Genomic DNA, 227,594 nt, shown 5'->3' with positions numbered 1-227,594 from the left:
AAGGTTAATAGGGAAACACGATAGAATCCGAACAGCACCAGGCGAACCGGATAAAATCTGTGTTGAAAGTTATTACCCGGTCTGACGCCCACGTCTGACCGGGTGCTGATGATCTGACGCCCCGTCTGATCATCAGCTTTGAAGCTTCGCTACACGATCAGACGGGGCGTAAGATCGTGAGACATGGTCAGACGGGGGCGTCAGACCATGTGTTACAAACTCAGCATATTCGCCAGCCGTTTCAACTCTATCTCTGCAGCCTTGGCGGCATAATTTAAGTTCACTAAACGGTAGCCCGATTCTTCAAAACTCTGCTGTGCATTTTTAAGATCTACAATGGTGGCCACTTTTGCCTGGAAACGTTTCAACACTACATCCACCAACTTAGAAGAAACATCATAGTTTATTTTTTCTGTTTCCAGTTGTTTTAATGCTGCAGTATACGATTGAAAAGATTTGACTACCTGTGCACTGTAGTCCCGCAATAATATTTGTTTATCCAGTTCTGCATTCTTCACATTTATTTCCGCCACTTTTTGCTGTCGTTTGTAGGCAGAACCATTGTAGATCGGTATGCTGATGCCCACACCCACATAAGGACCATAACTCTGGTTCAGCAATAATTGTCCTGCTGCGGCCTGGCTGCGACTGAAGTTGAACCCCGTATTGGCCCTGATAGAAGGATAACGCAATGCTGCCGTTTCCTTTACTATAAATTCATTGATGCGTACCTGGTCATCGGCAGCCAATATATCCGCATTCTTGTTCAGGCTGTTGAGTATTGCATCCAGGCTGATCGACTGGTCCACTACAATACTATCTTCCACCGCAATGCTGCTGTCGGCTTTTAAAGTAAGCAGGCGCAGTAGTTCTGTTTTAGCCTGGTTCACGATCAGTTGCTGCGATTCTTTCGACTGCAGCAAGGTATTCAGGTCGGTTTGTGCCTGGAAGAGATCGGCATTGTTAGCAAGTCCCACATCCTGGCGAACCTTTACGATATTCAATTTCTGTTGCGCAATATCAATAGAGCGGTCGATCGTTTTCATGTAACTCTGCTGCCGCACGATATCATAATAGCCCGTCATTACATCGGCCATGATATTCTGCACCCTCGAATTCAGTTGCTGGCGGCTTTGTTTTTCCAGTTGTGCCAAGCGGCTCTTGGTAGCAATTACACGATGCCCATTGTACAACAATATGCTTCCCGCAACCCCCACTGTCAGTGCATTGGTAGAAGCGCCGTTCCTGCTGATGGTAGTACCCGTATTTAATTTTTGATTGATATTGGATACCTGTTCATTATCATTAATGGTAGTGGTAACCAACGGCAAACCTCCCGCCACACCATAGTTATTCAAAATAGTATTGGCATCAATCGTATTTTTCTGCAGCTGTATATCCAGGCTGTTCTTTAAGGAGATATTAACGGCATCGGGTAAACGCAGTACATCCTGCGCCTTATTTGTAAAAGGTATGCTCAACAAAAGAATATATAGAACGGCATGCTTCATTTTCATCACTTGATATCATTGTTATTTTGAGAACCTTCGTTGTTGTGTTCTTTATTTTCTACTTTTTCTATGATCGCTTCCATTTCCTTTTGCGCTTTGTGTTTGCTGGCAAGGAAAATATACATGGCAGGTATCACAAACAAAGTAAGGATCAATGAAAAAAGGATACCACCCACCACCACAATACCCAGCGGCACACGGCTTGCTGATGATGCTCCCAGGCTTAATGCAATCGGCAAGGCACCTAATGAGGTGGCTAAACTGGTCATTAAGATAGGACGCAAACGCTGTTCGGCAGCCATCAGTATCGCCTCTTTCTTGCTATGCCCTTCTTCCCTCTTCTTGTTGGCAAATTCCACGATCAATATACCGTTCTTCGTTACCAACCCTATCAGCATGATCATACCGATCTCTGAGAATATATTGAGCGTTTGCCCAAATAACCAAAGGCTTAACAATGCACCAGCAAATGCAAGTGGCACCGTTAATATGATGATCAGCGGATCCACAAAACTTTCAAACTGCGCTGCCAGGATCAGGTAGATCAACATTAATGCCAATGCAAAGGCGAAGGCAATATTGGAAGAACTTTCCGCATAGTCACGGGAAGGTCCGGTGAGAGATGTCTGGAAGCTTTCATCCAGTAATTTTTTGTTGATGGCGTCCATGGCTTTTACACCATCGCCAATGGTATATCCATCAGATAATGCAGCAGAAATGGTAGCCGCTTTATACCGGTTGTAGTGATACAAAGTAGCAGGGCTACTGCTTTCCACGATATTAACCACGGCGCTCACGGGTATCTGTTGCCCTTTATTATTTCGTACATACAGCTTCGTTATATCATCGGGCGCAGAGCGGTCGCTTCTTTCCACCTGTGCAATTACGGAATACTGGAAACCATTCTGTATATAGTAAGCGAGCCTGCCGCCGCTGAATGCCGATTGCAAAGCCCCGATCACATCCTGTGATGAAAGGCCAAGGTCTTTGATCTTCATCCTGTCCAGCGTCAATTCTATCTGCGGCTTATTGAATTTAAGGTTCACATCCACTGAAGAAAATGTTTTATCCTTTCTTGCTTCTTCCAAAAATTTCGGCACTATTTCCTTCAGCTTATCGATATCCTGGTTTTGCAATACATACTGTACCGGCAAACTACCTCTTGAACCGGCGCCCACCGCAATGGTTTGCTCCTGCACGGCAGATATACGGGCTTCATTAAAACGGCCCAGTTTTTTCTGCAGGTCGCTGGCGATCTCCGACTGGCTGCGGTCCCTTTCTTTAGGGTTGATCAGCCCAAGCCTGGGTTGCGTACTGTTGATGGCCTGTGCCGGTGTACGGGCAAATACAAATGCACGCTCGGGCACTGAATCGTAGAGATAGTTACTGATATTATCGGCTATCTGCTGCATTTTACTATAGCTCGTTCCCTCGGCTGCCGTTACTGTAAAGCGTACGCTGCTCCTGTCTTCCAGCGGTGCGATCTCGCTTTTTAAGTTGGAGCCGATAAAGAATATGATAGCGATACAAACCAATAAAATAACAAGCGCTGCCCATTTTATTTTTAAGAATCCTCCTAACCAGCGTTTGTAACCATTTTCCATCCCGGTAAAGAATGGTTCCGTCTTCATATAGAATTTTCCATGGCCCGCGGTCTTACGGCTTAATACCACATTTAGTACAGGCGTAATAGTGAGTGATACAAAGGCTGATATCAATACCGCCGCTGCCAGCGTTACCCCAAACTCTCTGAATAATCGTCCTATAAAACCTTCCAGGAATATTACCGGTAAAAAAACGATGGCCAGTGTGATAGAAGTGGAAATTACAGCAAAGAAGATCTCTTTACTTCCTTCAACAGCCGCCTGTCGTATAGGCATGCCTTTTTCAAATTTGCTGAAGATATTCTCCGTTACCACAATACCATCATCCACCACCAGCCCTGTGGCCAGTACAATACCCAGCAAAGTCAATATATTAATGGAAAAGCCTGCCACATACATGATGAAGAAAGTGGCCACCAGTGAAATGGGAATATCTATCAGTGGACGAATGGCGATCAGCCAGTCGCGGAAAAAGAAGAAGATCACCAATACCACCAGCGCAAACGAGATCATCAGCGTTTCTTCCACTTCCTCGATCGATTTGCGGATATTGGTGGTATTATCCAGCAATACGTTCATTTCAATATCCGACTTATTGGCTTTTTTGATCGTTTCCAGTTTCTTATAAAAATCATTGGCGATCTGGATATTGTTGGCGCCCGGTTGCGGTATCAATACAATACCCACGGCGTTCACACCATTGTATTTCCACGCCTGTTCCAGCGTTTCAGGGCCTATCTCTACTCTTGCCACATCACTCAGTCTTATGATCCCGGTGCTATCTTCTTTAATAATCAGGTTCTGAAAATCTTTTTCTGTACTCAGTCTTCCCAAAGTTTTAATGGTCAACTCTGTATTGTTACCATAGATCTTGCCTGGCGGCAGATCGATATTTTCGTTATTCAGTGAAGTGCGTATATCCGAGAACGTTACACTTCTTGCATTCATTTTATCCGGGTCTATCCAGATACGCATGGCATACCGCTTTTGCCCAAATATATTCACCGAACTTACCTGGTTGATGGTCTGGAACTGTTGCTGCAACACGTTCTCCGCATAATCACTCAATTCAAGCAAACCCTTGGTACGGCTTTGCACCGCCAGTATCAAAATGAAATCACTGTTCGCATCCGACTTGGTTACTACAGGCGGCGCATCAATATCCTGTGGTAAGGATCGGCTGGCCTGGCTTACTTTATCCCTTACATCACTGGCAGCAGCTTCCAGGTCCACCCCCAGTTCAAACTCTACTGAAATATTACTATTGCCCAGGCTACTGGAAGAAGTGATCGTTTTAATACCCGGTATACCATTGATCTGTTTTTCTAATGGCTCCGTGATCTGGCTTTCTATCAGGTCGGGATTGGCGCCGGTATAAGATGTGCTTACGTTAATGATCGCAGGGTCAATGGCCGGATAATCACGTACAGCCAGGAAGGTATAGCCTACCACCCCAAACAAAATGATCATCAGGTTCATTACCGTGGCAAACACGGGTCGCTTCAACGAAAATTCAGAAATATTCATGCACTTGAACGGGGTCTGTTTTAAAATTTTGCTGATCCACTACGTGGATCGCTTTGAACACTGATTACACGAATTTTACGGATCACACGAAGTTCATTAAGTTCTTTTCCCATTCCTTCATTATTCGTGCAATTAGTGTAACCTGTCTGCCGACAGGCAGGTTCACATAATTCGTGTTATTAATTGCCCTCTGCTGTTTTATTAAGATCGGCCAGCTTTTTTACGCTGCGTACTTTTACGGCGCCTTTAGGCCTTGCAAATAATACACCGGTCACTACAATAGAATCGCCGACATTCAATCCCTTGGTTATTTCAACTGTGTTGGCTTCCCTTACACCGGTCTCTACATTTACAAAATTTGCTTTGCCGTTCTTTACCACCACTACCTGGTTGTTCTTATCATCCGGTATCATGCAATTGGTAGGTATTTTTATAGACGACCTGTTATTACCTGCATCTACAAACACTTTTACAAATGCACCCGGGTTGGAAGCGCCTTCTTTCAACACCGCCCTCACTTTCAAATTACGGGTATCGGTGTTGGCGCCCGGTTCCACGGCGGTGATCATTGCTTTGGATCTTTTTGTTGTTGCACCATCGAGTTCCACATCCACCAGTGCACCTACTTTAATAGCATTACCATAAGTATCCGGTAAGGTGAAATCTATTTTTACTTCGTTGGTTTGCTGCAAGGTGGCAATTACGGTTGCCGGTGTTACATAAGCGCCGGGACTCACCTGCCTTAAACCTGCCACACCACTGAAAGGCGCCCTGATTACTGTTTTGTCAATCAAAGCCTGTGTGTAAGCAATATCCGCTTTGTAGCCATTCACCTGGTTTACTACGGCATCGTAGTCAGCCTGGTTAATACCATTGATATCGAGTAATGGTTTATAACGTTCAATTGTTTTTTCGGCCAATTCCAGTTGCACCTTGCTCTTACCGATCTGTGCACGCAGGTCTGCATCGTTGATCCTTGCAACAACTGTACCCTGCCCGATATTCTTTCCTTCAGGAAAATTAAGGTAAGTAAGTCTGCCGCTTACCTCCGGGTGCAGTTCCACAAATTCCTTGGCAATAACGGTACCATTGGCTTCAATCACATTGGTGATAGGTTGCGCTTCGCCGATGATCACATCAACTACTACAGGAGCATTTTGTTTGGGGGCAGCTTTGTCATCTGTTTTTTTACTTTTGCAGGCAGTAAGAAGGGTTGCAAAAAATAAGCCTTTAAAAAAAATGGTAACTGGTTTTTTGAGCCGCTGCATCTTGATTTGTTATAAAATAAAAAGAGAGGTCAAATATAAGTAGTTTTTTGCCTTAACGCCTTATCAAATTGCATGTTTGCTGGTTATCTAAAAGTTAATACAGCACAAATTTTCATTGGTATTAAAACGAAATTAAAACGCTGTTAAGCAGCCATTAAAAGAAGCGATGAGGGTTGCTGTTTTTTTCTTTTCTTTGCTAAAATTTTAAAAACATGACACCACTTGTAGGAATAATAATGGGCAGCGAAAGCGACCTGGATATAATGAAAGGTGCTGCAGAAATGCTGCGCCAGTTTGAAGTAGAACCGGAGCTGACCATTGTATCGGCACACCGCACTCCTGAACGTTTAAGGGAATACGCCAGCAAGGCAAAAGAACGCGGTATCAAAGTGATCATTTGTGGTGCAGGTGGTGCTGCGCATTTACCCGGCATGGTGGCCGCCAATACCATATTGCCTGTAATTGGCGTACCGGTAAAATCCAGTAACAGCATTGATGGCTGGGATTCTGTATTATCCATTCTTCAGATGCCTTATGGTGTACCCGTTGCAACCGTTGCACTCAACGGCGCCAAGAACGCAGGTATTCTAGCCGCACAGATACTGGCCTTACACGATACTTCCATTGCCGGTAAACTGGAAGCCTACAAAGAATACCAGGATGATATTGTAATGGAAAGCGTGAAGAATGTAAAAGGTATGGGATTTAGAAATGAATTTGACAGGTAATACAGGTCTAGGGTAAATTGTCATTCAAATAATTCACGTCGATTAGTATATAATTTTAGCATGGACATTTGGCATATTGAAAGTAAAGTATGGCCAACCATACGTGTCTGGCGTATTGATAACGAAAATTTTCAGGTAATAGAAAAAGGATCTGTTGCGCCTATATTAACTAATCCCAATTATTCCCTTATTGATCAAAAATATGCTGCGCTAATGAAAAAGCTTAGTACCCAGGTTTCTTTTCATAGCGTAAAAGTTTTTGATTTTGTTCTTAAAACTGAATATGATAATTATATTGAGTTAAAAGTTGAAAATTCAATTAGTCCAGACAACATACATGATAAGAACAGTGAAGGTTTAAAGGCATGGCAGTTTAATGGCGAAATTTTTGTTTCAGGAGAATTAAAAAATGAATTTCTCCAACTCAGTCCGGATGATTTTACATTTAATCGTGGCTTCCAGTTTTTTGGGGCATGATTGTTCTTTTGATAACGGAAAGAATTTACAGGTCAATGAATAAATTAGTCGCAACTATATTGATATTACTTGTATTGCAGTCGCAAGCCCAAACCTCGTCCCCACCGAGGATATTCCGTATCACTTCTTCTTATACCTCTTTTCCTGATACCGGCAGAATCAACGGGCATGTATATGACAAAGTATTATACACAGCAGCAGAACATTATTCTGATAGCAGCGTGATGATCGTTGTACCACCTTATTTAAAAGCCGATGAAAAAGTAGATGTTGTAGTATGGTTCCATGGCTGGTGGAATAATATTGATTCCGTGCCGGTACAGTTTGATATCATCCAACAATTTTTAAAAGCCGGCACCAATGCCATACTGGTGCTGCCCGAAACTACCAAGAACGCACCCGATAGTTATGGCGGTAAATTGGAACAACAGCATACTTTTAAATTTTTGCTCAGTGATGTACTCGATAAGCTAAAGAAAGAAAAGATCATTGCCAAAAGGACTGCTGTTGGTAATGTAGTACTGGCCGGCCACAGCGGCGCTTTTCGTGTAATGGCGCATATTTTACAGAATGGCAATGTTGAAATAAAACAAACGATCCTGTTTGATGCCTTGTACAGCCAGGTAGATAAATTCACTGACTGGATCAATGCCGAGAACACTCACCAGTTCATTAATATCTACACGGATAGTGGCGGCACAGCAGCTGTATCTACTGCAATGATGCACCTGTTGAAAGAAAAAAACATAGCTTTCATTCATGCCCAGGAAAAAGAAGTGACTCGAAAATTATTGCAGTCCAACCGGGTCGTTTTCATTCACACATTGAAAGAACACAATGATATAATGAACCGGCCGGATAACAATTTTCAGTTATATCTTGAAAACAGCCATATCCTGCAATCTATACACTGATCCTTACCCTGTAAAGCAAAACCTGCCTATCTTTGCCCTCCTGAATTTTTGAACAAAACCTTGGCTATTGAAAAGTGTAAAGAGACTTTATTCCAATGTCATCAGTTTTTTACGCACCAGGCTCAGCAGGGTGCAGTATATAATGCTGATAGCCACGCTTACCGGGTTTGCATCGGGCATGGTGGCCGTGTTGCTTAAATCGGTGGTGCACCTGATACAGCATGGTATAAAAGAAATACCGGTTACCCGTTTTGCTTACTTACTATTTCCTGCTATCGGTTTATTGCTGACCGTTTTCATCATCCGTCATTTCTTTGGAGGCGAAATTGAAAAAGGCATTGCCATGGTGCTCAGGGCTATTGCACGTAAAGCTTCTTTTATTCCTATCAGGCATACTTATCTTCATGTAATAACCAGTTCTATAACTGTAGGGCTGGGTGGTTCTGTAGGACTGGAAGCGCCCATTGTTGCAACCGGCTCTGCAGTGGGTTCTAACCTTGCCAGGATCAGCGATCTCAATTACCAGGAAAGAAGCCTGCTGATCGCCTGCGGCGCTGCTGCCGGTATTGCGGCAGTATTCAATGCACCTATTGCCGGTGTTATTTTTGCCATCGAAGTATTACTGGCAGAAACGATCGTAAGTTATTTTATCCCGATCATCATTTCTTCCGTTGCCGGTGTATTGTGTTCAAAGATCATATTACACGAAGATTCGCTTTTCAATTTTGTACTGAAACAGAATTTTAATTACAAGAACGTTCCTTATTACGTTTTACTGGGCGTGATGGCCGGATTCGTTTCCTTGTATTATGCCCGCATGTTCAAGGCAACTGAAAAACGCATCCATCACTGGAAAATGAATGCCTATCTAAAAGCAATCATCGGTGGCTTATTATTGCTGGCCATTTATTTTGTATTGCCGCCATTATTCGGTGAAGGATATGGCAGTGTAAAACTGGTGGCCGACGGTACACTCACCACTTTTACTGATAATACTACGTTGCTTGCAAAACTGGGCGATCACTGGGGCATCATTGCTTTTACAGCATTGATATTTTTACTGAAGCCGATCGCGGCAGGTATCACCATTGGCAGTGGTGGTAATGGCGGCAATTTTGCCCCTTCTTTATTTTGCGGCGCTTACCTGGGATTTTTCTTTTCCAAATTGCTGAACAGTATTTCCTGGATAAAGATTCCCGAAGGTAATTTCAGCCTGATCGGTATGGCCGGTGTACTGAGTGGTGTAATGTATTGCCCGCTTACAGCTATCTTCTTAATAGCAGAGATCACCAATGGTTATGGTTTATTTATTCCGCTGATGATCGTTTCTTCCATCTCCTTTTTCCTGGTAAAGATGTATGAGCCATTCTCAATGGAAACAAAGAAGCTGGCTATGGAAGGACAGATATTCACGCAGAAAAAAGAAAAGAATATCTTAACCTCTATCAGCCTGGATGATATGCTGCAGGATAATTATGAAAGCATCGGCATTGATAAAAAGCTGGCGCAGCTGGTGGAAATGATCAAGAAAAGTGATAAAAATATTTTTGCAGTGACCGACCGCAATGATCGTTTTGCGGGCATCATTGAGTTAAACGATATCAAGCAGAAACTCTTTCACCAGGATATGTTTGATAAGATCACCGTTAAGTCGATGATGAAAAAACCGGCAGCTGTTTTAATGAACGACCAGGACATGCACTCTGTAATGGAAAAATTCGACGTTACGCAAAGCTGGTATCTTCCGGTATTAAATAAAGAGCGCAAGTTTTTAGGATTTATCTCCAAAGGAAAATTATTCAATAAATACAGGGAGATCCTTGCATCACAGGGTGATCTGTATGATGCACAATAAGCGGCTAATTCATCTTTGCCATTGCAGCCCCTACGATCTTTTGGTCTTTATCTTTTTGAATAAAGGCAATAACAGATAGATTTTCTTTTGCCGGAAGATCAGTTCCGGTAAATTCCATTGTTCCGGAACTTGCTGCATTTTTTGTACTGAACTTACGTACTACATTTTCATTGATCAATGTTTGACCACCGTTCTCCCCTCTTTTCACTGCCGTGGTTTCTTTTAAAGATACCAGTGCAATATGGATCTTACTGCCTGCAACGTCTCCGTCAACAGCATACTGCACCTGTATGGTCTTATCATCTTTATACGCTGTAGTTAAACTATTGAACTGAACAGCGGCTTTTGTATTCAATGCGGTGGTCAAAGCCTTGTCCAATGCATTTTTATCCGACCCAACAAATTCTTTACTGCCATTAACGATCATCTGTGGCGTATAAGCGCCTTCAAGCCCCAATGTATTGATGTAATTATTTTGTCGTGCAGAATAATCTTTATTGCTGAAAGGATCGGTCCAGCCCAAACGGTTCCAGTAATCCACATGAAAAGACAGTGCAAATATTTTTTTATTGTTTGTAGTAGCATCGGCAATGGTTTCGGCCAGCAACGCATCTGCAGGTGGACAACTGGAACAGCCCTGAGAAGTAAATAATTCTATTACAGCAACCGGTTCAAAGGCAGCGTTGTTGATGGATTGCTCTGCCGGTTTCTTTTTAAAACTGCAGGCAAATACAATGAATGCCGTTACAATAAAAGCGCTGAAAATTTTAAATCTCATACAGCTGTTTTAATTTTTAAAATTGCCTTTGAACTCTTTTCTGAATCTTTCAAAATCGGGTATCGATACATGCGCCACATAAGGATTATCAGGATGGTTGGCAATATATTCCTGGTGATACGCTTCTGCAGGATAAAAATTGGTAAACGGCACTACCTGTGTCACGATCTTATCCTTGTATTTCTTTTCGTCCGTCAGTTTTTTTATGGCTGCCTCTATTACCTGTTTCTCCTTTTCATTGTTGTAAAAGGCCGCCGAACGGTATTGCGTTCCTATATCATTTCCCTGTCCGTTCAGCTGTGTAGGGTCTTGGCTGGCAAAGAATGCATTTACCAGTGTTTCGTAAGATATTTTCGTTGAATCATAATGCACCTGCACCGCTTCTGCATGGCCGGTGCTGCCGCTGCAAACAGTTTCATAATCGGGGTTGGCAACCGTACCGCCTGCATATCCCGATACGGCATCCCTTACACCCACCAGGCTTTGAAACACAATTTCCGAATGCCAGAAACAACCTTCAGCAAAAGTGGCCACTTTTTCATTAACGGGTTGGGTGGCTGCGGCAACCGGTATGGTTACAGGTTTATTGCTTTTGGTATCCTCGCAGGAAGTAAAAAAAAGCAGTATTGCAATGACCATTACATTTTTCATACGCATCATTTCAGGTATGTACAAAAAAAATGCCCGGAAGGATTTAATACAGCGCAGTAAAATTGTTAATTAATATTTGTCAGGCTTCTTCCAGTATCACAAACTGCTGCTCCAGCCCCAGGGAATGTTGATAAAGCGCCTCAATAAAACTACTGCCCCATTTGGCATACAGCGGAATAAGATTCTCCGTACGTTCCTGCAAACTGTTATTCGGGAACAGTACTGCTTTTAATTTATGCAACTGGCGTTGCTCCGCTTCAAATTTTTTCTTTTCAGCCTTCAGCATTTTCTTTTCCAGCAAAGCAATTCGTTTCATCGCTTTTACTTTCAATGCTTCAGTATGTTTCACCAGCGTATTGTCTACTGCGCCGGAAATAGTTTTTAATTTTTCGTACATGCCTTCCATCGCTTCCTGCTCCTGCCCCAGCCCCAGTTGCAATGCACTTTCCCTTTTTACAAATTCATTCAGCAATTGCTGTTCGCTTGTAAAAAGATCATGGATAGAGAAGCCCAGTTTTTTTGCTTTATTGCTATATTCTTTTTCTACAATTAAAAAAGAATTACGCAATACCAACATGGGGTAAGGCACCTGCACTGCTTCAAAAACTTTTTTCAATTCCAGCCAGTAAGCTATCTCTCCACCACCGCCGATAAACGCAATATTGGGCAGTATCATTTCCTGGAAAACAGGGCGCAGTATTACATTGGCGCTGAAACGTTCGGGATAAGTATTTAATTCAGTAAGTATCTCTTCTTTTGTAAAACTGGTGGCTGTATCATGAACTTTGTACTTCGCATCATCTAATTCTATCCTGTCCCTTCTGTCATCTTTCAGGTAGAAAAAATTCAATTCACGTCCGCTCGCCTGCAGTTTATATTCCTTTGGAAATGTAGCAGCCGTCGCTTCCACCGCTTTGTGCGAAAATCCTTCATTCAGCTCTTTCTCTACCACAGGGATATACAACCTTTTTAATGCCGCGTTATCAGGCAATAATATCAGTAAGCCGTATTCTTTAAATAATTCATTCACCAGTTGTAAAGTGGCCTGTTCGATAGTAACGCCTTCCTTGTAACATGCTTTTATAAGATCAATTATGGCAGCACCATGCGTATGTACCAATGCCTGTCCTGCAACAGCGTCCGCCAGTTTTACCAGCTCTTTATCCACGATCATCCTGCCCACAGCGCCGGTTTGCTTTGTCTTCCATTCGTATTTTACTCCATTCACAAAAATATGCCCCAGTTCATCCAGGTCGGCGTCTTCGCTGCCCATATAGTACACCGGTACAAAATCATTTTCAGGAATTTCCTTTTTAAAAGTTTCCGCAAGCTTTATGGCGTGCAGTATCTTGTAAATAAAATATAAGGGGCCTGTAAAAATATTGGGTTGGTGTGCGGTTGTAATGGTAAAACAGTTATCATTACTCAACTGCTCAATATTCAATTTTTGTTTGGGAGACAATGAAAAACCTGCATATTGTTTTTCTAAAACTTCGGTGAGTACTTTCCGGTTGGTGGGATATTTTTTTCTTTCCTCAATGGCAGCTTTAATACCCTTGATATTTACAGCATGTGTATAAAAAGGTTGGAGTGCCTCATTACCCGAAATATAATCCGCTGCTATCTTCGAAAAAAAACCTGTATTGCTGTAAGAGATTGTTTGGGCAATGCTGTCCATTGTATCAAATCATTTTTAAACTGCGTTACCAGTAAGCACTTCTGTTTTACAAAAACAAATATAACATATTACACCACTTCCCCTTCAATATCATAATCATAAGCCTTTGTTATTTTCACCTGTACAAAATCGCCAATGATCAATTTTTTATTGCTGTGTATGATCACTTCATTATCCACTTCCACACTGTCAAATTCTGTGCGGCCTAAATACCTGCCGGCTTCTTTTTTATCGATCAGTACTTTAAAGGTCTTACCCACTTTCTCCATATTTTTTTCCAGCGATATTTCCTGCTGCACTTCCATTATTTCCTGCGCCCTTTCTTCTTTTTCTTCTGCCGGCACATCATCCACCAGGTCGTGTGCACTGGTACCTTCTTCATGACTGTAGGTAAAGATACCCACCCTGTCAAAACGCATTTTTTGCAAAAAGGTTTTCAGTTCTTCCACATCATCCCTTGTTTCACCGGGAAAACCTGCAATTAAAGTCGTGCGCAAACAGATATCCGGTATTTTATTTCTTATCGCTCCTACCAGGTCTTCCATTTCTTCCCTTGTTATCTGGCGCTTCATCGCTTTGAGCATATTATTAGCTGCATGCTGCAATGGCATATCAATATAGTTGCAGATATTTTCCCTTTCCTTTATCGCATCAATGATCTCCAGCGGAAATTTAGATGGATAAGCATAATGCAGCCGTATCCATTCCAAACCTTTTACATCCGCCAGTGCATGCAGTAATTTAGGCAGCTCTCTTTTTTTGTAAATATCCAGTCCGTAATAAGTTAATTCCTGCGCTATCAGCATTACTTCTTTTACACCACGGTCCACCAGTCTTTTAGCCTCATCCACCAACGATTCAATAGGCCTGCTTACATGCTGCCCACGCATTAATGGAATGGCGCAGAAAGAACAGGTACGGTTGCAACCTTCACTGATCTTCATATACGCATAATGCTGCGGCGTATACAACAAACGTTCACCAATAAGATCCGATTTATAATCCGCATTGAACTGCTTCAACATGCCCTGCAATTCCATCGTACCAAAAAATGCATCCACTTCGGGTATCTCCTCTTCCAGGTTATTTTTATAGCGTTCGCTCAGGCAGCCGGTAACATACACTTTATCCAGCTTGCCCCGTTTTTTCAGCTCCACCTGGTCTAAAATTGTACTGATGCTCTCTTCCTTGGCTTTTTCAATAAAACCACAGGTATTCACGATCACAATGTTGTGGTCTTTCTTCGTATTTTCATGCACCACGTCAATATCATTGGCTATCAGCTGGCCGCTAAGTACCTCACTGTCAACCATATTCTTGCTGCAGCCCAGTGTAATGATATTTACCTTATCCTTCCGGAGTGTTTTTGTCTTCATAATAATAAGGCGCAAAGTTAAGCCTTTAATAAAACAGTTTTTCTGCCTAAATTTAAAAAAAGCGCATCCGGCTGTGATTTTAACGGCATCGCAACGAATAATGTAATAAAGCAATTATTCAACCACCCATGGCATCCAGTAATAACGCAGCAACTTTTTTAACACTTACCGAAGAGAACCGGGGGATCATTTTCAAGGTCTGCAACATTTATTGTAAGGATAAACAGCATCAGCAGGACCTGGAGCAGGAGATCATTTACCAGCTCTGGCGCTCCTATCCACAGTTTAATCCACAGTTTAAATTCACCACCTGGATGTACCGGGTGGCATTGAATGTGGCTATTTCATTTTACAGGAAAAACAAACATAGCAATGATATCATTTCTATTTCTACTGACCATGAAGAGGTAGAAGATAACACCAGCGATCATTTACAAAAAGAACAAAACATACAGCTGCTTTATCGCTTTATTGATGGATTGCAGGAACTCGACAAAGCCCTCATGCTGTTGTACCTGGAAGAAAAAAGTTACAGCGAAATAGCGGAAGTACTGGGTATTTCCGAAACGAATGTAGCCACCAAGATCAGCCGCATCAAACAAAAATTAAAACAACATTCAACCACGTTAAAATAATTATGATGGAAAACATTTCATTGACCGAATTATGGAAAGCGCAGAACGCCAAGCTGGAAAGGTCGCTGCAACTGAATCTTTTTTTACTGAACAGCCTGCAAAAAGATAAAGCAAAAAGCAAACTGGATAAACTGGCAAGATTCAAATCTTTTGCTGTTGTACTCGGTGTGATATGGGGTGCATTTTTAGGCGTACTGATTTATGGTAACCAGTTCAGCAATCTTTATTTTGAAGTATCTGTCATCATCATTTTCCTGTTCAATTTGTATGCCTGCATTGCTTATATAAGGCAGATCCATTTTATTAAAAAACTGGATTACAGCGACAGTGTGCTCAACACGCAAAAAAAACTGGCCTCCTTACAGGTATCCACCATCAATACCACCGGCGTCCTGATGCTGCAACTGCCTTTTTATACCACCTGGTTCTATACCCACGAACAGGTACTGCATGACCACCGTTTTCAATTGATCTCTTTTACCAGCACTTTTATTTTTGCGTTGATAGGGATATGGCTTTACCGCAATATCCATTCAAAGAACATCCATAAAAAATGGCTCCGCAGTTTTATGAACGTAGGGCCGGAATACAGCTCCATTACCGAAGCCAGGGATTTTTTATCGGAAATTGAAGCATTTCAGTCGGCCTGATACAGCCCAAAACGCTTAAAACCCGGCTTTTATAAGCCATTTTACCATTCATCCCGCAAAAAGTATAATTCATGCATTATTGTTTAACCCCTCTGCCGCTTTTGAGTTAAATTTGCGGCGAAATATTAAAGTATATCACCATGAAACTAAAACAACTACTGCTTATTGCAGCCGTCACTCTATTAACAGCTTTCCATTCAAAAGCTCAGACTCTTTCAAAAATAACCGGCCAGGTAAAAGACAATTCAGGCAAAGGCATTGGCGCCGCTACGGTTGTTTTGCACAATGCCAAAGATTCTTCCTTATCGAAGACCGCGGTTTCCAACAGCAGCGGCGATTATGAGCTGGTGTCGGTTAAACCCGGCCGCTATTTTATCCGCACTACCGCTACCGGTATGCAGCGTGCCGCTTCGGCCGTATTTGAAGTAAAGGAAAACGAGAACACGACCGTGCCAGCCATTACAATGACCGCAGCACCAAAAGTATTACAGGGCGTTACAGTTACCAGCCAGAAACCTATCGTGGAAGTAAAGGCCGATAAAATGATCGTGAATGTAGAAGGTACTATCAACGCTGTTGGTAATGATGGTTTGGAACTATTAAGAAAATCACCCGGCGTAATGATCGATAAGGATGATAATATCAGCCTTTCCGGTAAGAACGGCGTACAGATCTATATTGATGGCAAACCAAGTCCATTATCCGGTTCTGATCTGGCGGCTTATTTAAAATCATTACAGTCTTCGCAGATCGAATCAATTGAACTGATCACCAACCCTTCTGCAAAATATGAAGCAGCAGGTAATGCCGGTATCATCAATATCAAACTGAAAAAAGACAAAACGATTGGTACCAACGGAAGTGTGAATGCAGGATACAATATCGGCACTTATGCAAAATACAATGGCGGTATCTCCCTCAATCACCGTAATAAAAAAATGAACCTGTTTGGTAGCTACAATTACAACCAGGGTTTGAACGAAAGTAATTTCTCTTTATACAGGATACAGGGCGATACGATATTCGATCAGAAAAGCCGCATTGCACAGAAAAATAAATACGGTCATAATTTTAAGACCGGTGTGGATTTCTTTATCAATAAAAAGAGCACTTTCGGAATAGTGGTGAATGGCAATGTTGCTTCCAGCGATATTGTAACAGAAGGCCCGATGAAGATCATTTACAAACCAACGGGAGCGGTTAACCGCTTATTGCTGGCCAATGGCGATAACGACACTAAGCGCAGCAACGTAAATTTCAACATGAACTACCGTTATGCAGTTACCGGCGGTTCAGAACTGAACCTGGATGCAGATTATGGTTTCTTCGATCTGCGTACGCACCAGCTGCAGCCAAATGATTATTATGATGGTGTTACCAATGCCAAACTGAACAGCAATACTTACCGTACTGTATCGCCTACCAATATTGACATTTTTGCCCTGAAAGGTGATTATGAACAAAACTTTAAAAAAGGCCGCCTGGGTTATGGTGGTAAGATAGGTTATGTAAGTACGGACAATGATTTTGTGCGCTGGAATATTATCAATGCCAATCCGGAAGTGTATGATACTACCTCCAGCAACAGGTTCCGTTACAAGGAGAATATCAATGCGGGTTATGTGAATTTTAACAAGGCTTATAAAGGTTTTTTCATACAGGTAGGTTTGCGTGTAGAGAATACCTCATCAAAAGGAAGAACAACAGGGTTTAAGAACATAGCGGCCCCCAATGCAAAGCCGGTATATGTTCCGCTGGATACTACTGTAGACAGGAATTATACTGATTTCTTCCCCAGTGGTGCGATCACTTTCAACAAGAACCCGATGAAGCAGTTTGGTTTCACGTTCAGCCGCCGTATAGACAGGCCGGCTTACCAGGACCTGAACCCATTCGAGTTCAAGATCAATGACTATACTTACATGAAGGGTAACACGCAGTTAAGGCCGCAGTATACCAATAGTGTTGGTTTTACTTACACTTACAAATACAGGCTGAACACCGCGTTGAACTACAGCCATGTTAAAGATATTTTTGCGCAGATACCGGATACACTGGGTTCTAAAAGTTATTTGACCAAAAAGAACCTGGCAACACAGGATATCGTGAGCCTGAATGTGAGCTATCCATTCCAAAAAAAATGGTATAGCTTTTTTGCCAACCTCAACAGCTATTACTCCAAATACAAAGCTGATTATGGTGGCGGCGACCGCAAAATCAACCTGGATGTAGTGGCAGTTAGTTTCTTTATGCAGAACTCTTTCAACCTGGGTAAAGGATACAAGGCAGAGCTGAGTGGCTTTTACAACTCTCCTGCTGTGTACCAGGGTACTATCAAAGCACGTGCACTGTACAGTGTAGATGGAGGTATTCAAAAAACGATCTTAAAGGGTATGGGTAACCTGAAAGCTTCTGTAAGTGATATGTTCAGGCTGATGCGCTTTAAAGGAACACTGGATTATACCGGCCAGCACAGCGATGTACTGGCACGTTGGGAAAGCCGCCAGTTCAAACTCAACTTCTCTTACCGCTTTGGTAACAGCCAGGTAAAAGCGGCCCGCCAGCGTAAAGAAGCCGTTGAAGAAGAGAACAAACGCTCGCAGAGCAGTGGTGGTGGAATGGGTGTTGGAGGAAATTAATTTTTAAAATAACATCAATAAGAAAGCCGCTTTATTTTAAAGCGGCTTTTTACTTATTTAAAATATTTTTATTAGAGAATGAAAAAAGGGCGTTTCTTATCTGCGTATACTCATTAATGTTATGCCACCCCGCTAAATAACCCATCCACAAATACCTGCTTATCGAACACCAAAAGATCTTCTGCCTTCTCACCTACGCCAATAAATTTTACCGGTATTTTAAATTGACTTGCAATAGCCAGTACCACGCCGCCTTTTGCCGTGCCATCCAGTTTGGTAATGGTGAGGGCGCTTACATCGGTAGCGGCAGTAAAATGTTTGGCCTGTTCCAGTGCATTCTGCCCGGTGCTGCCATCCAGTACCAGCATCACTTCGTGCGGTGCATCGGGTATCACTTTCTGGATCACCTTTTTAATTTTAGAAAGTTCATCCATCAAATGGATCTTATTGTGCAGGCGGCCGGCCGTATCAATAATGATCACGTCCATATTTTTTGCCACGCCGCTCTTTACCGTATCAAATGCCACAGAAGCAGGGTCGCTGCCCATTTCTTTTTTTACAATATCCACACCGGTACGCTGGCTCCAGATAGTCAACTGGTCTACCGCTGCCGCCCGGAAGGTATCTGCAGCGCCCAGTAATACGGATTTACCCGCTCTTGAAAAATTATGCGCCAGTTTACCAATGGTGGTCGTTTTGCCCACACCGTTCACACCTACCACCAGTATCACATGCGGTTTGTGCCCTGCAGGCAATTCATAATTCTCATAATTGGTATCCTGCGGCGCTGCCACTAAAATGTGCTGCACTTCTTCTTTCAATATTTTATTCAGCTCAGATGTGTTGAGGTATTTATCTTTTGCCACTCTTTTTTCTATGTTCTCAATGATCTTCACCGTGGTCTCAATACCCACATCGGCGCTTACCAGTGCATCTTCCAGGTTATCCAGTACCTCTGTATCCACTGTACTTTTACCGGCAATAGCCTTGGTGATCTTACTGAAAAATCCCTCCTTTGTTTTCTGCAATCCCTGCTCTAAACTTTCCTGCTGTTGTTTTTTACCAAAGAGTTTATCGAAAAGTCCCATAAATATGTATCATTAATGTCAACTGTAAAATTAAAGCATTTAAACGAAGCCTGTTTAAAGTACTCCTTCGGAGCATTTAGGTTGGCCACGGATTACACTAATTTTCACGGATCGTTTTACTTGATGGGCATTTATCAGTGTAAATCCGTGTAATCCGTGGCTAATGTTCTGTAGCGTGTTTAAATAAAGAAAGCCTCCCTGTATGGGAAGCTTTAAAAATATATTGTACGTCAAAGATTAGTTAGCTAAAAATTCTTTCAGCTTGTCTTTGTGAACGATCTGTTCTTTAAAAGTATAGGCACCAGTTTTTGGGCTGCGTACAGAACGGATCACTTTGGTCCAGTTCTTTGCGTCTGCTGCTGCTTTGGTATCCTTGATCTTAGCGTTCTTTGATGCTGCTTTTGCCATGGTAGTATGTTTATTGGTTAACTGGTCAACTCGTGCAAACGGATTAACTAATTAACGGATTAACTAATTAATTGTTTACTTGATTTCTTTGTGAACAGTCACTTTTTTAAGAATAGGGTTGAATTTCTTCAGCTCCATCCTTTCAGGGGTGTTCTTTTTGTTTTTGGTAGTGATATAACGGCTTGTGCCAGGTTGACCACTTGTTTTATGCTCGGTACACTCTAAAATTACCTGTACCCTGTTGCCTTTCTTTGCCATTGTTGTATTGTTTATTGGTTAACTGGTTAATTCGTACTAACCATTAACTGATTGACGTTTAGATTTTTTCTCCTGCAGCACGCAATTGCTTTACTACAGACATTAAACCGTTTTTGTTGATCGTTCTGATAGCTTCAGAAGATACTTTTAAAACAACCCATTTATCTTCTTCTGCAAGAAAATAACGTTTGGTCTGCAGGTTAGGTAAAAACCTGCGTTTTGTTTTAATATTTGAGTGAGAAACCTTATTTCCTGTGATCGGCTTCTTTCCTGTTACCTGACATACTCTGGCCATTGTACTAATTTTTTGGACGGCAAAGGTACAATTAAAAATGGATTTTTGACACTTAACGCAGATTAATTTTTCAATTATACCTTAAAAATACCCACATATCAACCAAAACTGTTGATAAGCCGGTGGCGGAATATCCCTGCAAAGGTACGACTTTACTGCCTGTATATATCTATTAAATTGATTTTCAGCTATTAATACCGCATATCAGTTGTTGGCAGCTATACTGTTTGCCTTTTTACTTTGATAATACACCCTGCACATCTGTAAAATAACGGCCAGTAATATCAGCCCCACTCCAATATAAAACTGGCTGTGCAGCATCCGGTTCTCCTTAAAAAATATAAAGGCCATGATGATGCCATACACGGGTTCCAGGTTGTAACTGAGGTTGGCGGTAAAGGCTGAGATCTTCTTCAAAGCATTCAACTGCAGGTCAAAACTGAGTACGGTGCAGGCCCAGGCCAGTATCAGCAACCAGCCCCAGTCGCTGGCGGTGGGCAGGTAATAAGTTGCCGGAAATTGGAGTAAGTAAAGCGGCACCAGTACGGTCAGGGCTATCAGCCCGCCGCCCAGTTCGTATAGGGTCACCGTTTCGGGGGTAAAACGCTGTACAAATTCTTTATTAAAAATGGGGAACAAGGCGCTGCCCAATGCACATAAAATTCCAAAGGCAATGCCCAGTTTGTATTGCGGGTGAAAATCGAAAATGATATAGATGCCGAGTATGGCTAAAAGACCCAGCAGTACTTCTATCCACACAAAGGGCTTTTTCAACAATAAAGGTTCCAGCAAGGCGGTAAAGAAACCGGTGGCGCTAAAGCAAACCAATGCTACCGCAACATTGGCATATTTTACGCTGCCGTAAAATGTTACCCAGTGCAATGCAATGATGGTACCCACGCCCAGGAATTTCAACGCATCTTTTGTACTGACCTTTACCAGTTTTTTCTTAAAATAAAAGAGTACCAATAATGTTACCACCGTAATTAAAAGCCGGTACCATACCAATATTCCTTCATTCAATTTGATCAGCTTGCCGAGTATGGCAGTAAAGCCAGCCAGGAAAACAGCAGTATGTAATTGAATAAGGGCTTTTTTCATTGCCGCAAAGATAGAGTTAGTACGGAGTACAAAGTGCAGATGGTACGGAGTACAGATAGTACAGAGTACAAAGTATAGAGTTCTCTAACCACCTGCGCCACGCATTGTACTCTGTACTCTCAACTCTGCACTTTGAACTTTGAACTCTGTACTGCATACTTGAAACCAAAAAATTTATAAATAATGCTGAGTGGCAGAACTCTAAGCAGTAAACACATTATATTTGCCAACCTATAACCAATAACTATATGAGTTTTAAACGAATTAACAACATTACCGGCTGGCTTGTATGCATTGTTGCATGTGCGGTGTATATCATGACGATGGAAGCTACCGGAAGCCTTTGGGATTGCGGCGAATTTGCATCCAGTGCCTATAAACTACAGATTCCGCATCCGCCGGGGGCGCCTTTATTTGCCCTGATCGGCCGCCTGTTCATGGCGCCGTTTGGCCCTCACAGTGCTGCCACAGGTATCAACCTGATGAGTGCGCTGGCGAGCGGTTTCACTATTTTATTCCTTTTCTGGAGCATCACACACTTTGCACGCAAGATCGTAACCAAGGACAGCGCCGAGCTGACCAGTGAAAAGATCTTTGGTATCATGGCTGCCGGTGTGGTGGGTGCTTTGGCTTATACATTCTCTGATTCTTTCTGGTACAGCGCTGTTGAAGGCGAGGTTTATGCCATGTCATCTTTCTTTACCGCCATTGTATTCTGGGCCATATTAAAATGGGAACAGAATGTTACGGAAGAAGAAGAAGTGGGTATCAAGGGGCATTTTACAAGGGCCGATAGATGGATCATATTATTGTTCTTCCTGGTGGGCTTAGGCGTAGGTGTGCATTTATTAATGATATTGACCATTCCTGCTATTGTGATGATCTATTATTATAAACGCTACAAAGTAACCAACTGGGGCGTGTTCTGGGCATTTGCCATTGGTTGTGTACTGACGGGTGTAGCACAGATCGTGGTGATACAATGGATGATCAAGGGCGCCGGTAAATTCGATATCTTATTTGTAAATAGTTTCGGCATGCCCTACTTCTCGGGTTTTGCCTTCTTCTTTGTACTTATTGCAGCCCTGGTTTTCATCGGCATGCGTGTTTCCAAAAAGAACAACTGGAATTTTTTAAGACTGGGCTTATGGAGTTTCAGCTTTATGATACTGGGTTGCTTCTCCTCTTATTTTACTACTATGGTAAGGAGCAGCGCCGATCCTTCGGTGGATATGTACAATGTGGACAATCCTGTAAGTTTGGTGGGCTATTTAAGCCGTGAGCAATATGGCGACTGGCCTATTTTATACGGGCAGGATTTTACCGCCTCCCCTTCTGATACCAAGGTTACAGAAACCTATGTAAAAAGTAATGGCCGTTACGAAAAGAACGGCAGGAAAATAGAGTACGTGTATGCACCGGGCGATATGCACCTGTTCCCCCGCATGTGGGACCAGAGCAACGACCAGGGCCATGCTGATTACTATGCCAACTGGATGGGTCTTGACCAGAACCCTGATGGCAGTTATAAAAAAGGACCCAATGGTGGTTATATGCGCAATGGCTCCGAAGAAGATGCAAAACCAACCATGGCAGAAAATATTGGATTTGCTTTCAGTTACCAGTTAGGCTGGATGTACCTGCGTTATTTTATGTGGAATTTTGCAGGTAAGCAAAACGATCTCCAGGGTGTGTATATGGGTAATGTGCGGGATGGTAACTGGAAGACCGGCATTGGTCTCTGGGATAATGCAAGGCTGGGCGACCAGAGTACTTTGCCAGATAGTATCAAGCACAATAAAGCTAACAACAGTCTTTTTGCATTACCGCTGATACTGGGTATACTCGGTTTGGTATACCAGGCAAGGAAAGACAAGCGGGATGCATTTGTAGTAACCCTGTTATTTATACTTACAGGTGCTGCGATCGTGTTCTACCTGAACCAGGCGGGTAACCAGCCCCGTGAGAGGGATTATGCATTCGTAGGTTCTTTCTATGCCTTTGCAATATGGATAGGGCTTGGTGTTCTGTATGTAAAAGAACTCATTGCCAAATTAACCAAAAATGCAACCACCGGTGGTTATATAGCAGCAGCATTGTGTATGCTGGCAGTGCCCATTTTAATGGCCAGCCAGGAATGGGACGACCATGACCGCAGCCATAAAACAATGGCAAGGGATCTTGCGATCGATTACCTGCAGAGTTGCGATAAGAATGCAGTGGTGATATCCTTTGGTGATAACGATACTTACCCGCTGTGGTATGCACAGGAAGTAGAAGGTATACGCCCGGATATCCGTGTGATCAACTCCAGCTTATTGGGTACCGACTGGTATATTAACCAGCTGCGTTATAAAGTAAACGACAGCGATCCGATCGATCCGATATGGACCGCTGCACAGATAGAAGGTTCTAACAGGGATATTATTTATTATGCTCCAAGGCCGGGTATCGATCCTAACAAGCCAATGGATCTGTACACGATGATGAAAGATTATGCAGGAAGCGATGATCCTTCTAAAATGGAACAGGGAAGAGACGGCACTCCGCTCAATGTGTATCCTACTAAAAAAGTAACGATACCGGTTGATATTGCTTTTGTAAAAGCCAATCATACCGTGAACGAAAAAGACAGCGTGGTACCGGAAGTTTCTTTTGAAATTCCTAAGAATGTGATATTCAAAAACGATGCTGCAGTGCTGAATATCATTGCAGCCAATAAATGGAAACGCCCGATATACTTCACTTCGCCACAGGCTGCCGATATTGGTATCGACAGTTATGTGCGCCAGGATGGTCTTACCTACCGCTTTGTACCGGTGGTTAACAGCCAGGTAAATAATGAGTGGGTATATGATAAGATGATGAAGGAGTTCAAATTCGGTAATGCCAATGTAATGGGTGTTTATTTTGACGAAGAGAACCGCAGGCACCTGAACAGCATCCGCCTGGCTTATGCGCAGGCCGCGGCCAGTCTTGCTGATAACGGGGAGAAAGATAAAGCGAAACAGATGCTGCACAAATGCGATGAAATGATGCTGGATGAGAACTTCCCTTACGGCATGGTAAGCAGGGGTCAGCAGCACAACTATTTCTCTATACAAATGCTGATGGCGGCTTACAAAGCAGGCGATACAGCGTTGGCAGATAAGATCAGCAGGTCGGTGAAGAAAGACCTGGAGCAGCAGATGACCTATCTCACCAACCTGAGCGACAGCAAGCAGGAAGCCATGCAATCGGAAATATACAGTGTGCAGCGCACACAGCGTTTCCTGATGCAGGTGGAAACACAGTTTAAGAATCCTCTGCCGCCAGCGATCGAGAATGCCGGTCCAACAAATACGGCGCCGGTAGCACCCAAACCAAAGGATACCGCACCAAAAAAATAAAGAGTATATAAATGATCCCCTGGCAACAGGGGATTTTTTTTGTAAATGAACAAAATGCTGTGCCGGTTGTTTTGTAATTTAGCAGGGCGTATAAGTTCCGGTACATTCAATCCGGCTGGCTTACAATAAAGATCTTACCCGGTCATCCCCTCATTTGCAGTATATTACATTAAAAGTTGTTTAAACATTGACCTGATGAATTTATTCCATTTTTCAAAATATGATCCCAACGAACAAGGCAAATCTCCTTTTGAGCAATTGCTGGATCTTTTTTTACAATTGCTCACCTATACCAATGGCGATTTTAATGAAGCCATGCAGTGGATGAATGAGCTGGATAAAGAATACAAACTCACCAACAACGATTATGGCATCGGCGATTTTTTGGAAGACCTGAAAGAAAAAGGATACATTGATGAAAAAAGGGAGAACGGCGAGATACATATTACGCCGAAAACAGAACAGGGCATCCGCAAAAAAAGTTTAGAAGAGATATTCGGCAAACTGAAAAAAACAAAGCAGGGCAATCATAATACTTTTAAACCCGGTGGTGGCGATGAGATCAACCCGGAAACAAGGCCCTTCCAGTTTGGTGATACGATGGAACAGATCGATTTTACCAATTCCATCCGTAATGCACAGATCAATCATGGTATCGACAGCTTCAGGATGCACGAAGACGACCTGGAGATAAGGGAGACCGATTTTAAATCGCAGACTTCCACGGTGCTGATGATCGATATCAGTCATAGTATGATATTGTATGGCGAAGACAGGATTACACCTGCTAAAAAAGTAGCTATGGCGCTGAGCGAACTGATCAAAACAAAATACCCTAAGGACACTTTGGATATTGTGGTGTTTGGCAACGATGCATGGCCTATTGAAATAAAGGACCTTCCTTATTTGCAGGTGGGGCCTTATCATACAAACACCGTGGCTGGGCTGGAGCTGGCCATGGATATTTTAAGAAGAAGGCGCAATCCCAATAAACAGATATTCATGATCACCGATGGTAAGCCTACCTGCTTAAAGATCGGTGCCAAATATTATAAGAACAGCTGGGGTGTGGACAGGAAGATATTGAACCGTTGTATGAGCCTTGCCACGCAGTGCAAAAAATTAAAGATACCGATCATTACGTTTATGATCGCCAGTGATCCTTACCTGCAAAAATTTGTGCAGGAGTTCACTGAATGCAATAATGGTAAAGCATTTTTTGCAGCATTGGATAAACTGGGAGCATTCATATTCAAGGATTTTGAAAGTGGTAAGCGGAAGACGGTGTACTAAAAGATGCTTAGTGCCTGCGGCACAGAAATGAGGCCACAAAGGCACTAAGACACGAAATAAAAAATAAGATTTTTCTTTGAACCTTTGTGGCTAATTTACTTGCCTGTCGAAGACAGTTAATAACCTGATCCGGTGTTTGAACCAATTACACAAAATTGTTAACACACAAAAATCAGTTTATTAATTATGTACACCACATTAACTGAAAGAGAAGAATTACTGGGTAAAGAAATTGTAAATGCAGCATATAAAGTGCATAGAGAACTTGGCCCGGGGTTATTAGAAAAAATTTATGAAGCCTGTCTTTATTATGAATTGCAAAAGAAAGGGATACCGTGTAAAAGACAGGCTGAGATACCATTTCTTTATGATGGACAAAAATTTGATGAGGGATTGCGAACGGATGTTTTAGTAGATGAACTTGTAATTTGTGAATTGAAAGCGGTTGAAATTATTAATCCACTTTGGAGTGCTCAAATAATCAGTCATTTAAAATTAACTAAACTCCGCCTGGGTTATCTTATCAATTTTAATGTTCCCTTAATAAAAAATGGAATAAAAAGATACATCAATTAACACTTGAAATCTTATATCTCATAATAACACTTTAGTGTTATCCCATAGTGTCTTCGTGACTTCGTGGCTAAAATTCCTTCGTAGTAAAAAATAAAAGATGAATAACATTAAAACATTAGGAGAATTAAAAAAGAGCGGTTACGTACCCAAAAGCATTAAACAGGAGATCCGGGACAATCTTATTTTGAAGATCCAATCAAAGGAAGATCCTTTTCCGGGCATACTGGGTTATGAAGATTCGGTGATACCCGATACGGAAAGGGCTTTATTATCGCAGCACAATATTTTGTTTTTGGGTTTACGTGGCCAGGCAAAGACCCGTATGGCAAGACAAATGGTGGCGCTGCTGGATGAATACATTCCTTACGTGGAAGGCAGTGAGATCAATGATGATCCGTTGCGGCCCATGTCGAAATACGCGGTGGACCTTATCGCGGAAAAAGGCGATGCTACGCCTATTGCATGGCTGCACCGCAGCGAACGTTATGGTGAAAAGCTGGCCACGCCCGATGTAAGCGTAGCGGATCTTATCGGTGATATCGATCCCATCAAGGCCGCCAATCTTAAACTGAGCTTTGCTGATGAAAGGGTATTGCATTACGGTATCATTCCCCGCAGCAACCGCTGCATATTCGTGATCAATGAATTACCCGACCTCCAGGCGAGGATACAGGTATCGTTATTCAATATACTGGAAGAAGGCGACCTGCAGATACGGGGCTTTAAACTGCGTTTACCCCTCGATGTTATGTTTGTATTTACCGCCAACCCCGAGGATTATACCAACAGGGGCAGCATTGTAACACCGCTAAAAGATCGTATTGAAAGCCAGATACTCACCCACTATCCCAAAAGCATTGAAACATCACTGGCTATCACCGAACAGGAAGCAGGCAGCAGCGAAGATCAACTGCAAAGGGTAAAAGTAAGCGACCTTATCAAACGGTTGATAGAGCAGGTAGCATTTGAAGCAAGGGGCAGCGAGCTGGTGGATAAAAAAAGTGGTGTGAGTGCAAGATTGACTATCAGTGCCTACGAAAATGCAGTAAGTGCCGCAGAAAGAAGGGCCATCATCAACAATGAAAAAGAAACGCAGGTTTGGCTGAGCGACCTGGTTGGTATTATCCCATCTATTACCGGTAAAATTGAGCTGGTGTACGAAGGCGAACAGGAAGGCCCTTACCAGGTGGCTTTTAATTTGCTGGAAAGAGCGATCCGCACACAGTTTGGTGTTTACTTCCCAAATCCTGACAGTTTAAAGAAAAAGAAAGCGAAGGAAGCCAGCAATCCTGATGATAATCCATACCGTGCCATTACCCGCTGGTTTGATGCAGGCAATACACTTAACAATTTTTTTGAAACAAAAGATGATGATAAAATACAGTTATTGTACAAAGTAGATGGCCTGCATGCGCTGGTTAAAAAATATTTTAAAACAGCCAATGATAAAGAGAATGCATTGTTGATGGAATTTGTTTTGCATGGACTGGCTGCACATTCGCTCATCAGTAAAAAAGTACTGGAAGGTAAAATAGAATTTAAAGACCTGATGGGCAGCATGCTCAATATCGGCAGCCAGCATTTTGGAGAAGATGATTTTAATGAAGAGGATTTTAATTAAGTAGGTTATAAAAAATGCCGCTATTTCAAGCGGCATTTTTATGTATACAGTTTTATTTTATTTAACCAGCAATCCCAGTTTTACTCCAAAGGTTAAAGACAAAGATGGACTTCTGCCTGCACGGGCATTGGCATAATTAAATGCCGCTTCATTATTAAGATCAGGATAAGTATTGTTGAGGTATTGATAAGTATTCTTTTTTATTATCAAAACCATAGCCAAGTCCTTCATACAGGTCTAATACCAACTTGTTGCCGAACACCCATTGCCTGCCCACTTCTATCTGCAAGGCGCAAAAAGTAACTTTTTGTTTACTTACTTCATACACGCTGCCGGTCTTTTCTGTCACCATATTTTCTGAATAATGCCCCAGGTAGATCACGGGTTTTATATAGGTCCCCTGCATAAGATGTGACATCCTGGATCTTCCGAAGAAAATAAAATCGGGTAATTTGCCAAACTTATATCCACCGGAAACAAAGGCCCCCGCCTGGTTACGCTTAACATTTTGTAGTTGCGAATTGTAGTAAGACAGTTGTTCTGTTTTTCCTAAGCCTATGATGCCGACAGAAAACTCCATACTTTTTCCCACACCTAAATTCTTTTCATAACCCAATTCGGTAAAGCCATACAGGGGAGAAAAAAAGTTGATCTTGACCGCTTTTCGTGCCTGGCCTTCATACGCTTCAATATCTTTGAAATCATCCTGGAAGGTTTGTGTTCTGCCGTCGGCGAAGACGATCTTTTTAATGCGGTCTGTTTCCAGTATATAAACTGGCCCATCAGGATCATTGAATTCCCGGTATTTAATTTCGGCGGGACCTATTTCTAATACTTTGGCTTCAATGACCTTTCCGTTTTTACGGTAAATTTTATCCTGTGCTTTTGTGATCTGGCAACAAAAGATCAATAGGGTAATTACAACGATGATTTTTTTCATACAGTCATGGTTTTGGTTTATGATTAAACCAAAGAGTACTGTATTTTATTTACTGCTGCCTTGCAATTTGTTAAATAATGTTAACTTCTCTTTCCAGTGTTACACTAAACTTTTGTAGTACGCTTGCTATAATTTCTTCGCTTAAAGCATATATTTCATCTCCTTTTGCAGTACCATAATTCACCAGTACCAATGCCTGTTTTGCGTGGCAACCTGCATCGCCCTTGCGATAACCTTTCCAGCTCACCGAGTCGTTTGGACCGCATTGCTCAATTAACCAGCCTGCCGCCAGTTTTACATTACCACTCGGCAGCTGATAACCCACTATTGCAGGGAATTGTTTTTGTAAAACATCGAAGCTGTTCTTATCGATCTCAGGATTTTTGAAAAAGCTGCCGGCATTGCCGATCACAGCGGGATCGGGTAATTTGGAAGAACGGATATGTATCACTGCATCCGAAATGGCTTTGATGCTTAATTCCTGAACACCCATTTTTTCCAGCTCCTGCTCTATTGCGCCGTAAGAAGTATTAAATACCGGTTTTTTATTCAGCCGGTAAGTAACACTGGTGATCACAAACTGGTTTTTGAATTGCTTTTTGAAAACACTTTCGCGGTAGCCAAAGTTGCAATCATTCAAATTAAAGGTCACCATTCTTTTTTCATGCAGGTGAAATGCTTCGAGTGAATAAAATATATCTTTTATTTCCACACCATAAGCGCCGATGTTCTGCATGGGGCTGGCGCCTACGTTTCCGGGTATCAGCGAAAGATTTTCAATGCCAGCCAGGTTATTATTAATACAGTATAAAACAAACTGGTGCCAGTTCTCCCCCGCCCCTGCTTTTATATATACATGCGCTTCATCCTCCTGTACTTTTTCTATCCCTTTGATCCCGTTCTTTAAAACTATTCCATCAAAATCTTTAGTGAACAGCATATTGCTGCCGCCACCCAGCACCAGGATATTTGTTTGATTTTTTTGCGCTTTAGCTCTTACATCATCATACTGTAATAATTGGCCCAGTTCATCAACAGAACTGAAGGCTGCAAAATATTTTGCCTTTGCATCTATCCCGAATGTGTTGAATCCTTTCAGCGATATTCCAGACTGCACTTTCATTATTAATTACTGATTATTCATTATTAATTCGTATCAACGTCGGCTATTACCTGTACGCTTTTATACATTTTTTCGCCCTGCAATAAATTGATATGATTGCGGATAACCCTTTTGTAGGTCATGCTCATACCCGGCTCTTTGGGCAATTTGATCAGTATCTCTGCAAGGTATTGATCCCTTATACGGTTGATCACCGGCGCTGCAGGTCCTACAATATAATCTTTCAGATCCTGTCTTAGTAATGCAGCCAGTTTATCCGCAGCATTATCCACGGTGTTCTTATCCTTATGCTTTAAAGTTAATAAAACTACACGGCTGAAAGGAGGATAAAAGAATTCTTTTCGGTTAATGATCTCGTTCTCGTAAAAAGTTTTGTAATCGTGCTGCTGCACCAGTTGCAATACAGGATGTTTTACATTGGTGGCCTGTATCACCACTTTGCCTTGTGCATTCTTACGTCCTGCCCTGCCGCTCACCTGTTCCATCAATTGAAAGGCCCGTTCATTCACCCTGAAATCGGCGAAGCTTAATAACCCATCCGCATCCAATATTCCTACTAAACTCACTTTATCAAAATCCAAACCTTTTACCACCATTTGCGTGCCTACTAAAATATCCAGCCGGTGCTGTTCAAATAATTGTATCAGGTTGTCGTGCGCTTTTTTTCCGCGTACACTATCCACATCCATTCTCGCCACTTTGTACTTTGGAAAATCTTCTTCCAGTTGCTCTTCAATTTTTTCGGTACCAAAGTTTTTCTCCTGCCAGTTGTTGCTGCCGCATGCGGGGCAGGTGACTAATTTAGGGTACTGGCTGCCGCAATAATGGCAATGCAGTTTATTACTGTATTTATGCAACGTGAGTGATACCGAACAATGTGTGCATTGCGGTATAAAACCACAGGTACCGCAGATCAAATAAGGATTATACCCTCTCCTGTTCTGGAATAATATCACCTGTTTACCTCCGTCCAGCGCCTGCTCCATTGCTTCCTTCAGTTGCGGACTGATCATTACTTTTCCCTTTTGCGCTACCTGCCTTACGTTCACAATATCAATGGCAGGCAGGTTAATGCCGCCGAATCTTTCCTTCAGTTCCACTAATGCATATTTATCATTGGTGGCATTATAATAACTTTCCACCGAAGGCGTGGCGCTGCCTAACAATACCTGTGCATTAAAAAGATGCGCATAATAAATGGCCGCATCTCTTGCATTATACCGTGGTGATGGATCCTGTTGTTTATAAGATGCATCATGTTCTTCATCCACTATTATCAAACCCAGTTCTTTAAATGGCAGGAATAAAGCGCTTCTTGCACCCAATACCATTTTTATTTCGCCTGTTCTTACTTTATTCCACAGTTCTATACGTTCGTTATCATTGAATTTGGAATGATAGATAGCTATATTACCGCCAAAATGTTTTTGCAGGCGGCGTATGATCTGTGCAGTAAGCGCTATTTCCGGCAACAGGTACAGTACCTGCCTGCCTGCTTTAAAATACTGCTCCATCAGTTTTACATACACCTGCGTTTTACCGCTGCCCGTTACGCCATGCAGTAAGCAGACAGCTTTATCTTCAAAACTTTTTATCACCGCATCGCTGGCCTGTTGCTGTGCCTCATTGAATTCAAAATCTATTTCCACATTGCGGGGCAAGGTCTTTATCCTGTCCATACTTCTTTTTTCCACCCACAATATATTTTTATCTGTCAGTCCTTTTAACTGCGCAGCAGTGGCACCGGATTTTTTCAGCAGTTCGGTTTGCAGCACATCAGCTTCCTGCTTTTCCAGGTGCAGGTAGGCCAGCAGCAATTCCATTTGCTTGGGAGCGCCTTTCCAGTCATTCAGTTTTTTGCTCAATTCTTCTTCGTTATTAAAAGCAGGATTGAGTATCACGTAATTCTCTTTCTTTGCCTTGTACCGTTCATCCAGGCTTTCCCATACCAGGCATACTTTTTTCTCGATCAGTTTTTTTATTACGGGATAAACATGGTTGATGTCCAGTATCTGCTGTACTTCGGATAAGCGCAGTTCTTTTTTTATCAGCAGGGCTTCGGCCACTAAAAACTCTTCGTCACCCAAATGCGAAAAATCATCGCCGGCTTCTTCATTGTATAATAATATGGTCTCGCTGCTTAATTTAAAATGCGCCGGTAAGGCAGCTGCCATCACTTCGCCTTCGGTGCACATATAATATTGTGCCATCCATTGCCATAACTGTAATTGCTGCGGGTATACAATGGCTTCATCGTCCAGCACGTTCAGCAAGGGTTTGGTTTGATAGCCGGGCTCTTTATCAATAATACTTTTAACAACACCCGCATATTTCTTATTCTTCAGTTCCACTTCGGCCCTGCAACCCGGTTTTACTTTTGCTAAAAATTCAGTGGGAATAGCATAGGTATAAGTTTGCGGCAATGCCAACGGCAATATCACTTCGGCCCAAAAGCCGGAGGATTGTTCAGTGAATAATATGTTGGGGGAAGATGTCAGAGTTGAAAGTTTATAATTGAAAGTTCAAAGTTGATAATTTAAAGTCTAAAGTTGTGCTACATTCACTACTCACCATTCACTACTCACGTTTTACGATCCAGCTCGCCTTATACGCCACCAGTTTTTCTTCCATCACTTTATATACTTTATCTTTTAACGTTTTTACATCCTTAATGGTTAAACCTTCTACCGGTATTTCTTCTAAATAAACAATTCTTGACCTGCCGGGAGTGAATGAAAGCAGGCTGTTATAATTATTCCGGTCGTAGGCATCTAAAAACAAAATAGGTTTAATGGGCGTTTGTGTTTCTATCGCTATGCGGAATGCACCATCATAAAATTCTTTTAAAGGCTGGTGTGTCATATTAAAAGTTCCTTCGGGACTGATGATGATGGATATGCCTTTTCGGATGATGCTTTTTAACTGCAGCACACTTTTAGCACGGTTGGCGGCGCTGTTGCGGTCCACCAGCACTACGGTATTGCGGTACAAAAAACCAAACACCGGCACTTTGGCCAGTTCGGCCTTGCCCAACACCCGGAATTGCTGTTTACGGATGGCCTTCATTAAAAAAGGAATATCGAGGTAAGCGATGTGATTGAATACAAATACATACTGTTTTTGGTGATCCAGCGGACTCTCATATATATATTGGTGCCGGATGCCGATCATGAAAAGGAAGAAATCGGCCCAGAGATGGCAAAGCATATATATAAAGTTGCCCCCCTTTATTTTACCAAAAAACGAGGCCACCACCACCAGCGGGAATATGAGTACCAGGAAGGATACAAATATTATAATGGCGTAAATGCAGTAAATAACCTGTATAAAACGGAGAAAATAGCGCATACTGGCCTGCGAAGATAGCCTGTTTAGGGCCTATATTTGCGCCCGGAACACTGGTTTTCAGGCAATAATGCCGGTTTTGTCCCCAAAAACCCTGTTTTAGTGGATATATTTTTCTGCTTTACTGTTAAAATTTCCGCGTAAAACCCTTACCTTTGCCGTCCTAAATTTGGGATATTTATGTTAGCAGTAGTAAAAATAGCAGGTCAGCAATTTAAAGTTAAAGCAGGCGACAGCTTATATGTGCCTCACATTGCAGGTAAAACCGGCGACCAGGTTGAATTTGCAGATGTATTAATGACAGACAGCGACGGTACCGTTGCTGCAGGTTCAGCAGTAAAAGCTGTGGTTAAAGCTGAAATCATCAGCGACCTGATCAAAGGCGACAAAGTGATCGCTTTTAAAATGAAAAGGAGAAAAGGTTTCCGTAAAAAACACGGTCACCGTACACAGTACACTCACATTAAAGTAACAGCAATAGCATAATTGTTAATTGGTTTAATGGTTAAATTGTTTATTAGTAAAAACATTTTAACTATCGCACACCAATAAACTATTAAGCTAATTAACTAATAAACAATTTCACATGGCACATAAAAAAGGTGAAGGTTCCGTAAAAAACGGCAGGGATTCACAAAGCAAAAGATTAGGCGTAAAAATTTATGGTGGTCAACCTGCATTAGCTGGTAACATCATCATCCGTCAACGCGGTACAGTTTATCATCCTGGTAAAAATGTTGGTGTTGGAAAAGACTTTACCATCTTTGCATTAACAGATGGTTTGGTTGAATTCAGAAAAAGCAAAGGAGATAAAACGATCGTTTCTGTTAGCGCCGTTGAGGCGACCGCTTAAAAAATTTTTAATTTTTTTTGTTAGTTAAAGAAATATTTCTATTTTTAAGTATTATTTACTAACCAATTAAATTTTAAAAAAATGGCAACAAAGAAAAAAGCTGCAAAAAAAGCTGCTCCTAAAAAGGCTGCAAAAAAAGCTGCTCCTAAAAAAGCTGCAAAAAAAGCTGCTCCTAAAAAAGCTGCAAAGAAAGCTGCTAAGAAAAAGTAAGCTTTGCTTTTTAAAGCAAAAAAATACGGAAGCCCTGGTAATTTTACCGGGGCTTTTCTTTTGAAACCTGCGCCAGTACTGTATTTCAGCGTATCGCATTTTCAGCGCCCCGCTCTTCTTTCAATACTATTCTTTACTGCATTTTTTACCTTGTTGTAAAAACAACCTCACTAATAAAAACCATTTTTATTTTTTTGTTGCAAGTGTATTCAACAAAAAAAATGCGCTTGCTATCATAAAAAAGCAGTTATGATCTGCCCGCTTTTTTAGAAAATGGCGGCTCCCCTATTTTTGATTTTATTACTTTTGAAACATGGACAATTACCAGATAGCAGAAAATTTTACGCTTTTAAGCAAATTAATGGACATCCATGGCGAAAATAGTTTTAAGGCAAAAACCTATGCTATTGCAGCCTATCATATAGAAAATTTAACAGAACAGTTAAGTAATACGCCGGTTGAAAAAATTCCGGTGATAAAAGGTATCGGTGATTCAACCGGAAAAAAGATCATTGAATTACTGGAGACCGGTGAATTAAAAATATTACAGGAGATCATCAATAAAACGCCTGCAGGTGTTATTGAAATGCTGAACATAAAAGGCATTGGTCCAAAAAAAATTCATACGATATGGAAAGAGATGGAGATAGAAAGCATTGGTGAATTATTATATGCCTGCCAGGAGAACCGTTTAAAATTATACAAGGGTTTTGGTGAAAAAACGCAACAGAACATTATTGAGACCATTGAATATTACCTGCACAACCAGGGCAGTTACCTGTACCCGCAGGTGGAAGCTGTAGTACCGCAGGTAACCGCTTATCTTGAAAAATTATTTGGCGCGGCAAATGTTGCTTTAACAGGTGCGTTCAAAAGGCAACTGGAGATCATTGATGAGCTGGAATATGTTACCAATACAACCAATGAAGCAGCCAAGCCAAAATTTGTGAGCGCCAACCCGCCGGAGTTGCTGGAAGAAAAGCCCGGCAGCCTGCTGTACAAACTGCTGAACGGCCTGCGCCTGCGTTTGTATACAGGCACAGACAATTTTAAAAAACGTGCTTTTATCACCAGCGGCAGCAACGAATTTGCAGAAGCTTTTGAAAAACAGTTCCCGGCAATTGATTATGATAAGGATGACACAAGCATCTTTGAACAGGCCAAACTGCATTATATACCGGCCTGCGCAAGAGAAACTGCTGCTGTTATTGAAAAAGCAAAGACCACTGCAATACCAACATTGATACAGCCTGCAGACATCAAGGGCATCATTCACAGTCACAGTAACTGGAGTGATGGTAGTTATACATTGGAAGAAATGGCCAAAGCCGCCAAAGAAAAAGGTTTTGAATACCTCGTGATCAGCGATCACAGCAAGAGCGCCTTTTATGCGCAGGGCCTTACTGAAGAAAGGATTGCGGCACAGCAGCAGTATGTGAACGAGCTGAATGATAAACTCACCGGCTTTAAGATATTTAAAAGTATTGAGTGTGATATACTGAACGACGGCAGCCTGGATTATACCAATACCATCCTGTCCACCTTTGACCTGGTGATCGTTTCTGTGCACAGCAATTTAAAAATGAGCGAGGAAAAAGCGATGATGCGTTTGCTGAATGCTATTGAGAATCCTTACACTACAATACTGGGGCACATGACAGGAAGATTATTGCTGAGCCGCAAAGGCTATCCTGTGGATCATAAAAAGATCATCGATGCCTGCGCTGCCAACCACGTAGCTATAGAACTGAATGCACACCCCAGCCGCCTGGATATAGACTGGCGCCATATTGATTATGCACTCGAAAAAAATGTACTGATCTCTATTGACCCGGATGCACATACTATTGAAGGTTTTGATGATATTAAATATGGTGTGCTGGCTGCACAAAAGGCGATGGTAACGAAGGAGCAGAACCTGAGCAGCTTTGGGGTAAAAGAATTTGAAAGCTATTTGGAAAAAGTAAGAAGACTGAAAGGTATAAAATAATACGCAGCAGCTCTGCCTGACTCTTTGATGAAAGGTCGTTTACCCCGCCAACATTTCCCTAAATTTGAAACCTAAACCGCATATATGAAGAGATATTTTTTATTGCTTGTTATTACTGTTTCCTTTATTGCCAAAGGCTTTGCCGATGAGGGCATGTGGCTGCCGCAGCTGCTGGCCACGCTGAATGAAAAGGAAATGAAAAAAATGGGGATGAAGATCAATGCGTCTGATATTTACAACATCAGCAAGGGAAGTTTAAAAGATGCGATCGTAAGCTTTGGCGGTTTTTGTACTGCAGAAGTTATTTCGGATAAAGGTTTGCTGCTGACCAATCACCACTGTGGTTTTGATGCGATACAGAATCATTCTTCGATAGAACATAATTATATCCGGGATGGTTTTTGGGCCTATAACAATGGACAGGAACTGACCAATCCCGGTTTGTTCGCCACTTTCATCATCAGCATTGATGAGATCACTAAACAGGTGCTGAACGGTGTTACGCCGGCCATGGCGGAAAAAGAAAGACAGAGTATCATCGATAAAAATATCAATGAGTTCAAGAAGACCGTAAAAAAAGAAAGCTACCAGGATATTATCATCAAACCATTCTTTGATGGTAACAAGTATTTTTTATTTGTAACGGAAACTTATAAGGATGTGCGTTTGGTAGGCGCTCCTCCTTCTTCTATCGGTAATTTTGGCAAGGATTCTGATAACTGGATGTGGCCACGCCATACTGGTGATTTCAGTATGTTCCGCATTTACGCCGGTAAGGATAATAAGCCTGCCGATTATTCACCGGATAATGTGCCGTACAAACCTAAACGTTCTTTGAATATTTCTTTAGATGGTATGAAGGAAGGTGATTTTACGATGGTGTTTGGTTTTCCGGGTAAGACAATGGAATACCTGCCCTCCTCTGCCGTGGAACAAACCATGAAAGTAAGTGATCCTGCAAAGATCGGCATCCGTGAAAAAGCACTGGATGTACTGAATGTTTTTATGCGTAAGGATGAGAAGATAAAAATTCAGTATGCCGCTAAATATGCCAGTATTGAGAATGCTTATAAAAAATGGAAGGGTGAGATACTGGGTTTAAAAATTTCTGACGCAGTTAATAAAAAGAAAGAGCTGGAAGGCAGTTTTGAAAAACTGGTATTGTCGCAGCCCGCTATGAATGTGGCTTATGTTGACCTGCTGAAAAAACTGCAGCAGGCTTATACAGATATTGAACCGTATGGTTTTGCCCGTGATTATTATAACGAGATCACCACCAAAATAGAATTATTTACCATCGCCTCCAATGCCAATGGATTGGTATCTGCATTTAATAAAGACCAGGCAGCTTATAAAAAAGCATTACCCGAAACACTTGAAAAACTGGATGCATTGTTCGCAGAATATAACCCGGCGGTAGATCAGAAATTATTTGAAGTGCTGATGGAAATGTATGTGAAGGACCAGCAGCCCGGCAATGTTTCGCCACTGCTGAAAAAAATGCTGGCAGAGAATGGTAATGATTTTGCGACGCTTGCTAAATCATTGTATGCAAAAACCGCGTTCACTGATCCTGTTAAATTAAAGAACCTGCTCAACGGTATCGGCACCAATGGTACTGACCCGGTAACCAATGATGACGCCAGTGCGTTGGTGAATGATGTTGTTAAGACCTATATCACGAATATATCACCCAGGTTGAATGAATTGCAGGCGAATATTAACCAACTGCAACGTTTATATATGCAGGCGCAGATGGATGTGTTCACCCAAAAAGTTTTTTACCCCGATGCCAACAGCACTTTGCGGCTTACCTATGGCAATGTAAAAGGTTATGGCGCCAGGGATGCGGTTAAGTACGATTATTACACTTACCTGGATGGTGTGATGGAAAAATACAAGCCTGGTGATTATGAATTTGATGTACCACAGAAATTAATTGACCTGTACAATAAAAAAGATTTTGGCCCTTATGGCGTTAATGGTAAACAGCCGGTTTGTTTTATTGCGGCCAATCACACCACGGGTGGAAACAGCGGCAGCCCTGCACTGGATGCTTATGGCAATTTAGTAGGCTTAAATTTTGACCGGGTGTGGGAAGGCACCATGAGTGATATCAATTATGATAAGAATATCTGCCGTAATATCATGGTGGACATCCGCTACGTGCTGTTCATTATTGATAAATATGCCGGTGCAAAAAATATCATCAGTGAATTAAAACTGGTGAGCAAAAAGAAAAAATAAATATGCAATTCCGCGATGCATTACAAAGTGATCTGCCGGTGATCGTTGCCATCTACAACAGCACCGTAGAAGGCCGTATGGTCACCGCAGATACGTCGCCGGTAAGCGTGGAAAGCAGGCAGCAATGGTTTGAAGAACATACGCCGAACAAACATCCTTTGTGGATGGTGGAAGAAGCAGATGGTACGGTGATCGGCTGGGTAAGCCTGCAGGCATTTTATGGACGACCGGCTTATGATGCGACTGCTGAAGTGAGTATTTATTTACATCCTTCGCAACGCGGAAAAGGATATGGTAAAAAAATATTGCAGTATTGCATGGACAACGCTTACCGTTTTGCAATAACAAGATTGCTGGGTTTTATATTTTCGCACAACACACCCAGCCTGCAATTGTTTGCTGCACTGGGTTTTGAAGAATGGGGTAATTTAAAAGATATTGCCCAGATTGATGGCAGGGAAATTAGTGTTACAATTGTTGGAAAACGGTTGTAAATTTGCTGCATCCTTTAATCATTCCGCTTGCTCAATAAAAGATCATACATACATTTTTACAGGCTTTCTGCCTCCATGTCCATTATGATGAATGGCACATCGGTTCGTTACTGCATTTAAAATTATTCCGGGTTACGCTTAATAGCATTGCTGCTGTTGAACGGAGCGTCGCCACTGCTGCTGATCTGTGCAGCAAAGTTTGTTCAATAATATTCATTACACTATTCCTGCACTTTTAAAATGGTAAAGGAATTAAACATCATTATATGCAAATAGCAATATTAGGCGCCGGCATGGTAGGCCGCGCCATGGCAATCGATTCTTGTCCCTCATTTCAATGTTACTTCGTTTGATATCAGCGATGCTTCGCTGCATTTGTTGCAGCAAAAAAACAATGCAGTTAAAACTGTAAAGACAGATCTTGCTGATCACAATAGCTACAACGTTTTACTGAAAGATTTTGATTGGGTGATCAGTGCTGTGCCAGGCTTTATGGGTTATAAAACTTTAGAAGCCATCATCAATGCCGGTAAAAATGTGGTGGACATTTCTTTCTTTCCCGAAAATGCTTTGGAACTGGATGCGCTGGCCAAACAAAAAAACGTGACAGCCATTGTTGATTGCGGTGTAGCGCCGGGTATGAGCAATTTGATACTGGGTTATTATAATGCAATTATGAAGATCGATAGTTTTGAATGTATGGTAGGCGGTTTACCCAAAAAAAGGATCAAACCTTTTGAATACAAAGCGCCCTTCTCTCCTGTGGATGTGCTGGAAGAATATACCAGGCCGGCACGTTATATTGAGAACAGCAATATCGTTACCAAACCAGCATTAAGCGATGCGGAACTGGTAGATTTTAAGAACGTGGGTACACTGGAATCTTTTAATACGGATGGTTTGCGGAGCATTTTATTTACGATGGGACATATCCCGAATATGAAAGAAAAAACACTGCGTTATCCCGGTCATATCGACCTGATGAAAGGTTTGATAAAAGCAGGTTTTTTAAATACCACCGCAGTAAACTGCAAGGGACAAATGATCATTCCGATGGAGTTCACTTCTGCACTTTTATTCGATCAATGGAAGCTGGGTGTTGAGGAAGAGGAGTTTACTTTAATGACGATCGAGATAAAAGGCGAAGGCAAAACCATTCGTTATGAATTATACGACGAATACGACAGCGCAACACAAACCAGCAGTATGAGCCGTACCACGGGTTATACCTGCACTGCTGCATTAAATATGCTGATCAATGGGCTTTTTAGTGAAAAAGGTGTTTTTCCACCTGAGCTGGTGGGCAATAACCGTAATTGCTTTGATTTTATACTGGATTATTTAAAGGCCCGCAATATTGTGTACGCAAAAACAGCATATTAATAACAGGTCATTCACAATCTTTTATATTTAAAAACGGCTACATCTGGCACAGTTTGTTATTTTTGTGCCACTCATTTATATAATTATGAAATATAATTTGGCCCTGGCAGCAATTATTTTTTTAGCATCCTGCAATGGAGATAAGGATAAAACGGTGGTGGATGATACATTGCTTCCGAAAGAAACACCTAAGATCGCTTATAACATTGTGAATGTGTACCCGCATGATGGCGGTTCTTACACGCAGGGCCTGCAGGTATTTGACGGCAAATTATACGAAGGCACAGGAGACTATACCAACTCTGCATTGCAGGTGACCGATATCAAGACCGGTAAGATCGAAAAGAAACATAAGATCGGCAAAACAACCAACGACAGCACTTTTGGCGAAGGTATCAGTGTTTTTAAAGGCAAGATATACCAGCTTACCTGGAAGAGCCATGTGGTATATGTGTATGATCAAAATAATATTGACGCACCCGTTAAAACCTTTAACTGGCCTTACGAAGGTTGGGGCATGACGAATAATGGCACTGATCTTATTATAAGCGATGGCTCCTCCAACATTTATTTTGTAGACCCGGAAACTTTCAAGGTCAAGTCTACCATTGGTGTAACGGAAGATACCAAACCTGTAGAGTATTTAAACGAACTGGAATATATTGATGGCTTCGTGTATGCCAATGTTTACCAGTCGGATTATATTGTAAAGATCGATCCTGCAAGCGGCCATGTGGTGGGCAGAATGGAGTTCCAGGGCGTGATTGAAAAATATGCTCCTGATTATAAACCAGAGCCCAATGATGAAGTGTTGAATGGTATTGCCTACGACAGCACCAGCAAGAAACTATACATTACGGGTAAACGCTGGCCTAAAATGTTCGAGGTAAAACTGAATTAATTCTTAGAAATAATATAGATCACTGAACTGCATTTGCCTTTACTGCTTATGGCGTTCATATTAGAACGCAGGCCATTCCAGAAAGCTTTAAGGATATTACCGCTGCCAGTCTTATACTGCTCACTCAGCATGCTTACATAAAAACTATCGTACCACATAGGTCGTATCGTTTCCAGTTTTAAATTATATAAGGAGAGCAGTTTTTGCATGGATGCAGGCGAAAAATGATACAGGTGTCTTGGTACATCGTAAGCAGCCCAGCCGGCACCATATATCTCCGCATCTTTTGATGTATAGTTCGGTACGGCGATGAATACTTTTCCATCCGGTTTTATCAAAGCAGCCAGTTGTTTTATATATGCGTGCAGTTCGTGCACATGCTCCAGCACATGCCACATGGTAATGGCATTATAAGTTGCTGCAGGCAAGTGGAATAATTGCTGTGGCGGCATTGCTTCAATACCATACAATTCCTTTGCTTTCTGCCTTGCAGTATCATCCGGTTCCAATGCAGTAATGCTCCAGCCGGCAGCTTTCATGGTATTTAAAAATGCACCGGTGCCGCAACCGATATCCAGTATCTCGCCCTTACTCATGCCCACTTCCCTGCATACCAGTTCCTTCTTTTTATTCAAAGTGCGCTTACGCACAGCATGGTACAAACTGTTTACAAAACCTTTTTTAGTATCGCTGTGAGAAATGTAATTATCTGATTGGTAATAAGCGCCTATTTCGTTTTGTTCGGGAATATCCTGCGTGAACCTTGCTGTACAGTCTGCACAATGCCACACTGCAAATTCTTTTTGCGAAACAGTATGATCCTTTGCCGTTAATTGAGCTGCAATATTGGGAGATGAACAAACGGGGCAGTTACTGTAATGGATCATGAATTAAATACTTTATTGTGCAGGCACATCTTCTGTTGTGACAGTGGGTTTATTTTTTTTATCGTTAAAGAAAAGCAGCAACCCTATAACGCCACCGGTAACACACATATCGGCCACATTAAAAATGCCGGTGCGTAAACTGCCGATACCCAGGTTCATAAAATCGGTCACATGGCGGTCGAATAATATCCTGTCGATGATATTTCCTATACCACCAGAGAATATCATGGCTATAGAAAATATCTTCATCGTACTCATTTGCTGCAGGTGCATTACTGTGTACACAAATACAGCCAGCAATATCGCCAGGGGCAAAATGCTCAGCAACCAAAAACTGGCAGCTTTCGGCAGGTCATCGCCCAGGCTTAATGCGGCACCGGTATTTTCAACGTATTGCAGCCTCACCGTATCGTTCAGGTAAGTAATGGCGGGTTTATCTTTAAGATGTTGCTTGGCCAGGTCTTTGGTAAGCCGGTCGCAACCTATAAAAGCAAGGCAGCAAAAACAAAATAATATTGTCCTGGTCCACTTTTTCATGTATCAGATCGATTGGGTATTTCCAAACATTGCGGCAATGTTGTCGCTGTTCATATAAAGCAATATGGCAACCAGGGCGATCACTGCTATCACGATTGCCCATATCCACCAGCGGTCTTTTTTTATAGGCTCTTCGTTATAGTATTCGGTCATTACTGCAGTGGTGGTTTCCCTGTCTCCCACCAGCATATTATGTTCTGCCTTGGGATGTATCACTCTTTCAGCCCTTACCGGTTGTGCAAATGCTGCAGGCAGTGCATTGGCTTTGAATTTAATATTGCCGGAACCGTCTTTAAAAAATTCCCCCGCACCTTTTAATACCGCCGCCTGTTTATCATTGATTGCAGACCGTAATGCATTGCAGAAATTGCCCAGCATTTCAATGGCTGCTGTTATATCATTGCCGGTTTTAACAGCTATATATTGCAGCAGGTCGTTAGCTTCTGTTTCATTGGTATTAAAACTGATGTCCGGTAAAGGCGCTTTAATGGCTGTGTTCAGGAAATCGCCTTCCGCATTGCCGGTGGATATGGCAAGTGTGCCCAGCCCTGGTAAAGGGCATTGCTTATGCTGAAAAAGATATGATGTTACAAGGTGATCCATGTGCAGCTGCAAATATAAGCCAGAAAAGCGAGCCCCGCCAAAGCGGCGGGGCCCATCTGTATAAATAGTTGAATGATGTTGAAAGCAGGTTAAAAATTCACCCTTACACCACCCAGCACATTCAGCCCATACACTTCGTAATTGTGCCAGCGTGCATATTTGTTGTTAAGGATATTATTTACATCCAGCCATGCGCTGAACATTTTGGTTACTTTAAATTCCATGCCGGCGCTCAGGTCGGTACCGCCCCCAAATGAACGGGATACATTTCCTTTGTCAATATAATTGCCGCCACCAAACGCATAAAAATCTGCTTTCAGCATTACCTGTTTAAATGCCCACCAGCGTAAGGAGCTGGTCAATTCCATCGGCACGGTGTTCCAGGCTTTGCCATTGTTGTTGAAACCGGTATAACCATTTAAAGTAAGACCGGTGGTGAGGGAGAATTTATCCTGGTTGATATAGCTCAGGTCGCCATGAATGCGCAGGTTATTGCCCTTGGCTTCATACACTGTTTTAAATGCTTTGCCATCTTTGGCCGTATCATTGATGAACAGTGCAAAGTTGGTATAACTCAGCCAGCCTGCTTTTGCACTGAAGTTAAAGTGCTTGCCGATGGTTGCTTTTATACCGCCATAATATTCTATCTCCTTGGTATTGGTTTGCGATGCCAGCGTTTGCAGGTATGGATTGATGGCAGAAAGATTGCGGAAGGTATTTTTTATATAATTACCAACCCAACCCGCCTGTATCAAAAATACTTTTTCTTTTACATGCGCTTCTGCATATACATTGGGCAACCAAACAAATTTTCCGTTATCCCATGTAGGGGTGATACCCGCATTAAGGCTGAATATTGGTGATGCATAAGCCAGTGCCGGCGCCACCTGGAACACGTTGTTATTGATCTTTACATTTGAAGTAAGATCCTTGGTGGTATAAGAAGTGATATCTGCTTTTGCTTCCACTTTTAATGAAAACTCATCACCGAATTGTTTTTCTACCGGCGCATGCAATATCAGCGAACTTTCGCTCAGCCTGTTCTTATTCGTAAAGATGTCTACTTCCACATGCGGATCGTACCTGATACCGAACTCTCCCACCTTGGTATTGCGTATACCTGCTTTCAGGTTAATATCCTGGTACTGGTTACGGATGCTGTCTTTTTTATAATTATACAGTGTATGATCGTAGCCATATAAATAAGTATCAAACTGGCTGATATTAACGGCGCCATAAGCTTCATTCTTTGCAGTAAAATAACTACCGGTTCCTTTTAAATTCAGCTGTGAATAATCCTGGTATTTTATTTTTCCTTTAGAAGAAATATAATCAGCATACAGGTTCAGCAAACTTGTTTTGCCGTCTCCAAAACTAAAACCTGCACTTGCATAAGGCGTAGAGAAATTACCAAAACCGAGTTTAAGATAATTCCGGAGGCCCAGCTCCAGGCTGGTATCCTGTTGCAATGCCAATGGCTTAAGCGATATCGGTTGGTAAGAATAAAAAAGATTCTGTGCCGGTACCGTATAATTCATCTTAGGTTTACTGGTATCGGCATTCAGGTGCGATGCTGCAAAATTGATCTTTACTGCATTACGCAACACAGGCTTGTAAGAAGAAGTGATATCTATAGTAGTGCCTTTCTTCGTAGTATCCTTTTGTGCCGAAGCGCTGATGGACGACAGGCAGCACAGCAGCAGCACTATGGCCGTATGGAAAACAAACCTGTATGTTCTTTTGCCGAACAGTATCGTTTGAAAGTTGAACATTGAATATTTTTTATTTATGCTATCCATTTCAGTTGTGTTTATAATTTAAAAGTGGATCAGTATCCCTTTAAAGCTGGTTTAGAAATTAATTACCGGTTACTTTACTGTTTGCTTTTTCCTCTTCGGTTGCTTTATCCAGTTTTTGCTGTGCTTCATTTTTCAGTTCGGGTATCACTGAATTTTTAGCAACGCTTTCGTAAGTGGCTTTTGCATTAAAGTAATCTTTCTGCTGCATAAAAATATCACCCAGCAAAATGTATGATTTCGTTACCCAGTAATCGTAAGAGCCTGTTTCCTTGATCACCGCCAAGGCAGATTTTTCTGCCGTGCTTAAGTTGCCGGAAGTAAACTGGCAATTGGCGATCTCGTACCTTGCTTCTGCACCCCAGGAAGATTTATTGATGGCTGCGCATGATTTAAATGAACTGATGGCTGATGAACAATCATTTGCCAACTGTTGTGATTTACCCAACACCAGGAATGCAATGGATTTATCATCCGTACTGATACCTTTTTTGGTAAGTAAGGTCTTTGCTGTTTCGTTGGCGGTTGAATAATCTTTCAGCAGGTACTGGCATCTTACCAAACCTCTCAGCGCTTCTAAGATATTATCCTGGTTGGCACTACCGACAAGCAATGATTCGAAGTATTTTTTTGCCCCGGCATAATCCTTCAGTTCAAAGTAACTGATCTTCGCCGCTTCCAGGGTAGCCTTTTCAAAATAACGGTTCAAACCTTTGCTGTTGACGTATGCGTAACCTGTGAGCGCATTTTGCCAATCTTTATTCTTATTATAACATTCACTGCGGAAATAATTTGCTTCCAGTGCAAAAGCGCCGTTGGCATATTGCGACAGGTAATTATTGAAGCCGGTGATTGCCGCTGCACAATCGTTGGCATTGTATTTCAATTCTGCCGCACTGTAGGTGAGCGAATCTGCCTCGCTTACGGAAATATTCTTGCCATTCTTACGCATCAGTTCCACATAATCGTTCGGTTTGCCATCTTCTACGTAAATGCTTTTGATATTATCCAGTGCTTCATCTGCTTCCGGCGATTGCGGGTATTTCTGTATCAATGCCTGGTAATTATCCAGCGCTTCTTTATTCTTATTGATATTATAATAGCTCAATCCTAATTTTAAATAGGTAGTAGGTTTCAAACCACCTGCATCGGGCATATTTAAGATATTGCTTAAATAAGGGATCGCATCTGCAAATTTTTCATCCGCCATATAGGTATTCGCAATTTCCATATTTACATCCGGCACCAGGCTGCTTTTAGGATACTGGCGGGTAAGGGTGTTGAGTGTTTTGATCTTTTCGGATGAGCTCTTCACGCCTGCTATCATCGCTTTCTGGAAATAGGCATAGTCACTTTGCGGCAGGGCATTATTGATCACGTTATCGTACATGGTGTTGGCCTTTGCAAAATCCCTGTTCATGAAATAGCAATCGGCACTGCGTACATAGGCATCCTGCTCCATGGCCGGGGCGGTCACGCTAACGGTCTTGGTTACCTGCTCAAAGTAATTTAATGCCTGTTTGTAATTCTCTTTTTTCATCCAGCTGTAACCCAGGTTGTACCGGGCTGCCTGTGGTGTTGCTTCTCCCTGCGATGGCGCACTGCTTTGCAGGTAAGCGGTCATGTACTTGATGGCTTCATCATATTTTTCATTACGCAGCGCTATTTCTCCTTTCCAGAAATTGGCATAGGGTAATATGGAACCGGCATACTGGTCGGCCAGTACTTTGGTGAGCAATTCGTCTGCCCTTACTACCTGCTGATCGTTGATGTATTCCACTGCCCTGCCGAATAATATCCGTGGATATACTTTCTGCATCGCAACCGTTGGCTTACCCATCGATTCATACAATTTAAGCGCATCAGAAAAATTATTGGTATTGGCCAACAGCCCTACTAATAATTCCTTGGCTTCTGTTTCGTAATCGGAGTTGGGATAATCGGCCAGGAATTTTTTCATTTCATTCAAAGCAATATCCTGGTAACCGAGTTCGTAAGAAAGTTTGGCGTAAATAAAACGGGATACTTCCTGTTGTTTGGCATTGCTGTTATTGTATGCGCAATACTGGAAGGCATTCCTTGCATTTTCCTTCTGATTGGTCCTCAAATAACAATCGCCCAGCAAATACATACTGTTCTGCCCCATCGAATCCCGTTGGTTGCTCAGCTGCTTAAAACCTTCAATGGCTTTTGTAAGCTGGTTATCTACATAATAACAATAGCTGATCTCGTATAATACTTCTTTATCTACTTTATCAGTATTCTTTACATAGTACTCCAGCAAAGGCAATGCTTTGGCAAATTCTTTTCTTTCAAAATGCAACTGGCCCATCAGCAGGCGCATTTCTTTTTCATAAAATAAAGTGCCGCCCCTGGCCAGCACACTTTCTCCATACCGCAGCGCTTCATCTTTCTTATTCTGGAAGTAATAGATCTCGGCAATATAATAAGGCACCACGCCTTTGTATTCCTCCCGGGTCTCTACCAGTTTAAAAGCTTTCAACGCTTCTGCATACTGCCTGTCGTAATAACTTATAAAACCGTAATAATAATTAGCGGGGAAATAATATTTATTGTCGGGCAACTGGTGTATCTCATCAAATAAAGGTTTGGCTTCTTCAAACTGCTTTAGGTTAAAATAGCAATACGCTTTTTCAAATTTTGCATCGGCTATTTCTTCGTTGCTCAGGTTATCGAGGCCGGCCTTTTCGTAATATGTTATAGCATTGCTAAAATCTTCTTTTACAAAATAAAATTTTGCCAAATGGTGACTCATTAACTCCCGGCGGGGTTCGTTGCTCACCACATCGATATATTTTTTAGCGTCTTCTTCGGCTACGGGCTGCATCAGTTTCAGCTCGCAGGTGATGTAATAATAATTGATATCGTCGTTGATATAAGTATGATTGCTGATGCTGTTATCGGGGTTCTGTTCCTTCAGCTCTTTCAGCAATGGATACGCCAAAGCATACTGTTCTTTTACGAATAGTTCCTTGGCATCTTTGTATTTTTTTTCGGGGTCTGTAACCGCATGGGTTGGTTGTGCTGTTGCTGCAAGATAAAGCCCGGCACTAAAGAGCAGGGCGGTGAGTTTGTGTTTTATCATGTTGGTTAAATTCAGGGCTTGTTGCCAATTGTAAAATTAACTATAATGCCAGTTAAGCAAACACCGTTCCAGTTTTATTGTGAATAAGTGGATAACTGTTGTAATGTAAACGAACGTAATTTTGTTTTGCTGTTAAGGATTTTATAAAATTGAAAACCGATAACCTTTAAAAAATTAAAAAATGAAAAAACTGTTCTCTACAAAGTATTCCGCCGGTGCATTCAATACCGCTATGTTCGTGCTCCGTATAGGCTTTGGTGTTTTAATGCTGATGCATGGATATGATAAGCTGGTTCACTTCAGCACCTATGCGCCCAAATTCATGAACTTTATGGGTCTTGGCAACAACATCAGCCTTGCCCTGGTGATATTTGCCGAATTCTTCTGCTCGCTGTTTTTGATACTGGGATTATTTACCAGGCTGGCCACTATACCACTGATCATTGCTACCTGCGTAATGGTTTTTAAAGCGCATAAAGGAGAGATATTTGGCGATGGTGAACATGCTTCGTTGTACCTTATTGGTTATCTTGTGTTGCTGCTGGTAGGCCCGGGCAGGGCAAGTATCGACAGTATGATCGGCAAATAAACCACCACCCTAATACCTGCAATTATGAAAAGGCTTGACCTGGTACAACTGACAATTATTATTGTCGGCATCTTTAGTGCATTCTTTTTTCTATTGGCGTTGCCACAGCTTTTAGTCGTTTTCTACGATTGGTTCCGGGATGGTTTATCAGGCAACTATATCAGTTCCTTCCTGAGTATCGTGGTCATAGATGCGTCTTATCTTTTATTCAGCATCTATTGCTTTGCAAAATCCAAACATTTTGCAGAATGGATCAGTAATAAAGCCAACCTGAACAGTGATATCAATTTTGCACTTGATAAAGCAGAGTTGCTTTTTGTTGTGTTCGTTGGATTAGGTATTTATGGTCTTATAACACGTGTACCTGCTTTTGTTGTAGGTATTTTTAAAATGATCAAAGATCATAATTCCCATGTTGAAGTTGATACACTTGGCGCCACCGGAAATGCTAATCTTGTGGTAAATGGCATTACCATATTTGGGTTTTTCGTGTTGACATATTACGCCAAGATATTTGCAGATTTTTTTGCTGCAAAAATAAACAATATTGAGCCCGAAGATGAAATAGCCGCTAAAACCGAAGAATAATGTTTGTAACCGAAACACAGGTACGTATTCACTATGCACTCACCGACCAGATGGGTATGGTGTACTATGGCCATTATGCCCAGTTTTACGAGATTGGCCGTACCGAAGCCATACGACAACTGGGTTATACTTATAAAGAGATTGAAGCGCTGGGTATTATTATGCCCGTGGTGGAGATACACAGCAAATTTCTGCGCCCTGCAAAATATGATGACCTGATCACGATCAAAACCACGTTAAAGGAAATGCCTGCCAATCATAAGATCGTGTTTTATGCAGAGATCTATAATGAGCAGGATAAACTTTTAAATACAGGAGAAGTAACACTGTTCTTCATTGACGCCAAAACCATGAAGCGCTCGGAAATGCCGGCACCGTTGAAAGAAAAATTAAGCAAATATTTTTAGGAATGAATAATTGAATAATGAATAATGAATAATTCATTCAATAGGAGCATTATTGCCATATGGCAAAGACATTAAGTATAAAGCATTATCCATTATTCATTAAAAAATTATCCATTGTCTTTACACCCGGTTATTATCAGTTTTCCAATGCTGTATAGCTTGTTTGATTTGTTTGGAAGAAAGGTTTTCTGCCACTGCACGGTGTGCCAGTTCCACAAACTCGTTGTTGGGTGCAAAACGCAGCGCAATGATCTGCGACATCCTTAATTTATTGTCCAGCAGATTACCTGTCATTGCAAAATACCGCAGGTTCTCTTCGGCACGAATAGCCCTGTCCTGTGCCCTTAATGCAAATGCTCTTGCAAACCAAAGCGCCAATACAACCGCAACAGTAAGCGAAACCATTGCAGCCGCATGTACCCTGCCGCTTTCATTACGCAGGCATTTAATAAAATAGAGGATGCTGGAAACCAATGGAAAACCCGCCGCAGGAAAAGCAATAAAATGGAATAAGGGTACGTAACGGGAATGGTTCTTAAAATTTTGTGCTGCCATAAAAATTGTATTCAGGTTAAAAGAGTATGATTGAAGTTACTTTAAAATGTCCAGTACTTTCCACATTTTTTCCCGCACTGTTCCCGGGCTGCCGTCAAAATTATTTACAATAAAGGAAAAGGTATATTCTTTGCCGTCTTTGCTCTTTATATACCCCGTATAACTTCTTACATTGGAAATATAACCATCTTTCATTTTAATGCCATTCATTTCGGGTAGTGCATTGTAAAAAGATGCAAACCAGGGTTGATTTTTTGCGTATTGCATTACAGTTACCAGTGCGTTGGTGGTAATACGGTTGGCAGGTGAAAGCCCGCTGCCATCGAGCATGTTGATGGCGGACGGTTCAATGCCTTTGTCTTTCCAGAAATTTTTAATAATGGCAATACCTGTATCCGTAGTGCCATATCCTTTTTTTTCAAATGCCATTGCTTTTACAAAAGCTTCGCCGTATAGGTTAATACTTTTTTTAAGGAACCAGTAGTTGATACTGTCTAACGAAGGAGATGTAATTGTAAAGAAATTTGTGGCCAGCAATGGAAGATCTTTTTTATCTACTTCTATCCCGTTGTAAGAGCCTGCAAACAACACACCGTCGATGCCTTTAGCTTTTAATTCATTAACCAATGTAAGAGTTAATTGTTCTCCTGCATTGGGCATGGCACCGCTGATAGTAAAATTATTTTCTCCCAACGGAATGGTGCCTCTTACAAAACCGCTGAAACTGTAGGGTGGCAGGTAGATGTAGGCATTATCCCCACTACCCTTTTTCGCGGTGATCACTTCGCTGTATAATCCTACATTTTCAAGATGCGGCACTATTTCTTTAATAGATGCCTTGTCGCCGATGTTTTCCCCTGCTTTTAAAATAATATCATACTGGTTTTCGCGCCAGTTCAACGAAGAAGCGCCGGCACCATAATAATTGCCGATATCTTCCCATATCCATCCATCGGGTGTATTATTACTTTCCCATTTCCTGTCGTAGCCAAATACATTGCCCTTTACTTGTTTGATCCCTTTTTTTTGAATTGCTGCAATAAAACTATTCAGTATATTTTTTTCGCCGGTGCTGCTCCATCTCCAGCTGCCTAATGTAGGGTCACCATAACCAACGATATAAATGTTTCCGTCCAGTACAGCATTCTTTACAGTACCCTCCATTGCCAATGCTGTTTTATAACGGTAATCTTTACCCAGTATTTCAAAAGCCGTTGCACTGGTGATCACTTTCTGGCAACTGGCTGGCGCCATGCCCACCTGTGCATTTTTATCAAAAATCACTTTGCCCGTTTTACTGTCCACCACGTATAAACTCAATACTGCATGTTTGAACTGGGCATCACTATCCAGGTTCTTTATTGCTTCTGATAAACGGTTGTCGATATTTTGTGCAGCTGCAGTATAGCAGCTACAATACAGCAGTGTTACCAGTATCCATTTCATGCCAAATAAATTTATTTGCCAAAGCTAAAAGAATTAAATTTGATGTATGGAAAATGTAGTAGAGGAACCGACTCCCAAATACAATTATATTTCTGCTGAGGACTACCTGGAAGCGGAACGAAATGCTGCGGAAAAACACGAGTATTACCAGGGTGAGGTGTTTGCGATGAGTGGGGCGTCTGTAAAACATAATATCATTCAAATGAATGTTGCAGAGCAGTTGAGATCAAAACTGCGGGGAAAAAACTGCAAGCCATTTGGAAGTGATCTGCGTATTCATATTCCTGAAAATACGTTGTATACTTATCCCGACTTTTTTATTATTTGCGGCGATCTCCAATTAACTGATAAAAATCATCCTGATACAGTTACTAACCCCACTGTTATTATTGAAATACTTTCCAAATCGACCCGTGATTATGACCGGGGCACTAAATTCACTTTGTACAGGAGCATTGAAACGTTGAAAGAATATGTTTTGATAGATTCGCTTTCAGTGTCTATTGAAGTGTTCAGTAAAAACGAGAACAATTCCTGGTCATTACGGGAGTATAAAAAGATTACTGAAACTTTTATCTCGTCGGCTTTAAACCTGGCCATTCCGCTCCAGGTTATTTACGAGGAAATAAGCTTTGACTAAACCATTTCTCTTCAATTTTGTTTTTCACTAAACTATTGCAATAATCCAGGCAACTATCATCACCATCGGCGACGAACTTTTAATAGGACAGGTTATTGACACCAACAGCGCATGGATGGCGCAGGAACTGAATAAGGCAGGCATTCGTGTAGCGAGGCGTGTAGCGGTTGGCGATGTATGGGATGAGATATGGAATGCTCTGGATGAAGAAAGCAGGCATGCCGATATTATCTTGCTTACCGGCGGCCTGGGCCCTACTGCCGATGATATCACCAAACCTTTGCTGTGTAAGTATTTTGGCGGCAAGCTCATCATTGATGAAAAAGCAAAAGAAAATGTGGTGAACATTTTTAAACGGCTTAACAGGCCCATGATAGAAAGGAATTTATTACAGGCAGAAGTACCCGATAACTGTACCGTGATACAAAATGCAAGGGGTACAGCACCCGGTATGTGGTTTGAAAAAGATGGTAAAATATACGTGAGCATGCCCGGTGTGCCACACGAGATGAAAGGCATGATGGAAAATTATGTGATCCCGGAATTGAGTAAAAAAATGCAATTGCCGGTTATTGCCCACCGTACTTTATTAACCGCCGGTGTGGGCGAAAGTTTTTTAGCCGACCTGATACAGGATTTTGAAAAAGCATTGCCGGCACATATCAAACTGGCTTACCTGCCCAATTATGGCATGGTACGTTTGCGTTTATCTTCTTCGGGTTTTGATAAGGAAGCGATAGAAAATGAGATTGAACTGCAGTTTGCACAACTGCAACTACAGGTGGCTGCCTACCTGGTTACCAATGTGGATGAACCGATGGAAGAAGTGGTGGGCAAATTATTGCTCTCCAAAAACAAAACGATGTGTACCGCCGAAAGTTGCACCGGTGGTTATATCGCTCACTTACTCACTTCTATTCCCGGCTCTTCTGCTTTTTATGATGGCAGCGTGGTAAGTTATTCGTATGGCGCCAAGGAAGATCTGCTGAATGTAGATCACCAGGTACTTTTAAACAAAGGCGCTGTGAGTGAAGAAGTGGTAACAGCCATGGCAAAAGGCGCTTTGCAAAACATAAAATCTGATTTTGTGATCGCCGTAAGCGGCATTATGGGCCCTGGCGGCGGCATGTCCGAAAAGCCCGTAGGCACCGTGTGGGTAGCCATAGGCAGTAAAGAAAAAATAGAGACCCAGAAATTATTCTTCCGTTTCGACAGGATGCGGAATATACAATTGACCGCAGTAACCACGCTCAACCTGTTGCGGAAATTCATATTAGAACAATCCTGACGGATTTATCGCTAAAAACCTGGCAGCCAACTATTCAACCGCGAACTGACAACCGTCAGCCATTTTTGCTTACTTTTGCCCTTGCCAGAACAACGATTGTTTAACACTTAACCTATTTTATGAGTGTAGTAGATTTAGTTATGCCAAAGCTTGGCGAAAGCATTATGGAAGCCACCATTTTAAAGTGGCATAAAAAACCAGGCGATCCTGTAAAGCAGGACGAGACCGTGCTGGATATCGCTACCGACAAGGTAGACAGCGAAGTTCCCTCCACCGCGGAAGGCGTAATTGAAAGCGTTTTATTCAACGAAAATGATGTAGTGCCCATCGGCACTGTAATAGCTACAATACGTGTGGGCGCCAATGCCGCCGTATCGGGCAGCCAGCCTGCAGCACCCGCCGCAGCGCCTCAATACGAAGAAGCCAAAGTAGTGGAAGAGATCCCCTACCAGCCTGCACACACCGTTGCTGCCGCCACCAACGGGCAAAATGGCAACGCCGTTAAATTCTATTCTCCCCTTGTTTTAAATATAGCACAGCAGGAAGGCATCAGCATGTCGGAGCTGGAACAGATCACCGGTACCGGCCAGGAAGGAAGGGTGAGTAAGAAAGATATTTTGGCTTATGTTGCCGCCAAAGCCGGTGGCCATAAACCTCAGCAGGTTACTGCGCCGGAAGTGAAAGTATTACCGACAGCGCCCGCCGTGGAACAACCTGCCGTTGCTCCACAACAAAAACCAACTGTTACTGAACAACCTGCTTACCAGGCCCCTACTGTTTATTCGGGCAATGTGGAAGTGATTGAAATGGACCGTATGCGCAAACTGATCGCCAAACACATGGTGGACAGCAAACATACCAGTCCGCATGTGACCAGCTTTGCTGAATGCGATGTTACCAACCTGGTATTATGGAGAGAGAAAGTGAAAAAAGATTTTGAAAAACGTGAAGGCGAAAAGATCACTTTTACACCCTTGTTCATTGAGGCCATTGTAAAATGTATCAAAAAATATCCATGGCTCAGCAGCAGTGTTGATGGCGATAAGATTATTGTGAAAAAAGACCTGAATATTGGTATGGCCACTGCTCTGCCTACTGGTAATTTAATAGTTCCGGTAATTAAAAATGCCGACCAACTGAATATTGTTGGTCTTACTAAACAGGTGAATGCTTTGGCCAATGCGGCCCGTACCGGCAAATTAAAACCCGACGATACTACCGGCGGTACTTTTACATTGACCAACGTGGGTACTTTTGGCAGCATCATGGGCACGCCTATCATCAATCAACCACAAGTGGCCATTATGGCCGTGGGCGCTATTAAAAAAAGACCGATGGTGATCGAGACCCCGCAAGGTGACAGTATTGCCATCCGTCACATGATGTATATCTCTTTAAGCTACGATCACCGTATTATTGACGGCGCTTTGGGAAGCACTTTCCTGAATGCAGTGAGTAAGGAGCTGGAGCACTTTGATGTGAATAGAAGCATTTAGGATTTTAGATTGGCGATTGTAGATTTTAGATTTTTTTACATAACGCACAGTCAGGATATTTTTATTAATAAACAAGCTATACCTGCCGTATTCCAGTATGAAACTTTTAAAAAATAGTATCATCTTTTTCTTTTTGCTGGTTCCATTTATTGGTAAAACCCAGGATACAAATGCTGAGCAGATACAGCTATCCCATAATGGCTATACTATTAGTTTTCCTTCTACCTGGACGCTTGATAGTTCAAAAAAAGTAGCGTTGCTGGATATTTTTATCAGTTCTCCAAAAGATACAGTTAACGATAATTTCAGTGAGAATGTAAATGTGGTAATCCAGGACCTGTCTTCCTTAAATTTAACACCGGATCAATACCTTGAAGCTAACAGGGAACAAATAAAAAAACTGGCCACTAATTTAAAATTTATAGAAGATAAAAAGATCCAAAACGGGACAAAGGAGTTTTATAAATTTATCTTTACTTCTACACAGGGGATTTTTAAATTGGAAACTGAACAATATTATTTTATTTCCAACAACAAAGCCTACATAATTACCCTTACAACAGAAGAAAAAAAATACCCTGCTTACCAGGCTGTTGGAGAAAAGATATTAGATTCATTTAGATTAATTGACTAATTTATGTGTAATGTCCAGCCGCTTTCTCAAATATTTTGCTCTTCTGCTGTTCCTTTCTTCTTGCGGAGTATCTAATAAAGATTTTGATAAAAAGAGATACCGCCGTTCTAAAACACTCGCAGTATATTCCGGTATGGCCAATGAGTTCCAGGATGGTTACATGGTGCTGAAAGAGCATAATTATTTCAAATTCTACCAGACTTTCTGGCTTATCGTTACTATAAAACAAGGCGGTTATACCGGCAGGTATGATATCAAAAACGATACACTCTATCTCAACTGGGGCAAGACCGACCCCAAACAGATCAAATATTATTTATCCAATAAATGCCTGGTTGATTCGTCAACCAAAAGCCTCTGGTTCATTGATGAGATCAGCAACAGCAAGCTTTGGGGATTGGGATTAAATCCACGTAAATAAGTAAGGCCGCTTTAATTTTTCTTCGATCATTTCAGCCCGTTCTTTTAAATTTAACCCTCGCTGATATAGTTTTTTGTTAAATTGCAATAACGACTCCCGGTACGGCAATACTTTCAACAGGCTTTACGTTACTCAACTGCACCAATGCCTTGAAAAATCCCTTCCTCCTTTCTCTACCCTGCTATTATTCATTTACTGTAAATTATGCACCATGAAACAGGCCATCTTTGTGCTGCTGGTTGCTTTTCTTTTCAGTTGCCAGCAGAAAAAAACAGGTATTTCATTAGAACTTATCCCGGTAAAGCAGGGCGAATATTGGGGATACATTGATAAGGCCGGTAAAATGGTCATCAATCCACAGTTCAGGCATGCGTATACTTTTTCTGATGGACTTGCTATGGTTGAAAATACCGAAGGCAAATATGGCTTCATCGATAAAAAAGGAACCCTGGTCATTCTACCGATGTACGTGGACGCCCTGTCTTTTTCTGAAGGATTGGCAGCAGTGGTAAGAGAAGACCAGCAACTGGAGTTTATTGATGTAAATGGCAAAACGGTCATTACTCCCGACGCCAGCATTGAAACCGCCCGCAGTTTTCATGAAGGCCTGGCGATGGTGGAAGTGAATGGTAAAAAAAGTTTTATCGACAGGAGCGGCAAAATAGTTTTCGGGTGCCCGTTCGAGTATGTTTACAGTTTTCAGAACGGACTTGCGAAAATTGAAATGAAAATAAAGGACAGCATCAAATATGGCTTTATAGATAAAACCGGGAAGATCGCTATCAATCCTATCTACAATGAAGTAAGCCCTTTTTTTGAAGACAGGGCGGGTATTTTTGTAAATAATAAATATGGTTTTATTGACAACAATGGCAAAACTGTTATTGATCCGCAATTTGAAGATGAGAACTATTTTTCTGAAGGGCTGGCAGCTGTGAAGCAGGGCGATCTGTGGGGGTTCATTGGTAAGGATGGTAAGTTTGTGATCAACCCGCAGTTTAAAGATGTAAGACAATTTACTGCATCGGGATTGTGTGCTGTAAAAAATACCAGTTCGGATAAATGGGGTTTTATTGACAAGACGGGGAAGGTCGTTATAGAACCGCAGTTTGAAACAGTGACCGCTTTTTATGATGATGTTGCAGTAAGTAAACTGGATACAAAATATGGCGTGATCGGTAAGGATGGAAAATACCTGGTAAACCCGGTGTATGAATATTACGAGATTGAGCAACAGCCATTCAAGGGTTATATAAAAAATGATCATTTTGAAATATCTACTATCGCCACACCATTATTCCGTGATCTTACTTCTACTGCTGTGCGTGGCATCGACAAGAACACAACCTTTACAGGTTTGCAGTCAAAATTTCCCGGTATAACACACGAAAATTACGAACACCTGAAATCGGTACCGGACGAAACCAATATATCAATGACACTGGAAGAAATCAATTTTTTATTCAACGAGGGCTTTGTTAAAACCAGTGGTGGTTATAAAACGGAACAGCAATACAATCCCACTACCGGCACTTATGAAACTGTAACAGTGCCAGATACAGAAACCAAGACCTACGATGATTATGTGCCACTAAAAGCCATGTCTTATAATTACCGGTTGATGGGAAAGGCGAAAACAAAAGCCCTGTCCATCATTAAAGAATTAAAACCCAAACTCCCTGCTTCCTTTACTGTTGAGAATCCTGATACCAGTACTTATATTTTAACCGGTGCTAACTATAGCCTCGCCGTTGTACAGGAAGAAGAAAATATACACTTGGTGGTTTCTTTTGATAAATCACTGATGGATATGTTCCGCAAACCAAAAGACAAACCGCATCCTGCTGTAGCTGCGGATCCGGCTTATAGTGCGGCGGATAGTCTAAAAAAATAAAGGACAGTTATTTTCGAGGAAGATTTTTTTTAACCTCCTGTTCCATTTATTTTTACACTCAACTATTTCAGCCACAGTTGCCGGAAGCAAAAACATATACTGAAGAAGCACTGATAGCAGCGCTTAAAATGCACGATAACGATGCGTTCCAGTACCTGTATAATAACTACAAGGCAGCGCTTTTTACAGTTGTTCACCAGATAATTGCAGATAAGGAAATAGCACAGGATGTGCTGCAGGAGGCTTTTATAACGGCCTGGAAAAATATTGAGAAATACGACCCCACCAAAGGAAGACTGTTTACCTGGCTCTTCAATGTTACCCGCAACAGCGCCATCAATACCACCCGTTCCAAAGCATATAAAACAGCGCAAAAAAACGATTCATTCGACAATTACGTTTCTTATGTGGATGAAAAAGAGAGCCAGAGTGTGAACATTAACCAGATCGGGCTGAGAAAGCAGGTGCATATGCTACGGGAAGATTATAAAAACGTATTGGAACTGTCTTATTTTAATGGTTTTACACATGATGAGATAGCCAAAATACTGAACATCCCGGTAGGAACTGTAAAAACAAGATTAAGGAATGCGCTGATAGAATTGCGCAAACAATTTTTATAATGGATATTAAAGAATACATATCATCCGGCATTATTGAAATGTATGTTATGGACATCTGTTCGGGCGAAGAAAGAACTGAGCTGGAACGGATGTGTACACAATATCCCGAAGTAAAAAATGCGTTGCACGAATTTGAGAGGAATTTTGAAACCATCATGCTGCAACACCCCACCGAACCGGGCAATACCACAGATGAAAAGATATTAGCATCATTGCGTTCTTTACAGCCTGCCGCACCTGTTATTACAATGCAATCGGTACAACAGGTGCCGGTGCGGAAAATGAATTGGTTAAGACCTGTTGCCGCTGCCGCTGTGTTGCTGCTGCTGGTAAGCGGTTATTATAATTTCAACATGTACCAGAAAATGCATTCGCAGGAACTGGCATTAGCACAAAAAGATACAGCTATAAAAACAGCGTCGCTCCCCGAAAATGATTATGCTGTTTTAAAGAATCCCGCTATTACGCCTGTTGCCATGTATGGTGTGGCGCCTTATACCCTTTGCCGCTGTACTATGTACTGGGATAAAAAGACCGGTAAGGCTTATATCATGATCCACCACCTGATACCTTCTCCCGATAACAAAAAATACCAGCTATGGGCAATGGTGAACGACAAGCCGGTAAATGTAGGTATGGTACATGATGAAATAAGGGATCATTTTATTGAACTGGAAAATGTACCGGGCGATGCCACTGCATTCTCTGTTACGCTGGAAGATATCGGCAACAACAAAACACCTACTACCAGCAATATGTTCTTATACGGAAGAATATAAAACTATTCACTATCCCACAGGCTCACCAGCTTATCCGAATGCTGGCTTTTGAATACATAGAATAACACACCGTGAGCACTACTTTCCTCATAATTCTTTATTGCTTTACCAGGCAGGTATTCATCCCATAATATGTCAGCATCTTCTTCATCTGCCACGCTGTAATAAATGGAAGCTGCAAAAATATCTTTCGCATCCTTGCCAGCTGCCAGGCTTTCGTACATTTCTTTTGAACCATAACCAATGAACCTGCAGTAATCGCCCTCTGCACAGGGCCAGTCCCAATCCTGCCAGCTGATCAAATGTGGTGTTTGCTTTTCCAGCTCCTGTGTTTTGGTTTTTACCAGTTTTTTTATTGCAGCATCATTCAGATCGCTGTTGCGCTCCTTTAATTGCCGTTTTAATTCTTTCGTATCACCGGTGTTGGTTTGTATATCCATTACATCCAGCGCTCCGTTTGCAAGGCAGGCCGGGCAAATGGCGTCGATGCTTTCTTCGCCGTAAAAAACAGTGCCGTCAAAACAAGCGGTGCTGTTGCCGCAGGTATCGCATACCGCTGTTGTTAAACCGGTAAATAACCCAGGCTGTTCAAAATATTTAAAGACCATGATATGTTGTTTAGAAAAAGATGATGGTAAAATTAGAGCAGTTGTAAAAGCGCAATGCCGGTTTTGACTGAACGGCAGCAGTTAATTTTTCAACGGCGGAAAAGCGTAGTATTTGTTAAATCGATACTACGCAGGGAAAACCTGGCGCTTTTTTTATTATCTTTAAAATATTCCAAAGCCTGGTAAAATGAAACATGTTTTAACTGTCTTATTCCTTGCATTTACTGCATCGTGTTTTGCTCAAACGAAACTGATCGCTTTTAAAAGCCACAGTGGCAATATCAGCAACTTTAACAGCACACTCAATAATGAATTATTTGATGATGAAGCTTCCAACTTTGGCGGGCCTGCTTTCAAGTGGACCTATAAACTGGACAGCGTGATTCATATTTCCCCGGAAAAATCACTTTTGGTACAAAGAATTTATCAACGGTATTATACTGAACCTATTGATAGTAATAAGCTGGCAAGAATGGCCAGGGATACGGTTTACAATGATGCGTTATTTTCAAGGCATCATTCATTGGATAGTATAAAAGCCGTATTAATAAGCAGCCGCCGTTACGACAGCAGCCTGAAAAAAACCATATTTGTTGGGTATGATAACCATAAACCCAAAGAAAAGAAAAAAGAAAAAGCTGCTGTAAAAGAAACACCAAAAGAAAATTTCGTATTGCCTGTATACAGCGTGGATAATAATAACGATGGCAATAATGCAGCACCGTTTGATGGACATTTATTGCAATTACTGGCAGGCGCATTATTACTGGCATTGTTGGGCGGATGGATATCCTGGAAATTCAGGATGCCGCAATTACAAAAAGCCTGATCATTTTATCATTAACAACTGCTGCATGAAAAGAAGTTTTATTAAAACATTCGCTTCTTTTTTTGCGTTGCTGGGTATTATATTCATCCCCTTTCCATTTAATATCACCCGAGTACAGTTGCATATCACGGACGCCGTTTTTGGCAAAGCCATTGGTTTCATTGCGCAGCATATTTTTTCCAAACCTCTTACCAATACCCAAGTTTATTCCGACAGCATTTCGATGTATATATTGCTGTTGCTGCTTTTTGTTCTTGCTGTTGTCATCAGCCTGGCACTTGCTTTTTCAAAAAAATGGGCAGAGTACCATCAAAAGATATACAGTATTTTGTATCGTTGCTTTTTGTATTACCTGGCCTTGCAATTGTTGAAATACGGCGCAGATAAGCTTTTCAAGAACCAATTCTACCTTCCTGAACCCAATACACTTTTTACTCCAATCGGCAAGGCGGATAAAGATCTTTTGTACTGGAGTACGATGGGCACTTCTTACAGCTACAATGTTTTTTTGGGTATCATAGAGATACTGGCCGCCGTTTTAATGCTGGTGAAAAGAACAAGACTGATCGGTTTATTAATTTCCATTGGTGTATTGCTGAATGTAGTGGCGATCAATTTTGGATTTGATATTTCTGTAAAAATATTCTCCAGCTTTTTACTGCTGCTGAACATTTACCTGCTGGCTCCTTATGGAAACAGGTTATACCGTTTACTGGTATTAAAAAATAACAATGATCTGCCAGTAGTGGAAACCCATCCTCTTTTTCCTAAAACTTTTCTCGCAATTTTCCTGCAATGGCTGGCGGTTTGTTTGATCGCTTTGGAAGTTTTTTACCCCTTCCTGCGTACGGGGCATTTAAATGGTGATGCAGCTGAAAAACCCTACCTGCACGGCGCTTACGAGGTAACAGCCGTAATTGAAGGGACAGATACATTACCCGCCGTTTTCTCTCCTGTAAAAAGATTCTTTATTCACCGTGACAGTTATATGATCTTCCAGGATCAAAAAGATGACATGAAGGATTATAAACTTGCACTTGATAAAGCCCGTTCTGTTTTTTTATTGACAGATTACCAACTGCACCAAACAACCGTACCTTTTAGTTACAACCCTTCCGATAGCCTTTTAATACTCGATCATACCATCGATGGCAAAGAAGGCAAGCTGGTGGGCAAAGCTATCAACTGGCGGCAATTACCCGCTGTAAACAACAGTTTTCACTGGACAATGGATGGCGGCCAATAAATTTAATCACTTTATTCACTGAATTATGAACAACAGGCCGGTTTGGCCTGCTGATGTACCGTTTGCAATTATATTTGCAGCCGCTGCAACGGCAGCTTAATAAAATCACTGTTGAATGATCTTTTATACCGACGCAACCCTGGCACAGCTTTCCATACACAAAGTGGGCAATAAATTAACGGATGACCTGCTGAGTTTATCTGAACAACCGGTTATTGTTACCGACCAGGTGCTGAATGCCTTACTGATGCGGTATTTTTTATCGCCTTTTGAAAAAGTGAACGAGATATACCGTTTATTCCATCCATCGCAGGACCTTAACCTGAACGTGGTGTTTCATTTTGCTGCAAAGATGTTTGCTGATCCATCGATGTTCCATAACGGGTCGGAACAACTGGCCAAACATTTATTTGATATTACCAGTCATCCCAAAATAAAATCTGGTGAATTTTATGTTGCTTATTACAGCAACCTGCAGATAGAAGGAGAATTAATGGATGCCATCGGCATTTTTAAATCAGAAACAAAAGAACCGTATCTCACCGTCGCACAGCAGGAAAAGGCATTTGAATTACGGTACGAACAGGATGCCATCAATATAAAAAAACTGGATAAAGGTTGCCTGATATTCAATACAGAAAAAGATGCCGGTTATAAAGTGGCGATTATCGATCAGACCAACAGCACCGAAGCAGTTTACTGGACGGACGAATTTTTAAAACTGAAAGTGCGGAACGATAATTATAATCAAACTACCAACACATTAAGCATCTACAAAGATTTTGTTACCAATAAAATGCCCGAACAGTTCGATATGTCAAAGACCGATAAGATCGACCTGCTGAACCGTTCCATCAAATATTTTAAAGAGAATGAGCAATTCAATCTCGATGAATTCTCCAACGAAGTAATTGCCAATGAGCAAGGCATTGAGTTGTTCCGGAGCTATAAAAAGAATTACGAAGCGGAATTTGAGACCGAGATCGCCGATAGCTTTTCCATTTCCAACGCTGCGGTAAAAAAACAGGCCAGGGTTTATAAAAGTGTTTTAAAACTGGACAAGAATTTTCACATCTACATACACGGCAATAACGAGCTGATAGAAAAAGGCTATGATGAAGTAATGAAGATGAACTATTACAAAGTGTATTTCCGGGAGGAATTATAAAATTGTTTTGTGCAATTGCAGCAGTCTTTAGCAATGCCGGATGAAGTATCTTTGCAGTGTAACTATCCTTTGCCCCAATGGATTACGTTAAAGAATACAAGAGTTTCGTCAGCAGCCATTACCTGAGCGACGGTGTGCGTATCACTGCCGGCATTGTATTGCCCGCCATTATCTTTAACTATTTTAATTTATTATCTGCCGGTGTGGTGGTGGCGCTGGGCGCTATGAGTGTGAGCATCACTGATACACCGGGGCCAATCCATCACCGCAAGAATGGCATGGTGGCCTGCATCATCATCAATACTTTAATGGCATTGATAACGGGGCTTGCAGCGCCGCACCATATTACATTGGGTATACTGATAGTTGTAGCCTGCTTTGCTTTTTCCATGATAAGTGTGTTTGGCGCCAGGGCAAATTCCATCGGCGTATCTGCACTGCTGATGATGGTATTGAACATCGACCGCCAGCACGAAGGCTGGGACGTGCTGATCAATGCCGGCTATATTCTTGCTGGCGCTGTATGGTATATGCTGCTGAGCTTATTGCTGTACAGTTTTCGCCCTTATAAATTGGCCCAGCAGGCACTGGGCGATTGTATTATGGCAACCGCCAATTACCTGCGCATAAGGGCTTCTTTCTACGAAAAGGAAGTGGATTATGAAAAGACTTACCAACAGATGATGGAGCAGCAGATCGTACTGCATGGCGAACAGAACCTGGTGAGGGAATTACTTTTTAAAAGCAGGGATATCATTAAAGATTCCACTACCACCGGCAGAACTTTACTGATGATGTTCACCGATATCGTGGATCTTTTTGAAAGGACCATGACATCGTACCACGATTACAAAGCATTGCATGACGCATTTGCAGAAGACGATATACTGGAACAATACCGGCAGCTGATATTGGAACTGGCCAATGAACTGGATGAAATTGGCATTGCCGTAAAAAGCGGCCGCCGTTCCGAAGAGACCGGTTTGCTGACCGAACATATCAAAAAAACAAAAGAGTTCTTTGATAATTTCCGCAACGACCGGCGTAATGCAGAGAATGTAGACAGCTTTATCAGTATGCGGCATATACTGCACAGCATCAGCGATATTGCAGGCCGTATACATACACTGCACCTGTACACTGCTTATGATAAGGAACTTTCCAAAAAAATACCCAAACAACTGGATCATGATAAGTTCGTTACCCATCAGCCCATCGACTGGAAGTTATTAAAAGACAATCTATCTTTTGCTTCCAACAATTTCCGGCATGCCGTGCGCACCAGTATTGCCACACTGGTGGGCTATATCACATCCATGTTACTGCCATTAGGCCACAGTTACTGGATATTGCTTACCATTATAGTAATTCTTAAACCTGCTTACAGCCTTACCAAAAAAAGAAATTATGAAAGGCTGATCGGTACTATACTGGGCGCTGCCATTGGTTTACTCATTCTTTATTTTATCAAGGACAATGAAGCGTTGTTTGTTATTATGCTGGTGCTGATGATCGGCACTTACAGTTTTATGCGTAACAAATACCTGGTAAGCGTGATATTGATGACACCCTATATCCTATTGTTATTTCATTTATTGAACAATGCGAGTTTTAAAGTGATCATTACCGACAGGGTGATCGATACGGCCATTGGTTCCGTAATTGCATTTTTGGCAAATCTTATTTTATTACCGGCCTGGGAGCAGGAACAGGTGAGTAATTATATGCTGGAAACCATCCGCAGCAATAAGGATTATTTTAAGACCATTGCAGCTGCATTTACAGGTAATCCTGTTACCAATACAGAATATAAAGTAAGCCGCAAAAATGCGTTCGTTGCATTGGCCAATCTCTCGGATGCTTTTACCCGCATGCTGTCTGAGCCCAAAAGCAAACAAAAGAATATCAAACAGCTGCACCAGTTCGTGGTGCTGAACCATATGCTTACATCACACATCGCCACGCTCTCCTATTATGTAAAACCATCGGCTGAAAAATATGCTTCGCCTGATTTTACTCCATTAATAAATAATGCAGCTACGCGGCTGGAAGATGCGGAAAAGATATTACAGGATATCCCTGCCGAAACAGTAGCGCCGGAAGCGCAACCGCAAAACATCATACAGCAAAGATTACAGGAATTACTGAAAGCACGGCGCTCGGAGTTACAGCAAGGCGTACACGAAAGCGATACACAAAGACAACTCACCGAATTTAAACCCATTGCTGACCAGTTCAACTTTATCGACAATATAGCAGCCGACATCAAAAAGACCGGCCAGCAATGGATGGAACTCTGATCGCTATTGTGCTATTTTGGGCATTCCGGGAGCATCCGGCACTTCAGGTAGTTTGCCATATTTCTTTTCAAAATTTTCTTTCTGTTCCTTTACATCCAGGTCGTATTTTTCTTGCTGCCCGTTCTTGAGCCATACGGTGGCTTTGTTATTATTCACATCCAGTCTTTTAACATTGGCAGGTAATTTTAAAGGCTTGGGTGGCGCAGGCGCGGCTGGTGGCGGAACCGGTGATGGTGCCGCTGGTGTAGGCACTTCCACTATGCTGGGCGGAGCAGGTATACCGTCAATGGCAGGAACCGGGGGTGCAGCGGGTGCAGGCACGCCGGGCGTTGCTGGTGGCACTGGTGCTGGCGGCGGAGGTGGTGGTGGCGGTGGCGCAGGGAGTTCGCCGTAAGCATTCTCGTATTTTTCTGTGTTATTATTCCAGTCTTTCAGCGGTATACGTTTTACTTCTTTACCGCTGCTGTTCCTTACGATCACGTTGTTATTCCTTACAGTAAGATTATACCCTTTGCTGTTCACTTCTATCACGGTATCCCTTTCCACCGTTCCATCATAGTAAGCAGAATTACTGTTCAACACTTCTTTTAAGCGTGCAGCAACATTATCATAGGTCAGCCCGTTCATGTCCCCTGCATTACCCAGCGAGGAAAAAGCCTTGCCTTCCGGTTTTGCCAATCCGAAATATTCCACGCTCTTACTATAACGGTCATAGATATACGATTGATAAAAATTACCCCAGTTCTCTGTTTGATGAAAAGGTTCATACCCTTCTTTTGTTACCTGCAGGGTGAATTGCAATGGCTTGTTCTCAAACGGCAATTGCAACAGGTAATACCCTTTTTCGTCAGTCTGCACTGTAATGTTCTTTTCCTTGCAGTAAATACCGGCGTTGGCCAGCGGTTGCAGTGTTTTTGCATCCACAACCATTCCGGCTACGGAAACGGTTTTGTTACTGGCAGTTGCAGTGCTGCCTGCATTCCATTTATTACGGAATGCAAGCAACAAAACAGCTGTAGCGGGTAATAAGAACAGCAGCCTTGCCAGCTGTCGTTTGGCGCTCTTTGTTTTGTTCATCATGGCTATACGTTTTTTTAGTGAATAGAAATTGAATTGTGTGGCTATACTATATTGATTGTTTCCTATAACTTTTAACAACAGGTACTGGTATTCTTTTTTATTGATACCCTGTTCCAGCACCTGGTGATCGGCAATAAACTCCAGGTTCTGCCGGATGGCTTTTTTCAACAGCCATACAAAAGGATTGTACCAGTTGAAGATGCACAACAGTTCGGCCCAGATGATATCAAAACTATGGCGCTGCTTTACGTGCACAAATTCGTGGCGGATGATCTCCTGCAATTCGCTTTCGCTGTGCAGGTGGCGGTTAATAAAGATAGCATTACCAAATGAGAACGGGATAATGCTGTCGTTCACCTGGTACAAATTAATGCCTTCACCCGTTACAGGCTCTGCTTTATCCAGCATTCTTTTAAAGGACAGTACCTGTATCAGCAGGCGAACAAACATGATCAGCATACCAACGGAAACCACCATCGTTATCCATTCCTTTATGCCCCATGCGTTGGTTGTTGCCGCAGGCAGCTCATTGATCGTATTGCGATCGATGGAAGGCATCCAGTTAATGACATTATTCTGCTGCCAGTTATTTTTTTGCAGTAATACCGACACATTAATTAGCGGTATAAAAAAACACAACAGTGAGTATCCCAATAAGTACCACCGGTTATGATTATAAAAAGTAAGTTTGCGCAGGATGCAATAATAAAACAGGTAAACCGCTGCAAGGCTTACAGAACACTTGAGTATATATTCCAGTAAATAGTTCATAGCAGGATCGGTTTATTTGTTTCCTTTTTCTATCATATTGATGATCTCTTTCAGTTCTTTGGCTGATAATTTTTTCTGCTCCACAAAAAAGTTCACCATCTCTTTATACGAGTTATCAAAATAATCCTTGACCACGCTGCCCATGAATTTCTTTTTATATTCTGCTTCTGTTACTGCCGGCTTGTACAGGTAGGCATTGCCCAACAGCCTGCTGCTGATGTACTGCTTTTTCTCCAGGTTCTTTACAATGGATGCCACAGTTGTATAAGGAGCAGGCTGGTCCAGGTTTTCCATAAAAGTTTTTACATTGGCTTCGCCGGTGCGCCATATTGCCTGCATCACTTCTTCCTCTACATGGGTTAACTTTTCCATATCTACGAAATTTTCGTAAATCTACGAACATTTCGTAATTAGCCAAATTTATTTTTGGGTTTTAACATTTTATAAAACAAACGGGTTTGCAACGATTTGCAAACCCGGCAAAAAAATGTTCATCTTTTTATTCCGCAGCCTTCTTTTCTCCCAGCGAGAACCAGTTGCCCGAATCATCTTTGAACAATGCTTCGAAGCCATAGAATTCTTTTTTGGGCGCCTTGGTAAACTCCACTCCCTTTGCTTTCAATTCTTCATACGTGGCCAGCAGATCGTTGCATTCAAAAACACCGAAACCAAAAGTGCCGCCCGCCACCAGTTCCCGCATCTTTTGCGCCGATTCACTGTTGAACAGCATGCCATCGGCAATGGCCATCAGGCTGATCTCCAGCTCCGGCTGTTCGGGTGGACAAACGGTCAACCAGCGCATACCCGGCCCCATGGCTGCATCCGTATGCACTTTAAAACCCAGTTTATTGACGTAAAAATCATAAGCGCTGTCCTGGTCAAGCACAAAAATGCTGACATGATTCATTTTGGTGATCATTGTATGGTTTGTTTAATGATGGATGATGGAACAAAGTTGTGCCATTGCTTTTTACAGCACTTCTTCAAAATTGCTTTTTTCCATCCAGCCATTTTTTAAGGCAAAGCAATGCGGAATAAATTGCAGCGGTTGGGCACGGAGTTCCCTTTTGCGTTGTAGTTGCAGTTGCTGGTACACAGAAGGGCTATTGCCGGTAATGCGTTTAAAAAGACCCGTGAAAGAACTCAGGCTATCGAAACCCACTGCAAAGCAAACATGGGTAACGGGATGGTTATTTTGCAGCATCAGCTTAGCCTGTTCAATGCGTACAGCCGTGAGGTATTGGTGCGGCGTTTTGCCATAAGCCATTTTAAATAGTCGTATAAAATGGAATTTGGAAAAGAAGGCTTCATCGGCAATATCATCCAGGTTTATTTTATCGCCGTAATGCCCGTCGATAAAAAGTTTCGCCTGAACAATGCGGCGGTATAAATATATTCCGGGAAGCTGTTCTTTCATTTTTTTGATTGCAGGATGCAGTCAAAAATAATTAAACTGCGGCAGTTTACTGCATTTGTTTTTGCAGCGTATTGTAACCTGTTGAAAGCTGTTCCTTTATTGCATCACCGGTTAAATTATTAAGGGAGAGCACATCCTTTTGTTTACCGGTATGCACCTGATAGATCTTCAGGTGTACATTCCAGAGGTCTGTTTGCATATTACCCGTTTCTTTCACCAGCTCCAGTTGTGAGAGGATGATGATATCGGCTTTTATTTTTTCCAGTACCGGTTTGCAATATTTCTTATCAAATACATTTTGATAAGGAACATCCATTAATTTTTTATAGGGAAATTTTATGAGTGTAACAGCGCTGTCTTTTGCCATTTCATTTTGCAGCCACTGCTGTATACCGGGAGAGATGCCGCGGCCTGCATTGATATCAAAAGGAGGAAACACCAGTACGGATGGTTTGGGCTCAACAAGTACTGGCTCATCTGCCATTGCAGCCTGCATGCTGAAACAGGCATTCATCAACAGGAAAATGAAAACTGTAATTATCTTTTCAGCACGACGGAACATAGTTTTATTTATTACTCCACTTGAACCATTTTATACCCAGTGTGGCAAACACGATGGTATAACCAACGCATATCAATAAAGACACCGTATCGTCCATATTCCATAAATCCGGCCGGAGGCTGGCAGATACCAGGTGGCGCACTACACCATAGGGCGACCATTTAACGATCTTGGTTACTTTGTCGCCCAGCATGCCTAACTCACCAAACATGCCCACCATGATAAATGCAAAATATACCAGCCTGCAGGTGGAGTTGACTGTTTCTGGATTTTTGATGCGTCCCACTATTACCTGCCCGATACTGAGATACAATGCGCCGCCTGCCACTGCAGCAAAAGCGCCTACTATATAACCGGCAACGCTCACGGTTATTTTATCAATATAAAATCCAGCAATAAAAACCGCCAGTGTTACGATGAATATCATCGCCAGTTGTACCGTAAGCCTGCTCGCCATGATAGACCAGGAAGAAAGCGGTGCCACCCGCAGGCGTTGAAAAACACCTTTATCCCTGTCTCTTGCAATAGAGTTGGCATAGCCCATTAACCCAATGGCTGTAAGACCGATGGTGATGCAATTGGAAAGTACAAAGGCACCTCCGAGTTTATCAACGATCCCTTTCCAGGAACTGAGGATGATGCAAGGCACCAATACAATGAGTATCACCGAACGGCGGTTGCGCCACTGCGTTGTAAAATCTGCACGCAGTAAAGAGGTAATGGCTTTTGAAGTAGAAGGAATTATAGTCTGCATAATGATTTGTTTGATTTATGAACGTACTTCTTTACCGGTCAAGCCGATAAATACATCTTCTAAAGTTATTTTTCCTTTTCGGGAAGCGGCGATCACTTCCGGATCGTTGCGGTGTTTCTCTACCAGCGCCTGCGGTGTATCGGTGGCTATCACCCTGCCATGATCGATGATGGCAATGCGGTCGCAAACTGCTTCTGCTTCTTCCATGGAATGCGTGGTGAGTAATATGGCATGCCCTTTTGCACGCAGGTCTTCCATGCGTTCCCACAACTGGCGGCGGCTTTGAGGGTCAAGCCCGGTGGTAGGTTCATCCAGTATCACCAGTTTAGGGTTGTGCAGTAATGCAACAGTAAGGGATACACGCTGTTGTTGTCCGCCGGACAATTCGCTGAATTTCTTACCAACCGCATCTTCAAGTTTTATCGTATCCAATATTGCACGCAGCGTATCATCGGGCATGGGTACCGCATGTATGCCGGCAAATAATTGAATGATCTCTCCCACATGCAATTCAGGTTGAAAACTGGTGGATTGCAATTGCACGCCCATATTAGCCCTTGCATGCAATGGTTTATCCTTCGTGTTGAAACCAGCCACAATGATCTCACCGGAGCGTGGTTTGATCAACCCCTCTACCGAACTCAAACTGCTGGTCTTACCGGCGCCATTGGGGCCCAGTAAACCAAATATCTCTCCGGCCCTTACTTCAAATGCTACATCTTTTACAGCCTGGAACCTCTCGTAAAAAACATTCAGGCCGTTTACTTTTAAAACCGGTTCGTTATTATTACCCTCCATTATTATTACAGTTTGTTCTTTTATATTTAATGTAAATTATTGCAGCTCGTAAGCGGTAAAAACAAATGTACCTTGTTTTTTGTTGCTGGCTTGTTAACAGGTCCGGTCAATCATTCAGCAGTTTTCACTTCCTCTATTCCTTTAAGCACCATGTTCACCGGCAGGCACCCCGATGCAAGCAAAGCAGCCATGTCCTTAGCCTCCTTTTTTTCAAACACACCGCTTAGTGCTACTGAGCCGCCTTCAATAGGACTAAGCACTTTAGGTGCACTTAGGATTGCTCCATCTATGGTCATAGCTATTGTTTTGCCAACATTACTCATCGTCATTCTTTTAAAAAGGTAAGCACCGTATGCATCAAACTGCATCAGAACATCCGTATGTTTTCCGTTGGCCCTTGTTTCAGCTTTCGTTACATGGTTATTGGCAAATAATTTCGTGCTGTTATCTCTTACAAAGTATATTTCATACATCTTTTGTTTATCCTTCGTGGTTGTACCGCTTTCCTGCAGCATCATTAAAGCATCGGCTGGTAATACATCTTTACCAAGGTTCACAGATTCTTTTATCCGGGGTATATTCCCTTTTGCCGCGTATCCTATAAAACCAGGTATATTCTGCCCAGGTGTATTAGGTCCGTTTACAGCAAAACCTGTAAATTCTCCTAGCAGCGGATGATTCATGCTGTCTGGCACACCATTATTTAATTTTGCCGCAGCCAGTTTATCCGCAGCTTCCAGCCCCTGGTATATATCAAAAATGGAATAGCATTCATAAAATACCAATGCGCCTTTTTTAAGGAGAAAATCCTGTACCCATTCTCTATCGGGCTTTGCTGATTGAATGGTGATCTCATTGGTTTTATAATTTACTTTTACTGATGCATTATGAATACCGGCACCTTCCAGCCTTTTGCTGATCACCATCGTGGCAGTATCTGCCTGTCCTTCGGTAAATGCAGTATCGGTAATAGAAAGTGTAGTTACAAATTGTTTTTGTTTAAAGCTGCAGGCAAACAGGTTTGCAGCAAGTAAAAAAACCAAAAAATATTTCATTGCAAAAGTTTTGTGTAAATATGCAAAGTACTTTATTCCACTTTCAATCCCCAGTCAATTCCCTTCTGTGTTGCAGGCACACCTTCCGTTAACCATTTGGCGGGCTTGTCTCCTTTCAGTTTCCAGTCGAAAAATTGCTGTTCGCGGATCTGTATATCCTTGCGGTTCTTTCTTTCAATTAAATTATGCGCTTCGTTGTTGTATACCAATAACCATACAGGTTTATTTAAACGACGCATGGCGGTAAAGAACTCTATCCCCTGGTACCAGGGCACTGCATCATCCGCATCGTTGCTCATGATCACCAATGGCGTGGTTACATTGGGTAAATGAAACAAAGGAGAATTCTCTAAATACAGGTTCTGTTTTTCCCAAAGTGTACCGCCGATACGGCTCTGTGTTTTTTCGTACTGGAACTGGCGGTTAAGCCCGCTGCCCCAGCGTATACCACCATAGGCGCTCGTCATGTTCACAACGGGAGCGCCGGCCCATGCGGCTGCAAATAGTTTTGTTTTGGTGATCAGGAAAGCGGTTTGATAACCGCCCCAGCTTTGTCCCTGCAGACCGAGCTTGGTACTGTCCACATAACCCAGTTTTACAATCGCCCTTACACCACTCACAATATAATTATACGCATCATTGCCGGGATGGCCGGTAGTATAAGAAATATCCGGTGCAAACACTACATATCCTCTGCTTACAAAAAAGGGAATATTCAAACGGCTGGGCGTAGGCGAAGGTGGCTGGTAAGTATATAATCCGTCAGATAGTTTTTCATAAAAATAACTGATCATCGGGTATTTCTTTTTCGGGTCAAAATTTTCCGGCTTATAAATAATGCCTTCGCTTTCCTTGCCATTGTAGGTCTTCCATTTAAATAATTCAGCGGTGCCCCAGTTATACTCTTTTTGCTGCGGATTGATATCACTCAACACTTTAGCAACTCCATTCCCATTTTCATAATACAGGTTGGGTGATGAAGTATAATTTTCTTTGGTATAAATATAAGCTGCTGCGTTTTTTGCCTTTACAGGAAATCCTACACCATATTTTTCCAGTGCATTATTAAAATATAGGTTACCATTCTTTGTATAAGCTCTCTCCAGCGAGGTTGTTTTTAATGTATTATCAAATACCCGGAATATCATCGGGCTGTCGGTATTGATAAAACGTTCTTCCCTGTTGGTGGAAATATACCGGTAAGTGACCTGGTTCTTTCTTGCAAGCTGTGCAGCTTCTATCAACGGCGCTGGTGCAACTGTTCCACCGGGTGATACATTCCACACTTCATATTTATCGTACACATACAGGTTCTTATCGCCGGCGCTCCAGCCCATTACACCATGCGGACCAGGCACATCGGGTACATCATTTTCTTCATCGTATAAAGGCACTTTTATTTTTTCCGTCACATTTTTGGTAACGCCAGTTACTACATCATAAGTAAAATAATTTTTCTTTACTGCATCGTACCAGTACACGAACTTCCCTGCAGGCGATGCATCGTAGCTTACAGGCGCATTGGCAAGCACCAGCTTTCTTGTACCGTCATTGGTGTTGATCACATAAGCAGTGCTTTTGGTGCGGCCGGTCCACTGCCCTTCCACACGGTTGCCTTTATTGCTTTCTGATAATACCCAATCGGCATTGCCCTCATCTACCAGCGTGATCCTTTCTGCGTCTTCTGCACCCAGTTGTACTATTTTATTTTCTCCGGGTTTAACCACGGCCATATAACTGCGCCTTAGTTCTATATCCAGTTGCTTCAACTGTTGCGGTTGCAGGTAATCATCATTGTAGTGCCATACATCCAGGCGGGCCAGTTCAAAATCCACCAACGTGGTATCTTTCGGCGCTTTAATGGATGCAGTACCAAAGAACAGTTTTTTACCATCTTTACTAAAAAGCAGATTGGCATTTTCACTTACGGAGGTGCCCAGTTTCATACCAATGCTGTTCTTATGTGCAACGATCACCGCACTATCCTGACCGGGCCTGAAATACCAGAGTTTATAAAATTTAGTGAGTGCTTTGGTTACACTGTCACGTTCGGCTACAAAAGCAAGCTGGTTACCCGTTTCATCCAGTACATAGTTTTTAGCATCATTGAATTTTTTCATCACGGTGTCTGTCTTACCACTTGCAAGAATCGATCCACAACACGGTTGCTTTTGTAATACTATCGTTATTTTTTGCAGACGTTTCTACAATAAAAGTATTGGCCTTTTTACTGAAATAATATTTTGTTACCAGCTTGAATTTTCTTTCTGCACCGGTATTAAAATTTTTAAGCACCAGTTCTGTTCCTTCTTCTATCTTTTCTGCATCAGCCTTGGGAGCTGCAGGTTTATTTTCTTTTTTTGCAGGAGCCAGTACCGCTATGCCCTTGGTTTGCGCTTCCTTTGTTTTATTGCGGATGCTGTCGGCCACTCTTACCAGGCTGTCAGCCATCTGTAATAAATTCTTTAACTGTGTTGCCGAATCAACTGCCGCTTTTGGTTTTGCAGCAGCAGCCGGTGCATCTGCTTTTTCCATCAGGTAAGCCATCCAGCCACCTGCTTTTTCGGGTGTTTTAAAAGATCTTACTTTAGCGATCTTTACTATACTGTCTTTGCCCAGTTCCAATATGCCCAACGAATCTTTCGGCATTTCATCAGCCGTTTTCTTTTTGATCTTTGCCTGTCTTGTATCCTGGAAGAGTGCTTTTATGCGGAACACCACGTAGCGGTTATCTTCTGTGATCACGGCATTGTATCCTCTCGGGATTATTTTTTTGTAAGTACCCGATGGTTCCTGTACCACCAGTTCGCCATCTCCTTCCTGGGGATTAATGGTATACACTACAAACCTGCCATCATTGCTGATCATGCGTTCGCCGATACTTTGCCAGCCATCGTAAACAGTATGGTCGAGGGGCTTTTTATTTTGTGCGGAAACAGAAAAACTAAGTAGTAATAAGAACGGGAGAACAAATTGCTTCATACATGAGGTTTTGGTGCATTAAAGTTAGGAGAAACTCCCGCAGATAACGCAGATGGCGCAGAAAAAACAATGGCAAGGGGTACTGTAGTTGCAAAATAAATTTGGTGGTTTAAAAAATTACTCTACATTTGTAGAGAAATACATCAAAATGTAGAATAATGAAATTATCCAAAACAGAGGAACAATTAATGGAACTGATCTGGAAAAAGGAAAAGGTATTTATGAAGGACATCATTGATACCTATCCCGAACCAAAACCAGCAGTAACCACTATTGCCACTTTATTGAAAAGGATGCAGGATAAAGGCTTTGTAGGATATACCCTGTTCGGCAATTCAAGGGAATATTATCCGCTCGTGAAAAAGGCAGATTACTTTTCGAAGCATGTAAAGGGGATGATAAAAAATTATTTTGGCGATTCTGCCTTGCAGTTTGCTTCCTTTTTTACCACCACCAGTAATTTAACAACCATCGAACTGGAAAGTCTTAAAAAAATCATTGACCAGGAAATCAAAAAGAAGAAAAAATGATGCTCTATATTGTAAAAACAGTGCTTTGCGCAGCGCTTCTTTTCTTATTCTATACGCTTTTTTTAGAGCGTGAAAAGATGCACCGTTTCAAACGGGCCTACCTGTTAGTAGCCGTCGTACTGTCTTTTACAATTCCGTTGATAACTATTCCCACACCTGCAGTGATCAACGTTGCTCCCCTGCAGCAAAGCATTTTGCTGCCTGTTGAGCAGCCTGTTGTTGCGGGCAGCTCACAACCTTTAATGAATACTCAAACCGATTATATCGCATTATTCATTTTGTTTTTATATGCCGCTATTGCATTATTTAGGTTAGCGGTATTTACCAGGAACATGGTAACTATTTATTCCCGGATAAGGAATAATGCGCAGGTGCATCAAGGCAATGCTACATTCATATTATTGGAGAAAAACGTTACCCCGCACAGTTTTTTACATTTCATTTTCCTGGATAAAACAACTTATGAAAATGGCGCTATTGAAAAAGAGGTCATCAGCCACGAGCTAACGCATGTCCGACAGAAACATTCACTGGATATTATATTCATAGAACTGCTACTCGTATTTTTTTGGTTCAATCCCTTTTTATACCTGTACCGCAGGGCTATACAATTGAACCACGAATTTTTAGCGGATGATGCTGTAGTTGAAACCTTCCACAATGCAACAGCCTACCAATACCTCTTACTTGAAAAGGCGGCACAGCCCGGAAGTTCCCCTTTAACCAGTCAATTCAATTATTTAATAACCAAGAAAAGATTACTCATGATGACAAGAACAACATCAAAAAGTATTGCCATTGTAAAACAATGGGCAGTACTGCCTGTAATTGCTGCTGCAATATTTGTTTTCAGCACAAACACCATGGCCCAGGATATTCCGAAAGTAATTCAGAAAGCAGTTCCTGAAACTCCCTCCACTGTTGAAGGTGTTTCTCAACAATTGCTGGATGAGTACGCAGATATTATTAATAAGAATAAAACCACCGATGGTAAGTATGGACCGGCATTTTATGTCAACGTTTCCCCGGAAGAAAAACAACGGCTTGAAACCATTTACCTACAGATGAGTAAAGAGCAACAGGCAAAACAAAAAGTTATATTCATGCCCCCTGCTCCACCGCTGCCTAAAGTTGTACCTACAAAAGAACAATTTGAAGCTTTAAAGAATGCGGCAGTATATGGTGTTTGGTTAAATGGAAAAAAAATTAATAATTCCGTACTTGATAAATATTCCAATACAGATTTTGAACAGATTTTTATCAGCAAGCTATATGGTCCCGCCAAAAAAAATAGATCATATACCCACCAGGTTAATTTGATGACCACAGCCTATTACCGGGAGTATTACAGCTCAGCTAGTAATAATAAAGGATATCTAATGGCAATACGTATAGATAAAAAGGTACAGGAAAAGTAATTGATCACCCGGGTAAGTAAAAATCACTTACCCGGATATTTTATTCATTTTCCTCTAAAAATCCCCATTCATTTCTCAAACCTGACAGTCTTTCTCCCTGCAATTTGATGGCGTCATAATGCCCTGCATTATTTTTCTGGCGGTAAGCTTCGTACAAAGTAACAGCACAAGCCACCGATATATTCAGCGATTTTATTATTCCCACCTGCGGAATAATAAAATTGCCATCGGCCATCGCAATGATATCATCACTTACACCGCTGTGTTCGTTGCCAAATACCAAGGCAACAGGTTCTGTTAAATTCAATTCGTGCAGGCCTACTGCATCCGTACTTAAATGCGTGGTATAGATTTTTTTATACCTTTTACGTAATTCCGCAAAACATTCCCCCGCATCGGTATATTGGTGCACTGTTAGCCATTTGGCAGCGCTGGAACTGCTTTTTGCACCCCATTTGCGGTGCGGCGGTATCTTATTGTTCAGTATAAATATATCCTGTATACCCACGGCATCGGCGGTACGCATCACGGCGCTGATATTGTGCGGATCGAATACATTTTCCAGTACTACCGTAAGATCGGGCTGGCGTTTATTTAAAACCGAGGTCAGGCGGTCGTTGCGTTCAGGTGTCATAAGCATCAATAAAAGGCAAAATTAAGTAATAAGGCTGTTGAGGTCCCACTTATCAAAAAATTTGTTGCGCCTTGTTATCATTCTTTATATTTAATGATAAAACTCATTTTTACATGAAACAATTTTTTGCCTTAACCTTTGCCTGCACGGTGTTATACGCCTGTAATAATGCAGATAAGACTACAGCAGCTAAAACAGATATTCTTGCTGCCAACCTGGACACAACTGTAAAACCGGGTGATGATTTTTTTGATTATGCCAATGGAGGATGGATAAAGAAAAATCCTATTCCCGGCGACCTCAGCAGCTGGGGTATCGGGCAACTGGTGAATGAAGAAAACCTGAAACGCCTGAGAGAATTGAGCGAAGACCGCTGCAAAGGCCAATGACAAACAAGGTACCAACAGCCAGAAGATCGGTGATTTCTGGACAACTGCTATGGACAGCGCAGCTATTGAAGCGGCAGGCCTTACGCCGCTAAAACCATATCTCGATAAAGCGGATGCTATAAAAGATGTTCCCACTTTATTGAGCACGGCTGCAGAATTAAAAAAAGCGGGCTCTTCTACTTTATTCAGCGATGGTCCTACACAGGATGCAAAGAACAGTGATGTGATGGTGTACCAGTTCTGGCAGGGCGGTATTGGTTTACCGGAACGGGAATATTATTTTAAAACAGACTCTGCCACTATCATGATCCGCAGCAGCTATGTAAGCTATATTACCACTATGCTGCACATGGCCGGGCAGGATTCTGTAAGTGCTGCTGCCGATGCAAGAAATATACTGGCGCTGGAAACTAAAATGGCATTGGCCAGCCGTAAAATAGAAGACCTGCGTGATCCTTATAAAAATTACAATAAGATGGCAGTGGCTGATATGGGTAAAATGGCGGCTACTATAAACTGGCCGGCGTATTTATCTGCAGCCGGAGCCAGCAAACTCGATTCTGTTGTAGTGGGTCAACCGGAATTTTTTACTGCACTGGATAAGATATTGAACGAAACACCCATTCCTGTATGGAAAAGCTATGTGAAATTTAATCTTATTTCAGATTTTTCTGCTGCCCTGCCGGATAAGTTTGGCCTGGAAGCATTTAAATTCAACCAGCTTTTCAGCGGTGCTAAAGAAAGAAGGCCAAGATGGAAAAGAGTGATACAAATGGAGAACCAGTTACTGGGCGAGCCCCTCGGCCAATTGTATGTAAAGGAATTCTTTAACGAAAAAGCCAAACAACGCTACAGCGACCAGGTAGAAGCCATCCGCACTGCTTTAAAAGAACGTATTGCCAAACTTACCTGGATGAGTGACAGCACTAAACAGAAGGCATACACGAAACTGGCTACCATGAAAAAGAAAGTGGGTTACCCGGAAAAGTGGAAAGATTTTTCTGCTATGCAGATCAGCAAGCAAGGATTTTTACCAAACCTGGCAAGCGCTAATAACTGGTGGTATAATTACAATATGAATAAACTGGGCAAACCTGTTGACAGGGATGAATGGGATATGACACCTCAGACCTACAATGCTTATTACAATCCAAGTAATAACGAAATTGTATTACCTGCAGCACAATTTATTGTGCCTGGTTATAAAGATGAAGAACTGGATGATGCGCTGGTGTATGGTTATGCAGCAGCGAGCACCATCGGACACGAAATAACCCATGGCTTTGATGATGAAGGCAGGCAGTTTGATGAAAAGGGCAACCTGAGCAGTTGGTGGACCAAAAAAGATGAAACAGAATTTAATAAGCGTGCTGATGTGATGGTAAACCAGTTTAACGCATACGAACCGCTGAAAGGCTATCATATAAACGGTAAGGCTTCACTGGGTGAGAATATTGCCGACCTGGGTGGTATATTACTCGGTGTGGATGCATTCAAAAAAACCGAGCAGTATAAAAAAGGAGAAAAGATCAACGGTTTAACACCGATGCAGCGCTTCTTCCTTGGATACTCACTGGGCTGGTTATTCCAGCAGCAGGAAGCGCAGTTACGCAGCCGTCTTTTAACAGACGTGCACTCCCCTGCCAAATACAGGGTAAACGGTCCTTTTGTAGATGTGGATGAATTTTACACCACGTTCGATATTAAACCCGGCGATAAAATGTACCGCCCGGATAGTTTAAGGGTGCGGATATGGTAACGCTTATTGCATAATGAACAGGCAGGTAGATTTACCTGCCTGTTTTTTTATACGCCACATAAAAAATATTTTTTAACTTGTACTTACTATGCGCACACAATTAAAAAAAGACGAGAAACTTTTACTCATTATCCGTAAGCACTGGATAAAACTGGTGCCTTCTATTTTAGCATGGTTGCTGCTCTCCATCCTGCTATTAGTCTGGATGAGCAATTATTCCATTGCATTCATCATCATTTTACTCACCGCTATATTTCCTGCGGTGGAGTATATTAATTGGAAGTATAATCTTTGGGCAGTTACTAATATGCGGGTAGTGGATGAAAGCGGTTTTTTTACAAGATATTCCAAAGAAAGTCCGCTGGATAAAATTAATAATGTGGAATACAATCAGCCTTTGATGGGCAGGATATTTGGTTATGGCAACGTGGATATACAAACCGCTGCTGAACTGGGCGAAACAAAGTATGAACTGATACATCATCCCAAATTATTGAAGGATACCATCACCCATGCACAAGAAGAATATAAAAGAACACAGATCAGCAGCCAGGCCACACAACTGGCACAGGCCATTGCAAAAACTGCGGGAGTCGGCAGCGGTGCATCACCCCAACTGATAGCAGATGAGCTGCACAAATTATTTGAACTGCTGCAAAAGGGCGCCATCACCAATGAAGAATACATTGCGCAAAAAAATAAGCTGATGGGTAGTTAAATATACCGGGCTTCAAAAAACTGTTGGAATGATGTTAAAACAGTAAAGGTTTTAGTTAATTAATATACAAATTGGCAGTACTGTTATATTTACAAACGGCCTGCTTTTTATATTTACGTATTACCTGTATAAACTAACTAAATCTCTTACAATGAAGCAGGCTTTGATCCTTGGCTCAATCATTATTATCGCAACGTCTTTTACAACAAACATTACAACTGTGCCCAAATTATCTTTAACTGCAATGATCAATGAACGCAGCAGTAAACACATCACTTTAAAAATAATCCTTACTAATAACACCGCTGATACCATTAAATATGAAAGTTGGGATTGCTCCTGGCAAGATTCATACACGGTCGATAATGATAAATGGAAGGTACTTGTGCATATATGTTTTACCAACGGTCATAAAACCTTTGAGATCCCACCCTACAGGAGTATAAATAACATTTTAGAGTTGGACAGGACTTCTGCCATCAAAACCGGTAATCTTAAATTCAAAATTGGATTTCACTATATCCCCCATCAACCTGATCTGAAAAATATTCCTGGAAAGATGAATGCAAAAAAAAGCGAGGATTTTATTGTCTGGAGCAATACTATCACCCCGTCATATTTTACCAAAAGTCTTCGCTGGTAAAATGCAGGTACCGCTGCTATCGCTTATTTAACAAAATATTGCAGGCGACCTGCATCAAAAAATTCCGCCAGCACATACAGCAACTCATTCGTTATTTTTTCCGGTTCATTACCATTGCCCTTGAAATTACTGTTGTAAAAAATAAACTTGCAGTAAAGAAAGATTTGAGTGGTCATGAAAGTTATTATTGTAGAGCCGGAAAAACAGGTGGTTAAAAGAGTGATAAGGGTATTACATGCTATCGACAGCAGTATCCAGGTACTTTCTGTGGTTACAGATATGGAATTACTGCAGCAACGGATCAATGTGCACCCCTTCCCCGACCTGGTGCTCATCAATCACAAACTATTAGGTGACGTAAGCAAGACGATCGAAGCCAAGCTTATTATCACCCTCCACAAAAATCATTTGGTTTACCTGGCCTTTCGTGTCAGCCACCTCAGTTACCTGCGGAAATACCTTTTAAATACGGCTGATCTTCCTGTAAAGCAAAAAGAAGAATCGCTGGTAACGCCGGCTGGTAATATACCGGAAAGCATGCCGGCGCCTTACCTGCAACAGGCCATCAAAAAAAGATTCCTCGTTACCTACCAGCAAAAATTATTATCTATTGCAGTGGAAGAGATCGCTTATTTCTTTTCGGATAACCGTTTTATTTTTTTCAGGACTTATGACAACCGCAAATTCTTAGTGGAATACCGCATGGATGAGTTGGAAAATATGCTCGAATCCCCAGCTTTTCTTCCGCATCAACCGTTCCTGTATCATTGCCATCAACTCTATTGCCGTTATTTATACTTACCCCGGCAACCGGTTTAAGATACATCTTGCCCCTGCTGCAGAAAAAGAAATGATCGTAAGCAGGGAACGCATTGCCAACTTCCGCAAATGGCTGGGAGAGTGATGGCAGTACTTTAAAACTGGTGTTCTGATTTCAACAATTGAAGCAGCAATTGTTTCAACTGCTGCAGTTTCGTTACACTTTTACTTTATGAGTGATTAGGTTTACCATGTGACCGTTATTTAAACTCCTGCTCATCATTTTTAAATACCGGTTGCACAAACCCATATTCAATATCCTAAATAACCAATTTTATGAAATCCATCTTCCTGCGCCTGTTCTTTTTATTTGTGCTTTTATTCATACTGGTCTGCATCTCTGCTACACATGTTTTCAGCCAGTGTTTAACCGCCCCAACGGCCAGCTGCAACAGCAGCGGGCCGCTGGTAACGGCCAACGAAACTCTTAACAGCGGCACCACCAAATGGTATTATGGCTCCGCAGCCACTTTTAATTCCCTTACACTCAATGGTGGAACACTGATCATTTGTGGTAATCTTACCATCGATAAATTCTACATGGATTCGGGCAAGATCTTTGTACAGCCCGGAGCAAGATTCGTGATAGGCAGTGGTATTGGCTATGGCCTGGGCTTAAAAGGTAATAGTTACCTGTACAATTATGGTACACTCGAAATTCTACGGAACCTTTCCTTTGAGAATGGCTGGGCTACCGCAGCAAAGCCCAATGTGCTGATCAACGCCACCACCAATGCTGTTTTAAAAATGAACAACCAGTATTTTGTCATTAACAATGCATATTCCTGGTTTGTAAATAAAGGGCGTGCTTACTTTCATGGTATCATTACCGATCCACAAGCTTCTCCCCGCAGCGTTTGCATGGGTAAATCCAGCGAAACAGTGATGACAGTATTGTACAATAAAGTAAAGAACAGTTACTATGCACCCGACCCCTACGCCTGTTTATCTGTATCAGAATTTTCGCAGCTATGGGATACGCTCAGCAATGCCAATCCCTTTATTCATGTTTGCCTTGGGTTGACACATAAACTCGATTCTACATGTATCCCTTATGGCTGTAAACCATCCTGGGGACTGGCAGATATTTTCCGGCGTTGCGGTGGTTGTGCTGCCATACAGATATTATCCAACAATTTTATTTCTTTTTACCAGGAGCAAAAAGGTAATGGTAATATGCTGTATTGGGAAATCCAGAATTCAATTGCAAGTGCAACCTACACCATAGAAGTCTCTGTTGACGGCAAGAATTTTTCTGCACTTTATCCTCCATTGCCAGCTAATGCGGATGGGTCGCCCCATTATTCACAGCAAGTGGATGCAGCATTCACCGGGACCAGTTATTACAGGATAAAATACCTGGATACTGTGGCTGGCTTTTCCACTTATAGCGCTATCATAAAAGTAAGGAACCAACTGCCTGCAGGGGTTTTAGTATACCCAAATCCTTTTGCAGACCATATATTTATTTCGTTACCAGGAAATTATAGCGCTGCTGATATCAATATAGCGGATATGTATGGACGAATTTTAGTGCGCTCTCATTTTTCACAGCAGGCAGGCAGGTGGCAACTGAACCTGCCGGCACAGCTTCCGCCGGGTGTTTACCGTATTATTATTGCCGCAGGAAAGGAACGGTGGGTGCAGAAGATCATTAAAGCAAACAGGTAATCTCAAAGTATACATAGTGGCACAGAACTGTCAAAGCAGTTTTGTGCCCTGTCACGCCCATCACCTAACGTTCACTTAAAAAACCAGCTATGCAATTCAATGCAATGCAGCTTTATGCCCAGATGCAGGAAGATATTGGCAATTTTAAATTGTGCTGTAAGAACGAACTATTGGTAATTGAAGGTTGTTTTAATATTGCCAGCCAGTACTGGACAAGGATAAAGCATATTGCCACTACTCATTTTTTTATTTCCGAAGCGGAATCCATCCTGTTCTTTAAACATATAAAGCCCTCATTTGTCGCTGTATTGAAATTTTACACATTGCATTACCAGGCATTGTTGTTCAAACCGGGCGACAGCAATATTGAACTAGTGATCTATTGGCTGAACCAGTTAAAAAGAATCGAGAAATTCTACGAACGCCACCGCGATTTTTATGATTATTATGTGAACGGGCAAACCGACAAAGACCTGCAGTATTTTACCCAGGATGCCTGTACCCGCAACCTGCTGGATGAATTACCCTGCGATTCAAAGGCCGGCATATCGCCCAGTTGTATTGCAGCACGTATTTTGGGCTACCGGGAATACCATAAACTGGTGGAAGCGGAGTTGCGTAACCTGTTGCATGGCAAAAAGGATGAACCACCTGTAAAGAAGATCGTACCTGTTTGCCACGTTTATGGTATGGTGGAAAGCCGCTGATGTAAATTCATATTTTGCTAATGAGCCGTTGCATAAAAAAACATAAATTACAGTTTCCATTCACTAAAAATTCTTATGTATGAAAAAAATGATCACCGCTGCTATATTGGCCGGCAGTTTATTCATCAGCTGCAGCAGCAATGCACAACAGGATAAAAGTAAAAGGCCCAGCCCTCCTGCATTGGTAAAAGAAACCATCAATACCGGCGCCACCATCAGCATCGATTACAGTCAACCTTCTGTAAAAGGAAGAACGATCGGTACGGACCTGGAACCAAAAGAGGGACAGGTATGGCGCACGGGTGCCAATGAAGCCACTGTTTTTGAAACGGACAAAGACCTTAAATTCGGCAATGCCACTTTACCTGCCGGTAAATATGGTTTATTCTCGCTTTCCGGAAAAGACAACTGGACCATCATCTTCAATAAAACCTGGAAACAATGGGGCGCTTTTGATTACAAGCAGGCAGATGATGCATTACGTATCACCGCCAAAGCAGAAAAGAGCACAGTGTTCACAGAAAAAATGACCTTTACCATTGACAAAAGTGGTTTGATCACTTTACTATGGGGCGATAATAAAGTTACTTTTACAGCACAATAATTTTTTCTTTGCACAATAAAAAAAGAGCTGCAGATGATGCAGCTCTTTTTTATTTACAGTATTCATTGATGCTATTGTTTGGTAGCAGTATCTTTTACTTTTTTCTTCAGCAAATTGTTCATCAACCCTTTTAAAGATTCAGCAGGTTTTGGTTTGGGTGCACTGCCGGAATCTGTATTGTTCTTGTTGCCCGCCAGTTGCTTGGCCAGTTCGTCCTTTGCAGCACTCAATGCCTGGTTCTTGATGGATTTGATCGTGTCTTTTACGGCACTGGTAACCGCCTGTTTGGTACTATCGATCTTAGCCTTGGCAAAATCAGTTACCTGTTGTTTCATCTGGTCAGCAAGATTTGCAGCGCCCTGTTTCAGGTCTGTTTTTACTGTAGGCGCTGTAATGCTGCCACCCAGTTTCAGGTTCAGGTTAACGGTCTCGCCTACCTGCAATGGTACGCCTTTACTGTTTACTTGTGTTACAAGGTTATTCACTAATTGATTGCCCTTATCTCCCATTAAGGAGCGGGGTAATTTCATGTTCACCACAAAATCCAGTGACTGATCAAAACCCTGCAACCCTCCGATCTCCATTTCCACACCGGATACTTTAACCGTAAATGGTTTTACCAGTAATTTACCATTGGAGAATTCAAAATAATTCTTGATGTCTTTTACAGAGATCTGTTCCAGTGCTTTTACATTTAAGGTACTGGCAATTTTATCCAGCGGTGCAAATTTGCTCAGGAATCCTTCTATTAATAACAGGTTGCCATTACCGGTAAGTGTATTCATATCCGGCATCATATTATCGCCCAGCTTACCTTTTACACTCAGTTGCGAAGTAAGTTTGCCCGCAATGAATTTTCCTATCGGCATTAGTTTTTGTACGGTGTTAAATGCATAAAATGTTTTCTGTACATCCACGCCACTTACAGCATAATCCAGCGCTATATCCGGTTTTACCTTGCTTTGCAATGTGGAGTATTGCCCGTTCACAGCCAGTGTACCATCCAGTGCATTGCCCTTTACATCTTTAATAAATACAGATTCATTATTGATCAACAAAGTGCCGGAAAGATCACTGATATCTATTTTATCATAATGCACTTTATCTACTTTAGTTTGCAGGCTTATATCCAGGTTGGCAGGTACTGCAAAAGGCGCGGATGCTGCACCTGTAGTGGCAGTATCAGCAGAAGTGCCCATCCAGTCGTTCAGGTTCACCTTATCTGCAGTAACAGCAAGCGCTGCATTCAAAGGTTTATTCTGCAATACATAACTCAGCAGGTTATTGATCTGTCCCAATCCTGTAAAATTGGTATTCATATATTGACCACTTAAGCTGCTGATATCAATTTGTTTGGGTGTAAAAGATGTAAGCAGGTTGTTTATCTTAACACCTGTTGGATAATCTTTGGCTGCATAGAAAAAATCATTCAGCCCGATAGTGCCCGCTGCACTGAATTTATCATACTGTTGTTTTTCTATATCGGTAACATTGCCTTTCAGGCTCACATCCGCATTCAGCAGGCCGGCAAGTTTTGTATCTTTTTCCAGTTTTACAAATTGCGCTACTTTGGAAAGATCCAGTTTGCCTTTTGCAGCCGCATCCACAAACATATTGCTAACGGGATTTTTCACCAGCACCCTGAAATCGAATGGTTCATTATCCATTTCAATATGGCCATTCTCCACATTCACCACCGTGTTATCTGTTTGTCCATCTTTATTATCCACCTGTGCTTTAAAGTTGATATTCTGCACCGGTTTCGGCAGATCGGGATACTGGAAAAAACCATCTTTCACATCCATATCCACATGATAAGCGGGCATCTGTGTATCGTTGTAAACACCTTTTACAAAGCCGCCGAAAACGGCGGAGCCACTGGTCTTTATTTTAGCAAAATCATTTTTATAAATAGCTGGTATCAGCGACAATATATTCTTAAAATCGGTAGAAGGCGCTTTGAATTTTATATCCATATCATAGCCCTTATCATTAAGGTTCTTGATAACGCCGTTGCTGCTGATCTTAAGATCATTCACCGCAATATTATCGGTGGAATAAGTATAACTGTTTTGTTTGTTGTCCACCTGTATATCGGCATCCAGCGTGGTTTTTGCGTTGGCTAAAAAAGGGATGCCGTCATACACAAAAGTTACCGCATTTGCAGAAGTGGAAGTTTTCAAGGTAAAAAGATCGGAAGTAAAATCGCCACTGCCGCTGTGATTAAGATTGATGATCTCACTGCTCATGCCCGCACTCTCATCTTTATAGCTGATATAGGCATTTTCTATTTCGTAATTCTTCAGCTCCAGTGAAAATGGTTTTTCCTTTGTTTCCGTTTTTGTTGCAGCAGAATCCGGTTTTACAATATCCCAGTTGGCAGCGCCGTCTTTGTTTACAATGGCGTGTATGCGTGGAGCAGAAGCTGTAACAGAATAGATGGTCATATCTTTTCCTTTTATTACACTCATGATGTTTACAGCGGCATCAATGCGTTTGGCAGACAACAATGTATCTGCAGCAAAAACACCTGTACCCGTTACCTGCAGCTCATCCAGCCCAATGGCCACTTTGGGAAAATGACGGAAAAAGGAAATGTCCACATCTTTAAAATCCACTTTTGCAGTAAGGCTTTTGTTGATCGTTTGCTTTACATAAGCCACGATCTTTCCTTTAAAAACATAGGGAATCGCTAAGGCAATGGCTATAAGCGCCACTAAGCTGATCAGGAAAATCTTCAGGATCTTTTTGAATCTTTTCATAGAAATGTTTTGGCTATTGAATAATTATTTATCATCTGTAATGACTAATCCCGGCACGGAATGGTTGCAAAAATAAAAATCTTTCTGCGATTATTTAAGGTGTCTTTGCTTAAGCACAGCAGTAATATCACTTAGTAAAAAGCCCTTGGCCTGCAATAATATCATGTAATGGAACAGCAGATCGGCCGCTTCGCCCAAAAATAATTCCCTGTTATCGTCCTTGGCTTCGATCACCAGTTCCACCGCTTCTTCCCCTACTTTTTGTGCCACTTTATTAATGCCTTTTGCAAATAAAGAGCTGGTGTAAGAGTCACCTGAAGGATTATTTTTCCGGTCAGTGATAATTTGCTCCAGTTGCTGTAAAAAATCATTCCCTTCATTTTTTTCATTCCAGCAGGTATCAGCCCCGGTATGGCATACAGGGCCAACTGGCTGGGCTTTTATCAGCAGGCTGTCATTATCACAATCCACTTTAATGGCTTTCAATAATAAAAAATTTCCGCTCTCCTCTCCCTTGGTCCACAACCTGTTTTTGCTACGGCTGAAAAAAGTTACCTTTTGCAGTTCCTGCGTTGCAGCAACAGCGGCTTCGTTCATAAAGCCCAGCATCAGCACTTTACCGGTTGTATTATCCTGTACAATAGCGGGCACAAGACCATCTGCGTATTTTTTATAATCGATTGTCATCTTCTTTATTTTCGGTTTTATCTTTTTGTGAAGAAAGTATTTGCATCAGTTCTTCCTGCCTTTTATGCAAACGCTCTCTCATCTTATCATTTCTTTTTGCCTGCCGGTTGCGCATATAAATAAAAATGAACAGGGCAATAATTGCAGGCGATATGTACAAATAGCGTTCCATTAAATACGTACAGGTATATTTTGCTGTTGCAGATATTGTTTCAATACCGGTATCTCAATTTCTTTATAATGAAAGATACTGGCCGCCAATGCAGCATCAGCGTGGGCATTTTCAAACACTTCTTTAAAATGTATTACCGCTCCTGCACCACCGCTGGCAATTACCGGCACCGGCAATGTGTTGGATAAAGTGGCAGTAATATCCAACGCAAAACCATTTTTTGTACCATCATTATTCATACTTGTTAAGAGAATTTCACCGGCGCCCAATGCTACTGCCTGCTTTGCCCAGTCGATGGTCCTGGTATCCGTTTTTGTTCGGCCGCCATTCAGGTACACATACCATTCACCGTCTTCTTCTTTTTTAGTATCGATGGCAAGCACCACACACTGGCTGCCGAACGCATTGCTCAACTCTTTGATGAGTGAAGGGTTTTTGAATGCGGCGGTGTTCACGGAAATTTTATCCGCCCCGTTCTGTAATAATAAAGCAACATCTTCTACAGTGCTGATCCCTCCACCAACTGTAAATGGAATATTGATATTGGCAGCGATTCTTTTTACCAGTTCCACCAGCGTTTTTCTTTTTTCCACTGTTGCAGTAATATCTAAAAACACCAGTTCATCTGCGCCCTGTTCCGAATACAATAAGGCCAGTTCCACCGGGTCACCGGCATCACGGATGCTTTCAAAATTGATCCCCTTTACAGTTCTGCCATCTTTTATATCGAGACAGGGTATAATGCGCCTGGTAAGCATAATGAATAATTGATTAATTGATAGTGGATAGTTCCGCTAATGTTATTTTTCCCTCATAAATTGCTTTGCCGATGATGGCGCCGGTGCAGCCAATGGCCTTCAGTTCTTTCACATCTTCTATATTACTTACACCACCGCTGGCAATTAAATTGATCTCCGGGTGTTCGGCCATTATCTTTTTATACAATTCGATCGATGGCCCTTGCAATACCCCGTCTTTTGAAATATCGGTACAAAAAATATTATTCGCACCCAATGCGATCATCCTTCCAATGAAATCGAAAATATTGATTCCACTATCTTCCAGCCATCCGCTGATCTTTATTTTTTCATCCAGCACATCGGCCCCGATCAAAAATTTTTCAGCGCTGAATTCCATCAGCCATTCTTCAATTAATTGCGGTTGCTTTACTGCAAGGCTGCCGATAGTGACCATCGAAGCACCTGCATTAAAAATATTATCTACGTCTGTCATGTTCTTTACGCCACCTCCAAAATCGATCGATAAACAGGTGGATGCCGCAATTTTTTCCAATACCGCAAGATTGATGATCTTTCCTGCTTTGGCGCCATCCAGGTCAACAATATGTAAACGCTGTATACCCGCTGCTTCAAATTCTTTGGCCACTTCCACAGGATTTTCATTGTATACTTTTTGTTGCGCATAATCGCCCTTGGTAAGGCGTACCGCTTTTCCGTCGATAATATCAATTGCAGGAATGATGATCATGGCAGTTGTATAAAGTTTTTTAAAATTGTTTCGCCTGCTGTACCCGATTTTTCAGGATGGAATTGTACCGCATAAAAATTATCTTTCTGCAAAGCGGCACTGTAAGGTAATATGTAATCTGTTTTTGCCACTGTTTCATTTCCTGTTGCAGCATAATAACTATGTACCGTATAAACAAATTCATTTTCCTTTAATCCATTAAAAAGAACAGAACGATAATCGTAGATATTATTCCATCCTATCTGCGGAATTTTTAAACTTGCTGATTGAAATAATTTCACTGCTGTATCAAATATACCCAGGCATTGTGTATCTCCCTCTTCCGAATGTTTGCATAATAACTGTTGGCCGAGGCAGATACCCAGCACTGGTTGCTGCAATGAAACGATCAGTTTATCCAGCCCTCTTTCTCTTAGATACTGCATGGCTGCACCCGCATGTCCCACACCGGGAAAAATTACTTTTGCTGCATTACGGATCGTTGCCGCATCATCCGTAACCACGGATGCAACCCCAATGCGTTCTAAAGCATATTGCACACTTTGTACATTACCGGCATTGTATTTTATGATAGCAATGCCCCTGTCCCCTAAAGGGGAACTTGGATTGTTACTGTTATTATCATACAATGGTTCTTTTATAGTCATTGTTTATCTCAAGATTTTCAAATTATCAAACTCTTCCAAAGCCCCCTTTAGGGGGTTGGGGGGGTTACAGTATTCCTTTTGTTGATGGTAATGCATTATTATTAATGTCCCGTTTCACCGCCATCTTGATGGCTTTTGCAAATGCCTTGAATATGGATTCAATTTTATGATGTTCATTGTCTCCTTCCGCTTTAATATTCAGGTTGCTTTTGGATGCATCGCTGAAAGATTTAAAAAAGTGAAAGAACATTTCGGTAGGCATCTCTCCTATCTTCTCTCTTTTGAATGCTGCATCCCATACGATCCAGTTGCGGCCACCAAAATCAATGGCCACCTGTGCAAGACAGTCATCCATCGGTAACAAAAAGCCATAGCGTTCAATGCCGCGTTTATCGCCCAATGCTTTTGCAATGGCTTCTCCCAATGCAATACCGGTATCTTCAATGCTGTGGTGTTCATCAATATGCAGATCACCTTTACATTCAATATGCAGATCAATATTACCATGCCTTGCGATCTGTTCCAGCATGTGATCGAAAAAAGCCAGTCCTGTTTCTATTTTTGCTTTGCCGGTACCATCCAGGTTGATTGCCACTTTTATTTTTGTCTCGTTGGTATTGCGTTCATGCACCACTTTCCTTGGAGGCAGTTTTAAATAATTGTAAACATCCGCCCAATCGGTGGTTTCCACAACAATCACATCCTGCCGTAATTCATTCGCCGTATCTTTTATTTCTGTTGCACCCAGGTTGGTATGAATATTCAGCCACAATCCATGGCAACCTAAATTCTTTGCCAGTTCCATATCCGTGATGCGGTCGCCGATAACAAAAGAGTTGGCCAGGTCGTAATCAGGGTTATTGATATATCGTGTAAGCATTCCCGTTCTTGGCTTCCTGGTAGGTGCATTATCTTCGGGGAAAGATCAATCAATAAACACTTCCTTAAAATGAACCCCTTCTCCTTCCAGTGTTTTGACAATAAAATTCTGTACCGGCCAAAAAGTATCTTCAGGAAAAGAAGCGGTGCCCAGCCCATCCTGGTTGGTTACCATCACGAGTTCATAATCCAGTTCTTTAGCAATTTTACTGAGGTAATAAAACATGCCCGGGTAGAATTCGAGTTTTTCAAAACTGTCCAGCTGGTAAGTTTTCTGCACTTCCTTTGTAATGGTTCCGTCCCTGTCTACAAACAATATTTTTTTTACCCCCTGCCCCCCTGAAGGGGGATTGGGCATTCTATCTTTTTCTGTGGCGTTATTGTTACTCATATTTCCTTAAAATATTTATTAATTTTTTATTTTCTTCAGGTGTGCCGATTGTTACCCTTAAACAATTCTCACACAAAATTTCTTTAGTCCTGTTACGCACAATGATCTCGTTGCTGGTAAGATAATCATACAGGCCATCTGCATCATTTACTTTTACCAATATAAAATTGGCATCGGTGGGATATACCTTTTTTACAAAAGGCAAACGCACCAACTCACTCGCTAATGATTCTTTTTCATGCACCGTTTCCCGGATCCATTTATTTACCATCGCTGTTTCCTGTAACGCATCAATAGCGATCTGCTGCGAAGCTTCGTTGATATTATAAGGAGGCTTTACCTTATTAAAAACATCAATAATATCCATCGATGCAAAACCCAGTCCCAGCCGCAATGACGCAAGGCCCCAGGCTTTTGAAAGCGTTTGCATCACTATAAGATTGGGATATTCTGTTAGCTCCTGTATAAATGTTTTTTGCTTGGAGAAATTGATATACGCTTCATCAATGATCACAATGCCGGGAAAATTATTCAGCAATATTTCCACATCTGCACGGTTCATGTTATTGCCCGTAGGATTGTTCGGTGAACAGATGAACAATAATTTGCTGTTACTATCTGTTGCCTGCATGATACCATCCACATCCAGTTCAAAACTGCGGGTGAGATTTACTTTTCGTACAGCCACATCATTGATACCGGCACTTACCTGGTACATGCCATAGGTAGGCGGGCAAATGATCACATTATCTTTCTTTGGTTCGCAAAAAATGCGGTACGCCAGGTCTATCACTTCATCGCTGCCGTTGCCGATAAATATATTTTCAGCAGGCACCCCTTTTATCCGGGCCAGTTGAAATTTCAGTTGCCATTGCAAAGGATCGGGATAGCGGTTATAATTTTCCGCTACCGGTGAACCATAGGCATTTTCATTGGCATCTAAAAACACAGAAGCTTTGCCGGTAAATTCATGCCGTGCAGAGGAATAAGGTTTAAGATTGCGGATATTTTCCCGTATCAATTTTTGCAGATCGAATTGCATGGTCATTTATTTATTTCATTTAAACGGATGGTAACAGCATTTTTATGTGCATCCAGTCCTTCGGCTGCTGCCATTGCTTCTACAGCACCGCCAATATTTTTCAATCCTTCTTTACTCAATTGCTGAAACGTGATCTTCTTTACAAAACTGTCGAGCGACACGCCGCTGTATGCTTTTGCATAACCATTGGTAGGCAATGTATGATTGGTGCCCGATGCATAATCACCGGCGCTTTCCGGTGAATAATGCCCAATGAAAACACTACCGGCATTGATCACTTTTTCTGCAAGCAATAGTGCATTATCGGAAGCAATGATCAAATGTTCCGGCGCATATTCGTTCAGTAAGGCAAATGCCTCATCAACCTGTTCCATTACAATAAGCCGGCTGTTGTGCAATGCCTGCATGGCAATTTGCTTTCTTGGTAATTTTTCATATTGCTGCCTTAATTCAGCTATTACTGCTTCAATAATGGATTGCGAATTGGCCACTAATACCACCTGGCTGTCGGCACCATGTTCTGCCTGGCTCAACAGGTCGGCGGCAATAAAACCGGCATTGCCTGTTTCATCAGCATATACCGCCACTTCGCTGGGGCCAGCAGGCATATCTATCGCAACACCATCTTTACTGATCAGTTGTTTGGCACAGGTTACATACTGGTTGCCCGGCCCGAAAATTTTATACACCTGCGGTATGGTTGCCGTACCATAAGCCATTGCAGCAATTGCCTGCACACCACCTGCTTTAAAAATATTTTTTATGCCGATCAATTGTGCTACATATAAAACAACATCATTTACTTTTCCGTTCTTATCGCAGGGCGTGCAGACAACGATGTCTTTACAACCTGCGATCGTTGCAGGAATACCTAACATCAACAATGTAGAGAACAGCGGTGCTGTACCACCCGGGATATACAATCCCACTTTTTCTATCGCAACTGCTTTTCTCCAGCACACTACACCATTCATGGTTTCAACGGTCGTTACCTTTTCCTTTTGTGCCTCGTGGAATTTTGTGATATTATTTTTTGCAATAGCAATAGCTGCTTTCAGATCATCATCAACAGCTGCAACTGCCGCTGCAATTTCCTGTTCGCTTACTTTTAATTCTTCCAATTGCACAGCATCAAATTGCAATGCATATTTTTTCACCGCTGCATCTCCGTTGTTCTTTACATCTTTTAAGATCGCGGCTACCTTTTCTTCCAGCGCACTGGTATCCAATACCGGGCGCTGCAATAATTGCTTCCATGCTTCTTTAACCGGATTTTCAAAAATTTTCATACCCGAAATATCGCCCCTACGGGGCTTTGAATGAATAATAATATATTTTTTCTACCGACATGTCGCTCCTACGGAGCTGGTTGCAGATTCCAACTATCTGTGTCAATCATAATCATCATAAAAATCCGCGTTCCAATCATAGCACCGCAGGTGCTACATGTCCGCAATTATTCGCCAATATCTCCGCTAAAAGTTCCCCCTTTAGGGGGCGGAGGGGGCATCACACTATCATCTTCTCAATCGGCAGCACCAAAATACCTTCCGCTTCAAACTGCTGCAACTTCTCTATCACATCCCAAAAATCATTTTCATTCACCACACTCTGCACACTGCTCCAGCCTTCTTCTGCCAACGGTGTTACGGTAGGACTTTTCATACCCGGCAAAACTGAGGCGATATTTTTCAACTGCCTGTTGGGCGCATTCAGAATGATGTATTTATTGTTCTTCGCAGTCTTTACCGCATTGATCCGCAACAACAACTTTTCCAGTATCGCTTTATTTTCCGCAGAAAGATTTTTATTAGCTGTCAACACTGCTTCTGAATCTTAAAATCACTTCCACTTCTTTCAAACCATTCGTAAAAAGCGTGCTGCCACTACTTACCAAATCACAAATTGCATCTGCCAAACCAATACCCGGCGCAATTTCAACCGAACCACTGATCTCGTGTATCTCCGCATTACTCTTTTTTTCATCCAGGTATTTTTGCAGGATGTTGGAATAAGTGCTGGCGATCTTCAACCCTTCCAGGTCTTTAATGGAATTATACTGCATGCTTTTGGGCACTGCAATACTCAACCTGCATTTACCAAAGCCCAAACGATACACCAGGTCAATGTCTTTATTTTTTTCCAGCAATACATTCTCTCCCACAATGCCCACATCGGCCACTGCATCAAATACATACTGCGGAATATCATCATCCCGCAAAAAATATACTTCCAGCGGAAAATTATCTGCCACCGTTTTCAGTTGCTTGTTACCGTTGTTCAATTGTATGCCACATTCCTTCAATAACTTTATGGAATCTTCGTACAACCTGCCCGATTTTTGAATTGCGATCTTTAACATATTTTTTTATTACACTAATTAGAACTAATTACACGAATTATTTTATTACGGAATTACTTTGGGTTTAATCTGTGTAAATCCGTGTAATCCGTGGCCAAAACAAAAAGGGCTCACTTTTCAGTAAGCCCTTTTGAAATTATGTGAAACACATATACATCAGCATGCTTACCCGTTGAGTAAAGTATGATGATGGTGTATGTGAACGATTTGTTGCATTTGTACCGCAAAGTAAATACTCAATTCTTATTTAACCAAATAAAATTTGGCAGCCGTACCCCGGCTTTTAAAAGAAATCCTGCACTTCTGCCCCCGGATCTTCAAATAAGGGCGCTGTAATGCCCAGTCCCGGCAGCTGGTTGTATATTATTTTACCTTGGTCGAACGTTACACCGGTTGCTACGTCTTCCGTAAGCAGCAAAGGGCCATCCATATCCACTTTATCCAGCAGAGGTGCCAACTGTGCAATGGCGGCGGTGCCTACGCTGCTTTCATTCATACAGCCGATCATTACTTCCATCCCCAGTTCCCTCGCTTTTGTGATCATGCGCCGGGCAGGTGTAATGCCACTGCACTTGGTAAGTTTGATATTAATGCCATGAAAATGCCCGCTGCATTTTTCTACATCCGTTTCCAGCACACAGGCTTCATCTGCATATAATGGCAAAGCTGATTGCTGGTATAAAATTTTCATGCCTTCCCAGTTATCTTTTGCGAGTGGTTGTTCCACCATCTCAACACCCAGTTCTTTTAACTGCGGAATTTTTTGCAGGGCCTGCTCCAGCGTCCACCCGGCATTGGCATCTACTCTTAAAATGGCGTCAGTATGCTTGCGCAATGCCGCCACCATTTCAACATCACCCTCCACACCCACTTTTACTTTATAAATGGGCCAGGGCCGCTCCTTCATTTTGTTTACCATATTGTCGATGCTGTCGATGCCGATAGTAAAATCAGTGATGGGACTTTTTGCAGTATCCAGGTTCCAGAGCTCGTGCAATTGCTTGCGTTTTAATTTGCCATATATATCCCATGCGGCAATATCCAATGCACAAACCAAAAATGTATTGGCCGGAAGAAGATGGTGCAGGTAATGCCAGTATCTTTCCGGCTCATTAAAAGCGTATTTCTCAATAAATATTTTTTTGGCTTCCAGGTCAGCGATCATTTTTTCAACAGGAATATTGTAGTAGGCAATGGCAGGCGCTTCTCCATAACCCTTAATGCCCATAAAATCCAGTTCCACGATCAATGTGGGTTGATGCGTTTTAGTGCCTTTTGAAATAGTAAAAGGATGTTTGAAAGGAAGATTATAAGTTTTGTAATTGACTTTCATACCGATAGATCAACAACTGTTTTTATTGAACAGCTGCAATAGCCGATGAAGGTAAAATAAAAAATTGAATCGGCTATTGTAAGTGATGATACGGTTTTACAATCTTGTTGTAAGCGGAAAGAAATGCCCGCCGGAAAATTTATAGGCTGTACCGCCGATAACGATTGAATCACCATCGTGCAATTTGGAAAGATCAAGAATATCTTCTTCGATCGTATGCACACTGCCACCGGTCCGGTAAGCCAGTTCCAGGCAGTCACGGTTGGCCCAGGTGCTGGCCGTGCCGCAAAGCACTACTCTCACCGGCACTTTTATTTTGTTCAGCAGCAACATGTCTTTTATCGGGCTGTAATTATCTGCTATCAATATCAATGCTTCGTTGGGCTGTTTTACTTCTGCCGCTTTTATCAATGCTTCAAGATCATTTTCAGGACCATCACCACCAGATCCATTAATCATCGCTTTGTACATTATTTTTATAACAGAATCAGGTGATCCTTTTAAACAGGAATAAATACCACCGGTCGCACCGATCTGCTTTTCACTATCCGGTTTATTATCGCCATCATTGAAAAAAACATATTCTGATCTTGTTTTGTCCATCATTTCCAGCAGGAACCACAATCCCACCTGCCTCGAATAAGGATACATACTGCCGGTAACATCCGTTACGATCATCCTTGCCGGCCATTTGTTCCTGCTCAGCACAGCACATACCGGGTTATCGGTCTGCTTAAAATAAGCAGGATTTGTTTTTAATTCTTTAATTGCTTTTGCAGCATCTGCAGCAATACCCGCCCTGAATTCAATATAGTCACGCTGACGCCTATCTGCAATTTCTTTATACAACGAATCTCTTGTGGCGAGCCTCGCTGCTTCTTCTTTCAGCTGTGCCTCATACTCTTTCGATCCCGGGTAACTCAGGTACAGATTATTGGAAAAGATGGTATTGGTTTCCTGTTTGATATTAATATCGAACACATTGGCAAAGTATTTCAGCGAAACACTGTAATGATCATCCACCGGCAATACGGCAATTACGCTGCCGTTTGCTGCTGTTGTAAAATTATACACAGCACCAGGCTTTTCTCCTTTAACAACCACCGGTTCACCGGCAACCGGTTGATTATACAGGTCTTCATACACAATATTCATTGCTGTTTTCCAGCTGTCTATCGGCATCAGTTCAGCATGTGTATCATCGCTGAAGTACAGGATGTAATTTAAAAAGCCTGTTGGTGTTGGTTCCGCCTGCACCAGGTTATTTTTAATACTGATGCCGTTTGCCTGTATTGTATAATTATTTTTACCGGGTACTGTAAAACGTACGGAATTATTTTCTATCCTTGCTGACGCCATTTCTTTTCCGCCCTGCACAAGCCGGATCTCCTTCAGATCCTTGTTATTAAAAAGCCGGATCTTCACCACCGGGTTCTCAAATTCAAACAGGTGATAGCGGAAAGTAAAATTTACCGGGAAACCATCAGCATCCGGTATTGTGTATTCATACGAATCATTGGAATTATCGATCTTAATGGTATATTTTCCGCCGGTGCGTAACCTGCACGACAGCTTTCCTTCTTTATCCGTTTTAAAATGAAGGATATTGTGTGTATTCGCATTTTCAAAATGCACCGCAGTAACGATCTTTTTACCATCAAACGTGACAAAGGACAATTGCAAAAGCGTGGAATCTGCTGCCTGTGCATGCAGCAAATTAGGAATTAGAAAAATGAAAAAGGAAAGCACCCTGGTTTTGGAAAATATCTTACCCATAAGTTGATTGGTTGAAGCTGGTTAACCCGGTAACGGAAATCCCAGGCGCTTAGTATACTTTTTTACAGCAGGCTTTACTATTAACATTTCTATAAGTATTTTTGATAATGACCAGGGAAAATCTCGCCTCATTTATTCTTGCAACCATTCCCCTTCATCCACAAAAAGTGGAAGAGATCGTGGCGCATTTTTCCACCATGGAGATCGGCAAAAATGAATACTTTATTACAGCAGGTCAGTACAGCAACCGTTATCTCTATCTCGAAAAAGGATTTATCCGGGCTTTTACTTTTGATACCGAAGGCAACGAAGTGACCACAGCATTTTACAACAGCAACCAGGTGGTTTTTGAAGTGGCCGCATTTTTTCAGAAAACAGTTTCCAAAGAAAATTTCCAGGCGCTGGAAGATTGCTGCGGCTGGTATATTGATTATGACCAGCTGCAATTATTATTTCATACTGTCCCTGAATTTCGGGAATTTGGCAGAATGATACTGGTAAAAGGATTTGCCGCTTTTAAACAAAGAACCTTGTCCCTCATCAATGAAACCGCCGAACAGCGGTACGAAACACTGGTGCAGACAAGGCCTGAACTTTTTCAAAAAGCCCCGTTGAAACATATTGCATCCTACCTTGGTATTACTGATAGTTCATTAAGCAGGATCAGGCGGGAATTTTCCGGCAAATAGTATTTCTTGTCATTTGGCAAGAGTAAAGCAATAACTGCTCAGCAACTTTGTATAAAATTACAAAGTCATGAACCAGGTCCCCGTTTTAATAAGCATTGCATTTGCGCTTACTACATTTTTAGCCATCGGATTTTTTTACCGGGCTGCACATTATTCCAAAACAGTACTCCTCATTTTACTGGCGTGGATCGCCCTGCAAAGCATACCGGCATTGAATGGTTTTTATACCATTAATACTACGGTGCCGCCAAGGTTCTTCCTGTTGATCGGCCCGCCATTGGTTTACACCATCATCCTGTTCAGCACCCAAAAAGGCAGGCAGTTCATTGACAGTTTAGACCTGGGTGTATTGACCTTACTGCACAGCATCCGTATTTTCGTAGAGTTGGTATTGCTGGGTTTATACAGCTATAAAACAGTTCCTGTACTCATCACTTTTGAAGGCCGCAATTTTGATATCCTCTCCGGACTTACCGCACCAATCATTTATTATTTTGGGTTTGTAAAAAAGAGCCTGGGCTATAAATGGATACTGGCCTGGAATTTCATCTGTCTCGCATTGCTCATTAATGTAGTGGTGCATGCCGTATTATCGGCGCCCCTGCCCTTCCAGCAATTTGCATTCGATCAACCCAATATTGCGGTGTTGTATTTTCCTTTTGTGTGGCTGCCTTGTTGTTTGGTACCGTTGGTATTGTTTTCGCATCTGGTGGCGATAAGGAGGTTAATAAAACAAAGAAATAATTAATTTTTTGTACCTTAACGGAAAGCTTAATACCGGTGTGAGCGGTCGAAAAAAAATATTACTCAGCATTTCACTGACCTTTCTTACTTATTTCTTTATTTGTTATCATTCGGAAAATAAGAAATATGAGATCATTAATGAGATATTCAACGACCTTGATATGCATCCCTCACGTATCTGGCATTCAGCAAAAGTTATAGACTATGACAATAAGATTTTAAACCATTTTTCTTTTTTTGATAAGCTTTCTATTTATACCCAGATCGGCGTGCAGCACACAAACGCATTTTTAAATTCCGGCGATGAAATAATACCGGGAAAGATCACTTATAAAGATAGAAAGGGCAAAATTCATTCTCCGGAAATTGTATCAGTCCAAAGCAAAGAAACAAAAGAAGTGATCGGGAATCGAACGATCATTCATGCAGCTAAATGTCACTACATTATATCAATGCCGCTCATATCAAGTGATAATAAAACAGCAATCATGCAGATCGATGAATATTGCGAAGGCGGAAGTGGCAGTATTTATATACTTGAAAAAATAGATGGCAAATGGAAAGTGGTTGAAGAAATATTACAATGGATAAGCTGAAGCAGACAGAATATAATAATGTATGCTTTCTTTATCTCCCACTCCCATTCACATACCCCTTCACTTCATCATTAAACCCATCTTCCTTCAACAGGTCTTCCAAAGTTAAGTGCATGCGGTATCGCCAGTAATGTTCGGGATTGGCGGGAATGTTGATGCGTTCTTCATCCGGGTTTTCGCGGCGCAGTTTTTCATCAATGCCTAACAGATCCTGCAACTGAAAAATGCTCCACATGGCGGGAGAAAATAAATGTTCCAGTACGATCTCTTTATTTACCCAGGGCTCGCAGAAGTAAGGCGCTTCGCCGTAGCGGCCCATAATATTGTTGTAAAAGCGTTGTGTTTTAATACGGTCTTCCTGCCACCAGCCACGGATGGTGCTCATATCATGCGTGCTGGGCGTAACCACGCTCATATAAGGCGCATCGTTCGGGTGAAAGAATTCAGACGTTGTCTTCTTGGGCATGCGCTGAATTTCTAAACTTAAGATGCCCAGTTGCTGCATTACATCCGGCACACAATGCGGCACCATGCCCAGGTCCTCACCGCAGATGAGCATATTGGTGCTGCGTTTTAAGCCCGGCAGTTTATGCATGGCCTCTTTTTTCCAGAACTCATCCTGCCGGCGGAAAAAATAATTAATGGCCAGTTCCTTCAATGCATGCTGTGAATGCGGATCAAGATTTTGGAAAGAAGAAGTTTGCTCCATACCAATACGGAAATGGAAACGCTGCGCCTGCGATCCTTCTTCTTCAAACAATATTACATTGCTGATAAGGTCGAACAGCCCCTGTTTTATTTTACTGTCGCATTTATCTTCGGCAGCAAAATGCAGCGCCACTTTGCGTTGGGTATTAAAATCCGCTTTTAATTCATAACCATCTAAAAACTGTTCTTTCACCGAAGCAGTTTCATCGCCGAATAATTCATACAATACTGCATCCGTGATATAGGGCTTGCAGTAACGGTGCCATTCAAAAGAGATATTTCTTTCAAACAATTCGTTGATGTGTACCGGTATAGCGGGTTCAAACCTGCCCATGATGCCTTCCACCGCATCCAGCGGTATACTCCATATACGGAAGAAACCGAGAATATGATCTATGCGGAATGCATCAAAATAGTTGCTCATCTGCTCAAAGCGCTGGCGCCACCAGGTAAAATTATCCTGCTGCATGGCCTTCCAGTTATACGTAGGAAAACCCCAGTTCTGTCCTTTCACTGCAAAATCATCTGGTGGTGCACCGGCCTGCGCATCCATATTATACAATGCAGGCGCCATCCAGGCATCCACGCTGTTGCGGTAAATGCCAATGGGTATATCACCTTTTACCACAATACCATTTTTATGCGCATAGGTTGTGGCTTCTTTTAACTGCAGGTGTAAATGGAACTGCGTAAAATAATGTACCGCAATATCATCGTAATGTTTTTGCGAAGGGCTCACCAACCGTTGTATCGCATTCTCATCATACACATTATTCGTCTTCCAGGTGCTGAAGTCGGAGGTCTTGTATTTATCCCTTAAAAAACAAAATGCCGCATAAGGCACCAACCAGTGGCGGTTCAGTTCAAAGAATTCAAAATATTCTGTATCGTCTTTAAAAATTTCTTTTTTGGCGAGATAGATCTCTTTGATGGCCGACAGTTTGAATTTGATCACACTATCATAATCCATATCTGCCAATGCATTCAGCTGTTGTTGTTTTTTCTTCAACGGTTTAATGAGCGCTGCATGCGATGCACCGGCTGTTTTTTCTAAATTCAAAAACAAGGGATGCAATGCAAATGCAGAGATGGCTGCATAAGGATAAGAATCTTTCCAGGTATGCGTCGCCGTTGTATCGTTCAAAGGCAGCACCTGTATCAGTTTCAGCCCGGTTTTTTTTGCCCAGTCCACCAGTAATTTGATATCAGCAAATTCGCCGGTACCAAAACTGTTCTTACTGCGCAGGCTGAACACCGGCAACGCTACGCCGGCGCCTTTCCACGGCTTGTATTTGCTGTTGATGAACCCATCGTGGCAGATGGTTATTTTTTTCTTGGCAGCATCGCCCTGCAAAGTGCGGTTGGCACCCGTTTCAAAAGAGAGGAATTGCTTTTGTTTGGTATTGTAAATGCCGTATTTATAAGCCAGCGGAAAAGTTTCTTTAGAAAGATTGAGCCGCACTTTCCACCAGGTCTTGTTTTTTGCCAGCAGTACCGGCTTTTCGGTAGACCAGTTACTGAAAGTATCGCCTGCCCCGGTAAGGCAAATGATCTCATCATCGTTCAGTACCGGCGCTTTTACCCTGAACTCGTGGGTGTAGTTTTTGGCCAGTTTTAACCCGCCTTTTGAAAGGGCCGGTTTTTTCAACAGCACATCCTGGAAAGGCTGGGTATAATACACATTTTCTGTTTCGCCGGAATAGTTCCAGGTATCCACAAACACAATTTCGTCGGCATTGATCTCATCCAGCGCCGCTATCCTGTCGTCCCCGAATTCCACCATTTCGTCCTTTCCATCCTCCCTTAAAACATATTTATACCGGATATTGGTGATATCTTTTATCACATCAATATCAATGCTGCCATGCCATAATTGATCGTTCAAATATTGTATAGGCAATGCTTTGGCGATATCGTCGTTGCCCAACAGGTCATTATTTCCGGTGATATATATCGTTTGGCCGAAGTGGGTGGAAAAGCGTAAATAAAAATGAATGGTCATCAGCAATCATTGAAATCAGGGGGCAATATAAAGCCTTTAATTCAAAATGTAAAAAATACACATTGAAAATTGGGGAAAAGCCATTTACCCCGCTGTGATAACTAAAATTTTTTATTGTAAAACAGTAAGTTAGTCGGCCGATCTGCCTTATATTTGCCAAAAATATAAAAATGGAAACAACCAAAAAAAGAACCGGCCTTTTCTGGATATTATTTTTGCTTTCTGTAGTGGGATTTTTTGCTGTACTGTGGTCACCGATCGGTGCTTACTGTTCTATGGTGCTTCCTTTTAATGTTACCTTCTTCGCCAAGGCGCTCGACCTGATGTAATTTATACTTTAAAATATTGGAAAACACCTGCCCCGGCGGGTGTTTTTTGTGCCCCTAACTTTAATTGGCCACCACAAAATCGGGGCGGCGGATAAACGTACTGTTGTATTTAAAACGCACATTGGTGCTCAGTTCTATCTTCCAGCCACGCATATCGGCATTGGTTCGGGGAAAATAATAGCCCTTCAGTTCAATGGTACCAAATACCAGGTTTTCATTCCTGGTGCGGATACCTCCACCCACAGCACTGTAAAAATCTGTTTTATCCAGGTTGGCCTTGGTAGGCTTCAGCAGCGTCATATCTGTGAATATAAAGGGGGCGATACGAAAACCCAGTATCTTATTGGTATTATAATACACCGATTCAAATTTGAGTGTGCCCCGCAGGTCGGCATTGATACCATCCGGTACAAAATAAGGCAGGCCGTAATTGCTGTTGATGAATAGAGGTGTATTCAATACAGGATTGATCTGCGTGGTAATGCCCGAGTTGATGAACATACGGTGATACCATTTGCTGTTGATCTTTTTAAGGCGGGAAAAATGTTCCAGGTTAAAAAGCAGGTTGATATCTTCAAAGCGTTTGCGGTAAAAGAATCCACCCGTGCTGAAAGTGAAATTGTTGTATTGTCCCTGGTGTTTGAAATTGGTCAAACTGAAATCCATACCGCCGTAGGGCCTTCTCCTGTCCTGCTTTTTGGCCCAACCACTGTTAAGCGTTAAACTAAAACCTTCGGGCACATCCTCGTTTCGTCCAAAGCCATAAATGAAATTGGTTTTATAAAAACTTTGTTTGAATACATTGATGGAAGCCAGTGCGCCAATGTAGTTGGTAAAACGGTAATCGAAACCGGTTTTGTAAATATTGGGCAGGTTAAAGAAATGCTGGTTAAAACCCCTGATGGCAGCAAAAGTGTGCACTTTAATTTCCTTGTTGGCATACAGCCTGCGCCTGTTATCAAGACTATAGCCTACCCAGCCATCGATATTGTAATAAGCATACCTGAAATCGGATTTGTACAATGAGTCGGAAACAAAACCATTATTGGTACTGTAATAACCGGCTTCCAATGCACCCGTGGTAGGTATATAGGGCGTTACCAATGGTTTTTCCCAGCGGGTAATGATATTGGTCTCTTCCCTGCGGCCGCTGCTGAACGAAGGTGCATAAGTGGAATAACTGGCCGTCCAGTCGATGAAAGACCCGCCGATATTGCGTTTGGTGATCAAACCACTAAATGCTTTTGAGGGATTTTCTTTCCTCGTCATACAATCCACCGATCAATATCCTCGTAGCGCTTCCTCCCAGGTTCTCTTCATAAACTTCCGCCCTTCCCCTCGTGGCTTTATCAATTTTTACCCTGCCGCCCAATGAAAAGATATCTTTTGTAAGCACCACGATATCCACCGAATCTTTACTGTCTTCTGCATAATCCACCACTATCCTTGCATCCTGTATATAAGGCAGGTCACGTAAATATCTTTCGTTATCCGCTACCAGGTTAGGGGCAAAACGGCTGTATTCCCTGAAAAAAAGATTGCGTTTCATTACCTTCTCCTTGGTATTCTTATGAAACACTTTGGCCATGCGGATACCAAAATTGTTCTTTACATCGCAGGTATCATAAATGCTGCATTCAAAACCCAGGCGCACCAGCTGAATGGAGCGGATGATCTTGCCCTTAAATTTTAAGAATTGATTCTCGATCTTTTGAGGCGCTTCATCAGGCGCATAAGTGGAGATGCTTTTACCGAGGCGGCCCAATAAACCTTTTTTCTTGGCAAGAAAAAAAGTATCCTGTGCGGTGGGCGGCGTGATGGTTTGCTGTGCAATAACAGGCGCTTCCATCACAAAAACTGCAGCAAACGTTATAAAAAATAAATACGCCCTTTTGTACATGCCCCACCAGGTTTTATTATATGCTAAACACGATAAAGATATTGATTTGAGCGGAAACAGTTGTTAACGCCACCACCTGTTAATAAAAAGGTATTACAATACGAATAAGAGAAAAAAACATGCCATAAAAAAAGCCCACCGGTTGGGTGGACTTAGTAATTCATGGCGCAAAGCTGGTACTATATAAAGGCCGACGATAATTATCTCACACTTCTGCCTCCGCGGTAACTGTTGCTGGCAGCCTGCTGCATGGTTACCGAACGGGAACAGGAAGACAATAAGAACACAAGCGCTAAAATGGTAATGATAGTTTTCATAACAGGTCTTTTTTGGATTAAGAAATAGGCACTGTAAAATTAAGGCAGCGGTTATAAAACGCTATGCGTGAAAGCCTGCGATTTTAGTAGTAAATGTACTTGCACATAGTACGATATTTTTTTATAACAGGCTGTTTATTAGCTACACAGCTTTTTTTGGTTAAAACAACAAAATACCGTTGCCACGGTATTGCCGCTGCATGATTTTTTTACAAGTTTTATCATTAAAATACCGGCAATGAAAAAGTTAGCTTTTGTTTTGTTATTATTTGTTTTTAAAAACACCGCTTCCCTTGCACAGGATAATAATATCATAAGCCTGGATACCACCACCGCTGATGCAACCGTGAACTGGCCTGCATTAAAACAGGTGCTCATCTCCTGCAATAACATGCAGTCGCTGTGTGGTAATGATTCTGTGGAATATTCAGTAGAAGTATTTTATTCCACTCTTTATAAAACTGCCGGCTTTAACAGAACGGCAATAAAACGTGTAAAAGGAACCAATAAGTGGTATTACGAATCGTTTTTAAAAATCAATACAGACAGTAATAAAATAAAGGACATCTATGCTGCGCTGTACAACCAGGTAAACCGTGCCTTCACCGATTATTGCGGCGATGATTTTTCACTGGCAACATCCGCCCGCAGGCCCATCAGCGCTCCCTTTGTAACGTGGCTGGCACAATGGTCATTATTCAGCAAATACCAAAGCCTGCCCGAAGGCCTTGGCAATCTTAAAATGGGATTGATATTGAGCGGCAGCGACGATGTGCTTAAACCGGGCACCAGAAAATACCTCATCAAGATCTACATCTACAATACCGATGTAAAATATGATGTGCTCAATTGGGATAAGCCTTTGTAAACCCAGTTTATTTTTTTGCGATCCGCCAGATGGTTTTACCGGCATCATCTGCTACCAGCAAAGCACCATCCTGTGAAAATGCCACACCCACGGGGCGGCCATAAGCATCGTTGTTATTGCTGTCTAAAAAGCCGGTTAAAAAATCCTGCGGTGGTCCTGAAGGTTTGCCATTGGCAAAAGGCACATATAATACTTTATAACCCGCCAGCACGCTGCGGTTCCACGATCCATGCTGCCCGATGAACATGCCACCGGCATAAGCAGGCGTTAAATAATTTTTTGTATTGAACACCAAACCCAGCGAAGCAGTATGTGAGCCCAGCGGTACATCGGGCACCAGTGTACTGTTCACCAGGTCCATCCTTTCACCTTTTAATCTTGGGTCGGGGTGATTGCCAAAATACGCATAAGGCCAGCCATAAAACCCGCCATCCTTTACACTGGTAGCATAATCAGGCACCAGGTCATCACCCAGGTTATCTCTTTCATTCACCGCGGTCCATAAAGTATTGGTGCCGGTTGCCCAGTCCATACCAACTGGGTTGCGTAATCCGCTTGCATACACTCTTTCGCCCGTACCATCGGGGTTGATCTCTAAAATATTCGCCCTGCGTTTTTCATTATCAATACCATGCTCCGCAACATTGCTGCCCGAACCTACACTTACATAGATCTTTGATCCATCCTTATTCGCAATTAAATTTCTTGTCCAGTGATTATTATAACCACCGGCAGGCAGGTCAAGAATTTTTGTACCGGCATCGGTAATTTCTGTCTGGCCTGTTTGATAAGGATAGGTCCATAATCCATCTGTATTGCCTACATAAAATTTATTATTCAGTATAAGCATACCCAGCGGCCTGTTCAGCCCCGTTAAAAAAACTTTTTTCAATTCGGGTACGCCATCACCATCTGCATCCCTTACCAGTAAAATAGTGTTACTGCTTTTGCCGTTCTTTTTACTGATGCCCACTTTTGCAAAACCATCACTGGTGGTATTGGCCATCGCAATAAAAATATCGCCGTTGGGACCAACGTAGATCCAGCGGGGATTATCCAGCCCGTTCACTAACCTGCTCACGGTAAATCCTGCCGGTGCCACAGGTGTTCTGTCGTCGGGCCAGCCCAGTATCTTTGGATTACGTGTTACAGAAGGCGTTGCAAAAGGCTCGGGAAGTTTTAATGCTGCAGCATTGTCTGCTGAAGCAGACTTACTGATCTTACTGTTATGACAGGCTGTAAAAACAATACCAAGCAATACGACTAAAGATAAAGACTTAAGGTTCATCACTATTTTATTTTTTTTCTAAAAATACGATTTAGCTTTGCGATACAACCGGTTTCAATGAAAAAACTTCTGCTCACCATCCCTGTAACATTATTGTCACTCTATTGTTCGGCGCAACAAAAAAATAATACAGATTCTGCTGCGCTTTTGCAGGAAGTGGTGATCACTGCCTTTGAACAGAATAAGGCTGCAGCCAGTGGCACCCTTGTAAAAACGGTCAACAATAATAATGCCGACCGCAATAATAAAACTTCGCTGGTAAACAGTTTTAATTCCATTGCCGGTGTGCGCATGGAAGAACGTTCCCCCGGCAGCTACCGCATTAATATCCGTGGCAGCTCTTTGCGTTCGCCCTTTGGTGTAAGAAATGTAAAAGTATACTGGAATAATATACCGGTTACAGATCCGGGTGGTAATACTTATTTCAACCAGTTTGCCTTCAATAATTTTTCATCCATAGAAATTGTAAAAGGTCCTGCTGGCAGTATGTACGGTGCAGGCACCGGAGGTTTATTACTGATGCATAGTTTCGACAACAGCTGGCAACCTGCTGTATCAGCAGAATATATTACGGGCAGTTATGGTTTGCAGAATATACTGGCCACTGCAAAACTGGGTGCTTATAATAATCATACTATCATTTCGTATGCGCACAATCAAAGCAATGGTTACAGGGATAACAGCGCCGGTACAAAAGACAATGCCAGTTTTGTTTCGCAATTAAAAATATCTGATCAGCAACAGTTAACCGCAAGTGTGTTATACAGCAACCAGTATTATCAAACACCGGGCGGGTTGACACTTGCAGAATACACCGCTAATCCGCGCCAGGCAAGGCCTGCAGCGGGGGGATTGCCCAGTGCAGCCACTGCCAAAGCAACCATTTATCAAACCAATTTTTTAGCAGGTATCGATCACCAGTATAAATTTTCAGGTGCTTTTAAAAATTCCACATCGCTGTACGGCAGTTTTGCACAGATAAAAAATCCCACATTCCGTAACTACGAGCGGCGTATTGAACCCAGCTTTGGCGGCAGAACTTCTTTTGTATATAACACGGATATCAACAGCAGCAGGCTGCAGGTAGTGGCCGGCTCCGAATTGCAGGAAGGATTTTTTAATACACAGGTTTCCAAAAACAACAATGGTAATCCCGATAGTGTACAAACCAATGACGATATCCGCTACAGCACGTACAGTTTTTTTATGCAGGGCGATATCAGTCTGCCCGGCGACTGGAGCATTACCGCTGGCGCCAGCATCAACAAAACAAAAGTGGGTTTTACCAGGCTCAGCTCGTATCCTGTATTGCAGCAGGGGCGCACTTATAAGAACGAATTGTCACCCAGGCTGGCGTTGCAAAAAGAGATCAATGAACAATACACCGTTTTTGCCAGCGTTTCAAAAGGATTCTCTCCTCCCACTATTGCAGAGCTCCTCCCTTCCACCGGTGTTATCAGCACTTTTTTAGAAGCGGAAGATGGGACCAATTACGAGCTCGGTGGAAAATTTACTGCAATGAAAAATAAATTCCATGCAGATATCAGCGGGTTTTATTTTAAACTGAACAATGCCCTGGTATCAAGAAAGGATAATAACAATGCCGATTATTTTGTGAATGCCGGCAATGCTGTTCAAAAGGGAGTGGAATTAAGTGCTGATTATACCACTGCATTTAATAGTTCATTCCTGGATAATATCATGATAAGATCAGCAGGTGCCTGGAATGATTTTAAATATGGCGATTTTAAAAAAGGCAGCACCGATTTCAGTGGAAAATATTTACCGGGAGTTCCAAAATTAACCTTGTCATTACTAGCTGATCTGCGTACACGAAAAGGATTTTATTTTAACAGCACTTATTATTATGCTGCAAAAATATTTTTAGATGATGCCAATACAGCCAGCGCCAAAGCTTATCACTTGCTGGGTTGCAGGCTGGGTTATAAGCAGGCAATAAAAAAACTGGTTGTTAATATCTATGCAGGAGCAGATAATTTACTGGATCAGCGTTACAGCCTTGGTAATGATATCAACGCTACCGGTGGCCGCTATTACAATGCAGCAGCAGGCAGGAATTTTTACACCGGCATTTCAATACAACTCAAAGGCATACACGAAAAATAAAATCTCTCCGGTTTTTAATGCTTACTGATAGAAGTGATGTGCACCATTTTAGGAAGCGGAGAACCACAGAAACATACAAAATCCTTGTCTGTCTTTTCAAAACAAACATTCACCAGCAGGCCATCCACTTTGTATTCATCTGCAAGATTATCGGGATATTCCCTTTTATAATTCACTGTATCGGTCATTAAAACCCAGCCCACACCATCTGCAGCGGGATCGCCGCCGTATACAATTTTTGCAACGGTACAATTACCCGTACCGGTTGAAGAGGGGTCTTTTTTGCAGGCAGTAAAGCCAGTTACTGCAACTAATATTATGATGATTATCTTTTTCATATCCCTGCTGACAATGGGTTTTTAAATACCGTTGCACCCAGTTGATAATTTACCACCAATTATGCTGCCAGATTTGGGTAAGGAATAATTAATTTTAAAACACTCCATTTAGTATACTAAACCTTTTTTGGACACCCGGTGCAGTATTTTCATAAAATATTGCCGGTTCCCGAAACCATCCTGGTTTGGAAAACCGGCAATAATAATTTTCTTAATGCTGATTAGTGGCCCCTTCCATGGCCATGTTTTTCTTTATACCAGCCTTTATGTTTGCCGTTGTCATGCCTGTCGCGGAGCATTTCCTGTCCCCTGCGGCCACCGCCCCTGTAAGAAGCATACCTGTCGCGGTATACATTGGCTCTTAAATAAGGCCTTGGTTCATTTACCACCACTTTATAGGAATTATACAGATCATAGCCACCATACCTTGGAGGCAGCGATGCAGCAAATACCCAACGGCCACCATCGGCATAAATGAACTGCCTGCGGGGTACATAATAATATACGTCCATATCTGGCATGTAATAATAATCTACATGATCGTATCCCACAGGCCCCCAGTCGGGCTGGCTGCCGATATTGATACCCACATTTACTCTTACCTGTGCTTTTGAATTAACAATAAAGCCTGTTGTAACCAATGCTAAAAAAATCAGTAACTTTTTCATAGTAATAAATTTTGATCCAGCACATAAATCCAAATAAGGTGCCACAACTTTTAATATTGAATAATAATTGATCAATATGCTGTTAACAAAATTCTAAAACATGCTGTATAGCTATAACACATTATTTTTTAATAGTGATCAATATTCCTCATCGCGGAATAATTTACTCAGTTGTGGCAGTGAGCCACCGGTATTTTTTTGCAGGAAACAGGTTTTGTACAGTTCAAATGCTGATCGATACAACTGCAACTGCACTAACAGCAGTGTGTATGTGGAAAAATGGGAGATAATAGCTGTTTGCTGTAACTGAATTTTTCAATAAAACGGCTTAGTTTTAAGCTGTAAATATTCTTATCACCAAAAACAATTGTTATGAAAAAAACCATTTTATTAACTGCTGTACTATTTCTTTCCTTTGCTTTATTTACGCCTTCTTATGCAGCCATTATGATGCCGGCAGGCCCGGGTACCGGAGCAAAAACTACCGGACCAGATTCTGCTTCAGTAAAAAATGCTTTGGCAGAATTCAAGAGCCTTTCGCGGAAAGAAAAAAAGGAACGTTTTAAAGAAGTAAAAAAAGCGGTAAAGGATTTTAAAAAACAAAAACGTGCCGGTGATGCCGATACCAATACTTTACTGGAAGTGATACTGGCCATATTGTTACCACCATTGGCCGTATACCTGCACGAAGGTGAGATCAACAACAGGTTCTGGATCTCTTTGATCCTTACTTTGCTTTTCTGGATACCGGGTGTTATCTATGCATTGATCATCGTACTGGGCGATAACTAAGTAATTTAAACGGATCAATACTACAAAGCAGTTTTGTCATCGCTTCCTGTTGATGATAAAACTGCTTTCCTGTTTTGTAAAGCCCACTTTGGGATAATATTCCATAGCAGTGGGCACCGAAAGTAACAGCAACATACATTCCTCTCCTATTTTCTCCCTCGTAAGTTCGATCAGTTTTTTGCCGATGCCCGATCTTTTGATATCACTTCTCACTGCAAGATCGGCCAGGTAGCAGCACCATACCCAATCGGTGATACACCTGGATACGCCGGCCAGTTCATCGCCATACCATGCTGTTACCACCAGGTCGGAATTTTCGTACATTGTACGGATGCGCTCTTCATCCTGCGTAGGCCTGGGCAAACCTGTATTATTGTACAATTCAATTACCTGCTGTGCAGTGGGCATTCTGTCGTAACTGTAGGTGATCTCCATATTAAAATATTTAATTCAAATATACCGCAACGGCAAATAGTAAAGGTTCGCTTTACCCAATAAGTTTCATCAACCGGTACACCAGGAATACCAGCAATGACAGCAAAAAGGCGAGAAAGATATAAGTAAACACGATACGGAATGTTAATTGGAAATAATCCAACAGTTTATTTTTCTTTTTGTAAAAAAAGTGCAGGAGCAGTATTACCACATAACCTGCTATGCTATATGTGATCACCAGCCCGTTGTTATAAAAAAATAGTTGTTTATCCGGGTCACTGAATCCGTAGATCAAAGACGAGTTCATCCGGGTGATCCATATCATACAAACAGAAAAAGCAATGTAAATGATCTTGTATAAGATGTCTAGTTCGTCCGTTTTTTTGTTCAACGATATTTTAGCCAGCACAAAATTGCAACACAAAAGCAACGCAGCTGCCACAATAAAACAAGGCAGCAGCAGTAATTCCGGTTCGCTGGGAGGCCGTAATGCAACCAGGTCTTTCAGCAACAGAAATATGCCGGTGCAAACGGTATTAAAATGATAGACCCCTATCCATAACAACAAAAATCCCTGGCATAAAACCGGTAACAAATAAATGGCTTTGCATGCAGCAGCAACTGTTTGTTTGCGTTGCACAGCCGTGCGTAAAGAATTGAGAATAAAAAACCGAATGAAAAAAAACAGTGCTACGGTTACTATCAGGTTATGAAGAAGCATGCAGCAGCTTTAAAGGTTTAATGATCAAATATACTGCTATTACAATTCTTTATAAAAATACCGGCCACAGGGTATCTGCGCTCCCCGCTCTTTTATATAGATTTACCCCAACCTTTACTCCTTAAATCTTTATATGAAAAAGTTTTTTTCCTGGCTGGGCACCATTATCATCATTGCCGTTATTGTTGCTGCATTTACTGCACCGGGTAAAGAGCAATGCAACCAGTACATGGCAAAAAAAATGAAGCCGGAAACCCACAGTTCTTTAACCGTTTCGGAAACGCCTTTTAAATTACTCGGTATAAAAATATTTTCCTTCTATTCTGTGAGTTACATAGTGCCGCTGAATATATCCGTAGCGGGTCAAACAGGCACAGCAACGCCTGCTGCATTTAAAGCTGCCACTATGACCAATGAGACTTACCTCGGTCTGTACAATAGTTTCTGGAAAATACAGTAAATAATTATTTTGCCTTCATCGCATCGGTAACCCATTCTTCCAGTTTCCCTTCGCCATCTTTTTCAATCACTTTGGCTAGGGCTTTATCTTTTTTTATTTCGCCGCCAAGGTTATAACAATTGATAGCTGCTTTTATACCGGCTATATTACATTTCAGTTCATCCTTGCTGTAACTGTTCTCCAGGCAGTAACGTGCATAGCCGCCCATGTATACCATCATCAGTTCAGGGTTCTTGTCAAACAGTTTTAAAATGGAAGCTCTTACTGTAATGGTCACGGTCGGACTATTGGTAAGCCAGGCCATTGTCCATGCATTCAGCAATTTACGGTTACCTGCTTCTATGCCGATCGCAGTTGATTCCAGCCATTTCGCAATGCTGATAAAATCTTTTTCTGATTTTACAAACTCTTCTTTGGTAGCGGGAAGCTCAGGTACTTTGGGTGCGTTTTGTGCCATTGCAGCTGTTGATAATAACAACAGGCTGGCGAAGAATAACTGTTTCATGTTTTTAGGGTTTATGTACGAACCAAGATAGTGAAAGTTTATCAATTGTTCTACTCTACTTCTGTGGTAACACTTTCATAACTATTGCCCGCTTTTAAAATTGCTACTCCATCAGCTGTATTGAATTTGGTCTGTATAAAAGAATTCATTGCATAATTCAATCTTGTTTTTACAGAAAAATGCAGGTGTGGTTGCAAAACCATACCGGTACTGCCGCTATATCCGATCAACTGTCCTTCCTTAACTTTTCCTTTTTTAATTACAACGCCGTTGTGTTTTAAATGCCAGTAACAACCATAGCTGCCATCACTATGTTGTATGATAATGTAGTTGGCTTTTTTTTCGTACGAGCTTGATATACCGCCCTCGTTACTGTCGTCCTTGTAAGCATATACCGTTCCTTCTCTTGCTGCCAGCACCGGTGTCCCTTCAGGCATACTGAAATCAAGCGCCGCAATATGCTTATGCGAAAACAAGCCGCCATATCCCTGCACCACCCGGTGGCTAGTGCCTTTTTTAAAAGGCAAACTGTAAATATAGCTGCTGGTATTTTTGGTAAACTCGCTGCCGCGAAGGAAATACAAAATGGCTACCACTATTACTACTAATAATATGTACTTCCATTTTTTCATGCACTTTTTTACCCAAGATAAAACAAATATGCATTGATTTTCAGCCATTTCCGAAGGCTGCTTTTTCCCTATTCCGTCCTTATACCAAATCCTGCGACGAAAACGCTCTATCCTGCGACGTAACGGCACTACCCATTTTAAACGAAATTCTCCATACAACATCTTATATACATTGAATCACTTTTTAAAAATTACAATTATGAAAAAGATTTTTACCATGTTAGTTTTTGCAGCCGGTACAGTAAGTTTTGCTGCTGCTCAATCTCACAACGACAAAAACATTGCTTATAACAACGATAAAATGATAAGCAATGATCACGATGAACATTATGCTTTTGACAAAGCGGTTGGTTTTAACGACAACTATTTTTCTTTAAAAGAAAAACAAGCCAAGATCGAAAAGATCAACAAAGAGTATGACAAAAAAATTGCTGCTGTAAAAAGCAACAGGCGTTTAAGCGGCAGGGAAAAAACCAAACAGATCCAGTTTTTGCAAATGCAGAAACAAAAAGAGATCGACCAGGTGGAATTTGAATACGCTAAAAGTCAGAAAGGCAAAAGCAGATCAAACGGTCATGATGCACACTGGTAATATGCACCGTTAATCAATTTTTAAACTATTAAAATATAAAACAATGAAAAAGTTAATAATAATTGCAATCGCGGTTTTTTCTATCAGTGCTGCATCGGCACAAAACAGGAACGACCGTTTTAATAAGCAGGATGACCGTTACCAGGCTGTACAGGTAAAAGATGACTGGAGCAAATCGAAAGATTATAGTTACGACCGCAACAACGATCGGGAGCGCCAGGAAGCCTACGACCGCATGAATCATGACTACGATAAAAGGATCAGCGATTACCGTAATGACCGTTCGCTGAACAAGTTCGACAGGGATCGTAAAATAAGAGAAGCCGAAATGGAAAGACAACAAAAGTCAAAATCATTTGGCAAAGGTTTGGCAGTAGGTGCAATAGCAGGTATTCTGTTAGGAGCAATACTGGGACATTAAAATAAGGGTGAATGATGCGTAAAGGCCGTTTGATACGGCCTTTACTTTTTATATTTCTACAATGGTGATATTAATTTATTTTAAACTCATCAGCAATTCCGTCTCCAGTTTGCTTTCATCATTGGTCCAATGCCCATAAATTTCAATATAGGGAAGAACGGTCTCGTAGCCTTTTGCTTTTAATTCAGCAGTCATGCTTTGCCCGGACTGTTTTATTAAATGATAAGGGCCAATATGTTTGTAATAAGCATATTTTGATAAAGTGATGTCCTTTCTTTCCAGCCCCATTTCCGATCCTGCTTTATCAATCAATTCCACTCCTGCAAAAACACTGTTACCGGGTTCGTATACCCAGATATTCATCCCCTTATTTTTTAAATTGTTCGTCTTTACGATCTTCCACATCCGGTCCATTAAACTGAAAGCAGTTTTTGCATACTCGTTATTTACTGCAATGCCGGAAAAACCATAGATATTTAACTGCAACGGTTCGGTGATTATTTCAATATTCATGTTGAAGCAAGTTATTAGTAAGCAGTTGATATTTTCAAAGATCACTTTCTTAATATCTTATCCATGGCTTTACCTTTCGCCAGTTCATCTACCAGCTTATCCAGGTAGCGTATCTGCTGCATCAGTTTATCTTCTATCTCTTCCACCCGGTAACCACAAATTACACCGGTGATCTTTGATACATTGGGATTGATCTGTGGCGCTTTGGCAAAAAATGTTTCAAAGTCAGTTTTATTGTCGATGATCTTTTGCAAGGATTTTTCATTATACCCTGTGAGCCAAAAAATAATTTCGTGCAGCTCGGCTTTGCTGCGGCCTTTTTTTTCTGCTTTTACAACATAGTGCGGATATACACTTGCAAAGGAGGTTTTGAATATTCTGGTGTTGTTCATGTTTTTTAGCAGCAAAACTTATTACTGTCAACCGAATTTAATACATTTTTTTTCTTCTTGCAGGTTTTACTTCAGATAGCCAGCTCTTTTAAGATCGTAGCAGAATAAACCGCTCCAGAGGAGTCCTATGGACAGAGAAAAAGAGAAAATGAGGTTTACGCAGAGACATGCTCTGTGTAAACTCTGCTACTCCTTTTCTCTGCGGTAAACCCAGTTAGTGGCCGCTGAAAAATTCCAGCATAGTATCTAATGCTGTTGATGAGTGCATGCGTTCGCCATTTTCGAGTGATTCATGAGCAGCAAGAGCGGCTCTTGCACGCATTTTTATTTCGTAAGCACCAATGGCTGATTGTACATCTTTGTAGTTGCCTTCAGTTAAACATTCACTTAGTTCCAATGCATCCAGCATGGCCATATTGGCGCCTTCGCCTGCAAAGGGCGGCATTACATGTGCTGCATCGCCTATCAGGGTGAGGTTGGGCAATGCCTCCCAGTTTTGATCCAGCGGCATGCAGTAAATAGGCCGTGGAATAAAAGGTATGGCAGCATTTTCAAACAGTTCGTACCAAACCGGGCTCCATTCAGGATAGGTTGTTTTAAACCATTGCAATACCTGTTTGTTATGGTTAAGGTCCAGGCCACTGGTCTTAGCCCAATCCTCGCCTGCTTTAAAACTGGCATAAAATCCCAGGTCGCCATTACCTTTTTGGCCAAGGAGTATATCCTTTTCATTTCCGAACGCCATTATCTTGCCGCCATTTGCCAGTGCGTGCATATGTGGTGCAGCTTTGTCGGCATGGTTTACATTCCCTTCCAGCATCAGTATACCGGAGTAAAAAGGTTTTATACCGGTTACGTATGTACGAATTTTAGAATTAGCCCCATCTCCTGCTATCACTATATCTGCATAAGCTGTTGTGCCGTTTTTAAATTGCAGCAGCCAGCCTTCGCCCTGCTTTTCCATACTGGTAAAATGGCTGTCCCATACCACGGTTCCCGGTTGTAACGATGCCAGCAGCATTCTCCTCAAGGGCACACGGTCTATCTCCGGGCGAAAATGTGCATTGCCAAAATTCTCTTCAGGCTTGGTATCATGATCACTGTACAATATCTCTGCCTGTTCATTCATGATCAGCATCCTGTCGGCGCCGGGACGGTAATATTGTTTGAATTCGTTCATCAATTCAGCCTTGCGTATGGCCGCCAGTCCAGATTCTTCGTGCATATCCAATGGCGAACCCACCAGCCGGGCATTCTCGTTAAAATCCCTTTCGTATACTTTTACGGTAGCGCCTTTTAATTGTAATAATCTTGCTAAAGTAAGCCCGCCGGGGCCGCCACCCACTATTGCGATCGTTTTATTATCTGTCAACATGTTTTTAAAATTTAGTTTTACTGGTGCAAAACTATTTTTGTTTCAACACGGATAATAGTACAAATCGGCCGTTCTTGTTTTTGGATAATTCTTTGGGCACCACGCCGGAGAATTTTTTGATCTCTTTGATGAAGTGATTCTGGTCGGTGAAATTGAGTTCAGGGAAAAGTTTGCCTTTGGCTATATGCTCCAGCGATACCCTGAAGCGCAGGATATTGCAATAAGCTTTTAATGATAATCCAAACTGCTGGTTAAAATAACGGTTGATCTGTCGGCTGCTCCAGAATACTTTTTCGGAAAGTTCTTTTACAGGCATTTCACCATTGGAAGCATAGATCAGTTCAAACAGTTTGCGTTTTCTTTCATCAATTGCTACCGGTAACAATGCGGTTATCTTTTGGGCTGCTTTTAGCTGGAATGTTTCGAAATTCTCCAGGTCTGCTTCCGCAAAATTCCAGAAATCGCTGGAGAGGTTTTTAGCCCTGTTCACAATATCGGCAATAGATGTTTGCAGGATATACTCTACGCCCAACGGTTTAAAATTGATATCAAAGAAAGTTGTTTGTGCAGGGATACTTCTTTGTTTTGGCTCCGTTTCCAATCCTGTTAATGTAATGCGGAAGGGTTCAGTTCCGCTACGAACAAAGAACAGGTCTACTCTTCCGTCGGGTATCACTACAACTTCCTTGGCTTCGCCGTTGTCAGTATGGAACATGCCGAAACCTTCCACGAAATCGGCGAGTGAAGCATGTGGTTTGATCAATGTATAATGGAAGTCGTTGTCCATTGTGGTGATTGGAGTGTTGAAGGTAGGAACAAAAATTTAATTGAGTTGGTAACAGTTTGTAGGCAGAAGAGCAGACACCGCTCCAAAAGAGTCCTATGGACAGAGAAAAAGAGAAGCAGAGGTTTTCGCAGAGATACACTACGAAAATTCCTTTACGCTGCGTTAAAATAACCGCTGTCTCATCCAATACATTTTCCATTTTATCAGCCATTCTTTACGCTCCCAGTTAATATCAAATTTTTCGTTTTTATCGCTTAACCAGTTAGGTGTAGATACTTTACAATGCAGCATTGGTTTATTCTGCAATACCTGCTGCCGGTATGCTTCATCTAAAGAAGATTTTAAATAATAACGGATATCGATAACAGTGTATTCTTTTGTAGTCCTGTAAATATGGAGGTTGATATCATACAGATCTTCATACAACTTTTGGAGGGCTGGCATTTGTTCCTGCAGCGTAACGGGCGTCTTTAGATCGTTTTCCTTTTTCTGCTTTCTTTTTTGCGCATAAAAGGCATCAGTGCTGTCCTTAATTTCCGACAAGATGAATTTACAGTTGTCGGATATTTTATTCCAGGTCATATCCCGGGCCATCGCCAGCAAGCGGGTAACCATTTCTTCTATATCGCTTTGTAGTTCAGATTGCGGCATATTGATCCGGTTTACCTGCAACATTGTTGGTTTATAAAAATCAGTCTGCAAGTTTATAAATATACTCTTCAATTTCCGCCTGTCGTGCATTGGCAAATCCTTTATCCGCTGCTATCCTTACAAAGCCACATTTCTCCAGCACTTTTTGCGAACCCTGATTATCAAATGCCACACCTGCGTAAATCGGCCGTGTGATTTCAATTTTCAAAAAATCTTCCAATGCTGCAGTGGCGATCCCTTGCCCCCAAAATGGCCGGTCTATCCAGTAAGTGATCCATGCTTCGTTGTTCATTATAAATTTTCCAATGCTGCCGGCAATTACACCATTTACTTTTATGGTGCACATGTTTTTTGTAGCATCCAGCAAATACCCGGCATACCTTTCTATGTAAGCAGCCTTGTCATTAGTATCCTTTGGCATAAAAGCCGCCATATAACTGCCTTCTTTATCCAGCTGGAACTGGAAGAATAATTCCAGGTGTTCTTTTTCTGTTTTTATTAATGTGATAACTGTATTTGTCATTATCAAGAGATATTATATTGAAACGGCTATGCAGGTATGCTTATTGAACAGTTGTTGCTTTATCGAATATGCGACAATAATTTCCGCCGCCTATTTGCAGTATTTCCTTTTCGGTAAAGCCGGATCTTAATAATGCATCCACCACTGTGTAAAAGAAACCTTCCTTTGCATTCTCCCAGCTTTGATTGGTCTTTTTTCCGAAACGGTCATTAGTATTTGCCGGCGGCGCCATTTTGCTATCTGTGCCGATACATACATGTTCTGCACCCACTACATCTACTAATGCACGGATATTCTTTGCATAGTCGAGTGCTGTATCTGCAAGATGTGTCCACACACCAATAACACCACCCGCTGCAGCAAATGTCTTCGCCTGCTCTTTGCTGATAAGCCTTGGCAACATCATTTTGGCCATCTTTTCATTTGTTCCCAATTGTGTATTCAATCCCGTATGCGATATCAGCATTGGTTTGGTGGATATCTCAAGGGCTTTGTTGATCGCATCATTGCTGCAATGAGCAAGGTCAACAAGAATGCCCAACCTGTTGCATTCTTTAATTACATCAACACCATCCCGGGTGAGTCCTCCGTATTGTGGTGGATCAGTATAAATATCTCCCATGGCAGGGGTGGTCTGTCCATCATGCATCAATCCCAAATGTCTTAGTCCCCTGTTGTATGCAGTTTGTATCCTTTCCGTTTTTCCCTCTATAAAATGTGCTCCTTCCACCGATTGAATAACGATCTGCTTATTTTCTTTCCGTGTTTTTTTCAGGTCATTATAATTTAAAGCGCGGGACAGGTTATTGGCCTTCAGCATTTCATCCATTTCATCAAGGCTTGTAATAAAGCGTTGGTATGCTTCTCCTTCCTTATTCAATTTCGGGCGGTCCACACAAAAGGTCATACAGATAGCAGTAAGTCCCGAAGCGGTCAGTTCACTGGCCAAGTTATATTGCTGCCCTTTGAATTCTTCTGTATTGAAAGGTACATCCATGTGATTATGGGTGTCGATGCCTATCGTTTTTGATAACAGCTGTTTTATTTTCAGCTCCCGGTCATCAGCGCCTAAAGTAGCAAAAGGGTTCAATAAAAAAGCCGCTCCTGCAATTGATACGTTGGTGATGAATCTTCTTCTTGTAGTGTTGTGATAGTTATGGTCGTTATTATACATACTTTCTGATGGGTAAAATATCACCTGTTTTAAAACAGGTCTTTCATACAGGCAATTTACGGCTTTACCAACGAGAACAGTTGCATTTTAATATTTATTTCAGTTTTCCGGGAATAGATCCCAGCATTTTTATTCTTCCTTCCAGTTTCCGTTCTTCAGCATTGAAGTTGATCCAGTGAAATTTCTTTAACCCGATCTTATTGAACGTGCCCCGCTTGAATATTTTTACAACAGGATTGCCATACCACCAACGGTAAATAATGGTGGGTGTTCCCGATATGGTCATTACATAAATTTCCGGGTTCTTCTTTTTAAGCGTTGCCAGGTCGCCCGAACTCAAACGCCCTTTTGCCAGTACTTTATCCAAAAAGCCTTTAGTGGAAGCCGGCATGCTTTCCCACCAGATGGGAAAGATGAAAATGATCTTATCTGCATTCATCAACCGGCGGAAATAATCATCGGTCTGTTCATCCACAAATGGCTGCGTACGCCAGGCTACAAGATCTTGCCTGGAAAGTACCGGGTTAAAATTATCTGCCCGCAGGTCGATCAGGTCCACTGTCCCTCCCACTGCCTCAATACTTTCTTTCACTTTTTTATATACGGCAGCCGAAAATGAACGGTTGTGTAGCTCATTTTCTGATGCCTGCGGACCGTAAGGATGGTCGAAAATTATTACTGCTTTCATCAACATTAATTTCTGCAAAACTAAAATGCAGCAAAAGCGGCAGCAATAACATTTGTTATTAAATCACCCCTTCTTTTCTTTGTATATTTTGTTCTTGATACGGCTGAGATGAACGGTGGTAATGCCTAAATAAGAAGCGATATAATGCTGGGGAATGCGTTTAACAATTTGCGGTTTTTCTTTTATAAGGTTAATGTAGCGTTGCTGTGGTGTGTCTTTAATAGATGAAAAGAAATGCTGCATATAGTGGTAGGTACGTTCATAAGTGGCATCCAGGAACATACTCCTCAGCGCAGGAGTATCCATCATTTCTTCAACGATCCTGTCCCAATCCTTTTTATGTATCCACCAGATAGTGCTCGGTTCGATCGTTTCGAGTGTAACAGGACTCGGGATACTTTTCCTGAAACTTTCCACCGAAGAAACCACGCTGTTCTCGAAGAAGAACTGGAAAGAAATATCTTTTCCGTTGTTGTTGAACCATGCACGGATACAGCCTTTTTCAATAATGAATAATTTTTTAGAGACCTGCCCTTCTTTTAAAAGCGTGGTCTTTGCTGCAACTTTAAGTTCGTTAAAACAATTACTGTAATTGTTCCATTTATCGTTGCCCAGCGGGAATTTATTTTTGAACTGTTGAAACATTTATTTTTCTGTGTATTATTGGCATCAAAACAAAGTTACTGGGTGTGGTCATAACATCAAACGCAATGTCGAATGATCTTGTTGTACTTCGTTTGTTTTATGGATGAATAGCTACTTTTTTCCAGTGGGCGTTTACACGCTCAATATTTTCAATCAAAAAATCCGTAAAAGTAAATGATGTAGTATTATTAAGTGGGCGTTTAGAATAAAAGAAACCCCAGGAAGTGCCTAAAAGGCCGTCTACGCGAAACAATATGGAATCATTTGATTTGTAAAACTCCCTTAAAGTAGTTTTTTCCAGGTCTCTCTTAAGGTCAAAAACCAGGGCTTTATCAATTTTTAAAGAATCTATTACCGTATAAAGATCGGCACAAGCAGTATCACCAGCATCATTCCCATTTGAATAGCGCACATTAACCTTATTGATTTTTTTATAATGCCTCTTCAGATCATCCATTTCAAATATAGAATTTTGTTTGATGATCTTATTTGCCAAAGCATTAAAAGATGTCGAATCATAGGCTAAAGAATGAGGTTCTCTTATCACATCATCTCCACATGAAACCAGGAAGAATAAAAGCAGGATATATATTATGTGCTTCATCATTCTGAAAACGAGGGATTTTTGTATTGAAACAATTAAGTTACGCCAAAGAACTAACTTTTTGTAACGCAAATTTGTTGTTGCAGGTATTTACTAAAGTACAGCTTCTTCTGGCAGTGCATTCCGCATGCGGATCAATGAATACTGCAATGTGGATTGAGATACCTGGCGTGCTAATGGCCAGAGTGTATCCATCCTACGTAATTCCACCTTTCTAGCCTGCAGTTCTTTTAAAATATCAGTTATAGTACAGCATGCAACCGGGGTTTCTGTTGTGTAAGAAATATAATATCCGGCTCCGTTATCGAGTAAACTAAAATTACCGGGCGCAAATTCGTAACAATACAATATTGCCTGCTGCACTGCTGAATACCATTTTTCTTCAATTGCAATTACAAAGTCTGCCGGACTGGTGCCGAAAAATTTTTCTTTGTCAGATTGCGCAGTATTGTTGTTTGCGTAAAAAGTTACTCTCGGGCAATCCCTTGGCAACAGGTAATTATGTAATAACGTATCTGCAATTGCAAACACCACATCGCCTTTGATAGCTTCAAAATAAGATGGTGATGGCCTGGGTTTAAAAACCTTAATGCCGGGGTCTTCGCTGATATGGAATAATCTTGGCGCAGTCAATTGATCATCATTTTAATATCTTTGCTTTTGTTATAGTTAAATTTATGTTTTTGTTTCGAAAATTGTTTGCTTTGGGCAATGAGCAACTACCGCTGAGAAAAGGAGAAAAAGAGTTTTGCGCAGAGATTTTTTTTTATCAACTCAGTTTTGCCCGCATTTCCATACGGCTTTGGTAAAGGAACTTTCCTGCAAAAAATTATCCAGTGTATAGCCGGCAGGCATAGTGATAACTACGCCATCTTTATCAAAATAGCCCGGTATCCAGTTACAGGTTGGTCCTTTATAAGCCAGCAGGTATACCACCTGCCCTCTCCATTGATATTGATCTATAAAAGGTTCGCATATACAGTTGCTGTTATCTGCAATAACTTTTTCAAGCGCCGGTGGCATCATTGCTGTTTGATCTGTTGATTTTGAACAGGCTGTAAAAATGGCCATAAGGCAAAGTGATAAAAGGATCTTTTTCATTTTATTTTTTCCCGGCTGACAACACATCCTGTTGCCCCGTTGCATTGGCAATGTTATCAAATTATGAACGAAGGATCATCTGCCTTGCTGAAAAAGCAGCCATGCGTCGGTGAGGATTTATGGCAAGGATTTGTTAGCTTGCATTCATTAAATACCCTTGTATGAAACAAAACCTGTTCCTGCTTAACCTTCTTTGTTTTTTTATGTTGCTGGCCGGTTGCAGCAAAAAAGATCCCACACCGGGTATACTTAGTTCCGGCGGTTCCAGTGCTTCACTGCCTGGCAAATGGCAGGTTGTAAAAGATTCAATTGTTGTAAAAAATTTTGCTTTCAGCGATGGTACCATTCCTATTCCTGGTATTTATTATGGCACACCTAATGATTATTATGATTTCCAGGCCAATGGCAACGTCACCATTTATGAAGGTGGCCCGGTAGGAACTACACCATACCAGCTGATCTCCAATACCGAATTACTGATCTCCGGTTTTCAATGGGGCAATGTTACACTTACTACTTTTACCAGTACCAATCTTACCTGGGAAAAAGCTATGACCAGCAGCAATGGTGGTACTTACTACCGGAGGACCTACCTGAAAAAATAATCCTCAGCACTACGGAGTTTTTTAAGCTACAACGAGGTATGTATCAGCTGCATTTTATGCTACGCCATTGGTGAAAACCTACGTGGTGACAAAGAGCATCCTGGTTGAGTCATGAGCATTTACCACTCCAAAATAATCACAGGGGCAAAGAAAAGAGCAGCTGAGATCTTGCAGCGCAGATAAATGTATTTCCTTTTCTTTATCTTTTCGGAGACCTCTTTCATGCCGTATTTAAACCCTTCCCCACCACTTTTTCTCCATTTTCCGCCAGTAATAGAATGGGGTCAAAAACACTGTTTTTGCGGTATAGGTTTGCACTATCAATCATCAACAATAAAACAAATTATATGAAAAAGTATTGGAGATCGTTACTGGTTCTTACAACTATATTTATCTCAGCAACATTACAGGCGCAAACCCCGCCTTCATTTATGCTGGTAAGCAAAATTGAAGAAAGCGCTTCTTACCTTGGCCAGCTGAACAGGGAACCTTTTGAAAAAGGAGAAGCAGAATCGCAGTGGGCTTCGGCTGCTTCGGACAGGGCTAATACCTGTATACAGGCTATCAGTAATTTTTCTAAATCGCCCAATGCTGCTGCACAAACTTTTAAAGTAAAATTCAAGGAAGATGCAGGCTTTAGTGAACCTGTAGAAAAAAAATTAACACTGGATGAAGTGACCGCTTATGTAACGGAGTATTATGCACTCGCCCGTCTTTCAAAATTGCGCCGCGACCTGGAGCAGGATGTAATGAGGTGTAATGTATGGTTTGAAGATCTTTCCAATGGCAAACAACTGGATATGGTTTCAGCAGGTGTGGCAAAGAGTTCGGGAGAAGACATGCAGAAGAGATTAAAAACCGTGCAGTCGTTGGGATTACAAAGCAAAGTAACAGTTACCATTTACAATGTGGAATACGATTTTGATAAACAAAAACAACTGGCTGATTATACCGCGTTGGCCGGTGGCAAACAATATGATGCAGTGATGGCTGCAAGAAATGCAAAAGACAAACCATTTCTCGATGCATTGAGCGGTGGTAAGAAAAAAGTTTTTATGGATGAACTTGCCGGCAACGATGGCATGTGGGATTGTTCAGGAACCGGTGGCAGCGCCCTTAAAACGCCTGCACAATTAAACAGCGCCAACACCTGGTATACCTGGGGTGTTAATACAGATGGCTTGATCACCACCTGGCATATCACCGGCTATGTTTTCAACGGCAATGAGCTGGTGAAAACAACCAGCAAGCGTGGCATCGGTTCAAGGCCTTCGGCTGCCGATTTTAAATAATGGTATTGGGTACTTGTTTTATAGCTTGATCGTTTCTTATATAATCTTCTCAACCGGGGTTGAACACGGTATGGGAAGATTATTTTTTTGTAGCAGCTATATGTTGCAGTGACGAGGGATGTATTGATTGAGACTTGAGCAATCTACCGCAGAGAAAAGAAGAATCAGAGATTTTCGCAGTGTAATCCTCCCCATATACGCCGTTGGTCAAAGCCCAGACGGCGGCGAAGGGAAGATTTTTTTTATTGCAACCGATACTCTTAAACCAATTAATAACCGGGAGCATCCTCGGGCTAATTCTGTTCTTATCCGCCGGGGATTAGTTTTTAGTTTTACCCAAAATAATACAACATGAAAAAAATATTTTTAGCAGCAGGCATTTTTACCGCCACTGCTTTTACTGCCAACGCACAAAACTGCAGTAACTACCTGCTGTTGCAAAACAACAAGCGTATTGAAATGACCATCTACAATAAAAAAGATAAGGAAGATGGTAAACAGGTATGGAATGTAAGCGGCCTTAAAACTGCAGGCGGCAGCACCACGGCACATATCAGCACAGAATTTTTTGATGGCAAGGGCAGATCTATCAATAAAGGAGAAAATGAAATTAAATGCACCGGCGGCGCTTTGCTGATGAATATGAAAATGATGTTGAACGAAGCCCAGCTGAAACAAATGGACAATGCCACTGCCACTGTTTCCGGGGAATTTTTAGAATACCCTGCTGCTATGAAGGAAGGCGATCAATTAAAGGATGGCAATTTTAAAATGAATTATAAAATGAATGGCGGTATGGAAACCAATATGGAGATCAGTGTTACCAATCGTGTGGTGGGTGGCACTGAAAGTATTACTTCTGCAGCAGGCACGTGGAACTGTATCAAAATAACCTGTAATGAAAAATTGGTTACAAAAATTGCAGGCATCGGTATTCCCATCAATATGACCGTTACTGAATGGTTTGCACCGGGTGTTGGTATTATCAAGACTCAAAGTAAGTATGGGAGTACGTTGATCACTTCTATTCAGTGATGATTTTTGTGGTGTTTAATGAAAGTTTTATGGCTGTTTTAAAGGATGTGCTTGTTGAAGTTTGAGCAATCAACCGAAGAGAAGAATTGAAAGTTGCGACATATACGCCGTTGGTCAAAGCCCAGACGTCGGCGAAGGAGTTTTACGCAGACATATGCTGCGTAAAACTCTGCACCTCCTTTTCTCTGCGGTGAATCACCATTTCCAAAAGTTCAACCAGGTTCTTACGCCCATTTCAGCTACTATGCCGGAATTGGTGTAAGGAATACCTGAAATACCGGATGGTACTTTTCCTTTCTGTTGCTCGTACCCGATCTTTGGTGTAAGTGTCAGTACTTTGCCGATGAAAATATTGTAGCCGGCCTTTATGCTCAGGTCAGTCAGTTTTTTCTTTGGTTCTTTGTAGCTACCGAAACCGTATCCCGCCTGCAAAAACAGGTTGTGTGCTGCACCACTAACCGGTGCATTCACTGTAACATTCGGTGTGATCATGAAGCTGGTTGTTTTACTGGGGGTAGTTCCTTTGTAACCCATTTTAGTACTGTTCAAATTAATATTCAGGCCCACTGCCACATTATCCACTACATAATAGTTATATCCCAAACCTATATTGGTGCTTTTTATCAACTGCGGAGCAATGAGGGTATTGCTGCCTATCTGTGTTTGCTGGCGTTTATCAGATGAATAACCGGCCAGGGTATTGAATTCAAGAAAATGCGACCCCTTACGGTATGCCGTATTCGAAAAATCCTGGCTCAATTTTCCATTCGCCACTTTATCCTTACCGATATAACTTTCCAGTTTAAAACCAAAGGCAATGGATTTATCGGTGAACTTGTTGGTTTCTGTATTGGTTTTGTAATAGTCGTACGTAAAATAAGGTGTTAAGCACGCAGCACTGCCTGCATCCAATGATATAGGGAAACCGATCAATCCTTTGGCTTCAAAATATTTTGCGTCTAGTTTTTGCGGATTGTTGCCCAGCGTGCTGATATCAAATTCACTTTTGCTGTGGCCCGGACCGGCAAATGCTTTGATGTAAGCGCCTATCCTGTCGGTGATCTTTCTTCCATAAGTCAGGGTGAAATTTGCCTGCCACGAACTGTATTTTGATTTTGCATTCTTGCTGGAATTGCCGCCTATACGTGCATCTATGCCTACCGCAAAACCATCTATGAAAAAATAACTGGGGTCTATACGAAAGTCAGAGCTTTTGGGATTGCCATTTACCTGGCTTTTAAAATTAGTGTAACTCAGGTTGGGCCTGTTTGTAAAGCTCCAGGTTCCTTTACTAAAGGGCAAAACTGCCAGCGGTGTTTCTTTTTTTGTGTTTACATGCTGTGCCGATACATTGCAAACAGTAAATAACAATAACATTGCGAGGAATAGTGTAGATATCCGCATTGGTTTAGAATTTATAGTTTAATTACAGGATCAAAACTAAACCGGTGCAGTTGGATTTTTTATACTCAATTTGGAGTAGTGGTAGCCAGGCTGTTGTTTTGAAAAATATTTTTGATGGAAGCTGGAGCAGCCACCGGGGAGAAAAGGAGCAACGGAGATTTTCGCAGAGATACTCAGCGTAAACTCTTTTTCTTCTTTTCTCTGCGGTGAAATGAAGGTTGCGATATTTACGCCGTTGGTCATACTTCAACAAAGCTCTGTATCCAGGCGATGGTAAAAGGATTAAATAATATTTTATTTAGGAAACCTTGCATCTGCCATGATCTTTTTCAGTTGCGTGATATGCCGCATGCGGTGCGCCACCAGCAGTAAACCCAACTGGTATGCGTCCTTGTAAGTACGTACGCCATTAGACATCCTGAAAATAAAATACCTCCTAAGATCTTTGGATGCATTGGCAGTGAAAAATTCTTTGGCAAGGTCGTTGGCTTCGGAGAATACCCGTACACAGGTTTGCTTATTGCAATACCTGTTTCGCGGCAGGTTGGTGCCTCTTGCTTTTCCTTTTTCCGGCTGCGTGGCATAGGCCAGTGCTGCTTCATCACCTCCTTTTACAGAGTCCAGGTAACTTTCAGGAAACGACGGTTGTGCCAGCGTAAACCATAGTTCCCTTACATATCCTTCGTCAATAAGCCCCAAATGTTCCACAATATCATTTGCCGACCAGGTAATACTATCAACATGAAAAAAGAATTGTGCTTCCTTAAGCGAACTCACCACTTTTACCAGCTCATCATGCGTTGAATCCAGGAGCTTCAATATCCTTTCCTGTTCTGCAGTTGTATATAGCCGCTTTTGCTGCGCTGCAAGCGAAAGAGAACAACCAAAAAGAAAAACAAGTAAAGCGTATTTCATTGTATTTTATCTTTTGTACTGATGTAGTGTGACGAAGATAGATCATACAATATTCTAGCTGTAATAAAGCAGCATTGATTTATTGAAATGTAGGTGGCAGTTATTGAACGGTAAGGTTTTATTACTGTTTTACTAACTATTCTGATTGAAGATGAGGCAGCTACCGCTTCAAAGGAGTCCTAAGGATAGAGAAAAGGAGATAATGAGTTTACGCAGAACGTCTCTGCGTAAACCTCTGCTTCTCTTTTTCTCTGCGGTAAATCGAAGGTTGCGATATATACGCCGTTGGTCAAAGCCCAGACGGCAGCGAAGTTTTTCAATGTAATTCACTGGTAATAATTTAGCATTCAACTCTACTGTGAAATAGCACTAGGTTTCATAGTTGGGGTTTCCTTCTATGTACATTTCTATTATGTCGTCAATTTCATAATCGCCATTTTCCTTCGGGTATGTTTTTATAAAATCTGTCAGTTCGCTTTTTGTAAAAACAGGACTGCATAAAACTTCATAATCGCCATCTTTTAAAAGCGATAAAAGTATTTCTTTATAACTGCCTTCCCTTACTTCAATACATTCGTCAAATCCATTATCACAAATCCAGAATTCATATCGCCTCACAAACAGCGCTTCGGGAGAAGTGAGGAACCATGCTTTTGCTTTTTGATTATCGCACCATGATGTTGTATGATCTCTGAAGCGCCATAAAAAGCCTCTTTTAAAATCCTCCACTGTTAAAATACCCTCATCAAAGTTCCATATACCCCAATCTTCCCGGAATCTGTCAAATATTTCCTCCCCTTCTCTCCCGTTCAGTTGCTCCCGAATAAAATTTGCCCTTGTAATATAATTGTGCCTGTTGCTGGCATGTAATTCACCGGCAACTTTAGTGTACAGTTCAACCGGTTCAGACTGATCGATTGTACGCATGGAGGCCAGTAATTCCAGGTCTTCGATATCTTCTAACATCGTGATAATAATATTTATTGATACAGCTAATATAACATCATTTTCAGAATAGCATTTGTTGCTGCCGGTTAATGATACGTTTGTTTGAGCCCGTTTTGGATTACAGTATTTATCGCTTTATAGTTTTTAGTACAGTAAACTGAAGGTTGCGATGGATACGCCGTTGACCAAAGCCCAGACGGCTGCAAAAAATATTCAAAGCGCATTTTTGGAAAGGAATAATTTCTTTATCATACTGATCTGCCCCCTGTGATAGATTCTCATCCTCCATCATGTGATACAAAAGCCAGGCTACATTGCATTCTCCACCATAATCTTTACTTTCAAAAGTTGTAGCAAAATGCTCAAAATTGATATTTTCAAATGCTACCAATAATTTTTGCCTGGAAGCAAGCAGTGCGTCAATATAGTGGTTGATACCTTTTCCTGTAATGAGAGAAGGTATATGAATACCCATATCCAATGCCGGCGTTAGCTCCGTATTTTCCTGTTCTGTCAATTCCCGGTTGTCTACATAGCGGATGCAGAAATACTGTTCCACTGCGGCGATATGCAAAAGCAGGGCGCCAATGGTATTCCAACCTTGTTGATACTGCCAGTCTAATTCCTGCGTGGTTAAATTTTTGATCGTTAATAAGGTGGTGGTCCTGGTATCTTTGATGATACCCGAAAAATAGGCAATCGCATGATCCTTATCCCCGAACTCGATAAAAAAATCTCTTTTATTAATTGTTTGCATTGCTTTGTCTTTATTCGTTACCATTGTCAGCTATTAAACGTCCTTGGTTAAAGCTCAGGCGACGGTGAACACCTGAACTTATTTAAACGCTTTATCCCGGTATTGTTTTGGCCTTATTAATTTCAATGCTCTTAACAGGTCGGTGTAGTGCTGATTGATCTGTACTTCATTAATGTATCTTGATTCTGTGCCGTTAAAGCCGGTGATGATATAAGCATGTTCAGTCCTTTGAAGCAGAATGGTGGTTTCTTCATCGTAAAATTTATACACTGCTTTGTCGTTCTCAAATTTAACATCGGCTGAAAGATAATTGGGTTTCTCCATTTCCTCCAGCAAAGGCTTTAAGCCTGCTCTTATTTTTGCATAAGCATACAACCGTTTAATAAAACTTACTGATGCATCGCTGCACAACTGTTGCAACGAATCCGTCCGCTGATCTTTAAAGAATTGTTTTACCGTGGTAAAAAAAGCATTTACAATAACAAACACCGAATCCCTGGCCGGTCTTTCTTTAGTAAATATTTTTTGATCCGCTATTTGTTGCAGCACTTTTACAAACATTTCAGGAGTGATGCGTCTCCCATTTTCTCCGTTTACCTTCCAGTCGTTACCATACCTGCACAAGTGGATCTGGTAATATTCCATGCCGCTCATTAAGCAGGTAGCACAATTGCCCTGTATCTCTACTTTTTGAGGATAAATATGAAGGTCGGGGCTGCTGACAGGAGCATTCAGCAATTTTATATACTGTTCGTTAAGCATGATGAATTTAAATAGCGAATCTTCAGTAACAGATTGCAGTAAGGAACTATCCCCCTTTTCTTCCAGTGCTATCCTGCCGGCCATAAATTTATTGCAGGCATCTTCTATCTTGCTTTTATCAGTTTTATTTTGTGTGCACCCAAAACCAATAAAAGCTAAAAGCAGCAATAACAGGTAAGTTTTTTTTAAGTTGATCATGAGTTTGGTGTTGGATTAAGGTTACAACAAATATAAAGCTTCGGAGGCTTTGTGGCTGTTTTATAAATTCTTTCTAATTGAAGCAAGAGCAGCCACCGCAGAGAGAAGGAGATGCAGCGGTTTGCGCAGAGATGCTCTGCGAAAACTCCTTTTCTCTTTTTCTCTGTCCATAGGACTCTTTGGGAGCGGTGAATTGAAGGTTGCAATGTATACACCGTTAGTTGAAACCCAGGCGGCGGCGAAGACATCAGTCGCTCCCACCCGAGGCGAGAAAGACTGGCGCCAGTGAGGGCAAATTGGTTAAGCGGCTTACCAACAATGCAAAAAAGCAAAAAGTGACTATTATGATATTTTTTTCTTATTTTACTTCCAATATGATTATGTAGCATACAATACTATGTAATGATTTCCTAAACTCTCTCATATCATAATTATGCGTAAAATACTTTTTTACATCATCATTGCAGTTTCGCTGATATCCTGTAGTAAGCCTCAAAACACCACTTTACCCAATGGAGGAGGGGACACCATTGTTATTTTACCGCCTTCAACCCAAGAATCAAAGATTATAATTTTTGCAAAAGCAGGATGCGCAATTGATACAATTACAGTTACGCTTCAGTCAAACAACACTCAGATTAAACAAGTTGAACACCGCCAGGTAAGTTCATGCAACGGTGAAAAATTTAATTATAAAACAAACTATAGCTACGATGTTGAAGGCAGGCTGATTAAAATAAACACCACCAATCCATATACGGTAGAATCAAGTGTAGAATATTTTTATGGTACCAAAACATTTGCTACTGGTTTATACTGGGATACTGCAACATCTAAAAAAACAGGGATCACAAAAATCCGTGTCAATTTAAAGGCTAACAGTACAAGAGATTATAACCATTTGGTTCATGATGGAGATAGTGTAGTACTTTCGTATAATTGGACAAGGGGAAGAACTTATGTTGGAACAGTTGGAACCTGGGATCCTTCTTATGGAATTAGTGGTACTACAGGCAATACATATCCGTTTCCAAATTATCCGCAGATCTTTCAACGGTATACCGATTATTTGTGGAATGTAGATACGGCTGATCTGATTTTAAAATCCGTATATAACTCAGGAAATGGAATAAGGTCATTTTCATACAATACTTCGGGGCAACTTATTTATGCTGACGATAAAACCCGCAATGCAGGTGGAGGATTTTCTATTTCTAAACAAATGGATATTGTCTGGGACACTGCTCCCCCATTTTTACCCCAAATCAGTAAAGCTTTTAAAGATACTTACTGGATTGGTAATACCGAATTTCCAATACTTGATCCCATTTACAAATTTGATATAGAAAATACTTATGCATGGGAAGCAGCTACTGATATTAATTTTATTCTTTCCTATATGAAATCCATTGATTATGATTCTCATACTAAAAGTTATTCTTTTGAAAATACGTATACCAACAGATTACTGACTCATAAGATAATGAGAAACAACATAACTCACGCAATTGCTGCCGAATTTACTATTAGCTATTCGTTTTAATAATAAATACAGATGACGTCTTTTCCTTTGTTGGTTCGCAGCACCCTGCTACTATCAAATACAGGTCAGGAAGGCTGGCGCCAGTGAAGAAGAGAAAATAAATTTGCAATAATTACGTTATGTTGTATTAACTACCCCGCACTGCGGAGGCCACAATACACAAAAAATGAGTGATCTGTACTGAATCCCAATAACTTAAATCGATCTACAAACTATGAAAAAATTATTGTTATTTATTGCCGTTGTTATTATTGCAACAAAGATGTCTGCCCAGCAAAATACCGTTTTTAATGCCAATATAAAGTATACCATGCCTGCCGGTTGGTACGTAAAAGATTCTTCTTTAAAAAAGATCATGCTGCGTAAAACCGGGGATGAGTTCAGCCGCATAGAAATTACATTGAACCAGTACCCTGATAAAGACCTGGCCAAATTTATGGCGCTGGATAAACAAAAATTTTCGCCCGACCCGCATGTACGCACCATATTGCCCGATGCAAAATTGGGCGACCACGTTTACAAAAAAGTAAAATACTTTACCAACAACAAAGTATTAAAAATAGATACCGAATTAAACTATGCCACCTTAACCCAGCTTAAAAACCCGCTACCGGGTGTTACCAACGGGCTTGTACAGGTGATAGTAGTTTGCAGTAAAGCCCAGGAAACAGAAATGATCAAAACAGCGGATGCGCTGGCAACATCTTTGGTTTATTAATTACTGTAAGGTATTTTCGATATTTGAATTGCATGCCGCGGTTACAAACCGTTAATATTAATAGACACCAGTCGCTCCCGCCCAAGGCGGAAAAGACTGGCGCCAGTAGTTTTATTGATAGGTTGTGCCAGTAGGGTATTGCAGTATTTATTTACTCAGCAACCGCCTTTGCGGGGGATACTTTTATAAAGCACTTTACCCTCCTGCTCCACATAATCGCCCTGTACTATCGGATAGGCATACTTTGGGGCGTACGATACAAAATGGCTTTTGATGATTATTCTTGTCGTTTACTTTCAGGCTATGCAATTGATCTAATTCAGCAGCCTTTCCCGCCCCAAAATTCAGGATATAATCTTCCCCATTGATGCTGATCATCATTCCGAAACCCAGTTGTGAGCCTGGCGGAAGCGAAAGAGACGTTACAACTGCCTCCATATTGCTGGAATCACGTACCTGCTTACTTATTTTATCAATACCAGCCAGCACTTTTGTACCTGTGGGGGACACTTCCCATTCTTTAAATTTTATACCGGCAGGGGTAGCCTCCCATTTTTTCAATTCGGCTTCTTTTTCAGCTGCAGTAAGTGGCTTGGGCATTGATTTTTTAGCCGTTTCATTTTGGGTTGCACGATTGGCAAATAACAGCCCGCTTACCACCACCAGTAGTAAGATGAGCGCATAGATGACTTTTTTCATATTTTTTACAGGTTTAATTAACATCGATCTGTTGAAGGCATTTTTTTATTTTAGCACCCTTTTACAGTTGCTGCAACAAAATTAGTTTGATATTTTTCCTGCCCCGGCAGCGGGATTGTAAATATTTGATGTAAACTTTGTAAATAATATTTTGACACATGCTTTTAAGAGAAAATTTACTGCAAGGCAAGCGTAAATACCTGTCGGGGTTCATACTACTCCTGTCCATCTCTTTGATATGCGTGGCTTTTACTATGTCGGGCAGCGAGGATTTTGATATTGCCAGGAGAGAAGTTTTACTCCGCAAGATCGGGCATGAATTACTTTTACAATCCGGCGACAGCACATCCAGGGTACTGCCGGTAAAAAAAATGGCCGAAAATGAATACCGGGTAAGTTTTGAAAATGCCTTTACTTTTCAACCCGAAGTGCTGGTGAACACTACCCAGCGTGTGCTGGCCAACGACCCGCTGGCAGCTAATTATGTTGTTAATGTACTCAACTGTGCCGATGGCAGTGTAGCTTATGGATATGCTATTGCACAAAATAAGAAAGATGATATTATAACCTGCAAAGGAAGAAAGCAACCGGTAGCATGTTACATGCTTAATATTAAATTTAAACCAGCAGCTATCACTACCGCAAAAAATGGATATTTATTGGGCGCCTTGTTATTGCTGGCAGTTGTTGGGTTTATTTTTTTGAAGCCTGTTAAGCAGCAGAAGATTCTAACTGATCTGCCTGGTGAACATGATGCACCTTCACCTGATGTACCTGCAAGCCCCGATACGGATGTATTTACTTTAGGGACCATGGTGTTTGACGCAGAGGCCCGTAAGCTGATGATAAATGGAACAGCTATTGAGCTTACCAAAACTGAAACCCGTGTGCTGCGCATTTTTGCCTTATCGCCCAACGAGGCCATAGAGCGCAGCCGGCTGCAAAAAGAGATATGGGAAGATGATGGTGTAATAGTAGGCCGCAGCCTGGATATGTTCATATCAAAACTGAGAAAAAAACTGGAAGCTGACCCAAATGTAAAAATTGCTGTTATACGCGGCAAGGGGTATAAGCTGAAGGTTGCGTGAGGAAACCAAACCACTCCAAAGGAGTCCTATGGACGAGGCACTAAGACGCTAAGAAACACCAAGTAATGCTCCGCCGCCTAAAAATCAATAAATGCCCAGATGGCAGTAAAAACTGCCGCCAGTAGCAGTAAAGCGTCTACCTTTTGCGATTGCTTTTCATTTCTTTTTCTATTGCTCGTCTTAATTCTTTTGCTGGTTCCTCATTCCATCTTTTATCCATTTCTCTTTTTAATTCATTTTCCGCATTCTCATTCCATCTTTTTTCAATTGTTGCCTGGAAAAGTATTTTGGTGCTATCCCACTTAATTTCATCTGCCCAATACATTTTATCAGCTTTCTTGTATGCCAGTACAACAGTTTCTTCATCCGTTATTTTTCTTGTTGTATAACTAACGCCATTTGTGGAGTCTTTAAAGAGCGATAAAATCTCGGCTAATCCGGGAGAATAAACGGTATCAGCAGCATATGCTACATAAGTCATTTTAAACTTTTTATTGAGCATATTGATCCTTAAAAAATTTTCAATATTATTAGACGGTATCTCAATAATATCACATGGGTTTAGCCCTAAGAATTTAGGTATTGTATCCCAATCATCATGAAATCCACATTGCCTAAAATAATCTATTTGATAGTAATAAATATGATTGTTTGTATCAACAATAAAATTGTAATTGTAATAAAAATCCCTGGGTTTATTCTTACTGTCGGCCTTGGGGAGGATAAAAAAACTGGGTGGCTTTATCGTGTTGTTCCGGCAACTTAAAAGAACTGCCAGGGCGAACAGGGGTGCGATTACAGGTTTCATTAAATGTTATTTTACAATGATTGTACTTTATGTAGATATAGGTAAAAAAGGGTTTATACAGATTGCCCGAAGGGCTCTTTCGGGTAAAAATAAAGTTGAATTTAAGTATAAAAACTGGTAGTTGCTTATGTGGCGAAATAAAGTTTGTGTCTGGGATGCAATTGCAGTTTACGATATCTACGCTGTTGGCCATGCTTCGACAATGCTTAGTACCCAGGTGGCGACATTGTGAATTGAATATTACTGTGCATGCTCCCTTGGCCGAAGCCCATTTACCGGTGAACAAAGATTGCTATGCATATGGTTTGCTGTTGAACCGGCCTCACAATGCCCTTGCATTGGGTTAGCCAGGCATGCTGTGGCAGGTACAGTCCGGCAAGTATCCCGTGAGTGTCCCGTGAATGTCCTGTGAGTGTCCCGTCAATGTCCCGTAAGTGTCTTATAAATATCCTGTGGGTTCCCTGTAGAAGCGAAGTATGGGAAGGAGGCTTTTGATGCGCCGAAAAGGGTACTGTGAAGATAGGAAAAAAGTTGAAAGTTGATGGTTGAAAGTTGTCTATAGTGGATGGAAAAGAATAGTGCTTTTAGTGCAAGGTGTTTTTGATATTTGAATTGCATGCCGCGGTTGCAAACCGTTAATATTAATAGACACCAGTCGTCTTGCTAAAGCAAGAAGACTGGCGCCAATTTAATTCATTAACGTTTTAATCAAGAGGAATTTCAAATAAGTGATGTATAGAATGCACCTCAACTAAGCCAGAATTTTCTTCAAAAGTGTAATTTCCCAAAGGTGTTTTTACTTCGATCTCATGTGGATGGTAGCCCTTAATAATTCCACAAATTGCAGGTAAATTCTTTCCTGCTGGAATAAAACAACAAGGGCCGCCAGAAAATCCCGGATTATTCATTGCATCAAGATAGAATGAATATACATCTGGGGGCGGATTTTGACCTCCGATTAAAATACTAGAAAATATTCCTTTCTTCACAAATGGTATAGGATAGTCATTGTTAATTTCAACATCCATAAACTTTCCATATGGAAATCCAAGAAAAAAAGTATCTTGTCCTAATTGAACACCCTTGTCAGTCATTTCAACAAAATGCCTTGGAGATAAATCATTAGGAAGAGCTAGGATACATATATCAACTGCTTTTTTAGGATGTTTAAAAATTTTCGAATGAATGGTTTCCCATTCATTATTTCTCATGATTAAAATATCAAGTTCTTGGCAATGCTCAGTAAAAGTGAAACTATGACTTGTAGTTGCTAGATATTGAACGTTATTTATTTCAAAGGTAAATGCAGTCCCTAAAGTCGAATATTGATCACTTACTTGATATTTAATATAAAAGGTTCTTTGTAAAACACTCCGAGTAACCATATATTTAAAATTTAGCTTAAATCCGATTATTGTATGTGGTTATAATTCTTTAAATAATCTTTTCTTATCTGCTAGACTTACTCCATCATAATCAACTTTATCAATAACCACAATTTCGTTTTCAAAACTCTGAAGCTCTTTTGCAATTATTTTAAAAAAACCATACGTTTCTAATTCTTGTTTAGGTAAATCTAAACGTGCGGAGGCAATAAAGTTTATCTCCTGACAATATTTGACCAGTCTAGATGCAAGATTAATACAAGGGCCAATACAATCTTGCTCACCTGTATTTTCAATAAGTTTAAAGATTGTGCCTTGGGAAATGCCGAACTTAATATTAGTTGGTAAATCACCGACTGGGATATCTTCATAAAGCCTCTTGTTTATTCTATCAAAATTCAATTGAAGATTCCAAAGCCTAATGATAAGATCTATTTTGAAATCTGATTTTAATAAGAGCCTATCGTCGTTGTCTTCCCAAACATATAACATACCGTCTCCTAAAAATTTGCGCATTATTGGTTTAATTTCCAAGGCATCTATTTCTTGGGGGGTCTCAGTTGTCCAAAAGTCATTTCCACCCCAAATAGTTATTTCTACACAATTAATAATTTGATTAATATAGTTTGTCATGTAATAATGTATGTCTGGTTTATTGAAGAATTTCGTAAACCCAGAAATATCAAATATTAATGCTAATCCAACTGAAGCCCTTTCGGCATTTTTAAATCCTAAAAATTTTTCTTTCTCGTTCATATTAGGATAACCTTTAACAATTGCTTACATCATATATAGCTGTGCTAAAATACGGTACTTTTTAAATAATTCAAATTGTATATAAGCTATCTGTAATTCTATTAAAGAAAGATATGCTTGCGGCTTAAATAATATAAATACAACTTAACATACATTCAAAAAAAAGCCGTTTCCAATAAATGAAAAACGGCTTTTTATATTATATTATTTATACTTATTTTCTTATTTCACTTCCTCAAAAGGCACATCTTCCACTTTACTTTCTCCACTACCCTGTTGCTGTCCGCCATCGGGCTGCTGTTGAGCTGCGGCGGGATCGGCGCCCTGGGTATCTTTGTACATGTGCTCGCTGGCGGCTGTCCAGGCGGCGTTCATTTCGGCGCTGGCTGCATCTATCTGGGCAAGGTCGGCTGTTTTGTGTGCTTCTTTTAATTTATTCAAAGCAGCTTCAATAGCGCCTTTTTTATCAGCAGGTATCTTGTCGCCATATTCCTTCAGTTGTTTTTCTGTCTGGAATATTAAGCTGTCGGCCTGGTTGATCTTTTCCACTCTTTCTTTTTCGGCCTTATCGGTGGCTTCGTTGGCTTTGGCTTCGGCCTTCATTTTTTCCACTTCTTCTTTGCTTAAGCCGCTGCCGCCCTGTATGGTAATGCGTTGTTCTTTACCGGTGCCTTTATCCTTGGCCGTTACGTGCAGTATACCGTTGGCATCTATATCAAATATCACTTCGATCTGCGGTACACCACGGGGTGCAGGTGGAATATCAGCCAGGTTAAATCTACCTAAGCTCTTATTCTGGTTGGCCATTGGCCTTTCACCCTGCAGTACGTGTATTTCCACACCCGGCTGGTTATCGCTGGCGGTACTGAACACTTCTGATTTTTTAGTGGGGATGGTGGTGTTGCTGTCTATCAGCCTTGTCATTACACCGCCCATGGTTTCAATACCAAGGCTCAATGGTGTTACGTCCAGCAGCAGTACATCTTTTACTTCGCCGGTCATTACACCGCCCTGTATGGCTGCGCCTACGGCCACCACTTCATCAGGGTTCACGCTTTTGTTGGGTTTTTTACCAAAGAATTTTTCTACTATTTCCTGCACTTTGGGGATACGTGTTGATCCACCTACCAGTATCACTTCGTCAATTTCGCTGGTGCTCATGCCGGCATCTTTCAATGCGGCTTCGCAAGGTTTTAAGCAACGTTCAAATAATTTGTCGGCCAGTGCTTCAAATTTGGCACGGCTTAATTTCTTTACCAAGTGTTTGGGCACGCCATCCACTGCGGTTATATAAGGCAGGTTCACTTCTGTTTCGCTGCTGCTGCTCAATTCCACTTTAGCTTTTTCTGCGGCTTCTTTCAGGCGCTGTAAGGCCATCGGGTCTTTGCGCAGGTCGATGCCTTCATCGTTTTTAAATTCATCGGCCAGCCAGTCCATGATCACTTTATCAAAATCATCACCGCCTAAGTGTGTATCACCATTGGTGCTTTTTACTTCAAATACGCCATCGCCCAGCTCCAGTACGCTGATATCGAATGTACCGCCACCCAGGTCAAATACCGCTATTTTATGATCTTTTCCGCCTTTATCCAGGCCATAAGCCAGAGCTGCTGCGGTGGGTTCGTTCACGATACGTTTTACGGTAAGGCCGGCTATTTCGCCTGCTTCTTTAGTTGCTTGCCTTTGAGAGTCGTTGAAATAGGCGGGAACGGTTATCACCGCTTCGGTCACTTCCTGGCCCAGGTAATCTTCGGCAGTTTTTTTCATTTTCTGCAATACCATGGCGCTTATTTCCTGTGGGGTATATAACCTGCCATCTATGTCTATTCTTACTGTATTATTGTCGCCTTTTACCACTTTGTAGCTCCAGTGGCTGATCTCTTCTGTCACTTCATCAAAACGGCGGCCCATAAAGCGCTTTACCGAGCTGATGGTATTTTGTGAATTGGTGATGGCCTGGCGCTTGGCAGGATCACCCACCTTGCGTTCGCCATTTTTAAGGAAAGCCACTACCGACGGGGTTGTGCGGCGTCCTTCTTCGTTGGCTATTACCACCGGTTCGTTACCTTCCATTACAGATACGCAACTGTTGGTGGTTCCTAAGTCAATGCCTATTATTTTTCCCATGTTTAAAAATTTATTGAGTTTAACAGGCAATGGTCAATGATTGTGCCACAGGGGAAAATGTGCAAAATTGGCAGAAAACCGGGGGAATGCCCGCAGATTTCGCCGAATACGCAGAAAGAGGATGGAAACGGGATATAGGAAAGGATAAAATGGCATTTTTGGGAAAAGGGCTGCGCCTTTTGGGGTTGGCCACGGATTGCACAGATTTTCACGGATTTTTTGGAGTGCCCGCAGATTACGCCGAATACGCAGAGAACGGGTGGCACGCAGAGGTGCAGAGGACGCAGAGAAAAGAACAACCAAACCCGCAACCAATTGCCCGCAGATTACGCGGATTGCGCAGAGGAAATAAACAACAATAATAACCCGTAACCCGTAACTCTCTTCTCACGTCTCACGGTTCACGCCCTCTTCTTGCTCATCGTATATTTTTCCTGGAGGATCTCGCTCATGCTTTTACGGTACACTTTGCTTTCCACCCAGCTGATGATATCGAGGTAGGCGAAGGCCCGGGTCTCAAAGCGGTTCTTTTCAAGGCCTTTGATCTTTTCTAAAAAGCTTTCCAGCTCCTGTTGTAATTTATTCCTGGATACGTGGAAAGATTTACGCAGAAATTTGAACATCTCCTCCTCTACTACGGTCAGGTTTTCTTTTTTGCTCATGAAGCGGTATACCGATTTGGTGAGGTATTCCATCAGTTCGTAATTGCCCATTTCGTAGTGCGAGAGTAAATGCAATAAGCGGCTGTAGCTCTGCAGGTCGTTGCGCACTTCCACATTTTCGTTGATGATCTTTTGCAGGTAGTCGATACAGGTTTCATAATCGCCATTGCCAAAGTACATGCTGGCTATTTTGTAATTGAACACCATAATGCGGTGCTCGTCGATAAAGAGTTCGTATTCGGTTAATTTTTCCAGCAGCTGCGGCACCAGTTTTACACCCGCGGCAAATGTGCCCAGCATATTGTGTTGGTTGATCTTGGCGCTGTAAATGTATACAAAGGCCTGCGTGCGGAAGTTATCGTGTAGGCGTACCCGGTCGGTCTGTGCAAATTTTTCAAACTTCTTCAGCGTAGCGTCAAATTTTTCGTAATTGCGCAGGTCGAAGTGGGCATTGAGCAATGTGTGCAGCCCTTTAATGTAGTGGCCCGTTTCCACCCGTATCATCAGGTGTTCCTGGTCGAATATATCCACCCATTTTTGTGCGTAACGGTAGTACATCAAAAAATCCTGGCGGATGAAGGCGTACCAGGTATAACTTTGGTACAGGTATAATCTTTCGTAAAAACCGGTTTGCTCCCAGGCATCTTTGGGCAGGTGCAATTTTAAATATTCTTTTACACCTTCCTCATCTTTTTCATTACGTGCATGGCCGTTCTTAATGAACCAGCTGTACAGCAGCATGGCCAGGTTGGATAGCCTTGCGAGTGTATCGATGCGGTGGTTCACTTCGTTGATCTCGGCAGAGAGTTGCTCTGCACGGGTTTGCATGGTACGGGTGATGTGCAGGGTCTCTATCCTTTTTTCCAGCGCAATGGCCTGCAGCAAAAAGTTTACTTTATGGTTGGCCTTGGCAGTTTCTTTGGCTTTGTCCAGTATTTTAAGGCTTTGGGAGAACAATCCTTTTTTATAGAGTATATGGGCATAGTCGAACTGCTCGTTCAATTGCAGGTCGATACTGTCGGTGCTTTTTAACAGGCGCAGGCTGGCCAGCAACTGTTTGTACAAATGCACTTTTACATTGGAGAGCTGTGGTTTTTTGATCGATTTCAGCTTTTTCAGCAAAAGGGTCTCATCGTATTCTTCCAGTTTATCCAGGGCATCAAATAACTCCACGATCTTAAGATCTTCGTTGCCCGAACTGCGTTTGATGTACAGCTTAAAGTGCCGTTTTTCCGCCTTTTCGAGGGAGCGGACCAGTTGAAATAATGTATCTGTAAAGCGGTTGGGCATCATGACTAATTTATAATAAAACTCAATACCGGCAAGTGTTTCATATAGCAAAAATATGTTTTACCATAATAAAACCAATATTAAGTTGATTTTATCAAAATCAAAACTCATCCTACTTTTGTTAAAGAGGATGAGTAATTGAGTAGCAGACAATCGTTAAAGGGACAATCAATCGTTACACCTGCAGTTTAAATGCAGCAAGAGTGAAAAAACTTTAGCAAACAGATCTAACAAATAATTTAAGAATTTTCATATAGCAAGCAATCGTTAAAGCCGCTCTATTTCTATAGGGGGGCTATTTTTTTGTTCCGCAATTTATAGCTTTTTAGTTACAAAAGTATCGTCTACTTAACATTTTTTTCACAATTACAGGGGGCCGCACACGAAGAGTTATTACACTAATTAGAACGAATTACACTAATTACAAAAATTTTAAACAATTCGTGTAATTCGTATCAATTCGTGTAATCAATATCTTCCTTTTTTGTTCTGAATGTAAAATACTTTTGGCTGAGGTAGCTCACGGTAATTACTATCACTGTAATAAGGCACTGGCTGAAGAATGCTTCCCAGTGAAATACTTTTACAAACAGTTTCAGCAACACATAGTTCAGCAGCAGCATAGAGGCAAACGATAACACGTACCTGAAAAGCTGTATACGCCCTTTAAGGTTGGAATCTACAAACACCACGTACTTCATCAATAAAAATCCGGTAATGATATTCACCAGCGAACCAATGGCCAGCGATGCCACATAAGGCTCCAGGCTGACAAAGCCCAGGTGCAATACTTCTTTTTGAAATACCCAGGTGTAAAAAACAAAATTCACCGCCAGGCCCAACAGGGTGTTGGCTCCCCCGCAGGCTGCATAACGGAATGTTTGCTCCGGCATCAGCTTACGGAACGGCGGGTAAAAAAAATCGATGAATGATATGATCTTGTCTTTCGGCAATTATTAAAAAGTTACGAGTTTCGGGTTAAAAAAGTTACGAGTTAGAAATTGCGGGTTAGTTGATCGTTAGCGAAGTGGTTTTATAACCGCAAGCGGTCAATTAACCCGCAACCCGTAACCTGTATTTTAACTATAAAGCTCCTCCCTGCTCGCCTTTACTCTCTCATCTTCCAAATATTCGTCGTAGGTCATCAGTTTGTCGATGATGCCTTTGGGCGTTAATTCAATGATACGGTTGGCAACGGTTTGCATAAACTGGTGATCGTGCGTGGTAATGAGCACAATACCGGTATAAGCGATCATGCTGTCGTTGAAGGCCGTGATGCTTTCCAGGTCCAGGTGGTTGGTGGGTTCATCCAGCATCAGCACATTCGGGTTCTGCAGCATCATTTTACTTACCATACAACGTACTTTTTCTCCTCCACTCAATACGTTCGTCTTCTTCATGATCTCATCGCCGGTAAACAACATCTTACCTAAAAAGCCACGTAAAAAATCTTCATCCACATCTTTTGTAGTGGGTGGTACATATTGGCGCAGCCAGTCCATTAAATTATAAGTGCTGCCCTGGAAGTATTCACTGTTATCATTCGGTAAATAAGCCGTGGTTACCGTGGTACCCCATTCGTATTTGCCGGTGTCGGCTTTTAATTTGCCATTCAGTATCTCGAAGAATGAAGTAAGCGCCAGCGGGTCTTTACTTACAAATGCTATCTTATCACCTTTTTGTACATCAAAGCGCACTTTGCTGAAAAGGGTCCTGCCGTCGAGTGATTTGGAAAGATCTTCCACTTTTAAAATTTCGTTGCCCACTTCCCGCTCCTGCTTAAAAATAATGCCGGGGTATTTACGGCTGCTGGGGGTAATATCTTCAAACACCAGTTTATCCAATGCCTTTTTACGGCTGGTTGCCTGTTTACTTTTAGAGGCATTGGCGCTAAAGCGTGCGATAAAGTCCAACAGGTCTTTCTTCTTCTCTTCCATCTTCTTGTTCTTGTCTGTTGCCTGCCTTGCTGCCAACTGGCTGCTTTCGTACCAGAAGGTATAGTTACCGGTATAGATCTTGATCTTGTTCTTATCCACATCCGCCACGTGCGTACATACCGCATCCAAAAAGTGACGGTCGTGACTTACCACCAATACAATGTTCTGGTAGTCGGCCAAAAAATTCTCCAGCCAGCCAATAGTTTCCACGTCCAGGTTATTGGTAGGCTCATCCAGCAATAAAATATCAGGGTTACCAAATATGGCCTGCGCCAGCAATACCCTTACTTTTATATTCGCTGCCACATCCTTCATCAGCAAGGGATGCAGGGCATCTTCCACGCCCAGTTCGCTCAGCATGGTGGCTGCATCGCTTTCGGCAGTATAGCCGCCCATTTCGCCAAACTGTTCTTCCAGTTCACCGGCTTTTATACCATCTGCTTCGGTAAAATCTTCTTTGGCATAAATGGCATCGCGTTCGTGCATCACCTTCCACATTTTGCTATGGCCCATCAGCACGGTATTTAAAACAGTCTGTTCGTCAAATGCAAACTGGTTCTGGTTCAGTACTGCCATACGTTCGCCGGGAGTAATATCCACCCTGCCCTTGTTGGGCTCTATCTCACCACTGAGTATTTTTAAAAAAGTGGATTTACCGGCGCCATTGGCACCAATGATACCGTAACAGTTACCCTTGGTAAAATTGATATTTACCTCATCAAACAAAACCCTTTTGCCGTAAGCCAGCGTTATATTATTTGCACTTAACATAGTTGTAAAAAAGTGTGCAAAGATAGGCCTCAATTTTGGATTTTAGATTGACGATTGCGGATTTTAGATTGCAGATGGGCGATTTTAGATTTAGATCGGGGAATTTTAGGTTTTATTTTGGGTTTTAATGCTGTTTATATGAGATTTTATATAGATTTTTATGAAAATGATACGCATGAAAACCCTGGTTTGTTCCCTTGCCTTACTGCTGTGTTTACCTGCATTTTCGCAGCACACACAAAGTTTTACCGTGCATTTTGATTTTGATAAGCACGCACTTACACCCGCTGCCAGGGCCAGCCTGGATAGTTTTATCAGCATCCTCCAATCAAATACCAGCGATCTTTCTATTGAACTGAACGGCCATTGCGATGCCATTGGCAGCAATGCGTACAATGATGCGCTGAGCAATAAAAGAGTGGCTGCTGTAAAAAATTATTTACTTAAAAATAATATTGCTGCGGGCAGTTTTACTGCTGCCGAGGGCTTTGGTAAAAGAAAACCGCTGAACAGCAATGCCGATAGCGATGAGCGCAGCCTTAACCGCCGCGTGGAAATTGCCTGGAGTGTAACCACCGCAGCTGTGGTTCCTGTTACACCTGTTGTACCAGTTGCTCCTGTTGTTCAAAAAACTTTGCAGCAGCAACTGGAAGATACTGCTATTAAAGTGGGCAGTAGTATTGTATTGAAAAATTTACTGTTTGTGGGCGGCCGGCACCAGTTACTACCCGAAAGCTACCCGGTACTGGAAGAATTATTGCGTACGCTGCAGAAAAACAAAAACCTGAAGATCGCGATACAAGGCCATATCTGCTGCCTGCCCGGCAATGTGGATGGTTTTGATGAAGAAACGGGCACCAATACTTTATCAACTGAAAGAGCCAAAGCGGTGTGGGCATACCTGGTAAAAAATAATATTGCCGAAGACCGGCTTTCGTACGTGGGACTGGGACATACGCAACCTGTTTATGCTTATCCCGAACAATCGGAGGGGGAAAAAACGGGTAACCGGAGGGTGGAGATTAAGATTGTGGGGAAGTGAGGCGGGAGAAGAGAGTTACGGGTTACGGGTTATTATTGTTATTTATTTTCTCTGCGCAATCCGCGGGCAATTGGTTACGGGTTACGGGTTATTGTTGTTTATTTTTCTGCGTAATCAGCGTAATCTGCGGGCATTAAAAAATCTGTGTTAATCTGTGTACTGAGCGAAGCTGAAGTATCGGTGGCCAAACCAAAAAGCGAAGCTTTTTTCTCTCTGCGTATTCAGCGTAATCTGCGGGCATTAAAAAAAATCTGTGTTAATCTGTGTACTGAGCGAAGCTGAAGTATCGGTGGCCAAACCAAAAAGCGAAGCTCTTTTCTCTCAGCGAGATTTGCGAAATCTGCGGGGTTATTTCTTGTTTGCTATCTTTGCGGCATGTCAGTAGTAGAAAAATTACAAAAAAGCGCCGTAGCAAGTTTAAACAGTTTATTTGGCCAGGCTTTTACAGCAAAGGATTTCCAGGTTAACCAGACCAAGCCCGAATTTGAAGGAGATTATACCATTGTTTTGTTTTCGTTGGTAAAATCGCTGAAGTTATCGCCCGATGCCATTGGCACACAACTGGGCGATCACCTGGTACAAAATAATCCTGCACTTTTTACAAAATACAATATCATCAAGGGTTTTTTAAATCTTACCGTTGCCGATGCTTACTGGATGGAAGTGCTGCACAATAATTACAGCAATATCCATTTTGGTACACAGACTTCTAATGGTAAAAAAGTAATGGTGGAATACTCCTCCCCCAACACCAACAAACCATTACACCTGGGTCATTTAAGAAATAATTTTTTAGGCTGGAGCGTGGCGGAAATTTTTAAAGCCAATGGTTACGAGGTGGTGAAGAGTTGTATCGTGAACGACCGTGGTATTCATATCTGCAAGAGTATGATCGCCTGGCAATTGTTTGCCAATGGCGCCACACCACAAAGTACGCATACCAAGGGCGATCATTTTGTGGGCGATTATTATGTAAAGTTCAATGACGAATATAAGCGGCAGGTGGAAGAGCTGAAAGCCGGCGGCATGAAACAGGAAGAAGCGGAAAAAGAAGCGCCGATCATGAAAGCCACGCAACAAATGTTGCTGGATTGGGAAGCCGGCAAGCCGGATGTAATGGAACTGTGGGCAAAGATGAATGGCTGGGTATATGATGGTTTTGATATTACGTACAAAAGGATCGGCAGTGATTTTGATAAAACTTATTATGAAAGCAAAACTTATTTACTGGGTAAAAAAACAGTGGAGGAAGGTTTGCAGAAAAATGTTTTTTATAAAGAGCCTGATAACAGTGTGTGGATCGATCTTGAAAAAGATGGGCTGGATAAAAAAATTGTGCAGCGTAAGGATGGCACTTCGGTTTACATTACACAGGATATTGGTTTGGCACAGGATAAATACAATGAATATAAAATTGACCAGAGTATTTATGTGATCGGTGACGAACAGAATTATCACATGAAGGTGCTGAAGCTGATCGCTGAAAAACTGCAATTGCCCAATGCAGAAAATATCTATCATTTAAGTTATGGTATGGTGGAATTGCCTACCGGTAAAATGAAGAGCCGCGAAGGCACGGTAGTAGATGCGGATGATATTGTGGATGAAATGGAAAAAGTAGCGCAGGAAAAAACAGAAGAGCTGGGCAAGGTGAAAGATTTTACAGCAACTGAATTAAGAGAATTGTACCACACTATTGGTCTCGGCGCTTTAAAATTCTTTTTGCTGCGGGTGGACCCTAAAAAGAAAATGATCTTTAACCCGGAAGAGAGTATCGATTTTCATGGTTTTACGGGGCCATTCATACAGTTCAATCATGCGAGGATAAAATCTATTTTGAGGAAAGCAGGCAACGTGAGTGGTGAGTTGTCAGTGGTGAGTGGGGAAGCGTCTTTCTTGCCGTTGGAGAAGGAGTTGGTGGTGGCGCTGGAGCAGTATCCAACGATTGTGCAGCAGGCGGGTGATGAGATGAATCCTTCGGCTATTGCCATTTATGTATACAATATTGCAAAGACCTTCAGTTCTTTCTATACCGAGCATTCTATTGCCAATGCAGAAACGGAAGCCAAAAAACAATTGCGTTTACAGCTGGCCGCTATGACGGCCAATATCATTAAAAGCGGTATGCACCTGCTGGGCATTACAGTTCCGGAAAGAATGTAAAAAAATATACCAAGTGCAACGGTTGCTGAAAAGCGGTTGTCAACATTAAAAAAACATAGTCATGAAGTACTCATTTTTAATTGTTGCTGCCGTATCCGCAGTATTGTTTGTTAGTTGTAAAAAAGAAAAAGCTGCTGATGCAGTTGATCCCGCCGTTTGTTATTTCAGCTGTACCACTACTGATATTGACAGCGCTCTATCCCAGCCCAAGGGCAGTTACATTTACCAGATAGATGCCTATAACTACCAGGGCGCATTGGTGCATTTGTATTATTACGGTTGCTGCGACCGGTATAACAAAGTAAAAGATGCCAATTGCAATTTTCTCTTCGCTCCTTCGGGCGGTGTTGGTGGTGGCGGCGATGGTACGCATCCCAACTTTTTTAAAGAGGCTGTTTTTGTTACAACGGTTTGGAAAGATCCGAGGTAAAGTGTTATTGATCGGAGTTTAAAAAATCCACCCTGTTGCTTAATTCAGTTTCGCGACCGGTTACAATCATAATTCTGTCAACATTAATGCCCATTTGTTCCACTAAATATTTTCTTACAGCTGTTACCCTTAATTCTGCCAATAACCGAGATTTTGCAGCATCTGTGTAATAAGCTTTAACGTGGATGCTGCCCTCAGGATTAGCTTTTAATTTATCGGCTACTACAGCAATAATGGCTTTGTTATCGGTAGAAAGCCGGAGTTCTTTCCCTTTAAATTGTAATGAAGGCAGCTCTCCAAGATACCCGAATGGCAACATTATTCCTGCTGTTGTCTGGCAATCCTGTGGCATGGGTTTGTAAAGAATAACATTGTATTCAGTTGACAGCATTACGGGATGGTATGTACGCACAACTGTTATCAACCCTTCGTAACTAAAGTACAGGTGGTGGTTTTCGCCGGTTACCGCATCCATTTCAAAACTGAATTTTCCTTCAGCATCTGTTATGGCTGCGTGTATACTGTCGAACATCACCACTGCTTTTTCCAGTGGTTTGCCATCCCTGTCTTTTACAGTGCCGCTGATCACAGCTTTACCGCCCTGCAAAATTTTTCGTACAGGCGTTGCATTTTGTTCAACAGCTACAGTTGATTTTTTAGCTGCCATTGATATGGAAGAACGGAAACTGAGTAATGTAAAAAATGCAGCAGCTATTTTAGAGAACCTGTAAGGCAGTGCGAATTTTTTCTTTACCGGGTATTGTATATCCCTGTTCAATTGCGAATTATGAAAACGCCCGCAATGTGTGGCAGGATGTTTTTTGAAGAACTGCAGTAATTCTTCATCACTCATTTGCGAAAAATCGTAAATGATAGTATTGCATTTACTGCATTGCCTTCCTTCTCCCGAGGGCGCCATGGCATCCCAGTTCTGCGAACAGGGATCAGGAATATTGATGTGTAATACAGGGCTTTTTTTCATTGCTACGGGCTTTGCAACTAAAGTTAAGCATTGAAAATAACAATTGGATATTATTTCAATGTCAATTTGAGCCCTTCTTTAAAACTAAGGGATTGGTAACCGAGATCACGTTTTGCTTTGCTGATATTTAAACCGGTCCTGGGCGGACGCCTGGCTGGTTGTACAAAATCTTTTGCGCTTATTTTTTTTATCAGTGATGTATCTAATTGTAAAAATGCACCGGTGGCAATGGCCATTTCGTAAGGCGTATATATTTCTTCGCCGCAGATATTATAAATGCCCTGCCGCTCCTGCTCTATTATTGCTGCAACCCCTTTTGCAAGATCGCCTGCATAGGTAGGCGTGCGCACCTGGTCGTTGAACACTTCATACGGTTCGCCTTTTTCCAGTTTATCCCTTACAATGGTGAGAATGTTGTTGCGTTTGTTATAAGGCTTGCCGTATACCAATACGGTTCTTACAATACTCCAGTTGTATGGATACTGCATTACCAGTTGTTCGGCTTTTATTTTTGTTTCGCCGTAATAATTCACTGCATTTACAGCATCTGTTTCTGTATACATACCTTTTTCGCCGTCAAATACAAAATCGGTACTCATGAACAGGAAGCTGCAATGATATTGGGCAGCAGTCTGCAGCATTATTGCTGTGCCTTCTATATTCACTTTATCTGCCAGCGCCCTGTTCTGCTCGCACTCATCGGGTTTGCTGATGGCGCCTGCATGCAATACAGCATCGGGTTGGTATCTTCCGAATATTTCCTGCACTGCTGCAGCATCGGTAAAATCCATGTCTTCGTAAATAAAAGCAATATTGTTGAAGGGCAGCCTGCAGGGGCCTTTGCCGGTAGCTATTACATGGTGCTGGTTATTGATAAGTTGTTCGGCAAAATAATAGCCTAAAAAACCATTGATGCCGGTGATCAATATCTTCATGGTGTGCAGTTAGATTGACTGCTGCTAAGATAAGCATTCAGTAGTATTTATTTTACCACTTTGGGTGTATTGCTTACCATCCAGGTGGCAAATGTTTCGGATATCTTCCAGTGATTACCGGCATATTTGCGAGGGCGCACAATTACATAATCTAAAAAATCTTTTACATCGGCAGCGGTTATTTGCTGCATGGCCGCAAATAATTTTTTACCATCAAAGCTGCCGCCTTTTATATCCTGGTCCTGCCCGTTATTTTGTTTTTGCATTTCGCTGCCGGTATAGTGTATATCATCCACCAGCGAATCTATTAGGCTGTTCTCCTTTTTTTCATCCATTGTAACCGCGGTTGTAAAATTGTAAAAGCTGCCTTCTGTTACACGATCCAGGTAAATGCCGTTCTTTATTAAATTGTAAATTCTTCCCTGGAATGCTGCAGGATAATATACCATCGTGTACAACAGGTCGTTGGCCTGCAGGGGCGCTGCATTTTTATCACGGCGCATGCCAAAATAATAATAATTGCCTTTTATCAACTGGCACCTGCCCGATGCCAACACCGCCGTATCATTATTATCATTGTTATAATTGCGGCGCATCAGGCCCGCTTGTTTCAATTCCATTGTTACAGCACTGTTCAGCGGTAATTCCACCTGCACTATGGAGACACTATCGCTTGCTGCAACTATATAATCAGTAATGGTAAATGTAAAAATGGTTTTCTTATCAGTTGTTTGTGCAACCAGTTGTTGCATTGTTACAAAACAAAGCAGCAACGCTGCATAATTCTTTTTCATTCAAAATAATTTTAATAAAACTACAATTATAGAAATTTCACTACAATACCATGCAATGGGTATATTTATCCTACTGTTTTAGTAGGAATAGTATCATTTTTTATTCACAAAAAACGTTTGCGCTCTAATGTGTCCTTTGCACACAACCAAAAATCAAGTGTTTAACTTATCTTTGGCTCATGGAAAAGAAAGTAACTAAAATTGGTGTTCTTACTTCCGGCGGTGATAGCCCGGGTATGAATGCGGCCGTACGTGCCGTTGTTCGTGCCGGTATTTACCACGGCCTGGAAGTGTACGGCATTATGAGAGGCTACAGCGGCATGGTGGAAAATGATATTTTCAGGATGGAAAGCAAGAGTGTTGCCAATATCATTCAGCGTGGCGGCACTATTTTAAAAACCTCCCGCAGTAAGGAATTCTTTACCCCGGAAGGCAGACAGATCGCTTATAACAATTTAAAGAAACTGGGCATTAACGGGCTGGTGATCATTGGCGGCGACGGCAGCTTCCGTGGTGCACAAACTTTCAGCAACGAATTTGATATTCCCTGCATTGGTTTGCCGGGTACTATTGATAAGGATATTGCGGGCACTGATTCCACTATTGGTTTTGATACTGCGGTAAATACTGCAGTGGAAGCCATTGATAAGATACGTGATACGGCAGATGCTCACGACCGCCTGTTCATTATTGAAGTGATGGGCCGCGATGCCGGTTATATTGCACTGCACAGCGGCATTGCAACAGGTGCAGAAAATATACTGATCCCCGAAAGAAAGACCATCATCAACGATATCATTAAAGCGCTGGAAGAAAAAGAACGTCGCCATAAACTGGTGAACCTGATCGTGGTGGCAGAAGGCGATGAATTTGGCGGCGCTGATGAAGTGGCGAAAGTGATCAAGACCCGCCTGCCTCACCAGGAAGTAAGGGTATGTATACTGGGCCATATTCAAAGAGGTGGCAGCCCCAGTTGCGCCGACCGCTTAATTGCCAGCCGTATGGGCTATCATGCAGTGGAAAGTTTGCTGGAAGGACGCCACAACGTTTTTGTAGGCATTGTAAATAATAAAATGAATTATACACCACTGAACGAAGCGGTAAAGAAAAAACAAAGGATCAGTGAAGAGTGGATGAAGATCGTTAAGATTTTGTCGAGTTAAAGGCAAGTTACGGGTTACGGGTTGCGGGTTACGGGTTACGGGTTTTTGATCGTTAGCGAAAAAATAAACCCTAATACTCGCAAACGATCAAAAACCCGCAACAAGAACAACCCGTAACTTTTTAACCCGCAACTTTTCTCAACCATAACTAAAATCATAAATCATTCAATTAACTATGAGTAAAAATATAAGCCAGTATTTCCACAAACAAATGAATAACCAGGCGGGCATTGAGCACTCGCAGAAGAGAACCAAAATTGTTGCCACTGTAGGTCCTGCTTCGGACACATACGATAAACTGCTGGCGCTGGTAAAAGCCGGTGTAAATGTTTTCCGGTTGAATTTTTCGCACGGCGCTTACGAAAGTAAAAAACAGATCATTGAATATATCCGCGAGATCAATAAAAAAGAACCTTATAATATTGCCATCCTCGGCGATCTGCAAGGACCCAAACTTCGTGTAGGCGAGCTGGAAGGCGGCAGTCTTGAATTAAAAGAAGGCGACGAGATCATACTGACCACTGAAAAAATGGTGGGCACCAAAGAAAAAATATATGTGAGTTACCAGAACCTTGCCAAGGATGTAAAACCCGGCGAGCGCATATTCTTTGATGATGGCAAGATGGAAGTGCAACTGGTGAAAGTACTGAACGAAAAAGAAGTATTGATAAGGGTAAGCCTGGGCGGTACCTTATTACCTAAAAAAGGCGTGAACCTACCCGATAGTGAACTGACCATGCCTTCACTTACACCGAAAGATATTGAGGACCTGGAATTCATCATTGATAACAATCTTGACTGGGTGGCGCTTTCTTTTGTAAGAAAAGCGGTAGATATCACGGACCTTAAAAAAAGGATCAAGGCCAGGGACAGCAAAATAAAAGTGATCGCAAAAATTGAAATGCCCGAAGCATTGCGCAATATCAGGGACATTATTGTAGAAAGCGATGGTATTATGATAGCACGTGGTGACCTGGGTGTGGAAGTGCCCGTGGAACAGGTGCCGATACTGCAGAAAGAGATCATCCGCAAATGTATGCACCGTGCCAAGCCTGTAATTGTGGCTACACAAATGATGGAGAGCATGATGGAACGCACCAAACCCAACCGCAGCGAGGTGACCGACGTAGCCAACGCCGTACTGGAAGGCGCAGACGCAGTTATGCTGAGTGGCGAAACGGCCATGGGCCAATATCCCACGCTGGTGGTGGAAATGATGAGCAAGATCATTTCGGAAGTAGAGAGCACAGCGTATGATTATGACCGGGATGATATTTTAACACCACAGCCCCACTCCCCTTCTTTTTTAAGTGATGCATTAATTTACAGCGCCTGTAAACTGGCACAGGATACCAGCGCCAATGCGTTGATCGGTATGACGCAAAGTGGCTACACCGGTTTTATGCTCAGCAGCTATCGTCCTAAATCGCAACTGTATATTTTCAGTAAAGAAAGAACGCTGATCAACCAGTTAAGTTTAAGCTGGGGTGTAAGGGCTATTTTTTATGCAGAAGAAGAAAGCCTGGATGATATCATCTTTGACCAGATAGAGATATTGAAACAAAGGGGATTTTTAAAGATGGGAGATATTGTGGTGAATACCGGCAGTACGCCTGTTGACCTGCACTTACCCACCAATATCATCAAGATCACTAAAGTGGAATAATTATTACCAAACGATAAAAAAGCGTGTAAGCAATATCTTACACGCTTTTTTTATTTATATACAGCAATTTTATTTCCAGCAGCAGATGATGATTGCAGCAATGATATTGCCTACCAGCGCATAACCGCCGTTGATCAGGAAAAGGCTGAATGGTTTCTTCTCGTATAGATAATTAACCCCTACCGGTGTGGCGCATAAACAACCCCCGGTAACAAGGCCCAGTTTAAGGCCGCTCATCCAGCCATCACCCCGGATGCCGATGCGTTCGGCAATGATGGCAATGGCAACACATTGTACAAACATCAGTACAAACGATCCGCCAAACATCATTCCCATGCCTTTTTTGGCATCGGGATTATTGACATCAAGTTTCAGATCAGCGATCCAGCGGTTGGCAAATAATACCTTGGAATACCACAATGCACCCAGCATAAAATAAGCAAGGGCTGCAACCAGTATGGCCAGCCAGTTCAAATAATCAAAAGGATTGGTCATGATAAATTGTTTTGGTTTAGGAATTATTCCAAAATAGCAATAATTTTTTCAAAATGCAAGTATAAAAAGAGCGGGCAAGTTTTTAAAACCTGCCCGCTCTTTTTACATTCCTTTTGATTGCATGAACTGCAGTAAATTCTTTTTGGCGGTATTCTTTATTTTGTTCTGAAAAAACTTATTCCATCCCAGCAACCAGCCGCTGAAACCCAGTGCCTGCGCACTCCAGCGGTGCAGGCTGAAGGCATCGCTGTGTTCAATGATCTTGCCGTCGGCAAATTTCATATTGGCCCTTATTTTATTGATCACTTTCCGGCCCGTTTTACTAAAGGTATAGGTGGCCACCCAATCGCAGGTGCTGTATTCCTCATCCAGGTGGGTGATATTACCATAGGTCAATGAAAAGTCTTTGGCATTCTTACACAACATCTCCCACATACATTTTACCTCGTTGCCTTTTAATAAGCCAAAAGCAGGATCGAAGAACACGATATCATCGCTGTAACAACTGTTCATTGTCATATAATCTTTTTTTTGAAATGCATCATAAAATAAGACAATCGTTTGTTCATTATTTGCCATCAGAAACAGTTTAGATTCGTTAAATTTAGCATTCAAATTGTTACAAAATGAAAAAATGTTGTTTGAGCGCAATGGTTTTGTTGGTATGCCTGCTGCAGCTCTCTGCCCAAAATACCGATTCGATATGGGTAAGAGATAATTATTATAAGATAGAAAGGCAGATCAGTATGCGGGATGGCATTAAATTATTCACTGCTTTTTATATTCCAAAAGACAGTTCGGAAAAACATCCCATATTGCTCAACCGCACTCCTTACAGTTGTTCGCCTTATGGGGAAGACAAATTCAATGCACGTTTATACGAAAGCTACTGGATCAATTATTTAAAAGAGGGTTATATCATCGCCATACAGGATGTGCGGGGCAAGTGGATGAGCGAAGGTGATTATGTGGATGTACGCCCTTTTAACCCGAATAAAAAAGGTAAAGATTTTGACGAAGCCAGCGATACTTATGATGCCATTGACTGGATGATCAACAATATTCCCAGTAATAATAAAAGAGTGGGTGTGTTTGGTATTTCCTATCCCGGTTTTTATAGTACGATGGCTGCATTAAGCGATCATCCTGCATTAAAAGCGGTGAGCCCGCAGGCGCCGGTTACCGATTGGTTCATGGGTGATGATTTTCATCATAATGGTGCATTGATGATCATGGATGGTTTTAATTTTTACAGCGGCTTTGGTAAGCCAAGGCCAAAACCTACCACGGTGGGCAGCCCTGGTTTTACCATACCATCGCAGGATAATTATGATTTCTTTTTAAAAATGGGTGCGGTAAAGAATTTCACTAAAATAATGGGCGATAGTATCGCTTTCTGGAAGGACCTGATGAACCATCCTGATTATGATGAATGGTGGAAGGCCCGCAACCCCAGGAACTTTGTCAGTCATGTAAAACCTGCTATGCTGATAGTGGGTGGCTTATTTGATGCAGAAGATTGCTATGGCGCCTGGAATTTATACAAGGCCATTGAAGATAAAAGTAAGAATACGGATAATCGTTTGGTGATGGGCCCCTGGTTTCATGGTGGCTGGGGTGGCAGAAGCAATGGCGATTATATGGGCAATGTGCGCTTTGGCAGCCGCACCAGTGAATATTATCAAAGAAATATCGAGATACCTTTCTTTAATTTTTATTTAAAATTAAAAGGCACTGTCAGGGATATTGCGGAAGCCAATATTTTCTTTACCGGGGCAAATGAATGGAAAAGGCTGGAGCAATGGCCACCAAAAAATGTGGTGTATAAAAATTTGTATGCAATCAGGAATGGGAAACTGGATTTTGATAATTCTGCAAACAAAAGTACTCTCGGTGATGACAGATCCGATCTACATGCTCCTGAACATTTCACAGAATACATCAGCGATCCTGCACACCCCGTTCCCTATACAGAAGATGTGCATTTAGGCAGAACAAGGGAATACATGACCGATGATCAACGTTTTGCCAGTCGCAGAACGGATGTATTGACTTTCAGTTCACCTGTACTTACAGATGACATCACCTTAGCCGGTCCGCTGGTGGCAGATCTTATGGTAAGCCTTTCCACCACCGATGCGGATTTTGTGGTAAAACTCATTGACGTATTCCCGGATGATTTTAAATACGATGAAAAAGAATTTGGAAAAGGTAACGGCAAAGATTACCCGATGGGTGGTTACCAGATGCTGGTACGTGGTGAGATCATGAGAGGTAAATTCCGCAACAGTTTTGAAAAACCGGAACCTTTTGTGCCCGGCAAGATCACCGAAGTAAAATATACTTTACCCGATATAGCGCATACGTTTAAAAAAGGTCACAAGATCATGATACAGGTACAAAGCAGCTGGTTCCCTATTGCCGACAGGAACCCGCAGGTATTTACCGATATCTATCATTGCAATGACAGTGATTTTCAAAAATCAACCATCCGTGTTTACCACGATATCAATAACCAGACTAAATTCATATTGCCAGTAATACAATAAAATGAAAAAGATATTTATTAGTTTTTGTACCTCGGTATTTGCCATTGCCGCCACTGCGCAAAGCAGTTTTGTAAAAGATAATTTCACCAAGCTGGACACCACCATTACCATGCGGGATGGTATTAAACTGTACACAGTGATCTACATCCCCAAAGACCAGTCGCAGCATTATCCTTTTTTAATGGAACGTACGCCCTACTCTGCCGGGCCTTATGGCGACACTTATGCAAGGTCCATTGGCCCCAATGAAAGCCTGATGAAGGAAAAATACATTTTTGTATACCAGGATGTTCGCGGCCGCTACATGAGCGAAGGCGTGAACCTGGAAGTAACGCCGTATATCGCCAATAAAAAAAGCAAAAAGGATGTGGATGAAAGCAGTGACACTTATGATACGGTGGACTGGTTACTGAAAAATATTAAAAATAACAATGGTCGTGTAGGCCTTGCCGGTATCTCCTACCCCGGCTTTTATGCCACGGCCTGTTTGCCCGGTGCACATCCTGCCATTAAAGCAGTAAGTCCTCAGGCACCGGTTACAGATGAATTTGTGGGAGATGATGCCAATCATAACGGCGCTTTCTTTTTAATGGACAATTTCAGTTTCATGAACTTTTTTGATATGGAACGCCCGGGTCCGGTGAAGGATTACAGCAAGCCGCTATTTACAGCCGGTTACCGCGATGCCTTCCAGTTCTATTTAAAAATGGGCACAGTTAAAAATACCAATGGCGCAAAGTATTACAACAATAAAAGTGTGATCTGGAACGAATACCTGCAGCATGATACGTATGATGCGTACTGGAAAGCAAGGAATATCAGGCCGCATTTAAAAAATATTACCATCCCTACACTGGTGGTGGGCGGCTGGTTTGATGCAGAAGATCTTTTTGGTGCATTGCATACCTATGAAGCCATCGAAAAACAAAGCCCGGTAAATACCAACCGTCTTGTAATGGGTCCGTGGACGCATGGTAGCTGGGAAAGTGGCGACTGGAGCAAATTTGTAACGCATGATTTCGGCAGCAACACCAGTAAATATTTCCAGGATAGTTTAGAGACCACGTTCTTTAATTTTTATTTAAAAGATAAGGGCAGTTTTAATGCTGCAGAAGCCACGGTTTTTGAAACCGGCAGCAATCAATGGAAAAGTTATGCTGTATGGCCTCCAAAAAATACCGTTGCCGTTGACTATTTTTTAAATGCCGGTAACAAATTATCCCTGCAGAAAACGGCGGATAAAAATAATTTTGACGAATACATCAGCGACCCTGCCAAACCGGTGCCTTATACCAATGGTGTATTTGGCAGGCGCAACAACGAGTACATGGCCGAAGACCAGCGCTTTGCTGCATTGCGCCCCGATGTGCTGGTGTTTGAAACAGATGAATTAACAGAAGATGTAACACTGGCCGGCCGCATCAATGCCGACCTGTTTGTAAGCATCAGCAGCACCGACGCAGATTTTGTTGTAAAACTGATAGATGTATTACCCGATACTGCCGCTACTCCAAGAACTGCGCCGCGTGGTTTCAGCATGTCGGGCTTGCAGCGACTGGTAAGGGCCGAAGTAATGCGGGGCAAATTCCGCAACAGTTACGAAAAGCCGGAGGCATTTACACCTAACCAGGTATCGGAAGTAAAATTTGACCTGAATGATGTAGCGCATGTTTTTAAGAAGGGACATAAGATCATGGTGCAGGTGCAAAGCAGCTGGTTTCCTTTGGTTGACAGGAACCCGCAGCAGTTCATGCGTATACCGGACGCCACGGAAAAAGATTTTCAAAAGGCCACTATCAGGATCTATCATGATGATGAGAATGCCAGTAAAATTGTATTACCTGTTTTAAAATAATTTATACCACCTTCATCTCTATTAAACTGTCTATATGAAATGGATCGCTTCTGTTGTTCTTTTGTTTTTTGTATTTACCATGAAAGCTCAAAACACCATTAACCTGGTACCCATGCCCGCCGATGTAAAACCGGGCAAAGGAATTGTTTTGATCAACCCGGAGACAAAGCTGGTGCTGGAAGGTAGCAATCTTGAAAAATGTGCAGCTGCCTTGAATAATTATCTGCAGGCCAATTTTGGATATAGTTTAAAGACCGTAAAAAATTATTCCTCTTCCAATTCCATCACATTGAATTATGAGCGATTGGATAATGATCTGCCGGGCGCTTATAATTTAACGGCTGATAAAAAGGGTATTTACATTGCCGGTGATAATGAAGAAGGTGTTTTTTATGGTGTGCAGACCTTGATACAGTTAATTGAAAGGCCTAAAACAAAAGCGATCGTAAAGGTGAATACCACTTTAAATGTTCCTTATGTAACCATACAGGATCATCCACGTTTTGCATACCGCGGCCTGCACCTGGATGTGGCCCGCCATTTCTTCCCCGTTTCGTATGTAAAAAAATATATTGATTACCTCGCTGCCTATAAATACAATACTTTTCACTGGCATTTAACCGATGACCAGGGCTGGCGTATTGAAATAAAAAAATATCCCTTGCTTACTTCGGTAGGCGGATACCGGAATGGCACTATCATTGGCCGCTATCCCGGCAAGGGAAATGATGGCCTTACTTACGGTGGCTATTACACGCAGGAGCAGGTAAAGGAAATTGTACAATATGCTGCTGAAAGATATATTACGGTGATACCCGAAATTGAAATGCCGGGCCATGCATCGGCAGCCATTGCCGCTTACCCGCAATTAAGCTGCTTTCCCGACTCCAGTACCAAGACCGGCAAAACACCCTGGTCTGGTTCCAAACAGGGCAAGCAAGTGCAGCAAACCTGGGGCGTATTTGAAGATGTGTTTGCGCCAACCGATTACACGTTCAATTTTTTACAGGATGTGCTGGATGAAGTGATGCCCCTGTTCCCTTCCAAATACATTCATATCGGCGGCGATGAATGCCCTAAAGAATCCTGGAAAAGATCTCCATTTTGTCAACAACTCATCAAAGACAATAATTTAAAAGACGAACATGGCCTGCAGAGTTATTTTATCCAGCACATGGAAAAATACATCAACAGCAAGGGCAAACAGATCATTGGCTGGGATGAGATATTAGAAGGCGGCCTTGCACCCAACGCTACTGTAATGAGTTGGCGTGGCGAAGAAGGTGGTATTGAAGCGGCCAAACAAAACCATGATGTGATCATGACACCCGGCGCTTATTGCTACCTCGATCACAGCCAGAGCAGGAATGAGGACAGTGTGACAATCGGCGGTTATTTACCATTGGATAAAGTATATAATTACGAACCGGTACCCGCCGTATTGAATGCCGCACAGGCCAAACATGTACTGGGAGCACAAGGCAATTTATGGACTGAATATATTGGCAATCCCGCCAAAGTAGAATACATGATCTTTCCCCGCATGATCGCATTGAGCGAAGTATTATGGAGCCCCAAAGAAAAAAGGAACTGGAAAGATTTTGAAAGAAGGTTGCCTTTTGTATTGCAGTCACTTGATAAAAAAAAAGTGAACTACAGTAAGGCTTATTATGATCTGCAGGCAATAGTAGTGCCGGGCAACGACGGTCAGGGTGTTGCATGGAAGCTGGAGTCGAAGAACAGCAATGCGGTGATCCAATACGAGACCGTTTTGCCTGTTGGTAAAAGATATTCGTATACAGGTCCTGTACCTGTTACCCAAAACACCATTGCCAATGCCTGGGCCGAAGATGGTGCCACAAAAAGTAATATCATCACACAATATTTTAAATTCAATAAGGCCACCGGAAAAAAAATTAGCCTTGTAACAGAAGCATCCAAAAATTATCCCGGCGATGGTGCGTTCACGTTAGTGAATGGCGTACAGAATGAATTGGGCCTTTCCAAAGGCAATGAATTTTTAGGTTTTTTAGGCAAGGATTGCGAAGGCACGATCGACCTTGGCAAGCCCGAAAAAATAAAGACCATCCGTTTTCATTCGTTGAGCCAGAGCGGCAGCTGGATATATCCACCTCAATATGTGGAAGTGAGTTTTGGCAGCGCTGCCAGCGGCAAAAAAATAATTGCAGCAGTAAAACCTGTGGAAGAAAAAGAAGGGAATATCATTTACGAGATCCAGCTGGATGAAGGAACGGAAATAAGTTCGTTTAATTTTAAACTGGTGAATTTTGGTATCATTCCTTCAGGCAATCCCGGCGCCGGTACAGCAGCCTGGTTGTTTGTGGATGAGATAGAAGCGGAGTAAATAGGGGCCCTCTTTTTCACATGGTCAGACGAGGGCGTCAGACCATGTGAAAAAGAGGGCCTGGCTGCATGGTCTGACGCCCTCGTCTGACCATGCAGAAAACCTTGATGAGAAAAACACTATTATACTTTTTGTTATTGTGCAGTTATACACTTACTGCACAGCAACATTACATTGCGCCATCTGATCCGCTGGTGATAAAAAAATTATCGCAGTGGCAGGATTGGAAATTTGGCTTGCTGATGCACTGGGGCACTTACAGCCAGTGGGGCGTGGTGGAAAGCTGGAGCATCTGCCCCGAAGATGAAGGCTGGACGCAGCGGGATACGATGCATGGCAAGACCTATAATGAATACAAGAGCAATTATGAAGCATTGCAAACTACCTTCAATCCAAAAAATTTCAACCCGGATAAATGGGCCTTGGCAGCAAAAGATGCCGGCATGAAATACGTGGTATTCACCACCAAGCACCATGATGGTTTTTGCATGTTCGATACCAAGCAGACGGATTATAAAATAACAGCTCCCAAAACACCTTTTTCTTCCAACCCCAAAAGCAATGTTGCCAAAGAAGTTTTTGAGGCTTTCCGCAGCAAGGGTATGGCCACCGGCGCTTATTTCAGCAAGCCCGACTGGCATACGGATAATTACTGGTGGCCTTATTTTCCGCCCAAGGACAGGAATGTGAATTACGATCCTAAAAAATACCCCGAGCGCTGGCAGGCTTATAAAGATTTTACGTACAACCAGGTAAAGGAACTGATGAGTGACTATGGCAGCATGGATATTTTATGGCTAGATGGCGGTTGGGTAAGGCCTAAATATACTATTGATACCGCCATTGAATGGCAACGCACCATTACCTACGACCAGGATATTGACATGGCTAAAATTGCGTCTATGGCAAGACGTTACCAACCCGGGCTTTTGGTGGTGGACCGCAGTGTGGGTTATGAATATGAGAATTATGTAACGCCGGAACAACAGGTACCCACTTCCCTGCTGCCCTATCCCTGGGAAACCTGTATGACGATGGCAACCAGCTGGAGTTATGTACCGAAGGATAAATATAAATCCAGCAACGAGCTGATCCATACATTGGTAAAAATTGTAGGCAGTGGTGGCAATTTATTATTGAATGTAGGCCCCGACCCCAATGGCGAATGGGATACTGCTGCTTATGCCCGGTTAAAAGATATAGGCGCCTGGATGAAAACAAACAGCGAAGCCATTTATAATACCCGGGCTTTGGAAGGCGCTTTACCCAACCAGGCTTATTTTACCATAGCCAAAGACAAAAAAGCAGCTTATGTTTTAGTATTGCTGAATGAAGACGGCAGTTATACAAAAAGCAATAGCCCTTTGCAGTTCAGCGATCAGTACAATGGCAAATTCACCAAGGCGCAGGTGCTGGGTACCAAAACAAAATTATCATTAAAAAAATATAAGGCAGCCGGTGATAAACCCATGCTGCAACTGGATATTAAAAATACCAATGGTTTCAGTCATTTGAAACATGCAGTGGTATTTAAACTCATCAAATAACTAAAAGAAAGCTTAATTTTATAGCCCAGACTTTATGTATATGAATAAGATTGACCTGACAGATTCGTTAGAAAAAATTCCCGTAAAGATATTTGCCAACTCCAGTGATGGTTCTTTGTTTGTGGCAGAACAGATAGCAACCCTTATCAGGCAAAAAGAAAAAGAAGGAAAAAAATGTGTGATCGGGCTTGCCACCGGTTCTTCGCCTAAAACCTTGTATGCTCACCTGGTGCGCATGCACAAAGAAGAAGGTTTGAGTTTTAAAAACGTTATCACCTTCAATCTCGACCAGTATTATCCCATGGAAAAAGATGCTTTGCAGAGCTATCATTATTTTATGCGGAAGAATTTATTTGAGCATACGGATATCAATCCCGAAAATTATCACCTGCCCGATGGCATGATCGTAAAAGATAAAGTAAAAGAACATTGCCTGGATTATGAAAGGCAAATCGAAGCAGCTGGCGGGCTCGATATGCAGATACTCGGTATCGGTATTAATGGCCATATTGGTTTTAACGAACCCGGCAGCGGCATTTACAGCAAGACACGCCTGGTTACATTAGATAACAGCACCCGTATGGCCAATGCCTACGAGTTTGGCAATATGAGCGAAGTGCCCCGTATGGCCATTACCATGGGCATCAGCACGATATTGAAATCTAAAAAAATAATTCTGATGGCGTGGGGCCAAACCAAGGCGCCCGTGATACAAAAAGCAGTGGAGCTGGATGATACAGAAGATATACCGGCATCACTACTGCAGAACCATGATGACTGCACTTTTGTGGTGGATGAAGCAGCTGCGTGTGAGCTTACCCGTTTTAAAAGCCCCTGGCTTACCGGCGAATGCGAATGGACCCCGGCCATGGTGCGCCGTGCAGTTACCAATCTTGCATTAAAGATCAACAAGCCGGTGTTGAGTTTAACCAACGAGGATTATAATGATAATGGCCTGAACGATCTGTTGACCGAAAAAGGCAATGCTTACGAAACCAACCTGGAAGTATATTATATGCTGCGGGATTCCATCACCGGCTGGCCGGGCGGTAAAAGAAATGCGGAGATTCCACGTCACCCGGAACGCAGTACACCCTTTCCTAAAAAGGTCATCCTCTTCTCCCCTCACCCCGACGATGATATCATCAGTATGGGCGGCACTTTTATGCGCCTGCACGACCAGGGACATGAAGTGCATGTAGCCTATCAAACCAGCGGCAACATTGCAGTTACAGATGAATTTGTAACAAGGTTCATCGACTTTGCAGTGGGTTTTGAAAGCATGTTTGATATTGACAAAACAAAAAGCAAACAGATACTGGATGATGCTATTGCTTTCTTAAAAACAAAAAAGAGCAGCGAAAAAGATACCGAGGCCATACGTGCCATTAAAGGATTGATAAGAAGATGCGAAGCAAAAGCCACCTGTAAATATGTAGGATTAAAAGATGAACAGATCCATTTCCAGAACCTGCCTTTTTATGAAACCGGTACCATTGAAAAAAATCCGATGGGTGAAGCAGATGTGGAATTGACCATGAAATTATTAAAAGAAATAAAACCACAACAGATCTATTGCGCCGGCGATTTTGCCGATCCGCATGGCACACACAAAGTTTGTTTTGATGTGGTGATAGAAGCGTTGAAGAGGTTAAAGATTGAAAGTTTAAAATTGAAAGTTGAAGAGAGATGGATCGAGGATTGCTGGTTGTGGTTGTACAAAGGCGCCTGGCAGGAATGGGATATCACCGAAATTGAAATGGCCATACCGATGAGCCCCGACCAGGTGGTGAAAAAACGGCATGGCATTTTTATACACCAGTCGCAAAAGGATAGCGTGCCCTTCCAGGGCAGCGATAACAGGGAGTTCTGGCAGCGTGCCGAAGAGCGGAATGCGAACACCGCAAAGCTGTATGCACGCCTCGGCCTTACACAATATGCTGCTATGGAGGCATTTGTGAGGTGGCGCTACTAGGCCGCGGAAATCTGCCTGTTTTTTTTTATCTTCATCGTTCAGTTTTACCAAACTAATCAACCACCGATGAGGAGATATCTACCTGTATTTCTTTTATTGTTCTTTTTATCAACCGCAAAACCAGCATCAGCACAATCCTGCTTTAATGTAAACGCCGGAAAGGATACCACCATAGAGTGTAATAAATCCTGCCTCGATTCTTAAAGCAAAGATCCCCAGCATTAAAACTTCTGAAGATTACAAGGTTGTTCCGATAGCATATAACCCTTACCCATACACGTCGCCAATAGGAAATGAATTAACCACGTTATATTCTGATGATATTTTTTCAGCCACCATTGACCTGCCCTTTACTTTTTGTTATTATGGTAATAACTACACGCAATTAAGTGCAGGATCGAACGGGGTATTAACTTTCGATGTAAAAAATAATTCAGGCACCCAGGAGGCATTTGTAATAAATCCGGGTGATAAGATACCATCAAATGTTGGAACACCTAATAATGCAGGTATCTATTATGCACCCAGGGCCAGCATTTTCCTGGCGTATTATGATATGGACCCAACGTTGATGGCATCTCCGCCAAAAAGAAAAATAGAATGGCGATTGGAAGGTACCGCTCCGTGCAGAAAATTTGTATTGTCTTATTACCAGATCGATTATTGGGTAGGTTCAGTTTGTAATAACCAAACGCCAAGATTACTTTGTACCATGCAGGCTGTTTTATATGAAGGTACAGGCCTCATTGATTTCTTTTATGAAAATAAACCCGTGTGCACAGGATACCAGAACGGCCTGGCCATCGCAGGTTTACAAAACTGGGACCAGGATAAAGCTGTTCCATTGCCCGGTAAAAACGGAACCGTATGGACCGCACGTAAGGAAGGCTATCGCTTTGTACCCAATGGCACCAATTCTTTATTAAAGCGGGTAGAGTTGTATAAAAACAATGTACTGATCTCTACAGCCAGTGTAGACGATCTCGGCACCGGTGAACTGGAAGCCACGTTTGCCAATGTTTGCCAGTCAGAAGACAGTATGAGTTATGTTGTGAAAGCCTTTTATCAACAATGCGATAACCCAGCTATTGAAACAGAAGGTTCGGATACCATGATCGTGTATAAAAAATTCACCCATTTTACAAACGACATTGTAGATGCAAAATGTAATGGCGGCAATGGCACAATCACACTCACCGAACCGGTAGGATCAAATATTGAATACTCCATTGATGGCGGCACTACCTGGCAAACCAGCCCTGTATTTACCAAACCTGCCGGCACTTATGATATTACTGCAAGGCTGATCGGCGCTACCTGTAATGGCACCACTACGGTGAGCATTGGCGAACCTGCTGCACTTACTTCTGTTGTAAATACCACTGCGGCTACCTGCGGCAATCCTGATGGTACTATTACCATCACTGCCAGTGGCGGTACACCAGTTTATGAATATTCTTTAAATGGTACCACTTATCAAAATAGTAATATCCTTACAACCGGACAGGGCGTTTATAACAATATCAAAATAAAGGATGCCAATGGTTGTATCAGCAATGCTGCTGCAACGGTACCCATGGATGACCAGATGTTCTTAACTATCGGTAATGATACCACCATTTGTGTTGGCCAGCAGGTAACCTTATCGCCACAAACCAATACCGAGACCAGTATCTTTAAATGGACACCAGCCTTGGGCCTGAACGATGCAACTATTAAAAATCCTGTTGCCACGCCTTCGGATACGATGCACTATACTCTTACAGCCAACTGGGGCCCCTGCACCCGTACCGACGATATCTGGATAAAAGTATTGCACAAGCCCGTTCCTTTTGCAGGTAAGGATACCACCATCTGCGACAAAACGATCGCACTGCTGCATGGTGTTGCTACTAATTTATCCGGTACTGTGAATTATGCCTGGTCGCCTGCCACCAATATTACGCCTGCCAATGCACCGGTAGCGGTTGCAACTGCAGATACAACGGAAACGTATACACTAACTGTTACCGATAACTACGGTTGTAATTTTTCTGTAAGCGATGCAATAGTGGTAACCATGCGGCCACCGGTTCCCGCCTTTGCTGGCAACGATACCATTGCGGTATATGGTATACCGCATCAAATGTCGGGCAGCGGAGGAAAATATTATTTATGGTCGCCCGCCGCGCCTTTGAATAATCCTTTTATTCAAAAACCACAGGCTACTTTGTACAACGACACTTATTTTACTTTGCTCGTTACCGATGATATCGGTTGCAGCAAGACGGATGATATCTTTATTAAAGTATATAAAGGCCCTACCTATTATATTCCCAATGCCTTTACGCCCAATGGCGACGGATTGAATGATGTATTCACGCCGGTGCCGGTAGGTATTTCTTTTACACAGTACTTTGCGGTATACAACCGTATGGGCGAGCTGGTGTACCTCAACAACCAGTGGCTGAAAGGATGGGACGGTACTTATAAGGGCAAAAAAGCAGATGCCGGCACTTATGTGTGGATGATTAAAGGTGTTGACCGTGATGGAAAAGTGGTGGAGATGAAAGGTACAGTGATCCTTTTAAGATAATGAAAGAAAAAGGGCCGTTGATGAACGGCCCTTTTTTATATCAGTTACCTGCATTGGCATCCGGATCCGGTTGTATCTCGTCATCTTCTTTTTTGTCGTACACGTACACACTTACCTGCCAGCCGGTGATGATGTAGTGCAGCGACACTTCTATTTTCACATCCTTATACAATTCATCTTCGCTGGCAAAACGGAAAATACTGCCTGCAAATTTCTTTTCTTCTTTTGGTTCATCATAATTACCCTTTGCATTCACGCCCTTATCATTGCCGGGTACACGCACCTGCATATTTTTTATCTGTAAAAAAAGTTCGCGGTATTGTTTTTTAGCTGCGCTGAAACTTTCCGCTTCCGGGAATACGGCCTGCCAGCTGCGGTTCTTGTCTTTTTTAGATTTATAAGCCGTGATGGTACAGCTTTCCGTACCGGGCAAATTCACTTTACTGCTGTAATCCGAACTTTCCACATTGTCCTGTATCAATGCGCCGGTGATATTCTGCAGGTGATTGGAAAAATCATTCACCACCTGGCGCAACGGTTGCTGTATGGCAGCATTGGGCCGGAATAATAATTGTGCATGGGCAGGGGTTAATTTAAAAAGTAATGTCATCAATAAAAAAGCCATTGCTTTTGTTCTCATAGATATTCAGTTTAATGTTTAAAATAAAGCTGATGAACGAAAAAAAACGGCGGCATAGTATCCGTTTATTTAAAACCGGCCCGCTTTAACAGCACTTTATCTTTCCACACCTGTGGATTACTTGGAATCATGCTGCCAAAACCGGTGTTTGCCGCACTTGTTTACGCTATTTTAGGGGTTATACTACAGCAGCATTCTTTAAAAAATGATTAAATTTGCACTATGAACTGGACCGAAAAAAAAGCAGTACGTGTTGCCATTTTAGATATGAACGAAGAGAAGCCCAACCAGGGCATGCGCTGCATCCGCGAAATACTCAACCAGTTCAGTGATGCCAATAATATCGACCTGGAATGGGACGAATTTGAGGTAAGGGTAAAAAAGCAGATCCCCTCTTTGGAATATGATATCTACATCAGCAGCGGAGGCCCCGGCAGCCCGCTGGAAAGCGAAGGCAGCGAATGGGAAAGGGTATATTTTGGCTGGCTGAATGATGTAATGGCCTGGAACGACAATCATGCGCATGTACAAAAGAAGAAGATCTTTTTTATCTGTCACTCCTACCAGCTCGTTTGCCGTTATTTAAAGATCGCCACGGTTTGCAAAAGAAAAAGTACTGCCTTCGGCGTTTTCCCGGTGCATTTATTACCTGCCGGTACCGAAGAACCGGTTTTTGCAGGTTTGAAGAATCCTTTTTATTCGGTAGACAGCAGGGATTTCCAGGTGGTGGAACCCAATCATAATAAACTGCACCAGTTTGGCGCCAGCATACTGGCCATTGAAAAAGAAAGGCCGCATGTGCCACTGGAAAGGGCCATCATGGCCGTTCGTTTTAACGAACACATGATCGGTACACAGTTTCACCCCGAAGCCGATGCCGTGGGTATGAGCATGCACCTGCAGACAGCCGATAAGAAAAAGACTGTGGTGGAAAATTATGGCCAGGAAAAATGGGCTTCCATGATCGACCAGTTGAATGACCCCGACAAGATCATGTGGACCTACGCACATATACTGCCCAACTTTTTATCGCTGGCCATCGAAAGTATGCAGCCGGTGGAAATTTAAGCGGCCATACCCGAAAATCCATCCCTGTATTGTACGCCTTCAAATGAATTTTATTCATTACTTTTATTACCCGCTATCATCTTCAAAACTATTGCGTCATGATAAAAGAATTAAGGCAACAGTTCAACAGCAATTTCAGCAAGGAAAAATACAACGCCTACGTACAACAGATTGAAGCATTGCATCCCGGTGCACTGGATTTCCGTAACGCCGAAACACCGGTTTTTGTACCGAAGGATTTCACCAAAAAAATGATGGATGCCTGTGAAGACATCATTGATGTGATCACGGATGAAAAATTCATTGCGATGACAGAAAGGGGCATTCCTGCCGATGCAAAAGTGCCCAATCAAAACAGTCATTCGCATTTTATTGCTTTTGATTTTGGCGTATGTGAGGATGATAACGGTAACCTGGAGCCGCAGTTGATAGAAATGCAGGGCTTCCCTACCCTCTTTGCCTTCCAGGCATTTCACAGCGAGATCACCAGGAACTATGCGAACCCGCCGGCGAATTTTTCGCCTTACCTGAATGGGTATGATAAGAACTCTTACCTGAAATTATTTAAGGAAATTGTAGTAGGCGATCTCAACCCGGAAAATGTGATCCTGCTGGAAATATATCCTGAACAGCAAAAAACAAGGATCGATTTTTATTGCACCGAAGATGTACTGAAAATAAAAACAGTTTGCTTAACTAAACTGATCGCCGAAGGCAAACAGTTGTACTACGATAACAATGGTGTAAAAACGCATATCAAAAGAATCTACAACCGCCTGATATTTGATGACCTGCAAAAACAGGAAGGCCTGGGTGATATCATTGATCTTACCAAAGATTATGATGTGGAATGGGTGCCGCACCCCAACTGGTTCTACCGCATCAGTAAATTCACTTTACCATTTATCAATAACCCCTACGTTCCAAAAACTTATTTTTTAAATGAGTTGAAGCAGGTACCGGCCGACCTGGAGAATTATGTTTTAAAACCGCTCTTCTCCTTTGCAGGTATGGGTGTGGTGATAGATGTAACTGCAGCTGATATTGAAAATGTAAAAGACCCCGAGAACTGGATACTGCAGCGCAAAGTAAAATATGCCGATGTAATTGAAACCCCCGATGTGCCTGCCAAGGCAGAGATACGCCTGTTTTATTTTTGGGGCGATGGCTGGGCAAGGCCCAAGGGCGTGCATAACCTGGCAAGACTGAGTAAAGGAAAAATGATCGGTACAAGGTATAATAAGGATAAGGAATGGGTGGGCGGATCGGTAGCATTCTTTGAACAGTAGAAAATGTTCAATGCTCAATATACAATTTTCAATTTTCAAGTAAAAACATTAAGCGTACAAATAAGATATTAGCCTCCTCCACAACTTGAGCATTAAATATTGAACGTTGAAAATTGAACATTCTGCATTTAAAATGTAAACTTGCATTTATGAAAAAGGGCTTATCAAGATTTGAGTTTTATTCTTACACAGTTACAGGCTTTACTAACAAAGGCTGCCAAACAAAAAAATCCGGCATTGTGGTTGTACCAGAACAATGCCCGTACCCCTTTGTTCATGCTGGAAGCATTGGCAAAACTGTATGCCGGTATTCACAACAAAAAAAAGTTCTCCAAAATAAAAGAGCATTTTAAATTACTGGAAGATGCACTGGGCGCCATTGATTATTACGATGCTTTTGCAAAATTATTTGCAGCCGATAAAAAGATACCTGCCACCGTTATCACTTACCTGCAGGCGCAAACAAGAGAAAAGATACAGCGGCTGAATGAATTGTTGACCGAAGAAGACTGGATCGGCAGCGATGCGAAAAGAATAAAAAAGATACAGGAAAAACTCGCCGAAGCCGACTGGCTGAAAACGGGTGATGAAATAGATGCCATCAATGATTTTTATGGTGAAGCCATTTACGGCATCGTAAAATTCATCAAAGGCAATAAATGCCATTTTGAAAATGTGGAAGCTGATGTGCATGAATTAAGAAGAAAACTGCGCTGGCTCAGCATTTACCCGCAGGCTTTGCAGGGATGTATACAATTGAGCAAGTCTAAAAAAACAGCTACTCATCTTAAAAAATACCTTACTAAAGCTATTGTCACTTCTCCTTATAATAAAATGCCCGACTCCGGCGACTGCGCACAATTCTTACTGCTGGAGCAAAATTATTTTTATGCGCTCAGCTGGATGATCGCCGAACTGGGCCGGCTGAAAGACAGCGGGCTGGCGGTGGTTGCCGTAAAAGAATCGCTGCAGCAAAGTACCACAGGTAATGAAGCTGCCGCTTATAAAAAGGCATACGAAATACTGGGCAAAAAGCAACCCACCATTGCTGCCATATTGCGCAGCTCAGAAGTAGTATGCAAAACCTTTTTTAGCGAGCATAACCTGGAGCACCTGGTGGTGGGTACCGCAAAGGCAAAATAATCCCCTTTTATTTTTCTTCCCGAAATTTAGATTACTGGTAAATAAACCTTACTTTTGTTTTAATTTTAGACAAGACTAAATTTTATTTTACTACAATGCTAAAAAATATTTTACTGCCAGCCTTTATCTTCTGTACCCTTTCTGCTGTTGCACAGGACGAAAAGATCGATACCGACCGTCCCGATCAGACGGAAAGCGCCTCCACCGTACCCAAAAAATGGGTGCAGTTTGAATCCGGCTTTTTAAAAGAAGTGTTTAAGAACGGCCGCTTCAGGGATATTACTTATGAGCATCCTTCACTACTGACCAAGTACGGCCTGAGCAAATGGCTGGAGCTGCGGTTGATCACCACCTATATCACCAGTAAGGGCAAAGAAGACAGCCGTGTACTGGATAAAGAAACTGGCCTGTCAGGTGTGGAATTTGGGGGCAAGGCCAATTTCTTTGCCGAAAAGGGATGGCGCCCCAAAACATCGCTGATAGCGCATTACGATTTTGCCGGTTTAAGAACACTCTTTAAAGATACCGTCGATGGTTTCAATTTCCGGTTCACCATGCAGCATACGCTTACCGAAAAGCTGGGCCTGGGTTATAATATCGGTATGGAATGGGAAAGATTTGATAAAGCTCCCGGTTACGTGTACACGTTTGCGCCGGGTTACAATATCAGCGATAAATGGTATGCTTATATTGAAGTGTTCGGCACCATCTGGAAGGATGAAAAACCGGAGAACAGCTTGGATGGCGGTATTGCCTATTATATCAATGATAATTTAAAGGTAGATGCTTCGGGAGGCTTTGGCCTCAGCAGCCAGGCGCCCGATTATTATGCAGCAGTGGGTTTATCCTTCAGGTTCAAGGCGGCAAAATAATTTTATAAAAGGCTGCCCACCAGTTTATCCAGTTGTTTGCCTTCGGCATCAATGGCCACCACCTTGCCTTCTTTATCCAGCAAAATGCTGGTGGGTATCATGTTGATGCCATAACGTTCGGGCACTTTACCGTACCAGCCGCCTTTATCGTTTACCTGTGTGTATTTGATCTTGTCGTGTTTAATAGCTTTCAGCCAATCGTTCTTTTTATTGTCGATGGAAACGCCAAAAACCTCGAAGCCTTTATCCTTGTATTTATTGTACAGCTTTACCACCGATGGATTGGAAGCCCTGCAGGGACCGCACCAGCTGGCCCAGAAATCTATCAGCACTACTTTACCTTTAAAGGAAGAAAGGTTTACCGTACTATCATTAACATTCGGCAGGCTGATCTCGGGTACCGGCTCCCCTACTTTTACCTGTGCATTAACTGCAGCGCAGGCCATTGCAATAACTACTGTAAAAATGATACGTTTCATTTACAACAATTTTTTTTCCGGAATAAAGATAATATGAATTGCAGGAATTGCTTCATTACTGAATAATACTGCAAGTTAGCTACAATCGGCAGATTTTATCCTTATACTGCTGTTAAAATACCACCTAATAAAAAGGAACAGCCGAAGCTGTTCCATGGGGGTTTTACATATATGGCAGTTAGTTTATTTTACAAAAAAGTAGCGCAGCATCAGCTCGTGGGCACCGTTACCCCCTTCAAATGTATTGATGGGGTTATTGTACACATCATAGCAATAGCCGATAAAGAATTTATGATTGAGTTTTAAACCCGCAAAAATGGAATAATCCTGTTTGTGATGGATGTTCACGCCCACATTGATCAGGTCCTTATGCACCAGCATGATGCCGCCTTCGTAATCGGCCGGTGCATTGGGCTGGTACCTTAATTCAAAATGCGGTATCAGTACATTATCCTCATCGGTATTGATGCGGTAACTGGTGTTGAAGAAAAAGTGGCGGTACAGTTTGCCTTCTTCACTGGTGGATGATTTAATGAAATTGAGTTTGGGCTGCAGTATCTGCATGGCCGAAGCGCCGATGGTAAAACGCGGTGTGCGGAAGTAGATACCTGCGGATGCATCTGCCTTGGTGGATGATGCCGCAGCTGACAATAACGGATCGTTGGGAATGAATTCCGCGATTTTATTCTTATCCACTTTAAACTGCAGGGCCTGTGCTCCAAAACCCAGCATCAGTTTTTTGCCTTTATCATCCAGCTTCATGGTATACGAAAAGTTGAACTGTCCGCTGTTGCGGCTGGTGGGTCCTGTTTTATCGGCATAGATCACTCCGCCCAGGCCAATACCGCTGCGTTCCATATAAGTATCGCCGAACAATATAAAAGTTTGCGGGCTCCCGTCAATGCCGGACCACTGGCTGCGGAACACGCCGCCTACGGTGGTCATTTCATTAGCGCCGGTGGCAGCAGGGTTATGTATAAAATTATGATCCATATACTGGCTCAGTTTAAATAACTGTTGCGCTTTTGTATTGATGCACAGCAATGTGGCAAAAGCCAGTACTGCTGTAGTTTTTATTTTTACTGAATACATGTTACTGTTTTTTAGCTTTTGCAATTAATTATCTTAAAATGGTCACACTGCCTTTACGGTCTGTCATGGTATTATTGATCAGTTCGTAATGCACTACAAAATAATAGGTACCGTCTGGCAAAGGCTTGCCTTTATAAGTGCCGTCCCAGTCGTTCTTATAATCGGCCGATTCAAACACTTTGCCGCCCCAGCGGTTGTACACACGGGCAGTTGCTTTCTTTAAACAGTTGCCGTTGGTAACAAACCATTTGTCGTTAAAGCCATCACCATTAGGCGTAAACGCTTCCATGGGTTTAACGCAATCACCCACAACCGTTATCAACACGCTGCTGGTGGCGCTGCAGCCCTGCGGGGTGGTTACTTTTAAAGTGTACAGCTGTGTTGCCGTAGGCGAAGCCAGTGGATTGAGGATATTGGTGGCAGTTAAAGCGGTGGCCGGGGTCCATAAATAAGTGCCTGACGAGCCACTGCCCTGCAGTTGTGTGCTCTGGCTCAGGAAGATGGTAACGGGATTACCTGCACCCGCAGTGGCGGCAGGATTGACCGTTACCGTAAATGCTTTGGATACACTGCATACACCCGTAGTGGCCGCTACAGTGTAAGTAGTAGTGCTGGTGGGTGATAATACAGGGCTGGCAGTGCTGGTGCTACTTACACCTGCGGAAGGTGTCCACAAAAATGAACCGGCATTACTTACGGTATTGGCGCCGAAGGAAGTACCGGAACAAATGGTGGTGTCGAGATGCACAGTAAGCGTGATCGGGGGGGCTACAGTAACTGTGAATGTTTTATTAACGGTACAGCTGCCGGTAGTGCCGGTAACCGTGTACGTGGTAGTAGTGCTGGGTGATAATACCGGGTTGGCAATACCGGCATTGCTTACACCAGTTGTTGGCGACCAGTTGTAGCTGGCGGCATTGCTCACGGTATTGGCATTAAAAGATGCTCCGTTGCAGATAGCCGTATCGGTATGCGCCGTCATGGTCAATGGTGTGGGTGCAGTAATGGTAACCGGGTAAGTGGTGATGCAGGAACTGGCATCGGTAATAGTGGCAATATAATTACCTGCCGGTAAGTTGGTGGCGGTTGGTCCTGTCTGCACCGGGGTGCTGTTCCACGAAATAGTGTAGGGCGAACCGGAACCCGTAACCGTTAATGTAGCACTGCCCGTTGGAACGGTACAGGTACCATTGGTGATGGCAGGCGTAATGGTTTGCGTATAAGCGATACCGGAAATACCAAAGAACACCGCATTGGGAAAAGGCGCATTGCTGCCCCCGGTGGTTACATTGGTAAAGCTCACTTTCTGTAAGGTCTTCTGCCTGTCGGTGCAGGAAAGCGAGATCTCGGCATAATACATTCTTGGATTGGTGGGGTAAGCATCCGCACCCGAAGCCGGTGTGGCCCTGGTACAACGGCCCATACCTGAATATACCAGGTAAGTGGTGTTATTGAACCAGTCGCCCAAAGCATAATTGGCGAGCCCGCTGGTGGTGCTGCCATCCGAAAAAGTAAGTGTTGCATTGATGGTACTCGTACCTTCTGTAGAAAGACATAACACTCTTATTTTAGTAAACTTAGCGGGTGTTGTTAAAGTTAAATCTCCGGTTTGTGTGCGCTGTAGCAGCAGTGCATTATTGCCGGAAAAAGATGCCATCTGGTAAGAGTTACCCACTGCATCGGTGATCAAACCATTGTCGGGTATACCACCACCTCCAAAACTGTTCAGTGTTTTAAAAGTGTTGGTGTAGATCACTTTGTTCGATACCGCCGGGCCATCCAGCGATATGGTAGTGGTAGTGAGTGAACTTGTTCCTGCTTCGGCAACAACATCATGATTAAATCCCGTAACCGTAACCGGTGTAAAAGTCTGGCCTTTTGCAGCGAGGCCAGCAAATAAAAGGGATGACATAAAAAGCCTTTTCAGCTTTACATCATTGTAACTGATAAGCATACGTATAGTTTGGTTAAATTAAAAAGCGAATCCGGTCTTTTCAATTAGAAGCAATCAGGAAATGGGGACGGGGATCGGGTGATCCATATAGCAAGAAATAAGCAATTAAGGCCAGCCTTTTAAACTGGAAGAGCAAAATAGACCTATTTTATCAGAAATAAAAATTTAACAGGATTTTAATTTAATTTTTACTGTTAGTTGACAAAATTCCACAGTATACCAAAACGTATCATCAAACCCTGTGTAGGATAATGGGGTGAAGCAAAATTATTATTAATGAAACCGAAGCCATTAGCAAAGCTTACTGTATTTAAATTTTCAGCACGGATATACGCAGTAAATGATTTGATACGAAAATCGAAGAAGGCGGCAATATCGGGCAGGTTCTTTATTTTCATCGTATCCTGTGGCATAAACTGGCCCATCACCGGGGAGTAGTTATAGGTTTCGTAAGGTGTATAATACCTGGCTTCCAAACCAGCACTTAGGTTCAGGTTCTTATAAAACGTGCCTTCATAAGCCAGCCTGCTTCGTGTAAACAGCAACGGTACCTTTACCGGCGCACTGCCATCTACCTGCTGCAGCACTGCATCCAGGTACCAGTTCCATCTTTTGCTGATCTTTATTTTTTTAGAAGTAGATAGCTGTAATAAATTGATAATCTTACTGTATTGCGCAGTATGATAATAGTCAGAAAAATAAGTAAAATTAGTGATCAGGTGATTTTTAAAACCAAGGTTAATAAACTGGTTGTGCGCTTCGGCACCAAAAGAAATGATGTTTTCTTTTTTACTGATCGTGTTGTTCTTAAAATTAAATACCGATAAGCTATTGTAAATAAATGAAGGACTGCGATTTACATTATTAAAGAAGATCCGCACATCGCCCAGTTTTTTATTCAGGTAACGATCGATAGTGGCATAAGCATTATAATCGCCGCTGTTCAACCCGTTCAGGTAGAACTCCCCTTTCAGCAAAACATCCCAGAGCTTATTCCTGGTTTTATTCCGGTACTCACCATGCAATACTATATTATAATAACTCTTGGTCTCTCCGCCGGTTGGCCGGTAAAACCTTGCCTTGATATTCTCCAGCCTCGCCCCTGCTAAAAAAAACTGGTTGGTGTTTTTGGTATCGGGGAACTGCACCAGCGAAAAATCATTCCTCAGCACACTCCATTTTTCCTGCACCATTAAGGTGTCGTAAGTACCGGTAGTAGTTAAAGTGGTATCGTAATGAACCCTGTAAAAACCAGTGGCCGAAGTATCGGCTGCAACATCTTTATATAAATAATTATAGTTGCTGTAGGTAAAAGTGTACTGCGCCCTCAGTTTGGGGTAGAACAGGTATTCGGTGGTGGAATCATTAATGGCAATAGAATCCCGTTTGCCGATATCATAGCTCTGCCTTAAAAAGAAGGTAACGTCCTTATCAATATTGCCCGTGTATACGGTGGCGTTAAATGGATTGGGTTCGTAATTGAGCGCATTGCCCAGGTTCACATCTATGGAATATCTTTTCTTTTTATTGGGATCGGCCAATAAAGAATCGTTCACGATACCACCGTTCTCCGAACTCTTGATGGTATTGCCCACCAGCACAAAACTGGCCGCATATCTTTTCCGCTTGCCCTGGTAATTGCTGAACACCCGGTAGCTTTTATTATTGGTATTCTGTGTAAGAAAAAAACCGGGAGCGCTGATGAGGCGGTAATCGAAACCAAAGTTCCAGTTGGGCCGTGGGTTTTGGGTATGCAGCACTTTTATCATCTGCTCCTTGCCCGATGCCAGCTGGTAACCCAGTTGTGTAAAGGGCTTGGTGGTTTTGTAAAAGCGGGTATCCTCCAGCTTGAACCGGTAGATATCAAAGGCGTGGAAACCTGCATCCCAGCCGGGTTTAAGGTTGGGCTGGTAAATGAGCGGGTAAGCCGCATTGCCATTATTACCTAAGTATTGCCAGGAGGATGGAACAGGAAAGTATTTATCAAAATCGTTGATGGAACTATCCAGCCGGTTGATACGGGTGGAATCGAGGTATTTAAAAGTAAGCGTGATGGAATCTTTTTTATCATCGCGGTGCTCAAAGCCCAGCGCCTTATCCTTGGCAGATTTATTAGCGCTGGTATCGGATTTACTGGTGGAAGAAGAACCCGTACCCACTTTTGGCAGGTTCTTTAATACCTGCGCATTACCAATAGCCGCTATCAATACCAATATGACAATAAAAAAATACCGCATCAGCTTTTATAATTACAGTTGTGCCACCAGTTCTTTAAATATATACGTCAGTTTAGGTTCTGCATCCTTTGCTGCCTGCAGCACTTCATCGTGGGTAATGGTATTTTCTTCATCCCGTATGCCGATATCCGTTATTACGCTCATGGCAAATACGGGCACACCCATGTGCACCGCCGCTATCACTTCCTGCACGGTACTCATGCCCACGGCATCGCCACCCAGTTGATGGATCAGCTTGTACTCCGCCCTTGTTTCAAAAGTGGGACCGGTCACGCCGCAGTACACCCCTTCCTGCAATGCAATATTCTTAGCTGCAGCAATGGCCTTTACTTTATCGATCAAAGATTTTTTATATGGTTCGCTCATATCCGGGAAACGTGGCCCCAGCGTTTCAATATTCTTGCCCACCAGTGGATTGGGTGTAAAAAAGCTGATATGATCTTTGATGATCATCAGGTCCCCCACCTTAAATGCCTGTGTAGAACCGCCTGCGGCATTGCTTACCAATAAGGTCTCTATACCTAAAAATTTCATTACCCTGATCGGGAACACTACTTCCTGCACACTGTAACCTTCGTAATAATGAAAACGCCCGGCCATGGCCACCACTGTTTTGCCGCCCAGCTGCCCGAATATCAATTTGCCGCTGTGCCCTTCCACTGTACTTACCGGGAAATGAGGGATATCGCTGTAAGCAATTTCTTTTTCCACTGTTATTTCACTGGTAAAACTGCCCAGCCCGCTGCCGAGTACAATCCCCACCAATGGCTTATTACTGTACTGCTGTTGTATGAAAGCGACTGCCTCATTAATTTTTTTCATCATAAACGTTCCATTTTTTGTGCGCCAAAGGTAAGGCAAGATGTGTTAAGGGAGTTATAAGTGATGAGTTATAAGTTATAAGTTGCGGGTTAAGGGTTAGATGATCGTTTGCGGAGATAAGGCTTTGCTAACGATCAAAAACAAAACCAACCCGTAACTTCTTTAACTCGTAACCCGTAACTCTCCTCCCTTAACCAACTCTATAACGAAACCCTCCACTTCCTGCCTTAAACTTTCCGCTACTGGTTTGGCCTTAAAAAAAATTAAGTGGCGCTATACTTTTGATCTGCAATTAACCATCACAACAACTAAAAAAACAAATATGAAAAAATTATTGATCGCCTGCTGTATCGTGGCCGGCCTTGCATCCTGCAACAATTACGGAACCAAACTCAAGATCGAGGGAACCAAGAGTGAACTGTATTATAAAAGCGGTATCACCGAAACCGAGGCAAAGAATACCGGTGATTTTTTAAAGAAAGAATTCATTGGCGACGACAGGGCTGCAAGCATGCAGCTGACCAAAGACGGAGATGTTTATACACTCCGTTTGGTATACGACAAAACTTACTATACTGATTCGCTGAAAAATGGCGAAATGCTGTTCAAAACACTGGGCTATAAAGCTTCCAAGGATGTGTTTGGTGGTAAAAAAGTGACCATTGCACTGGCAGATGAAAACATGAAAGATTTTAAAGTGATCCCCTATGATGAAAGCATTGCAAAAATAATCGACACCCCGGCCGATCCGCAGAACCGTGGCTATGATCATGACAGTGCAGGCGGCGTGAATTTTTACTGGAAAGATATTTCTGATGATGAGTCAAAGACCATTGCTGACTATATTGTTAAGAACGGCGCATTTTCCGGTGGCAAGGCCGAGATCTATATGAATAAAGAAGATGGCCGCTATGTACTGCGTTTCCCTATGCTGGCTTCGGCGCTTACCAGCGATACCTATATCAGCATGGTGGATAAAGTGTCGAAAGAGATCAAGGAAAATGTATTTGCAGACAAGGCTTACAGCTTTATAGTTACCGACGACCAACTGGCTACTGTAAGAAAATGGGACTATTAATAAATGACCCTTTATTATAATGGGGCCGGCAATTGCCGGCCTTTTTTATTGCATTTTTTCTTCTTTAAAAACAAAATACCGTAAAGCGTTTTTAATTATCTTCGCCAAAACTTTTAAAACATGAATCTCCACGAGTACCAGGCTAAAGAATTATTGAAGAAATACAATGTTCCTGTACAGGAAGGCATTCCCTGCAACACCCCTACCGAGGCTGAAGAAGCTTATCGCCAGATACATACCCAGTACGGCAGCAAGTTTGCCGTGGTAAAGGCACAGATACATGCCGGCGGACGTGGTAAAGGAAAGATAGAAGGCACCGAACAGCGTGGTGTGGCCGTAGGAAAAAATGCGGAAGACATTAAACAGATCGCTCAGAATATTTTAGGTGGTACCCTGGTTACTATTCAAACCGGTCCTGCCGGTAAAGTGGTGAATAAAGTACTGGTTGCACAGGATGTATATTATGATGGTCCTAATCCTGTAAAAGAATTTTACTTATCTATATTAATGGACAGGACCAAGGGGCAGAACGTGATCATGTACAGCACCGAAGGCGGTATGAACATTGAAGACGTGGCACATGATACACCTGAAAAAATATTCAAAGAATGGGTGCACCCGGGCGGTGGCCTGCAGGGTTTCCAGGCACGTAAAATTGCTTTTAACCTGGGCCTCAGCGGCGATGCTTTCAAGAACTGCGTAAAATTTGTCACCAATTTATACAATGCTTATGTTGGCCTGGATTGCGGCATGCTGGAAATAAATCCTTTGTTCAAGACCAGTGATGAAAAGATCATTGCGGTGGATTGTAAAATGAACGTGGATGATAACGCACTGATGCGCCATGCAGACCTTGCTGCCATGAGGGATATTACCGAAGAAGATCCTACAGAAGTGGAAGCAGGCAAATTCAACCTGAACTTTGTAAAGCTGGATGGAAACGTAGGTTGTATGGTGAATGGCGCCGGCCTTGCCATGGCTACCATGGATATGATCAAACTGAGCGGTGGTGAACCTGCCAACTTCCTGGACGTAGGCGGTACTGCTAATGCACAAACAGTGGAAGCCGGTTTCCGTATTATCTTAAAAGACCCGAAAGTAAAAGCGATCCTCATCAATATATTTGGCGGTATCGTTCGTTGCGACCGTGTAGCGCAGGGTGTTATTGATGCTTACCAGAGCATTGGTAATATCAGCATCCCTATCATTGTACGTTTACAGGGAACCAATGCCGATGTTGCTAAAAAACTGATCGACGAAAGCGGCCTTAAAGTACAAAGCGCTATCCTATTGAGCGAAGCTGCTGCACTGGTGGGCAAAGCGGTGGCATAAAAATTATATCGTTTTAGATTTTTGTAACCAAACAAATAAACAGATCCTGCCTTAACCGGCAGGATTTTTTTGTATATTTAAATGAGCAACGGGGCTGCAAAAATAAAATTATTTTCGTGTACCCCTTATCGTTTATAAACATATAACCTTTACATCATGGCAAAAGCAACATTAAAAACCGCCAAAACACAACTGAGCGCAAAAGACTTTATTGCCAAACTGGAAAATGAGCAAAAGCGCAAGGAAAGCACGGCCATCCTGGACCTGATGCAAAAGGCCAGCGGCGAAGCACCCAAAATGTGGGGCAGCTCCATTATTGGTTTTGGTGATGTAAAGCTGAAATATGAAAGCGGCCGCGAACTGGACTGGTTCAAAGTGGGTTTTTCTCCCCGCAAACAAAACTTTGCTTTATATGGACTGGATATTAACAGCCAGCAGGAAACATTGCAGAAGCTGGGTAAATATTCCACCGGCAAGGGTTGTGTTTATATCAATAAGATGGAAGATGTAAATGCCGCTGTGTTGAAAAAATTAATAGAGCAAGCCTGCAAAAAGAAGAAATAACAGCGAGCCCGGCCTTTTAAATATTATCCAAAAAAATTTTACCCGCTATTATATTGGTATCCAGCATCTTCGGGATGAGCTGGCAAGAATTTGTCTAAATTTGATAAATATTTATCGTTTTTCAATAAATATTTATTTATATTTGCATTGTCATTTACATCAAACTTAAAACAATGAAAGCAGGTACCAAACAAATTCTCACCGTGATCCATATTCTTGCATGGGTCGTTTTTATAGGATTATGTATTAAAACAGGAGCGCTGCTCTATTCCACTTTTGTAAGTCTTTTTATTAATGAAGCAGCCATTCATAAATTGTATATGGAGCTGAACCTTGCTGATCTGTATCATTTCGACAAGGGTTATTATATCCTTATCATGTTACTGATCATTTTTCTTTCGGCTTTAAAGGCTTTTATTTTTTACCTCGTGATCAAAATATTTTTAAAGATCAACCTGGTGCATCCTTTCAGTAAAGAAGTGTACAAGCTCATCACTGCCATCAGTATTGTTGGTCTTACCATTGGGCTTTTTGCTATTTCGGCCAGTAACTATACTGACTGGTTGATCAAGAAGGGGGTTCATTTTCCCGCAATGCAGGAATACGTTGGTGGTGGATCAGAATTTATTTTCTTTGCAGGTATCATCTTTTTTATTGCACAGGTATTTAAAAGAGGAATGGAAATTCAAACTGAAAACGAATTAACTGTATAGATATGCCCATAGTTGTAAACCTAGACGTAATGATGGCTAAAAGAAAAATGTCGCTGAATGAACTTTCGGAGAAAGTGGATCTTACACTGGCCAATCTTTCCATTTTAAAAACGGGAAAAGCCAAGGCCATACGGTTCAGCACACTCGAAGCTATCTGTAAGGCATTGAACTGCCAGCCGGGCGACATACTCGAATTTGTTGATGATTCAGTGCAGGGATCGTTGCTGGTATAAATAATATTACATCCATTTTTAAACAGGTATATATGTTACGGAAATGTGCCAGGCTGTTGGGCGTTGTTATTGCCATTTCAATTTTACTGGCAGCCACTTTTTATCTTCCAGCCGGGTTAAGGCCCTGCTTCCCCCTGCACCTGGAAGTTTTTTTGCCGGGCAGGTAGTGCAATGCAACTTCTTACATCGTTTAGCAACCGCTTATCAATTGCGTTTTGCCGGGGTGCAGAAAATTCTTTTCTTTAAGCTGCATCACACACATTAAACCAATCATTATGCGCCGGATAGTAGGTTGCTTTTCGTTATTATTCAGCACTGCACTTGCTGCACAAACAATGGATACCGTTGTAAACAAAAAGAACGGCGTGCTGGAAAGCTATTATTTTACACTGTTACCGAAACAGCCATCAAAAGGTTTACTGGTGGTGTTGGGTGGTTTCAGTACACCGAGTGAAACTCTGATAGAAACGAACCTTCCGAAAAAAGCATGCGATGCAGGATACACCGTAGTGTTGCCATTCTTATACCGTGCCGATCTTGTTGACAGTACGAATATATTTCAATCAAGACTGGAAGCATTGATACCCGAAGTGATCACCAAATATCATATCCCTAAAGATAAATTCATACTTGGCGGTCAGTCGTGGGCCGGGCACCAGGCCATGCTGTATGCTGAAAGAGCGTTTACTCCTGGTTATCACTCTGTCATTAAACCCGATCTTGTTTTTGCAGTGGATCCCCCACTCGATCTTAAAAGATTATACAATGGTTATGTACGTACCATCAGTCTTGACCCCGCTGCAAAAAATGCAGAAGCGCAAATGATCACTACCCTATTTAAAAACACATTTGTCGGCAGCCCCGAACAACAACCTGCTGCTTATGAAAAAGCTTCTTCGTTTTACCGGGATGCTGCCAATGGCGGCAATGCAAAATATCTTACCGGCATTCCTGTAAGGTTGTATTCTGATCCTGATATCAACTGGTTCATTACACAACGCAACAGCCCGGTTGAATGGACCAATCTTGCTGATATCTCTGCCTGCATTGTGCAACTGCGGCTGCTGGGTAATAAAAATGCCGAGTATATTTCCTGCCTGGGCAAAGGTTTTTTACCCGATGGCAAGCGGCACCCGCATGCGTTCTCAATGCTGGATGCAGATGAGTTTGTTGCCTGGGCCAATAAAATGCTGTATCCCTAATAAAATATTGGATAGCTTTGCATTTCTTTCAAATGCCATACAATGGATAAAAAACAGGTATTGGAGAAGCTGCACAAACAAATGATCGCTGAGATACAGGATTACGCGATCATACTGCTGGATATTGATGGAACCATTTTATCGTGGAATATCGGCGCCGAAAAAATAAAGGGTTATAAAGAAGAAGAAATATTAGGGCAAAACTTCCGGATCTTTTATTTGCCGCAGGACAGGCAGGCCGGGCTGCCGGAACAGCTGATCGATCTGGCAAAAAGAGAAGGCCGTGCCAGGCATATCGGCAGGCGATTGAAGAAGGATGGCACTATCTTCTGGGGTAGCATTCTTATTACTGCTTTGCATGATGATGACGGTACGGTGATCGGTTTTACCAAACTTACCAAGGAAATGTCCGATCATGAAAAAATATAAATCTGCGTGTAGCCGGTACCGGTATCATACTTTTTCGTAAGCCAGCTTCACTCCCAATCCAATAAAAACAGCTCCCATTATTTTATTGAGCCATAAGGTTACCCGTTGGTTCTTCCTTAGTCTTGCTGTTAATGCACTTGCAAAATAAACCAGTGTGCAATTGATGATGATGGCAATGATGTTTACTGTACAGCCCAGCAAAACTATCTGCAGCGACTGGTGACTGCTATGCGTATCGATGAACTGTGGCAGAAAGGCCAGGAAGAAGATGGCTACTTTGGGATTGAGTACATCGCTTAAAAATCCCTGCCAGAATACAGACCTGTAGCTTTGTTTTTTTATACCGTTCGCTTGCACCACTAATTCATTTTGCCGGCTCATTAATACACGGATACCGATGTATACAAGGTATACAGCACCTGCCCATTTTACAATGGTCAATGCGGTAGCTGATGCAGCGAGTATTGCGGACAATCCTGTTACTGCAGCCAGCAGGTGCACATAAGCGCCTGCATTGATGCCCACCGCGGCGATGATGCCTGCTTTACGGCCCTGTGCCAGTGTGCGGCCCAATAAAAAGATCATATCAGGGCCGGGCACTATGCAGAGTATAATGCTGGCCATTACGAATAATAAATAATTATCCAGGTGCATAAGCTATAAAATGTGTATTGAAAATAATAAAAATTTCCGCCGCTATTTAAGTTGGTGACCCGAAATTATTTGTCTATTTTAAGCATTGTAAATTTTTAATACGGGATTACTATATGCTTGATATAACAGACATACGTGAAAGGTACGCCAAAATGCTGGATAGCCAGTTAATTGCTATTGCTCAAAAGGATGGTCATGAGTTGACACCAGCTGCGTTTGAAATTTTAAAAGAAGAATTTGAAAAAAGGGGGCTGGATTTTTCCTATATCACACATGCTGAAGAGAACAAGCGATTGGCCCATCAGGAAAAGATAGAACAATTTAAAGCCGCCGCATCCAGTGATACTTTAAAGGCAGCCTGGCAATATGTTATCAACGAAAAAGCTGCCGGTACTGACGATAGTGCAATAATAACCGGCTTATTGGAACGTGGTATCGGCGAACCCGAGGCAATGTCCATCATTGCTAATATTAAAAACAAGCTCAAAGAAATGATAGATCATGCATCCAACCGGATGTTGCTGGGTGGAGGTATTTTTTTTCTCGGATCTTTTATTACTTTCTATTCTTATGCTTCTGCAGTTGTAGATGGTGGTCGTTATGTAGTGGTATGGGGTATTATTCTTATAGGAGTAATACATTCTTTTCGTGGACAATCCGAAAAAGCAAAGTATCAAAGAATATTAAAAAGCATTGGAGGTGATTGACCTTAGGTACTGCATCATAATTACATAGGTATTATAGAATTAAAAAGATATGTTCTGTTGAATGATTTTAATAAACTTTTAATAAAGTTTTACAAGAATAAAGATTGGCAGGTTCTTCACAAATGAACCGCATTGTTTGTTTCATTCATCAATTTTAAATGATAAATTTGAATATCAATGAACCAATAGCACGATATGAGCCCATTCTGGAAGAACATAGTGATCAAACAAATTCTTAAACCTACTGCTGAAGAGATAAAAGAAGGCAGGCAATATTCTGATTATGAGCTGGCAAAGGGCATGTGGGAATTAAAACTGATCTTCATCAACCATATCAAAGATTTTTTATTGATCGTGGCAGGTATTTTTTCAGCTGCTTTAGGTTTTAAGGGTTTTTTATTGACCAACCATTTTATTGATGGCGGTGCTACAGGTATCTCGCTCTTAATTTCTGCATTAACGGATGTCCCTTTATATGTTTTACTGCTACTGGTAAATATTCCTTTTATTTTATTAGGATATAAAACTGTTGGGAAAGCTTTTGCTATTAAAACGGCATTGGCTATTTCGGGTTTGGCGCTCGTGGTGGCCACTGTACATTTTCCGGATGTAACGAGGGATAATTTACTGGTGGCGGTGTTTGGCGGATTTTTTCTTGGTGCCGGCATTGGTCTTTCAGTAAGGGGCGGTGCGGTTATCGATGGCACTGAAGTGCTGGCCATTTATTTAAGCCGCAAGCTGGGCACCACTATCGGCGATATCATCATTCTCATCAACATCATCATCTTCGGTACAGCGGCTTATTTTTTAACTATCGAGATCGCTTTGTATTCGATGGTAACTTACTTGGCTGCTTCCAAAACATTGGATTTTGTTATTGAAGGTATTGAAGAGTACACCGGTGTTACCATTATTTCCCCGCATAGTGAAGAGATAAGGGCGATGATCGTGAATACTATAGGGCGTGGTGTAACAGTGTACAATGGCAAACGTGGTTTTGGCAAGAATGGTGAATCGAAGGATATTGATATTGTGTACACGGTTGTTACAAGACTGGAATTAAACAAACTGAATACGGAAATTGAAAAGATCGATCCGCATGCGTTTGTTGTAATGAGCAGCGTGAAAGATACTAAGGGTGGTATGATCAAGAAAAGGCCGTTAAAACATTAATACCTGTTTTATGACCGGTAATACCGAACTCACTTTTTTTCATCAACAGGTATTGCAGTTTAAAAAGACTGTTTTCAATAAAGAGCATCTTTACGAGCCTGCAAAACAGGCAAAAAAATTCATGGATGATCATTTTGCTGCGCCCATCGATATAGATGCGATTGCAGCGAAAGCCTTTCTTTCCAAATTTCATTTTATACGATTGTTCAAAGCCTTGTATGGCATCACGCCTTATCAATACCTCAGCAGCGTAAGGATAGAAAAGGCCAAACAATTATTACGCAAAGGCCACAACATTACAGATGCCTGCTTTGCAGTAGGTTTTGAAAGTGTCACTTCTTTCAGTGGTTTATTTAAAAAGAGCACCGGCTATTCTCCCGCTGCTTTCAGCAAAAAGCATAAAAAATAAAATGCGCAATTTTGAAGAAGATTTTTAGTTGATAAAAACTCATTTTTGTGCTGCAAAAAACATTTTTTTCCAAAAACGATATTATGAGAATAAGATTGACCAGTGTAATGGTGGACAACCAGGAGAAGGCACTGGAATTCTACACTTCAATTCTGGGCTTTGTAAAAAACAAAGATATCCCGATGGGTGAGCATAAATGGCTTACGGTTGTATCTCCCGAAAGTGATGAGATAGAATTATTGCTCGAACCAATGGCCTTTGCACCCGCCAAAGTTTTTCAGAAAGCGTTATTTGATGCAGGTATTCCTGCCACTGCTTTTAATGTGGAAGATGTGCACAAAGAATATGAGAGATTGAAAGCGCTTGGCGTGCAGTTCAGTATGCCGCCTACTAATATGGGCGTGGTTACGCTGGCTGTTTTAAATGATACCTGTGGCAATAATATCCAGCTGATACAGGTTTGATATGTTATTTCATTAAAAAAGCTGCTTCAATACCTGAAGCAGCTTTTTAATATTTTATAAGCAGGCGCCTTATTTATCTTTTGTAAATACATATGTTCCGCCTCCCTGTTTCAGGGTCATTTCATTTTTGGTTAGATCAAAAACGATCACAACGCCAGCTGCTTCATGCGTAAAAGTATCCTTCGCGGTATTCTCCAAGGCTACTCTATCCTGCCCTGCAGGTTCTGCCATCAGTTTACCGTTCTCTCTTGTAAAGCTCACTTTAATGGGTACTTGTTTTGAGCTGTAGTTGCCGGTATATTTATCCAGTTCTGCATCGCTTAAACCTACCGCTTTTGTTTTAGTGGATGTGCCCCAGCTATTATTCTTTTCATCTGCATCTACGTATATACCGCCATCCAGTTTTATATAAGTGATCTTTTTAGTGGCGGTTATATCCACGGTGGTCTGCTGCTGGTCTTTTTCCCATATTGCAGCTGTTTTATGAATGGTCTCAGTGCTGCCATCTGCATATTCCAGCACAATATTTAACGGTATGGCATACCCGCCGATATTTTTGATCGTCAATGCGTAGCCGGTTTTTGTTTGCGCAGCTTTATCCAGCGACACATCCATGTAATAAGGTGTAAAGAACCAGTTATTCCAGAACCAGCTCAGATCTTTTCCTGCAAAGTCAGTAAAGCTGTTGAACATATCCCATGGTATCGGGTGCTTGCCATGCCAGCGATCCATAAATCCATGCAGGCATTTCCTGAACAGGTCATCACCCAGCATATCTTTCAATGCCAAATAAGCCAATGCAGGTTTGCCATATTCATTATGGCCCATTGCCTGGCCACTTAAAATATTCACCGGAGTAATGATGGGTATCTGTGTTTCATCAGAAGGACTGGTGGCCCAACCGGTTACCCTGAACTGCTTAAAGAAATTATCTGCTTTTTCTTTTCCAAGATCAGCCACGCCGATCATATTTTCAAATGCTGTGGTCCAGCCTTCGTCCATAAATCCATAACGATGTTCATTGATGCCCATGTAAAAAGGGAAATAACTATGCCCTACTTCATGCTCTGCAATAAAACGTTGTATCACATCATCTTCCTGGCGGCTGTCGTTGGCCATCATCGGGTATTCCATATCGGCAAAACCTTCTATGATGGTACTCTTTTGAAAAGGATAAGGTACACCGGGCCAGTTATTGCTGTACCAGTCCAGCGAATGCTGAATATGTTTTACCTGGTTGTGAAAGTTTACCGCTTTATCCATAAAAGCTGATTGACAACTGGCCCTTCTGCCTGTTTTTTTATCTACCACCACACTGGCGGCATCCCACACATAGTGATCACTGATGCAGAATGCCATATCGCTTACATTGCTGGCCTTCCATTTCCAGGTATTGGTAGCATTTTGCGTAGTGATATTTTTTGCATCCAGGTCTTTCTGTGTTACAACATTGATCACTTCATCACTGGTAAAGCTTCTGTTGAATTTATCGAGGTACGAGGGTTGCAATACTTCGCCGGCATTCAACAGATCGCCGGTGCCCCATACCAAAAAGTTTTTCGGCACTGTTACTGAAACAGTATAGTCATTAAAATCGTTGTAAAATTCCTGTGCATCTGTAAAATTCATTCGGTCCCACCCGTTCACATCGTCCATTACTGCCACACGGGGATAAAAATAACCGAGGAAGAAACTGGTACTGTCCAGCATACCTTCCCGCCCGCTTTCTTCGCTCATATCATAATGCCAGTCGAAGCTTAGTTGTATACTGTCGCCGGGAGCAACGGGATTTGTCAATCGTACGCCTGCGTTGGTGGAACCGTGCGGATCGGGAAATGCTTTGGCTGTTCCATTCTCCGTATACTTATCTATATGGATACCGGTGGTCAGGTAATCTTCGGATGCATTGCTTTGCCTTGCAGTACCGGGATTGTGGATGTTCACGATCAGTTTTATAGTCAGCCTTGTCAACGGTGTTGGGCTGTTATTGATATAACTGATGGTCTCTGTTCCTTTTACCGCTCTTGCCGGCGGCATAGTGGTGACGTTAATATTGTAGCGACCGAAATTCTGCCAGTATTTTTTACCGGGCTTTCCGTCTTTACTGCGGGTTTCATTTTCATAGGCCTTTTTTACATTTTGCGGCATAAACAATTGCTGCTGTGCAGTTGCTTTTACAGCAATAAAGAGGCAAACAAGGCTGAGTATTTTATTCATGGCGTTTAGTTTATAAGCAATGAAATTAGCGCCTTCCGATTTTTCCGCCTATTTTTCGGGCTGCTTTTTTATAAGTGGTAAGTACTATTGGCCGAAATATCCGCAAAAAAAGATCCCCTTGCCGTTTGACAAGAGGATCGTAGTTATTGTTGGTTTAAATTACTTTGTGATTACCAGAACTTAGCGTAAAGCGCCATCAATATCAGCAATGTAGCCACTATCATTGCAATAACAGATGGTTTTAGTTTGAACATGCTCTTATCCAGCTGGAATGCTTTCGGATTCACTTTAGGTCCCGCAAGACTAATGCCAATCATTACCAGCATGGTAATTACAAATGCCCAGCCCATGTTGATAAGGAAAGGTATTTCGTAAACGCCGTCGTTGTTCTTAAATGCAGTGTACATAAAGTTTTCGTGGCCCAGTAATGATACCGCGAAGCTGTTGAAGAAGATGGCCATCAGGAAACCCGTCAAAAGGCCCGCTACTGCAGCTGCACCGGTGGTACGTTTCCAGAACATACCGAGTATGAACATGGCAAATACACCCGGGCTGATGAAGCCTGTATATTTCTGAATAAAGGTAAAACCACCTTCGCCACCAATTCCTAAAAGGTCTTTCCATTCAAATATCACAGCCAATGCAATGGCACCCAACGCTGCCATTCTTCCAATCCAAACCATATTCTTTTCTTCCCCTTCTTTAGCTGAATCATTTTCTACCGACACCAGGTGATCGCCTGCACTGGCCGCTTGACCAGCCGGTTTTTTCCTGAAATATTTCATGTAGATATCCAGCGTAAAGATGGTACCGATGCTGTTGAGTTTACCGGCCAATGATGCAACGATCGCTGCGGTTAATGCAGCAATTGCCAGGCCTTTTAATCCTGATGGTAAAAATCCAAGGATCGCTGAATAAGCATCATCCATACCTCTTAATCCTTCCAGGTGGCCATTCTGATGCAATACATAAGCGGCAATACCCGGCAGCATTACAATGATCGGCATCAGCAATTTTAAGAAACCTGCGAATAAAATCCCTTTACGGGCTGTCTGCAGATCGGCTCCCAATGCACGTTGTGTGATATACTGGTTGCAACCCCAGTAGTTCAGGTTCACGATCCACTGGCCGGCAAAGTACATTGCTATACCCGGCAGTATCAGGTATTTATTGATATCTTCCTGTGATGATGCTTCTGTTGGTTTTTTCAATATCATGTGGAAGTGATCCGGTGCCTGTGCCATTAAGGTTTTAAAACCTGCTAGCGCATCCCTGCCCAAACCAAATTTTTCGCTCACGATAGTTAATGCAAAATAAATGGTTGCAAAACCGCCAATGATCAATACCGCTACCTGTATCACATCCGTATAGCCGATCACCTTCATACCACCCAATGTAATAATGAGTGAGAATACTGCGAGTGCGATCATTACGATGTGTAAATATTCGGGGCCTATCAAACCGCTGATGGCGATAGCACCCAGGTATAAAATAGAAGTAAGGTTTACAAAAACATAGAGCAATAGCCAGAAGATGGCCATGATAAGTGATACAGTTTCATTGTACCGCGTTTTTAAGAACTGCGGCATAGTGTATATCTTATTTTTAAGATACACCGGCATGAACCATACGGCAATAATAATGAGCGCCAGTGCTGCGATCCATTCGTAAGCTGCTACCGCAACACCTACAAAATAACCGTTACCGCTCATACCGATAAATTGTTCGGCAGAGATATTGGAAGCGATCAGTGATGCACCGATTGCCCACCAGGTAAGCGATCCTTCTGCCAAAAAATAATCGTGTGATGCAGAGACAGCCGCTTTCTTCTTTTTACTATACACCCAGTAACCATAACCGGCCACCAGTATGAAATAAATAACAAAGATCAGCGTGTCTAAATTTGATAAACCCTTCATAAGCAAGTTTAGATTTTATAATTATTAAATATTATTTGCCGTTTACCTTGTAAAATACGTCATTCCATCTTAATTCGTTCTTTAAATTGTAAATGTTCGTGTCTTTGTTGATACAAACAAATTCAATTCCTGCCATCGCTGCAAAATCTTCCATATTTTCTGCGGTAAGATTCTGGCTGTAGCCCGTATGGTGTGCGCCGCCTGCGTGTATCCATGCTGCACAGCCGGTCTGCATATCAGGATGTGGTTTCCATAAAACCCTTGCCACGGGCAGCTTAGGAAGATCGTTAGTAGCTTTTACAGCATCCACTGTATTTACCAATAAGCGGAAACGATTGCCAAAATCCATCAGCGATGCGTTGAGTGCAGGGCCTGCACCAACGTTAAAGACTAGACGAACAGGATCTTGTTTACCACCAATACCTAATGGATGAATTTCGCAACTGGGTTTACCGCTGGCGATGCTTGGACAAATTTCCAGCATGTGGCTACCCAATACCAGTTCGTTGCCCGGTTCAAAATGATAGGTGTAATCTTCCATAAAGGAATTACCGCCCGGCAGGCCTGCTCCCATTACTTTCATGGCACGTACCAGTGCAGAAGTTTTCCAATCGCCTTCGCCGCCAAAGCCATAACCATCGGCCATTAAACGCTGTGTGGCTATGCCTGGTAATTGTGGTAATCCATGCAGGTCTTCAAATGTATCGGTGAATCCTTTATAGCCACCGTCTTCCAAAAATTTACGCATGCCCAATTCTATCTTTGCAGCATCGCGTAAACTCTGGTGTTGTGCATTGCCTTTTTTTAATGAAGGCATTAATTTATATAACTCAGCATATTCATCACAAAGTTTGGTTACTGCTGTTTCTTTGATGCCGCTGATAACACCCGCAAGATCACCGATGCCATAGGTATTCACACTGTATCCAAATTTTAATTCTGCTTCCACTTTATCGCCATCGGTTACGGCTACATAACGCATGTTGTCGCCAAAGCGCACAAATTTTGCGCCCTGCCAGTCGTTCCAGCCCAATGCAGAGCGGGTCCAGCCTGCTATCTGTGCGATCACTTTTTTATCCTGCCAATGACCCACCACCACTTTTCTTTCCATACGCATGCGGCTCATCATAAATCCAAACTCACGGTCACCATGAGCCGATTGGTTCAGGTTCATAAAGTCCATATCGATTTCGCCCCAGGGTATATCGCGGTTGAATTGTGTGTGCAGGTGCAGCAATGGTTTTTGTAATATTTTCAATCCATTGATCCACATTTTTGCAGGAGAGAATGTGTGCATCCATGTAATGATACCGATACAATTCTTGCTGGCATTGACATCTATCACCAGGTTATAAATTTCTTCGGTTGATTTCAATACCGGCTTGAACACTACTTTTACAGGAATGTTCTCCGCATCATTCAGCGTTTTTGCTAAAAGGGTGGAGTGTTTGGCCACCTGTTTCAGCGTTTCTTCGCCATATAAATTCTGGCTGCCTGTTGCAAACCACACTTCCAGTCCTTTTGTGTTGATCGTATTTTTCATTTTTTCGTTTTTTGGAATTCACGCAGGGAAGTCTTCTTTTTAAAAGAAGATCTCTCTGACTGATTCTCTTTATTTTGTTAGTAGTTCAATGTCTTTTACCTGTGTTGGAAACCATACGGTCATTTCTCCCTTACCCCTGTTGGCCCAGCTGTAATACGGTATGGCAGTAAACCTTTGCTTTTGTGTAGCAATACTTTCGTTGCCATTGATCACCACGGCAGGCACTTCTGCTTTCAGCGTCATGATTCCATTTAATACTGCAGGTTTGAATTCTGTAGTAAAATCAGTACTGGCAGGAATGATAATATTGCTGGTTTTACCATTGTTATCAGCCCATTCAGCACAATACATCAATGGCCCCCGTTGCAATGCCACTTTGCCAATATCATTGCCGATCTTTTCGTTGGCCACTACTTTTCTTACTTCCATCGGCAGGTTCAGTTCAATCACATCGTTCTTTTTCCAGTTGCCTTTTATCACCGCATAACCATTCTGTATAGTATATTCCACGTTTTGCCCGTTCACTTTTATTGTTGGTTTTGCATCGGAGTTGTTATTAAATTTATACAGGTCCGAAGGTATAGCGCTGTTCTGCGCCCAGCCCGGTATGCGCAGCAATAGATTGAAGGCATTTGCTTTAGCGCTATTGATAGTGAATTTTAAATTACCTTCCCATGGATAATTATTCTGTTGCACCACCTGCACCGGTTTATTATTAATGGTAAGATCAACAGTGCTGTTGATGAAAAGATTCACGAATAAATTATCGTCTTTCAGCGCATACATATACCCCGGCACCGAAGGTATTAAGCGGCATACATTGGTGGGGCAGCAACTGCATTCAAACCAGCCCGATCTTTCCCTTTCAATATCTTTATGTGTAAAGCTGTTCCTTATTTCCATGGCATTGGTGTAAAAGAATGATTTACCATCGAGACCAATGCCGGAGATCAATCCATTGTATAAAGTTTTTTCCAGCACGTCTATATACTTGGCATCTCCGTGTAAAAGGAACATACGGTAATACCAATACACTTCTGCAATGGAAGCACAGGTTTCGTTGTAGGCGGTGCTATTGGGCAATTCGTAATTATTTCCGTACCGTTCTCCATCACCAATGGCGCCCACACTTCCCTGTACATAGATCTTTTTGCCAACTACATTCTCAAAGATCCTGTCAATGGCTTTGGTAAGACTATCGCTGCCGGTGAGTGCAGCAATATCCGCAACTGCAGCATATAAATAGCCTGCTCTTACGGCGTGGCCTACGGCTTCATCCTGCATTACTACCGGTTTATCATCCTGCCAGTACGATCCATTTTTCCATTCATCTTTACTTTTAGAATCATACCCTTTGTATTGCCCCCTTGCTTCTATAAAAAATTTGGCTGTATTTAAATATTCCTGCTTGCCGGTTACACGAAATAATTTTACCAATCCCATTTCCACAATTTCATGGCCCGGCGCCACGGTTCTTTTCCCGGGACCAAAGACACTGCATACCAGGTCCGCATTTTTTAAAGCGATATCCAGCAGGTTTCTTTTTTTGGTGGCCAGAAAATGTGCAACAGCAGCTTCATATAAATGGCCGGCATTGTATAATTCATGGCTCAGTTCTCTTTCTTTTTCCCATCTTTCTTTTCCTACCCAGCTGCCTACGTGTAATGGATTCGATTCGTTCTCGCCGTGTACAGGTAACCGTCAGGTTCCTGTGCTGCTTTGATGATCGTGATCAATGAATCTACATAAGCTTCCAGTTTTTTATCCGGGTGCACGGCCAGTGAAAAAGAAGCGCCTTCGATCGTCTTGTAAATATCTGTATCATCAAAAGGATAGGTGGTGCAGAATTTGCCCTGGTGCTGTGCGGCCATTACAAAATTCTTTACGCGACCGGTGGTTTCGCAACGCTGAAATGATGCCGGTATGGTTACTGTCCGGTTCGTTTCAATTCTTGGCAGCCAGAAATTATCTGATAGTTTTACCTGTGTAAAATTCACTTCTTTGATCGCATAGTCTTTTTGCTGCGCAATAACCGGCAGGCTTAAAAAAACTGTTGCTGATAATAAATAATTTCTCATTGTATAATTTAAAAGAAGCCTTCTTTTTAAAAGAAGACTTCCTGCAATTTATTTTACCGAAAATTTATAAACCGAAGTATGGGTATATTTTTCACCCGGTTTTAAGATCGTACTCGGGAATGTTGGCTGATTCGGGCTGTCGGGAAAATGTTGTGTTTCCAGGCAAAGCGCCGCATGCTGTACATATTTCTGCCCGTTCTTGGTATTAGTCAGTGTGCCATCTAAAAAATTACCGCTGTAAAATTGTATGCCCGGTTCGGTGGTAAATACTTCCATAAAACGGCCGCTGGCAGGGTGGTATAAAGTTGCAATACTTTCGAGTGTATTGGCATTTTTATTTAACACCCAGTTATGGTCATACCCGCCTTTTACTGCACCAATATCTTTGCCTATTTTCTTTGCTGTTGTAAAATCCATCGGCGTACCTTTTACATCGGGTAGTTTGCCGGTTGGTATCAATACAGAATCGACTTCGGTGTATTTATCTGCTTTCAGCATCAGTTCGTGATCCAGTATAGTGGAATCTTTGCCTGCTGATAAATTGAAATAAGCATGATTGGTTAAATTAACCGGTGTGGCTTTATCAGTGGTTGCAGCGTAATCGATCTTTAATGCATTGTCAGCAGTTAATGTATAGATCACTTCTACAGATAAATTACCGGGAAAACCTTCTTCCCCATCTTTGCTGAAGTAGGTTAATTTTAAACTGCTGTCGCCCGCTTGCTTCTCCACTTTCCACAATACTTTATCATACCCTTTCAAGCCACCGTGCAATGACTGACCATTGTTATAAGGTGCCAACGTGTAGGTGGTATCATTGAGTGTAAAATGTCCTTTTGCAATACGGTTGCCATATCGGCCGATGAGTGCACCAAAAAATGGATTGCCTTTTTGTGTAAAACCTGTGATAGAATCATATCCTAACACCACATCACCGAATTTTCCGTCTTTATCTTTTGTAAGAATTTTTGTAATAGCGCCACCATAATTGATAATACCTACCTGCATACCGTTGGCATTGGTCAATGTATACTCTGTTACAGGAGTGCCTTCAAAACTGCCAAATGGTTTTTCGGTAATGCCTTTTTTTACATCAGCAGATTTACCACTTTCATCAGCACTGTTATTACAGGAAAAAGTTACCAGCAGGGTTGCTGCCAGTAAGAGTGATGCAATTTTTTTCATGTTTAAAGCTTTCGTTTTATTTAAATATTAGTTGGTTATTGTAAGTATTATTGTCCGTAATAAGAACCGGGGCCATGTTTGCGTTCAAAATGTTTTTGCACCAACGCATCTTTTAAACGGGGTGCATTAAAATTGATTCTGTTCTGTAAGCAGGGCCATTTTAGCAATACATTCCAGCACGGCGCTGTTATGCACTGCTTTGGCAGCTGTTTTTCCCCAGGTAAATGGCGCATGATTACCCACCAGTACCATTTCCACTTCTTCGTAATTCAGGTAATTGGCCTTAAAGCAATTCATGATCTGGAAACCCGTTTCATATTCGTAATTACCTTCTATCATTTCATCACTCATCGGTGGTGCACAGGGAATATCAACGGTGTTGTAGTCCGCATGCGTGGTGCCGAAAATAGGAATATCCCTTTGCGCCTGCGCCCATGCGGTAGCGTAAGTGGAATGTGTATGCACAATGCCACCGATATTTTTCCAGTGCTTGTACAATACGGCATGTGTTAATGTATCGGAAGAAGGACGGAGATTACCTTCCACCGTTTTGCCATCAAAGTCAACGATCACCATTTTTTCGGGTGTAAGATCGTCGTAGGCTACGCCGCTGGGTTTAATGGCAAATACACCCAGGTCGCGGTCGGCGGCGCTTACATTACCAAATGTGAAGAGCACCAGGCCGAGTTTTGGCAGCTGCATATTGGCTTCGTATGCTTCCTGCTGAATGTGTGCATATTTGTTATTCATGGCTGATAATTATTGTCAATAATTATGGTTATACTTTTTCTATTTTATTACCTAAGTCTACATACATTTTGTACCGCCTGGCATAATATTCCACTTTGTCTTTTTGCGGTTCGTATGTTTTTTCAAAGCCCTGCCCCATCGCATTCATGGCATCTTCCACTTTTGGGTAGATCCCGGCTGCGGTTGCTGCAAACATGGCAGCACCATTGGCGCAGGTCTGTTCGCTGCTGTGAATGCGTATCGGCATGTTCAGCACATTGGCCATCACCTGCATCACGTAATTCGATTTTTTTGCCACACCGCCCAATGCAATGATCCCTTTTACCGGTATGTCTTCGCTGATAAAACGATCCACTATGGCCTTGCTGCCAAAGCAGGTAGCTTCCACCAGCGCTTTAAAAATGCGGGGCGCATCACTGCCCAGGTTGATATTACTGATGGCTCCTTTCAGCAATTGGTTGGCATCGGGTGTTCTTCTGCCATTCATCCAGTCCAGCGCCAGTTCATCTTTATCGCCCAGTTCAATAGCTGCAGCCTGGGTTGCCAGTGCTGCAATGATCTTATCTTCAATTACCTGTTTTTCATTTGCATCGTTCACAAACTGCAGTGGCCAGCTGATAAGGTTCCTGAACCAGGCATAGGCATCACCAAAGGCAGACTGTCCGGCTTCCATACCGATCATTCCGGGGATCACCGATCCATTTACCTGGCCGCAGATACCTTTTACCAGCGTATCTTTTACTTCGTTCACCGGTGCTACTAAAATATCGCAGGTGGAAGTGCCCATCACTTTACTCAGGTAATAAGGTTCTATCTGCCCGCCTACTGCGCCCATGTGGCAATCGAATGCACCGGCGCTTACCACTACATCGGCAGGCAATCCCAGTTTTTTCGCGTATTCGTTACTGATAGTACCAACCGATTGATCGGAAGTATAAGTGTCGGTAAATAATTTTGCCGTAATGCCATCCAGTACCGGGTCCAATGATTTGAAGAATTCATTGGGTGGTAAGCCATTGAATTCAGCCGACCACAAGGCTTTATGCCCGGCGCTGCAGACACCGCGTTTTAATTGAGCAGCATCATTGCCACCGGTCAATAAAAAGGGTATCCAGTCGCAATGTTCCACAAACGAATGTATGTTGTTGCGGATGGCTTCATCTTCCCGCAGTATATGCAGCAGCTTTGCCCAGAACCATTCGCTGCTGTAAATGCCGCCTACAAATTTTAAATAGTTCACCGGGAATTTTGTGGCGTGTGCATTGATCTCTTCTGCCTCTTTGGTTGCAGTATGATCTTTCCACAATACAAACATGGCATTGGGATTTTCTTCCAAACCAGGCTTTAATGCCAGCGGTGTACCGGTTGCATCCACTGCGATGGGTGTGGATCCTGTTGTATCCACAGCAATGCCTTTTACAGCAGCAGCAATTTCCTTACCCGCTTTCTGCAGGCAATCCTTTATCGTTGCTTCCAGCCCTTCCACGTAATCCAGCGGATGCTGGCGGAACCGGTTGGCTATTGCATTGCAATATTTGCCTTCCTTCCACCTCGGGTAATAAAAAACCGAAGAGGCGATCTCTTTTCCATCGTTGGCATTTAATAAAACAGAACGGACAGAATCCGTTCCGTAGTCAATACCGATCACATACTTATTTTCCGCAGCCATCGTTACAATTTTATTTCAGCAGTTTTTCAAACAGCCCATTATAATTTTCTATAAAACAAATAATATTATCGTTGTCAAATTCTTCCTTTGTGTGCATGGTCGTGATCACCACGGCTTTCATACCAGCCCTGGCAGCGGCTTCCACACCTTTGGGCGAATCTTCAAACACGATACAATCATACGGCAGCAAATGCAGTTGCGCAGCGCATTGCAGAAACGTATCAGGATGCGGTTTGCTTTCCGCCACATCATAAGCGCTTACAATGGCACCAAAATATGGACGTATGTTCAACCCATCCAGCACATAATCAATATTGAACGGGATGGCCGCTGAACCGATCGCCATTTTGATACCTGCATCAAATGCTTTTTTAAAGAACTCATCCAGGCCTTCTATCAGCTTCAGGTGTGGCCTGAAATTTTCCTGGTACCGCTTTTCTTTTTCTATCACCATTGCATTCATCTCCTCTTTCGAAAACCTGCCGGGAAAGATCCTTTCCAGCAGCTCTTCATTCTTGCCATAACACTGCAACTTGGTTTCTTCGTAAGAAATAGTGGCACCCAGGCTGTTCAGTATCTCGTACCACGACTGAATATGATAACTCATATCATCGATCACCGTACCATTGAGATCGAACAGGAACGCTTTTGGTTTTTCCATTAAATGAACCTGTTTATGATGTTCTCCAGGTACTCCTGGCGGCCACTTTTTACTGCTGGTTCGCCATTCGCTACTGCATAATTCCTCAGATCTTCCAAAGTTAGTTTACCGCTTTCAAAGTCCTTTCCTGCACCGTTATTAAAACTGGCATAACGCTCTGCACGTATGGCTTTATAATCAGATTTGTTAAGGATGTTATCTGCTATCACCAGCGCCCTCGCAAAAGCATCCATACCACCGATATGTGCATAAAAAAGATCTGCAGGATCGGTGCTGTTGCGCCTGATCTTTGCATCAAAGTTGATACCACCGCCTTTCAATCCGCCACCTTCCAGGAATATCAGCATACATTCTGCCAGTTCGTTCAGGTTGGTAGGGAACTGGTCGGTATCCCAGCCATTCTGGTTATCGCCGCGATTGGCATCCATACTGCCCAGCATGCCGTTATCAACACATACCTGCATTTCGTGCTGCATGGTGTGGCCGGCCAATGTAGCGTGGTTCACTTCCAGGTTGATCTTGAAATCGTTCAGCAATCCGTGTGCACGTAAAAAGCCGATCACCGTTTCGCTGTCGTAATCGTATTGGTGCTTGGTAGGTTCGCAGGGTTTAGGTTCAATAAAGAATGTGCCTTTAAAACCATTGGCCCTTGCATAATCCCTTGCTGCTATTAAAAAGTTGGCAAAATGTTCTTTTTCCTGTTTCATGTTGGTGTTGAGCAGGCTCATATAACCTTCCCTTCCGCCCCAGAAAACATAATTCTCACCACCCAGTGCAATCGTGGCATCCAGCGCTGCTTTTACCTGAGCACCCGCATGTGCCAGCACATGAAAATCAGGATTGGTGGAAGCTCCATTCATATAACGGCGATTGGAGAAACAGTTGGCTGTGCCCCATAATAATTTGATACTGCTGGCTTTTTGTTTTTCTTTTAAATAATCAGTCAATGCAGCCAGGCGTCTTTCATTTTCCACCACATCGTTACCATAATCCACCACATCCACATCATGAAAGCAATAGTAAGGGGTGCCCAGTTTGGTCATGAATTCAAAAGCGGCGTCTGCTTTATCTTTTGCACGTTCCACGGCATCTGCTTTTTCGTTCCACGGAAAAATATGAGTGGGTTCTCCAAAAGGATCGGCGCCGCTGCCGCAGAAGCTGTGCCAGTAAGCCGTTGCAAAACGAAACCAGTCTTTCATGGTTTTGCCTGCCACCACCTTGTTCTCATCATACCAGCGGAATGCCAGCGGGTTATCGGAACCTGTTCCTTCGAATTTTACCTGGCCTATGCCTTTGAAAAATTCTTTGTCGCCTGTAATAATTGACATACTCTTTATTTTTTTGTTTTTAGTGTATTAGTTATCGTGAGTGGTGAGTAGTGAATCGTCAGTTGTCAACACCCTGTTTTGTTAGTCCTTTTCTCCATTTCTGGTACAGCTCATTGTATAGTTTTGGCTGGGTAGGTTCGATCAGTTTTACGGGTTTAAAATTTTTGAAAGCATCTTTTGCGGAGCTGTAAATGCCTGCACCTATACCGGCGCCGGTAGCAGCTCCAGCACTGCCATCGCAATTGTACAATTCCACGGGCACATTGATGGCATTCACAAAGCTTTCGGTAAATACATCGCTCAGGAACATATTTGCTTTTCCTGCCCGTATCACTGTAGGGTGAATGCCATTTTCTTTCATGATATCAAATCCATAGCGGAAAGCAAATGCAATACCTTCCTGTGCTGCTCTTACCAAATGCCCTGTGGCGTGAATATTAAAATCGATGTTCTGTATATCGCTGTTGAGTATCCTGTTCTCGAATATCCTTTCGGCGCCATTGCCAAAAGGCAGTATCACCAGGCCATTGCTGCCGGGTTCCACGGCTGCGGCGGCGGCATTCATCTGTTCGTAACTCAGGCTGTTGCCGGTAATATTCTTTATCCAGCGGTTTAATATGCCGGTACCGTTGATGCATAACAAAACGCCTAATCGTGTATCCGTTGCCGTATGGTTTACGTGGGCAAAACTGTTTACCCTCGATTGCTGATCGTACGCCAGCTGATCTATTACACCATAGATCACACCCGATGTGCCGGCAGTGGCCGCTACTTCGCCCGGCTCCAGCACGTTCAATGACAATGCATTGTTGGGTTGATCGCCTGCTTTATAAGTTACTGTTACATTTTTACTCAATGATAACTTCTCTGCTATATCATTTTTCACCGTTCCATGCACTGCAAATACATCTTTGATAGCAGGTATCACTGTTTTATCAAAACCAAAATAGTTAAATACTTCTTCGGATAATTGCTGTTTTTAAAATCCCAGAAAATGCCTTCCGACAATGCTGATATGGAGGTGGTGATCTCGCCGGTTAATTTCATGGCAATAAAATCGCCGGGCAGCATGATCTTATCTATCCGGCCATAAAGTTCCGGTTCGTTTGCTTTTACCCATGCTAATTTGGCTGCGGTAAAATTGCCGGGAGAATTCAATAAATGTGATAAAGATCTTTCATGGCCGATAGTATCGAATGCCCTGTTACCGATCTCAACGGCACGGCTGTCGCACCAGATGATACTGTTGCGCAACACCTGCTGCTGTTTATCCACCAGCACCAATCCATGCATCTGGTAACTGATGCCGATTGCTTTGATACCTGCAGGATCGTATTTTTTGGTGGCATGCACTTTTAAAATGGCTTGTTGCACATTACTCCACCATTCTTCAGGCGATTGTTCTGCCCAGCCCGGCTGCAACGCAATTACAGGAGTTTCAGTTTCGGGGTATTGTGCCGCTGCAATAATACTGCCGCTGGCTGCTTCAATAACCGATACTTTAATAGAAGAAGTGCCTAGATCAATTCCTAATAACAACATATAAAACTTAATATAGCATTCAATCGCATATAAGCATCAAATTTGTATTTAATTACCAGTTTGTACAACTGCTATTTTGGAAATAAAATACGTTATCTTATCAAATTATACTAATTTACGGGCCTAAAGTTGATAAGATAACGGCTTTTATGGCCCGCAGATGGCGCTGATCCAGCAGATCAAAACTCTATTTTCTGCGTAATCTGTGAAATCTGCGGGAGCACTATGGATCATGAAAACACTCATTCAAAAGATACATGTAGAAGAGCAGTATTCCTTTGCCTGCCGCAGGTACCGTACGCCCGATTTTGAGACCAACTGGCACAAGCACGAGGAATGCGAACTGATACTGATCACCGAAGGACATGGGACTGCTATGATCGGCGATTTTGTAGGCGAATATAAGACCGGTGATATTTATTTTATTGCCAGCGATATCCCCCACTCCTTCCGCAAGCGGCATAATAAAATGATCGGTGATGCGATCGTAGCCCATTTTAAAACAGATGTTTTTGGCATATCTTTTTTTGCATTGCCGGAGATCAAGAACATGAATGTGTTTTTAAATAAAAGTGATGCTATACAACTCAATAACCGGTTGAAAAAAGAAATAGCTGCGGCCCTGGGCGAAATGGAAACTGCCACGGGTTTTCAACGGATCAACCTGCTGTTGCAATCCTTGCAAAAGATGAGTACCTCCACCAGTTACACCAAACTTACCCAGGATTTTTCTTCGCCGGATAATAATATCAATCCTGCTATTGAAAAGATCATCGAATATTCTTTTAAACATTATTTAGAACCGGTGACCCTGCAGCAGGTGGCCGAAATTGCTGACATGAGTATCCCAACTTTCTGCCGTTTTTTTAAAAAGAACATCAAGAAGACCTATTTTAATTTCCTGCAGGACCTGCGTATCAGTCATGCCTGTAAATTATTAACAAATACCAATAAACCCGTGATGGATTGTTGTTATGAAAGCGGTTATAACAGCTGGGCGCATTTCAGTAAGCAGTTCAAGCAGGTAAAGCAGATCACGCCTTCGCAGTACAGGAGGGAGTTTGTGGATAAGAGCAAGCAGTGAGGAAACTCCCGCAGATTACGCAGATGCCGCAGAGGAAATACAGGTTATTCTTTAGTAATGCGGTCGAGTTCTTTTAAGATAGCTGGAATGCGGAATTCGCCTTTCATATTTTTTATTTTTTCAACCGCCGCTTCAATTGGGTAGCCGATTACTGAAATGTATAGCGGATTTTTGCTTTCGCCCCGGAGTAATGCTGTAACTGTTTCTTTGTTTTTTAAAAAAGATGTTTTGGCTACACCGATTACAGGAACAGATTTGTTCAATGTTTCATATAAAATTCCACCCAATCCCAAGGAGCCATTATTATCTACATAGATATACCCATCAATAATGATCGCTTCAAGATCGTCGGTTTTTACCTGTTCAATTATTTTTAATAAGCAAGGCAATTCTCTTTTATAAAATTCACCCGGCACATATTCTTCCACACCGGTTATATTATCTATAATTATTTGTTCGGGCCTGTTACTATCCCAATTAAATAATACACCTACTGCTTTTGCAAATGCATCTCTATAATGTACATCAATCGCTAATAACATTTTCTAATCCCGTTTATTTTTCTCTGCGCCATCTGCGTAATCTGCGGGATAATTTCTATTGCTCTACCCTGAACCAATCCACTTCTGCAAAACCGGCGTCGTTGATCACCTGTGTACGGGTGCAGAAGAAGCCCATCGTAGCGCCGATCCATTTACCCGGTGTGGCTTTAAAAGTTTCCGGTACATCAGTAAATACTTTTCCATCTGTACTGTAACTGAATGTACATATAGCGCCTTTAGTAACTTTTAACCGGAAGTATAATTCTGTACCATTTATTTTCGTGATCTCTGTTTCTGTTTCAGGTTTGCCATGTTCTGCATCAATACATTTGGCATAGCTTAAATAAATACCGTCTGCTTTTTTGCTCACTGCAATATCTGCATAGCTCAATCCCAATACTGCCAGGCCAAATTTTTCGCCATTGGTTTTAGGATTGAAAGTAAATTTTGCAGTAGCAGTAAATTCTTCCGCAGGAAATTTTTGTGTAAGTACATTCGGGATATCCCAAAGGCTCTTCGCACTGTCGGGCCTTAAAACACTGTTCATGCGCAGCACTCCTTTTAAAGTGTAACAATAAGCCCAGTTCAGTTTATCATTTGCCTGCCATTGCCATTGCAGACCAATTTTACTGCCGTTGAATTCATCGCTTTCCGCAGGCGTTGCAATGGGATATTTTTTATTACCCACGTTCGGTTTCTTATAGGTCATTACCGGCTCACCGATACCGTTAGCATTATTATCCTCCCCCATCACCGGCCAGTCGTTCACCCACTTCATGGGCTCAAGGTGCACCACCCTGCCATACGCATCTTTATCCTGGAAGTGCAGGAACCAGTCTTCGCCCGTTTGTGTTTGCACCCAGGCGCCCTGGTGTGGACCATTGACAGTAGTAGTGCCTTGTTCCAGCACCACTTTTCTTTCGTAAGGACCATAAATATTTTTACTGCGTAAAATGGTTTGCCAGCCCGTACCTACACCACCCGCCGGTGCAAATACATAATAGTACCCGTTGCGTTTGTATATTTTCGGGCCTTCAATAGTGGCATCCAGTTCGTGACCATCATAGATCAGTACACCATCACCGATCACTTTATCTCCCGCAGCATTCAGTTCTTTCATCAATACCACGGATTTAAAGCCTGCCCTGCTGCCTGCCAACGCATGCACCAGGTAAACTTTTCCATCGGTATCCCACAATGGACAGGGGTCGATCAATCCTTTACCCGCCTGAACCATTACGGGTTCTGACCAGGGGCCTAAAATATTTTTTGCCTTGATAAGATAGATACCAAAATCAGGATCGGGATAATAGATATAAAATTCATTGTTGTGATAGCGGATGGAGGGCGCCCATACGCCATTGCCATGCTGCACTTTACTGAAATGATCTGCCGGCGGCTGTAACGTTAACGCATGCCCGATAATTGACCAGTTCACCAGGTCTTTACTGTGCAAAATGGGCAGGCCGGGCATATTATTAAAACTACTGCTTACCAAATAAAAATCATCCCCCACCCGTATCGCATCGGGGTCGCTGTAATCGGCATTGATAACGGGATTTTTGTAAGTGCCATCGCCATTGTCGGCCACCCATACTTTAGAAACTGTTTGTGCATGAAGCCATGGGGCGAATAGCAATGTGATAATAACAGCTGCAACGTTATTTTTCATCCTATAGTTTTTTGTTGCCCGCAGAAAACGCTGAATGCGCAGATGAGAACTGGATGAACGATTTATGCGGACGGGTTTAATTTTTACGCTAAGATAAGGGTTCAGTGATGATAAAATGTTGAAGAGTACGGTGCTAATGAAGTTGAACAGCATTTCTGAAGTCGATACAAGATGGTAGAGGCTATCAGCCTTACGGTTCAGGTCGCTCCTGCGCTATGCGCCCCGACCCTTAATAAAAAAGCTGCCTTACTAAGAAGGCAGCAAAAATTAACCTATATGAGAGCGACTTAAACTGCGATCTTTTCGCTGTAGATATTTCCAAATCGGTCGGTAACTTTTACTTCTATTTGTTTAGCACCGGGTGATGGTTTAGCAGAGAAGATATGATCTGCCAATGTTGGTTCAACAAACTTATGTTTCTTAGGTAATTCAGGTCCTGCATACAATTCCACTGCCAGTGGATCGAATGCCACCCGCTGCTGCATCGGCCCTTTTGCAACGCCATCTTCCCACCATTCCACTTTCCATTTTACATCCCAGTTCCATACATTGGCAATGATCTCATCCGGGAATTCTTTCGATCTGCCTTTTCCAAATAACGATAATTGATATTCTTTCGGTTTGCCGGTGGATTTATAATACCATTTGATATCGCTGCCATTTACTTCGTACACACCATAACCACTGGGTGTGCCATCGCCGCAGATCGGCCCCGTCCACCACGCTCCGCAAACTGTACCGTGGTTATGCTCCATCATATTACCTTCTTCCCAGGTATCGTTAAAATGTGTGTGCCCCGACATGAAATGTACTTTATAAGGCGCCAGCATTTTATACAACTGTTGCCTGTTGGCTACTACCGATCCCAGTTCTGCTTCTTTATTCGCTCTTCTTGCCGCGCCGGTATTGGTAGGTATATGCAGGTTAACGATCACCGTGGTACCTGGTTTCACCAATGCAAGATCCTGTTCCAGCCATTGCAACTGGTTCTCTGTAATGTAACCGATATATTGTTTTGCCGTACCGATAAAGAATACATCATCCAGCACCACGTAATGCAGTTCTCCCCTGTTGAAAGAATAATACGTGGGACCGAATTGTTTTTTAAAAGTTTTAGAAGACAATTCATCTGTACGGGCATCCAGGTCCATATCATGATTGCCGATCAGGTTAAAGAAAGTAACACCGGTATTTTCAACAGCCTGTTTATAGCCGTCAAATAATTCAAACTTATCCCATACCAGGTCGCCGCAACCAATGGCATGGAATAAAGTTTGATCCGGGTACGTTTTTACCAACTGCTGAAGATCGGGTACGGATTGTGTTTTTAATAGCTCCACATCTTTCTGTGATATCATTTGTGTATCGGCCCATACTACAAAACAATGTTGCTTATCATCCACTTCCAGTTTATCCAGCGAAAAATCGGCTGTAAAACTATTACCGGTGGTATTGATGGGCACATAAAACTTTGCGATACCTTTTTCGTTGCTGAAATGATAGCCCGCAGGTATACTGATATATACAAACTCAGCAGTGCTGATACTGTCCAGCTTATAATTACCATTCTTATCTGTCAATACGATACTGTAGCCGTCTGTTACAGCCACACCGGCCAATCCTGCCGACTTGCTGGTAACTTTTCCTTTGATCGTAAGCGGGCCTATCGCTCTTTGCGGTGGCGCTGAAATTGCTGCGGCTTCTGATAGTACAGGCGGCACCGTTAGCATGGCTCCCGCCAGTCCAAAATTCCTGAGAAAACTTCTTCTTTCCATAATATTCCTGAAATGTTGTGTATTATTTTAGAACGGTTGATCCCGGGCCTTCAATTTCTACCAGCTGGGATGTTTTGGTAAGTAATACATTGTTTTGTGCTCTTGCTTTTGTCCACCTGCCGAGTGTAACATTATACTCGCCACCCATTTTATAAAAATATCCCAGGTCGGCGGTTGTATAACTCATGTTCAGCGTGTTGGAACCACTCCTGTAAAATGGCTGATCTTCCAGCGTGATAGGATTCTTGATATCGTACCAATCGGTGTTGGCGATACGATATCCCTGCGGTGCTGGTGTAGTTGTATACAAACTACCGCCGGTAGATACAAACAATACGTCCACCGGTGCGGAATTCACATCTACATTCGTGCCCTTGAATATCGCAAAGCCCGAAGCATTACCACTGTTGGCAAACAGGCCGGATGTTTTGGTACCAAAGCCATCGCCATCTGTAGTGGTATAATTGAATGAGCGTATCCAGTTTACGCTGCTGATGCTGGTGGAGCTGGCGCCATTAATAGTTTTACCGGTTCCGCCCACATAAAAGAAAGTGCCCTTGGCAGCGGTGCCGGAGGTAAGGTTCATTTTATAGGTACGCATGTTTCCGGTGGCCCAGCCATTTACAGGGTAACCCGTAGGCACAGACGCATTTGCATTATTGGTAACCACCACGGAATAAGGTGTGGTGGCAAAATTAATATCCTGTGTCGCCATGAACTGCATGTACTCATAATTACCATCACCGCCAGCCACATCGCTGATGAAGCCGGTAATGATAACGGGTGCGATATTAATGGTAGAACTCAATACCACTACATCATCCACTGTACGCATGCGCAGTTGCGGGATCAATTGTGTATCAGAAACCTGCTTATTGAAAACGATACCATAAAAATTAGCGAGAAAAGGCGCCGGCGTATTGGCAAATTTTGAAGTAGCTTCTGTGTGTAAAGTAAGATCGGCAAAGCCATCATTCAACACTTTATCGCCTGATAAAACATCTCCTGGCGCAGGCAATGGATTAAAACCTGCTTTAACGATCACGATCAAAGTGCTTTCGTATTTACCGGGATCGGCCAGTACCGAACTGGATGGTACACGGTTCACTCCAATAGGATTGCCGGAAGAAACTTTGGTAACAGCGCCGCCGGATACGCCTGTTATCTGCAATATGCCATTCGCTCTTTTCAACACTGCACCTTCTACATTCACGATCACAGAATCGCCGGGTATATATTTTGCTGCATCTGCACCAATGGCTATAGAGATACCACGCAGTTCAGACAAACGGCGTTTATCCTGTATCACCAACAAACCTTCAGGTAAATTATTGCCCGTATGATCGGATACCACTACGCCGGTAATTTTTGCAGAACCGAACATATTTTCTTTGGAAAGACTTACATCATTTCCACGGTACAGGTCCCGCACATCATAAATGGAAATATAAGGACTGATAACGCCGCCGGGATAATTGCCCTCCTTCTTACAGCCTGCAGTAAAGAACAATAACAGTAAACAGCAATAGTATAAAATATTTTTTTTCATTTTGTATGGTTATTTCTATAACAGTTTTTAATGAATGAAATTCCGTTTATGGTTTTTGCCACCATACCTGTGTGGAGATCACATCAGGACCTTGTGCTGCTATAGCAAGCTGGTAATTGGTGGGGTTAGCCGACTGCACATACACCGGGTAGGTCATCCTTGCAGGCATGATGCCATTGTTCTTTAAACCATTTCCTTTGGGTAGAACCGGGTGGCCGGTGCGGCGGTATTCGAACCACTGCTGCATATCGGCAAGGAACAGCGTATAATATTTCATCAGGTGGATCCTTTCCATCTTTTCATCCAGGGTACTGTTGTTCAGCCATTGTTTATCGGCCGCCACTAAAAATGTAACAATATTGTTAGGTAAATTAGTTTGGGTGTTTATGATCGTTGGCCACAGCGGCAACCATAGTGTGATACTGTTCAAAGCTCCGTCATTATAATATGTTTCTGCCGAGCCACTGATCCATCCTTTTGCAGCTGCTTCTGCTAAAATGAATTTCAGTTCTGCATAGTTCATCATCATACCTGTAAGCGGATCTGTTTGTAATGACACTGCTGAGGTATTGGAATAGAAATAAGATTTCTTTACAGGATTCTCTCCTGGTGCATAACCACCGGGCATACCTAAATAAGCGCCCTGGTAGGGAGCAATGCCCCAACGGTTAAATCCGCCTGTACCATAAGTAGGGATATCAATGCGTGGATCATTCCAGTTCACCAGGTTCTGGATAAAGAAATTGGCAAGGCCCGGTGCCCTGAAATCCTGTTCCCTTACACTAAAGTAAGGAGAGGTATAAGGGCCGATGCCTGTCCATCGCAAAATTGCCGATTCATCATTGCTGGCCATTATCGGGTAACCACTCGGGTTAGTATCTACTATTTCCTTGATCTTGGCGATCATATCTGCAGCAACTTCTGCCTTGCCGGAAAGCCTCAACAGCAAACGCAGGTATAATGAGTTACCGAATTTGCGCCAGCGGGAGATATTGCCGTTGTAAACCGGGTCGCTGGAAGCTACAATGGCCACGCTCGAAGACAGCAATGTATTGGCCTGCTCCAGTCTTTTAAAAATATCGAGGTAAATGTTTTTCTGTTTATCAAAAGCAGGTTCGTAGATCAGTGAATCCCTGCCCTGGTTGGATTGATAATAAGGTATATCACCATAAGTATCAGTTAGTATTGAGTATATCCACGACTGGCAAATCAGAGATATGCCCATGTACGACTTATTATAATTCACATTAGTGCTGTCGCCGGAAAGCAGGTAGATCTCTTTAAAATTAGACAACTGCGAGTACAGGCCATTGTATAAATAATCCGACCAGTTAGAGCGGTAATCATACCGGAACACCTGCCCTTCTGCATCACTGGGATTGATGGTAACCTGCATCAACTCGTTATTGAAATTACGGTTGCGCAGCATGTTGTAGGTGAGCGTATTTACCAGCGCAGGCGCCAAGAACTGCTGCGGTAATGCATTGGGTATATTGTTATTGTCGGTATTAATTTCCTGGAAATTTTTGGTGCAGGACGACAATAAAGAGCCCAGCACGATTACAATAAGAATGATTTTGTTCATTTTGTTCTTCATAATTAAATATTTTAAAAACCAACAACAAGGTTAACGCCCATGGTACGGGTGGAAGGGAACTGTGCCGTTTCAAATCCGCGTACGATATCTGTACCGGTAAGGGTACCAAATTCAGGATCGAACATGGGCCATGGTGACCAGATGAAAAGATCACGTCCGTATATACCGATAGTGGCTTTCTGTAATTTCAATTTTCGTGTAAGCCTTGGGTTGAGTGTAAAGTCCAGTCTTGCTTCACGGAATTTGATAAAGTCGGTACTGAATGTGCTGCCCTCAGCATTATCAGCACCATAGTGAGAGCGATAGTATTCATCAATATTGGTTGCTATCACATCATTCGGCCTGTATTTACCATCGGCGCCCATTACCACACCATTGCCAATAATACCATTGTACCTGCCGGGAACAGTGATCATTGTTTTACCCTGCTCCGCCAGTTTATAATTCATCAGCGAATGCGCTACAGCGCCGGCCTGTGCATCAAACAACAGGTGCAACCTGAATTGTTTGTACGTAAAATCATTGGTAAGTCCTATTTTGAATTTAGGAATGGTATTACCGAGGTATACCACATCCTGGGATATCAACGCATTACCTGTATTGGCATCGTATACCACCTGTCCATCAGGAGAGCGTACATATCCCCTGCCGTACAGGTCGCCCATGCTGCCACCCACTTTGGCAACGATTTGTCCGCCAGCCACAGGGCCTGTCTGCAATACAACAGAACTGTCGAGCAATTCTTTGATAACATTTTTATTGGCAGAGAAAACAATTCCGGTTGACCATGAAAAATTATTCTTGCGTTTTATTGGTGTTGCATTCAATGCAATTTCAATGCCTTTGTTATTCACCACACCGCCATTGATGAGCACCTGTGTATACCCGGCTGCCCTATCGAGAATACGGCGCAAATGCTGGTCTTTGGTATTACCGGTATAAACTGTAATGTCCAGGTTCACTCGGTTCTTGAACATTCTTACATTGGCACCGGCTTCATAGCTGGTAGTTCTCAATGGACGCAGGTTAGGATTGGCCAATAAGGAAGGCACTTGCAAACCGCCGCCATACAAGCTTCCCGCTGTTTCATAATTATAAGCGGTGAGGTATGGAATAGTACCGCCACTGCCCACGCTTGCAACGGAAAAACGCAGTTTTGCAAAGTTGAATATTTCAGGCAGCTTTGTTGCATCCGATACCACAAAACTTACATTAGCAGAAGGATAAAAAAAGCCTGCATTGGTAGTACGTTCCGGTGTTGCCAGTACACTGTTCCAGTCTTTACGTGCAGTAAGATCGAGGTATAGGTATTTTTTGAAAGAAGTTGTGATCAATCCATAAAAACTGTTGATAGCATATTTGCTGCTGTATGGCATTGCCACCAATGGACCGGCTGCATTGGCAAAAGAATATACACCGGGATAAGTTAATGAATCCGCACGGGTCTCATCTTTATTATAATTGTTCCTTAAAATACTGCCACCGGCTGTAGCAGTGAATTCAATATCATGACTGATCTTACCACTGTACTTCAGTAAAAAATCAGAACTGGCTTCATCAGAAAAAATATCCTGCGAACGGTAGCTGCCTTTCACCAGTTTTGAACCGGCATCATAAGGACGTTTTTGCGCTCTTGCTTCGTAAGCCAGATCAATAGAAGTTCTCAGCTGCAGGCTGAAGTTCTTTGTAAAATTATAATTGGCCTGTATGCTACCGGTAATATTATGACGGTTGGAAGTGTTGATGAATTCATAAGCAATGGCATAAGGATTTTCAGGAAAACTGCTGTAAGGATATTGAATGCGTTTGCCTTCCATTCCTTTTACCCAGTAATCTTTTAGCCAGGATGGATCAGCATTTGGCTGCCAGAAAATATACCAGTACATGATGGATTGGTTACCATATCCTGCACCGGGCAAATTGTCACTCCATTTATTGGTATAGTTTACTTTTGAAGAGATCTGCAAACGGTCATTCACTTTTGAATTTACTGAAAGTGAAACCGTATTGCGGTTATAACCGGTGTTCGGGGTGATCCAGTCATTCTTTACATTGGTAACAGAAAATCTTGCACTGGTTCTGTCTGTACCGCCATCCACCGTAATGGTATTGGTAAGTGTATGACCGGTATTGAAATAATTATTTACGCCATTCTTATAAGGCACCCAGGGAGTTTTGGTAGCGCCCTGCTTTTGTGTTGCAGGATCGTACTGGTAAAACATTTGACCATTGAACCGTGGTCCATATGCCGAACTGGTAGAGCTGGTGCTGGCGCCATCGGCAGAAGCGCCGTAAGAATAATACGCTGCACCTGCAAGCCCCTGTCCATATTCATATTGCAGGTCGGGCCAGCGGTTCACCTGTTCAATAGAAGCATTGGAATTAAAAGTGATACCAAGGCCCTTACGTTTAGCACTACCCGATTTTGTAGTAATGATCACCGCACCATTGGCGCCGCGTTGTCCATATAATGCAGAAGCACCCGGCCCTTTCAGCACACTGATCGATTCAATATCTTCAGGATTGATATCATTCAGACTGCTGCCGTAATCAACGGGCATATTATCACTGCTTACACCATAAGCAGATTCGCCTGCAATTGCTGTGCGGCGGCCGCTGCCCTGGTTGATCACCACGCCATCCACTACTATCAGCGCTTCATTATCGCCGGTAAGATTATTCTCGCCGCGTAATACAATTTTTATACTGCCCGTTGGCCCACTGCCCGAACGGATCAGGTTCAAACCGGCAACTTTACCAGACAATGCATCCGTCCAGTTGCTCGAAACAGCTTCTGTCAATTGTTCGCCCTGTACCGTGGTCGCTGAGTATCCCAGCGATCTTTCTCGCCGGGTGATGCCTAACGCGGTCACCACCACTTCATCCAGTTGTGTTTTATTCTCTTTTAATTTTACGAGTAAAGAATTGCTTTCATTCGATTTAACAACGAAATTCTTAACGGTTGTTTCTTCGTACCCCACATAGCTCATAGTAAAATGATAGGCAGCGCCTACCATCAGGTTCTTAAAAGTAAACAAACCCTTTTCGTTGGTGGTGGCAACAAAACCGGCAGCAGCGTTGCTCTGCTGTACTTTTACAGTAACACCCTGCAAAAATTCGCCTTTCTCGTTCAGCACTGTACCGGTAACAGTAGTAGCCATATTTGCAGATTGCTGCGCATACGCGGAACAGATAGTAGCACAAAGTAAAACGATCAGTACTCCTGCAGTTTTAAAAAAATGGTTCAATTTGTGTAGCATTTTTATCATTGTTTATTTAAAGTATTGGCAATACAGTGCCCTTACTGCATTTGCAGCAGTATGTCCTTTATAAAGGCAGCTGTTATTTTAGTTGCTGGATTTAGTTATCACAAACGACTTGTTGGTTAGTTGGGTAATTGTAAGTCCGTTCATTTGTGCTATCACCTTTAAGATCACGCCCGTATCATCCTTCCTGTTGATACTCCCGGTAAAATTCATTCCTTTCAGTTCTTCTTTAGAATATTTTATATCGATACCTTCCAGTTCAGTTAACCTGTCTAAAACTTCTGACAATGCTGTATGAGAAAATGTTATTTCATCTCCCTTGCCTGTAATTGGTCCGGGCTTAATGGTATCTTTTTTATTTTCTATACTGAATGTTGCTATGTCGACAGTTCCTTTTGCTTCATTGTATGTAAGCTGCTGCCCCGGTGTTAAAAAAGCATCCTGCTTCCATCCCGCCAGGCTTTTAGTGGCTTTGATCACTACCTTGCCCGTGAAAAGTTTTACCATGATGCTGCCCGCTTTTTGTTTGGCATCCGATACAATGAACGATGTACCCAATGCAGTTGTTGACAGTCCGCCTGCATATACAATAAAAGGCTTGGTTTTATCTTTCGCCACTTCAAAAAAAGCTTCGCCATCCAGGTAAATATCTCTTTTATTACCAGTAAATACAGTAAGGTAACGGATACCAGAATTTGCTGACAAGGTTACTTTAGAGCCATCCTGCAGCAATACTTTCATCGGCCTTTTATTGCTGTTGAATTTTGTTTGCCAGTCTTCTTTCGTACCGGTTGAAGCAACTGCCTGTTGAGTTGTTGTATCTTTTAATTGCGCAACCGTATCAATAGTACCGCTGTTCTTTTTTTGAAGGAACCATACACCCAGTATCAAAATAACCGAAGCCGCCGCTATCCATTTATAATAATGTATCCTCGCCGTTTTGGGCGCTGCCTCCGGCTGGCTGAAAAGCTCCGCTTTGATATGCTCCAGCATTTCTCCGGACAGGTTGCCGGGCAACGCTCCCTCCTGTACAATTGCATCCCATTCCTCTTTTTTAAAAGCCGATCGAACTGCACCGGGATTATTTTTAAAATAACTGATCACAGCCGCCACTTCTTCCGGGGAACATTTGTTTTCAAAGAAACGGTCAATCAAAGTTTGTGTGATCGTCATCAGCTATTAGTCGTTTATATATAGTACGTACAACAAACCTGCTTACCACTGCTGGTAACATTAACTTAATATTGTACCGTATTGTTGTTAGAAAAAAATGGAAGCAATGGTCTTTAAATACCGGAGCGCTTTGCTCATGTGGTCTTCCACCGTATTGATGGAGATGGACAATTCGTTGGCAATTTCTTTATAATTCAAACCTTTGGAGCGGCTCATGATAAAGATCTTTTTGCGCACCGGCGGTAATGCAGTGATCACTTTGTCAAAATAGTCTGCTTCTTCAAAACTGCTGTCAGGGCTTGTCTGCAGCCATTCAGCCGTATCTTCTTCCAGCACAGCCGAGCGGCTTTTTTTAAGTGCATCCTGCCGTATAAAATCAATGAAAGTTGTTTTGGCGATCACAAACAACTGGTTGTCGAAAGGAAAATTATCCGAGAGGGTATGTTTGGAATTCCAGAGTTTGATAAAAGATAACTGCACCAGTTCTTTGGTGGTTTCCGGGTCCTTTGTCTTCTTTAAAAAATAGCGGTAGAGTTTAACGTGGTATAAATTATATACCGCTGTAAAAGCATTTACCTCGCCCTTTTTTATTTCCTCTATTACATTCATAGCAGTTAGAACACCCTGTAATATTGAGGCTGCAAGGTAAAAGTTTTACCTGCGATGGTACATATGGCCAATGTTAAGAAATAGTAATGTTCTTTGAACGAAGCAATAAACCGATACAACTGAACCAGTTGCATAAAAAAAAGCGAATGTGGATATATTGTTATTTATATACGGCTATCCTGTGTGTACGCAACAGGTAAGGCAGGTTTTTTAAACCGGCGCTGCTGTTAAAGTAAATAGTTTTGGAAGGTTGCAAAGGCATGTGGCAATCAATACAATTTTTATTTACAGTCAAGATTTTTGAATTCATATTGTCCTGTTTTATATAACCCACTGCATGCGCAGAACTTTGGTGACAGTTCATACAGGTACTGATAAAGCTTTGCGTATTTTGTTCCTGGTGATTGTTATGACAGGTGTTACAGGTCATCTGGCTCAATTGAAAACATTTGCTTGATTGCAGCATTTGCAGTTGCTTGCCATGTACATCAGGTTCGTTGTTGCCGGAACCAAAATCAGGAAAATAAAAATTGGATAAGGTATCACCCGGTACAAAACCAAATACCGAACGTTGTGTGGACTGATCATTACCCGAATGACAAACAGCACATACATCCAGCTGCTGTTGCCTGCTGAGCGCACTGATACTGGTAATGAATTTTGCTTTTTTATCATCTGGGTGTTGCTGCTGGTATTGTACATGATCAGCGGCAGGACCATGGCAGCGTTCGCAGTCAATGCCATAGATGATCGATGCAGGATCCAATTTTTCACTCACCTTTAAAGCGCCTGATTGTACAAATTCTTTACTGACATAAGAAGCATGACATTCAAAGCAACGGCTTTCTATTACACGATTATAGTTAGCGTGATTGATAGTGAAACCGGGACTATTGGCCCAGGTATGCATTGCAGTAAAATAAGTTAAAGGCAGTTCCAGCAATTTATCTGCCTGCCAGTAAGCATAGGTTTGCGCTTTTTCTGCAGAGCCAAAAGCAATATCAAATTTATGCGAGACCGTTTCTTTTCCATTGCTGAAATAAGTTTGCCCCAGCACACTGTCTTTTTCTTCTATAGTAATATGGCTGGAATCCATGAAGTAAAAAATACTGTTGGCAGCCGTTACCAGTTTTTTAAGCGCCCTGTTATCAACCGGCGAAGATGTTTTGTAATGACCATTATGCGCAAAAGATGTTACTATATCTTTATGACAACCCATACAGGTTGCAGCACCTGCATATTTTTCTCCCCTTGCATCCGCATAACTTTCGTTGCTGCTGTTGATACATTTGGAGAATAGCAGCAGCATCCCCATCAGCAGGCTTACTACAAAAAATATTTTTGGATGCTTCATCATCGCAGAATTTAAAGATACCATAAAAAAGAAAGCTGCCATGTAGACACATGGCAACTTCTTGTTTCCAAATAAACAACTGCTAAATTGCTAAAACTTGCTATGTAATTTGCCAGGATTGCTGACTGGCAAATAATTTTACCAGTTAGGATTCTGTTTAAGTTTTGTATTGTTCAGTTCATTCTGTGGTATCGGGAACAGCTCGTGCTTACCGGCTACAAAACCTTTTGAAGCCAGCACGGTTGCTGCTTTACCCCAGCGTACCAGGTCGGGCCAGCGTAAGCCTTCGCCTGCCAGCTCCAGCCTTCTTTCGGTTTCAATATTCGCCTGCGTTACTGCAACTGCGGGTAATCCTACCCGTGACCTTACTGCATTCAGCAATTGATAAGCCCTGGTACCAACACCTACTGAGCCGCCTGCATTCAGTAATGCTTCTGCTTCCATCAGGTAAGTATCTGCAAGACGTATCTCGTAAAAGTCCTGTCCAAAGTTCAGTTCAGGTGTGGTTGCTGCTTTGTTGGATACACGGCCGATGAATTTACCCAGGAAATAACCGGTATTGTTATAGCCTGCAGTGTAGTTGGCAACACCGGCTGTTTTCAAACTATCCAGGTTGGCTACCGTAGCAGCATTCCTCGGATCGAAGTGAATGAAATCGAAGAACGGTTTGGTGAATACTAAAAAGCTGTAACCGGAAAAATAATCAGGCGCCGTAGGGCTTAATTGAGAATAACCCCTCGGGCCGGTAGTGATACACAACAGGTTGCCTTCGCTGGCGCCGGCATCGCCCCATCCCCCATTAGAGATAGCGCTGTGCACAAATTCTATCACTGATTCGCTGTTGAATTTATTGCTCGACTTCCACAGGTCGGCATAGTTAGCCAGCAGCTTGTAACCATATACCGATGGAGAAACACCCGGGTTGGTACCATTCACCACTGCAAACTGGTCTGCAGCTGCCTGCCATTTCTTTTCGTACAATAATACTTTACCTAACAATGCCTGTGCACCGCCTTTTGTTAAGCGGCCACCCTCTGTTGCTACAGGAACAGTAGATGGTAAAACAGGAATCGCATCATTCAGGTCTTTTTCAACATACGCATAAATTTTATCCGGTGTTGTCTGGTCGATATTGTACAGGTCTTTCGGATCCACCGTACCTTCTATCAATGGAATATTTTTGAAGAAGGTAACCAGGTCAAAATAAAAAGCTGCACGCATGGTCTTCACTTCTGCAATAAACCTTGCTTTCTTGGTAGCATCCATATTGATGGCATCAATTTTAGAAAGCAATGTATTGGCACGGAATATACCGGAGTAACCCCTGTTCCACAGATACCCCTGCGGACCTGTGCTGGCATTCAATGTATAAGTTTGCATTACCTGCAGGTCGTTGATATCTGTAGGGCCACCACCGCCTGCTAGTTGATCGTCGCAGGCCACATCCATGATAGAGGCTTTATCATACAAACCACCACTCTGGTAACCAAAGCGATCATAAACAGATACCAGCGCCGCAAATGCATCCGCTTCTGTTTTATAATAATTATCCAGCGTGATACGGTTCTGCGGATTTACATCCAGTTCTTTTTTACAGCCATCTAAAAACTGCACAGCAGCAATGATGACAGCAGCGTATAATATTTTCTTTTTCATATCTTTTAATTGAATGGTTTTAAATTTTAGAATCCAACATTTACACCTACCAGGAAGGAACGCGGTTGCACATACACACCACGGTCGATACCAAACTGTGCACCACCACCCGAATCGGGGCTTACACCAATTTCAGGATCGTAACCACTGTACTTGGTAATGGTGAACAGGTTCTCAGCCAGTACGTATACGCGGAACCGTTGCATACCCCATTTACTGATCATTGTTTTTGGCAGATTGTATCCCAGCTGCATGGTCCTTAGTTTAAAATAATTACCACTTTCCAGGTACAGGTCGGTGAATTTGGAATAGTTACCATTAGGATCTCCATTAACGATCCTGGGTAATTTTGCCCCCGTGTTGTTGGCAGTCCATGCATCCAAATACTTGGTTTGATAGTTGGATGCTGCAATATCCAGCCTTCTTAAACCCTGGAAGATCTGGTTGCCACCTGAACCGCTACCGAATACCACGAAATCAAAATTCTTATACGCAAGATTAACAGTAAGACCATAACTCACTGTAGGATTAGGATTACCGATATAAGTGCGGTCATCAGGATTGATGATATTATCGTTGTTTAAATTAGCAAACTTGGTATCGCCTGGTTTTGCATTGGGCTGCAGTTTGGTAACACCATCCGAACCAACATAGCTGTCCACTTCGGCCTGCGACTGGAAGATGCCCAAAGATTTATAACCAAAATAACGTTGGTATGCTGCATTCAAAGCAGTCCTGGTGATATTACCCATGTTCTGGAAAGTGGCGCTGTTATCTTCCAGGAAGGTACTGCCCGGTATCAGCTTGGTAACTTTGTTTTTATAGAAAGAAATATTACTGTTCACACCAAAATTGAGTTCACCGAATTTCTTTTTATACCCCAGTTCAATTTCCAGGCCTGTGTTTTCAATATCCGCAATGTTTTGTGCAAAGCTGCCATAACCTGCATAGCCCGGGATCGGTGGGTTCTGCAAAATACCTTTTGTTTTCTTCTTGTACACATCCATGGTAAGGCTTAATTTATTGAACAGTATCGCATCAAAACCGATATCGGTCTGGCTGGTCTCTTCCCATTTAAGATCGGGATTGGCAGGAGCCGCAGGACTGTAACCAATATATACTGTTTCAGTAGAACCGAATGTATAGTTACGTTGGCCACCTGCATCCACCAATGGTACAAAAGCAAAATCACCGATACCATCATTACCGGTAACACCATAGCTACCGCGTATCTTCAGGCTGTTGAGTATCTCCGTTTTAGGAAAGAAATTTTCCAGTGTGGGTACCCAGCCTACTGATACAGAAGGGAAGTAACCAAACTTATTGTTGGAACCAAACCTTGAAGATCCATCCCTCCTGATCAAAGCGGTCAATAAATATTTCTCATCGTAGTTGTATTGCAAACGGGAGAATAAGGAATTGATGCGGTGATCGGTACCATCCGAACCACTGCTGTTCTGCCTGTTGGCAGGCAATGCATTAAAACGGAAAGAAGCTTCTTCAAAAGTAGTGGCAGGAATGTTCAGGTAAGTAACTGTGGCACCTCTTGGGTTATTATCCTTGTACTTGCCCATACCAGCCAGTAAAGTAACGTTGTGTTTATTAAAAATGCGGTTATACGATACCGTGTTTTCTATGTTCCAGTTGGCAACATAATTTTCCACACGGGTAAGGCTGCTTTGGTTGATCGCAGTAGCGGTATTATAAAATGCTACCGGTGTAAAACTTTCGCTGCCATAAAAAGCCAGTTTGCTGCCCAGCGAAGAATGGATCAGCAATCCTTTTATGGGTGCAATATCTACATATACATTGCCCACAAAATTATGGTCCCATCCATAGTTGCCCAGCCTGTTCTGGATCACCGCCAGCGGGTTCTTCATCTCCTGTAATACGTAGGGAGATATACCGAATAACTGGCCGGTATTACGGTCACGGGTAGCTGCAGCAAGGTTAGTGGCGCTGGCAGGCACATAGGCCGCCTGTGCAACAGGATCGGTGATCCTGGTTGGCGTTGTAGGATCGAGATTTAAAGCGGAACTGATGATACCACCAAACTCCCGGTTCACCTCGCCGATGCCGCTGTTCTTGGCATGGCTGTAACCGAGGTTTTCGCCAAAGCTGATCCACTTGGCAGGTTTAAAACTGGTGTTGATCCTGATATTGGTGCGTTTCCATTTGGAAACATCACTGGCCACCACGCCGTCAATATCGTTGTATCCAAAAGATACAAAATAAGTGGCTTTATCACTGCCGCCACTCACACTCAGTTCGTGGTTTTGTTTGATAGCATGGCGGTTAAAAACCTCTTCCTGCCAGTCGGTGCCTTTACCCAACGCATCGGGGTTGGCAAATGCTGGCGTACTACCTGCAGCCACCAGTGCCTGGTTTCTTAAAGTGGCATACTGTGATGCATTCAGCAGGTCGATCTTTTTGCTGGGCGCCTGTGTACCTACAAAACCAGAGTAGTTGATACGCAATGTGCCTGATCTTCCTTTTTTAGTAGTAATTAAAATTACACCGGCCGCAGCTCGGGTACCATAGATAGCGGCAGATGCACCATCTTTTAACACCTCTATGGATTCAATATCATCCTGGTTGAGGTAACCGATACCGCCGTTATCGATCACCACGCCATCAATCACCCATAATGGTTCGTTCTTACCATTGCCGAAAGAGGTAAAACCTCTTAAACGAACGGTGGAAGAAGAACCGGGCTGGCCAGAAGAAGTGGAAATAGTTAAACCGGAAGTGCGGCCCTGCAGCGCCTGCTCCACCCTTACTACGGGTTGGTTCTCCAGGTCGGAGGCCCGTACGCTGGAAATAGCGCCGGTAACAACACTTTTTCGTTGTACACCATAGCCCACCACTACTACTTCGTCCAGTTTGGCCACTGCAGTAGGTTCCAGCTGGATCACTACATTGCCCGAAGCAGGAATAATAATATCCTGGCTTACATGCCCTACATAAGTAATGGTGAGCACTTTGGCCGATTGGGGGGCGGTGAGTTTAAAATTACCGGCATTGTCGGTAACGGTGGAAGCAGTTGTTCCTTTAACAGTAACAGTAGCACCGGAAAGCGGTTGTCCTGTGCTTTTTGAATTGACCGAACCCGAAATGGTGCGGTTTTGAGCGAATGTGGTTTGAAAAAGAAACAGGGAAATGAAAAATACGGATAGCCGTAGCAAAGGTTGTACTCTCATATACAAGCATTTAATTTTTGGTTAATAAATCAGCAATCAAGAGTGGTAAAAGTAAATTGACACAACACTTTATACAAAAAAGCGGCTACTTCAATAGTACGCAAATGGCTACTTCAATAGTACGTCAGCCAAAAGGGGCAATAATGGCTAAATCTGTTTACTATATATTATTATAATGGCGATAAACGGATTTTGTGTACGCCAGCGGGCTCAACCCCGTCTATAATAAACTGTCCCTGTATGCCGTAAAAATACTGTTCCATGCGTGGTTGGTGGAGACACTGATCAGGGAGCAAAATATTTACCTGCTGATTTTATTTCCCCTTACCCATGGTAGGTGTCATCACCGAACACCAACCGAAATGCCTGGCGAAGCGTATGAAAATATTTCACAGGGGATTATTCACTCTTGATCGGTGGGGACACCGACCACGGAGGAAAATATTTTACCGACCATTTTATTTTTTACATTTGTTTTCCTCAAAACATCAAAAATGAAACCTCTTTTGTATGTTTTTATAAGTGCCTGCTGGTTGTTGACTGACTGTAATGGAAGAAAAACAGCAGCGTTACCGCCGCAAACGGCCTGGAGTTGAAGCATGGCGACATTATCAGTTGTGGCCCGCCGCAGCAGGAATTTGGTAAGGTACATTTCGGTACCAGCTGCTCGCCCGAAACCCAACAGGATTTTGATATGGCCATTGCCCTGCTCCATTCATTTGAATACGAAGAATCAGAAAAAGCTTTTGCCAAAGTAATTGATAAAGACCCGCAATGCGCCATGGCCTATTGGGGCGTAGCCATGAGCAATTATCATCCCTTATGGGCGCCGCCAACACAGGAAGAACTGGTAAAGGGCAGCAAGGCCATTGCCCTGGCGCAATCGATGGATGCCGGTTCCGCCACTGCAAAAGGATATATTGATGCGTTGGCAGCATTTTATAAAGATTATGCAACGGTTGATCATAAAAGCCGCAGCATGAAATATAAAGATGCGATGGAGCATTTTTATCTTACTGATTCCACCGATAAAGAACGAACGATATTTTATGCACTGTCATTGATCGCCACGGCAGACCCTACTGATAAAACTTTTGCCAACCGCATTAAGGCGGGGCATTTGCTGATGGCTTTATATCCCGGGGAAAAAGATCATCCCGGTATCATCCACTATATTATACATGCCTACGATGTACCCGAACTGGCTGCACAGGCATTGGATGCTGCAAGGCGTTATGCTTCTGTAGCACCGTCATCGGCACATGCACAGCATATGCCTTCGCATATTTTTACAAGGCTGGGGCTTTGGGATGAAGATATACAATCGAACCTTGCAGCAGCGGCATCTGCCAAATGCTATGCAGAGCAATCTAAATTAAAAGGCCATTGGGGCGAAGAATTGCATGCCATCGATTACCTGGTGTACAGTTATTTGCAGAAGGGAGATAACAGCGCTGCAAAAAAACAAGTGGACTACGTGGTGGATTCTATAAAAGCAGTGAGCGGGGTAATGAGTACCAATGCGTATGCAATGGCGGCTATCCCTGCCCGGTATGCGCTGGAAAATAAATTATGGAAAGATGCAGCCGCTGTTTCTTTACATCCGGCCATTGGTGATATGTGGAAGAAATTCGTGTGGCAAAAAGCCCTTGTTCATTTTGCAAGGTTGCTGGGCAATGCCAACACGGGTAATATTAAACTTGCAGAAGATGAATGGAAGGAACTGAATACGATATATGATACGTTAGTTGCCAGGAAAGATGCCTACAGCGCCAGCCAGGTATTGATACAAGTAAAAGCAGGTGCTGCCTGGATCGCATTTAATGATGGAAAAAAAGAGGATGCTTTAAAAACTATGCTGGAGGCGGTGGACCTGGAAAATAAAACAGAGAAGCACCCGGTAACACCGGGAGAAGTGCTACCTGCTATGCAGCAGTATGCCGATATGCTGTTGCAGGTGAACAAGGTTGCAGCAGCGCTTACCGCTTATGAAGCAGACCTGAAAAAACATCCCAATCGTTTCAATAGTTTGTACGGTGCTGCCTTTTGCAGCAAAAAAACGGGCGACGAAATAAAAGCAGCCGGTTACTATCAACAATTAATTGCTATTTCCAATAGTAACTCCGACAGGCCTGAACTGGCATTGGCTAAAAAGAACCTGCAAGAAGCTACCGGTAAAGGAATTGTTTCGGCTCATAAATAGGTGCAGTTGCCTGAACAACTGCACCAGAAATTCCAGAGATATTAAAAACTAAAAAGTATACCTGATACCTAAACCGCCCCAGCCACCAACAAAACCACCATAATCGCCAAACTCAAAAGATGGCTGCCAATCCAATGAAAAGTTTACCGGGGCTTTGTGCAATTTATAATCGAGGCCAATCACACCGTCCACACCAACTGTAGTACCGCCGCCATATTTTGTACCGTAAAACCCAGGTGAGCACCCGGACCGATGTACCATTTTAAACCATCGGCATTGGCAATCTCACTGTGTATCTCGTACAGGCCTGTATGACGCCGGGCGCGTTGGCTCCAGAAATAACCAATCGCTCACCGGCGACTGCTGCCTATCGAAGAAATGTTTGAACGAAATCCTCCGCCATCCCACACTTTTACACCTATGGCATTTTTATACGTAGCTGAATTGGCTGTTTTGTTTTGTGCCTGCACACCCGCAAGAAGTAATAATAATGATACGGAAAGAATGATCTTTTTCATAAATGTTTAAAAACTGTTTTTTGTTATAAAGTGTATTAGACGGTAAGACGGGCACAATAGTTGCAAGTAAAAATGGTATCTCAAAAAAACAGGGAGATATAATATCTCCCATGTTCAAGACCCCTGATAGACATCAGGCGTCAAAACCAAACTAAAACATAAGAAATAAAAAATCTTTTTGGGCTATTCCTTTACAAATTGTTTTCGTTGCAGTACCCGTTTATCAGCCCCGCTCAGTACCAATTGATACACCCCGGCAGGTATGTTGCTGAGATTGATTTGCAACTGCAACATACGTACCCGTTTTATATTGATATCTTTTTACCACGGCCCCGGCTGCATTTATGATTGTCAAGCTCCACTTCTTTTTCAGCAACCTGGGCGGAGATATGGATCAGCTTACCTGCAGGCACCGGGTATACCAGTAAAGTAGTTTTGCCTGCGGCGCCATTTTTTACCAATACAATATCGGAGTAGCTATACAGTCCATTATTATCGATGATCTTTAAACGGTAATAACTGTTTGTATTTATAAAAAGATCTTGAACTGGTACGCATGACCGTATTGCGGTGCAACCGTTGCAATGGTTTCCCATTGAAATGAACCATTATCAGCATCTGATCTTTCCAGTTCATATTTTTCGAGATTCAGTTCTTCTGCAGTAACCCACGATAATATATTAAAGCCATCCCCTGCCTGGCCCTGGAAGGAAACGAGCTTTACCGGTAATACCGTGTCAAACAATTTTTACCCGACACAATGCTAATGGCGGCAGTTGAGAAAGAGCCGTTCACTCCCGTATTATTAGTGAGTACGCAGTTGGCCGGATCAATATTAAATGTGAGGCTGCCGGTATTGCTGAAATTGCTGCTGTTACCTGCCAGTATACCCCCTTTGAGCCTGGGTTATAAGGCGCATCGCCAATACGGATGGTACCCTGGTTAGTGAAAGTGCCCTGCGTATTAACTGCATAAGCATTGCTTTGCTGTAAATTGACATTTAAAACAGCACCTGCCTGGTTGATGAATGTTC

General features: G+C 42.2%; 214 protein-coding genes and 1 pseudogene. 89 read left to right on the top strand and 126 right to left on the bottom strand.

What is annotated here, in order from left to right; translation table 11 throughout:
- Window positions 1–212 precede the first annotated feature (212 nt).
- The 3 genes from QM738_RS01075 to QM738_RS01065 all read right to left on the bottom strand — a co-directional run bounded on the left by QM738_RS01075 (window position 213) and on the right by QM738_RS01065 (window position 5,910).
- Window positions 213–1,511, bottom strand: a complete 1,299-nt coding sequence (locus QM738_RS01075; RefSeq protein WP_462274820.1) for a TolC family protein — start codon at window positions 1,509–1,511, stop codon at window positions 213–215.
- A gap of 5 nt (window positions 1,512–1,516) precedes the next feature.
- The gene (locus QM738_RS01070) at window positions 1,517–4,642 is read right to left on the bottom strand and encodes an efflux RND transporter permease subunit (protein ID WP_462274819.1); all 3,126 of its coding nucleotides are present in this window, start codon (window positions 4,640–4,642) and stop codon (window positions 1,517–1,519) included.
- A 179-nt stretch (window positions 4,643–4,821) separates the two neighbouring features.
- Window positions 4,822–5,910, bottom strand: a complete 1,089-nt coding sequence (locus QM738_RS01065; protein ID WP_462274818.1) for an efflux RND transporter periplasmic adaptor subunit — start codon at window positions 5,908–5,910, stop codon at window positions 4,822–4,824.
- A 212-nt stretch (window positions 5,911–6,122) separates the two neighbouring features.
- On the opposite strand from QM738_RS01065, the gene purE reads away from it, so the two are divergent.
- The 4 genes from purE (at window position 6,123) to QM738_RS01045 (ending at window position 9,884) form a co-directional block, all read left to right on the top strand.
- Complete coding sequence (gene purE, locus QM738_RS01060) at window positions 6,123–6,638, top strand: 5-(carboxyamino)imidazole ribonucleotide mutase (RefSeq protein ID WP_462274817.1); 516 nt, start codon at window positions 6,123–6,125, stop codon at window positions 6,636–6,638.
- Window positions 6,639–6,698: 60 nt separating this feature from the next.
- Complete coding sequence (locus QM738_RS01055; RefSeq protein ID WP_462274816.1) at window positions 6,699–7,115, top strand: hypothetical protein; 417 nt, start codon at window positions 6,699–6,701, stop codon at window positions 7,113–7,115.
- A 35-nt stretch (window positions 7,116–7,150) separates the two neighbouring features.
- A complete protein-coding gene (locus QM738_RS01050) occupies window positions 7,151–8,029 on the top strand; it encodes a hypothetical protein (protein WP_462274815.1) in 879 nt (292 codons plus the stop codon).
- 67 nt (window positions 8,030–8,096) lie between these two features.
- On the top strand, window positions 8,097–9,884 hold the full coding sequence (locus tag QM738_RS01045; RefSeq protein ID WP_462274814.1) for a chloride channel protein: 1,788 nt from the start codon (window positions 8,097–8,099) through the stop codon (window positions 9,882–9,884).
- 4 nt (window positions 9,885–9,888) lie between these two features.
- Here QM738_RS01045 and QM738_RS01040 read toward each other — a convergent pair whose 3' ends face one another.
- From QM738_RS01040 to rimO, 4 genes are all read right to left on the bottom strand, one after another.
- Window positions 9,889–10,662: a DUF1223 domain-containing protein gene (locus tag QM738_RS01040; protein ID WP_462274813.1), complete on the bottom strand. Its 774-nt coding sequence runs from the start codon at window positions 10,660–10,662 to the stop codon at window positions 9,889–9,891.
- Between the two features lie 9 nt (window positions 10,663–10,671).
- Window positions 10,672–11,313 (bottom strand): peptide-methionine (S)-S-oxide reductase MsrA, encoded by a 642-nt coding sequence (msrA, locus tag QM738_RS01035; RefSeq protein ID WP_462274812.1) that lies wholly within the window; start codon window positions 11,311–11,313, stop codon window positions 10,672–10,674.
- Between the two features lie 79 nt (window positions 11,314–11,392).
- The gene (gene bshC, locus QM738_RS01030; RefSeq protein WP_462274811.1) at window positions 11,393–12,991 is read right to left on the bottom strand and encodes a bacillithiol biosynthesis cysteine-adding enzyme BshC; all 1,599 of its coding nucleotides are present in this window, start codon (window positions 12,989–12,991) and stop codon (window positions 11,393–11,395) included.
- Between the two features lie 68 nt (window positions 12,992–13,059).
- A complete protein-coding gene (gene rimO / locus QM738_RS01025; protein WP_462274810.1) occupies window positions 13,060–14,367 on the bottom strand; it encodes a 30S ribosomal protein S12 methylthiotransferase RimO in 1,308 nt (435 codons plus the stop codon).
- Between the two features lie 128 nt (window positions 14,368–14,495).
- Between rimO and QM738_RS01020 the strand changes: the two genes are divergently transcribed.
- The 3 genes from QM738_RS01020 (at window position 14,496) to QM738_RS01010 (ending at window position 18,291) form a co-directional block, all read left to right on the top strand.
- Window positions 14,496–15,002: an RNA polymerase sigma factor gene (locus QM738_RS01020; RefSeq protein WP_462274809.1), complete on the top strand. Its 507-nt coding sequence runs from the start codon at window positions 14,496–14,498 to the stop codon at window positions 15,000–15,002.
- Between the two features lie 2 nt (window positions 15,003–15,004).
- Window positions 15,005–15,652 carry a hypothetical protein gene (locus tag QM738_RS01015; protein WP_462274808.1) on the top strand — a complete coding sequence of 216 codons (648 nt, stop codon included), beginning with the start codon at window positions 15,005–15,007 and terminating at the stop codon, window positions 15,650–15,652.
- A 140-nt stretch (window positions 15,653–15,792) separates the two neighbouring features.
- The gene (locus QM738_RS01010) at window positions 15,793–18,291 is read left to right on the top strand and encodes an outer membrane beta-barrel protein (protein WP_462274807.1); all 2,499 of its coding nucleotides are present in this window, start codon (window positions 15,793–15,795) and stop codon (window positions 18,289–18,291) included.
- Between the two features lie 119 nt (window positions 18,292–18,410).
- Here QM738_RS01010 and ftsY read toward each other — a convergent pair whose 3' ends face one another.
- The 5 genes from ftsY to QM738_RS00985 all read right to left on the bottom strand — a co-directional run bounded on the left by ftsY (window position 18,411) and on the right by QM738_RS00985 (window position 21,441).
- A complete protein-coding gene (gene ftsY / locus QM738_RS01005) occupies window positions 18,411–19,379 on the bottom strand; it encodes a signal recognition particle-docking protein FtsY (RefSeq protein ID WP_462274806.1) in 969 nt (322 codons plus the stop codon).
- A 237-nt stretch (window positions 19,380–19,616) separates the two neighbouring features.
- The gene (locus QM738_RS01000; RefSeq protein ID WP_462274805.1) at window positions 19,617–19,787 is read right to left on the bottom strand and encodes a DUF4295 domain-containing protein; all 171 of its coding nucleotides are present in this window, start codon (window positions 19,785–19,787) and stop codon (window positions 19,617–19,619) included.
- A 75-nt stretch (window positions 19,788–19,862) separates the two neighbouring features.
- Window positions 19,863–20,045: a 50S ribosomal protein L33 gene (gene rpmG, locus QM738_RS00995; protein WP_462274804.1), complete on the bottom strand. Its 183-nt coding sequence runs from the start codon at window positions 20,043–20,045 to the stop codon at window positions 19,863–19,865.
- A 58-nt stretch (window positions 20,046–20,103) separates the two neighbouring features.
- A complete protein-coding gene (gene rpmB, locus QM738_RS00990; protein ID WP_462274803.1) occupies window positions 20,104–20,340 on the bottom strand; it encodes a 50S ribosomal protein L28 in 237 nt (78 codons plus the stop codon).
- A gap of 204 nt (window positions 20,341–20,544) precedes the next feature.
- Window positions 20,545–21,441, bottom strand: coding sequence for a DMT family transporter (locus tag QM738_RS00985; RefSeq protein ID WP_462274802.1), 897 nt, complete (start codon window positions 21,439–21,441; stop codon window positions 20,545–20,547).
- 248 nt (window positions 21,442–21,689) lie between these two features.
- Between QM738_RS00985 and QM738_RS00980 the strand changes: the two genes are divergently transcribed.
- From QM738_RS00980 to QM738_RS00965, 4 genes are all read left to right on the top strand, one after another.
- Complete coding sequence (locus tag QM738_RS00980) at window positions 21,690–24,830, top strand: protein O-mannosyl-transferase family (RefSeq protein WP_462274801.1); 3,141 nt, start codon at window positions 21,690–21,692, stop codon at window positions 24,828–24,830.
- Between the two features lie 195 nt (window positions 24,831–25,025).
- Window positions 25,026–26,123, top strand: coding sequence for a vWA domain-containing protein (locus tag QM738_RS00975; RefSeq protein ID WP_462274800.1), 1,098 nt, complete (start codon window positions 25,026–25,028; stop codon window positions 26,121–26,123).
- A 186-nt stretch (window positions 26,124–26,309) separates the two neighbouring features.
- Window positions 26,310–26,699 (top strand): GxxExxY protein, encoded by a 390-nt coding sequence (locus tag QM738_RS00970; protein ID WP_462274799.1) that lies wholly within the window; start codon window positions 26,310–26,312, stop codon window positions 26,697–26,699.
- 97 nt (window positions 26,700–26,796) lie between these two features.
- Window positions 26,797–28,320, top strand: a complete 1,524-nt coding sequence (locus tag QM738_RS00965) for an AAA family ATPase (RefSeq protein WP_462274798.1) — start codon at window positions 26,797–26,799, stop codon at window positions 28,318–28,320.
- 160 nt (window positions 28,321–28,480) lie between these two features.
- On the opposite strand, the gene QM738_RS00960 is transcribed toward QM738_RS00965, so the two are convergent.
- The 4 genes from QM738_RS00960 to QM738_RS00945 form a co-directional block, all read right to left on the bottom strand.
- Entirely contained in the window at window positions 28,481–29,260 is a 780-nt protein-coding gene (locus QM738_RS00960; RefSeq protein ID WP_462274797.1) for a hypothetical protein, read from the bottom strand.
- A 70-nt stretch (window positions 29,261–29,330) separates the two neighbouring features.
- Window positions 29,331–30,383, bottom strand: coding sequence for a UDP-N-acetylmuramate dehydrogenase (murB, locus tag QM738_RS00955; RefSeq protein WP_462274796.1), 1,053 nt, complete (start codon window positions 30,381–30,383; stop codon window positions 29,331–29,333).
- A 23-nt stretch (window positions 30,384–30,406) separates the two neighbouring features.
- Complete coding sequence (priA, locus tag QM738_RS00950) at window positions 30,407–32,824, bottom strand: replication restart helicase PriA (protein WP_462274795.1); 2,418 nt, start codon at window positions 32,822–32,824, stop codon at window positions 30,407–30,409.
- A gap of 136 nt (window positions 32,825–32,960) precedes the next feature.
- Entirely contained in the window at window positions 32,961–33,731 is a 771-nt protein-coding gene (locus tag QM738_RS00945) for a lysophospholipid acyltransferase family protein (RefSeq protein ID WP_462274794.1), read from the bottom strand.
- A gap of 177 nt (window positions 33,732–33,908) precedes the next feature.
- Here QM738_RS00945 and rplU point away from each other — a divergent pair, with 177 nt between their 5' ends.
- From rplU to QM738_RS00905, 8 genes are all read left to right on the top strand, one after another.
- Entirely contained in the window at window positions 33,909–34,214 is a 306-nt protein-coding gene (gene rplU / locus QM738_RS00940; protein ID WP_462274793.1) for a 50S ribosomal protein L21, read from the top strand.
- 100 nt (window positions 34,215–34,314) lie between these two features.
- Window positions 34,315–34,581 carry a 50S ribosomal protein L27 gene (gene rpmA / locus QM738_RS00935; RefSeq protein WP_462274792.1) on the top strand — a complete coding sequence of 89 codons (267 nt, stop codon included), beginning with the start codon at window positions 34,315–34,317 and terminating at the stop codon, window positions 34,579–34,581.
- An 81-nt stretch (window positions 34,582–34,662) separates the two neighbouring features.
- Window positions 34,663–34,791 (top strand): hypothetical protein, encoded by a 129-nt coding sequence (locus tag QM738_RS00930; RefSeq protein WP_430989759.1) that lies wholly within the window; start codon window positions 34,663–34,665, stop codon window positions 34,789–34,791.
- 313 nt (window positions 34,792–35,104) lie between these two features.
- Complete coding sequence (locus QM738_RS00925) at window positions 35,105–36,781, top strand: helix-hairpin-helix domain-containing protein (protein ID WP_462274791.1); 1,677 nt, start codon at window positions 35,105–35,107, stop codon at window positions 36,779–36,781.
- A gap of 84 nt (window positions 36,782–36,865) precedes the next feature.
- Window positions 36,866–39,028, top strand: a complete 2,163-nt coding sequence (locus tag QM738_RS00920) for a S46 family peptidase (protein WP_462274790.1) — start codon at window positions 36,866–36,868, stop codon at window positions 39,026–39,028.
- 2 nt (window positions 39,029–39,030) lie between these two features.
- Window positions 39,031–39,522 (top strand): N-acetyltransferase family protein, encoded by a 492-nt coding sequence (locus tag QM738_RS00915; protein WP_462274789.1) that lies wholly within the window; start codon window positions 39,031–39,033, stop codon window positions 39,520–39,522.
- 318 nt (window positions 39,523–39,840) lie between these two features.
- Entirely contained in the window at window positions 39,841–40,905 is a 1,065-nt protein-coding gene (locus tag QM738_RS00910) for a saccharopine dehydrogenase family protein (RefSeq protein ID WP_462274825.1), read from the top strand.
- Between the two features lie 85 nt (window positions 40,906–40,990).
- Complete coding sequence (locus QM738_RS00905) at window positions 40,991–41,806, top strand: glutaminyl-peptide cyclotransferase (RefSeq protein ID WP_462274788.1); 816 nt, start codon at window positions 40,991–40,993, stop codon at window positions 41,804–41,806.
- Here QM738_RS00905 and QM738_RS00900 read toward each other — a convergent pair.
- From QM738_RS00900 to QM738_RS00880, 5 genes are all read right to left on the bottom strand, one after another.
- Window positions 41,803–42,693 carry a class I SAM-dependent methyltransferase gene (locus QM738_RS00900; protein WP_462274787.1) on the bottom strand — a complete coding sequence of 297 codons (891 nt, stop codon included), beginning with the start codon at window positions 42,691–42,693 and terminating at the stop codon, window positions 41,803–41,805. The two genes, QM738_RS00905 and QM738_RS00900, sit on opposite strands and share 4 nt — an antisense overlap.
- A 12-nt stretch (window positions 42,694–42,705) precedes the next feature.
- Window positions 42,706–43,230 carry a signal peptidase II gene (lspA, locus tag QM738_RS00895; protein WP_462274786.1) on the bottom strand — a complete coding sequence of 175 codons (525 nt, stop codon included), beginning with the start codon at window positions 43,228–43,230 and terminating at the stop codon, window positions 42,706–42,708.
- A gap of 3 nt (window positions 43,231–43,233) precedes the next feature.
- Entirely contained in the window at window positions 43,234–43,833 is a 600-nt protein-coding gene (locus QM738_RS00890) for a hypothetical protein (RefSeq protein ID WP_462274785.1), read from the bottom strand.
- A gap of 89 nt (window positions 43,834–43,922) precedes the next feature.
- The gene (locus QM738_RS00885; protein ID WP_462274784.1) at window positions 43,923–45,632 is read right to left on the bottom strand and encodes a TonB-dependent receptor; all 1,710 of its coding nucleotides are present in this window, start codon (window positions 45,630–45,632) and stop codon (window positions 43,923–43,925) included.
- Window positions 45,633–45,690: 58 nt separating this feature from the next.
- On the bottom strand, window positions 45,691–48,735 hold the full coding sequence (locus tag QM738_RS00880) for a tetratricopeptide repeat protein (RefSeq protein WP_462274783.1): 3,045 nt from the start codon (window positions 48,733–48,735) through the stop codon (window positions 45,691–45,693).
- Window positions 48,736–48,916: 181 nt separating this feature from the next.
- Here QM738_RS00880 and QM738_RS00875 point away from each other — a divergent pair, with 181 nt between their 5' ends.
- Genes QM738_RS00875 through QM738_RS00865 form a run of 3 tightly spaced genes read left to right on the top strand, consistent with a single transcriptional unit; the run spans window position 48,917 to window position 50,319 of the window.
- A complete protein-coding gene (locus QM738_RS00875) occupies window positions 48,917–49,324 on the top strand; it encodes a DoxX family protein (protein WP_462274782.1) in 408 nt (135 codons plus the stop codon).
- Between the two features lie 24 nt (window positions 49,325–49,348).
- Window positions 49,349–49,912, top strand: coding sequence for a hypothetical protein (locus QM738_RS00870; RefSeq protein ID WP_462274781.1), 564 nt, complete (start codon window positions 49,349–49,351; stop codon window positions 49,910–49,912).
- Window positions 49,912–50,319 carry an acyl-CoA thioesterase gene (locus tag QM738_RS00865; protein WP_462274780.1) on the top strand — a complete coding sequence of 136 codons (408 nt, stop codon included), beginning with the start codon at window positions 49,912–49,914 and terminating at the stop codon, window positions 50,317–50,319. Before QM738_RS00870 ends, QM738_RS00865 begins: the two co-directional genes overlap by 1 nt.
- Window positions 50,320–50,439: 120 nt before the next feature.
- Here the strand turns inward: QM738_RS00865 and QM738_RS00860 are convergent, their stop codons facing one another.
- Complete coding sequence (locus QM738_RS00860; RefSeq protein WP_462274779.1) at window positions 50,440–50,874, bottom strand: DUF6526 family protein; 435 nt, start codon at window positions 50,872–50,874, stop codon at window positions 50,440–50,442.
- Between the two features lie 36 nt (window positions 50,875–50,910).
- Window positions 50,911–52,320 (bottom strand): D-alanyl-D-alanine carboxypeptidase/D-alanyl-D-alanine endopeptidase, encoded by a 1,410-nt coding sequence (gene dacB / locus QM738_RS00855; protein WP_462274778.1) that lies wholly within the window; start codon window positions 52,318–52,320, stop codon window positions 50,911–50,913.
- Window positions 52,321–52,366: 46 nt separating this feature from the next.
- Between dacB and QM738_RS00850 the strand changes: the two genes are divergently transcribed.
- From QM738_RS00850 to QM738_RS00815, 8 genes are all read left to right on the top strand, one after another.
- Window positions 52,367–52,960 carry a Uma2 family endonuclease gene (locus tag QM738_RS00850; RefSeq protein ID WP_462274777.1) on the top strand — a complete coding sequence of 198 codons (594 nt, stop codon included), beginning with the start codon at window positions 52,367–52,369 and terminating at the stop codon, window positions 52,958–52,960.
- 34 nt (window positions 52,961–52,994) lie between these two features.
- Window positions 52,995–54,248: a CinA family nicotinamide mononucleotide deamidase-related protein gene (locus tag QM738_RS00845; RefSeq protein WP_462274824.1), complete on the top strand. Its 1,254-nt coding sequence runs from the start codon at window positions 52,995–52,997 to the stop codon at window positions 54,246–54,248.
- A gap of 119 nt (window positions 54,249–54,367) precedes the next feature.
- Window positions 54,368–55,744, top strand: coding sequence for a dihydrolipoamide acetyltransferase family protein (locus tag QM738_RS00840; RefSeq protein ID WP_462274776.1), 1,377 nt, complete (start codon window positions 54,368–54,370; stop codon window positions 55,742–55,744).
- A 97-nt stretch (window positions 55,745–55,841) separates the two neighbouring features.
- Entirely contained in the window at window positions 55,842–56,378 is a 537-nt protein-coding gene (locus QM738_RS00835; RefSeq protein ID WP_462274775.1) for a PsbP-related protein, read from the top strand.
- Between the two features lie 10 nt (window positions 56,379–56,388).
- Window positions 56,389–56,799 (top strand): hypothetical protein, encoded by a 411-nt coding sequence (locus QM738_RS00830; RefSeq protein ID WP_462274774.1) that lies wholly within the window; start codon window positions 56,389–56,391, stop codon window positions 56,797–56,799.
- Window positions 56,800–57,010: 211 nt separating this feature from the next.
- A complete protein-coding gene (locus tag QM738_RS00825) occupies window positions 57,011–58,693 on the top strand; it encodes a WG repeat-containing protein (protein WP_462274773.1) in 1,683 nt (560 codons plus the stop codon).
- Between the two features lie 77 nt (window positions 58,694–58,770).
- Window positions 58,771–59,316 (top strand): RNA polymerase sigma factor, encoded by a 546-nt coding sequence (locus QM738_RS00820; RefSeq protein WP_462274772.1) that lies wholly within the window; start codon window positions 58,771–58,773, stop codon window positions 59,314–59,316.
- Window positions 59,316–60,095, top strand: coding sequence for an anti-sigma factor domain-containing protein (locus tag QM738_RS00815; RefSeq protein WP_462274771.1), 780 nt, complete (start codon window positions 59,316–59,318; stop codon window positions 60,093–60,095). The genes QM738_RS00820 and QM738_RS00815 overlap by 1 nt, the downstream gene beginning before the upstream one ends.
- Before the next feature lie 2 nt (window positions 60,096–60,097).
- Here the strand turns inward: QM738_RS00815 and QM738_RS00810 are convergent, their stop codons facing one another.
- On the bottom strand, window positions 60,098–60,703 hold the full coding sequence (locus QM738_RS00810) for a CbrC family protein (protein ID WP_462274770.1): 606 nt from the start codon (window positions 60,701–60,703) through the stop codon (window positions 60,098–60,100).
- A gap of 187 nt (window positions 60,704–60,890) precedes the next feature.
- Here QM738_RS00810 and QM738_RS00805 point away from each other — a divergent pair, with 187 nt between their 5' ends.
- The 4 genes from QM738_RS00805 to QM738_RS00790 all read left to right on the top strand — a co-directional run bounded on the left by QM738_RS00805 (window position 60,891) and on the right by QM738_RS00790 (window position 66,246).
- Window positions 60,891–61,532, top strand: coding sequence for a hypothetical protein (locus QM738_RS00805; RefSeq protein WP_462274769.1), 642 nt, complete (start codon window positions 60,891–60,893; stop codon window positions 61,530–61,532).
- Window positions 61,533–61,557: 25 nt separating this feature from the next.
- On the top strand, window positions 61,558–62,778 hold the full coding sequence (locus QM738_RS00800) for a hypothetical protein (RefSeq protein ID WP_462274768.1): 1,221 nt from the start codon (window positions 61,558–61,560) through the stop codon (window positions 62,776–62,778).
- A 115-nt stretch (window positions 62,779–62,893) separates the two neighbouring features.
- Window positions 62,894–63,946, top strand: coding sequence for a nucleoid-associated protein (locus tag QM738_RS00795; RefSeq protein WP_462274767.1), 1,053 nt, complete (start codon window positions 62,894–62,896; stop codon window positions 63,944–63,946).
- A 77-nt stretch (window positions 63,947–64,023) separates the two neighbouring features.
- Complete coding sequence (locus QM738_RS00790; RefSeq protein ID WP_462274766.1) at window positions 64,024–66,246, top strand: FUSC family protein; 2,223 nt, start codon at window positions 64,024–64,026, stop codon at window positions 66,244–66,246.
- Window positions 66,247–66,249: 3 nt separating this feature from the next.
- Here the strand turns inward: QM738_RS00790 and QM738_RS00785 are convergent, their stop codons facing one another.
- The 10 genes from QM738_RS00785 to QM738_RS00740 form a co-directional block, all read right to left on the bottom strand.
- Window positions 66,250–68,097, bottom strand: coding sequence for a M56 family metallopeptidase (locus tag QM738_RS00785; protein WP_462274765.1), 1,848 nt, complete (start codon window positions 68,095–68,097; stop codon window positions 66,250–66,252).
- Window positions 68,098–68,109: 12 nt separating this feature from the next.
- Window positions 68,110–68,469, bottom strand: coding sequence for a BlaI/MecI/CopY family transcriptional regulator (locus QM738_RS00780; RefSeq protein WP_462274764.1), 360 nt, complete (start codon window positions 68,467–68,469; stop codon window positions 68,110–68,112).
- 127 nt (window positions 68,470–68,596) lie between these two features.
- A complete protein-coding gene (locus tag QM738_RS00775) occupies window positions 68,597–69,016 on the bottom strand; it encodes a VOC family protein (protein ID WP_462274763.1) in 420 nt (139 codons plus the stop codon).
- 51 nt (window positions 69,017–69,067) lie between these two features.
- Window positions 69,068–69,514, bottom strand: coding sequence for a helix-turn-helix domain-containing protein (locus QM738_RS00770; protein WP_462274762.1), 447 nt, complete (start codon window positions 69,512–69,514; stop codon window positions 69,068–69,070).
- A 46-nt stretch (window positions 69,515–69,560) separates the two neighbouring features.
- Window positions 69,561–70,076, bottom strand: a complete 516-nt coding sequence (locus QM738_RS00765; RefSeq protein ID WP_462274761.1) for a hypothetical protein — start codon at window positions 70,074–70,076, stop codon at window positions 69,561–69,563.
- A 4-nt stretch (window positions 70,077–70,080) separates the two neighbouring features.
- Window positions 70,081–70,830 (bottom strand): ABC transporter permease, encoded by a 750-nt coding sequence (locus QM738_RS00760; protein ID WP_462274760.1) that lies wholly within the window; start codon window positions 70,828–70,830, stop codon window positions 70,081–70,083.
- A 15-nt stretch (window positions 70,831–70,845) separates the two neighbouring features.
- Complete coding sequence (locus tag QM738_RS00755) at window positions 70,846–71,628, bottom strand: ABC transporter ATP-binding protein (protein WP_462274759.1); 783 nt, start codon at window positions 71,626–71,628, stop codon at window positions 70,846–70,848.
- Window positions 71,629–71,738: 110 nt separating this feature from the next.
- Window positions 71,739–72,683: a SecDF P1 head subdomain-containing protein gene (locus QM738_RS00750; RefSeq protein ID WP_462274758.1), complete on the bottom strand. Its 945-nt coding sequence runs from the start codon at window positions 72,681–72,683 to the stop codon at window positions 71,739–71,741.
- Between the two features lie 32 nt (window positions 72,684–72,715).
- Complete coding sequence (locus tag QM738_RS00745) at window positions 72,716–74,803, bottom strand: alpha/beta hydrolase family protein (RefSeq protein ID WP_462274757.1); 2,088 nt, start codon at window positions 74,801–74,803, stop codon at window positions 72,716–72,718.
- 13 nt (window positions 74,804–74,816) lie between these two features.
- Complete coding sequence (locus QM738_RS00740) at window positions 74,817–75,665, bottom strand: hypothetical protein (RefSeq protein WP_462274756.1); 849 nt, start codon at window positions 75,663–75,665, stop codon at window positions 74,817–74,819.
- 158 nt (window positions 75,666–75,823) lie between these two features.
- Between QM738_RS00740 and QM738_RS00735 the strand changes: the two genes are divergently transcribed.
- Both QM738_RS00735 and QM738_RS00730 read left to right on the top strand, forming a co-directional pair.
- On the top strand, window positions 75,824–76,195 hold the full coding sequence (locus tag QM738_RS00735; protein WP_462274755.1) for a BlaI/MecI/CopY family transcriptional regulator: 372 nt from the start codon (window positions 75,824–75,826) through the stop codon (window positions 76,193–76,195).
- Window positions 76,192–77,613, top strand: a complete 1,422-nt coding sequence (locus QM738_RS00730; RefSeq protein ID WP_462274754.1) for a M56 family metallopeptidase — start codon at window positions 76,192–76,194, stop codon at window positions 77,611–77,613. The genes QM738_RS00735 and QM738_RS00730 overlap by 4 nt, the downstream gene beginning before the upstream one ends.
- A gap of 40 nt (window positions 77,614–77,653) precedes the next feature.
- Here QM738_RS00730 and QM738_RS00725 read toward each other — a convergent pair whose 3' ends face one another.
- Entirely contained in the window at window positions 77,654–78,247 is a 594-nt protein-coding gene (locus tag QM738_RS00725; RefSeq protein WP_462274753.1) for a TrmH family RNA methyltransferase, read from the bottom strand.
- Between the two features lie 113 nt (window positions 78,248–78,360).
- On the opposite strand from QM738_RS00725, the gene QM738_RS00720 reads away from it, so the two are divergent.
- From QM738_RS00720 to QM738_RS00705, 4 genes are all read left to right on the top strand, one after another.
- Window positions 78,361–78,636, top strand: coding sequence for a hypothetical protein (locus QM738_RS00720; protein WP_462274752.1), 276 nt, complete (start codon window positions 78,361–78,363; stop codon window positions 78,634–78,636).
- A 49-nt stretch (window positions 78,637–78,685) separates the two neighbouring features.
- Entirely contained in the window at window positions 78,686–80,395 is a 1,710-nt protein-coding gene (locus QM738_RS00715) for a M13 family metallopeptidase (RefSeq protein ID WP_462274751.1), read from the top strand.
- Between the two features lie 88 nt (window positions 80,396–80,483).
- On the top strand, window positions 80,484–81,113 hold the full coding sequence (locus QM738_RS00710) for an SHOCT domain-containing protein (RefSeq protein ID WP_462274750.1): 630 nt from the start codon (window positions 80,484–80,486) through the stop codon (window positions 81,111–81,113).
- Between the two features lie 151 nt (window positions 81,114–81,264).
- Window positions 81,265–81,756, top strand: a complete 492-nt coding sequence (locus QM738_RS00705) for a hypothetical protein (RefSeq protein ID WP_462274749.1) — start codon at window positions 81,265–81,267, stop codon at window positions 81,754–81,756.
- A gap of 23 nt (window positions 81,757–81,779) precedes the next feature.
- On the opposite strand, the gene QM738_RS00700 is transcribed toward QM738_RS00705, so the two are convergent.
- Window positions 81,780–81,932 carry a hypothetical protein gene (locus tag QM738_RS00700; RefSeq protein ID WP_462274748.1) on the bottom strand — a complete coding sequence of 51 codons (153 nt, stop codon included), beginning with the start codon at window positions 81,930–81,932 and terminating at the stop codon, window positions 81,780–81,782.
- Here QM738_RS00700 and QM738_RS00695 point away from each other — a divergent pair.
- The 5 genes from QM738_RS00695 to QM738_RS00675 all read left to right on the top strand — a co-directional run bounded on the left by QM738_RS00695 (window position 81,931) and on the right by QM738_RS00675 (window position 85,557).
- Window positions 81,931–82,575, top strand: coding sequence for a LytR/AlgR family response regulator transcription factor (locus QM738_RS00695; protein WP_462274747.1), 645 nt, complete (start codon window positions 81,931–81,933; stop codon window positions 82,573–82,575). The two genes, QM738_RS00700 and QM738_RS00695, sit on opposite strands and share 2 nt — an antisense overlap.
- Complete coding sequence (locus QM738_RS00690) at window positions 82,505–82,660, top strand: LytTR family transcriptional regulator DNA-binding domain-containing protein (protein WP_462274823.1); 156 nt, start codon at window positions 82,505–82,507, stop codon at window positions 82,658–82,660. The genes QM738_RS00695 and QM738_RS00690 overlap by 71 nt, the downstream gene beginning before the upstream one ends.
- A gap of 191 nt (window positions 82,661–82,851) precedes the next feature.
- A complete protein-coding gene (locus QM738_RS00685; protein WP_462274746.1) occupies window positions 82,852–84,246 on the top strand; it encodes a T9SS type A sorting domain-containing protein in 1,395 nt (464 codons plus the stop codon).
- An 89-nt stretch (window positions 84,247–84,335) separates the two neighbouring features.
- A complete protein-coding gene (locus QM738_RS00680) occupies window positions 84,336–84,953 on the top strand; it encodes an RteC domain-containing protein (protein WP_462274745.1) in 618 nt (205 codons plus the stop codon).
- 79 nt (window positions 84,954–85,032) lie between these two features.
- Window positions 85,033–85,557: a DUF2911 domain-containing protein gene (locus tag QM738_RS00675; protein WP_462274744.1), complete on the top strand. Its 525-nt coding sequence runs from the start codon at window positions 85,033–85,035 to the stop codon at window positions 85,555–85,557.
- 71 nt (window positions 85,558–85,628) lie between these two features.
- On the opposite strand, the gene QM738_RS00670 is transcribed toward QM738_RS00675, so the two are convergent.
- From QM738_RS00670 to QM738_RS00600, 15 genes and pseudogenes are all read right to left on the bottom strand, one after another.
- Window positions 85,629–88,319: a hypothetical protein gene (locus tag QM738_RS00670; RefSeq protein WP_462274743.1), complete on the bottom strand. Its 2,691-nt coding sequence runs from the start codon at window positions 88,317–88,319 to the stop codon at window positions 85,629–85,631.
- Window positions 88,320–88,409: 90 nt separating this feature from the next.
- Window positions 88,410–89,006 carry a bifunctional phosphoribosyl-AMP cyclohydrolase/phosphoribosyl-ATP diphosphatase HisIE gene (hisIE, locus tag QM738_RS00665; protein WP_462274742.1) on the bottom strand — a complete coding sequence of 199 codons (597 nt, stop codon included), beginning with the start codon at window positions 89,004–89,006 and terminating at the stop codon, window positions 88,410–88,412.
- Complete coding sequence (locus QM738_RS00660; protein ID WP_462274741.1) at window positions 88,990–89,178, bottom strand: hypothetical protein; 189 nt, start codon at window positions 89,176–89,178, stop codon at window positions 88,990–88,992. Before QM738_RS00660 ends, hisIE begins: the two co-directional genes overlap by 17 nt.
- Window positions 89,178–89,936 (bottom strand): imidazole glycerol phosphate synthase subunit HisF, encoded by a 759-nt coding sequence (gene hisF, locus QM738_RS00655; RefSeq protein WP_462274740.1) that lies wholly within the window; start codon window positions 89,934–89,936, stop codon window positions 89,178–89,180. Before hisF ends, QM738_RS00660 begins: the two co-directional genes overlap by 1 nt.
- Window positions 89,937–89,949: 13 nt before the next feature.
- A complete protein-coding gene (gene hisA / locus QM738_RS00650; protein ID WP_462274739.1) occupies window positions 89,950–90,666 on the bottom strand; it encodes a 1-(5-phosphoribosyl)-5-[(5-phosphoribosylamino)methylideneamino]imidazole-4-carboxamide isomerase in 717 nt (238 codons plus the stop codon).
- Window positions 90,663–91,313 (bottom strand): imidazole glycerol phosphate synthase subunit HisH, encoded by a 651-nt coding sequence (gene hisH / locus QM738_RS00645; protein WP_462274738.1) that lies wholly within the window; start codon window positions 91,311–91,313, stop codon window positions 90,663–90,665. The genes hisA and hisH overlap by 4 nt, the downstream gene beginning before the upstream one ends.
- Before the next feature lie 64 nt (window positions 91,314–91,377).
- On the bottom strand, window positions 91,378–92,118 hold the full coding sequence (gene hisB, locus QM738_RS00640) for an imidazoleglycerol-phosphate dehydratase HisB (RefSeq protein ID WP_462274822.1): 741 nt from the start codon (window positions 92,116–92,118) through the stop codon (window positions 91,378–91,380).
- Window positions 92,092–92,199, bottom strand: a pseudogene (locus QM738_RS00635) (HAD hydrolase-like protein); the annotation flags it as partial. The gene hisB and the pseudogene QM738_RS00635, both read right to left, overlap by 27 nt.
- 39 nt (window positions 92,200–92,238) lie before the next feature.
- A complete protein-coding gene (locus QM738_RS00630) occupies window positions 92,239–92,583 on the bottom strand; it encodes a hypothetical protein (protein WP_462274737.1) in 345 nt (114 codons plus the stop codon).
- Window positions 92,576–93,625: a histidinol-phosphate transaminase gene (gene hisC / locus QM738_RS00625; protein WP_462274736.1), complete on the bottom strand. Its 1,050-nt coding sequence runs from the start codon at window positions 93,623–93,625 to the stop codon at window positions 92,576–92,578. The genes QM738_RS00630 and hisC overlap by 8 nt, the downstream gene beginning before the upstream one ends.
- Before the next feature lie 2 nt (window positions 93,626–93,627).
- On the bottom strand, window positions 93,628–94,914 hold the full coding sequence (gene hisD / locus QM738_RS00620; RefSeq protein WP_462274735.1) for a histidinol dehydrogenase: 1,287 nt from the start codon (window positions 94,912–94,914) through the stop codon (window positions 93,628–93,630).
- Between the two features lie 220 nt (window positions 94,915–95,134).
- Window positions 95,135–95,446 (bottom strand): ATP phosphoribosyltransferase, encoded by a 312-nt coding sequence (gene hisG / locus QM738_RS00615; RefSeq protein WP_462274734.1) that lies wholly within the window; start codon window positions 95,444–95,446, stop codon window positions 95,135–95,137.
- Entirely contained in the window at window positions 95,436–95,987 is a 552-nt protein-coding gene (hisG, locus tag QM738_RS00610) for an ATP phosphoribosyltransferase (protein ID WP_462274733.1), read from the bottom strand. Before hisG (QM738_RS00610) ends, hisG (QM738_RS00615) begins: the two co-directional genes overlap by 11 nt.
- Before the next feature lie 283 nt (window positions 95,988–96,270).
- Complete coding sequence (locus tag QM738_RS00605) at window positions 96,271–97,320, bottom strand: dipeptide epimerase (RefSeq protein ID WP_462274732.1); 1,050 nt, start codon at window positions 97,318–97,320, stop codon at window positions 96,271–96,273.
- 96 nt (window positions 97,321–97,416) lie between these two features.
- Window positions 97,417–99,096, bottom strand: coding sequence for a hypothetical protein (locus QM738_RS00600; RefSeq protein ID WP_462274731.1), 1,680 nt, complete (start codon window positions 99,094–99,096; stop codon window positions 97,417–97,419).
- A gap of 107 nt (window positions 99,097–99,203) precedes the next feature.
- Here QM738_RS00600 and QM738_RS00595 point away from each other — a divergent pair, with 107 nt between their 5' ends.
- The 3 genes from QM738_RS00595 to QM738_RS00585 all read left to right on the top strand — a co-directional run bounded on the left by QM738_RS00595 (window position 99,204) and on the right by QM738_RS00585 (window position 101,125).
- Window positions 99,204–99,785, top strand: coding sequence for a Crp/Fnr family transcriptional regulator (locus QM738_RS00595; RefSeq protein ID WP_462274730.1), 582 nt, complete (start codon window positions 99,204–99,206; stop codon window positions 99,783–99,785).
- Window positions 99,786–99,852: 67 nt separating this feature from the next.
- Window positions 99,853–100,533 (top strand): hypothetical protein, encoded by a 681-nt coding sequence (locus tag QM738_RS00590; protein ID WP_462274729.1) that lies wholly within the window; start codon window positions 99,853–99,855, stop codon window positions 100,531–100,533.
- A gap of 4 nt (window positions 100,534–100,537) precedes the next feature.
- Entirely contained in the window at window positions 100,538–101,125 is a 588-nt protein-coding gene (locus QM738_RS00585) for a hypothetical protein (RefSeq protein ID WP_462274728.1), read from the top strand.
- A gap of 31 nt (window positions 101,126–101,156) precedes the next feature.
- On the opposite strand, the gene QM738_RS00580 is transcribed toward QM738_RS00585, so the two are convergent.
- Complete coding sequence (locus tag QM738_RS00580) at window positions 101,157–103,835, bottom strand: 4-alpha-glucanotransferase (protein ID WP_462274727.1); 2,679 nt, start codon at window positions 103,833–103,835, stop codon at window positions 101,157–101,159.
- A 170-nt stretch (window positions 103,836–104,005) separates the two neighbouring features.
- Between QM738_RS00580 and QM738_RS00575 the strand changes: the two genes are divergently transcribed.
- Window positions 104,006–104,164 carry a hypothetical protein gene (locus QM738_RS00575; protein WP_462274726.1) on the top strand — a complete coding sequence of 53 codons (159 nt, stop codon included), beginning with the start codon at window positions 104,006–104,008 and terminating at the stop codon, window positions 104,162–104,164.
- A 60-nt stretch (window positions 104,165–104,224) separates the two neighbouring features.
- Here QM738_RS00575 and QM738_RS00570 read toward each other — a convergent pair whose 3' ends face one another.
- Together QM738_RS00570 and QM738_RS00565 are read right to left on the bottom strand one after the other, a co-directional pair.
- A complete protein-coding gene (locus tag QM738_RS00570) occupies window positions 104,225–105,433 on the bottom strand; it encodes a hypothetical protein (RefSeq protein WP_462274725.1) in 1,209 nt (402 codons plus the stop codon).
- Window positions 105,399–106,064, bottom strand: a complete 666-nt coding sequence (locus QM738_RS00565) for a hypothetical protein (RefSeq protein ID WP_462274724.1) — start codon at window positions 106,062–106,064, stop codon at window positions 105,399–105,401. Before QM738_RS00565 ends, QM738_RS00570 begins: the two co-directional genes overlap by 35 nt.
- A 555-nt stretch (window positions 106,065–106,619) precedes the next feature.
- Between QM738_RS00565 and QM738_RS00560 the strand changes: the two genes are divergently transcribed.
- Window positions 106,620–107,249, top strand: coding sequence for a hypothetical protein (locus QM738_RS00560; protein ID WP_462274723.1), 630 nt, complete (start codon window positions 106,620–106,622; stop codon window positions 107,247–107,249).
- 7 nt (window positions 107,250–107,256) lie between these two features.
- On the opposite strand, the gene QM738_RS00555 is transcribed toward QM738_RS00560, so the two are convergent.
- Window positions 107,257–108,537 carry a PQQ-dependent sugar dehydrogenase gene (locus tag QM738_RS00555; RefSeq protein ID WP_462274722.1) on the bottom strand — a complete coding sequence of 427 codons (1,281 nt, stop codon included), beginning with the start codon at window positions 108,535–108,537 and terminating at the stop codon, window positions 107,257–107,259.
- Window positions 108,538–108,594: 57 nt separating this feature from the next.
- Here QM738_RS00555 and QM738_RS00550 point away from each other — a divergent pair, with 57 nt between their 5' ends.
- On the top strand, window positions 108,595–110,664 hold the full coding sequence (locus QM738_RS00550; RefSeq protein WP_462274721.1) for a TonB-dependent receptor family protein: 2,070 nt from the start codon (window positions 108,595–108,597) through the stop codon (window positions 110,662–110,664).
- A 14-nt stretch (window positions 110,665–110,678) separates the two neighbouring features.
- Here the strand turns inward: QM738_RS00550 and QM738_RS00545 are convergent, their stop codons facing one another.
- Entirely contained in the window at window positions 110,679–111,002 is a 324-nt protein-coding gene (locus QM738_RS00545) for a hypothetical protein (protein WP_462274720.1), read from the bottom strand.
- Between the two features lie 221 nt (window positions 111,003–111,223).
- A complete protein-coding gene (locus QM738_RS00540) occupies window positions 111,224–111,670 on the bottom strand; it encodes a hypothetical protein (protein WP_462274719.1) in 447 nt (148 codons plus the stop codon).
- Between the two features lie 372 nt (window positions 111,671–112,042).
- Here QM738_RS00540 and QM738_RS00535 point away from each other — a divergent pair, with 372 nt between their 5' ends.
- On the top strand, window positions 112,043–112,462 hold the full coding sequence (locus QM738_RS00535) for a YqaE/Pmp3 family membrane protein (protein WP_462274718.1): 420 nt from the start codon (window positions 112,043–112,045) through the stop codon (window positions 112,460–112,462).
- 36 nt (window positions 112,463–112,498) lie between these two features.
- On the opposite strand, the gene QM738_RS00530 is transcribed toward QM738_RS00535, so the two are convergent.
- Window positions 112,499–112,897, bottom strand: coding sequence for a GNAT family N-acetyltransferase (locus QM738_RS00530; RefSeq protein ID WP_462274717.1), 399 nt, complete (start codon window positions 112,895–112,897; stop codon window positions 112,499–112,501).
- Window positions 112,898–112,949: 52 nt separating this feature from the next.
- Window positions 112,950–113,537 carry a hypothetical protein gene (locus tag QM738_RS00525; protein WP_462274716.1) on the bottom strand — a complete coding sequence of 196 codons (588 nt, stop codon included), beginning with the start codon at window positions 113,535–113,537 and terminating at the stop codon, window positions 112,950–112,952.
- Between the two features lie 214 nt (window positions 113,538–113,751).
- On the opposite strand from QM738_RS00525, the gene QM738_RS00520 reads away from it, so the two are divergent.
- A complete protein-coding gene (locus tag QM738_RS00520) occupies window positions 113,752–114,078 on the top strand; it encodes a hypothetical protein (protein WP_462274715.1) in 327 nt (108 codons plus the stop codon).
- 4 nt (window positions 114,079–114,082) lie between these two features.
- Here the strand turns inward: QM738_RS00520 and QM738_RS00515 are convergent, their stop codons facing one another.
- Both QM738_RS00515 and QM738_RS00510 read right to left on the bottom strand, forming a co-directional pair.
- Window positions 114,083–114,583, bottom strand: coding sequence for a hypothetical protein (locus QM738_RS00515; protein ID WP_462274714.1), 501 nt, complete (start codon window positions 114,581–114,583; stop codon window positions 114,083–114,085).
- A 50-nt stretch (window positions 114,584–114,633) separates the two neighbouring features.
- A complete protein-coding gene (locus QM738_RS00510) occupies window positions 114,634–115,215 on the bottom strand; it encodes a M23 family metallopeptidase (protein WP_462274713.1) in 582 nt (193 codons plus the stop codon).
- A gap of 199 nt (window positions 115,216–115,414) precedes the next feature.
- On the opposite strand from QM738_RS00510, the gene QM738_RS00505 reads away from it, so the two are divergent.
- Entirely contained in the window at window positions 115,415–115,807 is a 393-nt protein-coding gene (locus QM738_RS00505; RefSeq protein ID WP_462274712.1) for a hypothetical protein, read from the top strand.
- 43 nt (window positions 115,808–115,850) lie between these two features.
- A complete protein-coding gene (locus QM738_RS00500) occupies window positions 115,851–116,228 on the top strand; it encodes a hypothetical protein (protein ID WP_462274711.1) in 378 nt (125 codons plus the stop codon).
- Between the two features lie 75 nt (window positions 116,229–116,303).
- Here the strand turns inward: QM738_RS00500 and QM738_RS00495 are convergent, their stop codons facing one another.
- The 12 genes from QM738_RS00495 to QM738_RS00440 form a co-directional block, all read right to left on the bottom strand.
- Window positions 116,304–116,741, bottom strand: a complete 438-nt coding sequence (locus QM738_RS00495; protein WP_462274710.1) for a GyrI-like domain-containing protein — start codon at window positions 116,739–116,741, stop codon at window positions 116,304–116,306.
- A 41-nt stretch (window positions 116,742–116,782) separates the two neighbouring features.
- Entirely contained in the window at window positions 116,783–117,133 is a 351-nt protein-coding gene (locus QM738_RS00490) for a DUF2200 domain-containing protein (RefSeq protein WP_462274709.1), read from the bottom strand.
- 214 nt (window positions 117,134–117,347) lie between these two features.
- Window positions 117,348–118,508, bottom strand: a complete 1,161-nt coding sequence (locus QM738_RS00485; protein ID WP_462274708.1) for an FAD-dependent oxidoreductase — start codon at window positions 118,506–118,508, stop codon at window positions 117,348–117,350.
- Window positions 118,509–118,539: 31 nt separating this feature from the next.
- Window positions 118,540–119,295 carry a DUF6597 domain-containing transcriptional factor gene (locus QM738_RS00480; RefSeq protein ID WP_462274707.1) on the bottom strand — a complete coding sequence of 252 codons (756 nt, stop codon included), beginning with the start codon at window positions 119,293–119,295 and terminating at the stop codon, window positions 118,540–118,542.
- A 162-nt stretch (window positions 119,296–119,457) separates the two neighbouring features.
- Entirely contained in the window at window positions 119,458–119,946 is a 489-nt protein-coding gene (locus tag QM738_RS00475; protein WP_462274706.1) for a hypothetical protein, read from the bottom strand.
- A gap of 40 nt (window positions 119,947–119,986) precedes the next feature.
- Window positions 119,987–120,469, bottom strand: a complete 483-nt coding sequence (locus QM738_RS00470) for a GNAT family N-acetyltransferase (protein WP_462274705.1) — start codon at window positions 120,467–120,469, stop codon at window positions 119,987–119,989.
- A 40-nt stretch (window positions 120,470–120,509) separates the two neighbouring features.
- Entirely contained in the window at window positions 120,510–121,643 is a 1,134-nt protein-coding gene (locus QM738_RS00465) for a dipeptidase (RefSeq protein WP_462274704.1), read from the bottom strand.
- Between the two features lie 94 nt (window positions 121,644–121,737).
- On the bottom strand, window positions 121,738–122,331 hold the full coding sequence (locus tag QM738_RS00460; RefSeq protein ID WP_462274703.1) for an NAD(P)H-dependent oxidoreductase: 594 nt from the start codon (window positions 122,329–122,331) through the stop codon (window positions 121,738–121,740).
- A 63-nt stretch (window positions 122,332–122,394) separates the two neighbouring features.
- Window positions 122,395–122,976, bottom strand: a complete 582-nt coding sequence (locus tag QM738_RS00455) for a Crp/Fnr family transcriptional regulator (protein WP_462274702.1) — start codon at window positions 122,974–122,976, stop codon at window positions 122,395–122,397.
- 97 nt (window positions 122,977–123,073) lie between these two features.
- Window positions 123,074–123,583 carry a hypothetical protein gene (locus QM738_RS00450; protein WP_462274701.1) on the bottom strand — a complete coding sequence of 170 codons (510 nt, stop codon included), beginning with the start codon at window positions 123,581–123,583 and terminating at the stop codon, window positions 123,074–123,076.
- A 90-nt stretch (window positions 123,584–123,673) separates the two neighbouring features.
- Window positions 123,674–124,213: a DUF6886 family protein gene (locus tag QM738_RS00445; RefSeq protein ID WP_462274700.1), complete on the bottom strand. Its 540-nt coding sequence runs from the start codon at window positions 124,211–124,213 to the stop codon at window positions 123,674–123,676.
- A gap of 141 nt (window positions 124,214–124,354) precedes the next feature.
- Window positions 124,355–124,681 (bottom strand): hypothetical protein, encoded by a 327-nt coding sequence (locus tag QM738_RS00440; RefSeq protein WP_462274699.1) that lies wholly within the window; start codon window positions 124,679–124,681, stop codon window positions 124,355–124,357.
- Between the two features lie 161 nt (window positions 124,682–124,842).
- Here QM738_RS00440 and QM738_RS00435 point away from each other — a divergent pair, with 161 nt between their 5' ends.
- The 3 genes from QM738_RS00435 to QM738_RS00425 all read left to right on the top strand — a co-directional run bounded on the left by QM738_RS00435 (window position 124,843) and on the right by QM738_RS00425 (window position 127,613).
- The gene (locus tag QM738_RS00435; RefSeq protein ID WP_462274698.1) at window positions 124,843–125,286 is read left to right on the top strand and encodes a hypothetical protein; all 444 of its coding nucleotides are present in this window, start codon (window positions 124,843–124,845) and stop codon (window positions 125,284–125,286) included.
- Between the two features lie 347 nt (window positions 125,287–125,633).
- The gene (locus tag QM738_RS00430; RefSeq protein WP_462274697.1) at window positions 125,634–126,578 is read left to right on the top strand and encodes a hypothetical protein; all 945 of its coding nucleotides are present in this window, start codon (window positions 125,634–125,636) and stop codon (window positions 126,576–126,578) included.
- Window positions 126,579–126,929: 351 nt separating this feature from the next.
- Entirely contained in the window at window positions 126,930–127,613 is a 684-nt protein-coding gene (locus tag QM738_RS00425; protein WP_462274696.1) for a TapB family protein, read from the top strand.
- Window positions 127,614–127,808: 195 nt separating this feature from the next.
- On the opposite strand, the gene QM738_RS00420 is transcribed toward QM738_RS00425, so the two are convergent.
- The 6 genes from QM738_RS00420 to QM738_RS00395 all read right to left on the bottom strand — a co-directional run bounded on the left by QM738_RS00420 (window position 127,809) and on the right by QM738_RS00395 (window position 132,597).
- Window positions 127,809–129,017: a hypothetical protein gene (locus QM738_RS00420; RefSeq protein WP_462274695.1), complete on the bottom strand. Its 1,209-nt coding sequence runs from the start codon at window positions 129,015–129,017 to the stop codon at window positions 127,809–127,811.
- 36 nt (window positions 129,018–129,053) lie between these two features.
- Window positions 129,054–129,260 (bottom strand): hypothetical protein, encoded by a 207-nt coding sequence (locus QM738_RS00415; RefSeq protein ID WP_462274694.1) that lies wholly within the window; start codon window positions 129,258–129,260, stop codon window positions 129,054–129,056.
- 51 nt (window positions 129,261–129,311) lie between these two features.
- On the bottom strand, window positions 129,312–129,932 hold the full coding sequence (locus QM738_RS00410; protein WP_462274693.1) for a DinB family protein: 621 nt from the start codon (window positions 129,930–129,932) through the stop codon (window positions 129,312–129,314).
- Window positions 129,933–130,301: 369 nt separating this feature from the next.
- Complete coding sequence (locus QM738_RS00405; protein ID WP_462274692.1) at window positions 130,302–130,898, bottom strand: hypothetical protein; 597 nt, start codon at window positions 130,896–130,898, stop codon at window positions 130,302–130,304.
- A 109-nt stretch (window positions 130,899–131,007) separates the two neighbouring features.
- Window positions 131,008–131,637 carry a DinB family protein gene (locus QM738_RS00400; protein WP_462274691.1) on the bottom strand — a complete coding sequence of 210 codons (630 nt, stop codon included), beginning with the start codon at window positions 131,635–131,637 and terminating at the stop codon, window positions 131,008–131,010.
- Window positions 131,638–131,715: 78 nt separating this feature from the next.
- The gene (locus QM738_RS00395) at window positions 131,716–132,597 is read right to left on the bottom strand and encodes a hypothetical protein (protein ID WP_462274690.1); all 882 of its coding nucleotides are present in this window, start codon (window positions 132,595–132,597) and stop codon (window positions 131,716–131,718) included.
- A gap of 433 nt (window positions 132,598–133,030) precedes the next feature.
- Here QM738_RS00395 and QM738_RS00390 point away from each other — a divergent pair, with 433 nt between their 5' ends.
- Both QM738_RS00390 and QM738_RS00385 read left to right on the top strand, forming a co-directional pair.
- Complete coding sequence (locus tag QM738_RS00390; RefSeq protein ID WP_462274689.1) at window positions 133,031–134,140, top strand: hypothetical protein; 1,110 nt, start codon at window positions 133,031–133,033, stop codon at window positions 134,138–134,140.
- A gap of 214 nt (window positions 134,141–134,354) precedes the next feature.
- Window positions 134,355–134,858, top strand: coding sequence for a hypothetical protein (locus QM738_RS00385; RefSeq protein ID WP_462274688.1), 504 nt, complete (start codon window positions 134,355–134,357; stop codon window positions 134,856–134,858).
- Window positions 134,859–135,053: 195 nt separating this feature from the next.
- Here QM738_RS00385 and QM738_RS00380 read toward each other — a convergent pair whose 3' ends face one another.
- The gene (locus QM738_RS00380) at window positions 135,054–135,557 is read right to left on the bottom strand and encodes a hypothetical protein (protein WP_462274687.1); all 504 of its coding nucleotides are present in this window, start codon (window positions 135,555–135,557) and stop codon (window positions 135,054–135,056) included.
- Between the two features lie 158 nt (window positions 135,558–135,715).
- Between QM738_RS00380 and QM738_RS00375 the strand changes: the two genes are divergently transcribed.
- A complete protein-coding gene (locus QM738_RS00375; RefSeq protein WP_462274686.1) occupies window positions 135,716–136,645 on the top strand; it encodes a winged helix-turn-helix domain-containing protein in 930 nt (309 codons plus the stop codon).
- A 136-nt stretch (window positions 136,646–136,781) separates the two neighbouring features.
- Here QM738_RS00375 and QM738_RS00370 read toward each other — a convergent pair whose 3' ends face one another.
- From QM738_RS00370 to QM738_RS00340, 7 genes are all read right to left on the bottom strand, one after another.
- Entirely contained in the window at window positions 136,782–137,453 is a 672-nt protein-coding gene (locus tag QM738_RS00370) for a hypothetical protein (RefSeq protein WP_462274685.1), read from the bottom strand.
- 704 nt (window positions 137,454–138,157) lie between these two features.
- Complete coding sequence (locus tag QM738_RS00365) at window positions 138,158–138,838, bottom strand: serine protease family protein (protein WP_462274684.1); 681 nt, start codon at window positions 138,836–138,838, stop codon at window positions 138,158–138,160.
- A gap of 39 nt (window positions 138,839–138,877) precedes the next feature.
- Entirely contained in the window at window positions 138,878–139,594 is a 717-nt protein-coding gene (locus QM738_RS00360) for a hypothetical protein (protein ID WP_462274683.1), read from the bottom strand.
- A gap of 222 nt (window positions 139,595–139,816) precedes the next feature.
- Window positions 139,817–141,721, bottom strand: a complete 1,905-nt coding sequence (gene dnaK, locus QM738_RS00355; protein WP_462274682.1) for a molecular chaperone DnaK — start codon at window positions 141,719–141,721, stop codon at window positions 139,817–139,819.
- A gap of 401 nt (window positions 141,722–142,122) precedes the next feature.
- Window positions 142,123–143,724: a hypothetical protein gene (locus QM738_RS00350; RefSeq protein ID WP_462274681.1), complete on the bottom strand. Its 1,602-nt coding sequence runs from the start codon at window positions 143,722–143,724 to the stop codon at window positions 142,123–142,125.
- A 404-nt stretch (window positions 143,725–144,128) separates the two neighbouring features.
- On the bottom strand, window positions 144,129–144,626 hold the full coding sequence (locus QM738_RS00345) for a GtrA family protein (protein ID WP_462274680.1): 498 nt from the start codon (window positions 144,624–144,626) through the stop codon (window positions 144,129–144,131).
- 126 nt (window positions 144,627–144,752) lie between these two features.
- Entirely contained in the window at window positions 144,753–146,381 is a 1,629-nt protein-coding gene (locus QM738_RS00340) for an ABC-F family ATP-binding cassette domain-containing protein (protein ID WP_462274679.1), read from the bottom strand.
- A gap of 175 nt (window positions 146,382–146,556) precedes the next feature.
- On the opposite strand from QM738_RS00340, the gene QM738_RS00335 reads away from it, so the two are divergent.
- The 3 genes from QM738_RS00335 (at window position 146,557) to QM738_RS00325 (ending at window position 150,016) form a co-directional block, all read left to right on the top strand.
- Complete coding sequence (locus tag QM738_RS00335; protein ID WP_462274678.1) at window positions 146,557–147,423, top strand: OmpA family protein; 867 nt, start codon at window positions 146,557–146,559, stop codon at window positions 147,421–147,423.
- 375 nt (window positions 147,424–147,798) lie between these two features.
- Window positions 147,799–149,586, top strand: coding sequence for an arginine--tRNA ligase (gene argS, locus QM738_RS00330; RefSeq protein WP_462274677.1), 1,788 nt, complete (start codon window positions 147,799–147,801; stop codon window positions 149,584–149,586).
- Between the two features lie 61 nt (window positions 149,587–149,647).
- Entirely contained in the window at window positions 149,648–150,016 is a 369-nt protein-coding gene (locus tag QM738_RS00325; RefSeq protein WP_462274676.1) for a DUF6970 domain-containing protein, read from the top strand.
- Window positions 150,017–150,020: 4 nt separating this feature from the next.
- On the opposite strand, the gene QM738_RS00320 is transcribed toward QM738_RS00325, so the two are convergent.
- From QM738_RS00320 to QM738_RS00310, 3 genes are read right to left on the bottom strand one after another with little or no spacing between them, the layout of a single operon-like run.
- Window positions 150,021–150,998: a carboxypeptidase regulatory-like domain-containing protein gene (locus QM738_RS00320; RefSeq protein WP_462274675.1), complete on the bottom strand. Its 978-nt coding sequence runs from the start codon at window positions 150,996–150,998 to the stop codon at window positions 150,021–150,023.
- Window positions 150,999–151,048: 50 nt separating this feature from the next.
- Entirely contained in the window at window positions 151,049–151,933 is an 885-nt protein-coding gene (locus tag QM738_RS00315; protein WP_462274674.1) for an SDR family oxidoreductase, read from the bottom strand.
- A gap of 47 nt (window positions 151,934–151,980) precedes the next feature.
- On the bottom strand, window positions 151,981–152,727 hold the full coding sequence (locus tag QM738_RS00310) for a hypothetical protein (RefSeq protein WP_462274673.1): 747 nt from the start codon (window positions 152,725–152,727) through the stop codon (window positions 151,981–151,983).
- 179 nt (window positions 152,728–152,906) lie between these two features.
- Between QM738_RS00310 and pfkA the strand changes: the two genes are divergently transcribed.
- Both pfkA and pyk read left to right on the top strand, forming a co-directional pair.
- Window positions 152,907–153,890: a 6-phosphofructokinase gene (pfkA, locus tag QM738_RS00305; RefSeq protein ID WP_462274672.1), complete on the top strand. Its 984-nt coding sequence runs from the start codon at window positions 152,907–152,909 to the stop codon at window positions 153,888–153,890.
- A gap of 175 nt (window positions 153,891–154,065) precedes the next feature.
- Complete coding sequence (gene pyk / locus QM738_RS00300) at window positions 154,066–155,556, top strand: pyruvate kinase (protein ID WP_462274671.1); 1,491 nt, start codon at window positions 154,066–154,068, stop codon at window positions 155,554–155,556.
- A 69-nt stretch (window positions 155,557–155,625) separates the two neighbouring features.
- Here pyk and QM738_RS00295 read toward each other — a convergent pair whose 3' ends face one another.
- On the bottom strand, window positions 155,626–156,051 hold the full coding sequence (locus tag QM738_RS00295; protein ID WP_462274670.1) for a DUF1761 domain-containing protein: 426 nt from the start codon (window positions 156,049–156,051) through the stop codon (window positions 155,626–155,628).
- A 102-nt stretch (window positions 156,052–156,153) separates the two neighbouring features.
- The gene (locus QM738_RS00290; RefSeq protein ID WP_462274669.1) at window positions 156,154–156,630 is read right to left on the bottom strand and encodes a nuclear transport factor 2 family protein; all 477 of its coding nucleotides are present in this window, start codon (window positions 156,628–156,630) and stop codon (window positions 156,154–156,156) included.
- A gap of 47 nt (window positions 156,631–156,677) precedes the next feature.
- On the opposite strand from QM738_RS00290, the gene QM738_RS00285 reads away from it, so the two are divergent.
- From QM738_RS00285 to QM738_RS00260, 6 genes are all read left to right on the top strand, one after another.
- Complete coding sequence (locus tag QM738_RS00285) at window positions 156,678–158,600, top strand: CocE/NonD family hydrolase (RefSeq protein ID WP_462274668.1); 1,923 nt, start codon at window positions 156,678–156,680, stop codon at window positions 158,598–158,600.
- Between the two features lies 1 nt (window position 158,601).
- A complete protein-coding gene (locus tag QM738_RS00280; RefSeq protein ID WP_462274667.1) occupies window positions 158,602–160,455 on the top strand; it encodes a CocE/NonD family hydrolase in 1,854 nt (617 codons plus the stop codon).
- Between the two features lie 34 nt (window positions 160,456–160,489).
- Entirely contained in the window at window positions 160,490–162,820 is a 2,331-nt protein-coding gene (locus tag QM738_RS00275) for a beta-N-acetylhexosaminidase (protein ID WP_462274666.1), read from the top strand.
- Between the two features lie 107 nt (window positions 162,821–162,927).
- Window positions 162,928–164,367, top strand: a complete 1,440-nt coding sequence (locus QM738_RS00270) for an alpha-L-fucosidase (protein WP_462274665.1) — start codon at window positions 162,928–162,930, stop codon at window positions 164,365–164,367.
- A 40-nt stretch (window positions 164,368–164,407) separates the two neighbouring features.
- Complete coding sequence (gene nagB, locus QM738_RS00265) at window positions 164,408–166,342, top strand: glucosamine-6-phosphate deaminase (RefSeq protein WP_462274664.1); 1,935 nt, start codon at window positions 164,408–164,410, stop codon at window positions 166,340–166,342.
- A gap of 556 nt (window positions 166,343–166,898) precedes the next feature.
- Window positions 166,899–168,917, top strand: coding sequence for a T9SS type B sorting domain-containing protein (locus tag QM738_RS00260; RefSeq protein ID WP_462274663.1), 2,019 nt, complete (start codon window positions 166,899–166,901; stop codon window positions 168,915–168,917).
- Between the two features lie 40 nt (window positions 168,918–168,957).
- Here the strand turns inward: QM738_RS00260 and QM738_RS00255 are convergent, their stop codons facing one another.
- Entirely contained in the window at window positions 168,958–169,557 is a 600-nt protein-coding gene (locus QM738_RS00255; RefSeq protein ID WP_462274662.1) for a hypothetical protein, read from the bottom strand.
- A 222-nt stretch (window positions 169,558–169,779) separates the two neighbouring features.
- Between QM738_RS00255 and QM738_RS00250 the strand changes: the two genes are divergently transcribed.
- The 4 genes from QM738_RS00250 to QM738_RS00235 all read left to right on the top strand — a co-directional run bounded on the left by QM738_RS00250 (window position 169,780) and on the right by QM738_RS00235 (window position 173,929).
- Window positions 169,780–170,625 (top strand): type 1 glutamine amidotransferase, encoded by an 846-nt coding sequence (locus QM738_RS00250; protein ID WP_462274661.1) that lies wholly within the window; start codon window positions 169,780–169,782, stop codon window positions 170,623–170,625.
- A gap of 98 nt (window positions 170,626–170,723) precedes the next feature.
- Window positions 170,724–171,914, top strand: coding sequence for a hypothetical protein (locus tag QM738_RS00245; RefSeq protein ID WP_462274660.1), 1,191 nt, complete (start codon window positions 170,724–170,726; stop codon window positions 171,912–171,914).
- A gap of 171 nt (window positions 171,915–172,085) precedes the next feature.
- Window positions 172,086–173,057 (top strand): hypothetical protein, encoded by a 972-nt coding sequence (locus QM738_RS00240; RefSeq protein ID WP_462274659.1) that lies wholly within the window; start codon window positions 172,086–172,088, stop codon window positions 173,055–173,057.
- Window positions 173,058–173,152: 95 nt separating this feature from the next.
- A complete protein-coding gene (locus QM738_RS00235) occupies window positions 173,153–173,929 on the top strand; it encodes a transporter (RefSeq protein WP_462274658.1) in 777 nt (258 codons plus the stop codon).
- Window positions 173,930–173,931: 2 nt separating this feature from the next.
- Here the strand turns inward: QM738_RS00235 and QM738_RS00230 are convergent, their stop codons facing one another.
- From QM738_RS00230 to QM738_RS00210, 5 genes are all read right to left on the bottom strand, one after another.
- On the bottom strand, window positions 173,932–174,408 hold the full coding sequence (locus tag QM738_RS00230) for a TlpA family protein disulfide reductase (RefSeq protein ID WP_462274657.1): 477 nt from the start codon (window positions 174,406–174,408) through the stop codon (window positions 173,932–173,934).
- Window positions 174,409–174,591: 183 nt separating this feature from the next.
- Window positions 174,592–175,500, bottom strand: coding sequence for a PorP/SprF family type IX secretion system membrane protein (locus QM738_RS00225; RefSeq protein WP_462274656.1), 909 nt, complete (start codon window positions 175,498–175,500; stop codon window positions 174,592–174,594).
- A gap of 28 nt (window positions 175,501–175,528) precedes the next feature.
- On the bottom strand, window positions 175,529–177,454 hold the full coding sequence (locus QM738_RS00220) for a gliding motility-associated C-terminal domain-containing protein (protein WP_462274655.1): 1,926 nt from the start codon (window positions 177,452–177,454) through the stop codon (window positions 175,529–175,531).
- Window positions 177,455–177,648: 194 nt separating this feature from the next.
- Window positions 177,649–179,691, bottom strand: coding sequence for a putative porin (locus tag QM738_RS00215; RefSeq protein WP_462274654.1), 2,043 nt, complete (start codon window positions 179,689–179,691; stop codon window positions 177,649–177,651).
- A 12-nt stretch (window positions 179,692–179,703) separates the two neighbouring features.
- Window positions 179,704–180,516 (bottom strand): purine-nucleoside phosphorylase, encoded by an 813-nt coding sequence (locus QM738_RS00210; protein ID WP_462274653.1) that lies wholly within the window; start codon window positions 180,514–180,516, stop codon window positions 179,704–179,706.
- Window positions 180,517–180,835: 319 nt separating this feature from the next.
- Here QM738_RS00210 and QM738_RS00205 point away from each other — a divergent pair, with 319 nt between their 5' ends.
- From QM738_RS00205 to QM738_RS00175, 7 genes are all read left to right on the top strand, one after another.
- The gene (locus QM738_RS00205) at window positions 180,836–181,591 is read left to right on the top strand and encodes a hypothetical protein (RefSeq protein WP_462274652.1); all 756 of its coding nucleotides are present in this window, start codon (window positions 180,836–180,838) and stop codon (window positions 181,589–181,591) included.
- 120 nt (window positions 181,592–181,711) lie between these two features.
- Window positions 181,712–182,923: an ADP-forming succinate--CoA ligase subunit beta gene (gene sucC / locus QM738_RS00200; RefSeq protein WP_462274651.1), complete on the top strand. Its 1,212-nt coding sequence runs from the start codon at window positions 181,712–181,714 to the stop codon at window positions 182,921–182,923.
- 156 nt (window positions 182,924–183,079) lie between these two features.
- A complete protein-coding gene (locus QM738_RS00195) occupies window positions 183,080–183,487 on the top strand; it encodes a DUF1801 domain-containing protein (RefSeq protein WP_462274650.1) in 408 nt (135 codons plus the stop codon).
- A 173-nt stretch (window positions 183,488–183,660) separates the two neighbouring features.
- Window positions 183,661–184,200, top strand: a complete 540-nt coding sequence (locus QM738_RS00190) for a DUF2975 domain-containing protein (protein WP_462274649.1) — start codon at window positions 183,661–183,663, stop codon at window positions 184,198–184,200.
- 2 nt (window positions 184,201–184,202) lie between these two features.
- On the top strand, window positions 184,203–184,433 hold the full coding sequence (locus QM738_RS00185; protein WP_462274648.1) for a helix-turn-helix domain-containing protein: 231 nt from the start codon (window positions 184,203–184,205) through the stop codon (window positions 184,431–184,433).
- A 275-nt stretch (window positions 184,434–184,708) separates the two neighbouring features.
- Window positions 184,709–185,635, top strand: a complete 927-nt coding sequence (locus QM738_RS00180; protein WP_462274647.1) for a hypothetical protein — start codon at window positions 184,709–184,711, stop codon at window positions 185,633–185,635.
- A 42-nt stretch (window positions 185,636–185,677) separates the two neighbouring features.
- Window positions 185,678–186,064 carry a PAS domain-containing protein gene (locus tag QM738_RS00175; RefSeq protein ID WP_462274646.1) on the top strand — a complete coding sequence of 129 codons (387 nt, stop codon included), beginning with the start codon at window positions 185,678–185,680 and terminating at the stop codon, window positions 186,062–186,064.
- 24 nt (window positions 186,065–186,088) lie between these two features.
- Here QM738_RS00175 and QM738_RS00170 read toward each other — a convergent pair whose 3' ends face one another.
- Window positions 186,089–186,718, bottom strand: coding sequence for a LysE family translocator (locus QM738_RS00170; RefSeq protein ID WP_462274645.1), 630 nt, complete (start codon window positions 186,716–186,718; stop codon window positions 186,089–186,091).
- 113 nt (window positions 186,719–186,831) lie between these two features.
- On the opposite strand from QM738_RS00170, the gene QM738_RS00165 reads away from it, so the two are divergent.
- From QM738_RS00165 to QM738_RS00150, 4 genes are all read left to right on the top strand, one after another.
- The gene (locus QM738_RS00165; RefSeq protein ID WP_462274644.1) at window positions 186,832–187,425 is read left to right on the top strand and encodes a hypothetical protein; all 594 of its coding nucleotides are present in this window, start codon (window positions 186,832–186,834) and stop codon (window positions 187,423–187,425) included.
- A 195-nt stretch (window positions 187,426–187,620) separates the two neighbouring features.
- On the top strand, window positions 187,621–188,598 hold the full coding sequence (locus QM738_RS00160) for a YitT family protein (protein ID WP_462274643.1): 978 nt from the start codon (window positions 187,621–187,623) through the stop codon (window positions 188,596–188,598).
- A 10-nt stretch (window positions 188,599–188,608) separates the two neighbouring features.
- Window positions 188,609–189,007 (top strand): helix-turn-helix domain-containing protein, encoded by a 399-nt coding sequence (locus tag QM738_RS00155; protein WP_462274642.1) that lies wholly within the window; start codon window positions 188,609–188,611, stop codon window positions 189,005–189,007.
- A gap of 83 nt (window positions 189,008–189,090) precedes the next feature.
- On the top strand, window positions 189,091–189,471 hold the full coding sequence (locus tag QM738_RS00150; RefSeq protein ID WP_462274641.1) for a VOC family protein: 381 nt from the start codon (window positions 189,091–189,093) through the stop codon (window positions 189,469–189,471).
- Between the two features lie 69 nt (window positions 189,472–189,540).
- On the opposite strand, the gene QM738_RS00145 is transcribed toward QM738_RS00150, so the two are convergent.
- From QM738_RS00145 to QM738_RS00090, 12 genes are all read right to left on the bottom strand, one after another.
- A complete protein-coding gene (locus QM738_RS00145) occupies window positions 189,541–191,688 on the bottom strand; it encodes a M1 family metallopeptidase (RefSeq protein WP_462274640.1) in 2,148 nt (715 codons plus the stop codon).
- 170 nt (window positions 191,689–191,858) lie between these two features.
- Window positions 191,859–193,607, bottom strand: a complete 1,749-nt coding sequence (locus tag QM738_RS00140) for a sodium:solute symporter family transporter (protein ID WP_462274639.1) — start codon at window positions 193,605–193,607, stop codon at window positions 191,859–191,861.
- A 31-nt stretch (window positions 193,608–193,638) separates the two neighbouring features.
- Window positions 193,639–195,150, bottom strand: coding sequence for an L-arabinose isomerase (gene araA / locus QM738_RS00135; protein WP_462274638.1), 1,512 nt, complete (start codon window positions 195,148–195,150; stop codon window positions 193,639–193,641).
- A gap of 69 nt (window positions 195,151–195,219) precedes the next feature.
- Window positions 195,220–196,764: a glycoside hydrolase family 127 protein gene (locus QM738_RS00130; RefSeq protein WP_462274821.1), complete on the bottom strand. Its 1,545-nt coding sequence runs from the start codon at window positions 196,762–196,764 to the stop codon at window positions 195,220–195,222.
- 41 nt (window positions 196,765–196,805) lie between these two features.
- A complete protein-coding gene (locus QM738_RS00125) occupies window positions 196,806–197,228 on the bottom strand; it encodes a beta-L-arabinofuranosidase domain-containing protein (RefSeq protein ID WP_462274637.1) in 423 nt (140 codons plus the stop codon).
- 48 nt (window positions 197,229–197,276) lie between these two features.
- Window positions 197,277–198,413 carry an aldose epimerase family protein gene (locus QM738_RS00120; protein ID WP_462274636.1) on the bottom strand — a complete coding sequence of 379 codons (1,137 nt, stop codon included), beginning with the start codon at window positions 198,411–198,413 and terminating at the stop codon, window positions 197,277–197,279.
- A 126-nt stretch (window positions 198,414–198,539) separates the two neighbouring features.
- Window positions 198,540–199,163 carry an L-ribulose-5-phosphate 4-epimerase AraD gene (gene araD, locus QM738_RS00115; RefSeq protein WP_462274635.1) on the bottom strand — a complete coding sequence of 208 codons (624 nt, stop codon included), beginning with the start codon at window positions 199,161–199,163 and terminating at the stop codon, window positions 198,540–198,542.
- A 28-nt stretch (window positions 199,164–199,191) separates the two neighbouring features.
- Window positions 199,192–200,832 (bottom strand): ribulokinase, encoded by a 1,641-nt coding sequence (locus QM738_RS00110; protein WP_462274634.1) that lies wholly within the window; start codon window positions 200,830–200,832, stop codon window positions 199,192–199,194.
- 10 nt (window positions 200,833–200,842) lie between these two features.
- Window positions 200,843–201,493: an HAD family hydrolase gene (locus QM738_RS00105; protein ID WP_462274633.1), complete on the bottom strand. Its 651-nt coding sequence runs from the start codon at window positions 201,491–201,493 to the stop codon at window positions 200,843–200,845.
- On the bottom strand, window positions 201,493–202,821 hold the full coding sequence (gene xylA / locus QM738_RS00100) for a xylose isomerase (RefSeq protein ID WP_462274632.1): 1,329 nt from the start codon (window positions 202,819–202,821) through the stop codon (window positions 201,493–201,495). The genes QM738_RS00105 and xylA overlap by 1 nt, the downstream gene beginning before the upstream one ends.
- Window positions 202,822–202,879: 58 nt before the next feature.
- Window positions 202,880–203,749, bottom strand: coding sequence for an FGGY-family carbohydrate kinase (locus QM738_RS00095; RefSeq protein WP_462274631.1), 870 nt, complete (start codon window positions 203,747–203,749; stop codon window positions 202,880–202,882).
- A complete protein-coding gene (locus QM738_RS00090; RefSeq protein WP_462274630.1) occupies window positions 203,746–204,363 on the bottom strand; it encodes an FGGY family carbohydrate kinase in 618 nt (205 codons plus the stop codon). Before QM738_RS00090 ends, QM738_RS00095 begins: the two co-directional genes overlap by 4 nt.
- 232 nt (window positions 204,364–204,595) lie before the next feature.
- Here QM738_RS00090 and QM738_RS00085 point away from each other — a divergent pair, with 232 nt between their 5' ends.
- Window positions 204,596–205,447, top strand: coding sequence for an AraC family transcriptional regulator (locus tag QM738_RS00085; RefSeq protein WP_462274629.1), 852 nt, complete (start codon window positions 204,596–204,598; stop codon window positions 205,445–205,447).
- A 44-nt stretch (window positions 205,448–205,491) separates the two neighbouring features.
- Here QM738_RS00085 and QM738_RS00080 read toward each other — a convergent pair whose 3' ends face one another.
- The 11 genes from QM738_RS00080 to QM738_RS00030 form a co-directional block, all read right to left on the bottom strand.
- Window positions 205,492–205,989 carry an endonuclease V gene (locus QM738_RS00080; RefSeq protein WP_462274628.1) on the bottom strand — a complete coding sequence of 166 codons (498 nt, stop codon included), beginning with the start codon at window positions 205,987–205,989 and terminating at the stop codon, window positions 205,492–205,494.
- A gap of 55 nt (window positions 205,990–206,044) precedes the next feature.
- Window positions 206,045–207,661: a glycoside hydrolase family 43 protein gene (locus tag QM738_RS00075; protein ID WP_462274627.1), complete on the bottom strand. Its 1,617-nt coding sequence runs from the start codon at window positions 207,659–207,661 to the stop codon at window positions 206,045–206,047.
- Window positions 207,662–207,948: 287 nt separating this feature from the next.
- Window positions 207,949–209,436, bottom strand: a complete 1,488-nt coding sequence (locus QM738_RS00070) for a calcineurin-like phosphoesterase C-terminal domain-containing protein (protein WP_462274626.1) — start codon at window positions 209,434–209,436, stop codon at window positions 207,949–207,951.
- Window positions 209,437–209,458: 22 nt separating this feature from the next.
- A complete protein-coding gene (locus QM738_RS00065) occupies window positions 209,459–210,985 on the bottom strand; it encodes a DUF5689 domain-containing protein (RefSeq protein ID WP_462274625.1) in 1,527 nt (508 codons plus the stop codon).
- A 46-nt stretch (window positions 210,986–211,031) separates the two neighbouring features.
- Window positions 211,032–212,582 (bottom strand): SusD/RagB family nutrient-binding outer membrane lipoprotein, encoded by a 1,551-nt coding sequence (locus QM738_RS00060; RefSeq protein ID WP_462274624.1) that lies wholly within the window; start codon window positions 212,580–212,582, stop codon window positions 211,032–211,034.
- A gap of 11 nt (window positions 212,583–212,593) precedes the next feature.
- Window positions 212,594–215,842 carry a SusC/RagA family TonB-linked outer membrane protein gene (locus QM738_RS00055; RefSeq protein ID WP_462274623.1) on the bottom strand — a complete coding sequence of 1,083 codons (3,249 nt, stop codon included), beginning with the start codon at window positions 215,840–215,842 and terminating at the stop codon, window positions 212,594–212,596.
- 87 nt (window positions 215,843–215,929) lie between these two features.
- Window positions 215,930–217,021 carry a FecR family protein gene (locus QM738_RS00050; protein WP_462274622.1) on the bottom strand — a complete coding sequence of 364 codons (1,092 nt, stop codon included), beginning with the start codon at window positions 217,019–217,021 and terminating at the stop codon, window positions 215,930–215,932.
- A gap of 87 nt (window positions 217,022–217,108) precedes the next feature.
- Window positions 217,109–217,630, bottom strand: coding sequence for an RNA polymerase sigma factor (locus QM738_RS00045; RefSeq protein WP_462274621.1), 522 nt, complete (start codon window positions 217,628–217,630; stop codon window positions 217,109–217,111).
- Window positions 217,631–217,790: 160 nt separating this feature from the next.
- Window positions 217,791–218,987, bottom strand: coding sequence for a multiheme c-type cytochrome (locus tag QM738_RS00040; protein WP_462274620.1), 1,197 nt, complete (start codon window positions 218,985–218,987; stop codon window positions 217,791–217,793).
- Window positions 218,988–219,122: 135 nt separating this feature from the next.
- The gene (locus QM738_RS00035; RefSeq protein ID WP_462274619.1) at window positions 219,123–220,640 is read right to left on the bottom strand and encodes a RagB/SusD family nutrient uptake outer membrane protein; all 1,518 of its coding nucleotides are present in this window, start codon (window positions 220,638–220,640) and stop codon (window positions 219,123–219,125) included.
- A gap of 26 nt (window positions 220,641–220,666) precedes the next feature.
- Complete coding sequence (locus tag QM738_RS00030) at window positions 220,667–223,840, bottom strand: SusC/RagA family TonB-linked outer membrane protein (RefSeq protein ID WP_462274618.1); 3,174 nt, start codon at window positions 223,838–223,840, stop codon at window positions 220,667–220,669.
- 592 nt (window positions 223,841–224,432) lie between these two features.
- Between QM738_RS00030 and QM738_RS00025 the strand changes: the two genes are divergently transcribed.
- Complete coding sequence (locus QM738_RS00025; RefSeq protein ID WP_462274617.1) at window positions 224,433–226,043, top strand: tetratricopeptide repeat protein; 1,611 nt, start codon at window positions 224,433–224,435, stop codon at window positions 226,041–226,043.
- Between the two features lie 48 nt (window positions 226,044–226,091).
- Here the strand turns inward: QM738_RS00025 and QM738_RS00020 are convergent, their stop codons facing one another.
- The 4 genes from QM738_RS00020 to QM738_RS00005 form a co-directional block, all read right to left on the bottom strand.
- The gene (locus QM738_RS00020; protein ID WP_462274616.1) at window positions 226,092–226,304 is read right to left on the bottom strand and encodes a hypothetical protein; all 213 of its coding nucleotides are present in this window, start codon (window positions 226,302–226,304) and stop codon (window positions 226,092–226,094) included.
- 89 nt (window positions 226,305–226,393) lie between these two features.
- The gene (locus tag QM738_RS00015) at window positions 226,394–226,561 is read right to left on the bottom strand and encodes a hypothetical protein (RefSeq protein ID WP_462274615.1); all 168 of its coding nucleotides are present in this window, start codon (window positions 226,559–226,561) and stop codon (window positions 226,394–226,396) included.
- A gap of 529 nt (window positions 226,562–227,090) precedes the next feature.
- The gene (locus QM738_RS00010; RefSeq protein WP_462274614.1) at window positions 227,091–227,306 is read right to left on the bottom strand and encodes a hypothetical protein; all 216 of its coding nucleotides are present in this window, start codon (window positions 227,304–227,306) and stop codon (window positions 227,091–227,093) included.
- A 46-nt stretch (window positions 227,307–227,352) separates the two neighbouring features.
- Window positions 227,353–227,594 (bottom strand): hypothetical protein (locus QM738_RS00005; RefSeq protein ID WP_462274613.1); only part of this gene is annotated, 242 nt, incomplete at its 5' end.

The sequence above is a fragment of the Ferruginibacter sp. genome (assembly GCF_049840995.1).
Taxonomy (GTDB): Bacteria; Bacteroidota; Bacteroidia; order Chitinophagales; family Chitinophagaceae; genus Ferruginibacter.
Note: the sequence above shows the minus strand (reverse complement) of the source record. Positions and strands in the feature narration are given on the sequence as shown.

Excerpts from the sequence above, each read along its gene's own strand:
- QM738_RS01075 (WP_462274820.1), bottom strand. The coding sequence starts at position 1,511 with ATGAAGCATGCCGTTCTATATATTCTTTTGTTGAGCATACCTTTTACA.
- QM738_RS01070 (WP_462274819.1), bottom strand. The coding sequence starts at position 4,642 with ATGAATATTTCTGAATTTTCGTTGAAGCGACCCGTGTTTGCCACGGTA.
- QM738_RS01065 (WP_462274818.1), bottom strand. The coding sequence starts at position 5,910 with ATGCAGCGGCTCAAAAAACCAGTTACCATTTTTTTTAAAGGCTTATTT.
- purE (WP_462274817.1), top strand. The coding sequence starts at position 6,123 with ATGACACCACTTGTAGGAATAATAATGGGCAGCGAAAGCGACCTGGAT.
- QM738_RS01055 (WP_462274816.1), top strand. The coding sequence starts at position 6,699 with ATGGACATTTGGCATATTGAAAGTAAAGTATGGCCAACCATACGTGTC.
- QM738_RS01050 (WP_462274815.1), top strand. The coding sequence starts at position 7,151 with ATGAATAAATTAGTCGCAACTATATTGATATTACTTGTATTGCAGTCG.
- QM738_RS01040 (WP_462274813.1), bottom strand. The coding sequence starts at position 10,662 with ATGAGATTTAAAATTTTCAGCGCTTTTATTGTAACGGCATTCATTGTA.
- msrA (WP_462274812.1), bottom strand. The coding sequence starts at position 11,313 with ATGAAAAATGTAATGGTCATTGCAATACTGCTTTTTTTTACTTCCTGC.
- bshC (WP_462274811.1), bottom strand. The coding sequence starts at position 12,991 with ATGGACAGCATTGCCCAAACAATCTCTTACAGCAATACAGGTTTTTTT.
- rimO (WP_462274810.1), bottom strand. The coding sequence starts at position 14,367 with ATGAAGACAAAAACACTCCGGAAGGATAAGGTAAATATCATTACACTG.
- QM738_RS01020 (WP_462274809.1), top strand. The coding sequence starts at position 14,496 with ATGGCATCCAGTAATAACGCAGCAACTTTTTTAACACTTACCGAAGAG.
- QM738_RS01015 (WP_462274808.1), top strand. The coding sequence starts at position 15,005 with ATGATGGAAAACATTTCATTGACCGAATTATGGAAAGCGCAGAACGCC.
- QM738_RS01010 (WP_462274807.1), top strand. The coding sequence starts at position 15,793 with ATGAAACTAAAACAACTACTGCTTATTGCAGCCGTCACTCTATTAACA.
- ftsY (WP_462274806.1), bottom strand. The coding sequence starts at position 19,379 with ATGGGACTTTTCGATAAACTCTTTGGTAAAAAACAACAGCAGGAAAGT.
- QM738_RS01000 (WP_462274805.1), bottom strand. The coding sequence starts at position 19,787 with ATGGCAAAAGCAGCATCAAAGAACGCTAAGATCAAGGATACCAAAGCA.
- rpmG (WP_462274804.1), bottom strand. The coding sequence starts at position 20,045 with ATGGCAAAGAAAGGCAACAGGGTACAGGTAATTTTAGAGTGTACCGAG.
- rpmB (WP_462274803.1), bottom strand. The coding sequence starts at position 20,340 with ATGGCCAGAGTATGTCAGGTAACAGGAAAGAAGCCGATCACAGGAAAT.
- QM738_RS00985 (WP_462274802.1), bottom strand. The coding sequence starts at position 21,441 with ATGAAAAAAGCCCTTATTCAATTACATACTGCTGTTTTCCTGGCTGGC.
- QM738_RS00980 (WP_462274801.1), top strand. The coding sequence starts at position 21,690 with ATGAGTTTTAAACGAATTAACAACATTACCGGCTGGCTTGTATGCATT.
- QM738_RS00975 (WP_462274800.1), top strand. The coding sequence starts at position 25,026 with ATGAATTTATTCCATTTTTCAAAATATGATCCCAACGAACAAGGCAAA.
- QM738_RS00970 (WP_462274799.1), top strand. The coding sequence starts at position 26,310 with ATGTACACCACATTAACTGAAAGAGAAGAATTACTGGGTAAAGAAATT.
- QM738_RS00965 (WP_462274798.1), top strand. The coding sequence starts at position 26,797 with ATGAATAACATTAAAACATTAGGAGAATTAAAAAAGAGCGGTTACGTA.
- QM738_RS00960 (WP_462274797.1), bottom strand. The coding sequence starts at position 29,260 with ATGAAAAAAATCATCGTTGTAATTACCCTATTGATCTTTTGTTGCCAG.
- murB (WP_462274796.1), bottom strand. The coding sequence starts at position 30,383 with ATGAAAGTGCAGTCTGGAATATCGCTGAAAGGATTCAACACATTCGGG.
- QM738_RS00945 (WP_462274794.1), bottom strand. The coding sequence starts at position 33,731 with ATGCGCTATTTTCTCCGTTTTATACAGGTTATTTACTGCATTTACGCC.
- rplU (WP_462274793.1), top strand. The coding sequence starts at position 33,909 with ATGTTAGCAGTAGTAAAAATAGCAGGTCAGCAATTTAAAGTTAAAGCA.
- rpmA (WP_462274792.1), top strand. The coding sequence starts at position 34,315 with ATGGCACATAAAAAAGGTGAAGGTTCCGTAAAAAACGGCAGGGATTCA.
- QM738_RS00930 (WP_430989759.1), top strand. The coding sequence starts at position 34,663 with ATGGCAACAAAGAAAAAAGCTGCAAAAAAAGCTGCTCCTAAAAAGGCT.
- QM738_RS00925 (WP_462274791.1), top strand. The coding sequence starts at position 35,105 with ATGGACAATTACCAGATAGCAGAAAATTTTACGCTTTTAAGCAAATTA.
- QM738_RS00920 (WP_462274790.1), top strand. The coding sequence starts at position 36,866 with ATGAAGAGATATTTTTTATTGCTTGTTATTACTGTTTCCTTTATTGCC.
- QM738_RS00915 (WP_462274789.1), top strand. The coding sequence starts at position 39,031 with ATGCAATTCCGCGATGCATTACAAAGTGATCTGCCGGTGATCGTTGCC.
- QM738_RS00905 (WP_462274788.1), top strand. The coding sequence starts at position 40,991 with ATGAAATATAATTTGGCCCTGGCAGCAATTATTTTTTTAGCATCCTGC.
- QM738_RS00900 (WP_462274787.1), bottom strand. The coding sequence starts at position 42,693 with ATGATCCATTACAGTAACTGCCCCGTTTGTTCATCTCCCAATATTGCA.
- lspA (WP_462274786.1), bottom strand. The coding sequence starts at position 43,230 with ATGAAAAAGTGGACCAGGACAATATTATTTTGTTTTTGCTGCCTTGCT.
- QM738_RS00890 (WP_462274785.1), bottom strand. The coding sequence starts at position 43,833 with ATGGATCACCTTGTAACATCATATCTTTTTCAGCATAAGCAATGCCCT.
- QM738_RS00885 (WP_462274784.1), bottom strand. The coding sequence starts at position 45,632 with ATGGATAGCATAAATAAAAAATATTCAATGTTCAACTTTCAAACGATA.
- QM738_RS00880 (WP_462274783.1), bottom strand. The coding sequence starts at position 48,735 with ATGATAAAACACAAACTCACCGCCCTGCTCTTTAGTGCCGGGCTTTAT.
- QM738_RS00875 (WP_462274782.1), top strand. The coding sequence starts at position 48,917 with ATGAAAAAACTGTTCTCTACAAAGTATTCCGCCGGTGCATTCAATACC.
- QM738_RS00870 (WP_462274781.1), top strand. The coding sequence starts at position 49,349 with ATGAAAAGGCTTGACCTGGTACAACTGACAATTATTATTGTCGGCATC.
- QM738_RS00865 (WP_462274780.1), top strand. The coding sequence starts at position 49,912 with ATGTTTGTAACCGAAACACAGGTACGTATTCACTATGCACTCACCGAC.
- QM738_RS00860 (WP_462274779.1), bottom strand. The coding sequence starts at position 50,874 with ATGGCAGCACAAAATTTTAAGAACCATTCCCGTTACGTACCCTTATTC.
- dacB (WP_462274778.1), bottom strand. The coding sequence starts at position 52,320 with ATGAAATGGATACTGGTAACACTGCTGTATTGTAGCTGCTATACTGCA.
- QM738_RS00850 (WP_462274777.1), top strand. The coding sequence starts at position 52,367 with ATGGAAAATGTAGTAGAGGAACCGACTCCCAAATACAATTATATTTCT.
- QM738_RS00840 (WP_462274776.1), top strand. The coding sequence starts at position 54,368 with ATGAGTGTAGTAGATTTAGTTATGCCAAAGCTTGGCGAAAGCATTATG.
- QM738_RS00835 (WP_462274775.1), top strand. The coding sequence starts at position 55,842 with ATGAAACTTTTAAAAAATAGTATCATCTTTTTCTTTTTGCTGGTTCCA.
- QM738_RS00830 (WP_462274774.1), top strand. The coding sequence starts at position 56,389 with ATGTCCAGCCGCTTTCTCAAATATTTTGCTCTTCTGCTGTTCCTTTCT.
- QM738_RS00825 (WP_462274773.1), top strand. The coding sequence starts at position 57,011 with ATGAAACAGGCCATCTTTGTGCTGCTGGTTGCTTTTCTTTTCAGTTGC.
- QM738_RS00815 (WP_462274771.1), top strand. The coding sequence starts at position 59,316 with ATGGATATTAAAGAATACATATCATCCGGCATTATTGAAATGTATGTT.
- QM738_RS00810 (WP_462274770.1), bottom strand. The coding sequence starts at position 60,703 with ATGGTCTTTAAATATTTTGAACAGCCTGGGTTATTTACCGGTTTAACA.
- QM738_RS00805 (WP_462274769.1), top strand. The coding sequence starts at position 60,891 with ATGAAACATGTTTTAACTGTCTTATTCCTTGCATTTACTGCATCGTGT.
- QM738_RS00800 (WP_462274768.1), top strand. The coding sequence starts at position 61,558 with ATGAAAAGAAGTTTTATTAAAACATTCGCTTCTTTTTTTGCGTTGCTG.
- QM738_RS00795 (WP_462274767.1), top strand. The coding sequence starts at position 62,894 with ATGATCTTTTATACCGACGCAACCCTGGCACAGCTTTCCATACACAAA.
- QM738_RS00790 (WP_462274766.1), top strand. The coding sequence starts at position 64,024 with ATGGATTACGTTAAAGAATACAAGAGTTTCGTCAGCAGCCATTACCTG.
- QM738_RS00785 (WP_462274765.1), bottom strand. The coding sequence starts at position 68,097 with ATGAACTATTTACTGGAATATATACTCAAGTGTTCTGTAAGCCTTGCA.
- QM738_RS00780 (WP_462274764.1), bottom strand. The coding sequence starts at position 68,469 with ATGGAAAAGTTAACCCATGTAGAGGAAGAAGTGATGCAGGCAATATGG.
- QM738_RS00775 (WP_462274763.1), bottom strand. The coding sequence starts at position 69,016 with ATGATCACCAAAATGAATCATGTCAGCATTTTTGTGCTTGACCAGGAC.
- QM738_RS00770 (WP_462274762.1), bottom strand. The coding sequence starts at position 69,514 with ATGAAAGAACAGCTTCCCGGAATATATTTATACCGCCGCATTGTTCAG.
- QM738_RS00765 (WP_462274761.1), bottom strand. The coding sequence starts at position 70,076 with ATGTTCCGTCGTGCTGAAAAGATAATTACAGTTTTCATTTTCCTGTTG.
- QM738_RS00760 (WP_462274760.1), bottom strand. The coding sequence starts at position 70,830 with ATGCAGACTATAATTCCTTCTACTTCAAAAGCCATTACCTCTTTACTG.
- QM738_RS00755 (WP_462274759.1), bottom strand. The coding sequence starts at position 71,628 with ATGGAGGGTAATAATAACGAACCGGTTTTAAAAGTAAACGGCCTGAAT.
- QM738_RS00750 (WP_462274758.1), bottom strand. The coding sequence starts at position 72,683 with ATGAAATATTTTTTGGTTTTTTTACTTGCTGCAAACCTGTTTGCCTGC.
- QM738_RS00745 (WP_462274757.1), bottom strand. The coding sequence starts at position 74,803 with ATGAAAAAATTCAATGATGCTAAAAACTATGTACTGGATGAAACGGGT.
- QM738_RS00740 (WP_462274756.1), bottom strand. The coding sequence starts at position 75,665 with ATGAAGCAATTTGTTCTCCCGTTCTTATTACTACTTAGTTTTTCTGTT.
- QM738_RS00735 (WP_462274755.1), top strand. The coding sequence starts at position 75,824 with ATGAAATTATCCAAAACAGAGGAACAATTAATGGAACTGATCTGGAAA.
- QM738_RS00730 (WP_462274754.1), top strand. The coding sequence starts at position 76,192 with ATGATGCTCTATATTGTAAAAACAGTGCTTTGCGCAGCGCTTCTTTTC.
- QM738_RS00725 (WP_462274753.1), bottom strand. The coding sequence starts at position 78,247 with ATGACACCTGAACGCAACGACCGCCTGACCTCGGTTTTAAATAAACGC.
- QM738_RS00720 (WP_462274752.1), top strand. The coding sequence starts at position 78,361 with ATGAAACAATTTTTTGCCTTAACCTTTGCCTGCACGGTGTTATACGCC.
- QM738_RS00715 (WP_462274751.1), top strand. The coding sequence starts at position 78,686 with ATGGACAGCGCAGCTATTGAAGCGGCAGGCCTTACGCCGCTAAAACCA.
- QM738_RS00710 (WP_462274750.1), top strand. The coding sequence starts at position 80,484 with ATGCGCACACAATTAAAAAAAGACGAGAAACTTTTACTCATTATCCGT.
- QM738_RS00705 (WP_462274749.1), top strand. The coding sequence starts at position 81,265 with ATGAAGCAGGCTTTGATCCTTGGCTCAATCATTATTATCGCAACGTCT.
- QM738_RS00695 (WP_462274747.1), top strand. The coding sequence starts at position 81,931 with ATGAAAGTTATTATTGTAGAGCCGGAAAAACAGGTGGTTAAAAGAGTG.
- QM738_RS00700 (WP_462274748.1), bottom strand. The coding sequence starts at position 81,932 with ATGACCACTCAAATCTTTCTTTACTGCAAGTTTATTTTTTACAACAGT.
- QM738_RS00685 (WP_462274746.1), top strand. The coding sequence starts at position 82,852 with ATGAAATCCATCTTCCTGCGCCTGTTCTTTTTATTTGTGCTTTTATTC.
- QM738_RS00680 (WP_462274745.1), top strand. The coding sequence starts at position 84,336 with ATGCAATTCAATGCAATGCAGCTTTATGCCCAGATGCAGGAAGATATT.
- QM738_RS00675 (WP_462274744.1), top strand. The coding sequence starts at position 85,033 with ATGAAAAAAATGATCACCGCTGCTATATTGGCCGGCAGTTTATTCATC.
- QM738_RS00670 (WP_462274743.1), bottom strand. The coding sequence starts at position 88,319 with ATGAAAAGATTCAAAAAGATCCTGAAGATTTTCCTGATCAGCTTAGTG.
- hisIE (WP_462274742.1), bottom strand. The coding sequence starts at position 89,006 with ATGACAATCGATTATAAAAAATACGCAGATGGTCTTGTGCCCGCTATT.
- QM738_RS00660 (WP_462274741.1), bottom strand. The coding sequence starts at position 89,178 with ATGGAACGCTATTTGTACATATCGCCTGCAATTATTGCCCTGTTCATT.
- hisF (WP_462274740.1), bottom strand. The coding sequence starts at position 89,936 with ATGCTTACCAGGCGCATTATACCCTGTCTCGATATAAAAGATGGCAGA.
- hisA (WP_462274739.1), bottom strand. The coding sequence starts at position 90,666 with ATGATCATCATTCCTGCAATTGATATTATCGACGGAAAAGCGGTACGC.
- hisH (WP_462274738.1), bottom strand. The coding sequence starts at position 91,313 with ATGACTATAAAAGAACCATTGTATGATAATAACAGTAACAATCCAAGT.
- hisB (WP_462274822.1), bottom strand. The coding sequence starts at position 92,118 with ATGGAACTGGCAAAGAATTTAGGTTGCCATGGATTGTGGCTGAATATT.
- QM738_RS00630 (WP_462274737.1), bottom strand. The coding sequence starts at position 92,583 with ATGAGTAACAATAACGCCACAGAAAAAGATAGAATGCCCAATCCCCCT.
- hisC (WP_462274736.1), bottom strand. The coding sequence starts at position 93,625 with ATGCAATTCGATCTGCAAAAATTGATACGGGAAAATATCCGCAATCTT.
- hisD (WP_462274735.1), bottom strand. The coding sequence starts at position 94,914 with ATGAAAATTTTTGAAAATCCGGTTAAAGAAGCATGGAAGCAATTATTG.
- hisG (WP_462274733.1), bottom strand. The coding sequence starts at position 95,987 with ATGTTAAAGATCGCAATTCAAAAATCGGGCAGGTTGTACGAAGATTCC.
- QM738_RS00605 (WP_462274732.1), bottom strand. The coding sequence starts at position 97,320 with ATGAAAGTCAATTACAAAACTTATAATCTTCCTTTCAAACATCCTTTT.
- QM738_RS00600 (WP_462274731.1), bottom strand. The coding sequence starts at position 99,096 with ATGGGTAAGATATTTTCCAAAACCAGGGTGCTTTCCTTTTTCATTTTT.
- QM738_RS00595 (WP_462274730.1), top strand. The coding sequence starts at position 99,204 with ATGACCAGGGAAAATCTCGCCTCATTTATTCTTGCAACCATTCCCCTT.
- QM738_RS00590 (WP_462274729.1), top strand. The coding sequence starts at position 99,853 with ATGAACCAGGTCCCCGTTTTAATAAGCATTGCATTTGCGCTTACTACA.
- QM738_RS00580 (WP_462274727.1), bottom strand. The coding sequence starts at position 103,835 with ATGACCATTCATTTTTATTTACGCTTTTCCACCCACTTCGGCCAAACG.
- QM738_RS00575 (WP_462274726.1), top strand. The coding sequence starts at position 104,006 with ATGGAAACAACCAAAAAAAGAACCGGCCTTTTCTGGATATTATTTTTG.
- QM738_RS00570 (WP_462274725.1), bottom strand. The coding sequence starts at position 105,433 with ATGACGAGGAAAGAAAATCCCTCAAAAGCATTTAGTGGTTTGATCACC.
- QM738_RS00565 (WP_462274724.1), bottom strand. The coding sequence starts at position 106,064 with ATGTACAAAAGGGCGTATTTATTTTTTATAACGTTTGCTGCAGTTTTT.
- QM738_RS00560 (WP_462274723.1), top strand. The coding sequence starts at position 106,620 with ATGAAAAAGTTAGCTTTTGTTTTGTTATTATTTGTTTTTAAAAACACC.
- QM738_RS00555 (WP_462274722.1), bottom strand. The coding sequence starts at position 108,537 with ATGAACCTTAAGTCTTTATCTTTAGTCGTATTGCTTGGTATTGTTTTT.
- QM738_RS00550 (WP_462274721.1), top strand. The coding sequence starts at position 108,595 with ATGAAAAAACTTCTGCTCACCATCCCTGTAACATTATTGTCACTCTAT.
- QM738_RS00545 (WP_462274720.1), bottom strand. The coding sequence starts at position 111,002 with ATGAAAAAGATAATCATCATAATATTAGTTGCAGTAACTGGCTTTACT.
- QM738_RS00540 (WP_462274719.1), bottom strand. The coding sequence starts at position 111,670 with ATGAAAAAGTTACTGATTTTTTTAGCATTGGTTACAACAGGCTTTATT.
- QM738_RS00535 (WP_462274718.1), top strand. The coding sequence starts at position 112,043 with ATGAAAAAAACCATTTTATTAACTGCTGTACTATTTCTTTCCTTTGCT.
- QM738_RS00530 (WP_462274717.1), bottom strand. The coding sequence starts at position 112,897 with ATGGAGATCACCTACAGTTACGACAGAATGCCCACTGCACAGCAGGTA.
- QM738_RS00520 (WP_462274715.1), top strand. The coding sequence starts at position 113,752 with ATGAAAAAGTTTTTTTCCTGGCTGGGCACCATTATCATCATTGCCGTT.
- QM738_RS00515 (WP_462274714.1), bottom strand. The coding sequence starts at position 114,583 with ATGAAACAGTTATTCTTCGCCAGCCTGTTGTTATTATCAACAGCTGCA.
- QM738_RS00510 (WP_462274713.1), bottom strand. The coding sequence starts at position 115,215 with ATGAAAAAATGGAAGTACATATTATTAGTAGTAATAGTGGTAGCCATT.
- QM738_RS00505 (WP_462274712.1), top strand. The coding sequence starts at position 115,415 with ATGAAAAAGATTTTTACCATGTTAGTTTTTGCAGCCGGTACAGTAAGT.
- QM738_RS00500 (WP_462274711.1), top strand. The coding sequence starts at position 115,851 with ATGAAAAAGTTAATAATAATTGCAATCGCGGTTTTTTCTATCAGTGCT.
- QM738_RS00495 (WP_462274710.1), bottom strand. The coding sequence starts at position 116,741 with ATGAATATTGAAATAATCACCGAACCGTTGCAGTTAAATATCTATGGT.
- QM738_RS00490 (WP_462274709.1), bottom strand. The coding sequence starts at position 117,133 with ATGAACAACACCAGAATATTCAAAACCTCCTTTGCAAGTGTATATCCG.
- QM738_RS00485 (WP_462274708.1), bottom strand. The coding sequence starts at position 118,508 with ATGTTGACAGATAATAAAACGATCGCAATAGTGGGTGGCGGCCCCGGC.
- QM738_RS00480 (WP_462274707.1), bottom strand. The coding sequence starts at position 119,295 with ATGGACAACGACTTCCATTATACATTGATCAAACCACATGCTTCACTC.
- QM738_RS00475 (WP_462274706.1), bottom strand. The coding sequence starts at position 119,946 with ATGCCGCAATCTGAACTACAAAGCGATATAGAAGAAATGGTTACCCGC.
- QM738_RS00470 (WP_462274705.1), bottom strand. The coding sequence starts at position 120,469 with ATGACAAATACAGTTATCACATTAATAAAAACAGAAAAAGAACACCTG.
- QM738_RS00465 (WP_462274704.1), bottom strand. The coding sequence starts at position 121,643 with ATGTATAATAACGACCATAACTATCACAACACTACAAGAAGAAGATTC.
- QM738_RS00460 (WP_462274703.1), bottom strand. The coding sequence starts at position 122,331 with ATGAAAGCAGTAATAATTTTCGACCATCCTTACGGTCCGCAGGCATCA.
- QM738_RS00455 (WP_462274702.1), bottom strand. The coding sequence starts at position 122,976 with ATGTTTCAACAGTTCAAAAATAAATTCCCGCTGGGCAACGATAAATGG.
- QM738_RS00450 (WP_462274701.1), bottom strand. The coding sequence starts at position 123,583 with ATGATGAAGCACATAATATATATCCTGCTTTTATTCTTCCTGGTTTCA.
- QM738_RS00440 (WP_462274699.1), bottom strand. The coding sequence starts at position 124,681 with ATGAAAAAGATCCTTTTATCACTTTGCCTTATGGCCATTTTTACAGCC.
- QM738_RS00435 (WP_462274698.1), top strand. The coding sequence starts at position 124,843 with ATGAAACAAAACCTGTTCCTGCTTAACCTTCTTTGTTTTTTTATGTTG.
- QM738_RS00430 (WP_462274697.1), top strand. The coding sequence starts at position 125,634 with ATGAAAAAGTATTGGAGATCGTTACTGGTTCTTACAACTATATTTATC.
- QM738_RS00425 (WP_462274696.1), top strand. The coding sequence starts at position 126,930 with ATGAAAAAAATATTTTTAGCAGCAGGCATTTTTACCGCCACTGCTTTT.
- QM738_RS00420 (WP_462274695.1), bottom strand. The coding sequence starts at position 129,017 with ATGCGGATATCTACACTATTCCTCGCAATGTTATTGTTATTTACTGTT.
- QM738_RS00415 (WP_462274694.1), bottom strand. The coding sequence starts at position 129,260 with ATGACCAACGGCGTAAATATCGCAACCTTCATTTCACCGCAGAGAAAA.
- QM738_RS00410 (WP_462274693.1), bottom strand. The coding sequence starts at position 129,932 with ATGAAATACGCTTTACTTGTTTTTCTTTTTGGTTGTTCTCTTTCGCTT.
- QM738_RS00405 (WP_462274692.1), bottom strand. The coding sequence starts at position 130,898 with ATGTTAGAAGATATCGAAGACCTGGAATTACTGGCCTCCATGCGTACA.
- QM738_RS00400 (WP_462274691.1), bottom strand. The coding sequence starts at position 131,637 with ATGCAAACAATTAATAAAAGAGATTTTTTTATCGAGTTCGGGGATAAG.
- QM738_RS00395 (WP_462274690.1), bottom strand. The coding sequence starts at position 132,597 with ATGATCAACTTAAAAAAAACTTACCTGTTATTGCTGCTTTTAGCTTTT.
- QM738_RS00390 (WP_462274689.1), top strand. The coding sequence starts at position 133,031 with ATGCGTAAAATACTTTTTTACATCATCATTGCAGTTTCGCTGATATCC.
- QM738_RS00385 (WP_462274688.1), top strand. The coding sequence starts at position 134,355 with ATGAAAAAATTATTGTTATTTATTGCCGTTGTTATTATTGCAACAAAG.
- QM738_RS00380 (WP_462274687.1), bottom strand. The coding sequence starts at position 135,557 with ATGAAAAAAGTCATCTATGCGCTCATCTTACTACTGGTGGTGGTAAGC.
- QM738_RS00375 (WP_462274686.1), top strand. The coding sequence starts at position 135,716 with ATGCTTTTAAGAGAAAATTTACTGCAAGGCAAGCGTAAATACCTGTCG.
- QM738_RS00370 (WP_462274685.1), bottom strand. The coding sequence starts at position 137,453 with ATGAAACCTGTAATCGCACCCCTGTTCGCCCTGGCAGTTCTTTTAAGT.
- QM738_RS00365 (WP_462274684.1), bottom strand. The coding sequence starts at position 138,838 with ATGGTTACTCGGAGTGTTTTACAAAGAACCTTTTATATTAAATATCAA.
- QM738_RS00360 (WP_462274683.1), bottom strand. The coding sequence starts at position 139,594 with ATGAACGAGAAAGAAAAATTTTTAGGATTTAAAAATGCCGAAAGGGCT.
- dnaK (WP_462274682.1), bottom strand. The coding sequence starts at position 141,721 with ATGGGAAAAATAATAGGCATTGACTTAGGAACCACCAACAGTTGCGTA.
- QM738_RS00340 (WP_462274679.1), bottom strand. The coding sequence starts at position 146,381 with ATGTTAAGTGCAAATAATATAACGCTGGCTTACGGCAAAAGGGTTTTG.
- QM738_RS00335 (WP_462274678.1), top strand. The coding sequence starts at position 146,557 with ATGAAAACCCTGGTTTGTTCCCTTGCCTTACTGCTGTGTTTACCTGCA.
- argS (WP_462274677.1), top strand. The coding sequence starts at position 147,799 with ATGTCAGTAGTAGAAAAATTACAAAAAAGCGCCGTAGCAAGTTTAAAC.
- QM738_RS00325 (WP_462274676.1), top strand. The coding sequence starts at position 149,648 with ATGAAGTACTCATTTTTAATTGTTGCTGCCGTATCCGCAGTATTGTTT.
- QM738_RS00320 (WP_462274675.1), bottom strand. The coding sequence starts at position 150,998 with ATGAAAAAAAGCCCTGTATTACACATCAATATTCCTGATCCCTGTTCG.
- QM738_RS00315 (WP_462274674.1), bottom strand. The coding sequence starts at position 151,933 with ATGAAGATATTGATCACCGGCATCAATGGTTTTTTAGGCTATTATTTT.
- QM738_RS00310 (WP_462274673.1), bottom strand. The coding sequence starts at position 152,727 with ATGAAAAAGAATTATGCAGCGTTGCTGCTTTGTTTTGTAACAATGCAA.
- pfkA (WP_462274672.1), top strand. The coding sequence starts at position 152,907 with ATGGAAAAGAAAGTAACTAAAATTGGTGTTCTTACTTCCGGCGGTGAT.
- pyk (WP_462274671.1), top strand. The coding sequence starts at position 154,066 with ATGAGTAAAAATATAAGCCAGTATTTCCACAAACAAATGAATAACCAG.
- QM738_RS00295 (WP_462274670.1), bottom strand. The coding sequence starts at position 156,051 with ATGACCAATCCTTTTGATTATTTGAACTGGCTGGCCATACTGGTTGCA.
- QM738_RS00290 (WP_462274669.1), bottom strand. The coding sequence starts at position 156,630 with ATGGCAAATAATGAACAAACGATTGTCTTATTTTATGATGCATTTCAA.
- QM738_RS00285 (WP_462274668.1), top strand. The coding sequence starts at position 156,678 with ATGAAAAAATGTTGTTTGAGCGCAATGGTTTTGTTGGTATGCCTGCTG.
- QM738_RS00280 (WP_462274667.1), top strand. The coding sequence starts at position 158,602 with ATGAAAAAGATATTTATTAGTTTTTGTACCTCGGTATTTGCCATTGCC.
- QM738_RS00275 (WP_462274666.1), top strand. The coding sequence starts at position 160,490 with ATGAAATGGATCGCTTCTGTTGTTCTTTTGTTTTTTGTATTTACCATG.
- QM738_RS00270 (WP_462274665.1), top strand. The coding sequence starts at position 162,928 with ATGAGAAAAACACTATTATACTTTTTGTTATTGTGCAGTTATACACTT.
- nagB (WP_462274664.1), top strand. The coding sequence starts at position 164,408 with ATGAATAAGATTGACCTGACAGATTCGTTAGAAAAAATTCCCGTAAAG.
- QM738_RS00260 (WP_462274663.1), top strand. The coding sequence starts at position 166,899 with ATGGACCCAACGTTGATGGCATCTCCGCCAAAAAGAAAAATAGAATGG.
- QM738_RS00255 (WP_462274662.1), bottom strand. The coding sequence starts at position 169,557 with ATGAGAACAAAAGCAATGGCTTTTTTATTGATGACATTACTTTTTAAA.
- QM738_RS00250 (WP_462274661.1), top strand. The coding sequence starts at position 169,780 with ATGAACTGGACCGAAAAAAAAGCAGTACGTGTTGCCATTTTAGATATG.
- QM738_RS00245 (WP_462274660.1), top strand. The coding sequence starts at position 170,724 with ATGATAAAAGAATTAAGGCAACAGTTCAACAGCAATTTCAGCAAGGAA.
- QM738_RS00235 (WP_462274658.1), top strand. The coding sequence starts at position 173,153 with ATGCTAAAAAATATTTTACTGCCAGCCTTTATCTTCTGTACCCTTTCT.
- QM738_RS00230 (WP_462274657.1), bottom strand. The coding sequence starts at position 174,408 with ATGAAACGTATCATTTTTACAGTAGTTATTGCAATGGCCTGCGCTGCA.
- QM738_RS00225 (WP_462274656.1), bottom strand. The coding sequence starts at position 175,500 with ATGTATTCAGTAAAAATAAAAACTACAGCAGTACTGGCTTTTGCCACA.
- QM738_RS00220 (WP_462274655.1), bottom strand. The coding sequence starts at position 177,454 with ATGCTTATCAGTTACAATGATGTAAAGCTGAAAAGGCTTTTTATGTCA.
- QM738_RS00215 (WP_462274654.1), bottom strand. The coding sequence starts at position 179,691 with ATGCGGTATTTTTTTATTGTCATATTGGTATTGATAGCGGCTATTGGT.
- QM738_RS00210 (WP_462274653.1), bottom strand. The coding sequence starts at position 180,516 with ATGATGAAAAAAATTAATGAGGCAGTCGCTTTCATACAACAGCAGTAC.
- QM738_RS00205 (WP_462274652.1), top strand. The coding sequence starts at position 180,836 with ATGAAAAAATTATTGATCGCCTGCTGTATCGTGGCCGGCCTTGCATCC.
- sucC (WP_462274651.1), top strand. The coding sequence starts at position 181,712 with ATGAATCTCCACGAGTACCAGGCTAAAGAATTATTGAAGAAATACAAT.
- QM738_RS00195 (WP_462274650.1), top strand. The coding sequence starts at position 183,080 with ATGGCAAAAGCAACATTAAAAACCGCCAAAACACAACTGAGCGCAAAA.
- QM738_RS00190 (WP_462274649.1), top strand. The coding sequence starts at position 183,661 with ATGAAAGCAGGTACCAAACAAATTCTCACCGTGATCCATATTCTTGCA.
- QM738_RS00185 (WP_462274648.1), top strand. The coding sequence starts at position 184,203 with ATGCCCATAGTTGTAAACCTAGACGTAATGATGGCTAAAAGAAAAATG.
- QM738_RS00180 (WP_462274647.1), top strand. The coding sequence starts at position 184,709 with ATGCGCCGGATAGTAGGTTGCTTTTCGTTATTATTCAGCACTGCACTT.
- QM738_RS00175 (WP_462274646.1), top strand. The coding sequence starts at position 185,678 with ATGGATAAAAAACAGGTATTGGAGAAGCTGCACAAACAAATGATCGCT.
- QM738_RS00170 (WP_462274645.1), bottom strand. The coding sequence starts at position 186,718 with ATGCACCTGGATAATTATTTATTATTCGTAATGGCCAGCATTATACTC.
- QM738_RS00165 (WP_462274644.1), top strand. The coding sequence starts at position 186,832 with ATGCTTGATATAACAGACATACGTGAAAGGTACGCCAAAATGCTGGAT.
- QM738_RS00160 (WP_462274643.1), top strand. The coding sequence starts at position 187,621 with ATGAGCCCATTCTGGAAGAACATAGTGATCAAACAAATTCTTAAACCT.
- QM738_RS00155 (WP_462274642.1), top strand. The coding sequence starts at position 188,609 with ATGACCGGTAATACCGAACTCACTTTTTTTCATCAACAGGTATTGCAG.
- QM738_RS00150 (WP_462274641.1), top strand. The coding sequence starts at position 189,091 with ATGAGAATAAGATTGACCAGTGTAATGGTGGACAACCAGGAGAAGGCA.
- QM738_RS00145 (WP_462274640.1), bottom strand. The coding sequence starts at position 191,688 with ATGAATAAAATACTCAGCCTTGTTTGCCTCTTTATTGCTGTAAAAGCA.
- QM738_RS00140 (WP_462274639.1), bottom strand. The coding sequence starts at position 193,607 with ATGAAGGGTTTATCAAATTTAGACACGCTGATCTTTGTTATTTATTTC.
- araA (WP_462274638.1), bottom strand. The coding sequence starts at position 195,150 with ATGAAAAATACGATCAACACAAAAGGACTGGAAGTGTGGTTTGCAACA.
- QM738_RS00125 (WP_462274637.1), bottom strand. The coding sequence starts at position 197,228 with ATGAGAAATTATTTATTATCAGCAACAGTTTTTTTAAGCCTGCCGGTT.
- QM738_RS00120 (WP_462274636.1), bottom strand. The coding sequence starts at position 198,413 with ATGAAAAAAATTGCATCACTCTTACTGGCAGCAACCCTGCTGGTAACT.
- araD (WP_462274635.1), bottom strand. The coding sequence starts at position 199,163 with ATGAATAACAAATATGCACACATTCAGCAGGAAGCATACGAAGCCAAT.
- QM738_RS00110 (WP_462274634.1), bottom strand. The coding sequence starts at position 200,832 with ATGGCTGCGGAAAATAAGTATGTGATCGGTATTGACTACGGAACGGAT.
- QM738_RS00105 (WP_462274633.1), bottom strand. The coding sequence starts at position 201,493 with ATGGAAAAACCAAAAGCGTTCCTGTTCGATCTCAATGGTACGGTGATC.
- xylA (WP_462274632.1), bottom strand. The coding sequence starts at position 202,821 with ATGTCAATTATTACAGGCGACAAAGAATTTTTCAAAGGCATAGGCCAG.
- QM738_RS00090 (WP_462274630.1), bottom strand. The coding sequence starts at position 204,363 with ATGTTGTTATTAGGAATTGATCTAGGCACTTCTTCTATTAAAGTATCG.
- QM738_RS00085 (WP_462274629.1), top strand. The coding sequence starts at position 204,596 with ATGAAAACACTCATTCAAAAGATACATGTAGAAGAGCAGTATTCCTTT.
- QM738_RS00080 (WP_462274628.1), bottom strand. The coding sequence starts at position 205,989 with ATGTTATTAGCGATTGATGTACATTATAGAGATGCATTTGCAAAAGCA.
- QM738_RS00075 (WP_462274627.1), bottom strand. The coding sequence starts at position 207,661 with ATGAAAAATAACGTTGCAGCTGTTATTATCACATTGCTATTCGCCCCA.
- QM738_RS00070 (WP_462274626.1), bottom strand. The coding sequence starts at position 209,436 with ATGGAAAGAAGAAGTTTTCTCAGGAATTTTGGACTGGCGGGAGCCATG.
- QM738_RS00065 (WP_462274625.1), bottom strand. The coding sequence starts at position 210,985 with ATGAAAAAAAATATTTTATACTATTGCTGTTTACTGTTATTGTTCTTT.
- QM738_RS00060 (WP_462274624.1), bottom strand. The coding sequence starts at position 212,582 with ATGAAGAACAAAATGAACAAAATCATTCTTATTGTAATCGTGCTGGGC.
- QM738_RS00055 (WP_462274623.1), bottom strand. The coding sequence starts at position 215,842 with ATGCTACACAAATTGAACCATTTTTTTAAAACTGCAGGAGTACTGATC.
- QM738_RS00050 (WP_462274622.1), bottom strand. The coding sequence starts at position 217,021 with ATGACGATCACACAAACTTTGATTGACCGTTTCTTTGAAAACAAATGT.
- QM738_RS00045 (WP_462274621.1), bottom strand. The coding sequence starts at position 217,630 with ATGAATGTAATAGAGGAAATAAAAAAGGGCGAGGTAAATGCTTTTACA.
- QM738_RS00040 (WP_462274620.1), bottom strand. The coding sequence starts at position 218,987 with ATGATGAAGCATCCAAAAATATTTTTTGTAGTAAGCCTGCTGATGGGG.
- QM738_RS00035 (WP_462274619.1), bottom strand. The coding sequence starts at position 220,640 with ATGAAAAAGAAAATATTATACGCTGCTGTCATCATTGCTGCTGTGCAG.
- QM738_RS00030 (WP_462274618.1), bottom strand. The coding sequence starts at position 223,840 with ATGAGAGTACAACCTTTGCTACGGCTATCCGTATTTTTCATTTCCCTG.
- QM738_RS00020 (WP_462274616.1), bottom strand. The coding sequence starts at position 226,304 with ATGGTACATCGGTCCGGGTGCTCACCTGGGTTTTACGGTACAAAATAT.
- QM738_RS00015 (WP_462274615.1), bottom strand. The coding sequence starts at position 226,561 with ATGAAAAAGATCATTCTTTCCGTATCATTATTATTACTTCTTGCGGGT.